General features: G+C 49.7%; 131 protein-coding genes and 1 tRNA gene. 71 read left to right on the top strand and 61 right to left on the bottom strand.

Features of this window, described 5'->3' with window-relative positions:
• The first annotated feature begins 216 nt into the window (after positions 1-216).
• From B0I18_RS23155 to B0I18_RS23145, 3 genes are all read left to right on the top strand, one after another.
• Positions 217-1,065, top strand: a complete 849-nt coding sequence (locus B0I18_RS23155) for an SDR family oxidoreductase (RefSeq protein WP_106525146.1) — start codon at positions 217-219, stop codon at positions 1,063-1,065.
• Positions 1,066-1,161: 96 nt separating this feature from the next.
• On the top strand, positions 1,162-1,461 hold the full coding sequence (locus B0I18_RS23150; protein ID WP_106525145.1) for an Atu4866 domain-containing protein: 300 nt from the start codon (positions 1,162-1,164) through the stop codon (positions 1,459-1,461).
• Between the two features lie 12 nt (positions 1,462-1,473).
• Entirely contained in the window at positions 1,474-2,379 is a 906-nt protein-coding gene (locus B0I18_RS23145) for a helix-turn-helix domain-containing protein (protein WP_106525144.1), read from the top strand.
• A gap of 120 nt (positions 2,380-2,499) precedes the next feature.
• On the opposite strand, the gene B0I18_RS23140 is transcribed toward B0I18_RS23145, so the two are convergent.
• Both B0I18_RS23140 and B0I18_RS23135 read right to left on the bottom strand, forming a co-directional pair.
• Positions 2,500-2,670: a hypothetical protein gene (locus B0I18_RS23140; RefSeq protein ID WP_181358593.1), complete on the bottom strand. Its 171-nt coding sequence runs from the start codon at positions 2,668-2,670 to the stop codon at positions 2,500-2,502.
• A gap of 124 nt (positions 2,671-2,794) precedes the next feature.
• Positions 2,795-3,028 (bottom strand): class I lanthipeptide, encoded by a 234-nt coding sequence (locus B0I18_RS23135; RefSeq protein WP_106525142.1) that lies wholly within the window; start codon positions 3,026-3,028, stop codon positions 2,795-2,797.
• Positions 3,029-3,282: 254 nt separating this feature from the next.
• On the opposite strand from B0I18_RS23135, the gene B0I18_RS23130 reads away from it, so the two are divergent.
• The 8 genes from B0I18_RS23130 to B0I18_RS23095 all read left to right on the top strand — a co-directional run bounded on the left by B0I18_RS23130 (position 3,283) and on the right by B0I18_RS23095 (position 14,031).
• Entirely contained in the window at positions 3,283-3,603 is a 321-nt protein-coding gene (locus tag B0I18_RS23130) for a DUF6660 family protein (protein WP_106525141.1), read from the top strand.
• Positions 3,604-3,763: 160 nt separating this feature from the next.
• Positions 3,764-8,074 (top strand): CusA/CzcA family heavy metal efflux RND transporter, encoded by a 4,311-nt coding sequence (locus B0I18_RS23125; RefSeq protein WP_106525140.1) that lies wholly within the window; start codon positions 3,764-3,766, stop codon positions 8,072-8,074.
• Between the two features lie 10 nt (positions 8,075-8,084).
• A complete protein-coding gene (locus B0I18_RS23120) occupies positions 8,085-9,344 on the top strand; it encodes an efflux RND transporter periplasmic adaptor subunit (protein ID WP_106525139.1) in 1,260 nt (419 codons plus the stop codon).
• A gap of 80 nt (positions 9,345-9,424) precedes the next feature.
• Positions 9,425-11,497 (top strand): heavy metal translocating P-type ATPase, encoded by a 2,073-nt coding sequence (locus B0I18_RS23115; protein ID WP_106525138.1) that lies wholly within the window; start codon positions 9,425-9,427, stop codon positions 11,495-11,497.
• A gap of 295 nt (positions 11,498-11,792) precedes the next feature.
• The gene (locus B0I18_RS23110) at positions 11,793-12,140 is read left to right on the top strand and encodes a hypothetical protein (protein ID WP_106525137.1); all 348 of its coding nucleotides are present in this window, start codon (positions 11,793-11,795) and stop codon (positions 12,138-12,140) included.
• Positions 12,141-12,505: 365 nt separating this feature from the next.
• Positions 12,506-12,943 (top strand): hypothetical protein, encoded by a 438-nt coding sequence (locus B0I18_RS23105; protein ID WP_106525136.1) that lies wholly within the window; start codon positions 12,506-12,508, stop codon positions 12,941-12,943.
• 118 nt (positions 12,944-13,061) lie between these two features.
• On the top strand, positions 13,062-13,502 hold the full coding sequence (locus B0I18_RS23100) for a hypothetical protein (protein WP_106525135.1): 441 nt from the start codon (positions 13,062-13,064) through the stop codon (positions 13,500-13,502).
• A 109-nt stretch (positions 13,503-13,611) separates the two neighbouring features.
• The gene (locus B0I18_RS23095) at positions 13,612-14,031 is read left to right on the top strand and encodes a hypothetical protein (protein ID WP_106525134.1); all 420 of its coding nucleotides are present in this window, start codon (positions 13,612-13,614) and stop codon (positions 14,029-14,031) included.
• Positions 14,032-14,156: 125 nt separating this feature from the next.
• Here B0I18_RS23095 and B0I18_RS23090 read toward each other — a convergent pair whose 3' ends face one another.
• The 3 genes from B0I18_RS23090 to B0I18_RS23080 all read right to left on the bottom strand — a co-directional run bounded on the left by B0I18_RS23090 (position 14,157) and on the right by B0I18_RS23080 (position 19,358).
• Positions 14,157-14,924: a GLPGLI family protein gene (locus B0I18_RS23090; RefSeq protein WP_106525133.1), complete on the bottom strand. Its 768-nt coding sequence runs from the start codon at positions 14,922-14,924 to the stop codon at positions 14,157-14,159.
• Between the two features lie 6 nt (positions 14,925-14,930).
• Entirely contained in the window at positions 14,931-17,648 is a 2,718-nt protein-coding gene (locus tag B0I18_RS23085; protein WP_106525132.1) for an outer membrane beta-barrel family protein, read from the bottom strand.
• Between the two features lie 297 nt (positions 17,649-17,945).
• A complete protein-coding gene (locus B0I18_RS23080; RefSeq protein WP_106525131.1) occupies positions 17,946-19,358 on the bottom strand; it encodes an aminotransferase-like domain-containing protein in 1,413 nt (470 codons plus the stop codon).
• A 94-nt stretch (positions 19,359-19,452) separates the two neighbouring features.
• On the opposite strand from B0I18_RS23080, the gene B0I18_RS23075 reads away from it, so the two are divergent.
• Positions 19,453-20,382 (top strand): DMT family transporter, encoded by a 930-nt coding sequence (locus tag B0I18_RS23075; RefSeq protein ID WP_106525130.1) that lies wholly within the window; start codon positions 19,453-19,455, stop codon positions 20,380-20,382.
• Between the two features lie 29 nt (positions 20,383-20,411).
• Positions 20,412-21,026 (top strand): FMN-binding negative transcriptional regulator, encoded by a 615-nt coding sequence (locus tag B0I18_RS23070; RefSeq protein ID WP_106525129.1) that lies wholly within the window; start codon positions 20,412-20,414, stop codon positions 21,024-21,026.
• Here B0I18_RS23070 and B0I18_RS23065 read toward each other — a convergent pair.
• Positions 21,023-22,927, bottom strand: coding sequence for an AAA domain-containing protein (locus tag B0I18_RS23065; RefSeq protein ID WP_106525128.1), 1,905 nt, complete (start codon positions 22,925-22,927; stop codon positions 21,023-21,025). The two genes, B0I18_RS23070 and B0I18_RS23065, sit on opposite strands and share 4 nt — an antisense overlap.
• Positions 22,928-23,016: 89 nt before the next feature.
• Here B0I18_RS23065 and B0I18_RS23060 point away from each other — a divergent pair, with 89 nt between their 5' ends.
• Positions 23,017-23,571, top strand: coding sequence for a C40 family peptidase (locus B0I18_RS23060; RefSeq protein WP_181358592.1), 555 nt, complete (start codon positions 23,017-23,019; stop codon positions 23,569-23,571).
• Between the two features lie 41 nt (positions 23,572-23,612).
• Positions 23,613-24,716 carry a DNA alkylation repair protein gene (locus tag B0I18_RS23055; protein WP_106525126.1) on the top strand — a complete coding sequence of 368 codons (1,104 nt, stop codon included), beginning with the start codon at positions 23,613-23,615 and terminating at the stop codon, positions 24,714-24,716.
• Positions 24,717-24,923: 207 nt separating this feature from the next.
• Here the strand turns inward: B0I18_RS23055 and B0I18_RS23050 are convergent, their stop codons facing one another.
• Together B0I18_RS23050 and B0I18_RS23045 are read right to left on the bottom strand one after the other, a co-directional pair.
• Positions 24,924-25,451, bottom strand: coding sequence for a helix-turn-helix domain-containing protein (locus B0I18_RS23050; protein WP_146146856.1), 528 nt, complete (start codon positions 25,449-25,451; stop codon positions 24,924-24,926).
• A 135-nt stretch (positions 25,452-25,586) separates the two neighbouring features.
• Positions 25,587-26,138, bottom strand: a complete 552-nt coding sequence (locus tag B0I18_RS23045) for a helix-turn-helix domain-containing protein (protein ID WP_181358591.1) — start codon at positions 26,136-26,138, stop codon at positions 25,587-25,589.
• Between the two features lie 479 nt (positions 26,139-26,617).
• Between B0I18_RS23045 and B0I18_RS23040 the strand changes: the two genes are divergently transcribed.
• On the top strand, positions 26,618-27,505 hold the full coding sequence (locus tag B0I18_RS23040) for a cation diffusion facilitator family transporter (protein WP_106525123.1): 888 nt from the start codon (positions 26,618-26,620) through the stop codon (positions 27,503-27,505).
• Positions 27,506-27,510: 5 nt separating this feature from the next.
• Here B0I18_RS23040 and B0I18_RS23035 read toward each other — a convergent pair whose 3' ends face one another.
• Positions 27,511-27,876: a winged helix-turn-helix transcriptional regulator gene (locus B0I18_RS23035; protein WP_181358590.1), complete on the bottom strand. Its 366-nt coding sequence runs from the start codon at positions 27,874-27,876 to the stop codon at positions 27,511-27,513.
• A 75-nt stretch (positions 27,877-27,951) separates the two neighbouring features.
• Here B0I18_RS23035 and B0I18_RS23030 point away from each other — a divergent pair, with 75 nt between their 5' ends.
• Positions 27,952-28,407 carry a VOC family protein gene (locus tag B0I18_RS23030; RefSeq protein WP_106525121.1) on the top strand — a complete coding sequence of 152 codons (456 nt, stop codon included), beginning with the start codon at positions 27,952-27,954 and terminating at the stop codon, positions 28,405-28,407.
• Positions 28,408-28,527: 120 nt separating this feature from the next.
• A complete protein-coding gene (locus B0I18_RS23025; protein ID WP_106525120.1) occupies positions 28,528-29,460 on the top strand; it encodes a polysaccharide deacetylase family protein in 933 nt (310 codons plus the stop codon).
• Positions 29,461-29,488: 28 nt separating this feature from the next.
• Here B0I18_RS23025 and B0I18_RS23020 read toward each other — a convergent pair whose 3' ends face one another.
• Entirely contained in the window at positions 29,489-29,872 is a 384-nt protein-coding gene (locus B0I18_RS23020) for a DUF5655 domain-containing protein (RefSeq protein ID WP_106525119.1), read from the bottom strand.
• A 154-nt stretch (positions 29,873-30,026) separates the two neighbouring features.
• Between B0I18_RS23020 and B0I18_RS23015 the strand changes: the two genes are divergently transcribed.
• Both B0I18_RS23015 and B0I18_RS23010 read left to right on the top strand, forming a co-directional pair.
• A complete protein-coding gene (locus B0I18_RS23015; protein ID WP_106525151.1) occupies positions 30,027-30,521 on the top strand; it encodes a GNAT family N-acetyltransferase in 495 nt (164 codons plus the stop codon).
• A gap of 6 nt (positions 30,522-30,527) precedes the next feature.
• On the top strand, positions 30,528-31,004 hold the full coding sequence (locus B0I18_RS23010; protein ID WP_106525118.1) for a MarR family winged helix-turn-helix transcriptional regulator: 477 nt from the start codon (positions 30,528-30,530) through the stop codon (positions 31,002-31,004).
• A 56-nt stretch (positions 31,005-31,060) separates the two neighbouring features.
• Here B0I18_RS23010 and B0I18_RS23005 read toward each other — a convergent pair whose 3' ends face one another.
• The 6 genes from B0I18_RS23005 to tssD all read right to left on the bottom strand — a co-directional run bounded on the left by B0I18_RS23005 (position 31,061) and on the right by tssD (position 41,145).
• Positions 31,061-31,585 carry a hypothetical protein gene (locus B0I18_RS23005; protein WP_106525117.1) on the bottom strand — a complete coding sequence of 175 codons (525 nt, stop codon included), beginning with the start codon at positions 31,583-31,585 and terminating at the stop codon, positions 31,061-31,063.
• A gap of 150 nt (positions 31,586-31,735) precedes the next feature.
• Complete coding sequence (locus B0I18_RS23000) at positions 31,736-32,410, bottom strand: leucine-rich repeat domain-containing protein (RefSeq protein ID WP_106525116.1); 675 nt, start codon at positions 32,408-32,410, stop codon at positions 31,736-31,738.
• Positions 32,411-32,420: 10 nt separating this feature from the next.
• The gene (locus B0I18_RS22995; RefSeq protein WP_106525115.1) at positions 32,421-37,010 is read right to left on the bottom strand and encodes an RHS repeat-associated core domain-containing protein; all 4,590 of its coding nucleotides are present in this window, start codon (positions 37,008-37,010) and stop codon (positions 32,421-32,423) included.
• On the bottom strand, positions 37,007-38,293 hold the full coding sequence (locus tag B0I18_RS22990; protein ID WP_146146855.1) for a tetratricopeptide repeat protein: 1,287 nt from the start codon (positions 38,291-38,293) through the stop codon (positions 37,007-37,009). The genes B0I18_RS22995 and B0I18_RS22990 overlap by 4 nt, the downstream gene beginning before the upstream one ends.
• Before the next feature lie 25 nt (positions 38,294-38,318).
• Positions 38,319-40,469, bottom strand: coding sequence for a phage baseplate assembly protein V (locus B0I18_RS22985; RefSeq protein WP_106525113.1), 2,151 nt, complete (start codon positions 40,467-40,469; stop codon positions 38,319-38,321).
• 253 nt (positions 40,470-40,722) lie between these two features.
• Positions 40,723-41,145, bottom strand: coding sequence for a type VI secretion system tube protein TssD (tssD, locus tag B0I18_RS22980; protein ID WP_106525112.1), 423 nt, complete (start codon positions 41,143-41,145; stop codon positions 40,723-40,725).
• Positions 41,146-41,502: 357 nt separating this feature from the next.
• Between tssD and B0I18_RS22975 the strand changes: the two genes are divergently transcribed.
• Positions 41,503-42,267: a dienelactone hydrolase family protein gene (locus tag B0I18_RS22975; RefSeq protein WP_106525111.1), complete on the top strand. Its 765-nt coding sequence runs from the start codon at positions 41,503-41,505 to the stop codon at positions 42,265-42,267.
• A gap of 57 nt (positions 42,268-42,324) precedes the next feature.
• The gene (locus B0I18_RS22970) at positions 42,325-43,323 is read left to right on the top strand and encodes a phosphotransferase enzyme family protein (protein WP_106525110.1); all 999 of its coding nucleotides are present in this window, start codon (positions 42,325-42,327) and stop codon (positions 43,321-43,323) included.
• A 49-nt stretch (positions 43,324-43,372) separates the two neighbouring features.
• Here B0I18_RS22970 and B0I18_RS22965 read toward each other — a convergent pair whose 3' ends face one another.
• The 5 genes from B0I18_RS22965 to B0I18_RS22940 form a co-directional block, all read right to left on the bottom strand.
• Positions 43,373-43,744: a helix-turn-helix domain-containing protein gene (locus B0I18_RS22965; protein ID WP_106525109.1), complete on the bottom strand. Its 372-nt coding sequence runs from the start codon at positions 43,742-43,744 to the stop codon at positions 43,373-43,375.
• Positions 43,745-44,540: 796 nt separating this feature from the next.
• A complete protein-coding gene (locus B0I18_RS22955; RefSeq protein ID WP_181358589.1) occupies positions 44,541-45,005 on the bottom strand; it encodes a response regulator in 465 nt (154 codons plus the stop codon).
• A 138-nt stretch (positions 45,006-45,143) separates the two neighbouring features.
• A complete protein-coding gene (locus tag B0I18_RS22950; RefSeq protein WP_106525106.1) occupies positions 45,144-47,279 on the bottom strand; it encodes a sensor histidine kinase in 2,136 nt (711 codons plus the stop codon).
• Between the two features lie 9 nt (positions 47,280-47,288).
• A complete protein-coding gene (locus B0I18_RS22945) occupies positions 47,289-48,053 on the bottom strand; it encodes a methyltransferase domain-containing protein (RefSeq protein ID WP_106525105.1) in 765 nt (254 codons plus the stop codon).
• Positions 48,054-48,088: 35 nt separating this feature from the next.
• Complete coding sequence (locus tag B0I18_RS22940; protein WP_219906036.1) at positions 48,089-48,811, bottom strand: hypothetical protein; 723 nt, start codon at positions 48,809-48,811, stop codon at positions 48,089-48,091.
• Between the two features lie 657 nt (positions 48,812-49,468).
• Between B0I18_RS22940 and B0I18_RS22935 the strand changes: the two genes are divergently transcribed.
• Both B0I18_RS22935 and B0I18_RS22930 read left to right on the top strand, forming a co-directional pair.
• Positions 49,469-50,398, top strand: coding sequence for a L,D-transpeptidase (locus B0I18_RS22935; protein ID WP_181358588.1), 930 nt, complete (start codon positions 49,469-49,471; stop codon positions 50,396-50,398).
• 85 nt (positions 50,399-50,483) lie between these two features.
• Entirely contained in the window at positions 50,484-52,553 is a 2,070-nt protein-coding gene (locus tag B0I18_RS22930) for a BatA domain-containing protein (RefSeq protein ID WP_106525103.1), read from the top strand.
• Between the two features lie 6 nt (positions 52,554-52,559).
• Here the strand turns inward: B0I18_RS22930 and B0I18_RS22925 are convergent, their stop codons facing one another.
• From B0I18_RS22925 to B0I18_RS22890, 8 genes are all read right to left on the bottom strand, one after another.
• Positions 52,560-52,955, bottom strand: a complete 396-nt coding sequence (locus B0I18_RS22925) for a DUF423 domain-containing protein (protein WP_106525102.1) — start codon at positions 52,953-52,955, stop codon at positions 52,560-52,562.
• 10 nt (positions 52,956-52,965) lie between these two features.
• Complete coding sequence (locus B0I18_RS22920; protein ID WP_106525101.1) at positions 52,966-53,481, bottom strand: shikimate kinase; 516 nt, start codon at positions 53,479-53,481, stop codon at positions 52,966-52,968.
• Between the two features lie 36 nt (positions 53,482-53,517).
• Positions 53,518-54,336: an alpha/beta fold hydrolase gene (locus B0I18_RS22915; RefSeq protein ID WP_106525100.1), complete on the bottom strand. Its 819-nt coding sequence runs from the start codon at positions 54,334-54,336 to the stop codon at positions 53,518-53,520.
• A 73-nt stretch (positions 54,337-54,409) separates the two neighbouring features.
• Complete coding sequence (gene lepB / locus B0I18_RS22910; RefSeq protein ID WP_106525099.1) at positions 54,410-55,621, bottom strand: signal peptidase I; 1,212 nt, start codon at positions 55,619-55,621, stop codon at positions 54,410-54,412.
• A 226-nt stretch (positions 55,622-55,847) separates the two neighbouring features.
• Complete coding sequence (locus tag B0I18_RS22905; RefSeq protein ID WP_106525098.1) at positions 55,848-57,560, bottom strand: DUF4836 family protein; 1,713 nt, start codon at positions 57,558-57,560, stop codon at positions 55,848-55,850.
• Positions 57,561-57,716: 156 nt separating this feature from the next.
• The gene (locus B0I18_RS22900) at positions 57,717-58,127 is read right to left on the bottom strand and encodes a DUF3127 domain-containing protein (protein ID WP_146146854.1); all 411 of its coding nucleotides are present in this window, start codon (positions 58,125-58,127) and stop codon (positions 57,717-57,719) included.
• A gap of 140 nt (positions 58,128-58,267) precedes the next feature.
• Entirely contained in the window at positions 58,268-59,032 is a 765-nt protein-coding gene (gene tpiA, locus B0I18_RS22895) for a triose-phosphate isomerase (RefSeq protein ID WP_106525096.1), read from the bottom strand.
• Positions 59,033-59,056: 24 nt separating this feature from the next.
• Complete coding sequence (locus B0I18_RS22890) at positions 59,057-60,253, bottom strand: GlmU family protein (RefSeq protein ID WP_106525149.1); 1,197 nt, start codon at positions 60,251-60,253, stop codon at positions 59,057-59,059.
• A gap of 137 nt (positions 60,254-60,390) precedes the next feature.
• Here B0I18_RS22890 and def point away from each other — a divergent pair, with 137 nt between their 5' ends.
• The 6 genes from def (at position 60,391) to tamL (ending at position 73,903) form a co-directional block, all read left to right on the top strand.
• Positions 60,391-60,969: a peptide deformylase gene (gene def, locus B0I18_RS22885; RefSeq protein ID WP_106525095.1), complete on the top strand. Its 579-nt coding sequence runs from the start codon at positions 60,391-60,393 to the stop codon at positions 60,967-60,969.
• Between the two features lie 41 nt (positions 60,970-61,010).
• Positions 61,011-61,385 carry a hypothetical protein gene (locus tag B0I18_RS22880; protein ID WP_106525094.1) on the top strand — a complete coding sequence of 125 codons (375 nt, stop codon included), beginning with the start codon at positions 61,011-61,013 and terminating at the stop codon, positions 61,383-61,385.
• Between the two features lie 155 nt (positions 61,386-61,540).
• Positions 61,541-62,308: a nucleoside triphosphate pyrophosphohydrolase gene (gene mazG, locus B0I18_RS22875; protein WP_106525093.1), complete on the top strand. Its 768-nt coding sequence runs from the start codon at positions 61,541-61,543 to the stop codon at positions 62,306-62,308.
• Positions 62,309-62,368: 60 nt separating this feature from the next.
• The gene (locus B0I18_RS22870; protein WP_106525092.1) at positions 62,369-66,124 is read left to right on the top strand and encodes a sensor histidine kinase; all 3,756 of its coding nucleotides are present in this window, start codon (positions 62,369-62,371) and stop codon (positions 66,122-66,124) included.
• Between the two features lie 343 nt (positions 66,125-66,467).
• On the top strand, positions 66,468-71,513 hold the full coding sequence (locus B0I18_RS22865; protein WP_106525091.1) for a translocation/assembly module TamB domain-containing protein: 5,046 nt from the start codon (positions 66,468-66,470) through the stop codon (positions 71,511-71,513).
• Positions 71,514-71,560: 47 nt separating this feature from the next.
• Positions 71,561-73,903 (top strand): translocation and assembly module lipoprotein TamL, encoded by a 2,343-nt coding sequence (gene tamL, locus B0I18_RS22860; protein ID WP_106525090.1) that lies wholly within the window; start codon positions 71,561-71,563, stop codon positions 73,901-73,903.
• Between the two features lie 442 nt (positions 73,904-74,345).
• On the opposite strand, the gene B0I18_RS22855 is transcribed toward tamL, so the two are convergent.
• Complete coding sequence (locus tag B0I18_RS22855; RefSeq protein ID WP_106525089.1) at positions 74,346-74,921, bottom strand: hypothetical protein; 576 nt, start codon at positions 74,919-74,921, stop codon at positions 74,346-74,348.
• A 208-nt stretch (positions 74,922-75,129) separates the two neighbouring features.
• Here B0I18_RS22855 and B0I18_RS22850 point away from each other — a divergent pair, with 208 nt between their 5' ends.
• A complete protein-coding gene (locus tag B0I18_RS22850; protein ID WP_106525088.1) occupies positions 75,130-76,290 on the top strand; it encodes an RsmB/NOP family class I SAM-dependent RNA methyltransferase in 1,161 nt (386 codons plus the stop codon).
• Here B0I18_RS22850 and B0I18_RS22845 read toward each other — a convergent pair.
• From B0I18_RS22845 to B0I18_RS22835, 3 genes are all read right to left on the bottom strand, one after another.
• Positions 76,287-77,966, bottom strand: coding sequence for a S8/S53 family peptidase (locus B0I18_RS22845; protein ID WP_106525087.1), 1,680 nt, complete (start codon positions 77,964-77,966; stop codon positions 76,287-76,289). The genes B0I18_RS22850 and B0I18_RS22845 overlap by 4 nt on opposite strands.
• A 63-nt stretch (positions 77,967-78,029) precedes the next feature.
• On the bottom strand, positions 78,030-78,398 hold the full coding sequence (locus B0I18_RS22840) for a hypothetical protein (protein ID WP_106525086.1): 369 nt from the start codon (positions 78,396-78,398) through the stop codon (positions 78,030-78,032).
• 28 nt (positions 78,399-78,426) lie between these two features.
• The gene (locus B0I18_RS22835; RefSeq protein ID WP_106525085.1) at positions 78,427-79,272 is read right to left on the bottom strand and encodes a DUF3658 domain-containing protein; all 846 of its coding nucleotides are present in this window, start codon (positions 79,270-79,272) and stop codon (positions 78,427-78,429) included.
• Positions 79,273-79,370: 98 nt separating this feature from the next.
• Here B0I18_RS22835 and B0I18_RS25445 point away from each other — a divergent pair, with 98 nt between their 5' ends.
• The 4 genes from B0I18_RS25445 (at position 79,371) to B0I18_RS22820 (ending at position 82,358) form a co-directional block, all read left to right on the top strand.
• The gene (locus B0I18_RS25445) at positions 79,371-79,955 is read left to right on the top strand and encodes an isoaspartyl peptidase/L-asparaginase (protein ID WP_281258013.1); all 585 of its coding nucleotides are present in this window, start codon (positions 79,371-79,373) and stop codon (positions 79,953-79,955) included.
• Positions 79,892-80,293 carry an isoaspartyl peptidase/L-asparaginase gene (locus B0I18_RS25440; RefSeq protein ID WP_281258012.1) on the top strand — a complete coding sequence of 134 codons (402 nt, stop codon included), beginning with the start codon at positions 79,892-79,894 and terminating at the stop codon, positions 80,291-80,293. The genes B0I18_RS25445 and B0I18_RS25440 overlap by 64 nt, the downstream gene beginning before the upstream one ends.
• Positions 80,294-80,451: 158 nt before the next feature.
• Positions 80,452-81,234, top strand: coding sequence for an MbnP family protein (locus B0I18_RS22825; RefSeq protein WP_106525084.1), 783 nt, complete (start codon positions 80,452-80,454; stop codon positions 81,232-81,234).
• Positions 81,235-81,236: 2 nt separating this feature from the next.
• Positions 81,237-82,358, top strand: a complete 1,122-nt coding sequence (locus B0I18_RS22820) for a cytochrome-c peroxidase (protein WP_245882147.1) — start codon at positions 81,237-81,239, stop codon at positions 82,356-82,358.
• A gap of 16 nt (positions 82,359-82,374) precedes the next feature.
• Here the strand turns inward: B0I18_RS22820 and B0I18_RS22815 are convergent, their stop codons facing one another.
• From B0I18_RS22815 to B0I18_RS22790, 6 genes are all read right to left on the bottom strand, one after another.
• Positions 82,375-83,505 (bottom strand): glycosyltransferase family 4 protein, encoded by a 1,131-nt coding sequence (locus B0I18_RS22815; protein WP_219906035.1) that lies wholly within the window; start codon positions 83,503-83,505, stop codon positions 82,375-82,377.
• Positions 83,506-83,593: 88 nt separating this feature from the next.
• The gene (locus B0I18_RS22810) at positions 83,594-86,029 is read right to left on the bottom strand and encodes a PKD domain-containing protein (RefSeq protein WP_106525083.1); all 2,436 of its coding nucleotides are present in this window, start codon (positions 86,027-86,029) and stop codon (positions 83,594-83,596) included.
• Positions 86,030-86,253: 224 nt separating this feature from the next.
• Positions 86,254-88,740, bottom strand: a complete 2,487-nt coding sequence (locus B0I18_RS22805; RefSeq protein ID WP_106525082.1) for a T9SS type B sorting domain-containing protein — start codon at positions 88,738-88,740, stop codon at positions 86,254-86,256.
• A 436-nt stretch (positions 88,741-89,176) separates the two neighbouring features.
• A complete protein-coding gene (locus tag B0I18_RS22800; protein WP_106525081.1) occupies positions 89,177-89,593 on the bottom strand; it encodes a hypothetical protein in 417 nt (138 codons plus the stop codon).
• Between the two features lie 33 nt (positions 89,594-89,626).
• A complete protein-coding gene (locus B0I18_RS22795) occupies positions 89,627-90,331 on the bottom strand; it encodes a hypothetical protein (protein ID WP_146146853.1) in 705 nt (234 codons plus the stop codon).
• A 156-nt stretch (positions 90,332-90,487) separates the two neighbouring features.
• Positions 90,488-91,048 (bottom strand): RNA polymerase sigma factor, encoded by a 561-nt coding sequence (locus tag B0I18_RS22790; RefSeq protein ID WP_106525079.1) that lies wholly within the window; start codon positions 91,046-91,048, stop codon positions 90,488-90,490.
• 149 nt (positions 91,049-91,197) lie between these two features.
• Between B0I18_RS22790 and fmt the strand changes: the two genes are divergently transcribed.
• Positions 91,198-92,130 (top strand): methionyl-tRNA formyltransferase, encoded by a 933-nt coding sequence (gene fmt, locus B0I18_RS22785; protein WP_106525078.1) that lies wholly within the window; start codon positions 91,198-91,200, stop codon positions 92,128-92,130.
• 56 nt (positions 92,131-92,186) lie between these two features.
• On the opposite strand, the gene B0I18_RS22780 is transcribed toward fmt, so the two are convergent.
• The 3 genes from B0I18_RS22780 to B0I18_RS22770 all read right to left on the bottom strand — a co-directional run bounded on the left by B0I18_RS22780 (position 92,187) and on the right by B0I18_RS22770 (position 94,532).
• A complete protein-coding gene (locus B0I18_RS22780) occupies positions 92,187-92,879 on the bottom strand; it encodes a class I SAM-dependent methyltransferase (RefSeq protein ID WP_106525077.1) in 693 nt (230 codons plus the stop codon).
• A 96-nt stretch (positions 92,880-92,975) separates the two neighbouring features.
• Positions 92,976-94,118, bottom strand: a complete 1,143-nt coding sequence (gene bshA / locus B0I18_RS22775; RefSeq protein ID WP_106525076.1) for an N-acetyl-alpha-D-glucosaminyl L-malate synthase BshA — start codon at positions 94,116-94,118, stop codon at positions 92,976-92,978.
• Positions 94,119-94,196: 78 nt separating this feature from the next.
• Positions 94,197-94,532: a cytochrome C gene (locus B0I18_RS22770; protein ID WP_106525075.1), complete on the bottom strand. Its 336-nt coding sequence runs from the start codon at positions 94,530-94,532 to the stop codon at positions 94,197-94,199.
• 156 nt (positions 94,533-94,688) lie between these two features.
• On the opposite strand from B0I18_RS22770, the gene B0I18_RS22765 reads away from it, so the two are divergent.
• Positions 94,689-95,195, top strand: a complete 507-nt coding sequence (locus B0I18_RS22765; RefSeq protein ID WP_106525074.1) for a dihydrofolate reductase — start codon at positions 94,689-94,691, stop codon at positions 95,193-95,195.
• Between the two features lie 10 nt (positions 95,196-95,205).
• Positions 95,206-95,772, top strand: coding sequence for a hypothetical protein (locus B0I18_RS22760; RefSeq protein ID WP_106525073.1), 567 nt, complete (start codon positions 95,206-95,208; stop codon positions 95,770-95,772).
• A 96-nt stretch (positions 95,773-95,868) separates the two neighbouring features.
• On the opposite strand, the gene B0I18_RS22755 is transcribed toward B0I18_RS22760, so the two are convergent.
• The 5 genes from B0I18_RS22755 to B0I18_RS22735 all read right to left on the bottom strand — a co-directional run bounded on the left by B0I18_RS22755 (position 95,869) and on the right by B0I18_RS22735 (position 104,417).
• Positions 95,869-97,356 (bottom strand): O-antigen ligase family protein, encoded by a 1,488-nt coding sequence (locus B0I18_RS22755; protein ID WP_181358587.1) that lies wholly within the window; start codon positions 97,354-97,356, stop codon positions 95,869-95,871.
• A complete protein-coding gene (locus B0I18_RS22750; RefSeq protein WP_106525071.1) occupies positions 97,356-98,309 on the bottom strand; it encodes a Wzz/FepE/Etk N-terminal domain-containing protein in 954 nt (317 codons plus the stop codon). Before B0I18_RS22750 ends, B0I18_RS22755 begins: the two co-directional genes overlap by 1 nt.
• Positions 98,310-98,349: 40 nt before the next feature.
• Complete coding sequence (locus tag B0I18_RS22745; RefSeq protein ID WP_106525070.1) at positions 98,350-99,261, bottom strand: FkbM family methyltransferase; 912 nt, start codon at positions 99,259-99,261, stop codon at positions 98,350-98,352.
• 23 nt (positions 99,262-99,284) lie between these two features.
• The gene (gene prfA, locus B0I18_RS22740; protein WP_106525069.1) at positions 99,285-100,358 is read right to left on the bottom strand and encodes a peptide chain release factor 1; all 1,074 of its coding nucleotides are present in this window, start codon (positions 100,356-100,358) and stop codon (positions 99,285-99,287) included.
• A 99-nt stretch (positions 100,359-100,457) separates the two neighbouring features.
• A complete protein-coding gene (locus B0I18_RS22735; RefSeq protein ID WP_106525068.1) occupies positions 100,458-104,417 on the bottom strand; it encodes a DUF7948 domain-containing protein in 3,960 nt (1,319 codons plus the stop codon).
• Positions 104,418-104,638: 221 nt separating this feature from the next.
• Between B0I18_RS22735 and B0I18_RS22730 the strand changes: the two genes are divergently transcribed.
• A complete protein-coding gene (locus tag B0I18_RS22730; protein ID WP_245882146.1) occupies positions 104,639-106,120 on the top strand; it encodes a GH3 auxin-responsive promoter family protein in 1,482 nt (493 codons plus the stop codon).
• An 81-nt stretch (positions 106,121-106,201) separates the two neighbouring features.
• On the opposite strand, the gene B0I18_RS22725 is transcribed toward B0I18_RS22730, so the two are convergent.
• On the bottom strand, positions 106,202-106,624 hold the full coding sequence (locus B0I18_RS22725; protein ID WP_106525066.1) for a hypothetical protein: 423 nt from the start codon (positions 106,622-106,624) through the stop codon (positions 106,202-106,204).
• Positions 106,625-106,986: 362 nt separating this feature from the next.
• Here B0I18_RS22725 and B0I18_RS22720 point away from each other — a divergent pair, with 362 nt between their 5' ends.
• Together B0I18_RS22720 and B0I18_RS22715 are read left to right on the top strand one after the other, a co-directional pair.
• Complete coding sequence (locus tag B0I18_RS22720; protein ID WP_106525065.1) at positions 106,987-110,091, top strand: efflux RND transporter permease subunit; 3,105 nt, start codon at positions 106,987-106,989, stop codon at positions 110,089-110,091.
• A 33-nt stretch (positions 110,092-110,124) separates the two neighbouring features.
• Entirely contained in the window at positions 110,125-111,447 is a 1,323-nt protein-coding gene (locus B0I18_RS22715; protein WP_106525064.1) for a TolC family protein, read from the top strand.
• Between the two features lie 1,038 nt (positions 111,448-112,485).
• Here B0I18_RS22715 and B0I18_RS22705 read toward each other — a convergent pair.
• Together B0I18_RS22705 and B0I18_RS22700 are read right to left on the bottom strand one after the other, a co-directional pair.
• On the bottom strand, positions 112,486-113,004 hold the full coding sequence (locus B0I18_RS22705; protein ID WP_106525062.1) for a hypothetical protein: 519 nt from the start codon (positions 113,002-113,004) through the stop codon (positions 112,486-112,488).
• Between the two features lie 182 nt (positions 113,005-113,186).
• Positions 113,187-114,146 (bottom strand): transketolase family protein, encoded by a 960-nt coding sequence (locus tag B0I18_RS22700; RefSeq protein ID WP_106525061.1) that lies wholly within the window; start codon positions 114,144-114,146, stop codon positions 113,187-113,189.
• Positions 114,147-114,324: 178 nt separating this feature from the next.
• Here B0I18_RS22700 and B0I18_RS22695 point away from each other — a divergent pair, with 178 nt between their 5' ends.
• The 3 genes from B0I18_RS22695 to B0I18_RS22685 all read left to right on the top strand — a co-directional run bounded on the left by B0I18_RS22695 (position 114,325) and on the right by B0I18_RS22685 (position 117,228).
• Positions 114,325-114,636, top strand: a complete 312-nt coding sequence (locus tag B0I18_RS22695; RefSeq protein ID WP_106525060.1) for an FtsB family cell division protein — start codon at positions 114,325-114,327, stop codon at positions 114,634-114,636.
• A gap of 77 nt (positions 114,637-114,713) precedes the next feature.
• The gene (locus B0I18_RS22690) at positions 114,714-114,923 is read left to right on the top strand and encodes a hypothetical protein (protein ID WP_106525059.1); all 210 of its coding nucleotides are present in this window, start codon (positions 114,714-114,716) and stop codon (positions 114,921-114,923) included.
• Between the two features lie 106 nt (positions 114,924-115,029).
• Entirely contained in the window at positions 115,030-117,228 is a 2,199-nt protein-coding gene (locus B0I18_RS22685) for a S9 family peptidase (protein ID WP_106525058.1), read from the top strand.
• 113 nt (positions 117,229-117,341) lie between these two features.
• Here the strand turns inward: B0I18_RS22685 and B0I18_RS22680 are convergent, their stop codons facing one another.
• Positions 117,342-118,094 carry a menaquinone biosynthetic enzyme MqnA/MqnD family protein gene (locus tag B0I18_RS22680; protein ID WP_106525057.1) on the bottom strand — a complete coding sequence of 251 codons (753 nt, stop codon included), beginning with the start codon at positions 118,092-118,094 and terminating at the stop codon, positions 117,342-117,344.
• A 70-nt stretch (positions 118,095-118,164) separates the two neighbouring features.
• On the opposite strand from B0I18_RS22680, the gene rnhA reads away from it, so the two are divergent.
• The 9 genes from rnhA (at position 118,165) to B0I18_RS22635 (ending at position 129,170) form a co-directional block, all read left to right on the top strand.
• A complete protein-coding gene (gene rnhA, locus B0I18_RS22675; RefSeq protein ID WP_106525056.1) occupies positions 118,165-118,629 on the top strand; it encodes a ribonuclease HI in 465 nt (154 codons plus the stop codon).
• A gap of 80 nt (positions 118,630-118,709) precedes the next feature.
• Entirely contained in the window at positions 118,710-121,700 is a 2,991-nt protein-coding gene (locus tag B0I18_RS22670; protein WP_106525055.1) for a M1 family metallopeptidase, read from the top strand.
• A gap of 57 nt (positions 121,701-121,757) precedes the next feature.
• A complete protein-coding gene (gene fbp / locus B0I18_RS22665; RefSeq protein ID WP_106525054.1) occupies positions 121,758-122,786 on the top strand; it encodes a class 1 fructose-bisphosphatase in 1,029 nt (342 codons plus the stop codon).
• A 92-nt stretch (positions 122,787-122,878) separates the two neighbouring features.
• On the top strand, positions 122,879-123,751 hold the full coding sequence (locus tag B0I18_RS22660; protein ID WP_146146852.1) for an SDR family oxidoreductase: 873 nt from the start codon (positions 122,879-122,881) through the stop codon (positions 123,749-123,751).
• 185 nt (positions 123,752-123,936) lie between these two features.
• Positions 123,937-124,584 carry a TetR/AcrR family transcriptional regulator gene (locus B0I18_RS22655; RefSeq protein ID WP_106525052.1) on the top strand — a complete coding sequence of 216 codons (648 nt, stop codon included), beginning with the start codon at positions 123,937-123,939 and terminating at the stop codon, positions 124,582-124,584.
• A complete protein-coding gene (locus tag B0I18_RS22650; RefSeq protein WP_106525051.1) occupies positions 124,562-125,929 on the top strand; it encodes a TolC family protein in 1,368 nt (455 codons plus the stop codon). The genes B0I18_RS22655 and B0I18_RS22650 overlap by 23 nt, the downstream gene beginning before the upstream one ends.
• Before the next feature lie 68 nt (positions 125,930-125,997).
• Positions 125,998-127,107, top strand: a complete 1,110-nt coding sequence (locus tag B0I18_RS22645; protein ID WP_106525050.1) for an HlyD family secretion protein — start codon at positions 125,998-126,000, stop codon at positions 127,105-127,107.
• 89 nt (positions 127,108-127,196) lie between these two features.
• On the top strand, positions 127,197-128,771 hold the full coding sequence (locus B0I18_RS22640) for a DHA2 family efflux MFS transporter permease subunit (protein WP_106525049.1): 1,575 nt from the start codon (positions 127,197-127,199) through the stop codon (positions 128,769-128,771).
• A gap of 108 nt (positions 128,772-128,879) precedes the next feature.
• Entirely contained in the window at positions 128,880-129,170 is a 291-nt protein-coding gene (locus tag B0I18_RS22635) for a hypothetical protein (RefSeq protein WP_106525048.1), read from the top strand.
• Between the two features lie 71 nt (positions 129,171-129,241).
• On the opposite strand, the gene B0I18_RS22630 is transcribed toward B0I18_RS22635, so the two are convergent.
• Complete coding sequence (locus tag B0I18_RS22630) at positions 129,242-129,979, bottom strand: ATP-grasp domain-containing protein (protein WP_106525047.1); 738 nt, start codon at positions 129,977-129,979, stop codon at positions 129,242-129,244.
• Between the two features lie 132 nt (positions 129,980-130,111).
• On the opposite strand from B0I18_RS22630, the gene B0I18_RS22625 reads away from it, so the two are divergent.
• Complete coding sequence (locus tag B0I18_RS22625) at positions 130,112-131,617, top strand: ArnT family glycosyltransferase (protein ID WP_106525046.1); 1,506 nt, start codon at positions 130,112-130,114, stop codon at positions 131,615-131,617.
• Between the two features lie 79 nt (positions 131,618-131,696).
• Here the strand turns inward: B0I18_RS22625 and B0I18_RS22620 are convergent, their stop codons facing one another.
• Entirely contained in the window at positions 131,697-132,653 is a 957-nt protein-coding gene (locus B0I18_RS22620; RefSeq protein WP_106525045.1) for a hydrogen peroxide-inducible genes activator, read from the bottom strand.
• A gap of 76 nt (positions 132,654-132,729) precedes the next feature.
• Between B0I18_RS22620 and B0I18_RS22615 the strand changes: the two genes are divergently transcribed.
• The 5 genes from B0I18_RS22615 (at position 132,730) to B0I18_RS22595 (ending at position 137,482) form a co-directional block, all read left to right on the top strand.
• Positions 132,730-133,188 (top strand): PaaI family thioesterase, encoded by a 459-nt coding sequence (locus B0I18_RS22615; RefSeq protein WP_106525044.1) that lies wholly within the window; start codon positions 132,730-132,732, stop codon positions 133,186-133,188.
• Between the two features lie 59 nt (positions 133,189-133,247).
• A complete protein-coding gene (locus B0I18_RS22610) occupies positions 133,248-133,988 on the top strand; it encodes a glycosyltransferase family 2 protein (protein ID WP_106525043.1) in 741 nt (246 codons plus the stop codon).
• Positions 133,989-134,064: 76 nt separating this feature from the next.
• Positions 134,065-135,135 (top strand): acyloxyacyl hydrolase, encoded by a 1,071-nt coding sequence (locus B0I18_RS22605; RefSeq protein ID WP_181358586.1) that lies wholly within the window; start codon positions 134,065-134,067, stop codon positions 135,133-135,135.
• Between the two features lie 44 nt (positions 135,136-135,179).
• The gene (locus B0I18_RS22600) at positions 135,180-136,574 is read left to right on the top strand and encodes an RsmB/NOP family class I SAM-dependent RNA methyltransferase (protein ID WP_106525041.1); all 1,395 of its coding nucleotides are present in this window, start codon (positions 135,180-135,182) and stop codon (positions 136,572-136,574) included.
• Positions 136,575-136,591: 17 nt separating this feature from the next.
• On the top strand, positions 136,592-137,482 hold the full coding sequence (locus tag B0I18_RS22595) for a tetratricopeptide repeat protein (protein ID WP_146146851.1): 891 nt from the start codon (positions 136,592-136,594) through the stop codon (positions 137,480-137,482).
• Between the two features lie 66 nt (positions 137,483-137,548).
• Here the strand turns inward: B0I18_RS22595 and B0I18_RS22590 are convergent, their stop codons facing one another.
• The 3 genes from B0I18_RS22590 to B0I18_RS22580 form a co-directional block, all read right to left on the bottom strand.
• On the bottom strand, positions 137,549-138,979 hold the full coding sequence (locus tag B0I18_RS22590) for an L-serine ammonia-lyase (protein ID WP_106525039.1): 1,431 nt from the start codon (positions 138,977-138,979) through the stop codon (positions 137,549-137,551).
• 118 nt (positions 138,980-139,097) lie between these two features.
• Positions 139,098-139,646, bottom strand: a complete 549-nt coding sequence (locus tag B0I18_RS22585) for a fasciclin domain-containing protein (protein ID WP_106525038.1) — start codon at positions 139,644-139,646, stop codon at positions 139,098-139,100.
• A 77-nt stretch (positions 139,647-139,723) separates the two neighbouring features.
• Positions 139,724-140,923, bottom strand: coding sequence for a DUF2062 domain-containing protein (locus B0I18_RS22580; protein WP_106525037.1), 1,200 nt, complete (start codon positions 140,921-140,923; stop codon positions 139,724-139,726).
• An 88-nt stretch (positions 140,924-141,011) separates the two neighbouring features.
• On the opposite strand from B0I18_RS22580, the gene B0I18_RS22575 reads away from it, so the two are divergent.
• From B0I18_RS22575 to B0I18_RS22515, 12 genes are all read left to right on the top strand, one after another.
• Positions 141,012-141,085: transfer RNA gene (locus B0I18_RS22575), tRNA-Pro, on the top strand.
• A 478-nt stretch (positions 141,086-141,563) separates the two neighbouring features.
• A complete protein-coding gene (locus B0I18_RS22570) occupies positions 141,564-145,103 on the top strand; it encodes a hypothetical protein (protein WP_106525036.1) in 3,540 nt (1,179 codons plus the stop codon).
• Positions 145,100-145,543 carry a response regulator gene (locus B0I18_RS22565; protein WP_106525035.1) on the top strand — a complete coding sequence of 148 codons (444 nt, stop codon included), beginning with the start codon at positions 145,100-145,102 and terminating at the stop codon, positions 145,541-145,543. The genes B0I18_RS22570 and B0I18_RS22565 overlap by 4 nt, the downstream gene beginning before the upstream one ends.
• Positions 145,544-145,552: 9 nt before the next feature.
• Entirely contained in the window at positions 145,553-146,620 is a 1,068-nt protein-coding gene (locus B0I18_RS22560; protein ID WP_106525034.1) for a response regulator, read from the top strand.
• Between the two features lie 1,148 nt (positions 146,621-147,768).
• Positions 147,769-148,137, top strand: coding sequence for a BlaI/MecI/CopY family transcriptional regulator (locus tag B0I18_RS22555; protein WP_106525033.1), 369 nt, complete (start codon positions 147,769-147,771; stop codon positions 148,135-148,137).
• 27 nt (positions 148,138-148,164) lie between these two features.
• Positions 148,165-149,577 (top strand): M56 family metallopeptidase, encoded by a 1,413-nt coding sequence (locus B0I18_RS22550; protein WP_106525032.1) that lies wholly within the window; start codon positions 148,165-148,167, stop codon positions 149,575-149,577.
• 701 nt (positions 149,578-150,278) lie between these two features.
• Positions 150,279-154,136, top strand: a complete 3,858-nt coding sequence (locus B0I18_RS22540; RefSeq protein ID WP_106525030.1) for an SIR2 family protein — start codon at positions 150,279-150,281, stop codon at positions 154,134-154,136.
• 560 nt (positions 154,137-154,696) lie between these two features.
• Complete coding sequence (locus B0I18_RS22535) at positions 154,697-155,026, top strand: ArsR/SmtB family transcription factor (RefSeq protein ID WP_106525029.1); 330 nt, start codon at positions 154,697-154,699, stop codon at positions 155,024-155,026.
• Between the two features lie 51 nt (positions 155,027-155,077).
• Positions 155,078-155,920: an arsenite methyltransferase gene (locus tag B0I18_RS22530; protein WP_106525028.1), complete on the top strand. Its 843-nt coding sequence runs from the start codon at positions 155,078-155,080 to the stop codon at positions 155,918-155,920.
• 28 nt (positions 155,921-155,948) lie between these two features.
• Positions 155,949-157,022: an ACR3 family arsenite efflux transporter gene (gene arsB / locus B0I18_RS22525; RefSeq protein WP_106525027.1), complete on the top strand. Its 1,074-nt coding sequence runs from the start codon at positions 155,949-155,951 to the stop codon at positions 157,020-157,022.
• A 2-nt stretch (positions 157,023-157,024) separates the two neighbouring features.
• Positions 157,025-157,786 carry a metallophosphoesterase family protein gene (locus B0I18_RS22520; protein ID WP_106525026.1) on the top strand — a complete coding sequence of 254 codons (762 nt, stop codon included), beginning with the start codon at positions 157,025-157,027 and terminating at the stop codon, positions 157,784-157,786.
• Positions 157,787-158,493: 707 nt separating this feature from the next.
• Complete coding sequence (locus tag B0I18_RS22515) at positions 158,494-159,441, top strand: hypothetical protein (RefSeq protein WP_146146849.1); 948 nt, start codon at positions 158,494-158,496, stop codon at positions 159,439-159,441.
• A 95-nt stretch (positions 159,442-159,536) separates the two neighbouring features.
• On the opposite strand, the gene B0I18_RS22510 is transcribed toward B0I18_RS22515, so the two are convergent.
• The 5 genes from B0I18_RS22510 to B0I18_RS22490 form a co-directional block, all read right to left on the bottom strand.
• Complete coding sequence (locus B0I18_RS22510) at positions 159,537-160,940, bottom strand: tail fiber domain-containing protein (protein WP_106525024.1); 1,404 nt, start codon at positions 160,938-160,940, stop codon at positions 159,537-159,539.
• A gap of 135 nt (positions 160,941-161,075) precedes the next feature.
• Positions 161,076-161,810: a LytR/AlgR family response regulator transcription factor gene (locus B0I18_RS22505; RefSeq protein ID WP_106525023.1), complete on the bottom strand. Its 735-nt coding sequence runs from the start codon at positions 161,808-161,810 to the stop codon at positions 161,076-161,078.
• Positions 161,811-161,812: 2 nt separating this feature from the next.
• Positions 161,813-164,710 carry a sensor histidine kinase gene (locus B0I18_RS22500; RefSeq protein ID WP_181358585.1) on the bottom strand — a complete coding sequence of 966 codons (2,898 nt, stop codon included), beginning with the start codon at positions 164,708-164,710 and terminating at the stop codon, positions 161,813-161,815.
• A 203-nt stretch (positions 164,711-164,913) separates the two neighbouring features.
• Positions 164,914-165,612: a DUF1826 domain-containing protein gene (locus B0I18_RS22495; protein WP_106525021.1), complete on the bottom strand. Its 699-nt coding sequence runs from the start codon at positions 165,610-165,612 to the stop codon at positions 164,914-164,916.
• Positions 165,613-165,852: 240 nt separating this feature from the next.
• Complete coding sequence (locus B0I18_RS22490; protein ID WP_106525020.1) at positions 165,853-166,305, bottom strand: hypothetical protein; 453 nt, start codon at positions 166,303-166,305, stop codon at positions 165,853-165,855.
• Positions 166,306-166,882: the final 577 nt, after the last annotated feature.

The raw sequence follows: 166,882 nt of genomic DNA, 5'->3' as shown, positions 1-166,882 counted from the left end.
CTAACATCTAACATCTAACATCTAACATCTAACATCTAACATCTAACATCTAACATCTAACATCTAACATCTAACATCTAACATCTAACATCTAAAATCTAACATCTCCATACCCAATACATTCCAATTGTTTGAATTTTACAACTATTGGTTTGAATCCTGCAACTGCGGTATCCCTTATCCATACGACCTTTGCGTTCATAAAAACAAATAATCATGAACAGAGAAAAAGTATGGTTAGTTACCGGTGCCTCCAAAGGATTGGGGCTGGTACTGGTGCAGCAGTTGCTGGCCGGCGGCTATAAGGTGGCGGCAACCTCGCGCACAACACCGGCACTTACAGCAGCCGTAGGCGGGGAGTATGGCGATCGTTTCCTGCCGCTGGAGGTAAGCCTCACCTCCGAACAAAGTGTACAAGATGCCGTAAATAAGACCATAGCCGCTTTCGGCGCCATCGATGTGGTGGTTAACAATGCCGGGTATGGGCAGATCGGTACCCTCGAAGAACTCAGCGATGCAGAAGCCCGCAGTAATTTTGATATCAATGTATTCGGGTTGCTGAACGTGATCCGCCACACGATGCCGCATTTACGGGCGCAGCAATCGGGGCATATCTTCAACATCGCTTCTGTAGGCGGTTATACCGGTAACTTCCCGGGATGGGGTATCTATTGTGCCACAAAATTTGCCGTAGCCGGCCTTACCGAGTCGCTGGCTGCAGAAGTAAAACCCTTTGGCGTACACGCTACCGTGGTGTACCCGGGGTATTTCCGTACCGACTTTTTATCCAAAGATTCTATAGCCGTAGCGGCGCAGCCGATTGCAGCCTACGAGGCCGCGAGGGAGTCGCAGCGCATGCACGAGGAGGATATCAACGGCCGCCAGCAGGGTGATCCGCTCAAAGCCGCGGCCGTTATGATCCGGGTTGCAGCATCAGCGCAACCGCCTGTGCACCTCTTCCTGGGCCAGGATGCCTATGATATGGCCGAACTGAAAAACGGATTGATACAGGCCGATATGCTGGCCTGGCAAAAAGAAGGTACTGCTACAGGCTTTGCGGTCTAACAAGCAGCGCAATGTCTGAAGCAGTATTAATAACCTGTGGAGCTGTTCCCGCAAGCAATTGCCCGGAACAGTTTTCCCGTTCTAAAAAATACTACTATGCAAGATCAGGCATTATACACAGGCATATGGGTGTCGAAAGACGGCTCCCTGCGCCAGGAATTATTACCCGGTGGCCGCTACGACGAATCGCAGGGCTGCCCCGGGCAAAACCGTACCGGCAATTATATCATTACCGGCAACCACATCGATTACCGCGATGATTCGGGCCGGCTGGCCTACGGGTATTTTAAAAACGGCGCCTTGTATCATATCCGTATGATCCTGTACCGCGAACAACCAACAGCCCCTATTCGTTTATTTGAAGCAGCAACTACTGTAGCAGAACAAGACCGGTAAACCGGGAACCTTATGGATAAAGTGCAAAGTATAGAGGAATTTTACCGGTCCAAGATGAACTGGATACCGGAAAACCTGCAGAAGGAGATCGGGCACTTTAACGTGTTCCAGATGGAGGAGTATGTGGGCAGCAGTGCCAAACCCATACCCTATAACCGGAAAGACTTTTTTAAGATCAGCCTGATTATCGGGAAAAACAGGGTGCACTATGCCGACAAGGTGGTGACGATAGAAAAGCAGGCCCTGCTTTTCGCCAACCCGATGGTGCCCTATTCCTGGGAGGCGCTCGAAGAAAAACAGTCGGGTTGTTTCTGCATTTTTACGGAGACCTTTTTTAATCATTTTGGCGTAATGCGCGACTACCCGGTGTTCCAGCCGGGCTGTAACCCGGTGTTTATGCTCGACGACGGGCAACTGGAGACCGTGCGTTCGGTATTCCTGCAGATGGCGCAGGAGATCGCTTCCGATTATATATACAAGTACGATGTGCTGCGCAACCTGGTGTTCAGCCTGGTGCACCATGCCCTGAAAATGCAGCCTGCCACCGCTACCCAGCACCGTGGCCTGAATGCGGCTACCCGTGTGTCCTCGCTCTTTATGGAATTGCTGGAGCGGCAGTTCCCGGTAGAGTCGCCTATGCAGCAGGTACGGCTACATACGCCGCTGGCCTATGCCGGGCAGCTGGCCGTGCATGTCAACCACCTGAACCGCTCGCTCAAGACGGTTACGGGTAAGACTACCTCGCAGCTTATCGCCGAGCGCATTGGCCAGGAGGCCCGTATCCTGCTGAAGCATACAGATTGGAATATCTCGGAAATAGCCTGGTGCCTGGGCTTTAAGGACCTGCCGGCCTTTATCAATTTTTTCCGGAAGAGTATGCAGCAGAGTCCCGGCGCCTTCCGCGAGCAGGAGGTCTGAGTAATGCTGCACGAGAATCAGTTCGCTGAGTTACTTTATCCTTTTTATAAAACAATGGGCCGGTACATTACCGGCCCATTATTATTGCTGGAATAGAATACCCTTCCTGTTGTTGGCTGCTTAGCGCACAACTACTACAGGTTGCGGTATGATCAGCTGCGGGCCGGGACAATCGTCGGACATGGTAATGCAACCTTCCCGGCTGGCTCTTATCGTATCGGATGCGACCTGCTCATCACCTGCACCGAGAATACGGCTTTGCAGCCGCGTATTTAATTCGGCGATGGTCATTTTTTTTAATGCTAACCGGTTTGTTTTGTTGGTAGCTTTTTTCATATAGATACAAAGAATAGTTACGGAATAAGATGGCTAAAGTACGACGTTACCCTATTGCCGGCCGGCTAACTACCGATCCTTAACAAACAAATGATGGCTGTACCGTAGTGGTCGGCTGTACACAACCTGCGGTGCGGGTATGCGGACAAGCAACGCTGTTGGTGATGCAGGCCACCTGCCGGGTAGGCAATACGGTTGTGGTAGGCTGTACCTGTATACCACCCATAACATGATCCTGTTGCTCTTTGTTTAAAGTAGCGATGGTCATTTTTTTCAGGTTTAACCTGCCGGTTTTTAAGGTTGTCTTTTTCATAATCAGGTTTGTAAATTGAGGTTGAGTTTTGGATAACTAAAGTTACTATATGCCCGGACCGGCTGATACGGCCTTAACAAAGTATTATTGTTATTGATATGTGAACCGTTGCGGCCGGTCCCGCCCCTGGGACTTGCATTTAAACCGCGCCAACGCCGGTTGTCGGGCTATCGCCTTGTTTATGACGAAAATAGCACCTGAAACTCCCGGTTGTACAGTACCAACTTATTGATCCAATCCCTATATTTGCATCCATGAAATGGTCTGCATTCCTGCTTGGCGTTTACCTGCTGCTGCTGTCGTTCCTGCCCTGTGCAGACAGCCGGGAATGTATTGCACCCGAGGGGCCCCGTATCTCGGCGCTTTCCGGTCATGAAGGCCATCAGCATCCGCAGGAATCCTGTACCCCCTTTTGTATGTGTGCCTGCTGCGGCACCACCATCCTGTTCCAGCAGGTTACGCTGTTTCCCGTACCGCATACCGTATTGCCCCAAAGGCCATCTTTCGCCGGGGAAACCTCGTTCCTCTCTTATGATTTCCGTGCCATATGGCAACCGCCCCAGTTAAGGGCCTGATCCTCCGCTATGGGCTTTTACTGCCCTTCAAGATCCATTAATCAAGGGTATTGCCCTTTTGCCTGATCCCCGGCCTGTAAAGGTCCGGCGTATAGCGTGTGTATGTTGCGCTGTTTCCCGCAAAAGCGGCCGGTACCCGGCACAAAATCACTGAAACATTATGCTGAATAAAATCATTCATTTCAGCATCAGGAACAAACTGGTTATTGCAGTATTCACGCTCGCACTAATCGGTTGGGGCATCTGGAGCGCGTCCAGGTTGCCTATTGATGCTGTACCCGATATCACCAATAACCAGGTCCAGATCATTACACTGAGTCCTACGCTGGCTGCCCAGGAAGTGGAGCAGTTCGTAACCTACCCGGTGGAACAGAGCCTGGCCAACCTGCCCGGCCTGGAGGAAATGCGTTCCATATCCAGGTTTGGCCTCTCGGTAATCACCGTCGTATTCAACGACGATGTGGATATTTACTTTGCCCGGCAACTGATTGGCGAAAAGCTGAAAGAAGCCGTGGACAAGATCCCCAAAGGAGCCGGCACACCCGAGCTGGCGCCGGTAAGCACGGGGCTCGGCGAAATCTATCAATATGTACTGCACCCTAAAAAAGGAGCAGAATCGAAATATACCGCGATGGACCTGCGTACCATGCAGGACTGGATCGTGGCCCGGCAGCTGTATGGCACGCCCGGGGTAGCCGAGGTCAACAGCTTTGGCGGTATGCTGAAGCAATATGAAGTAGCGCTTAATCCCGACCGGCTTAAAGCCATGAATATATCGGTATCCGAAGTATTTACCGCCCTCGAGAAAGGCAACCAGAATACCGGCGGCGCTTATATCGACAAGAAGCCCAACGCCTATTTCATCCGTGGGGTAGGGCTTATTACCTCTATCGAAGATATCGAAGCCATCGCGATCCGCAACAATGGCAACGGGGTGCCCATACTGATCAAAGATGTAGCGCAGGTGGGATATGGCAATGCCGTTCGTTATGGCGCTCTTACCTATAACGGCGAAAAAGAAGCTGTAGGCGGTATCGTGATGATGCTGAAAGGCGCTAACAGCGCCGAGGTGGTGGGCCGCGTAAAGGCCCGCCTGGAAACCATCAGGAAGTCGTTGCCCGCCGATGTGACCATCGAAGCTTTTGCCGACCGTACCGGCCTGGTAGAGCGTGCCATTGGCACCGTGGAACGCAACCTGCTCGAAGGCGCGCTGATCGTAATGTTTATCCTGGTACTGTTCCTGGGCAACCTGCGCGCCGGCCTGATCGTGGCTTCGGCCATTCCCTTGTCGCTGTTGTTTGCATTGGGTTGTATGAAGCTGTTTGGCGTAAGCGCCAACCTGATGAGCCTGGGAGCGATCGACTTCGGCCTTATCGTAGATGGCGCCGTTATTATCGTGGAAGCTACATTGCACCACCTGGCGGGGGGCAAGCGCACGCATAAGCTGAGCCAGCAGGAGATGGACGAAGAGGTGTTTTTGTCCACCTCCAGGATCCGTAACAGTGCGGCATTCGGCGAGTTTATCATCCTGATCGTATACCTGCCGGTATTGTTCCTGGTAGGCATAGAAGGCAAGATGTTCCGTCCGATGGCGCAGACTGTAGGTTTCGCTATCCTGGGCGCTTTTATCCTGTCGCTTACCTATATCCCTATGGTCAGCGCCCTGTTCCTGCCCAAAAAGCCACTCAACAAAGTTACCTTTTCCGACCGCATGATGACGGTATTGCAAAACAGGTTCAGGCCGCTGATACAGGCGGCTATCCGTTTCCGGTATTGGGTGGTGGGCACGGCGGTGGCCCTGTTGCTTATTGCTGTATTCCTTTTCAGCCGGATCGGCGGCGAATTTATACCCCAGCTGCAGGAGGGCGACTATGCCTTCCACTGCATCCTGCCGCAGGGTACTTCGCTGTCGCAGAGCATCGAGACCTCTATGCAGGCCGAGCGGATCATCAAATCGTTCCCCGAGGTAAAGGCCGTGGTTGGAAAGACCGGCAGCGCCGAGATCCCGACCGATCCCATGCCACCAGAAGCCTCCGACCTGATCATTACCCTCAAACCCATGAAAGAGTGGACCACCACTAAAAGTTATAACGAACTCGCAGAAAAAATGATGAAAAAGCTCGAAGTCATCCCGGGGGTATTCTTTGAGGCATCGCAACCCATACAGATGCGCTTTAACGAGCTGATGACCGGTGTGCGGCAGGATGTGGCCATCAAGATATTCGGTGAGAACGTAGATCAGCTGGCCGCGCTGGCGCCTAAGGTAGCCGCCGTGATACAGACTGTGCCCGGCGCTACGGAGCCGCAGGTAGAGCGTACTACGGGCCTGCCGCAGATCTCGGTGGTATACGACCGTATGCGTCTCGCCAATTACGGCATTACCGTAGAAGACGTGAACACGGTGCTGAGCACGGCTTTTGCCGGCCAGGCCGCCGGTGTGGTATTTGAAAACGAACGTAAGTTCGACCTGGTGGTAAGGCTCGACAGCGCCAGCAGGACTTCTATCGACGATGTGCGCAACCTGTTTATCTCCACGGCAGGTGGCAACCAGATCCCACTGCAACAGGTAGCCGATATATCGTTTAAAGACGGTCCGGCGCAGATCAGCCGCGAAGGCGGTAAACGCCGTATCGTGATCGGTTTTAATATCAAAGGTCGCGATGTAGAAAGCGTGGTGAAAGAGATCCAGCAGAAGCTCGATAAAGCGCGCTTGCTGCCCGAGGGTTATTACTACAACTTCGGCGGTACCTTCGAAAACCTGCAGGAGGCCTCGGCAAGACTGGCCGTGGTCGTGCCTCTGGCGCTGTTGCTGATCCTGTGCCTGCTGTACTTTACCTTCCATTCGATCAGCAATGCCCTGCTTATTTTTACGGCCATTCCTATGAGCGCTATCGGCGGTGTATTTGCCCTGCTGCTGCGTGGTATGCCGTTCAGTATTTCTGCGGGTGTCGGTTTTATTGCGTTGTTTGGTGTGGCCGTGCTCAACGGTATCGTACTGATCAGCACCTTTAACCAGCTTAAACAAGAGGGCATGGACGATGTGGTGCAGCGGGTACTCGAAGGCACGCGTATACGGCTGCGGCCGGTGCTGATGACCGCCTGTGTGGCCGCCCTGGGCTTTATGCCTATGGCCCTGTCTACCGGCGCGGGCGCCGAAGTGCAGAAACCGCTGGCCACGGTAGTGATCGGCGGCCTGTTAAGCGCTACCTTGCTTACGCTGATCGTATTGCCCTGCCTGTACATTATCTTTTCGGGTGGTTTTAAACGGCCGGGTAAGGCTGCGGTAATGGGATCCCTTATCCTGCTCGGCTTCCTGCTGCCCGCGGGCGCTTCGGCCCAGCTCAGGTTGCCCGTAGAGGCCGTGGTCGATACGGCATTGAACAACAACCTGCAATACAAGATCAACGAATCGCAGATCCGCAAAGCGCAGCTGGAAACCAAAACTGCGGCCGATCTGCCCAAGACCGGCGTCTTTGCCGAGAATGAAGACCTGCGGCCTTCGGATGCCAAAGGTATTCTGAAGATCGGCTTATCGCAAAGCATATCCTGGCCTGGCCTGTATGCCGCACGCCGCCGCTATTTCGAAGAACAGCAGAAATACTACCAGTTGAATATACCGGCCCTGAATGCCGTGGTGAAACGGGATGTGCGCTCAGCTTATTACCAACTGTGGTACCTGCAGGACCGCTACGGCCTGTACAGCCAGCTGGACAGCATCTACCAGCAATTGTACGAAGCGGCAGCCCTGAAAGTGAAGACCGGCGAGAGCGCGGGACTCGATAAGATCGCTGCCGGCGCAAGACTTAAAGAAACCGAAGCCCAGCTGCTGCAGATCGCGCAGGAGATGCGGGTGCAGCAACAGCAACTGATGATGCTGATGAACCGGGAGCTGGAAGTATTGCCTGCCGGCAGGCCGCTGGAAAAGATAAGCGTCCGGATGCCCGCTTCCGGCCTGCATCCCAGCCTGGCCCTGCAACAACAAAGTGTATCTATGGCGCAGTCCAATGTAAAGCTGCAGCAAAACAGCAATATGCCCGACTTCTCCGGCCGTTTCTTTTCGCAGCGGCTCTATGGGCTCGACGACCCCTTTACGGGCTTCTCGGTATCCGTGGCATTTCCCCTGCTGGGCGTGCATGCCAGCCGCAACAAGGTAAAGACGGCACGCGCCGAAGCCCAGGTACAGCAAGACCAGCTGGCTTACCAATCGGGACGTTTAAAAACCGAACAGCAGCAGGAACTGGCAGCCATGGAACAGGAACGCGTCCTGTTGCTCTTTTACGAACAGACCGGGCTGAGCCAGGCCGACGAGATCATCAAGGCGGCTACCCTCAGCTATCGCAGTGGCGAGATCAGTTTTGCAGAGCTGGGACAATACCTGGCCCAGGCCATCGACATCCGGAGGAACTATCTCGATAACCTGAACCGCTACAACCAGGCGGCTGTGCGGTTCCATTATCTCATTAACCAGTAAAAATATTATCATGAAGCGTATAACAGGCATCATTCTACTTTTCGTTGCAGCGGGTTTCCTGGCCTCCTGCGGCGGCAATAAAAAAGAACCGGAACAAAAGGCGGAAGCGAAGCAGGAAGCGGCACACAGCGAGGAGGAAGAAAATAGCGTAACCCTTACCGACGAACAATTGAAAGCCATAGGCATACAACTGGGCAGCGTAGAGCACAAACAGCTGACGGCATCGGTAAAGGCCAATGGCCTGCTTAAAGTGCCCAACAACAATAAAGCCAACGCCACTTCCCTTTTTGGCGGCGTGGTAAAATCGTTGTTCATTAAAGAAGGCGACTATGTGCGCCAGGGACAAACCATTGCCCAGATCGCCAACCCGCAGTTTATACAAATGCAGGAAGAATACCTGACCACCATTTCGAAGATCGCGTTGGCCGAACAGGAATATGACCGCCAGAAAGAACTGACGGGCGGTAATGCGGGCGCCATGAAAAACCTGCAGGGCGCAGATGCTGGTCTGAAAGCCTTACGCACGCGCAAAGCCGCGCTGTACCAGCAGATCAGGCTGATGGGCATTAACCCCGATAAGGTAAGCAATAACGGCTTATCGTCGGTACTGGCGGTTACTGCGCCCATCAGCGGGACCATAAGCGGTATCATGGTCAATATCGGCAGTTATGTCGATGTAAGCGCCCCGGTTGCCGAGATCGTAGACAACAGCCAGTTGCATCTTGACCTGCAGATCTATGAAAAGGACCTGCCCAGGGTAAAGACCGGGCAGACCATCCATTTTACCCTTACCAATAATGCCGGTACGGAGTATGATGCCGAGATCTTCAGCATTGGTACCGCATTTGAAAACAACAGCAAGACCATACCCGTACATGCAAAGGTAAAGGGCGCCAAGCCCGGCCTGATCGAAGGCATGAACGTTACTGCCAATATCAGCCTGGGTCTGGCCACCTTACCGGCCGTGCCTTCCGATGCCATCGTAAGTTACCAGGGTAAGGATTTTATCTATATCGTGAGTGATGACAAGGCTGCACACGACCATGACCATGAAGCCGGCAAGCCGCATGATCATGAAAAGGAAGCAGGCCATGCGGACGAAGAAAAGGGTGTAACTTTCCTGCGGGTTCCGGTAGCCAGGGGCACCACCGATGTAGGGTATAGTGAGATTACCCCGCTTACCGCCATCCCGGCCAATGCCCGGATCGTGGTAAAAGGCGCTTTTTTCCTGCTGGCCAAACAAACCAACAGCGGGGAGCATGAACATTAAATCCATGTTCCCGGTAAACATTTTCTGAACAGCACAGGGCCCTTCCGCACAGGAAGGCCCTGAATCAAAAACAAATACTTATGCTGAATACAGATCCCAATCATAAACATACCTACGATGCGCAGGGCCGTATGACCTGCTGTCATCTCGAGGATAAGATCTACGCCCAGGCCGATGCGGCTGTCTTATTGGGCGAAAAAAAAGAAAAGCAACACGACCATGGTAAAGACCACGATCATGAGCATGACCACGATCACGACCACGATCATGACCACAGCCATGGCGCAGGCGGCAGCACATTCCGTTTGTACCTGCCGGCCCTGGTGAGCCTGGCGCTGCTGCTGGGCGGCATCCTGTTAGATAACTATGTAAAACCTGCCTTTTTCAGCGGCTGGATACGCACGGCCTGGTATATCGTAGCGTACCTGCCCGTGGGGCTGCCGGTGATCAAAGAGGCCTTTACCGCCATGGCCCGTAAAGAGATCTTTACCGAGTTTACCCTGATGGTGATGGCTACGCTTGGCGCCTTTGCAATAGGGGAGTACCCCGAAGCCGTGGCCGTTATGCTTTTCTACGCGATCGGCGAATTGTTCCAGAGTGCGGCGGTAAGCCGTGCCAAAGGCAATATCAAGGCGCTGCTGGATGTAAGGCCTGCCGCTGCCGAAGTAGAACGGAACGGCAGCTTCAGCACCGTAGCGCCCGAAGCCGTTGCCGTGGGCGAACGCATACGCGTAAAGGTGGGCGAAAAGGTGCCGCTGGATGGCCTGATGCTGACCGATGCAGGCAGCTTTAATACGGCTGCACTTACCGGCGAGAGCAAACCACAGACCATCCGCAAGGGAGCGCCTGTGCTGGCGGGTATGCTTAATCTCGATAAGGTGATCGAGCTGCAGGTAAGCCGCGTGTTCAGCGACAGTTCGCTGGCCCGTATCCTGGAAATGGTGCAGAATGCTACGGCCCGTAAGGCTAAGACCGAACTGCTGATCCGGAAGTTTGCCCGGGTATATACCCCGGTCGTATTTTTCCTGGCGGTAGCCCTGGTGCTGATCCCGTATTTCCTGGTACCCGGTTATGTGTTTTCCGAATGGTTGTACCGCGCACTTATTTTCCTGGTCATCTCTTGTCCCTGTGCACTGGTTATCTCCATACCGCTGGGTTATTTCGGGGGCATTGGCGCGGCCAGTAAAAACGGTATCCTGTTTAAGGGTTCCAATTACCTGGAGCTGATGACGAAGGTAAATACCGTGGTGATGGATAAAACAGGCACATTGACCGAAGGCCTGTTTAAGGTACAGGAGGTGATCGCTCCCGGCAGCGATCCCGCCGTGTTTATACAAACACTGGCCGCGGTGGAGCGGCAGTCTACACACCCCATTGCCAAAGCGATAGCCGCCTATGCCGGCGATACTGCGCAGCTGACCGCAACGGGTATCGAAGAAATACCCGGTCATGGCCTGAAGGGCGCCGTAAACGGCGCAACCGTACTGGCGGGCAATACCAAACTGCTCGACCGTTACAACATCAGTTACCCCAAAGCTATCGGCGATATCGTGGAAAGTGTGGTGGTGGTAGCGATAGACGGGCAATACGCCGGTTATGTGACCATTGCCGACGAAATAAAGGCCGATAGCCGGGAAGCTATAACCAGCCTGCATAACAACGGCGTGACGGCAACGGTAATGCTGAGTGGGGATAAGGATAGTATTACCCAAAAGGTAGCGGCGCAACTGGGCATAGACACGGCCTACGGCGGCCTGTTGCCCGAACATAAAGTACAACGGGTAGAGGAGCTGAAAAAAGATGCCTCCCGGGTAGTGGCTTTTGTGGGCGATGGCATCAACGATGCCCCGGTACTGGCTTTGAGCGATATAGGTATCGCTATGGGCGCTATGGGCAGCGATGCCGCCATTGAAACGGCCGATGTCGTGATCCAGACCGATCAGCCTTCTAAGATCGCTACGGCGATTAAGATCGGTAAAGCTACACGGCGCGTGGTATTGCAAAACATAATACTGGCCTTTGCCGTAAAAGTTGCCGTACTGGCCCTGGGCGCCGGCGGGCTGGCCACCATGTGGGAAGCCGTGTTTGCCGATGTGGGCGTTGCGCTGCTCGCCATACTTAATGCAGTCCGGATCCAGAAGATGCGTTTCTGAAAAATACCCGGCCCGCAGGCGTTTCTTTTCCTACCTTTAAAGGCAGGATCGGATGCCGGCGGGCCTTTTTTAGGACACAGGGCAGCATTATGTCTTTGTCTTGTATTTATATAAACATTTATTTTTCAGCAGGCTAAGGTTGTTAAAATACCTTGCCCGACAAGACGCAACCCGGGTTAAACATTGTACACAGTTTAACTTTTTTACTAAATTCTTCCTAATTTGCAGCCGCTCAGCCATCAATTATGAATTGTTTATTACATAAAATATATCTTCGCTGCGAAACTTGTTATTAATGTACAGTACCCCGGCCAATATTAAAGTGTTTCATGCCCTGAAGTCTATTCTCCAGCCTTATGAAAACCTGATGAATATCCTCGTGGACCAGGAGGACTGTTATTATCTCGAATTCTTCGGCCGGCCGGGTGTAGCCCCACGCCTTTTCGCCGCGGTACAAATGCGTACCAATTACGTATCCCTACATCTTGCCTGTCTTAAATCCTGCGAGGAATTGCCGGAGACCTGTTCTAAACAGTTGCGCAACTATTATATCGGCAACGGCCAGTTCCAGGTGCAGAAGGTCGGCGAAAAACTACTCCGCGAACTGCGCCAGATGGTAAAACAATCGGTGCAGGTCAATTAGCACATAATATATCATTTTTTTACAAAACCCCTTCCCGGGAAACCCTTGCCTGTAAAGGTTCAGGGTATCTATGCATTTTATGTATGCCCTGTTGGCCAACCGGGATCCGTTGCAAAGGCTTCCTTTTTATGTTATGAATGATTATATTTGAGTTGCTCTGCACTTATTTCTGTGACAGTTAACCGGTTGAGTAAATAATACCCTGATCGTGGTTATTGATTGCCTGCCCGGGATCGCAGCGCCCGCTCTTTTACATATGCCTCCGGAACCGTTTGCCGGTTGAACCGGGGCCAGCTTAACGTTTGTCATTTTTGATATGCTTAAAAATCAGGATTCATTTTTCACCATACAAAAAAATAACACGCATGAAAAAAACTTTCCTCGCCGCACTGCTGTGCGCCGGTAGTTTTATGACTACCCAGGCCGCTTACCTTCGTTTTTACAACATGACTGGTTGTGATTTCGTCTTTAATATCAACGGTGCGATCGGTACCACGGGCGCCTTTGGCGCCAACAATGTGGTGATACCCCCGGGCACTACCATTTTTAACGATCCCAGCTTTTTGCCCGGCGTATCGCAATCCGGTACCGGTAGCCTGGCTTCGGGTCATGTAGAGCTGGTTAAAGGTTATGATGTCGGTGGTCCGTCGTTCGTTATCGGTGTAAGCCCGAGCTACCCGACTATGTCCACTACCTATAACAGCGCTTCCAATAGCCATTACCCGGCCTGCTATGGTAACACCGCTTTCGTAGCCAGCTTTTTACCTAATCTTACTTTAGACGTGGTTGTACTCATCAATTAAAGTCTTCAGCCATCCGGCACTGCTGTGCCGCTTGGCACTGCCGTATCGTGCTCTGTAAACAGGAGCATTTTACCCTTAAAATGAAAAACACAAACCAAACGCAAACCAACACAGACCTATGAAAAAAACACTCCTTGCAGCACTCCTGGGGATCGGCAGTTTTATGACGGCCAATGCCAGTTACATTTACTTCTTCAACATGACCAATTGCGACTTCAATTTTAATGTTGACGGCGCTATTGGTACTACCGGGCGCTTTGCAGCGAACAATGTCATTATTCCCCCCGGAAATACCTATTTTTTCAATCCTTCCCAGTTGCCGGGTGTGGTGCAGTTTGGTACGGGCAGCCTGGTTTCCGGGCATGGCGAGGCCATTAAAGGTTACGATGTAGGCGGACCTTATTCTTTCGTAGTCGGCATCAGTCCCTTGTATCCCACATTGCCCACCAGTTACAACAGCGCCTCCAATAGTTATTACCCGGCCTGTTATAACAATACGGCCTATGTCGTTTCTTTTGCGAACAATGGCAACGGCGACGTTGTGGTGCTGATCAACTAAACAAACAGATAAACCGGTGCGCCTGCGCGCCAGCGGCTGGTCTATGTCGTGGCCCGCTTAACCGTACCGGTCCTCAATAATTTTTTTTTCACCAAACACAAAACACCTTATGAAAAAATTACTCCTTGCCGCATGCCTTTGCGCCGGTAGCTTTATGTCTGCCAACGCCGGTTATGTTATGTTCCAGAACATGACCAATTGTAGTTTCAATGTAAATATAGACGGCACCAACAGCCTGGGTGGCTCCTTTAATGCCAATGGCGTGATTATCCCGCCCGGTGTCTCCAATTTTGCAAACCCATCCTTTTTACCCGGCGCTAATTTTTGGGGTGCAGGTACCCTGGCTTCCTGCGAAGCACGGGCAGCCAAGGGTTATATTACGGGCGGACCTGTGTTCGTAGTAGGCAACCTGCCCAACCTGACCACGACCTATAACAGCGGGACCTATGCCCCGGCCTGTTACAACAACAGCTCCTACGCGGTTACCTTCTCCAGCGGCGGCGGTAATGTCGTAGTACTGATCTTCTAAGCAGGGGACTTACGTTATGAAAAGCGGGCTGCCTCGAGGCAGCCCGCTTTGTTTTATCTTCAGCTTTATCCGGTATAACTATATCTTGGTCGGTCCGGTACTCCCGGACACGGGGACTGAGGTGTTTACAGGCTCATCCACCAGCTTTGCATGGTGGCATTTTTATTCATCGCAGGTGTATTGTCGAGAAACACTTTGCGAAAACCTGCATTGTCTACACGGCGTCCCTTATCGGGTGGTTGTATCTCGCCTTGCTGCAGTATCTCCACCGAGGTGGCAAACCAGGTGGTATAGAGGCGGGGTATCGCAATGCCCAGGATCAGGCCGGGTAGGCCATTGAACGATTCCGGTCCGCCGCTCACCATGATCTGTGTGCTGTAGAATGCTACCACGACCACCGAATCGTTGATCTGTGTGGTCGCCTTGCGGCACAGGTAACCGGCTATGGTCCTTACTTCATCCGATATTTTCCAGGTATATTGTTTCATCGAGTCTGCTACCAGGTAATCGGTATCATAAGCCAGTTTTTTGGATACGGTCTTTTTCGTAATGAAATTCGAATAAACGATATTCTCTTTCGCTGCAAGACCGGTCATATTGTAGGGATCGTAGTTTACCGCATCTTTTTTCTCGAAGGCATACTTACTTTCTTTAGCTGTAAAATGATAGTTGAAATACGCGATATTGTATTGCGGAATGTTGTTGAGCAGCGACTGCCGGCCGGGCATTTGCGCTGCACTATTGCCTTGCTCTACGCGCACCTGCTGGTGCAGGTTGGTTTTGCGTTCAAATTTTATGGTACCATTGACAATCATCTGTGCTGCTGCCGGCGAGGCATACAGCGCATAGAGCAATAACAGCAGGCTCGTATATCGTAATAGGGGTCGGGTCATTTCGGTTTATTGGGGATCGCTGTTTTTAGGCTCCGACGAACGCGTATGGGTAAAGTTCCAGGTAAGGGTAAACAGGAAATAACGCTTTATCGTCAGGAAGGTGCGGTCGGTAATATAGTTGTTGAATGCCGTACGGCTAAAACCTACATTCTGGTTCAGGATGTCGTTTACGGCGCAGCTTGCCACCAGGGAACGGTCCTTGAGGAACGATTTGCTGATCGCTGCGTTCCAGCGTACCAGGCTGTTGTTCTTGTCGTTTTCGTCGATCTTGGGTCGCAGCTGCCATTGGGCCGAGGTCGAGAAGCGGAAATCCCAGGGTAGTGTTATCGACACATCGGCTTCCTGCTGTACCGACCAGAAGTTATTGCTTACGTCCCGCCGGATCGAACTGTTGTTGATGTTATAGGTCGATGTGGCGGAATAACTGAAATCGAGCAGGGTATCCTTTACATAGTTGAACGACAGGTCGAGTGAATAATTTTGCGAAGTGTTGGCATTCAACTCCTGGTTGATGTAATTGGTATTGTGGGTATAACTGGCCCCAGCCCTTACATTGGAGGTCAGGTTGATGGGCTTGATCTTAAACCCGTAACCGGCGTACAGGCCGCCGTTATAGTTGCCGTTTACATTGGTATACTGGTATACGCGGCGCCCCTCGTCATCTACGGTTTCGGTCTGGGTTATAGCGTTCTGCGTGAGGGCAAAATTACCATTGGCAAAGGTATAACTGCCGTTTTTGATATTATAGCTGTTGTAGTTGATGCCGAGCATATGCCGGAATTCCTGTTTCAGGTCGGGGTTACCGATCGAAATATTGAAGGGGTCGGTATTCTGTACCAGCGGCTGCAATTGCTCCAGGCTGGGTTGGGCGCTCTGCCCGTTATAGTTGACCAGGATATTACGATTGTTGCCCGGCCGTACCTGGAACATAGCCGAGGGGAAAAAGTTGAAATAAGATTGGTTCATGTTACGCGTGCCCAGGTAATCCTGTTGCCGGTAATCGGTCTGGGCTATGGCTGCGCCGGCCATAAAATTCATCTTCTTCTTGTTCAGTTTAAAGCTGCCACCCAGGGTATTCATCATAATATTTACCTTGTAGTCGCTGCTGTAAGCCTTGTTCAGCACACCGGTCGTGTTGTTGTCGCCGGCGGGTATATCGAACGACAGCTGCCGGGAGGCATTGGTATTGTAGTTAAACTCGTAGTTGAATTCCAGGAAGGTACTCTTACTGAGCGGCTGGGTATACGATGCCTTGGCCAGGGTCGTATTCTTTTTGGAGTCATTGAGCTTGCGCTGGTTCAGCGTATCGCCGGTTTGGGAAATACTGTATTCGTTTATGGATCTTACAAAACCTGTTGCCGTGCCGTCGTTGTAGTCGTTGCGCAGGTTGAGGGATATGGTACGACCCGGTTTGCCCAGCCTTTTACCGTAGAAGATGTCGGTAACCGCATTGGATGCCTCGCTGTTATTGGTCTGGTCCTGTATCTGCGCATTGATCCGCTTCTCAGACAGGGTCACCGTAGAGGCTTCGTTACGGGTACGTTGTTCCGATTTGCTTTTACCCGCGTTAACGGCAATCTTAAGCGTAGAGCTCGAGTCGATTTTGATCTCGCTGTTAAAGTTAATATTGTGCCGGAGGTTATTGCTGAAGGTACTGCTTACCTGCCGGTTCAGGTACTGGGTATCCGGCAGGATGTATTTGGTCTGCGTAGAACTGTTGCCTTCCATTATATTTTTCCCCATGCGGTAGTCGGCCGATGCACCAAAGGCATCGTTGCGGAACCACTTATTGTCGTAGTGCGCACCGGTAGCCCAGTTTTTGGGCAGGCCTTCGCCGCCGCCGCGTTGCGCACTGCTGTTGTTGTTCGATGAGGTGTTATAGTCCGCTCCGCCCGATGAGCTGATGTTATTCATATTGCCGAAGGCGGCCAGTTTTCTCTTTTTCTTAAACGAGTTCAGCACGGCGGCATTGTCGAAGTAGTCGGGAAGACCGCCACCAGCCTGTATCTTACCGAAGTAGCCCTGTTTGGCATCTTCTTTCAATACCAGGTTGATCGTTTTTATTTTCTTGCCATCGTCTATACCGGTAAACTCGGATTGCGCTGTTTTTTTATTAAACACCTGCACCTTATCTACCGCGCTGGCACGCAACATCTGTGCTACTACCGCCGGGTCGTCGGTAAAAAATTCGTCGCCGTCCACGAGCATTTTGCGTACATTCTCTCCCTGCGCCCTGATATTGCCCTTGCGGTCTACTTCGATACCGGGCAGTTTTTTCAGCAACTCATCCACATTCGCATAAGCCCTTACCTTAAAACTATCTGCCGCATATTCGGTCGTATCGCCTTTAATGGTTATGGCATGGCGGTCGTATATCGCTACTTCGTTAAGCAGGTGGGTTTTGGAAAAAAGATAGAGGCTGCCCAGGTCTATCACAGGCTTATCTACCTTTACCACCTCGGTATACTCTGCAAACGAAGGGTGGGATATGATCAGGATATAGTCGCCGGGCGCTGTGGCGGGCAGTACAAAGGCGCCCTCCTCGTCGGTACGGGTAAATGCTTTCAGCACGGAGTCCCGGGATTGGACCAGGGCTACCGAAGTATATTGTGTAGTAATATAGTTTACGGTGTCCTTTACATTGCCCCTGATCTCATAGTGCTGTTGTGCGCCTGCTACCCAAAAGTGCAATAAAAGGAATAAGGTACAAACGGTTGCTTTCAAATTCGGTGGTGTTCTGCTTTGAAATAAAAATAATACAGAAGGCCGCGGGTCGCGGGTTTCAGGTACTATTTAAATTGTTGGTCTTGGTTTACGAGTAAAGTTTGGTGTCCAAATATAAGGAAAAACCATTCAGAATAAACAGGCCTTTCTGAACTTCTGCCGGTTAAGTATATTCGTCTTGTCTATACTACTTTTCTAATCAAGTGTTTAGCCGCAAATCAAACGTGTATTGTACCGGATTGAAACGCGTGGTATTATACCGGTATCCGTTACCCGCTACCGGTATAATAATTTGCTTTAAAGCATTTTGGCCAGGTCGCCTACCTGTTTGAGTTTAAACTTCAGTTCGTCGGACCAGGGCAGGCCTATGCAAAGGCGCATACAGTTTTCGAACTGGTTCTGCAGGGTAAACATACGCCCGGGGGCAATACTGATATGTTTCCGGATGGCCAGGTCGTAGAGTTCCCTGGTATCGATCTTTTTATCAAATGCGATCCACAGGGCCAGGCCGCCCTGCGGCCTGCTGGTGCGGGTGCCTTCGGGAAAGTAAGCGGCTATGGCATCGGTATAATGCTGGTAATTGGTTTGTAGGGTACGGCGCAGTTGCTGGATATGATGATCGTAACGGCCGGTCTTCAGGAAATTGCCCACGGCTTCGTGTACCACCGAAGTAGAGGATAAGGCATGCACGAGTTTCAGCTTCAGCAATTTTTCTTTATGCCTGCCCGGTGCGATCCAGCCCACCCGGTAGCCCGGCGCCAGGGTTTTGGATACCGAACTGCACCAGAGCACATTGCCTTCGGTATCGAACGATTTGCAGCAGCGGGGCCGCTGTGTGCCGAAAAACAGGTCGCCGTAAATATCGTCTTCGATCAGGGGAATGTTGCGTTCGGCCAGCAAACGCACTACTTCCTCTTTATGTTCGTCGGGCATACAACTGCCCAGGGGCGTATTGAAATTAGGGATCAGCAGGCAAAGGTCGATCTTGTGCAATACTTTTTTGAGCCCCTCAATCGTGATACCGGTAACGGGGTGTGTGGGCAGTTCGATCACCTTCAGCCCCAGGCTCAGGGCCAGCTGGAATACACCGGGATAACAGGGACTTTCGATCGCGATAGTGTCGCCGGGTTTGCCCAGCGCCATCAGGCAAAGCGACAGCGCATTCATACCGCCGCTGGTGGTTACCAGGTCGTCTTCGTGCAGGTCGCCCTCCCAGGCCAGCGAGCGGGCGGCTACCATGCGCCGCAGTTTTATATTGCCTTGTGGCGGTTCGTACTCGGCGCCGCCTTGCTGCAGCTCTCGGGTCGCCTGCAGGATCTCCTTTTTAAGCTTGGCCAGGGGCAACAGGTTGCCCGAGGGTATGCCTACTGAAAAGAGGGTAAGATCGTTGCGCCCGATATTGGCATATACCCTCGAGATCAGCTCGTCGGGTTCTTTATCGTTAGCGATCAGCGAAGGACGGCTTACCTCGGCCAGCGGCAGTTTATACCGCTGCAGCCGGCTTACGAAGAAGCCGGATTGCGGCTTGGAGGCGATCAGCGACTGGGCTTCCAGTTCCCAGAATACCCGCTTGGCCGTATTCATACTGATGCCGTGCTCGATACATAAGGTACGTACGGAGGGCAGCTTATCGCCGGCCTTCAATACGCCACTCCGGATCTGGCCCGCAATACCATCTGCTATTTCGCGGTATAAAAAACCTTTGCTCATCCTGCAAACTTAACTGTATCCATTTAAAAATACAAAACTGGTACTGTATACATTGCTGCGGGAAGAATAATTTTGTGTTTCAAACAGGAAAAAAATGAGCGGAATAAAAACGCAGGAGCATAGTACCGGCGGCTGGCTGAATGGTTTTATCGGGGTACTGATCTTCAGCGGATCGCTGCCGGCAACCCGGATCGCGGTAAAGGAAATGGATCCCTTGTTTCTTACCGCGGGCCGTGCGGTCATTGCAGGCCTGCTGGCATTGGTTATGCTTTGGCGGTTTAAGGAAAAGCGACCGGCCCGGCAACAGCTATTGCCGCTGTTCCTCGTGGCGGTAGGCGGTGTTATCGGGTTTCCTTTGTTGTCGGCATGGGCATTGCAATACATCACTTCGGCGCATGCCATCGTATTCCTGGGGCTGTTGCCCTTATCTACAGCCGTATTCGGCGTTATGCGCGGCGGCGAGCGGCCGGGGGCCGTATTCTGGGTCTTTTCGGTAGCGGGTAGCCTGCTGGTAGCGGGTTATGCGGCGGCCGACGGCCTGTCGGGCAACCCGGTCGGCGACCTGCTCATGTTACTCGCCGTATTGGTGTGTGGCCTGGCTTATGCCGAAGGCGCCCTGCTTTCGCGTACTATGGGGGGCTGGCAGGTTATATCCTGGGCCCTGGTATTGTCGCTGCCGGTAATGCTGGCATTGCTGTTGTGGTACTGGCCCGCTCCGATGACGATGGCCGCGGTAAGCCCGGCGGCCTGGACCAGCCTGGCTTATGTAGGGGTGTTCAGTATGTTCGTGGGCTTTATCTTCTGGTATCGCGGGCTGGCCCAGGGTGGTATTGCCGCAGTAGGCCAGCTGCAACTGTTGCAACCGCTCTTCGGCCTGGCGCTGGCGGCGGTGTTGCTGCACGAAGATGTAAGCATAAGTATGTTGGGTATTACCCTCGGGGTGATGATCTGCGTGGCCGGTTCCCGCAGGTTTGCACGCCGCAAACCCGCATTACCTGCGGGTTTACAGGGTAATGACCGTTAACCGGTATCCTGAAATTTAAACTTGTATCTATGTTTGTACCCCACGCCTTCCGGTTTGAAAACAGGGCAGAGCAGATCGCGTTTATGAAACGGTATAGCTTTGCCACGCTGGTTACGGCTGTAGACGGACTCCCCCTGGCTACCCAGCTTCCTTTCGCAATTGCAGAACGGGAAGGCGTACTCGTGCTGAGTGCTCATTTTGCCGCAGGCAATGAACATGCAGCGCATATTGCGGCGCATACCTCGCTGGTGATGTTTACCGAACCTCATGCCTACATTTCGCCCACGCATTACGACAAGCGGGAAAGTGTGCCCACCTGGGATTATATAGCCGTGCATGCTTATGGAAAGGCAAAGATCCTGGACGGGCCGGAGGCAAAAATGCAGGCCATGGAACAGCTTATCCTGTGTTACGAACCGGCTTACCTGGCCACCTGGCAAACCTTACCGGACCGGTATAAACAAGGCATGCTGCAAGGCATTGTGGCTTTCGAACTGGAAGTGACGGAGCTGCAGGCCAAACAAAAGCTCAGCCAGAACAAAAGCATAACCGAACGGGAACGCATCGCAGCGCAACTCGAAAAGGGCAATGCCCCGGAAGCCGGGCTGGCGCCCTACATCCGCGCTACGATCCGCACAACTTAAAGGTCGGCATACTCCCAGGCGCTCTGGTAGGCGTTTTGCGCCTCGGTATATTGCATAAACCCGGCATAGAACGGGTGCTGGCAAAGCGTGGCGCTGTCGCCTACTATCACCAGTTTTTTCCTGGCACGGGTCATGGCCACGTTCATACGCCTGATGTCAGAGAGGAACCCGATAATGCCGTCCGTATTGCTGCGCGTCATACTGATATAAACGATATCGCGCTCCTGGCCCTGGAAGCTGTCCACAGTATTGACGGAGATGCGGGCCAGGTAAGGTTGTAACGCGGGTACATGTTCCAGTTGCTCCTTCAGTACGCGTATCTGTTCTTTATAGGGTGCGATAATGGCTACCGACGGAAAAGTCTCCGGTGTATAATGCGGCGCCAGGTTGCCTGCGAGCAGGGCCAGGTGCCGCAGCAGGAATGCCGCCTCTTCGGGATTGGTGGTGCTGGTGCCTTCCTGTTTTTCATCATAACCGCAACCGGCGGTATCTACAAAGGCCAGCGGTGGCTCTTGCCCGGCAAGGCTATGCTGTGCCACGGCAACATTGGCCTGTAGCTTATTTTCATAAAAAGTAGCCGACGGATAACCCATAATGGTTTCGTGCATGCGGTATTGCTCCTGCAGCAGGCTTACGGCTTCGGGATAATACTGCACACACTTTTCGAGCAGGGTAGTGCTGAAGCCGTTGCGGGCTGCCTCCTGCGATTTAATGGTGGGCGGCAACTGGCAATGGTCGCCGGCCAATACCAGCTTCTGCGCTTTAAGCGCGGGTATCCAGCATGCGGGTTCGAGCGCCTGCCCGGCCTCGTCGATCACTACGGTATGGTACTTCAGGTGGCGTACGGTGTAGTGGTTGGCGCCTACGAGCGTAGCGGTAATTACCTGCGCCCTGGCGAGCAGGTCGTCGATAATGTATTGTTCCGTATTGCCTACTTCTTTCAGGATCTTGTGGGCCTCGTCGAACAAGGCTTTGCGCTGTTCTCTTTCTGCCTTGCCAAAGTTCCTTTTGTATTTGTGCGCCATATCCCGGTAGGCATTGGCCTGTTTCTTCAGGTTGCGGATCTCTTTCATATGGCTATGCGCCGTCATCTTATGGTCGAGCGTCAGCGACATCAGCTTTTCCGATACCCTGGCCGGGTTGCCTACGCGCAGTACGTTCAGGCCTTCGTCGGCCAGCTTCTCGCTCAGCAGGTCCACCGCGGTATTGCTGGGTGCTACGACCAGTATTTGTTTATGGTCCTGTTGCCACAGCGCTTTTATGGCCTGTACCAATGTCGTGGTCTTACCGGTGCCCGGCGGACCATGCACGATGGCCAGGTCGTTGGCCGCTACTATTTTCTGTACGGCTTCCTGCTGCGAGGAGTTGAGGCCGCGGGTAGCTATGGGTGCAAGCGTGGTATCGAAAGTGGGCGCCCGGTTGCCGGTCAGTACGGGTACCAGTTTATATTCCTTTTCTGCATCGGGCTTTGCGGCCAGCTTCAGGGCCTGTTGCATTTCTTCATAGCTGTTTTCGTCAAACAGCACATCCACACCCAGTTTGCCATCCCTGGCCCAGTCGGGCAGTTCTTCGGTACGCAGGCTAAGCTTAAGGCGGTTGCCGCCCTGGTAGCTTACTACGCCTTCTATGCGGTCCTGTTGCGGATCGTGGTTGGAAAATAATACGGCCGATGCGCCGAAGCGTAACTGGTGCGCGATATCGGTATGTGTAGTGCGTTCGAGCTCAACGACCAGGTAGTCGCCTTTGGCCGGTTCGGTACCCCTTATGGCTACCGGGTACCAGCAAAGGCCATTGGCCCTGCGTTGTGCAGCCGAACTGCTTTGTGTAAGTTTAAGATAACTTTGGCGGTCTTCTTCACGTTCCGTTCCGAGCAATTCCAGCTGCTTTTTGAAATAATCCATGCTGCAAAGGTACAGGCTTCTTTACGGTTTGTAAAGCAGGCGCCGTATATGCCCCGGATTGGCTATTTTTGCAGCATATCCTCGTTCTTGTGAAATCTTTACTGAGCAATCTGCTGCTGGCTGCAGCACTTTCCTGTTTACTGATCAGCTGCGGGGCGTCCCGCAAAACAGCACGGCATAATACAGAAACGCCGGGCAGGTCGTACCAGCCCTTGTCCGAAAAGGCGCTGCAGAAAAAATATGCCTCCCGGCTCCAGGCTTCGCCCGGCGACCTGGACAATACGCCCCTGTATTATTTTATCGACGAGTGGTATGGCACGCCTTACCGCTATGGGGGCAATACCCGTTCGGGTATCGATTGTTCGGGCTTTACCGTGCAATTGTACACCAAGGTATTTAAAAGCAACCTGCCCCGCACGGCACGGCAGCAGTACGAGTCGAGCAAGCGTATAAAGAAAATCCGCAAGCTGGAAGAAGGCGACCTGGTATTCTTTAACGATGGCCGGGGCCGCATATCGCATGTCGGCGTATACCTGATGAACAATTTCTTTGTCCACTCCGGCACCGGTACCGGTGTAATCATAGGTAACCTGGAAGATGACTATTGGCGCGAACATTTCGTGGCCGGTGGTAAACGCAAATAGCCCCGTACCTTTTCCCCTGTATAACCCGGACCCCTCATTTTATGGCAAGCCTGCTTAAAGATATTTATTCCCCTGTATTTTATAACCGGCTCGCCGACAGCCTTGCGGTATCGCTGCCCGGCTTTTCCAAGCCGGTGTTCCTGGAAGCGGTGCTCAGCAAAGGTTTCGAATCGATGGAACTGAAAGAGCGGATGAGGCATACCACGCAGGCATTGCGCAGGTTTATGCCGGGCGCCTTTAAAGGCACTGCTGCACTGATGAAGCGCCTCATCGACCAGTTGCGCCGGGACGGCTTCCGCGACCAGATGCTGGAATTCATGTTCCTGCCCGATTATATCGAAACTTATGGGGGCGACGACTATAAAGAATCGGTCAAAGCCTTCGAATATATCACGCAGTTTATTACCTGCGAATTTGCCGTTCGTCCTTTTATTATCCGTTATCCCGATGCGATGATGGCACAGATGCTGGTATGGTCGCAGCATAAGCACGACCAGGTGCGCCGTCTTTCCTCAGAGGGCTGCAGGCCGCGCCTGCCCTGGGCTATGGCATTGCCCGCCCTTAAAAAAGACCCGCAGCCGGTATTGCCCATACTGGAAAATCTGAAAAACGACCCGGCCGAATTTGTACGGCGCAGTGTGGCCAATAACCTTAATGATATTGCCAAGGATAATCCCGACACCGTGATCGCCATTGCCGCAAAATGGAAAGGGATAAGCCGCGAGACCGATGCGCTTATAAAACACGGCAGCCGCACCCTGCTCAAACAGGGGCATAGCGCTATCCTCGAACATTACGGGCTGAGCGGCCTGCATGCGGGGCTGAGCGGCTTTACGATACTTACTCCTGCGGTAAAAACCGGCAATAAATTACATTTTACCTTTTCGGTAAATAATAAAAGCAAGGTGGCACAAACGATACGGCTGGAATACGCGGTATACTACCGCAAACAGAACGGCAGCCTGAACCGTAAGGTATTTAAGATCAGCGAACGAACCTACCAGGCTGGTGAAACGGCGCTGATCGAGCGCAGGCAAAGCTTTGAGCCGATCACTACACGCAGGTATCACCCCGGCCTGCACCGGCTGGCTATTATCCTGAACGGGGAAGAGAAAGAGATCCTGGATTTTATGCTGGAGTCCTAAGCCCTGCGGCTTATTGTATGGCATTATCGGCTACTGCCGGCACCAGGTTACATAAACAGTAATGAAATTTTATTTTTCTTGCTGCGGACATGCAGCCGGACTGTAAGCTGACCGCTCAAAATATACCTGCGGCTAGGCTGCACAAAATATACACCCATCGTAGCGGGACGCCGGGAGCTTATTATTCACCGTAAATCCCGGTTTTATTTATGGCAGCTCTTCCGGCGGTGGCTCCGGCATCGCTTTCGCAACCACCTGGTAGCCATAATTTTTGAATCCTACTTTTACCCGTTGCAGTATACCCGCTTTTACGGCATTGATAAGCGCCTGGCTCAGTGCCGAGCTGGTGTACCTGAGGTCGTACTGGAAGCGGATATACTTCATGATATCCTTTACCCTGCGCGGCTCCTCCATAAACTCGGATTTAGCTAACCGTGAGGTAATCAGGTGTTTGAGATGGGGTGGTGCATGCAGCAGGTCGTCGATATTGCTTTGGTAGGCGGTATGGTAGGTTTCCATACGTTCGCGCAGCTCCAGTTCATCGGGAATCTCGGCCATATAGTCGACCAGTTCCGAAAGCTCCATGCCGAAAAAATGGGCGATACCAAGCAGGTAATCGCCGGTGAAGCCATCACCCGTTTCGATGGCGCGGATGGTGCCGATAGAAACCTTGACCTGTTCGGCCATTTGTTTTTGCGTAAGGCTCAACGACTCTCGCAGCATGCGTATGCGCATGCCGATCTGCTTTTTACGTTTTTCCACGAAGCGATTCACAATCGCAAAAAGAGAAAAAAGGAATGTCTGTATTTTACTAAATATTTGATTATATGGAGATGTAGTAGTATTTTTGAATACATGAAATCTGCATGCTCAGGTAGTGGTTTCGGGAGGAAGGAGGGATTGGTAACCGTAGTTTTTAAAGCCTGTTTTGCTGCGCTGCAAAATGCCTGCATTTACCGCGTTGATCAGGGCCTGGCTTAGGGCCGAACTGGTGAAACGGAGATTGTATTGGGCTTCGATATACCGCATGATCTCCGATACCCTGCGCGGTTCCTGCAGGAATAAGGACCGGCTCAGGCGCGTTTGTACCAGTTGTTTGAGCCGGGGGGCGTGGTGCAAGAGCTTTTCGTCGATCTCGGATTGGTAGTAGAGGTGATAGGCGGCCATATGCTCCCGGAGCTGGCTCACGTCGGGTATCTCGGCATAGTAGTCCACGAGTTCGGCTAACTCCATGCCAAAAAAATGAGCAATGGCCAGCAGATAATCACCGGTAAAACCTTCGCCGGTCTCGATCGCCCTGATGGTTCCGACCGAGACGAAGATCTGCTCCGCAAGCTCTTTCTGGGTAAGGTTAAGAGAAGTTCTCAGCTTGCGTATGCGTTGCCCGATTTTTCTCTTTCGTTCCCCGAATAATTTATTCACCTTACAAAGAGAGAAAAATAAAATATCTGTATTTATACAAATATTTGTTTGTTTAAAGATTAATTATTATTTTTGTGTTGACAAACAAAGCAACCAGATAATCAGCAAAACCGGCGCCTGCCGGCTAGCCTTATAAAAAGGGGATATGGGACGCAGCCTGGGAATGCGTGACGTTCAGGTACTTCGGAGCAGTTGGTAGTGCTGCATAAGAAGTACCTCCCCGTTTTTATAGCCGTTCTGTTACGGTGTCGACAGCGGCGCAAAATTACCCGTATCAACATGCATGCCGGTAAATACATTATGCGGTTTGTTGTATTCCCTCAGGTTATCTCCCTGCTACTTTTTTGTAAAAAACAGGATAAAGCCCCTGCTTCCTTTCCGAAAACCAATACCTTTACAGCGTTTTTTGCAGTTCTGCCCGGAACGGCAAAAGCGACTCCTTTTCCTAAGCCCTTTAACAGCAATTCCCGCAAACCAGGATGGAACATCAAACGGCAGCTCCCGCTACGGGGCACAAGGGTTTAAAGACCACATTGATCGGTATTATATGCAGTACCCTGCTCGCCTTGCTTAAAGGTATAGGCGGTATACTGGGTCACTCTTATGCGCTTATTGCGGATGCCATCGAATCTACGGCCGATATATTTTCGTCGGCCATGTTGTGGCTGGGCCTGCGCTGGGCTGCAAAACCGGCCGACGACGAGCATCCTTATGGTCATGGAAAAGCCGAAGCGCTGGTGTCGGTGGGCATTGCGCTGGCTATGCTGGTAGCGGCCGTTATTATCGTGATCGAAAGCATCGATAAGATACGGACCCCGCATGAAACGCCTGCGCCGTTTACCCTCATTATTCTTGCCGTGGTGGTATTGGTAAAAGAACTGCTGTACCGTTTCGTGTTAAAAACGGGTAAGGAGATCGAAAGCGGTGCTGTAAAAGCCGATGCCTCTCATCATCGCAGTGATGCCATTACCTCCGGCGCTGCATTTATCGGTATTACGATAGGCCTGATTGGCGGGAAAGGATATGAAATGGCCGATGATTGGGCTGCAGTGCTGGCTGCGGTTGTTATTGCCTATAATGCTTACAAGATATTCCGCCCGGCGGTAGGCGAACTGCTGGATGAGGACATGAACCCCGAACTGAACCGGAAAATATTCGACCTGGCGGCCGCAACCGAAGGGGTGGTAAATGTGGAGAAATGCCATACCCGTAAAATGGGCACTTTTAATCATGCCGATCTGCACATCCGGGTAAAGGGCGACCTGTCGGTAAGGGAAGGGCACGATATTGCCCATGCCGTTAAAGCCAATATCCAGAAGGATGCGCCTTCGTACGTGGATGTGATGATCCATGTAGAGCCTGCATAATCCGCTTAAACCATTGCCGGTAAAGGTTTGTAGGCGCCGCCCCAGTTGGCCAGAGCTTTGATGACCGGCGCCAGCGCTTTGCCGCCCGGCGATAGGGTATAGGCCATAGCCCCGTTCTTGCCGGCTGTTGTACCGGTTTGTTTGCTGATTAATCCCGCTGTTTCCAGTTCCTTAAGTTGCAGGCTCAGTATGCGTTCGGTAATCAGCGGCAATGCCTGTCTGAGTTCTGAAAAGCGCAGGTCGGATTGTTGTAATTGCACCAGCAGGCTTAATTTCCAGCGGCCGCTGATACAATGCAGGGCATAGGCCGCGTCGCAGTATTCCTCGAGCTGTTGCTGGTTTTCATAATTGGTCGATGTCGTCTTTCTCATCAGCGCACAATTTTGTAAGCGCATCGCTATGCCGCGTTGCGCTGCTACATTTGCGGGTAAAATTCCGCCAATCTTATGACAACGCAAAATAAACACGGCATCACCGGCATTCATCATATTGCCATACGGGCTACTGATTTCGAAGCTACGCTCGCTTTTTACACGCAGGCCTTGGGTTTTAGTTTAAGCCACTCCTGGTCTTTGCCGGCCTTTAACCTCAAACAGGCCGCCATGCTCCGCGCTGCCGACGGGCTTAGTTATATCGAATTGTACGACGAAGCAGCGGATATCGCGACACAGGGGCGCAAACGCCTGCCGGGTGAGCCTTTGACGCAGACGGCCCTGTTGCATATCTGTCTCGGTACCGGCGATGCGGCCGCAGCCTTCCACCGGGCTATTGCCTATGGCGCCACACCTTGTATCGAACCTATGGCGCTCGAACTGGGTGAACCGGCCATTAAGGTACGCAACGCACTGGTGTATAGTCCGAATGGTGAAGTGATCGAATTCCTGGAGCCGGTAGCTTTTTAAGCGGTCGAAAAGCTGGGCCGGTCTTGTGTTTCCTGCGGCAGAAGCGCTTACATTTGCATTTTTACCACCGCAGCCAACCCGGTACATGCCGGCCCGGGAGCCTGCTTCAATTTTCGACACATGATCCGATGGATAACGACGGTGATCATCATACTGCTCTGTTTGGCTCCTGCTGCGGGTTACGGGCAGGTGTACCTGTCCCTGAGTTTCGACGATCCGCAAACGACCGTCAGCCCGGTACTGAGCTGGCAGCAGCGCAATGCACATATCCTGCAAACGTTGCATAAACATAAGTTGCAGAGCATCCTGTTTGTATGCGGTAAAAGAGTAAATACGGAAGATGGGGCGCAATTGCTGCAAAGCTGGGACGGGGCAGGGCATAGTCTTGCCCATCATTCCTGGAGCCATAGGAACTTTGGCGCTGCAGGCATGGATCTTGCTACCTTCCGGGAAGATTTTTTACGTTGCGATTCGTTGATAAAGCCTTTCCGGCATTATACGCGGCTGTATCGTTTTCCTTACCTGAAGGAAGGGGAGCGCCGTGCGCAGATCGACTCCTGCCGCGACTTTCTGGCCACACAGCAGTATGCCAACGGCTATGTGTCGATCGATGCCTCCGACTGGTATATCGACGGCCTGCTGCGCGATACGCTGGCTGCCAATCCAAATGCCAATACCGGTGTATTCCGCGATTTCTACATCCGTCATATCCTCGAACGCAGCTATTATTACGATAGCCTGGCTACCGCACTTACCGGCCGTAAGGTAAAACATGTATTGCTGCTGCATCACAACCTGCTTAATGCTTTGTTGCTTGACGACCTGATCGTTGCCTTAAAACAGCAGCATTTTATCTTTATCGATGCAGCCGAAGCCTATCGCGATCCGTTGTACCGACAACACCCGGCTACCGTGCCCGCCGGCGAAAGTATCATCTGGTCGATGGCAAAGGCTACGGGCCGCTATGAGGACCAGTTGCGGTACCCGGCCGAAGATGGTGTCTATGAGGAAGCAGCGCTCCGCGCACTGCTGCAGCAGGCAGCTAAGCACTAAGGCATGCAGGCATTGCAGCCTGCTGCTTTCAACCGGATGCCGGCGTTGTATCCAATGCCAGGCGCAGGAAGTGCCTGATCTCTTCATTAAGATCCGCGTTGTTAAAAATACGCAGGTGGTGGTTGTATTGCAGCTGCCCGGGTACCTGTGCTATTTTCTGAAAACAAAGATTGTCCGTATAAGCCTGGGAGAAAGGGAGTACGATATGCACAAAGTTTTTGCCGATCTGTGTGATCCAGACTGTTGCCTTGTCGCCCTTGCCAATGCCGATCATCGTTTTGGTAGGGTAGAGCCGTGTGCCGCCTATACTGCCGCATATGTTGAGCAAGTGGTCGAACAGGGCCAGGCTATGGGATGATTTGCCTGCTTTAAAGGCATCGATAAGTGCGGTATCGGTAACGTTATTTTGCATAAAAATGAGAACAGTGCTAAGGTACGCCAAAACGGCCTAACCTGTGCTGTTAAAGGCCGGGACATATGCCTAATCGTACCGGTAAATGTTAAGGGAAATTATTTTTTGAATTTACGTAGTTAACTACGTAGTTTTGTACTTTAATAACGAGAAAATGGAAAAAGAATTGACCATCCGGGTGATCACCAATGCCGACAGCCAGGCAGTGATCGACCTGATATTACCCATCCAGCAACAGGAAAATAATGTGCCGGTAACGCTGGAAGACCAGCCGGACCTGAAACGTATAGAAGCGGTATACCAGGGTTCGGGGGGCGGCTTCTGGGGTATCGAAGATGAAGGCATGATGGTAGCTACCATTGCCCTGATCGATATAGGCGATGGTAAGGGTGTGATCCGCAAGATGTTTGTGAAGCAGGAATACCGTGGCAGGACATTGGGCCTGGCTACGCGGCTGCTGGAGCACCTTATCGCCTATTGTAAAACGGCAGGTATTACCGATCTTTATCTCGGTACGGTACATACGCTGAAGGCGGCGATCCGGTTTTATGAACGGAATGATTTTACGATTGTGGCTAAGCACGAGTTGCCGCCGGCATTTCCCATTATGGAAGTCGATGACGTATTCTGTCACCTGCACCTTAAATAAATAATTATGCATGATAATGCTATCGACAGTTCGGGCGTACTGGCCATATCGACACGGCTGCAGCGCTTAAGCGACCGGCTGCGTAAAGACGGGCAAAGGATCTATGAGGCACATGGGGTAACCTTTGAACCGAAATGGTTTCCGGTGATCTATACGTTGCTGCACCGCTCGCCTATGAGCGTGGTGGAGCTGGCGCAGGAGATCGGTTATGCGCATCCCTCGACCATAAGCCTGTTGAAGGAGCTCGAAAAGAATAAATGGATACGTTCAAAAAAAGATAAGGCTGACGAGCGCAAACGCCTGGTGGAACTGACCGCCCGGGGTAAGGGCATTGTAGCCGGGATGGAGCCGGTATGGCATAAAATGCGGGTGGCCCTTACGGCGCTTACCGATACCACGCATAACCTGATGCTGGCCATTGCGGAGGTAGAGGCCAACCTCGACGAGCAGGATTTTTACAGCCGTGCGGCGCAGGTTAAGTAAGTAGGTATGGTCGAAGCGCAGGAGGAAGGTGTTCCGCTGTCCTGCGAGTTACTGCTTTACGTTACCGCTACCGTTAGCGGCGTTATTTTTCTTTTAAAATCGAACCATAACTTTTTGCCTTTTATGGATTCCCTGCAATAGTAGGCATTCCTGTAAAGTGGGCTGGACGAAGGTTCCAGGCCTATGCCATAAGCTGCGTCGTTTTTCAGGTGCCGGCCCAGTTTATTGAAAAAGCTCCTGACCTGTTTATCCGGTGTTTTGGAAATGATGCGCAGTCCCAGGTTTTCCAGTTCGGTTCCGGTGGTTCTGCCACCTTGTACCTCTATCGCGTGGATACAGTAATCGTCGTCATAAAAGCTATCCTGCAGGGCCACGTCAAATACTTCGGATGTGAGATAGAGGGTGTGATACCGGGCATCGAGGTGTTGCAGCAGGTGCTGCGTGTTTTCTATTTTTACGATTGTGTGCTCCTCGTCTTCCAGTGTTTCTATATACCAATGCATGCCACTCCCGTTAACCAGGTGTTCTATATTGCTGTAAAATGTTGCTACGGGTATGAGTATATTGATCAGGCTTGCCATATACAGGGCTTCAGTTTAAAAATAAGATCCTGGCAACCGGTATCGGATTGTTTATTAGATCCGTAAAAGCCGTATTGCCAGGATCATTATACCTAACCGGGTTTGCAATGGTGCAAGCAACACCCGGTTTAGTTGTGGCATGACACCAGGTTAGATGATCGATATGTGTTTTATGTCCACTCCTTTTAATTGTTCTTCGGTATTTACCTTTTTACAACCTTCGAGATTGAGCTGCTCCAGTTTTTTCAAGCTGAGAATAGTGGGCTGAAGCGTTGTTAAGGCCGTACATTTTTGCAGGAACAATGTTTTGAGCTTTTTGCAGTTTTCGATACCTGCGATCGTGGTAAACGAGCCGCCGATGATCCGCAGGTACTCCAGGTTAACGGCGTGCTGCAACAGGGACAGGTCTTCTGTTTTAAGGCCGCCCACCTGGAGCCGCTTCAGGTGGGTAAGACTATCCCAGCCTTTTATTTTGGGCCCGTAGCCGATGTTCAATTCTTCTAAAACCGGGAAGATAGCAAGGTCGAGATTAAAGTCGCCTGCAGCGCTCCAGCGCAGGTTCCTGAGTTTAGCCAGGTATTTTAAACCATCGATGTCCGATTTTTTGGACATGGGGACCAGCCAATGGAAGGTTTCGATAAAATCACGGCCCTCCAGGAAACCGAAGCTTACCTCCTGTTTGCTCCAGTCACCATCGGTCCATACACATACCTCTTTAATGCCATTTTGCTGCGCATGATCCAATCCTTCTTCCAGGTGTTCAAACTGTATTCTTATGCCTTTAAAATGGGCTGTTTCGCTATAATCTACTTGGTATTTTTCCATAATGCTGTTCTTATTTGTAGTCTACTTTTGCTTTTGCTTCTGCTCTTACTTTTACATCGGCCTCGTAATCGCCGCGTAGTTTTTTAGCCAATTCTGTTGCCTCCGTTTGCAGGTGTTTGTTTTTCGGGTCTTCCCATGCCGACTTGCCGCTCATATGACTATTGAGGTATTTATCGGGAACACCGGCTCGTCCAGGTTCAAACCCGGCGTCTTTCATGGCTTTGTACTCCACCATTTTTCCCAGCTCGTTGTTGCCGCCGGTGTCTACATGCGCTTTGCCGAGGAGGGGCGAGTTGCCAACCTGTTTAGTTCGGGTCGAAATAGACTGTTGCATACGGTCGGCACTACCTTTACCGATATACATATCACCGCTTTCGAACCCGAACAGGTAGGCGCCGCCGGAACCGGCAAGCCCTAAAATGTCCAGCCAGGTATTGGTATCCTTTACATAAGCGTATAGGGCCAGGCCACCCAGTAAACCCACAGGGTCTTTCGAAATATAGTCGCCTGCTTCCGGGTCATAATACCGGTGCCGGTTGTAATACAGTCCTGTCTCCGCGTCTTCATACTGTCCCTGGTACCGGAAAGGGATAAAGCCCGGGTCGCCTGTAATTTTACGGACTTTCCCGTAAATATCCAATTCGCATTCCCATACCTTTTTGCCCTGGTTGTCGAAAGCCTGTACGGGTGTGCCCAGGTAATCGTTGACGATGCTGTACTGTTGCCCGTCTATTAATTTAGCGCAGGGCGAAAAGCTTTGCTGGTCATATATCCAGGTAACGAGGCCGGGCGTAATGGGTTCTGCGTGGTTGTAACGGAGCGCACCGTTTTCGTCTATTACCAGTTGCGGCCTATCCTGCAGCGGGTAAGACCACTCGTGCAGTAATACATTGTCGTCCCATATATAACGGTGCAGGGTGTCGCCCGTAATTTTTGCCGTGCGCCGCCCCAATGCGTCGTATTCGAAACGGGTGGTTTGCCCCTGTGGATCCTTAACCGATTGCAGTGTACCGATATCGTTCCAGGTGTAGAGCCAGTCGCCGTTATGCCATTCGGGAGCGCCGGGCGGCGCTTCGGCTAAGGGTTGCACCTGCGATTCGCCGTTATCGAACAGGGCGTCGGTGGTCGCCCAGGCCCATTGTCTGGGGGTATTTTCGCCGGTGGGCCCTTGCCCGCTTACCGGGGCCAGGTTATTGATGTTCCTTTTGCTTTTATGTACCAGGTTGCCTGCTTCATCATAACGATAATACCAGCTGTCGTCTTTTAGCAGGCGTCCGCCTTTGCTATATACCCGGTCCGAGCGGTTGGGGGTACGGAACAGGTTGCCGGTTTCGTCCGGGTTTTTATAGTTTATATCCTTATTGTCGTACAAGGCGGCTGCAAGGTTGCCGCTGCTGTCATAGCTGTAGTTTACTTTACCGCCGGTAAGCAGGTTCAGGCAGGATGCCAGTTTGCTATTGCTGTGCCAGCTGTATTGCTTATGCAGCGCAGATCCGGTGCGCACCTGTACTTTCTGGCTTACGGGCCGGCCCTCGTGATCGTAGTCGAAGGTAGCCGCAATACCGCCACTCATATTTCGGTGCAGCTCCCGGCCTTCTACATCGCGCTTTATGGCTGCCGACCATTGCTGCCCGCCCACGTCGGCACGGATCAGGGTTTGGAAGCCCAGCGCATTGTATTCCTGCTGCTGGTTGGCGCCCAGCGAACTGTTAAGCGCTACCTGGTTGCCCAGTGCATCATAGCTATAGTTGATGGTATGTTCACCCTGTATTTCCTGGATGACCTGTCCACGGGCGTTTCGTTTATAGGCAATTGAAGATGCCGGGTTTTCTGCACTTTCCAGTAGCCCGGAGCGGCCATAACGGAAAGCTTCCCAATAACCATCGTCATATTTGCTATAGGTAAGCCTGCCGGAGAGATCGTAATCGTGGTATACCTGCTTGCCGCCCGGCAGCAGGGTCTTTATAATAAAACCGTCGCGGTTACGGATGTATTGTTTATGGATACCGTCAAAGCCTTTTTCTTCAATAATTTCATCGTTTGCATTACGGACAAAGGTGTAGTGTTCGCCTTTTTCATTGCGGATCGCCCTCAGGTTGTCGTAGGCATCGTAGCTGAACAGCAAGGTTTGTATATCGCCCACCCGGCGCAGGTTGCGGCGTACCTGTTTGCTCAAACTGCCCATGGGCGTATATTCCAGCGTCCATTCTTCTTTGCCGTCGGAGGCATAAACCGGTAGTTCGTAAGCATCATAGGCAAGACTGATCACGTCCTGCCCGATATCTTTATACCGTACCACGCGGCCCATATCATCACGTTGCCAGGATATGATCTTCATGGGTTCGGGGCTGAACAGGATCATACGGCCGTAGTTATCGTATTGCCAGCTACGCTGAATGCCGCTGCTGTCGCGTTCGCTGACCAGGAGTCCCAGTTCGTTGTATTGCCAGTCTACCGCGCGACCCTGTGTATCGGTACAGGATGCGGGCAGTCTTGTGCCCGCTTCGTAATAGTACGTGGTTTTGTTTTCGTCGTTGAGGTTGTGCTCCTGCAACAGGCCGGCTTCGTCATAGGTCCAGGTTTCTTTAAAGCCCGAGGGTTCTATGCGTTCCGTAATCTGGTTGAGGGTGTTATAAGCATAGGTATAAGCCTCGCCTTCCGGGTTGTAATAGGTAACAACATTGCCGCGTTCGTCGTATTCGTAACCCGTCATCCTGCCTTCCGGACTGGCAATCATTTTGCGTTCGTTGTAGCGGGTATATTGGTACCAGGTTTCGCCACCAAGTGCATCTACTTCTTTATAGACCAGGTCGTTTTCGTCGTAAAAATAGAGCTCGGTCTTACCGTTGTGGTAGTGTACTTTGTTGTAACCCAGGCTGGGAAAGTATTCCAGCCGGCCTTCCTGGAAGCCGTTAGCGCCGCCGGTATGGATCACCCGGCCTTCGGCATCGTATTCCCAAAAATAGGAGATATGATTGCGGTTGGTTCTTTTGACCACCCTGTTTTGTGCATCGTATTCGAAGTCGATGCTTTTACCGGCAGGATCGAATACCCGCACCAGGTTATCGTGCTCATCATATTCATAACGGACCATCAGGTCGTTTATGTTTTTATACCGGTAGTATACCGCTTCTACTTTGGTATGATCGGCATTGGGCGCCAGTTCCAGCCGCCGGCCGGCATCGTCGGCAACGAGGGCCAGCAGGCCTGTGTCTGCCTGGTATTGGAAGTCAAGCCTTGCACCGTTGGCATAACGGATCTCCTTAATGCGGAATATGGCTCCGTACGCCGGTTCTTTCCGTAGTTTATACGTATACACATCCTGGCCCAGCAACAGGATCCAGGTATCGGCATCGGGACGTTCCTGCGCTACCTGCTGGCTGCGGTCGTAGTGCATACCACTGCCCGGGTAGATATAGGGCAGCGGCATTACCATATTTTCGCTCGGATGGTTAAAGCCCGCGATACCAGCGGCTTCGTCGGGCAGGATGTACAGGTCGTAACTGTTGTAGACGCCGTTGCCCAGCATACCGCAATAAGGGCGGTCGCTGCGCCAGGCATTATTCCACTGCAGGGTAGCACCACCAGGCAATTCAAAATCGGTCCATTCGAAAAACATGGCACCGGTTACGAAGTTGACCGGCTCGAAGCCGAATTTGCAAAGCTTTTTGGAGAGTGGGTTATACGTACCGAAGGCGCGTTTCAATACCTTATTCACCCCGGTAAGCGCCCGTTTGCTCAGGGCGCCGCCGAGTTTACCCAGTCCTTTTACCAGGGCCATGCCCGCAAAGCGCATCAGCATTTCTGCAGCGGTATAGTTATGCGGGGCAAAAGCGCCGCCAACCAGTACCGGCCCGCCGGTATTGATCTGCACATACATGCTCAGCACATCATTGTAAAATGCGAAATAAGCCAGGGGATTTTTCTTGATCTTATTGGGCATCGTGGGCAGCATTTTAAGGCCCATAGGCGGACACCAGCAGGTAAGCACCTGTTGCGGATCGGAGCCGCTCAGTTCCGAACCCTGCGCCGATACGGTTGTCGAGCCCCAGTATACCTCGCCTTCGTGCGGCGATCCGGGTATGTTGACGATAAAATATAAACCCGGTATGGAGGAAATATGCCGGAAAGGCAGCAATACGCCCATCACACTGGTGGTGGTAGTGGCCTTATGCCGCCCATGCACATAGATCGAGCCACCCATGGGAATGCTTTTGGCGCCGACTTTTTCCTGCAGGAAAGAAGGGATAGGGATATCGAAATGGAGGTAATCCATCGGGTCGAATACCATGCCGATAAAAGGGTGGGGCAACGGTAAGGGTATGATGCCGAAGGATGGCGGTACGGGTATGGTGGTCCAGTGAAAGTCGACCGCCAGCACGATGTCGAAGTGTTTGCTTACATGTTGCCGGGCATTGCCGGTCATGGCGGGTTTTAGGGCCTTTATCCTTTTTACGGGGCCACCGGGCGCGGATGGCGCTGCCGGGGCGGCACTGCTGCTGCCACCGCCACCGCCGGATGTAGCGGGTACGATGCTGGCAGACAAGCTGGGCGACCTGTCGGTCGACATATTGGGTTTTTGGGCTTTTATGTTTTTCATGGCTGGTTGTGTCCGTTTGTTTGCGCATATTCGTCCGGCATGGTCGCCAGCGATTTCCAGTCTTCGCCTATACAGGCCGCCATTTCCTGGTCCAGGGCGCGGCTTTCCTTGCTCCCTTCGCCATATATCTTTTGCATGGTCAGGGCTACATAGGCCATCGAGCTCTGCCGTCGTTTATCTTCGGGCATGCGTTTCCCGATGTCGATACACTTGCGGTAATAACCCAGTGCCTTGCCTACGCCCGACCATTTACTTTCTGAAAGCTGGCCTACGAGCCGTGTACATTCCATGGCGATAAAATCGTTGCCGATCCGGTCGGCAATCAGGGTTGCTTTATCGAAATAGTTGCGGGCTTCTTTTTTCTCCGATACGGAAAGCAGGAAGCTGCCGTAATTCATATGCATTTGTGCCCCGATCAGCGTATGGTCGCCGGCTACCTGCAAGGCCTTGTGGTATTGTTTATGGGCTTCTTTATGTTTACGGATCGCGGCATAACTCTGTGCCAGCATCAGCAGTGCCGTAGCCTCGGCTTCCTTGAGCCCTTGCTTGTGCGCCAGCACCACGGCCCTTTCCAGCGCTACATGGCCCTGGTCGTGCTGGCCTTTACTGAGGTAATTGCTGGCGTTAAGGATCTGTTGCTGGTAGTCCGATTCTTCTTCGTTCTTACCCCGGTTGCCATGTGCCGCTGCATGTTTCATCAGCTGGTGAATGTCCATCCTGATATGGAATTCGTGCGCCTGGCTAAGCTTGCGCAGGCTGCGGTGCTGCCGGTGATCGGCATATACGAGCTTCAGGTTATCTTGTCCCTGTACGGCCTTGCACCATTCATTGATCCAGCGTTCAAAATCGTTGCGGTTGCTGATGCTTACGGGAGCGAGGTGTACAAAAATCTTCCGGTCCTGCAGCGCAGGGTACAGGCTGTGTAATGTACGTAGGGCCGCTATAGGCAGGGGCGCGTCCGTTTTAAAGTTGCCAGCCGCGGCCTGTGCCGTATCCCATTGTACCGGAACGGCGTGTTCGGTTTGCCAGAGGTCGAATACTTCTTTCCATTCTTCCACCAGTGTGCTGCCATAGGTCGCCGGGCTTTCGAAAGGTTGGTAATGGATTATGAATATATCCTGCGACGTGGCATCATCCGACAGCTGGTATTTAAAATAGCTTTCGAAAAGATGGAGTTCGTGTTTTTCTCCCAGGCCGATAAACAAAGGCGCAAGGGGATTTTGTTTTACCTCCTGTTGCCATTGCCGGTCTATCTTCAGTAGTTCCAGTTGCATTGGATCCATGGCCGGTGCTGATTTTAGGGTGAGGTTAGTTGAGCTTCACTTTGCCGCTGCTGATATTGGTTTCCGATCCGCCGCCTATGTTCACCGTTTTGGCGCCGAGGTTGGCTTCCGATTCGCCGCTCATCGACAGGGTCTTGGTGCCGATATCGAGGGTGTTGGCTTCTACGGCAATACCCGATGTCGGGGTGGCATCTTCGGGTCCTACACCAATACCTATGCTGGTTTGGGCCGATACGCCTATATTCATACCCAGGGTTACGATCTCTTTGCCTTTGATCTGTATTTTGCCGGTCTTATCCATAAAGATGCTGCTTTCACCGCAACTGATGGTGATGCTCTCCTTGGTTTCCATGCGTGCATTGCCTGCGCCGTCGAGTTCGATTACGTTGTCGTCGCGGTCTTTTACGGTAATGCCCGCGCCATCGTTAAGGGTTACGGTATGACCGCTTTTGGAGGTCAGGCTTTTGGTATTGTTACTGCCACCACCGCCTATACCCACTTTGCCGTGGAATACGCTGCCCGTAACAAAAGGCCGGTCGGGGTTGCCATGTTCGAAGTCCACGTATACCTGGTCGCCTACTTCGGGTACCGTTACCAGTCCGCGGTTGGAAGCTACTTTATCGCCACCGCCGCCGGCATCGGGTGTAAGCACGCGCATATAGTCAGTTTCGGCCATACCCTGTTGTTGCCAGCCCATAAACTTAACGCGTATCCGGCCCTTGCTGTCGTTATTGTCGATTACTTCGGCCAGTACCGGGTAGGTTACCGGCTTGTTGTAAGCCAGTGCCGGCGGCATTTCCGAGGCGGCGGGTATGGCCTCGAAGGTATTGGTATATAAGCTGGATGCATCCAGGTTGTGTTGTATATTGATGATGCGTACCGGTGCATGGCTGGCGCTTTGACCTTTGCGCTGGAAGGCTACGTCTACGATCATACCGGTGCGTAATTCATAAAGATTGCTTTCGCCTTTTACGAAATACATATCGGCTGCTTTCTGTGCACCACGGCTTTTGGCAATGGTTTTAAGCGTATCGTCCTGTGCCGGCAGAAAGCTAGGTGCTGCTACGGAAGGCGTACTGCCAAACAGTTCTTTGGATTTGTTGAAGGCGATGCTGTTGAAGGCGCCGGCGTTGCCGTTATAGGTATTGGCTTCGCTGCTGATGGGTTTGTGGCCGGAGGGTTCGTAGTCGAAGAGGCCCTGCTGCAGCGGCCTGGCATGCAGGCTCATGCTGATGTGGTAACAGTTCTGGCCATATATCAATTTGGGCCCCTGGGTGCTTTCGGGCTTGCCGAAAACAAGTTCTGTGCCGTTAAAGTAAAGCCACTGGCCGGTTTCGGTGCTCAGCCTTTTCATAAAGTTCCATACACTTTCGTTGTAGCGGCATACAAACGGCAATTGTTCGGTAATGGTCGGGTCGGCCTTAAGCTGGGCTTTTACCTGTTCCAGCGACTTGCATACCGATTTGCTGATGGTGGCCAGGTCTTTTTTGTAAAATGTTTCGAAGTGCGGTTCGCCGTCCAGTATCCAGGTGGGTGCGTAGCCTGTAACATTCAGTATGCCTTCGTTCAGCGAATCCTGTTCGAACTGCACATCGGCGATCACGAAGATATGCTGCAGTTTGCCGGCCGATGGGTTGTTGCGGTCATAGAGCTCTATTTCGGCCACCTGGCCCAATAGTTTTTCCGCACCGTCGAAGGTCAGTGTACCCTCGCTCTGGGCCTGGTCCTGGAAGAACCGGAGCTTGAGCTCATGGTGGGCGCCATGCCGCTGGGTGATCTGTAGTGATATGATTTGCCGTATGGCTGTTTCGCCGATATAGATACGCGCGCCCACCAGGCCGGGTGTCGAATTGTTACCCGCGTTGGCCGCAGCGCCTGCCTTTGGATTAGCATCGTTATTGTTCATCGCTACGGCAGTAGCGGTAGAGGTATCGAGGTCTTCGAAGGGCACGGCATGGATACCTGGCAGGGGAGCGTCTGCAGGTTTGCTCAATGCCTGCCGGGCCGCACCGGTTAAGGCTGCAGCCTGTTGTACCTGTCCGGCTTTGCGCGCCAGGTCTTCGGGCAGGGCTTTACGGACTGCTTCCTGTGCCGCCTGTTGCGCCGCAGCCTGGCCCAGTGCTTTGCCGGTATTTTCTAAGTCAGGTGCCGATAGGGGAGAAGGGTTTATAGACATCGGGAAAATATTTTCGGTTAACGGAAAAGGAGTTCTATGCTGTCACTGCCTGTTGTTCCGGGTTGGGGTGCGGTAGTGCAGTAAGGATAAGCAAGCGGGGGCTTGCAGGACGTTGTTGTAAACCAGGGAAGCAGAGGCGCAGGGCCTGTAACGCTATAAAAAAAGCGATACAACATTAAGCAGAAATCCAGGCTTGTTCTGCCTATATTTAGCTTGAATATTGTATCGCCAAAGATTGACTTACTTCAGGAGATTACGAATCCTGAACGTGCTCGTTGAAGATCAGCGATGCAGCATTCTGGTCGATCTGTTTTGCATTCAGTACGATCGTGATGGTGTACGGCATTTCGTCGTCGGTAGTGTACTTCTCGGCAAAGTAGTTCATAGAGGTGTCTTTAAATAAAGTTTCCATGAGCTTGCCTTCACCGTGAACGTTGTTGAGCACCAGTTTGGCGTCAAAACGTTTCCTGCTGTTTGCATACATTTCAAACAGCTTGGTGGTTTTTTCAGTACCTTCAAGCACGAAACTGGCTTTTGCACTGGTTGCAAACGCCGTTACGCGGTTGAGTTTGTCCGTTGGTTTCGAGGAGTCAAACTGGTAGTTCAGTACGTTGTACCTGTCTGACCCGATTTCCAGGTAGGAGATTTCACTTGGATTACTAGCAGAAGATGCCATAGTAAAAAGTTTTGAGGGTTAAAAATTAAATGATAGTGCTAAGGTATTAAAGCCCTCGATACCTACCGGGTTAAAATAAGGTTAAATTAAGTTTTAATGATATATGTTATTTGCCCGTAGTAGCTTAGGTATTTATTTTTAAGTGTATAACTTATATTTATTCTTTGTAAGCCGCTGTTTCCTGCTCTTCTGAAAAATAATATTGGGTTCATATTGTTTGTGTATGGCCTGTAATCCGCGCTGGTATTGTATCTTGGATACCTCTTCTTCTTTACGCACCGGTTTGTTGCAATGAACCACCGGCCTGTTTTTGTTGTTAAGATAACTCTTTGTTTTTCAATCTTAACTCGAGGTATTATGCGTAGTATTTATGTATTGCTTTTATGTTTTTGCTTTTCGACGGCCCGGGCGCAACTGGACGATATCCATTACCAGGATGGCCGGCAACAATTGAACGGGGTGGCCGCACGACCGTCAAAACCGCTTGCCGGTAAGCCCGGTATCCTGATCTTGCCTGCCTGGAAAGGTATCGATAACCACAGTAAGCGCGTAGCCAGCCGCCTGGCCGGCGAGGGCTATTATGCCTTTGTTGCCGACATCTACGGCGAAGGCAACTATCCGGCCGATACCAAGGCAGCCGGTACTATTTCGGGGTATTACAAAAGCCATGTAAGCGAATACCGGCGCCGTATACAGCTGGCTATCGACCAACTGGTGCGTAGTGGTGCATCGCCGCAGTCGATCGTGGTAATCGGTTATTGTTTTGGGGGCACCGGTGCGCTTGAGGCCGCCCGGGCCAATATGCCGGTCAGGGGCGTGGTTTCGTTTCATGGCGGCCTGGGCCGCGATACTACCCAACCCATAGCCACTATTATACCCAAGGTGCTGGTACTGCATGGCGCCGACGATCCCTATGCCGGCGACGAGCAGGTAAAGGCTTTTCAGCAGGAACTGCGCAAGGCTGGCGCCGATTGGCAGATGATCTATTATGCCAACGCGGTACATGCCTTTACCGAGCCCGAAGCGGGCAACGACAACAGCAAGGGCGCGGCTTATAATGCTAAAGCCGACCAGCGTTCCTGGGCAGCAATGATGCAGTTCCTCCACGAAATTTTTCCATGACCCGGCGGGAAGATCGGGCGTGATGCGCTATCTTTGCGCCCCTCAAAAATAAAAATCATGGAAATCTTCCCGGTACAATACTCCACTTTATCGGCCCTGGCCCTGGGCGAAAGGGTAGCCACGGTATACAACTTACCGGTAACGCAATGCCGGTACCTGCTGCGCGGTGTAAGCGATACCTATGTGGTGACCACAACAACCGGGCAATACATTTTGAAGGTATACCGCGACGCGCATCGTTCGGTAGCGGAGATCAACGGTGAGCTGGCCCTGCTGGACGCCCTGGTATCGGGCGGTGCACAGGTAGTGCGGCCTATAGCCAACCCGGCCGGCGAACGGCTGCTGCCACTGCAGGCGCCGGAAGGACTGCGGTATGCGGTATTGTTCTCTTTTGCTGCCGGTCGTACACTGGCCGGGTTCAGCGAAGCGCAACTGGGTATTATCGGGCGCGAAATGGCGTTCAACCACAACATTACGGCTGTAGTACAATTGCCCTGGCCGCGCAAGGCCTATACGCACCAAACCACGGTAGAGCGGCCTTTAAGCCTGTTACAACCGGCTTTTGATGAGTACCCGGAAGGTTATGCCCTGCTGCAGCAAACAGCGGCACGGGTAGCCGGCAAGCTGGCCGCCTATGATACAGCAAAATTTAATGTGGGATATTGTCACTATGACTACTTTCCAAAGAATTTCTTCTTCGATGGGGAGGATAAGATGACGCTGTTCGATTTCGACTTTGCGGGCCGGGGATTCCTGGCTTATGACCTGGCGTCGATCTTTATTCATTTTTACTTCGATACCCGGTACAAACAAAAGCCACGGGAGCAGGCCAAAGCGGAAATGGATACGATTGTAGCGGGTTACCGGCAACTGCGTGCCATCAGCGGGGAGGAACTGGAAGCCATACCCTTGCTGGCCTACCAGTTATTGCTGTTTTATCTCGGGTTTCAGTACGAAAACTTCGACGATTGGTCTAACTTCTTTTTCAGTACCCGTTTCCTGAAAGCGCGGTTGGAAGAAATGGAAGACATAGCTTCCGAATATTGCAACCTTTAATACGCACAGGCTGGACAGGCAAAAAGAGAGCCATACGCGGGCTACCGGGTTAACCGGTAGGGCCGGCGATCTTGGTGGTAAGCTGGTTGATGAGATTATACAGTTTTTCGATATCGATTTCCAGCCTGGCGATGGTCTGTTCATACATGCGCTTCTCAAAAGTGCTCAGTGCCGGGGGAATATTGGAATGAGATTCGATCGAGTTGGGCAATATATTGTCGCTTACCAGGTCGGAAGGGGTTGTTTTGTACAGTTCTGCCAAAATTTCAATGCGGTCCAGGGTTACTTTGGTGGTGCCCTTTTCCAGGAGACTGTAAGCATTTTGAGAAATATCCAGTATACCGGCTACGTACTCCTGAGTATAATTATTAATTTCCCGTATCGTTTTGAGTTTTCGGGCAAATCGTTGCGTAATGTTCATTGGGTATTATTCTATGGCTTATTGTTTGGATCAAATATCTGCTGTTGCGGATAGGTACACATCTTTTACCGGGCGAAAATGATCCGGTCAGCAGGGTTTATAAAAAACAAAAATACTATTTATAAGCATACCGTGTTATTATCTTCAAAATAGGTAAATTATATTAAGGCAGCGTTAACTATAACAGGGTTGCCTGATAGTTGTTGCTACAATAATTCACCTTTGCAGGTACAAAATACCCACCAATCTTTTTATCTTTGCGTTATCGCAGGCCTCTTCAGGGCCACCCACAGCGGTTGTTGCACCAGCTACGTGCTGCAATCTGCAAAATAACAGACTTACCGCGATTAAGTTGACAACAATCCAGACCTTTATAGGTATAAATTTTATTATTATATAAATAGTGTATAGTCAAAGTTCTCAACCCGATTGCACGGCTCCGTGCCCGGCCATTTCATCGCCTGCGCTCCAGGTCAGTACCCATAGTGTTTCCCGGCTTATCCATCTTGTCCTTGATAATTACGAAGATATCGGCGCTTTGGATTATGCGGTAAGCGACAAGAGCGGAAAAATTCTGCTTCATGGCCATTGGCCGGTCAATAAGGGCCAAAATAAAACGATCGTTAATCTCTCGCTGGTCAACGACAGCGCTTGTTGGCTCTCTGTAGTCGATAAAAGTAATGGCAATGTGCTGGTCAGGCAGCAAGTGGCGTTATAAAAACCGGGCTATTTCGGCGGTATATGAAAAAAATAGCAGCTGGGTAAGCTGCTATTTTTTTATACGTTTTATCGATGATCAGGAAAGTAACTTCTGCCGGAGCAGGAATTCCAACTGGGAGTTGGACAACGCCAGCTTATCGTTCATCTGTGTAATTTTCTTTTTCTCGCGGTAGATTTCGTAGGCTTTCTGCATGGTCAGGTCCAACTCTTCTTCTACCCAGGGTTTAGTCAGGTAATGGAATATTTTTCCTTTATTGATGGCGTCTACCACTGCGCCCATATCCGCAAAACCCGTCAGCAGGATCCTGGTGATGTCGCTGTTCTTTTCAATTACTTTTTCCAGGAACTCCACGCCGGTCATAGTAGGCATACGCTGGTCTGTGATGATAACGTGTATTTCGTTATTATCAATGATTTCCAACGCTTTTTCACCACTGATCGCTGTAAATACATTGTACTTCAGCCTAAAAGTAGCTTTGAAAGAAAGGAGGTTGTTTTCTTCATCATCAACGTACAAAACTGAGATCTCTTTGGTGGCCATGTTCAGATATTTAAATTAACCAGAAGGTTGGACTTTTATTTTAATGTAAAGGTAATACCTTTCCTGTTGTAAATGACGGCTTCAGTATACTTTTTCGTTAAGGACATATACCTGAAAATGTTAAAAAGCGCAAATTGATCAGGAAAGATTATCAGGGATTTGTATCGTAAATATAGAGCCTTTTCCCAATTCTGAGCTGATATTAATGTGCCCATTGTGTTTTAAAATAATGTTAAAAGCAATGGACATGCCCAGACCGGTTCCCTGGCCCACATCTTTCGTGGTAAAGAACGGTTCGAATATCTTCTTGCGGGTTGCTTCTGTCATACCCGTTCCGTTATCTTCTATAACGATATGTATATTTTTGTTTTCTTTATATGTCGTCAGTTTGATTTGCCCGCCGGGCTTATTTCCGAATTTTTCCTGCACCGCATAAATGGCGTTGGAAATAATATTCAGGAAGATCTGGTTAAGCTTACCGGGGTAACAGTTAATGGCGGGTATCGGGCCATAGTTTTTAACGACCTGAAGCTGCGAAAGCGCACTGTTCAGGATCACCACGGTCGATTCCAGGCCTTCGTTCAGGTCGGCGGGTTTCAGGGCGTCTTCGTCCAGCCTGGAGAAGATGCGCAGGCTCTTGATAATCTCCGCTGTACGCGAAGCTCCGTCCGCTATGCCTTTCAGCAGGTAGTTGATCTCGGTTTTCAGGTAGTCGAAGTCCTGATCCTCTTTAAAGTCGTCGATAGCGGTTCTTTTCTCGTTTTCGGGCAGGTCGCTGAAGTTGAGCAATTCCAGCCTGTTGATAAAATCAAGCAGGATGTCCACATCCCTTTTCAGCGGTGCTATGTTGGAGGTTACGAAATTGATGGGGTTATTGATCTCGTGGGCAATACCGGCCGTAAGCTGACCCAGCGAGGCCATCTTTTCATATTCTACCAGTTGCGACTGGGTTTGTTTCAGGTCGTCGAGCGTGTTATTGATCGTTTCATTTTTCTGTTGCAACTCTTCCGTACGGGCTTTTACCTTTTGTTCCAGGATAATATTCTGCTCTTTAATAATGCGGCTGTTCTCGCGGGCCACGGTAAGGGCGGCTTGGCGCGATTCGTCCTTTTCCTTTTTCAGGATATTGATCCTGTTGGCCAGACCGAAAGACAGCAGGGCCATTTCGACGGCAGTCGATATCTGTACCGCATAATTGGTAAAGGTATTATAGGGCAGTACACTGAAATCCTTGAGCAGGAACACCAGTCCGCCGATGATCAGGATCGACCAGGCAATGATAAAGTAGCGTGCCGAGGATACCTTCGGATTTTTAGCAACGATATAAGAGGCAGAAATGAGTACGCCTACGGAGGAAATGGTGGTAGCCGATTGCATGATCTGGAAGGCTGGGCCATATTCGCCAAAGGCAAGCAACACCAGGCTGAGCAGGAACAGGCAGGCAAAAAGCAATAGCAACCGGTTGATACGCGGAAAAGCCTGGGGCACATCGAGAAACCGCCGCGTGAACAACAAGGCCATAATGCTGCTGATACAGGCAAAGAGGACCACACAGATATGCTCAAAGCCGGGCAGGCCGGGCCACAGGAATTGGAAGCCAAAGCCCTTGAGGCTGATCTGGGTAAGGCCTACACCCAGTACATAGATTACATAATAGAGATAGCTGCGGTCTTTGATCGAAACGAAAAGAAAGAAGTTATATACCACCATGATCAGCACGATACCGGAATACAGGCCAAAGAACAGGTACTCTTTGGAGGAGCGGATCATTTGCTGTTGCGGGTGATTGATATAAACCGGCAGGAAGATCGGCATATCGCTTTTGATCTTCAGGTAATACTCCTGTTGCTCGCCCTGCTTGATATAGAGGTCGAACAGGTAGTTGGGGTCTTTGTAGGAACGTAAAGAGAAGGGCTGGCGCTTATCGATCAGTGTGCTTACACGCTGGCCCTGTTTATCGGTATAGAACAGCTCCACGCTGCTGAGGTTGGTGTTGGCTACATCGAGTACATATTCGCGTTGCGGACCTTGATTATACAGGGTAAACCGCACCCAGATCTCGTGCTCGCTAATACCCAGGTTGGGCACCTGGGCGGTAGATGGGGTAAAAGCACGCAGGCGGGCGCTGTCGAGTGTGAGCGGTTGTACGGACTGGTAGATCTGCAGCGACCGGCCAATGAGTTGGTGGGAGGAGGAATCCAGAACAATGACCTGTCCGAAGCTGCTGGCCCGCAGCAGTATAAGGCAGGCCAGCAGCAGCATTTTTTTGAGCATGATGTAAACTTATTTTGTCGCAGAGGCAACAACCAGATTGATTGTGCAGGCAAAATAACGATTTTGATCGGCATCACGCAAGGCGGTAAGAAAAGTATCGTATACTTCGGTGCTGATGTGCCCCCGTACCTGCATTTGCTGCAGGGCATAATCGATGCGGAGTATGGCTACTACCTGGTCGAGCGAGCGGGAGCTGAAGGGGAATATTTCGAGGTTAATATCGCGGAAGCCGGCTTCCTGCAGGTTTTTGATCACATTGGCGGCGGCCAGCCCGTTGTTTACGTTTTCCTGGGTCAGGTAGCGGTTCAGGGTGTGGGCGGTACCGGCATCGCCGTTGTAGAAGGTAATGCTGTTCCAGTCGGTTTCTACGATCACGACAGGTGCGCCGGGTTGCAGTACGCGGTAAAATTCTGCATAAGCCTGTTCGGGTGCGGCAATATGCTGGATCAGGCGTTCGGCGCGGATCCCGGCCAGGCTGGCGTCGCCCAGGTTAAGGTTGGTGGCGTCGCCGGTTTCGAAGCGGATGCCTGTCTGCCCGTTGGCATCGCTTTGTGCCTTACCGATCATCAGCTCGTCATGGTCGATGCCAAGTATAGCTACTTTACCTTCCAGCATTTTCAGCAGGTTAAGGGCATCGGCGCCGGTGCCGCAACCGATATCGGCTATGGTACCGCTGTCGAGACCGGCAAAGGGTTGGTAGGAGGTTTGTTTCAGATTTTTGAGCAGTCGGGTGGTCTGCTCCAGATAGTCCATGTTGTACAATGGTTCTGGCATATGGTCGTTGGTTTTGGTGGTTACTCGAAGTTCTGTTATATGGCTGCGCAGGGCGTCCAGAGGTGGATGGCGGGCAGCCTGCGTTGGCGGTAGTTTTGTTGCATGGTATTGATGGTATCGGGCAGGCTCCAGCGGTCGAGGTTCGGTATTTCCAGTTCATAATGGATCACGATCTCCTTTTTACGCAGTATTTCGCAGCGTACGGTATTGAGGTTGTTGCGGAGATACAGGATGGACTTGCGATCCTCTTCGGCTGCAGTGCTCAACCCATCCAGGTCTTCGTAGATCATGGAGGTGGCCAGCAGGTCTATTTTGGGATAGTAGAAAGTGCCGTTATTACCGAGCCGTTTTTCGATGCGGTACCCGATATTCTCTGCCAGTTTAACGGTATAGGGTGCACAAAGTGCAAAGAGGGACCTCAGCTTAAGTTGTTGCGCTATAGCAACGCCGGCACGCGACAGGAAGATACTACCGATACCATACCCGGCAATTTCGCGCGAGTTCCAGAGGCCACAGCCTTCGCCGGTGCCGTACAGGCCTTCGCGGTATACCAGTTCGTGCACCCTGGGGTCCATAAGGCCCGTGGCGTCTTCGAGCGGGAGCGGCTGGCTGCCGCCTGCAACGTGGATCCTGGCGCCGCCATATACTTTTTCTTTGTCGAGCGATTCCACGATGATCACGAACGCCGCAGGGTTACTGAGCCATTCATTCCTGGAGGAGGTTATTTTTTCGATCCCAAAGCTGGTCAGTACATGCATATGCCCTTCCGCGAATTTGAGACATGCTTCCGGATCATCCACGGCCCGGAATGCTCTTAATCGCACTTCCGGCCGATCTTTATTTAACGGGTTTCCTATCACCGCAACAAGGGGTGTTTACATGTTAACAAATGATGGTGATACGGCAGGTTGTGAATTGGCAATACAAAATAACGAATTATTTTATATTATTACACTTTTTTAGTATAGAAAAAAAGTATATCCAATCTTGGGTTTTGTCCTGTTTGAGGATGTTTGGTCTGAAAACTTGCGCAATTCTACTTGAAATTCTCGGCCATAACTCTAATTGTAAAAAAAATTAGGCATTAGTTAACATTTGTTAAAATCTAAAGTGGGTCAAAATCTCGTAGTCGTTACTTAAATCAATTTTTTATAAATTAAATTTATTGTGTTTTGTTTTATGGTAGCATTTTTTGCCTTTTTTTCGCCGAAAAATATATGTTTTTTTCCAAGGCCGGCAGTTCCGGATCCATTGCCTTTTGGGATAGGCAGACCTGTTTATTATGCCTCATTTAAATAAGGATAAAGATTTTATATTGTTCTGTCTATACCCTTACTTTGCCGTGCCGGAAAAAGAAATTATCTTAAGGCTTATTTTATCCCTATCCGAAAATGCTTAGAAATTCTACCCGTATAATGCTTGCCTCCGCAGGCATGTTATTCTTCAGCCAATGTGCCGGTCCCGATGCTGCCCCGGATAAAAAAACAGCCGCGAAAGATACCGCTGCAGCCCAACAGCAGCCCGCAGCCAAAAATGAGCCGCCCCCACCACCGCCTGTAACGCTGGCCTATACGGCTTACCCCATCAAAGGGATAAAAGGCGCTGCTGCTGCGCTTAAAAAACAATACAATAAGGACCAGCAACGTATTATCTATGCGCTTAACCGGGTAGACGAAGGGCACATGCCCAACCAGGATACGCTGATCATACCGGATACCTTTATGGCCGATATCGCGGCGTACAGCCCATTCCCGCAGTCGGTAAGCCTGCTGGCCGATGTCGATAAGATCGTGGTATTTTCCTACGCTATACAGGCCTTTGCAGCCTACGAGCAGGGCAGGCAGGTATACTGGGGCCCCACCAGTATGGGCAGCAAGATCCATAAAACGCCTACCGGGCTGTTCCATACCAACTGGAAGGCCCGCGAAACAATCAGTACTGTAGACGACGAGTGGAAGCTGAAATGGAATTTCAATATCGAGAACCGGGAAGGGGTAGGCTGGCACCAGTATGCCTTACCGGGTTACCCGGCTTCGCACTCCTGCCTGCGTATGTTTGCTTATGATGCCGAGTGGATGTATAGCTGGGCGCAGCAATGGATACTCCAGGATAATAAACTGGCGGCGAAAGGCACGCCGGTGGTCGTTTTCGGCGCTTACCCCTTCGGCAGCCGCAGGCCCTGGCGCAACCAGATCGAAAATGCAACCGTTAATAATTTCAGCGTAGAAGCGCTTGAAAAAGAGATCCAGCCATTCCTGGCCGATATTAAGATCGGGCAGGAGCAGCGCAAAACAGTAGAAGCCGGCCGTGCAGCTGCCAAAGCCAGCCAAACTGCACAGCCCTAAAGGCTTTGCGGCATCTGCTGCAACTAATCTTATTTACAGCCCATAGCGCGTTTCCGGAAACCTTTATTTTCATTACTTTCGCTCTATGGGCTTTTTATTTCCCCTCTTCCTGCTGGCTGCCGTGGCTTTGGTTATCCCGGTGCTGATCCACCTGTTTAACCTGCGCCGGTACAAACGGGTGCTTTTTCCCGATACCCATTTCCTGCGCAATATCCAATTATCGACCAAAAGACAGTCTCAGCTCAGGGACCGCAGGCTGCTGGCTCTGCGTCTCCTGTTTCTTGCCGCATTGATCCTTGCATTTGCGCAGCCTTATATGGGCGGCGCCGATAAGGAGGCCCGGGCTACCGTTACCGTTATCTATATCGACAACTCTTACAGTATGACCCTGGGCGAAGGCCAGGAAAAACTCTTGCAGCAGGCCCGTAACAAGGCCCGTCAATTGATACAGGCTGCGGGCAACGAGCGCCGTTTCCTGTTGCTGAGCAATGATAAACTGGCGGCAACGAGGCCTATGCTGCGCAATGAAGCATTACAGGCCCTGGACGGTATTGTACCCGTATCGAAAAATGCATCGCTCAAACAGGTGGCCGGCAGTATCAGCGCCGCCCAGGGCAACGAGAGCAACGAACGCTGGGATGTCTACCTCTTTACCGACCTGCAACGGTCTACCTTTGCGGCCGGGGGCGACAAACTCAGCTGGCCCGCACATACCCGTTTATACCTGTATCCTTTCCAGGCCGCTAAGGCATCCAATCTTTATATCGATACGGCTTACTTCCTTTCGCCCTCGCTGGATACCCGCCAGCCCAATGCGCTGGTGGTAAACGTAAAACAAAGCGGCGCCCCCCGCGAACAACGCAGCAACCTGCAGGTAACCGTGGGTAACCAGGTGCGCGCGGTAAGCGCCATCGATATGGGCAAGGACACCCTGCATACCGACACCCTGGCTTTACAGCTTAACGGCGCCGGCTGGCAGGACATCGCCATTGCCCTGCAGGACCACCCGCTCAGCTTCGACGATACCTTCCGTATTGCAGCGCGCACGGCGCCCAACCTGTCGGTGCTGGTGGTAACCGGCGATGTGATTAATCCTTATCTGCAAGCAGCCTTTAAGACCAACGAGGGTTTCCGTGTGGTGGCCGAGCAGACCCAGGCGCTAAAAAAAGACGAATGGAAACAGTACAGCCTTATTGTACTGCAAAACTGTAATACGATTACACCGGCCCTGCGTGATGCGGTAAAGGAGGCCCTGGAGCGCGGTCAGAATATCCTGATGTTCCCGGGGCGCATTACCGATATCAACGGCTTCAACCAATCGCTGAAAGCCTGGGGGGATATTACCTTCGGACCGCTGGATACCGCGCGGCAACAAGTGGTTACGTTGCAGCAGGCCCATCCCTTACTGCAGGACCTGTTCGAAAAGGTGCCGGACAATGTACAGCTGCCGCTTGCCCTGAGCCGGTACCCGGTAGAGGCTTCGGTTGTGGCCAACCAGCAGGCGCTGATGAGCTTCAGGGACGGCAGGCCTTTCCTGGCGCAGTACAGCCTGCAGCAGGGTAAACTGTATCTCTGTGCCACGGCGCTCGACGACCGTTCTTCCAACTTTGCTTTGAGTTATTTCTTTGTGCCCGTATTGTATAAAATGGCCGTGCAGCATGGCGGCAATAATACCTATGCGGTAGCCGTAGGCAGCAACCGTCCTTTGTGGCTGCCGGTAAGCGGCAACGACCAGCGTAAGGTATGGCACCTGCGCCGTGCGGGTTTCGATGCGATACCCGCCCAAAGGCCTGCCGGGGCCGGGGTAGAGGTGTTTGCCGGTAATACGGCTAAGGATGCGGGCTTCTATACGCTCAGCAACGAAGCCAGCGCCGATACGGTATTGATAGCGCTAAACGCCAACCGCGCCGAGTCGCTGCTGGACTATGCCGGCAAAAGCGATATCGAGCAGGCATTGAAGCCTGCCGAAGTGCATTGGCTCAACGACCGTATCGTGGCGCAACAGGGATGGAACAGCGCCCGTACGCCTTTCCCGCTCTGGAAGATCGGCGTTGTGATCGCGCTGTTATGCCTGGTCCTCGAAACGGTTTTGATGTTCCGCAAAGGCCGTACAAAAGCCACAGCAGGCGAAGTACCTGCTGGGGCTACTGTTTAAAAGCAATTAGTTTGTTTTACGCTTATTGATACCCAGCAACAGGCATATCCAGCCGAGGATAAAGAAAACACCGCCTATAGGGGTAAGAATGCCCAGACCGCCGATACCCACCGACTGCGTGGTTTTAAGGTATACCAACAGGTAAATAGAACCGGAGAAGAGAATAATGCCCGTAATAAAGGCCCAGGTGGCCCTTTTGATCCAGGCGCCGGGAAAGGCCAGGTTCAGGATACCGGCAAAGGCCAGGGCAAAGCTGTGGTAAAATTGGTATTTCACGGCGGTTTCGTAAGAAACCTGCATGTCGGGAGAGAGAACGGGACGGAGTGCATGAGCGCCCATGGCGCCCACGATAACGCCGATCAGCGCAAAGATAAAGGCCGCGGTTAAAGCTGGTTTGAACATAGGAAGACAGTTAAAGAATGTACTTGCGTATCTGCGCTGCAAAGGTAGCAAGGGATAGGTTATCGACCTCAATTTTTATATCGGCCTGCTCGTAAAAAACTTGTCTTTGCTCCAATAAATTACCCAGTTTTTCTTTTAGCACTTTGGGGTCGCCGGTGGCCAGCAGCGGGCGTGTGCCCGGGTTGAGCTGCACCCGCGCTGCGAGCTGTTCTACCGAAGAGGCCAGGTAGATTATCCTGCCTGCGGCCTGCATCAGGGCTATATTGCCGGGGTAGGCCGGCAAGCCGCCGCCGGTCGATATCAGGGTGTGGCGATCGCCCGACAGGGCTATGGCCTTTTGCAGGGCAGCCTGTTCGCACTGCCGGAAAAAAGGTTCGCCCCGGGCAAAAAGTTCCGGGATCGTAGCGGCGTTTTCCGATTCGATAAGCGCATCGAGATCTATCTGCTCCAATTGAAGTTCGGCAGCGAGTTGCTGCATCCAATAGGTTTTACCGCTACCGGGCATGCCGGTCAGAAATAAACGCATAGTTTTTTGTTTTTTCCGGGAGAGCAATGGTCGTTTCTAATCCGTTTTGGGCAGCAACAGTTCAGCGATCTGTTGCTGGAGGGCTTCCTGCACCAGGTTGTGCCCCGCATCCAATACCCGCAGCTGTGCCTGTTTCAGGTTTTTGATAAAACGTTCGCCCTGGTCCGGTGGGAAGATGCGGTCGTGCCGGCCCATCACCACGATGGTGGTTACCTTGTATTTATTGATATTCCATTTTACCAGGTTGATATTGGGGATCAGGCGGCTCATTACGGGCCACACATAGGACAGCTGGTGCCGTATGGTATCGTCGGTCAGCCTTGTTTTGGCAAATTTGAAACGCGATTCGTCTACCAGGTTATATTTGCGCAGCCAGGCCATTTTACTGATCCAGCGCTGGGGATCGGCTATGATCTTTTTAAAGATGATCTTACCCGCGGGGTTGCGCGTAGCCAGTCCGTACCAGAAGTTTTTCTGCATCCCGTCGGCGGCCAGCAACAGGGCTTTGTCGACCCAGTTGGGTTGCAGTTCCAGGATGTTGAGCACCACACGGCCGCCCAGGCTAAAGCCAAGCAGGTCAAATTTTTCGACCCCGAAATTGTTCCGGATACCCTGTACGATCGCCATCAAAGCCTTCTTTTCCATATAGGCCGAGTTCCAGCGGGTTTTACCGTGCCCGGGCAGGTCTACCGATATTACGGTATATTCCTGTTGCAGCAGCCGGGCCAGCGGCTCAAATACAGCGGCATCGTTATTGAACCCGTGAAAAGCGATCAGGAGTTTGGGACCGGAGCCCATACGCAGGCAATGCACCTCGTTGTCTTCGTATTTTATAAAGCCGGATATCGGTACCATAGTATGTTTACAGCAAAAGAGCAGTATCCTGTTGTTTAGGATACTGCTCTTAAATTTATAAGTTGAACATAAATTATTCCTGCAGTGTTCCTACACCCCGGAACAGGCGACGCCAGCGTATGCCGTTCTCGCCGTAGCTCAGCCATACAAACGAGGCTTTGCCCACCACATGGTCTTCGGGTACAAAACCCCAGAAGCGGGAGTCGAGGGAGTTGTGGCGATTGTCGCCCATCAGCCAGTAGTAATCCATTGTAAAGGTATAACTGTTGGCTTCTTTATCGTTGATATAATATTTACCGTTCTTTTCTTCAAACTTATTGTGTTCGTATACCTGGATCACGCGGCGGTAAATGGAAATGTTTTCGGGGGTAAGGGTAACGCTTGCGCCCTTTTTCGGGATCATGACCGGACCGTAGTTATCCATGTTCCATTTACAGTGCAGGGTATCCTGCGGGTAAGTCCACTGGGGTATCATACCGGTTTCGCCGGCAGGCAGCACTTCGAAAGGCACTACAGCCGTAACGCCGGGCATTTTGCGGATCTTGTCTGCCGTCTGCGCTTCCATATCGTAAGCGATCGCGATAGCGCCGTTGGGGTACTGGTAGCGGTTGGTCAGGATATGTTCTTCGTCGACTAAATCCTGCGGCGGTACTACGCCGGTTGCCGACTGGATGCTGTACTCTGCACGCTGATGCGGGTAAATGGTGCCTTGCTTATCGTTTACATACAATACGCCGCCTATAACCTGGATCTTATCGCCGGGAACGCCCACACAGCGTTTAATATAATTCTCTTTTTTATCGACCGGGCGGGTAATAACGGTATAACGGTTCCAGACTGCCTCGCGGCCAAACATTCTTATCGCGGTATAATAATCATTGGCAGGGTCTTCTACCATGGTGGTATCGTTGTTGGGGAAATTGAAAACCACCACATCATAACGTTTTACATCGCCAAAGCCCGGCAGCCTGCGGTATTTCCATTGTACGGCATCGGTATAGGACTTGCCGCCGAATATAGGCATGGTATTGTGTACCAGGGGAACAGCAACGGGCGTCATGGGCATGCGCGGCCCATAGGCCACTTTACTTACAAACAGGTAATCGTTGATGAGCATGGTGCCTTCCATAGAACCGGAAGGGATGGTATACGCTTCGATGAAAAAGGTACGGATTATGGTAGCGGCGATAACGGCAAACAATGCGGCATCCAGCCATTCTCTCCAGACAGGTTTTTTCTTTTTATTGGGATCCTCTTTTTTCTTCTTCCAAAAAGCTAAGCGCATATTTGTGTATTGTGATTTAGGTGTTCAGTTGCAAAGGCCGGCCCGTGGCGGGCCAGAATGCCAAAAATAATAACTTATTGCCAATAAGCATATTTTGATTTAGCCTTTTGGTAAAAGATAACGAGTACTGCTTCAAATACTTTATGCAGCTATTATGTGGCGGGTAAGGCCGGGGCACAAAAAAGCCCCCGCCATAGGGCAGGGGTCTGAAAAATGGTATCGGCGTTTAGATAGCCGGGCTTGCCGTAGAGTCTACGGTGGCTGCAGGCTCTGCGTCGTCGGGTATAATATCATCGAAGCTGTCGGCTTCGCGTTTGTTGGCTTCCATTACTTTCTGAGAGAAATTGATCAGTTGCATCAGGCTGTTCTCATCTTTGTTCTGGAAGTTCAGTTCGAAGTGGAAAGGCGCGTGGTTGCCGTCTATTTTACCGCCGTAAGCGACTACCGATTCCAGCAGTTTTTTACCGTCGTGGAATACGGCGGTATCTTCTTTGCCATAGAGCAGGTCGAGCGGCAGCGACTGTACCGAGTTCCTGATATCGATATACAAGCCGTAAGGATTGTTTTTTACTTCTTTAGGAATATCGAACTTGGCTGCAGCAGCACCGGTAGCGAAGGCATTGGCTGCCGCCTGGTCGTTGGTAACTGCAACGTAGTCGTCTTTCTTGTTCAGGTATACGCCGGCACCGATCATGTAAGCATCCGGGCCGGTTGCCATCAGCATTTCCCTGCCGGTTGCGATCTGCATCAGTTTACCAAAGGCTGCCTGGTCTTTAATCTTGAACGACAGGAAGGCTTTCATCGAAGGCTCGGGGCTGGTATAGTTTACCGCAGATCCGCCTACGCTGGCCGCCAGGTTTTTGGTCTGTACGGTAAAGTCGGAAATAGTAAACAGGAAGTCGCCGGTAAAGGCATTCAGGATATCGTCGAGGGTCAGTCCCATTTCTTTCAGGGCCATATTGGCCAGCGGCGCCATACCCATGGTATCGGCCAGGACTTTGATCCCTGCCGGGTTGAAATGATAGCTCATCAGCAGGTTCAGCTGGTTGCCGGGTACTTTTTTAAGCAGTTCCGCATTGTCCGACTGGGAAGCCATGGCCTGTGCGATTGCTTTGGCGCTGTTATTGAAGTGGTAGCGGGCATCGGCTACGATCTTACCTTTTTCAAAATCGAGGCTACCGGTAAAGTAGGCGTCTTTTACCAGTTTCTTCTGCGAAGCCATAATCGCGCCGGCGCTGCCCAGTTCTTCCTGCGACAGGCCACTGGCCAGTGCTTCGTAGTTCAGCCAGAAGGAGAAGTCGTGGCTTTCCTTGATCAGGCTGGCAAACTCTTTATTTTCGGCGATGGACTGGTCTTTGGGTAAGGCAAAGCATTTCTGGATCTCTTCGGTAAGGATGGTGAGGTGCTGGCTGTTGTCGGCTACTTTAGGCGTGCCGTCCTCGTTCCATTCGCGCTGGTAGGCTTTGTTGGCCGTAGCTGCGATGGCGGTTTTACCGTCGAAACCGATACAGGTATTGGCGTCTATGGAGATAAAGGTCAGTTTATCTTTTAACTCCACCTTGGCATTGGGGTAATTTTCTTTGATAAAGGTTTTGAATTTTTCGGCGTCTTTCAGCGGCAGGATCACCATGAACTTGCTTTTACCGGCCAGGCGCTGGTCGGGCATGCCGAATGCAAAAAACGTGGTTAAAGGCTCGATGCCGGTTTTCTCGATATCGAATTTAGTGGTATCGCCTGCTTTACCGGTCATCTCTTTGAACATAGGACTACCGGCGAGGGCGCTCCAGGCTACTTTCTTGGCCAGTTCAACAGTATTCAGGCTCACAACGCCGATCGCGTCTTTGGGTATATACCTGGTGGTTTCAGGGGCCTTGCTGCAGGCACTGAAAAGGATTAGAAAGGAAAGGATCAGGGGGATTAACCGGGTTAATTTTTGCATTTATGAGAGTTTAGACTGCGAAATTAAAAAAGCCTGTGCATATTACAATCGTTAATGACTGTAAATACCGGGATAACGGGATGTTATTTGAAAAATAGAAACCCTGTTGCAGACAACAGGGTTTCGGGCAAAAGATTAAAAAGGTATACGATTTTCTTAGAACGGAAGATCGTCGGCAGCACCGGGATTAGGCTGGAAGCCACCCATATTTTGCTGCGGCTGGTTGTATTGTTGCTGTGGCTGAGCCTGTTGCTGGGGCATACCCTGGGCTGCACCTGCTCTTTCTACGCGCCATGCGTTCAGGTTGGTAATGTATTTTACCTGTCCGTCGCGTTCCCATTTGTTACCGCGGATATTGAAGGTAACTTTCAGCATCTCACCTTCCTGGAACTGGTCTACTACACCACAACTGGCATTCACGAGCTGGAAAGATGCATAATTGGTAAACACCATACCGGTAGGGCTCTCATCGGTTAACTCCAACACGAATTCTCTTTTGGAAAAGTTGTCTTTGATCTGCTGCGTAGGAAATTTGGCATGTAACCTGCCCGTTACTTCTAAACTCATAAAATTGCTATTTATAAAAAACGAATAAGATACGAAGATACTATTTTTTTTAATAAGGATCACCGGTAAAGCTCCTTTTGGCGGGCTTTTATGCTTAGCCGCTGAGGTTCATCGCATTCTGTACACCGGCGGCTTAATCCTTATTTCGAAGCCTCGATAATACCGGCAAAATCGGCTGCTACGAGCGATGCGCCGCCGATAAGACCACCGTCTACATCGGGACAGGCAAACAGTTCGGCTGCATTGGATGGCTTGCAGCTGCCGCCGTAAAGAATGCTGGTGTCTTCTGCCGTTTCGGCGCCATACTTATCCGCAATTACCGAACGGATATAGGCGTGCATTTCCTGGGCTTGTTCTGTACTGGCGGTACGGCCGGTACCAATGGCCCATACGGGTTCATAAGCGATCACTACATTTTTAAACTGGGCCAGGTCGAGGTGGAACAGGCCGCCTACGATCTGCTGGTGTACCAGTTCGTTCTGGCCGTTGGCATCTCTTACTTCCAGCGGTTCGCCTACACAAAAGATCACTTTAAGATCGTTGGCCAGGGCTGCATTTACTTTTTTAGCCAGCAGGGTTTCGTCTTCGCCGAAATACTGGCGGCGCTCGCTGTGACCGAGAATAACATAGGTAACACCTACGCTTTTGAGCATAGCGGCCGATACTTCGCCGGTATAGGCGCCGGATGCTTCCTGGTGGCAGTTTTGCGCACCCAGCAGGTAACCCGGGGTGTCTTTCAGCTGGGTAGCGGCCAGCTCCAGCTGGGTAAAGGGAGGAGCGATCACCACTTCGGTACCTTCAGCCAGGCTAAGGCTTTTTTGCAGCACATCGGCAACTAATTGTTTCCCCTCGAACAGGTTGAGGTTCATTTTCCAGTTACCGGCAACGATTTTTTTTCTGGACATATATATTGCTTGGTATTAATTTTTTTAGTGGAGTAACTCGCGTTGGTTTTTTGAGGCCTCAAAAATATGATGCAAAATTTCAATTTCCGCATCCGACAGGCTTTTATTCCTGCGGGCCATCATCCGGTTGGCGGTATCGAGTGCTTTTTCAACCTGGTAGGTCGTCATGCCTTCGCTGCCGCCCCAACTAAAGGAGGGTATAAATTTATCGGGGAAGCCGCCACCATAAATATTACAGCTAACGCCGGCTACGGTGCCGGTATTGAACATGGTATTGATACCGCATTTGGAGTGGTCGCCCATAAGCAGGCCGCAGAACTGCAGCCCGGTCTTCACGGACTTATTCTGGTATTCGCTCCAGATCTTCACTTCGTCGTAATTGTTTTTCAGGTTGGAGCAATTGGTATCGGCGCCGAGGTTGCACCATTCACCGATAACGGCATTGCCCAGGAAGCCGTCGTGCCCCTTATTGCTATTGGCAAAGAATACCACATTGCTGATCTCGCCACCTACCTTGCAATCGGGGCCTATGGTGGTCGCGCCGTATATTTTTGCACCCATCTTCAGGGTGGCGTGCGCGCCCAGGGCCAGGGGACCACGTATCACGCAGCCATCCATAATTTCGGCGTCTTTACCGATATAAACCGGTCCGGCCGAGGCGTTGATGATGCAGGGATAGATGCGGGCGCCGGGTTCTACGAATATATTTTCGGGTTGTATGGCGGTAACATAGGCTGGAAGCTCCTGCGAGTCGCGGCCCTGGGTAAGCAGGGCAAAGTCTTCGGTTATGGCCTGCCCGTTAAGGGCAAAGATATCCCATACCCGCTGCAGGCGGTGTATAAAACCGCGGAAAAGTACCTGTTCCAGTTCGCGGCTATGGTCCAGCAGGGCCTGCGGGCTGGCGGGTTGTGCGCTGGTATTGCAGGCCAGCAATTCGCCGTCCTGTACCAGGGCGGCGCCGGGCGCCAGTGTTTTAACGGCCTGCACCAGTTCAGGGGTACAGAACAGGGCGGCATTGATATAAATATTCTTGTCGGCGCCCTGCAGCGGGAAGGCCTTTTGCAGGTAGGCTTCCGTTAAGGTTGAGCTGGTGGTTTGCAGGTTGGTTTCCCAGCGTTCGCGCATGGTCAGTATGCCACAACGGATGTCGGCCACCGGCCGGGTATGGGTAAACGGGAGCAAGTGGTTACGGGCTTCGCCGTCGAAGAGGATTATGTTCATGGGGTTCGAAAATTCCGCTGCGAAGGTCGGGAAAATTTGATGATAATAAACAAGATGCATTTGCGCTATTTTGTGCATTAAGCCGGCTATAATGCTTACCTTTGCACTCTTTTCATAAAATACAGAATAGTTTTAAGATGATTTTACCAATTGTAGCTTATGGTCACCCGGTTTTGCGTAAGGTGTGTGAGGATATCGATAAAGACTACCCGGAACTGGAGAAGCTGATTGCCGATATGTGGGAAACGATGTACCATACCAATGGGGTAGGGATCGCCGCGCCGCAGATCAATAAGCCGGTACGTATATTCGTAATAGACACGGTGCAGATCGTGGAAGGCTTCGACGAAGAAGATAAAAAGGAATACCCCGACGAAAAGCCGGTTAAAAAAGTATTTATCAATGCACATACCGTAGCCACCGGCGGCAAGGACTGGGCTTATAACGAGGGTTGCCTCAGTATTCCTAAAGTAAGGGAAGATGTGGTGCGCCCCGGCGAGGTTACCCTCCGGTACCTCGACGAAAATTTCGTGGAGCAGGAAGAAACCTTCTCGGGCATTACCGGCAGGGTTATTATGCACGAATACGACCATATAGAAGGTAAACTGTTTATCGATTACCTGGCGCCGCTTAAAAAACGCCTGCTGAAAAAGAAGCTGGAAGACATTTCGAAGGGTAAGGTGCGGGTCGACTACCGCATGATGCTGCCTAAATAGGCCTGCAATTATCACCATAACGGTCTCTTTATTTTTATATCATGGCTCAGTCTCAAGGTTTTTTATACCGGTTTTTTCGCCGGCCACCGGTTCTGTTTCCCCTCATTGCTTTGTTCCACCTGGGGCTTACCATTTCGGAAGCGTTCAATTATATCGGCAATAATGATGTATATATGGCCTATTGGCTTATACCGGCCGTGTTGCTGTTGTATACCGTGTTCTGGAGCGGGGCAACTTTGTACAGGAAATGGGCTGCGGTGGCTTATGTATTGTTGACCGTGGCCAATGTGAGCCTGCATTTTTTTGCACCGCCCAGTGTGTACAAGCAGGCGCTTGGCGATATCCTGTTTATACCCGTACCGGTCAACCTGGTATTTTCCTTTTTACTGCTTTTCTTTTTCCGGCGCATGGAATAAAAAACAGCAGCTTATTATTCAGCGTAGACAACGCCGGTGATCCGTATAACAATACAGGGCGACCGGCGTTGTTTTTTGGGATAATTGACAGCCTGCGTTGGCTCAATTTATCTATTTTTGTTGCATCATGGCCCCTGGCCGATTAAAATTTACTTATGAACTACTCCGGCTCTCTTGAACGGCTGCAAAATATACTGAACGAATTACGCGAGAAGTGTCCCTGGGATAAGAAGCAGACCATACACAGCCTGCGCACCCAAACCATCGAAGAACTCTATGAGCTTACCGATGTGATTATTGCCGAAGACTGGAAGGGTATTAAAGAAGAGCTGGGCGACCTGTTGCTGCATATTCTTTTTTACAGCAAGATCGGCGCCGAGCAGGGGCAATTTACCCTTAACGATGTGATAGCTTCGGTAAGCAACAAATTGGTGGCCCGTCACCCGCATATCTACGATCATGTGTCAGTAACCGACGACCAGGAAGTGAAGCAGAACTGGGAAAAGATCAAGCTTAAAGAAGGCCGCAAATCGGTGCTGAGCGGCGTGCCCAATGCCCTGCCGGCAATGGTAAAGGCGGTACGGCTGCAGGATAAGGCCCGGCAGGTGGGCTTTGAATGGGATAATAAGGAGCAGGTATATGCCAAAGTGGAAGAGGAAATGCAGGAGCTGAAAGAAGCACTGGCCGAAAAAACACAGGATGCGGTAACAGAAGAATTCGGCGACCTGTTGTTCTCCCTGGTCAACTACGCCCGCTTTATCGACGTAGACCCGGAGAGCGCGCTGGAACGGACCAACCGTAAATTCAAATCCAGGTTCGAGCAGATGGAAGTGCTGGCAGAAGCCCGGCAACAGAAACTGCACGACCTCAGCCTCGAAGAGATGGATGCGCTCTGGAACCAGGTAAAACTGCAGGAACGCTAAGCATGCCTTGTCTTTTATTGATGTTTTGATCTACTATACTCCCCGGAAACCCTGTTTGATTTGGTAAAAAAATGGTTCAATAAAGCGCCCTTTACCGGGTGGATCGTGCTGGCTGCTGCCTTCCTGGCAATAGCTGCCTGTATCTATAAGCTCGAGTTGGCGCATTACAAGCCGCAATACCTCGCCAACAAGGTGCAGCACGATTTCCTGAAACGGGAAAATGCCATCGAGCAGGACCGGAACCAGGGCGTATTTGATCATTATTTCCGGAACGGGCAAGACCCGCTTATTTCCGGCGACTACTTTTATTTTATATGCAAGGGCCGCGATATCGTTTCTTGGAGCACCAACCGGGTTGACCTTAGTCCCGAGGTGATTGAACATCCCGAAGAGTATTACCAGGGAGCGATCGTCAACCTGCTTAACCGGGTCTTTTATGTGCGTGCCGACCCGGTACCGTACCCTATGGCCGGCGATACGCTGCACCACATCTTTACCCTTATCCCGATTGCAGCCGATTACAAAATAGATAACCAGTATTTCCGGTCCTGTTTTTTTGCGGATAAAAGAATACCGGCATCCACGAGCATTACCTCGGAGCCTGGTGCGGGCAGCATCGCGATCCGCGATAGCAGGGGCCATACTTTTTTTTACCTCAGCTTCGAAGAGGAACCGGCATCCCTGTACAAAGTGGGTCCCCTGGTATGGGTGTTCAGTTTGCTGGGGCTGGCCTGTATCCTGCTCCTGATCCATTATACCTGCCTGGAAGCCGGCAGGCGTAAGGGCCCCCTGCTGGGCTGGTTGCTGTTGCTGGTTTGTTGCCTCGGGCTCTCTTTTTTACACCTTAAAGTGCCTTTGCCCACGGGTTTTTCCAATACCCAGCTGTTTTCGCCAGAGCTATTGGCCTCCGGCGACAATATACGCTCGTTCGGCGACCTGCTGCGGGGCGTTATTTTCGATTGCTGGCTGCTGTTGTATCTCTTCCATAATGTACCGGTGAGGAAGCGGCCGTTCTTCAAAAATACGATCCCCGACAAAGCCTTGCGCCTGGTGCTGTGCCTGCTGCTGGTAAGCGACCTGTATAATGGCCAGGCGGTAAGCATGTACCAGCTGATTATCGACAGTAAGATCTCTTTCGAAGTCAGCGATTTTTATAACCTCACCATTTATACCTTCCTGGGTATCGCTACCATTTCGGTAATTACGGTCAATGTACTGGTGTTGCTGGCCATTACCAACGAGGTACTGAAGACGCTAACGGCAAACTACTGGCTGCGGTATATCCTGGTGGCCCTGATGAGCCTGGCCTGCATTTATGGGCTGGGGGAGCATGAACATGTATTTTCGCTGGCCGTGCTGTTTATGGCGCTGGCTGGTCTGCTGCTGATCGATGCGCTGGGCCTGCCTTTTACCCGCAGGGTAAAATCCGAACTGTCCAACTCGCCCAAAAATTATATCTGGTTTGCGATACTTTGTTCCTGGGTAACGCTCGAGATCTTTTATTTTAACTACAGTAAGGAAAAAGAACTGCGTAAGATCTTTGCCTCCAAACAGGAGCAGCGCGATGACGCGCTGGTAAACCTGGCTTTCGAAGAGGCGGGCAGCAAACTGTTGCAGGACACGATCGTAAAAACCTACTGGAAGCAGCCTTCGGCGGCAGAGCAAAACAGGATCAACAAATACATTTTCTACAATTACCTGGCCGAACAGCAACGCAAGTTCGATATCAATACCTATTACTACGACAGCCAGCGCAGGCCGCTGTTTAACCGCGATACCCTCGATGCCCTGCTGATCCGCGTGGCGGGCGAAGTGTCGGGGCATCCCTTTGCGGCAGGCCTGGTCAATGTAGAACGGTCCGTTGCTAAAAGTAAAGTGTACTGGGGCATGTGCCCGGTATTGGCATCCAATGATGCAGATACACTTGGCTTTATCGGGCTGGATTTTTCGCGGAGCCGCAAGCCGCAGAAGGATTATGTGCCGGCTTTCCTGCAGCGTAAAAGCAATCCTACCGACCAGATCTATTACGATAAATACACCTACGCCATTTACCGCAATAATACCTTGTGGATGCAAAACGGCGCTGAATTGTTCCCGCACAGGATCAACCCGCAAACCCTTACGGCCGAGTTTACCTTCAGGGAATCGTTACGCAGTTCAGTACTGGATTTCCGGCCGGGGAAAGGCGAGGTTATCCGCGTGGTTTATAAAAGAAACCTGCTGGCCGATTCGGTAGCCCTGTTCAGTTATGTACTGGCGGTATTCGTCGTGGCAGGCGGGCTTATCCTGCTGGTATGGCACCTGTTGTATTACCTGCAGCATGGCAGGATGATGTATGGCCGCTTCAACCTCTCTATCCGTTCCAAGGTCAACCTTACCATCCTGGTTACGGTATTTATTTCGCTGGTCGTGGTAGGGGCCATTACCATGAGCTTCTTAAGCAATAAATACAAACAGTCGCAACGCAACAGTCTTCGCAGCAAACTGTTTTATTTTGCCCAGAATATCAGTCATTTTGCCGAAGACCGTGCCATCAACGTATCGGCCGCTACCTTCGATTCGCTGACGCTCAGTTATGATTTCGGTTATAAGCTGAGTATGCTGGCGGAGGACCAGGGATCGGAAGTGAATCTCTACAACCAGGAGGGTTTACTGATCGCTACTTCGCAAAGCGAGTTACTGCAAAAAGGCATTACCTCAAAGCTGATGTGCCGCAGCGCTTACCTGTTGCTGCGTTCCCGCAATGAGACGGAAGTGATCAAAAAAGAAAAAATAGGCGTACTGGATTACGAAAGCGCCTATACCCCGATTACAGACAATAAGGACCAGGTACTGGCTTATGTAAACCTGCCTTATTACGAAGCCAGTACGGAACTGAACCAGGAGATATCGGGCATCCTCGGCTCCCTGATCAATATTTATACCCTCATCTTCTTTATCTCCGGCATTACGGCTATCCTGATCTCCAACAGTATTATCCGCTCTTTCCACCTGCTGATTACCCAGTTCCGCCTGATCCGGCTCAAGCACAATAAACTGATCGAATGGCCTTACCGCGACGAGATCGGTTTGCTGGTGAACGAGTATAACGTGATGATGCAAAAGGTAGAAGAAATGGCTTCGAAACTGGCCCGTACCGAACGCGAATCGGCCTGGCGCGAGATAGCACGGCAGGTGGCGCACGAGATCAAGAACCCGCTTACCCCGATGAAATTGAATATCCAATACCTGCAACAGGCCATAAAAAGCGGGCGGGCCGATATCGATGTATTGGCAGGCCGGGTATCGGAGACCCTGATCGAACAGATCGAAAACCTGAATGTGATTGCCACTGAGTTCTCCAACTTTGCCCGTATGCCGGATGCGGCGCCCGAAGCCCTGCCGGTATACGAGATCCTGGCCTCGATCGTAGACCTGTTCCGGGTAGCCGACCATACCCGTATCCTGCTGGAAGATGGCGACCGGGCCCTGGTGGTCTATGCCGATAAAAGCTATTTCATCCGCATCTTTACCAATATTATCAAGAATGCGACACAGGCCATACCGGAACCGGTGACGGGAGAGATCCATATCCGCTTCCAGGCCATGGAAGACGGGGTACAGATTGCCGTAAAAGACAATGGCACCGGTATTCCCGACGATATGATCGAAAAACTCTTTGTGCCTTATTTCACCACCAAATCGTCGGGCACGGGTATCGGGTTACCGATGACGAAGAACATGGTAGAACACTCCGGCGGCAGGATATGGTTCGAAACGGAAAAGGACCGGGGCACCACTTTCTTTGTATGGCTTCCCGAACCGGATAGGGGATAGCGCGTTGTTGCTTGTCCTCCTGTTCAGAACGGGCCTTGGCATTTTACTAACACAATACCGGATTTTAATCTTAATATTTCCCTTAAAATACAGGAAATGGTGCGGATGGTTAAACTATTCAGCCTATGGTATGTATGAAGGAAACCCGGATCGCCTTACCGTTATAGATTCATTGACTTATTAAATATAATTTTTCAGGATTTTCTTTTTAATGTTGATGAACCTTGCGATTTTTGCCTATATTGATGAGGGGAGCAGGTACGCCAGATTGACCTGTGTGCAGGCTCCGGGAGGAAAACAGCTTCTTTATTATTGTCGACATTTAACCGGGCTTACTTTTTAGATGCGGAAGTTTTTCAGGATACTACTGTACATTATAGGCAGTATACTTATATTGATCATTCTTGTCATCGTCTTTTTACAGACGCGATGGGGGAAGAATTTTGTACGTAAACAGGTAGTGAGCTACCTGCACAATAAGCTGAAGACGGAAGTCGTGATCCGTAACTTCGATTATTCCGTACCCGATAAAATACTGCTGGAGGGCGTTTTCCTGCGCGACCAGAAACAGGATACCCTGCTTAACGTAGAAAAGCTGGGCATCAATATGGATATGTTTGCCCTGATCAGGGCGAAGGTGGCGGTAGACCAGGTAGATCTTGAAGGCGTCAATGCCCATATCTACCGTACCTTGCCCGATACCACCTTCAACTATACCTATATTATCAATGCATTTGCCGGTAAAAGCGAATCGCCGCAGGTAAAGGAGCCCGCCGATACGGTAAGCAAGCCCCTGCAGATCGATGTAGCCAAGGTAAGGCTTAAGGACATCCGCTTCCGCTACGACGATGCTACCGGCGGTACCTTTTTTGCCATGCGCCTCGACAGCCTGCTGCTGCGGCCTAAAAAGATCGATCTCGAAAAGATGAAGTTTACCGTGACCGAGCTTACGGTGAGCGGCCTGCAATCGTATTTCGGTATGGACACGTCCTACCTGCCCAAACCACCGGCAGATACCGCGCCGCCCAGCGATTTTCAATTGGTGGCCGACAAGATACAGCTGCACAGTATCGGTTTTACGTTTATGAACAAACAGGACTCGATGTATTTCAATATCGGGCTGGGACAGCTTAACGGTAAGGTCAACCACTTCGGCTTGCTGCAACAGTCGGTAGACGTAGATGGTCTGAACCTGCAGGATGTGCAGAGTGTACTGGTAATGGGCAAACCCACCAAAGGGGTAACCGTAAAGCCGAAAGAGACGGATACCGATACCGCAACAAGCGAAAACAACTGGCGCGTAACCATAGCCAACGTGATGCTGAAGAACATCGGTTATGCGATGGATAACAATGCGCAGCCAAAGCAAAAGAGCGGTATGGACTATGCGCACCTTAATATCCGCAACTTCTCGCTGAATGCCGACCAGGTACTGTACAGTCCCGATACGATATCCGCCAACCTGAAACACCTGGCTATGGCCGAACAGAGCGGCTTCAGCATTATCGAATTGCGCACGCAGTTTATCTACCACAGCCAGGGCGCACTGCTCGATAAATTATACCTGCTTACCCCAAATACGGTACTGCAGGACCGCCTGGAAGTGAAATATCCTTCGCTGGCTGCGCTGGAAAAAGAGATGCAGAAAATGCAGCTCAATATCGCCGTCAACAAAAGCAAGGTGGGGATCAAGGATGTGCTTTACTTTATGGCCCCGGCACAGCAACGCCAATTGCAGCCCTATGCCAGCCAGCAACTGGCCCTTACCGCCAACCTGAAAGGATACCTGAATGCCCTGGCCATAAACGATTTTTATGCCTCGGGGCTTAGCGGTACTGAGATTGCGCTGAACGGTAAGCTGAACGGTATGCCCGATGCGGATAAACTGAACTACAACCTCAATATAAAAACGCTGCGCACAACCTACAAGGATATCGCTCCCTTTATCCCCGACAGTGTAAAGCAACAATTGCGTATCCCCGACTGGTTCAGCATTGCCGGGCATATATCCGGTACCACCAAGGATTACTTCCCGGATGTGAACATTAAAACCGCCGATGGGGATGCTACCGTAAAGGGTAGCCTGAAAATGTCGCCGGGCGAGGGTCGCGAACAGTACGACCTGGCGCTGAGTACCCATATGCTGAACCTGGGCCGTATATTGCGCCAGGATACGCTGATGGGTAAAATCAGCCTGACGGCCAATGCAAAAGGGACCAGCTTCGATGTGAACAGGATGAACACCACCTTCGATGCGCGTATCCTGTCGGCATGGCTCATGAACTATGACTATAATAATATTTACCTGGGCGGCACTATAGCAGATAAGGTGGCAACGGTAAAGGGTAATGCAACCGACCCGAACCTGAGCTTCGACCTGGCAGCTACAGCCGACCTGAGCAATAAGTATCCTGCACTGAAGGCCGACCTGGACCTGCAGCAGTTCGATCCGCAGGCGCTGAAGCTCTATAATGATACCCTGAAAGTGAAGACCCGGATCCTGGCCGATTTTGCCAGCCTGAATCCCGACTACCCCGATGGTATACTGACCTTACTCAGCCCGCAGGTAACCTTACCGGCAAGGGTCTTGAACCTGGACTCGCTCATCCTCACTTCGCGCCCGGCTGCCGACAGCGTACAGCATATAACGCTGAATGCAGCCAATATCCTCAACGCTTCCCTTACCGGGCATATGCCGCTTACCCAGATCGGCAATGCTGCGCTGGAGCATATCAACCGGCATTACCGCATATCGGATACCGGTATCAAGGCGCCGGCCAGTTACGATATGGCCCTGGATGCCAGCATTACCTACCGCCCCGTACTCAAGAAGTTTGCACCCGATCTGAAGCCTTTCGATTCGATCAGGATCAACGCGGCGCTGGATAATGCCGCGCTGAATTTCAATGCTTATATACCCCGTATCATTTACGGTACCAATAAGCTCGACAGTGCGGTAGTAACCGTGCGCGAGTCGGGCGATACCCTGCGGTATGCCGCATCGGTTAAAAAGTACAGCCAGGGACAGTTTGAGCTCTGGTACCCTTCCGTTACCGGTCGCCTGCGGGCCGACAGCATATACGTGCTGGCCAATATCAAAGATTCCTCCCGTAATAACCAGTTCCGGCTTGGCGGCGCGATCAGCCACGATATCAACAACGACAGCAGTCTTACCAGTATCCGTGTGTTTAAAGGCATGCTGATCAATTACGCCCAGTGGAATGTAAACCCGGCCAACCGGATCATCCTGGGCAAGGACGGTTTTTATATCCGCGATTTCGAGCTGAAACGGGATAACCAGGCCATTACCGTAAGCAGCGTGGCGCCGGAGTTCCGTTCGCCGATCGACCTCACCATCCGTAACTTTTCGCTGGGCGACATCATGACTATGATAAGCCGCGATACGCTGATTGCCGATGGTACCCTTAATGCGAAAGTAAACCTCGACCTGCGCGATTCCTTCCCTAAAGTAGTAGGCGACCTGAGTATCGACAGTCTTAAGGCCTATAACCAGACCATCGGCAATGTTACCGCCAATGCCAAAAATGAAACGGAGAATGTGTATGAAGCCCAACTGGCGCTGAAAGGCAGTGAGAACGATATCCTGCTCAAGGGTAATTATTACCTGGTGCCGGTTGATAGCAATGCCTTTAATTTTGATCTTAATGTCAATGCCTTAAGTCTTAAGAGCCTGCAGGGACTGGCTTTCGGGTCAATCCGCAACAGTTCCGGGTTTGTAAGGGGCAACCTCAACATCAAAGGTACGCCGGAGCGCCCCCGCATCCTGGGTGAATTGAAAACAGACCAGTTGAAAACCACGGTGAGCATGCTGAATGCGCCTTTCCTGATGCCGGCAGAGACCATCACCTTTGCGCGTGAGGGTATGTTGTTCAACAACTTTACCATTAAAGACAAGAATGGGCATGATGCCACCATCAACGGCAGGGTGCGTACCCGCGATTACAGCCGGTATTTCCTTAACCTGAAGGTCAATACCGACCACTGGCAGGCCATCAGTTCCAAAAAGACGGATTACGAGATGTTCTACGGCGACCTGTTTATGAGCTCGAACCTCAGTATTACAGGATTGGCTACGGCACCTAAAATAGATGGCGACCTCACTATACACGACAGTACCAAGCTAACCTATGCGATGATCGATTATGGTCCGGGCATCTCGGAGAGCGAAGGTATTGTCCGGTTTATCGACAGCCGCGATACTTCCTGGGTCGATTCCACGCAGCTGGTTACCCGGGGCAATAACCTGCGGCTGTCGCGCAGCGCACAGCTTAACGTAAACGTGGGTATTGAAAAGAGCGCAGTATTCAACGTGATTATAGACCCGGTAACCGGCGATAACCTGCAGGTAAAAGGAGAAGCCTCGCTGAACGCCGCTATGGGCGCCGATGGCGCTATGGGCCTCACCGGTAACTACGAACTGAGCGACGGTTACTACGAACTGAACTACAACTTTATCCGCAAGAAATTTAAGATACAACCGGGCAGTACGGTAACCCTCTCGGGCGATCCGCTGGATGCGGACGTGGATATCACAGCCGCCTATTCTGCCAACATAGCGCCTTACGAACTGGTGGAGAAACAGGTTGACCAGAGCGAGCTCAACTATTATAAACAACGCCTGCCTTTCGATGTATTGCTGAAGATGAAAGGAAAGGTAATGAAGCCCGAAATCACCTTCGATATCGTATTGCCGGAGAATAAAGCGGGCGTGGTAACCTCGAACGTGGCTACCCAGGTACAGAACAAACTGACAGAGATCCGCACTGATCCTTCGGTATTGAACAAGCAGGTGTTTGCCGCCCTGATCCTGGGCCGTTTCATTGCCGACGATCCCTTTGCATCGGGTGCAGGCGGCGGGCTCGAATATGCTGCACGCCAGAGCGCCAGCCGCTTCCTCAGCGATCAGCTCAATAACATCGCCGGACAGCTGATACAGGGCTTTGAACTGAACCTTGGGCTCGAATCGTCCGAAGACTATTCGACCGGGCAAAAGTCGAACCGTACCGATCTGAACATCTCGGCTTCCAAAAGGTTATTTAACGATCGCCTGAATATTACGGTGGGCAATGACTTCCAGTTGGAAGGCCAGCAGGCGCAAACCCAGCAGAGCAGCCTGATACCGGGTAACCTGTCGGCCGATTACCGGCTTACGGAAGATGGCCGTTACCTGGTGCGCGCTTACCGGGTCAACCAGCTGCAGAATATTATCGACGGTTATGTGATCGAGACCGGTGTAAGCTTCCGTATAGCGATCGAGTACAATAAGTTCAAATACATTTTCCGTAACAGGGCCAAAGCCCAGCGCCGGTTACAGGAGCGGAGAGCCGAAGAAGCGAAGCGGCAGCAGGGTGGTGGGGTAAAAGAATAACACCTGCTGTATCTATTCATTCAAGACTAATTTTTTAAGACCAATTGATGCCCAAGCCAAGCAAATATTTACTTTCTTCCTTACTGATACTGTATGTGCTGCACGCTATGTCCTGCAGCAATTCCCGTTACCTGTCCGAGAAAGAATCGCTTTACCTGGGCAGTACGGTCAAGATTACGGATTCGGCTATGCCCAAGTCGGAAAAAAAACGCCTGGCTACCCAACTGGAAGAATCCGTGCGGCCCAAACCCAACTCCTCGTTCCTGACCATACGCCTTAAACTTACCCTGTATAATATTGCCGGCGTACCCAAAAAAGAAAAAGGATTCCGCAACTGGCTGCGCAACAAGATCGGTGAGCCGCCGGTATTGGGCAGCGAGCTCAATATAGACGGCAACAATAAAGTACTGGTCAATATCCTGCAGAACCAGGGCTATTTCCATGCGGTATCGACAGGTACCAAACAAACAAAAAAGAAAAAGACCCATGGTTTTTTTGAAGTGACGGCCGGACCGCAGACCAAAATCCGTAATGTATACTACGAGAAGACCGACACTTCGGTACTGGCACAGGATGTAGCCGACCGCGAAAGCAAATCACTATTGAAAACCGGCGATCCCTATAACCTCGATGTGGTTAAAAACGAGCGCATAAGGATCGATAATATTCTAAAGAACAAAGGGTATTACTATTTCAGCCCCGACTATATCCTGATCGACGCGGATACGGGTATCGGCAACAACGAAGCCGACCTGACCCTGAAGATGAAGTACAACGAAATGCCGAGGAATGCATACCGTAAATACACCATTAACCAGGTGCTGATCCAGCCCAACTACCGCCTGACCAATACCAGCAGGCGCTCGGGCGACAGCACCTTCCGCCGCCGCAATCCCTCTGCGGCCGATACGGTACTGTATAACAATTTTAAAGTAGTGGACCGGCAAAAGCTGTACCGGCCCTATGTATTTTACCAGGCCATGCAGCTCACGCCCGGCGAGCTCTATAATAAACGCGACCAGAATATAGCCCTGAACAGGCTGGTCACGCTGGGCGCGTTTAAATTTGTAAAAAATGAATTTACACCGGTGCGGGACAGTACGCGCAACCTGCTGGATGTGTCGTACCTGCTTACGCCTTACCCGCGTAAGGCCTTCAACGTAGAGTTTGGCGGCTTTACGCAAAACGACAGCAGGGGTGGTGTGCGGGGTTCCTTCAGCTGGCGCAACAAAAACCTGTTCCGGGGTGCAGAGGTATTTACCGTTAAGCTTACCGGGAGCTTTGAGGCGCAATACGGCGGCGGCGTACAGGCGCAAAGACCCAATACCTATAATTTTGGAGTGGAAACCAACCTGAACATTCCCCGGTATATCGTGCCCTTTATCGATATCAAGCCGTCGGGTATGTACATTCCGCGTACCATTATGTCGGCCGCCTATAACTATTCCCTCAGGTCGGGTATGTACCAGATCAACTCACTGAGTTTCGGCTTCGGGTACAACTGGAAAGAAGATGCCGCGAAGGATCATAAGCTGTTTCCCTTCAATATTACATTGGTAAGGACCGATACACTCGACCTGGCCAAAAAAGATTCCTTTAACCTGAGTAACCTGATCTATAACGGTATCATCTTCGGGCCTACCTACGAGTATACCTATAACTCGCAACTGGACGGCCGTAACCGTAAAGACAATTTCTATTTTTCGGGCCTGGTCGATCTGTCCGGCAACCTGGTTGGTATTGCCCAGCGTGCTTCGCCCGATAACCCCCAGAAGATATTCGGTTCCAACTATGCCCAATACCTCAAGTTCCAGGCCGACTTCCGTTATTACCGCAACCTTACCGAAAAGACCGTGCTCGCATCGCGTGTTATGTTCGGTTACGGTTATTCCTATGGCAACTCCAGCAAACTGCCCAACGTGAAGCAGTTCTTCAGTGGTGGTAGCAGTAGTCTCCGTGGCTTTGCATCGCGGCTTGTGGGCCCGGGTATCTATAACGAGTATTACCTTAAAGGAACGACCAAACAGTTCGAGATACGCGGCGATATCAAGGCCGAAGCCAACCTGGAGTACCGGGCCAAGCTGTACCGGTTTATCGAAGGTGCTGTATTTGCCGATGCGGGTAACGTATGGCTGCAACGGCCCAACAACGAGGATTTCCCGGGCGGCGAGTTTACCAAAGACTTCTATAAACAACTGGCCGTCGATGCCGGTGTGGGTATCCGTTTCGACTTTTCGATCCTGCTGCTGCGTTTCGACTTCGCCTTCCCGATCCGCAAGCCCTGGCTGCCCGATGGCGAGCGCTGGCGCTTTAACGATATCCGCCTGGGCGATCCCGACTGGCGCAGGGAGAACCTCTTCTTTAACCTGGCAATCGGTTATCCGTTCTAAAATGTTCCCGGCTGCGCGTGCCGCAATGCCGCGTTATGATCCTGCAACGGTCTTAGCTCCGTTGGGACGTGCCTTACATGTTATTATTGCATAAGTAATTTAGGTATAAGGCGGGAGCCTGCACAACCGGCGGTTTTTTGTATCGTTTATCCCCACTTTTTTCTTGTCGCGGCGTTCGCGCTGCGAGAAAATTGGAATTTTATGGCATCACATTTGCCCGCCAGGACCCGGTATGGTAGTTTATATATCTATCCCGGATTGCTTAGGCGCTCGCTATTAATTTCCATTAGATAAGTGACATAGGTACAGGTCGGCAGGCTCGATTTTTAATACCCAGCAGCAATTCCGTTTGATCATAGGTGGTAACAATCTTGCATCCATACAAAAGCGCCTGTAATTACTACAGGCGCTTTAGCTTTTTATGATACAGGCAAAACAAATCTTATTCGGTTTTCCCCAATACTACGTTCCGAAGTTTTACGGCAAACTGCATATTCAGGATACCGTAGAAAATGGAAAAGATACCAATAACAATAAAGGAGAAGGTAAGCGAAAATACATGTGCCAGCAGGCCTACGGAGATGATCGTACCCAGGATAACGCTACCGAACCTGGCCGCCATATTCCTGGGGTTGACCACGTTTTTAAGCAGCAGGGTATAACCGTACATAAACTGCAGGGTAATGATAAAAATGATACCATAACTCATGTATTCGATAAACTGGGGTACCGATCGCACCACGAAGGTAAAGACGATACCGGCCAGCAACTCGATACACCCCTCGAGCAGCAGCCACTGGTGCGCTATCTTAAGGTGCCTGTTGTTGTAGGCGTAAGCAAAGGTGAACAGAGCCGCGGCGATGTTCAGGAGTCCGAAAGTAAAAACCAATGCCATCGGGTTAATGATGGCCCCCAATAATGCTGCAACACCCCAGGCAATAGCCAACGAACCTTTTGCGATCAGCAGGTTATTACGTCGTGCGGCACCCGTTTGTCGATTCTGAAGGGAGTAGTCCATGACCGTAATTTTTTGATGATACTTTGATTACAGCCGGGAAGGGAAATTGTTGTCGCCGGGGCACGCTTAAATGTTAAAATTTGATAGGAAATGCCGACTATAACGGTTTGAATGGCGCTAATCCCTTTAATTTGAGAATCTCGCGATAAAACGGCATTTTTGCCGGCCGAAGCCCCTGTACCTGCAGGCCGGCTGTTAATGAATAATCATGCAGTTTCTTTTATTCCATATCGAATCCGTACTGACCACTTACAAGGGCAACCCGCCATTGTCTGTTTTCCTGAAAGCCTATTTCCGGCAACATCCCAAATTAGGATCCCGCGACCGTAAAGCCATCAGCGAAGCGGTGTACATCTATTATCGCTGTGCGTCGGCCTGGGATAACGGAGCGCCGGTATTGCCGGTAATAAAGACCGGTATGCAGTTATGCGGCAGCGATAACCCCTTCCTGGACCGGGTGCTGCAGGGTGTGGCAGCTGCGCCTGTGCCAATAGTCGAAGCCGGGTTCCCGGTACCGCTTTCCGCAGGTATGTCTGCGGGCGGCTGGCTGGCTTCGCTAAGGCGTCAGCCCCGGCTTTTTATACGGGTAAGGAAACAAGTGGATAAGGTAATGGTCCTGTTGCAGCAGAGCGATATCGACTGTCACAAAGAGGCTACGGGCTGGCCAGCCGGGCAGGAGCGTGCAGACGATTGCCTGTCGCTGAAGAATGGCGCCCCGGTAGACCGCCTGCTCGAAGAAGAAGATTACGTGGTACAGGACTGGGCCTCGCAGGCAAGCATACAAGGCGCTTTGGACCTCATGCGACAGGCGGGCTTTGTACCGCAGCAGGTATGGGATGTATGTTCCGGCGCCGGTGGTAAATCGATACTGCTTAAAGACAAACTGCCGGCTTTCCGGCTACTGGTCAGCGATATCCGCGAAAGCATCCTGCATAACCTGAAAATGCGCTTTAGGAAATACCATCTTTCGGGCCTGGAAATGAAGGTGATCGATAACACGGCTACGCAGCAGGTTGCGGCAGCCCTGGAAGGACGCCTGTTCGATACCATTATCTGCGATGTGCCCTGCAGTGGCAGCGGTACCTGGGCCCGTACACCCGAGCAATTTCATTTTTTTGAAATGGAACAATTACAGAAGTTTGCAGCGCTGCAGTATCCCATTGCAGCCAATGCCCTGTCCTGTCTTGCACCGGGCGGTTTCTTCGTATACATTACCTGTTCGGTATTTGTTGCCGAGAATGAGGCCGTGGTACAAAGGCTCATGGAGGGGCGCCCCGGCTTGCAACTGCTACACAGCGGTATTATCGACGGCATCAGCCGCGGGGCCGATTGTATGTTTGTCGCCGTTTTTCGAAACCAACTCCCTTAGTGTTTAACGATCTTTTCTACCTGGAATCCTTTTGCAGTACTGATCCGGACAAAGTAAACACCGGAAGGAAAGGCGCTGATATCTATTTTTTCGGTAGCGCCGGCAGCCGGCCGTAATGCGGCCTGGTAAACGGGCCTGCCCTGCAGGTCGTGGCAGGTAACCACAGTGGCGCCGCTGGTTGCGCTGGATGTGCGGATATAAATAGCCGTGGTGGCCGGGTTAGGGTAGACCAGGAAGGCGGGCGCACCGTTTTTGGTAATATCGCCGATATCGGTTACCCGGTCCAGCGCTTTTTTAAAGTCGGGAATGCCATTGCCGGTCTTAACGTTAGGTGTGGCAAAGGAATCGGATACTGATTCTATGAGCCTGCGCATCCTGCCGGGTTGCATGGCAGGCGCGGCCTGCGATAAACAGGCGGTAAGTCCTGCGAGCACCGGCGTGGAAATGGAAGCCCCGCTTGCAATACCTACCGTACCGTTACTCACGATCACCGAAACGGAAGTGCCCTGGGCACATACATTGGGCTTAAGCAGTCCCGATGCGTTAGGGCCCTTGCCCGAGAACGAAGAGGCCAGCCGTGCAGCGGTTACCGAGCCTATGGTCATAACGCTGTCTGCATCGCCGGGTGTCAATATATACTGCCAGGGCGTGACGCCTTCGTTGCCTGCACTTGCCAGCACTTGTATGCCTTTACTGAAAGCGGTATTGGCGGCCCGGGCTACGATGGTGGTATGCCCGTTAAGATCGCTGTAGGTATAGGAATCATCCGGGTTGTCGAATTCGTTATAACCTACCGAGGTCGTGATCACATCGGCGCCTATACTGTCGGCGCGCTCGGCAGCGGCCAGCCAGTTATCTTCTTCTATACTCTGTTCCGTAGCCTGGTCGTCGCTTACATACAAGGCATAACTCGCTTCGGGCGCAGTGCCTACGTAGCCGCCGGGCAGATAGGCTGCCATGGTCGATAAAGTTTTACTGCCATGATCGGAATAGCCGAATACATGTGCCGTATCGTACAGGTAGTTCCAGGTATCGGTAAGCCGGTTATGGCTGCGCATACTGTCGTAGGCCTGCGCCAGGGTTACGCCGGCAAACCCGAGGTCTATGGTAGCAATCAGCATGCCCTGTCCCATGCGGCTGTTCTGGTGCAGGTAGTTGCCGTTGCACATACCGATCTGCGACCAGGCGTCGCCATAGAAGGCCTGGTCGAAGGTGGCGGGGGCAGTGCCGTTGGTACCCATCGTACCCGATCCGCCACCGGTGGCCGGCGCGGTATGGGCGCCATGCAGCCCGCTGGCATAATAGGCTACCTGTTTTATGTTTTTAACGAAAGCAATATTTTGTAATTGCAGGATCTTGCTGGAGTCCGATAACAGCACCACGCTGTGGTTCTGCCATTTGGAGCTGAGGTGCAGTATGCCCTCTGTAACCTTGAGCACGCTGTCGATATACACTTTATTGACCGGGAGATCGGTACTGTCGGTCGCGATACCGTACTTTGCGCGGCGGGCAATGGCCCTGGGCGAGAGGTAGGCTGCCGGCGCCGACAGGGTAAAGGTGGTTGCGTTTTTATCTTTAAAGCTTACGCGGAAGGCGTATTGCGGGTTTTGTGCGGATGCAGTTATACTTATAATCAGGAAAAGCAATAATCCCAGGTGCTTGGCTAAAGATCCCATCGTCGATATGATTAGGGAATAAAGTTAAGCAATCCGCAGCAATATTTTAGGGGCTGCAGCGGCTTATTCGTCGCGGAAGGTATCGGCCTGGTGTTCGGATAAGGAGTTCAGTTCGATAAAGGTACAATCGGTAAGGGCCAGTAATTCATGCCAGATATATGCGGGTATCTCTATCCTGGCGGGGGCCTCTACAAATACCTGTTCGGTAAGGGTATCGTTTACCTTGCGCCAGTTCAGCTGTGCATTGCCGCTGGCCAGGATCAGGATCTCCGGGTCCTTGGTCAGCGACAGGCCCTTATGATAATGCCTGCCGCTCACACTGCCTGCTTTACGGAAGCCGATAAGGTGCCTGCCGTAGCGTTCATGAAAATATTCATAAGTGTATCCCTGTTCGTTGCTGCCGACTTTGTCCAGTGGTGTAATCGTGATCATAGCGGTATGTTTACGGTAGGTGGCGTAATTATTCTTGTGCCGGGGCTTCCGGCTGATCCGGCTGATCCTCTTGCGCCGGTTCTTCGTTGCCTGTTTTTTCTGATGCCAGTTTTATATCGCCTTTCTGCTGCTCCAGCAATCCCTGTGCTGCCAGTTCGCGTAAACGCCATAACAGGAACAGGTCGCCAGTCTGGATCTTGTTTTTGGTCATGGCCTGGTTTACGATGCGCGTGGCTTTCTGGTTCGATTTGGTACATAGCGACAGCAACAAATCGTCGTAGAAGCTGATGGGTTGCCCGGATATTTTTTTGCCGGCCTCATGCTTGCGCAGACCCAGGTTTTCGGCGATCATCCGCGGCCATTCGTCGCCATCGGTTTCCCATTCGGAAGGAGTAATAACGCGGGCCAGCTTACGGGCTTTGATAATCTCTTTTACCGGCACTTCGCCAAAGCTGTCGGGGTAGAACAGCTTCCCGTTTTCATCGAGGAAAGGCAGCCCGTTGATATTGATTACCGAGAACCTGCCCTGGTGTTTTTTGAGAAACTGGAGCAACCAGAAGTAAGCACATACATCGGCGGCACGGGGCGCCATCCAGAACCAGATCTGTAGCGACGGATCGTTGGAAAGCCTGCTGGAAACCGTCATCAGCCTTTCGAGGTCATCGACTTCAGCGGCTGCCTGTCCTTCGGGTATCACAGTATTCCAGAAGGCGCTGCGGCCTTCGCTGAAGCCCATACCTTCGGTTTTCAGCGGTCCGACGTTCAGGATATCTTTGAGTACAAGAATCTCCCCGGTTAATGTTTCTTCCAGGGCTACGGCTTCTGTTAAGGGTTGGGCAGTAGCATCTCCGACGATTAAATGTATTAAGCTCATGACCTGCAAAATAACCAAGTAATTTGATGAATTACAAATCGGGGATGAATGGGACGGGATAGGCAGAATGCTTATTTTCGTCTGTCCAATCTTTGTTTATGTATGCAATTGTAATTCATGGCGGCGCCGGTACGATAGATGCCCGTTTGCTGGATGCCGGTCTGCAGCGGCAATACGAAGCCGGCCTGCAGGATGCGCTGGACCAGGGCTTTCGCGTACTGGAAGCGGGTGGCGCTGCACTCGATGCCGTTTGCAGCGCAGTGACGGCGCTTGAAGACTGTCCCTTGTTCAATGCCGGCAGGGGCGCGGTGTTCAACCATGAAGGCCGGCAGGAGCTGGATGCTTCGCTGATGCGGGGCGATACCGGCCAGGCCGGTGCGGTGTGCGGCGTACGCAATGTACGCAACCCGGTTTTACTGGCCCGCCTGGTTATGGAACGGTCGCAGCATGTCTTGCTGAGTGCTGCGGGGGCCGAGGCTTTTGGCCGGGAGCAGGGTATTGTTTTTGAAGACGACGCCTATTTTTTTGACGCCTTCCGCTACGAACAATATAAAACGCCCTGGCGGCGGGTACGACCCAACTGGATCATACGCCTCCGGGCGATCGCAAATTCAGTACGGTGGGTGCGGTCGCGCTCGATCGCGACGGCCAGGTATGCGCTGCTACCAGCACAGGCGGCATGACCAACAAGCGGTATGGCAGGATCGGTGATACACCGCTGATCGGGGCCGGCACCTATGCCAGCAACAGGACCTGCGCGGTATCCTGCACCGGCCATGGCGAGCTGTTTATACGGCAGGTGGCAGCCCACCAGGTACACTGCCTTATGGCTTATAAAGGCATGCCGCTGCAGGAGGCCTGCGACGAAGTCGTGCTGCAGGACCTGGTTGCGATCGGGGGCGAAGGCGGACTGATCGCGATAGATACGGCAGGGAATATTGCCATGCCATTTAATACGGCGGGTATGTACCGTGGTTTTAAAAAGAGCGATGGTTCCGGCGGGGTAGCGATCTACCGGTAGTTTTTGTGATAAATAACAAAAATTGGCAATGCCATACCAGTATAATCCGCTATCTTACAAGGTACGCCAGGAGCAGGAAACAGGCTGGTTACAGATTTTCGGAGGGCTATAAATAATAACAAAAAATTAAGTATCTTCACCCCCATTAAGATAGTTGTATGCATTTAATGAAATACCCTTTATTGCTTTCTTTAGGGCTTGTGCTGCTGGGCAGTTGCTCCAAAAATAACGACGATGCACCGGCAGCCGGCAAAGGCTCTGTTGCGGTGAAGTTCGAAAACTATGTAGGATCTACGCCCCTGGACTTATACAACCTGGGTTCGCTGGATGGTTATTCCTATGTCAATGCCAACGGCGATTCGTTTGGTGTAAAACTGTATAAATACTACATCAGTAATATCAGGCTGGTAAAATCCGGTGGCGGCGAATATGCCGAAACGGAAAGTTATCACCTGATCGACCAGGCCAAACCCGAATCCCGTTCCTTCTCCATGGGTAATGTGCCGGAAGGCAGCTACACGGCCGTTAAAATATTACTCGGCGTGGATAGCGCCCGTACGGCAAACGGTCCGTATACCGGCGACCTGGACCTGCTCAACGATATGTTCTGGACCTGGAGTTCCGGTTATATTATGGCTAAGGTAGAGGGCAAATCGCCCAAATCTACCATGTCGGACAAGAGCCTGGTATTCCACCTCGGTGGTTATACCGGCGCCTATAGCGTATTACGGGAGGTTACCCTGCCTTTAACGCAGACGCTCGAAATCAAAAATAACGGGACCAGCACGATCACCCTGAAGTCCGATATCCTGAAGTGGTTTGAAGGCGACTACCTGATCGACTTTTCGACGACCTCCGAAGTGATGAACCCGGGTAAGCAGGCCTACAATATTTCCTTAAATTACAGCAAGATGCTGTCTGTAACCAAGGTAGAAAACTAAGTATGGTACAGCAGCGGAAGAAGGGCGGTATAGCCGCGATGAAAGGCAGGCTTTTGCAATATGGGATTATCGGCGCCGTAGTAGCCTCGGTAGCGGTTTACGGTTGCAGTTCCAAAGACAGCCCGGCAACGCCGGCCCCGATCGAGGATCCCAGCCTGGCCGATATCAATTTCAGGGTGCCCCAGGGCTGGGATGCCCCTGTGTACAATTTTTCCGGTAATCCCCTTACCGTAAACGGGTTTAAGCTGGGCCGGAAACTGTTTTTCGAAACACGGCTCTCCAGCGATAATCTCATATCCTGCGGCTCCTGCCATCAGCCCTTTGCGGCCTTTTCGCAATTCGGGCACGATGTCAGTCATGGTGTGGACGAAAAGGTAGGCGTACGTAACTCGCCGGCCCTGTTTAACCTCAACTGGCATACCAGCTTTTTCTGGGATGGCGGTGTGATCCATATGGAGCTGCAGCCGGCTGCACCCATTACCAATCCCGACGAAATGAACGAAACACTGCAGGGCGTGCTCACCAAGCTACAGGGCGATGCCACTTACCGACAGTTGTTTAAGGAAGCCTTCGGCGACGAGCAGGTAACCACCGAACGGGTATTCAAATCGATCTCCCAGTTTATGGGCCTGATGGTGTCGGCCAATTCCAGGTATGATAAGTACAAACGCAACGAAGCGGGCGGTACCCTTTCGGCTGAAGAGTTGGACGGTTTAAGCGTGTTCCAGGCCAAATGTGCCTCCTGTCATAAAGAACCCTTGTTCTCCGATTTCACATTCCGCAACAACGGCCTTGCGCTTAAGCCCAACAAAAAAGGCCTGATCGACAGTGGCCGCGGGCATATTACCCCCTTCGAAGCGACCAGCCTGTACCGGTTTAAGGTGCCTTCGCTGCGCAATCTTAAGTTTACGCCGCCTTATATGCACGATGGCCGTTTTGAAACCATCGACCAGGTACTGGATCATTACACTTCAGGCATACAGCAAACCCCGAATCTCGATCCTTTGCTGGCTTCCGGCAGTATCGCTTTGTCAGCTACCGAACGCAATGCCCTTAAAGCATTCCTTAATACCCTCAACGACGAAGAGTTTGTAAAAGATCCCCGTTTCCAGGAACCCCGGTAATAAAGTGCCGGGGCTGTTATACTTTACCGGTCAGCTCCCGGTAGATGGCCATCAGTTGTTCGGCCTGCCGCCTTTCTGTAAACAGGGCGGCATATTTTTTGCCCGCCGTTATCATTTGCCCGCGCTGTTCGCTGTTATTCGTAATGTTATCGATAGCGGTGGCAAGACCCTGTTCATCCTGCGGGTGTACATAAACACTGTCCGGGCCGCCGGCTTCCTCCAGGCAGGAGCCTGTAGCCGCGATTACGGGGGCGCCGGAGTAGAGCGCTTCGAGTATGGGTATGCCGAAGCCTTCGAACTCGGAAGGGTACAGGAAAATGTGGGCCAGTTGGTAAAGCGCCGGCAGATCGGCAAAGGGTACCTGTTCCAGGAAGAGCACCCGGTCTGTAAGTTGTAACCGGGCAATCTCCGTCTTTACCTGGTCCAGGTAAGCCGTGCCTTTACCGATCACTACAAGTTTTAAAGGTTTTTGCAACAGGGCCAGCGCCCGTATAACCAATAACAGGTTCTTACGCGCTTCGATAGTGCCCACGCTAAGCAGGTAGGTTTCCGGCAACTGGTACTTTGCTTTTACCTGTTGCAACTGCACTGCTGTTGCGGTTTGGGTAAAGGCGGGGTCGCAGCTTTGGTAGACCACCTTGATCTTACCGGCCGGCGTGCCGAAATAATTACAGATATCGTTCCGGGTCTGCTCGCTGATCGCAACGATGCGGTCGGCATTATTACAGGCATGGCGGAACTTGGCTTCATAGATCTTACGGTCGGCAAGTTTATAGTATTGCGGGTAGCGTAAAAAGATAAGGTCGTGGATGGTAACCACCGAACGTATGCCGGTCTTTTGCAGGCCCAGGGGCAACTCGTGGCTCAGGCCATGATAAAGGTCCAGCCCGTCTTGCTGCAGGCGGGGCACTACCAGCCGGCTGCGCCACAGCGATTTTAAAATGGGTATTGCCGGTTGCCTGATGTGCAGGTTGGCGCCGGCTTGTAAACCCGCCGTGCGGGCGTTTTGCACTGTTTTGGGTGTGTAGAGAAAATATTCCTGTTCCGGGAAATAATGGTGTAACGATGTGATTACAGAGCGGCTGTAATTGCCCAGCCCGGTATAATTGAGGAACGCTCTTTTGGCATCGAACCCTATTTTCATCATGCCGCAAAGATGCGCAATAATTGCGATAAAGGGAAAGCGCGTACCGTGGGGTACGCGCTTTGTCCTTATGTTTGTTTGTCGTTTTTGTTTATTTCAGCAGGGTTACGTTACCGGTATAGGTTTCGGTTCTTTCATTTTTCATCACCACATCGATCTGGTAAATGTATACGCCGAGGGGTTGCTCTTTGCCGTTAAATTGACCATCCCATCCTCTTCCGTTGATGCTTTCGGTTTCGAATACTTTTTGACCCCAACGGTTGAACACGGCCATTTTAAAGCTTTTGAGGCCAGCGCTCAGCAATTGCCTGGGGAAGAAGTAGTCATTGATGCCGTCGCCGTTTGGCGTAAAGCTGTTGGGCATATCGATAAAACAATCTTTGCGTACCTCGATCTCGTCGGTAGTCGAACACTGGTCGATGGTTACCCTTGCTTTATAATGTCCGTAGTGCCTGATGGTGATGGCAGCTGTAGTATCGCCGGTGCTCCAGTCCCAGGAGGCCAGCGGGTTGCCTGCATTTACCTGGTCGCCGATGACGAATGGCGTACCATCGAGACAGATGGAGGTATCGCTGCCGATATTGATCGTGGGCATCGGCTTAACGGTTACCTTGGCGGTCGTGCTTACTTCGTCGCATACCCTGTATTTGCCGTTAAGGGTAACGGTGTATACGCCGGGTGCATCATAGGAGTAGGTCGCCGGGTTTACATCGGCAATAAGGTCAGGCTTGTCGCCAAAGTTCCAGAGCAGTTCTTTAAGACCGCTGCTGCCATAGGTAGCGTTGAAAACGATATTGTCGCCCATACAAATGGCCGTATCGCTCCTGGTAAAGGATACATAGGGCAGGGAGTCCACGTACACGGTTCTGCGCATGGTATCGAAGCAGGGAATACTGTTGCCGGTTACGAGGCTTACGGTATAGATGCCCGGCGCCGGGAAGGTATGGCTGGGGCTCTGCTGGGTGGATACGGCGCTGCCGTCGCCAAAGTTCCAGTGGTAGGTAGGCGCTATACCGTTTACGGTGGTAACGGTGGAGGTATTGGTAAAGGCAATGGTGCCGCCCTGGCATATGGTATCGGCGCTGGTGGTAAACAGGGCCTGGAGCGGGTGTGTTATCGTTACGGTTTTGTAAGTAGTATCGCTGCAATAGTTATTCGAAGCGGCCAGCATTACGCTGTAGCTGCCCTGGTTTTGGTAGATATGCACCGGATTTTTAGCAGTATCGGTATAACCGTCTGAAAAATCCCAGAAATAGCTGGTTGCAGTAAGCGAGGTATTCTGGAAATGAACAGTGTCCTGTGCACAGGCCAGGCCCAGGGTATGGGTAAAGTCTACCTGTGGCGATTGGTTCACGATAGCAGTTACGGCAATGCGCTGGCTTTCGCAGCCCAGGGCATTGGTCTGGGTGGCATACCAGGTAAAGGTATCCGCAGCCGTGGTATTAACCACGGGTATCGTTGCTGTGGCAGTGCCGCCGGTCGGCGTATCATACCATTTTACATTGGTGCCTGTTGTTATCGTAATGGGGGTAGGTTGCTGTCCCGAACAGTACTTCGGCACAGTGATCACCGGGGGCAGGGGAGTAGGGTTCACGGTTACGGTAAGGGTATCGCGCAGGCTTTCGAGACCGCAACCCGGTACGGCCTGGCTTACATACCAGGTATAGGTGCCGGGTACGCCGGTGCTGGGCGTGGGTGCGGAGGGCAGTTGCGTACCGCCTGTCGGTGTGGTATACCATTTGAGGCCTACGCCTGTAGCGGTAAGCGGCGCGGGCTGTGCAAACTGGCAATAGGTAATATCGTTAGCCACTGGTGGGGCTGGCTCGGGAGCGCCGGTTACACTTACGTTCTTGATCGCGTGTTTGGCCCAGGATGCGCCTGTACCTGCAGAGAAGCCGAAATAGCCGTTAATGCTCAGGGTGGTCGTTCCGGTCATTACCGGCGGATTGCCATCAAAGGCAACGGTTACGGTACCGAAATTGTAAGCCAGGGTACAGGTATGCCAGTTGCCGTCGGTAATAAAGTTCTGGCTTACCAGGTCGGGGGCCAGCTGACCGGTGGTCGAACCTTCCACATAATTGCTGGTACCGTCCAGCCTGCGCAGCGACACTTTAGGATTGGTATTGGGACCGCCGTTGTTATAAGTATCCAGGATCAGTAATAAGCCGTTGGGGTTATTGGGCAGACCGATACCGCCGCCCACAGTAAAGCCTGTTGGCGGGTTGGAAATATACCAGAAGGCAATGCCATCGGCCGTAGGACTGGAACTGTTCGTGATCCGGAAGCTGAAGCTCACGGTAAACTGGGCACAGTTGGAAAGGTTCTGGGGCGTATTGTAATAGATGTAACCCGCCTGGCTGCCCAGGGCATTGGTCAGGATAAACTCATCGCCATTGACACTGCTTTGTGCCGCAAAATTCCAACCGGTGGTATTGACCGGGTTGCCGGTAAGGTTAAAGGAAAACCCCTGGCCAAACAACATTCCGGAAAAGAGCACAAAGAGGATAGATAGTATTGATTTTTTCATATTATACAGTATACGGAGCTTGAAAACTGGATCAGTGCTGTATCTAAAAAGACCCGGGAAAAACTGGAAAAGATGGGGGTAAAAATAAAAACTTATGCCTGTATTACGGGCAATAACTAGCTGCTAACGAAAAAGCTACCACAACATGTAGGGTTTTACGGGTAACGACAAAGCGCGTACCGTGGGGCACGCGCTTTGTCGTTATGTTTGTTTATTGTTTTTGTTTATTTCAGCAGGGTTACGTTACCGGTATAGGTTTCGGTTCTTTCATTTTTCATCACCACATCAATCTGGTAAATGTATACGCCGAGGGGTTGCTCTTTGCCGTTAAATTTACCATCCCATCCTCTGCCGTTGATGCTTTCGGTTTCGAATACTTTTTGACCCCAACGGTCGAACACCGCCATTTTAAAGCTTTTGAGGCCAGCGCTCAGCAATTGCCTGGGGAAGAAGTAGTCATTAATGCCATCGCCGTTTGGCGTAAAGCTGTTGGGCATATCGATAAAACAATCTTTGCGTACCTCGATCTCGTCGGTAGTCGAACACTGGTCGATGGTTACCCTTGCTTTATAATGCCCGTAGTGCCTGATGGTGATGGCAGCCGTAGTATCGCCGGTGCTCCAATCCCAGGAGGCCAGCGGGTTGCCCGCATTTAACTGGTCGCCGATGATGAATGGCGTACCATCGAGACAGATGGAGGTATCGCTGCCGATATTGATCGTAGGCATAGGCTTAACGGTTACCTTGGCGGTCGTGCTTACTTCGTCGCATACCCTGTATTTGCCGTTAAGGGTAACGGTGTATACGCCGGGTGCATCATAGGAGTAGGTCGCCGGGTTTACATCGGCAATAAGGTCGGGCTTGTCGCCAAAGTTCCAGAGCAGTTCTTTAAGACCGCTGCTGCCATAGGTAGCGTTGAAAACGATATTGTCGCCCATACAAATGGCCGTATCGCTCCTGGTAAAGGATACATAGGGCAGGGAGTCCACGTACACGGTTCTGCGCATGGTATCGAAGCAGGGAATACTGTTGCCGGTTACGAGGCTTACGGTATAGATGCCCGGCGCCGGGAAGGTATGGCTGGGGCTCTGCTGGGTGGATACGGCGCTGCCGTCGCCAAAGTTCCAGTGGTAGGTAGGCGCTATACCGTTTACGGTGGTAACGGTGGAGGTATTGGTAAAGGCAATGGTGCCGCCCTCGCATATGGTATCGGCGCTGGTGGTAAACAGGGCCTGGAGCGGGTGCGTTATGTTTACGGTTACAAACAGGGTATCGGCGCAATAGCTGTTGTACGATGCCAGCATCACGCTGTAGCTGCCCTGGTTGGGGTAAATGTGCACCGGGTTTTTGGCGGTATCGGTATGACCATCGCCAAAATCCCAGAAATAGGTATTGCCATTGGTTGAGGTATTCTGGAAATGAACGGTATCCTGTGCACAGGCCAAGCCCAATACGGGGGTAAAGGAGGACGCCGGTAACTGCACCACGGTAATGGTTACGGCCAGCCGGTTGCTTTCGCAGCCCTGTGCTGTGGTCTGGCTTACATACCAGGTATACACTCCGGGTATGGCGGTATTGACTACCGGTGTGGCTGTACTGCCGGTACCGCCGGATGAACTGGTATACCATTTAAGATTGGTACCCGATACGATGGTAAAGCCTTCGAACGGCGTGCCGGTACAGTACTTGCTGGTATAGTTCAATACGGGCAATACGGGGGGCGCGCTTACGGTTACTTTAGTGGTATCGCTGGTGGCAATGCAGTTGACATTGGCGGTAGTGCCTTGCGGACCTGTTCTGTAACGGATCCAGTACGTGCCGGGCGATGCCGTGGTGGCGTTAAAAACATAAGCCGTGCTGTTCGAGGCCGCTCCCTGGTTGACCCAGGTGGCGCCGGCATCGGTGCTGTATTGCCATTGGTATTCGGCCGGGTTGTATGGACTGGCCACTACCTGGGCATTGAAGGTAAGCGAGGTGTTTTGGCAGATGAGCGTATCTATTTTGGGCAATACATGCGAAACCGGTACACAGGGTTGCACCGTAATGTCGTCGAGGGCAAGATCGTTGCCGCAACCGGAGCCTACAGAGTTATTGATCAGCTGCAGTTTGACGGAGGCGTTGGTGCCATTACTGAATACCATGGAGTATTGATGCCAGGTGCTGTCGGCCGGTACATTGCCGGTAGGGGTGGTAGCCAGTACCGCATTGGTTACGGGGTCGATTACGCGCAGTGTCATATTGGGGTACTGGTAGTTGCCGGCACAGGTCGAGGTCAGTACCGAAGATGCATTTACATTCAATATCCAGGCCGACAGGCGGAGTGTGGTATTCGGACAAAGATTGTCCATCGTATATTCGAAGAAGATGGTAGCCGCAGTAGAGGGGGCATTTACGAGGAACATCAAACCGAATGGATTGCCTGTATGATCGGCATGGTTGATCCAGTTGGCACCGTATACACTGGGTGTTTTGGTTAAGGCCGAACTGCCGTCGGTCAGGTTGCCGCCGGGAGGGCCGGGAGGCCCTACGAAAGTGGTAGAAGTCGTAGCGCCGGGTGCGAAAGTGGCCAGCGGTCCGTACCAGCTATCGGTTGCATTGCCCTGACCAAATGTTTGATTGACAATGGGTGGCCCCCATACGCCACTGCATACCTGTCCAAAGGATGACCCGCTTATAAAAGGGAGTAGGAACAGGAGTAGAATCTTTTTCATGTTAAATATATCGAATGTTACTATTTTGCTGATAAACTGCTAATTATAAAAGACCGCCAAAATTTTGTAAAGGATAGGATAAATATAAAAACTTTATGCCTTTCTTTTTATTTATTACTTTATTTTATGCGAAGCCTACCAAAACATGTTGGTTAATGTGGGTGATTTTTTGGTTTTGAACGGAGTCCGTTTACGAATCTGGTCTTAGCGTCCCACCTGGTTCTAGCGTCCGCTAAGCGCCCTGGTCTTTAAAATGGATCTCACATCTGTTCTAGCGTCCCGCTAAGCACTCTGTGCTATAACACATACCGGCATTATAAAAATAAAAAAACACCATGACCAGCATGGTGTTTTAATTTCTTATCAGGTATTGTTTCTTATTGTTTTCTGGTATTGGCGTCTCGTTAAGACCCTGCGCTTTAAAACATACCGGCGCTTATTTCCCGGTTTTCTTCAGATGTTCCAGTAATACATTTTTAAATTCACCTTCGGCCTGGTACATGGCTGCTAATTGCTGTGCGGTAATTATTTTCAGGAAGTCATCTTTGTAGCGGCCTTTTATTTCAACCATTTTCTCTTCCAGGTTCTGCCGCTCTTCCACCTGGTATTGGCTGCTGGCATTATTCTTCAGGTTCTTGATCTTGCGTTTTACAAACAACAGCTCATCCGAGTAACGATGGTACAGGGGCAGGAACCGTTGGGTCTGCTGTTGGGTAAGACTCATTCTACCGGTAACGAATTCGACCTTCAGCGCTCTTATTTTCGGATCGGGTGTGGCCCGGTCCTGGGCTTGTATCGTGGTGCACAGAAGGGTTAATAATAAGAGGGTTCCGGTGGCTATCTTTTTAAACATTGCTTTCTATTTTAAAACTAAAGGGTGCAGGGATTACCAAACCTCTGACTCTATGTATTGTTCAATTTCTTTGTCTGTAAATCCTTTCAGTACACTGCTGGTACTGATCACATCCAGGCCGGCAACACTGTTGCCCAGGCTGTTGATGTCTTCTTCATCCATATTGGTAGACAACCATTCGCGGATGGAGTCGCTTGGGATCTGGGCCAGCGACTGCTGGAAGCTTTGCTTGGGTTCTGCGATGGCAGGGTTGAACATCTGGAACGCACCCAGTCCGAATATGATAAGGATGGCTGCTGCCGCTGCCCAACGGGCCCATTTGATACTTTTTACCGAAGGATGTTCTACTGTCCTGACCGGTTTGGGCGCTGCTACGGGAGCCTGGAAATAATCCTGCGGCACCTCGAAAACCTGCTGTTGCCTGAGTCCGGCCAGTAAAGGCGACAATTGGTCGATCTCGGCCTGGGCGTTCGCAACCGGCTCGGATATGCGGGCCATCAGTTGGGATTCGAACTGATCAAAATAATTTTCGGGCAGGGTGTAGGGGTTTTGCTTCGCTGCGTTGTCCCATGTATAGTTGCCCTTATGGATGAGTTCATCGGCCGCCCTGACCCTGGAAAGCAACAGCTCCGGCAATTGCGCGAAATACTGATCGGGAACAGTGTAGGCAGCCTCCGCCTGGTACGCTTGCGGTAACTGTGCATCCTCGCTGTTCATGGCTTTTATGATGGCGGTCATTTCAACAGGGAAATGCTGAAAGTAGCCTTCCGGTGCCTGTAATGTAGCTACATTAAATTCAGGTGCCCCGAAACTTGCGTTTAGATCGCCCAATTCTGCTAATATTACTTCACGGTTTTTCATATTGTGTTATAGACCTATATTTATAACCGGGGTTTAATCTCGCTTTAAAAATTCCTCTACTTTTTTCACTGCATGGTGGTACGATGCCTTAAGGGCGCCGGTCGAGGTTTCGAGGGCTACCGACATCTCTTCATACGGCATCTCTTCATAGTAGCGGAGCAGGAACACGGTCCGCTGTTTCTCCGGCAAACTCTGGATGGCCTGCTGCAGTTTCCATTCCAGCTTATTGGCATCGAATCCTTTTTCAGACTGGAGTTTATTGGCAAGGCTGCTTTCGTGATCGGAAAGCGATAAGGAAGCCCTGCGTTTTTCCTTATCGAGGAAGGTCAGGGTTTCGTTGGTGGCGATCCGGTACATCCAGGTATACAGGTTGGCTTCTTCCCGGAAGTTATCCAGGTAGTTCCATACTTTGATAAATGTATTTTGCAGTACATCGTTAGCATCGTCATGGTTCACGACCATACGGCGGATATGCCAGTACAATTTTTCCTGGTATTTACGGATGATCTTGGTATAGGCGGCCTCCCGGGTACTTTCGTCCCGGAAGGCAAGTAATAGTTCATTATCGTCGTTAGGCAGTAGCGGCTGCGCCATAGCTCGTCGTTTAAAGCGGTAAAAGTAATAAATAGAACGAACAGTTACTATAACAGATATAACAAACCTGTTAATTCTTTACTAGTTTCTGACACTGCATATTGTATGCTGAATTTGCAGATCGTCGGCGAGGCCTTATTTTTGCTGCCATGACTCCTACTGATCCGCAATATCCACGCATCATATTCCTCGGTACGCCCGACTTTGCCGTGGCTACCCTTAAAGCACTGGTCGAAAACAAGTACAACGTGGTGGCTGTAGTTACAGCGCCCGATAAGCCCGCCGGCCGCGGCATGCAGCTTAAGGCTTCTGCCGTTAAAGAATACGCTGTCACACAGCAATTGCCGGTATTGCAGCCCGAAAAGCTGCGCAGTCGCGCGTTCCTGGCCGAGCTGGCTGCTTACAAGGCCGACCTGCAGGTCGTGGTCGCCTTTCGTATGTTGCCCGAAGTGGTATGGAACATGCCGCCCATGGGTACGGTTAATGTACATGCTTCGCTGCTGCCGCAATACCGGGGCGCAGCTCCTATTAACTGGGCCATCATCAACGGCGAGCACGAGACCGGGGTAACGACGTTTAAACTGGTACACGAAATCGATACGGGCAATATTCTTTTACAACAAAGCGTCCCGATCCTGGATGCCGACAATATCGGTACCCTGTACGAAAAACTGATGCAGGAAGGCGCCGCTTTGCTGTTGCGTACCGTAGACGGATTGGTAAAAGGAACAATTGCCGAACAGCCGCAACCGGAAACCGGCGTCTTAAAACATGCACCCAAGATCTTCCGCGAAGATTGCCAGATCGACTGGCAGCGCGATGCGGCCTCGGTACATAACCTGGTACGCGGTATGTCGCCGTACCCTGCGGCCTTTACCACGCTTGGAGGCAAACAGCTAAAAATATTTACGTCGGCGTTCAGCCTGGAGCAACACGGACAGCAGCCGGGGCATTACGAATCGGATGGTAAAACCTATCTCCGGTTTGCCGCAGCCGATGGCTGGGTATACTGCCGCGATATCCAGTATGAAGGTAAAAAGAGGATGGATATCGAAGCCTTCCTGCGCGGCTTCCGGTTATAAGCCAGAGCTAACTCTGTAAAATTATAAAGGTGCGGCCCGGGCTGCACCTTTATAATTTAAGAAATGGGTCGGAGCCGGACCAGGTATTGGTCGTTATCGTCTTCAAACAGGACTTCGCTATGATAGCCCTCTTCGCGGGCAACGGTTGCCAGTACCGACTGGTCGGCGTACAACCAGGTAAACCAGTCGGTCTTCTGTTTTTTATACTCGTAGCGGCAACGGATTTCGCCGTAATAGTTGTCGCCGGCGGGTAAGCCGTCTTCATAGAGATAAGCCACATCGGAGGAGTCGAAAAGTAATTGCCCGCCGGGCGCCAGCAGGTTCCGGGTATACTTCAGGAAACGGTGCAGGCCCGCAATATTGCTGCAAAGACCAATGCCGTTCATCATCAGCAATAAGGTATCGTAACGTTCGCCCCCAAACTGGAAAATATCTGTTACCAATGCCTTTTCCACACCTCTCGACTGCATTACCGATACGGCCAGCGGCGATATGTCGATAGCGGCAACATCGATGCCACGGTCCTGTAAGGCCAGCGCATGACTGCCTGCACCCGCGCCAATGTCGAGCACCCGGCCTTTGCAATGGCGCAGGGCTTCGAGCTCCAGTGCGGGCATATCCTTTTCGGGCCGGAAATAAACCGACACCGGCATGGGTACTTTAGGCCCCAGGGTATCGTGTACCCATAAGGTCTGGTCGCGTTCGTAATTGTAGTAGTCCGAGATGGCCTGGCCCAGTATATCTTGCATGCAGCGTGGAATAAAGGCTGCAAAGTTAGGGTATATAAAAAGACGCTACCGGCCGGCAGCGTCTTTTTTATCGGGAGTCTCTTTTTCGGGACTGTCTTACACGATGGGTACATGCCTGTTGGCAGTTACCTGGCGGTACAGGTTTTCATACATCGGCACGATCTTATCGATCGAGAAGTTGGCGGCATGGGCCAGGGCCTGCTCTTTAAATTGCTGCAGGCGCTCTTCATGCTCCAGCAGGTATACGGTATGGGCAGCCATCGTTTTTACATCGCCTACATCGGCCAGGAAGCCGGTCTGGTTGTGGATATTGATCTCGGGCAAGCCGCCTGCATTCGAAGAGATAACGGGTACGCCGCAGGCCATGGCCTCCAGCGCTGCCAGTCCGAAGCTTTCGTACTGGGAGGGGAGCAGGAATACATCGGCTATATTGAGGATCTCTTCCATCTGGTCCTGTTTGCCCAGGAAACGGATATCGTCGGCGATGCCCATTTTCCGGCAAAGGTCTTCCGCATTCTGGCGTTCGGGGCCGTCGCCGATCATCAGCAGTTTAGAAGGCATATGGCTGCGTACCTGTTCGAATATAGCCAGTACATCTTCAACGCGTTTTACCTTCCTGAAATTGGAAACGTGCGCCAGTATGCGTTCTCCGGCCGGGGCCAGCATCTTTTTAAAATGTTCTTTATTGGTAAGGTGAAAGCGTTGTGCATCTACAAAGTTGGGCACTACGCTGATCTCTTTGTCGATCGCGAAGGATTTGAACGTCTCTTCGCGCAGGTTTTCGGATACGGCCGTAATGGCGTCCGATTCGTTGATGGAGAAGGTAACGACGCAGCCATAGGTCGAGTCTTTACCGACCAGGGTAATATCGGTGCCATGCAGGGTAGTGATAAAGGGAATATCCTTACCCTGTTTTTTCAGCATCTGTCTTGCAAAATAGGCCGACGATGCATGGGGAATGGCATAATGCACATGCAGCAGGTCGAGCTGGTTGTTATTGACCACGTTGACCAGGGTACTGGCCAGCGCTGTTTCGTAAGGCGGAAAATCAAACAACGGGTATTTGGGCACGATAACTTCGTGGTAATAGATATTGGGCCGGAATACATTGAGCCTTACCGGTTGCTGGTAAGTAATAAAATGTATTTCATGGCCTTTGTCGGCAAGGGCAAGCCCCAGTTCCGTAGCCATCACGCCACTGCCGCCAAATGTAGGGTAACATACAATTCCTATCTTCATAGATCCGTGTTGATATGCTACAAAGTTAGGGAATAAAAAAAGCCTGTCTGCTATAGACAGGCTTTATATCGGTATTAATTATTTATCGATGGCTGTTTTGGAATTGGCTATGAGATAGGCCCTTACCAGTTTTCCGTCCTCGTCGCTCAGCCTGGCTTTAGGAATCATGCGTTTCAGCACTTTATTCCATTGCTCCGGAGTGCGGCTACCCGGCTCTTTTAATTTATGACATTTATTACAACTGCTCATGAAAATGGTTTTACCCGACTCCAGTTGCTGCGGACTGTATTGGGCAACGATCTGCTCTTTTGATTCTACGGGCAGCTCGCTGATCGCCTTGCTGGCTTTGGGCGAACAATGCACCATCAGGGTGGCAAATGCACCGTACAGGATAATCGCGGCTATTTTCTTCATAAGGTCAAGATTTATACTACCGAAGGTAATGGATTGTCATGGTATTGTAAAAATATTACGGTTAAATAAAGTGTAAACCGGCGCCGGAGATGACTGCTCCCGCGGCAATTCCTTATTCCTCTTTAAGGACTAAATAAAAATCGTCATCTTTGCCCCATGCAAGTATCCATGATAGTAGCTGCCTCCGAAAACAACGTGATCGGGGTAGACAACGAATTGCCCTGGCGGTTGCCCGATGATCTGAAATTTTTTAAAAAACAATCGCTGGGCAAACCTGTGATCATGGGCAAGAACACCTGGATTTCCCTGGGAAAAGCATTGCCCGGCAGGCTGAATATCGTTATTTCGGCTACGCTGAAGGAAGTCCCGGAAGGTGTGCTGGTCTTTTCCCGTATAGAAGAGGCCCTGGATTACCTGCGGGCGCAGCACCATGCCGAGGTGGCCATCATCGGCGGCGGACAGATCTATAAAGCCGCCATGCACCTGGCTGATGTAATTTATATGACCCGGGTACATACCACGATTAATAACGGTACTGCCTTTTTCCCGGTCATTGCGCCCGGACAATGGCAACTGGTATGGGAGGAAGCACATCCCGCAGACGATAAACATGCTTTTGCCTTTACCTTCCAGCGATGGGAAGCTCAAAAAACGAACGCTTAATCTACCGGACTTGAAACAGATCCTGAACTACAGCCGGCACTGGATGAAGGCCAAAGGCCGGCATGGCACCCACTCGCCGTTTGTATACGCATTTGTGGAGCGGGTATTGCGCAATAAAAATAAGATCCGTACCACACAGGTACAGGCCCTGGCCGGCTGGCCCGCAACCTGGACGCTGCGGGAAAGAAAGCTCTTGTACAAAACCCTGTATTTCCTGAAACCGGCGCAGGTAGTACTGCCCGGCGATGGCACGCTGGACTGGCTGGGCGCCCTGCTGCCCGGTATTGTACCCGCCGTTGCCATTACCCATACCAGGCAGCCGGATCCGGTTGCCAATGGCGGGCAGTGCCTGTTGATCAGCTCGGCTGCCCATATAACACCGGATCGCCTGGATGCGGCCCTTGAAGCGGGGACCGGCGTACTGGCCCTGCATCCGCATCATCACCTTTGCCCGCAAAGCAAATGGGAAGCATTGTATACCGACAGCCGGGTTAAGATGAGCCTCGACTACTGGTACTTCGGGCTGTTGCTCAACGACGAGGCCTTCAAACATAAACAACACTTCAGGTTGCGGTAAACACTACCGTTATACTCCTGTCCATTTAACGGCATAAAAAGCGACCGGTCCCGAAGAGGGGACCGGTCGCTTTTTATAAGATCGTTGTTTGGGTTATCAGGACGAAGCGGGCAGGGTTCCGGAAGTGCCAGGACCTGCTGCCTGCGCGGCTTTTTTATTGATATGGTCGATCACGATAAGCAATGCGATCGGCATAAAAAACAGGGCGCCTACTTTATCGGTTTCGATCAGCTCGGAAAAGAAGTTGTTGACAAAACCTACAGCCGACAACATTACCAGGCCCATGGTCACTTTCTTAAAGAAGGGATCGCGGCATTGGTGGTAGATGCGCTGCCCGTTACTGAAGATCGCCATCATGAGTATGGCATAGAGTATAAGCGCCGGCCAGCCCTGTTCCACCAGCATAAATATAAAATAGTTGTGCGTGGTGGATTTTTCTTCGTTGCGGTGCACATAGGTTTTGAACATGGTTACGGCATGTCCTTTGTAATGGGTATAAAAATTATTGGGGCCCACTCCGACGAGGGGGTGTTCCGTACTCATGCGGGCCGAAGCGATCCAGCGGTAAAAACGTTCCATCGACGACATGTCCGTACCCCGGAAAGAGGCCGTTATCGCATCGGCAAATGAGCGTGGGGTAAAGGTGTACTTAAAGTTGGGACGGTAGTCGATATACTTGTTATCGTTGACCATATACACGACCAGCGAAGAAACAAACAGGAAAAATAAGGGCAATATCCATTGCACCAGTTTTCTGCGTACGGCAAAAGCTACTACCAGGGCGAAGATAACACCGATCATAGCGGCCCTGGCCGCTGCCACATAAATGGCGGGGATGTAAAAAATAATAACGCAAAGCAACAGTATGCGCAACTTTTTATTGCCCTTGCATAACTGGTAGGCCACCAGCAACAGCGGGAAAACCATGGACAATACCGTGGAGTAATCGACGTGGTTGCGGTAAAAAGGGCGTACGACCCTGTTGGAATCCCAGAAATCGAAATGTTTGAAATAGTGCCAGGTAAAGGCAAACAGGGCATGAAGGGTAACCGGTATCACGAACAGTTTAAACGCTTTCACGAAATCTTTCTTTTCGCGGAATATAAAAACCGGAAAGATCAGGTAGCTGACGATAAACCAGGACTTGGCCAGCATGTATTTGAACGACAAGATAAAATCCTGGGAGAAGCATACGGCCACGATCAGCCAGGTAAACTGCAGGATCAGGGCCAGGGTAAGGGGGCTGCGCAGGAACCATTCGGGTATGATCTTATAATTAGCGGCTACCAATACGATAAACATCACGAAGAACATCCACATGAACTGCTCGTCGGGGAAGGTCGTGGAAATCGAATTGTTCAGGAAGAAAACCGGCGCAGACAGCGGCACGCATAACAGGAAGAGCCAGTAAAATGCTTTCCAGTTAAAAAAGGCCAGTGCCAGCACGGGCACTACAAAGGGTATGGCCAGCAGGAAATAGTTGTTCGTATAGGCAAATAATCCCATGCAGGCGAGGAACAAGGCCCCGCCGCCCCAGGTCACCCATTTTTCGAGGGATGGTGTATGTTTGAGTCCGGCTATCATTATTGCTTGCCGTTCTGAATCCGGATGATCGTCAGGATAAGGGTAAGGATACAGGCAAAGAAGAAGCCGGCCAGTGCACATGCGGCTACGATCAGCGGTACGATCGGGTAGGTCGGAAAGTCGGGCAGGCTTGCATCTTCTACGATATAGAACAGGCGGATCTTGCCCTGGGCAATCACTTCAAATTCGTTGATCAGGGAGTTGTACTCGGCGCGGTCGGTTACCAGTTTATCCTTGGTTGCCGCCATTTCCTGTATTTTTTCCAGGGCTATGGCTTTTTCGGCGGTCACTTTATCTTCGGTATTATAGATCACCGAGTTGCCACGCGAAGGCTGTAACTGGCTATAGGCGCCGGATTGCGTACGCAGTACCATCATCGAGTCGTCGAGACGGGCAATGGTATCGCTTATTGCACCGGCTTTTTTATACAGGGCTTTGGTCAGGTCCTGGTTGGTGCTGATAAAGTAATCCTGGAAGAGGTCCTGCAGGTGCTCACGGGCTGCAATGGTAATGGCCTGAGCTCTTTTCGCATCCGGGTCGGAGTAATACAGGCGTATGTTTTTCGTGTCTTCGCGGGTAAACTTAAAGTTCTTTTTTACCTTGTTGAACAGCTTGCCCGGGTTATCGATACCATAGGCTTTGGCCAGGTCGAACTTTTCGATCAGGTAACCGATCAGCCCGTTGCTCTCGCCCAGGGTCACGATATTGTCTACATCGTCGGCTGTGGCAAAGAAGTCTTTGTGCTCGTACGAGGTGGTCCTGAAGGTAAAGTTACGGTCTACCAGGGTAGGGTTCTTTACGATAAACGTCGTTTCGGATTTGTATAGCTTTTGCTGAAGACTGCAGAAGACAAAGCCAACGATAGCAGCCAGCAGGGTAAAACCCAGGATGAACAATTTCCTGCGGTAGATGGCCTTAATAATTTCTATAAAATCAAAACGCGTTTCGGACATGATTGCTTGTTAGTATTGATTAAATGACCTTTCGGCCTGGTTATTTCCTGAAAATAATATTGTCTGATTCCATTTTGTTCCCGGTCAGGTAGGCATTGATGTCGGTAATGGCCTCCTGGCCGCCCTGGGCCGTAATAATATAGGATTGGTAACCGAGTTGCCTGAGCAGATTAACGGCTTCCTGGTGCTTTTCATTGTGCCGCGCTGCTTCCAGGTGTTCCATGGCAATAATAGGGCTATGGGCAGTAAGCAGCTGCACACCGCCTTTTAATACCTGGTATTCACCGCCTTCCACATCGATCTTGATGATTTTGGGCACCCGGCCTGTTTCCTGTACGAGCTGGTCTACGGTGGTGGCTGTTACGGTTGTCTTTTCGGGTTGAAACTCGGAAAACCAGGTTTCGCCCGAAAACTGGTCTACGTCCATCGAGTTGTACTCCGAAAACAGGTTGGGAAACTGGTAAAAGGTAACGGGCTCGGCCGTATCGGATACGGCCTGCTGCCGGATGGCAACCTGCGGCAGGTCGCGGGTATTGGCCTGGAGCAGGGCAAAGCTCTTTGCCGCGGGTTCGAACGAATCGATATGACCGGTATTGCCGGTAAGCGCAGCAGCCAGCAGTGTAAAGAATCCGTAATGCGCGCCGATATCTAGGAAGTTGTCGCCCTGGTCGAGGTTCCGGATCAGGAAGCGGGTCAGCCGGATTTCTGAATCATGGGTTTTGCCGCCAGCCAGGTAGATGTCGGTAGAGGCGGGCAGGGCCACCTGCATTTTACGGTCCCAGAATAAATTTACTTCCCGGATACGCTCCTGCTTGTTCCGGCGGTAGATAAACTCGCGGAAGAACAGGCTGGATAAATAGCGGAATGGGTTGGACAGTAACCGGCCTGTTTTGGAGGTGGTGGCAAACTGTTCAACCTTGTTTAATTTCCGTAGTAAGTATTCTTTTTCCATAGGCGTTAACCGGTATGCCGGTTTTAAATGCTTTCGCCGGCTTTCATTTTCTCCGAATTTTCTGCAAACTGCAGACCCTGTACCATTTCCTGGATATCGCCGTTCATAAAGTCGTCCAGTGCATAGACGGTCATATTGATACGATGGTCAGTAACGCGGCCCTGCGGATAGTTATAGGTCCTGATCTTGGCCGAACGGTCGCCGGTGCTCACCAGGCTTTTCCTGTGGTGGGCGATCGACTCCTCGTATTTGCGTACCTCTTCTTCATAGAGCCGGGTACGCAGCATGGTCATCGCTTTTTCGCGGTTGCCCAGCTGGGTTCGTTCCGTCTGGCAGATCACCACGGTGCCCGTAGGCTTGTGGGTCAGCATTACCTTGGTCTCTACCTTGTTCACGTTCTGTCCGCCCGAACCGCCGCTTCGTGCGGTTTCCATCTTCACATCGCTTTCTTTCAGTTCGAAGTCGATCTCTTCGGCTTCGGGCATAACGGCTACCGTTGCCGCCGAAGTATGTACGCGGCCGCTGGCTTCGGTAGCGGGTACCCTTTGTACGCGGTGTACGCCGCTTTCGAATTTAAGGGTGCCGTATACATCATCGCCGGTTACTTCTACCTGCACTTCCTTATAACCGCCGGCAGTACCTTCGGCTTCTGACAGCAGTGCGGCTTTCCAGCCTTTCTTTTCAAAGTATTTGAGGTACATGCGCAGCAGGTCGCCGGCAAAAATGCTGGCCTCGTCGCCACCGGTACCGGCGCGTATCTCCATAATGGCATTTTTCTCATCGGCCGGATCCTTGGGGATCAGCAGCTGGCGGATGCTTTCTTCCAGGCGTTCCTTTTCTTCTTCCTGCTGGGTCAGGTCTTCCTTGGCCATTTCCCGCAGGTCTTCATCACTTTCGGTAGCCAGCACCTCTCTGCCGAATGCTATCGCATCCAGGCAGTTACGGTAATTGCGGTATTCGTTAACGATGGGTTCCAGCTTCCGGTACTCTTTCGAGGTTTGGGTAAACTTCTTGTTGTCGCCCACGATCTCCGGGTTGGTCAGTGCAACCCCCAAATCGTCAAAGCGCGCTTTTATAGCTTCTAATTTCTCTATCATAATAAAAAGTGCGCGAATTTAAGAAGAATACGGGTTATTCCGGTAAAAATAAAAAGGCACGGTCAGAAATACCGTGCCTTTCCCGAATATAAAAAGTAATTAACGGATCAGGGTCACATTACCCTGTTTGGTAAATGGTCTTCCTTTATCGGTTACCGCTTCGATCACGTACATGTACACGCCCATCGGCTGGATAGCGCCTTTGTAGGTGCCGTCCCAGCCTTCGTCGATATTGGTGCTGCTGTACACTTTGTTACCCCAACGGTTAAAGATCGTAAAGCTCTTCAGTTGGGCAATACCGCGTTTGGTCGGTTTGAACAGGTTATTGGTGCCGCCGGGTGCAAAGGCGTTCGGCATATCCAGCTCTGTTTCTTTTACCAGTACATCCATAGAGTCGGTTACCACGCAACCATGCTCGGTACGGGCCGTTACAAAGTAGCGGGTCCTTACTTCGGGCGACAGGGTCGGGTCGGCGATGTTCGGGTTGCTTACGCCCGAGGCCGGGAACCACTGGAAGTACAGGGCATTGGTATTCGGCGCTACCTGGTAAGCTTCGCCGGGGTATACATTAATACTATCGGGCAGGGCCAGTACGCCCAGCGGGTAAACGGTTACGGTCAGTTTCTGGGTGTCGAGACAGTTGTGGATGTCTTTAATGTAAACGGTATAGTCGGTTGTCGTGGCCGGCGATGCAAGCGGGTTGGCGATACCGGTATCGTTCAGGCCGTAAGATGGTGTCCAGCTATAGCTTACACCACCGGTAGCCCACAGCTGTACTTCGCTTGGGGGGCAGTAGCCGGTGTCGGTAGCCGCTGCGCCAAAGTTGCCGGGGTATACGGTCAGCTTGATGCTGTCGCGTGCGGCACAACCAATAGGTGTTTTAACATCGAGGTACCAGGTACCGCTTGTATCGGCTACCAGGTCGGCGTTGGGTCCGGTCGGCGTATTGAGTCCGCCCGATGGGCTCCATTGGTAAATATAATCGGGACGATACGGGGTCACTACCGATTCCAGGGCCACTTCGGTCCACTGGCAGAATGCTTTATTGGGTCCCAGTTCTACCGTAGGTATGTAGTGCATACCGATATTGATCGATACCAGTGTGTCTTCACACCCGGGATGACTCGCCCTGATGGTATAGATATTCGGCTGATGAATGGTCAGGGTCGGGTTCAGTAATGTGGTATCACTTACGCCGGTCGATGGGGTCCATTTATAAGTATACCCGGGGGTACCGATTACGGTAAGCGGTATCATGGCCCCTTCGCAGACGACGGTATCGTTATTAATGATATCGAGCTGTCGCGGCGCCAGGTCGATATGGATCGTGTCCGTGACCGAGAAACCGCATATCCCCGGTATGGTATCTTTTACGGTTACATAATAAAGGTTGTTCACCGAGGGGTCTACGGTAATCTGCGGCAGTGTGGGGTTAGACAGGATGCCGGTACCCGGTTGCCAGAGAATGGTATTGTTGGCGCTTGGGTTATTGATATGTACCGAGAGCGGGATCGATTGCTGAAAGCTGCAGAGCGTGGTATCGTTTACTACGATATCGGGCAATTCGGTTTTCAGCACGGTTATGGTCATATAAGCCGTATCGTCCGTAATACAGGAAGAGTCGGCGTGCGCATACAGGGTAACGGTATACACGCCGGGGTTTACAAAAATATGTGTCGGGTTGGTATCGGTAGACGTTGTCGTATTATCGCCAAAGTCCCAGATATAAGTTTCGGAGGAGGTAGAGGTATTGTGGAACTTAACGGTATAAGGCGCGCAACCGGTATCGTTGGCACTGATCGTCGGATCGAGTTTAAAGTCGGAGTTTACGCCGGTAGCCTCGAAGTCGAATTTGTAACTGATAATGTCCTGGCCGGCGCTGTTCAGTTTTGCCGGGGCGTAACTGCCCGCAGTGGTAGGGAAGGTACCGGTAGGGGCATTGGCACAAACGGAGTGGTACACCACACCTTCCGGATCGAGCCTGTTAACGCCGACGTGGGTATGGTCGGGATAACCGCTGGATACCAGGGCGCCGAAGTAAGAACCAAACAGGATATCACTGAAGTTGGGCTGTAGCACTACGAACCAGAAACGGGCATGCTGCGTCTGGAAGGCATCGCCGGTGGTCGGCATATCGGCCACGGCGTTCAGACCGGCAACATAGGTATTGCCGCACACATCGTGCAGGAAAGCGGTAGGGAAATAATTGGAACTGTTCTGCGGGTTACCTACACGGGTCGATTTCAGCGAGGTGGTCAGGGTAGGGTTCAGTTTGTCGATAAATACATCGGTATTCGGCATATTGTACACACCTGCCGAAATGGGGTAGTCGCCCAGTGTACGGCCCAGTACAAAAATATTGTCGCCTTCGTCTATATCCAGGTTTACCGCCTGGTCGTCGGCGATGGTACCCACAAAGGTAGAGACCGCAATCGCACCGGTTGCTGCATTTACAATGCTCACAAAACCGTCCGATACGCCACCGGGCGCAGTGGTATGCAGGGCGCCTGCTGTGGTTGGGAAGTTGGTGCTTTGTGTGGCGCCGCAGATTACCAGGTTATTGCTGCTGTTGAATTTGATGCCATTGATCGCATCGGCGCCGGTACCACCCAGGTAGGAGCTGTACAGGAGGTTACTGCAGGCCGGATTGAGTTTAAATAAAACGCCGTCGCTGGAACCGCCGCCATAGGTAGCCTGCTGGGCGTTGGCCGTAACGGGGAAGTCGTTGGAAGGCGTACTGCTCACGACCCAGATATTGCCGGCATCGTCGAAGTTAACCTCCACCGGGCTGGTGGTATTCTGGCTTTGCAGGCCAAAGAAGCCGCTGCCGAAGGAGATACCGGTAGGCTCGGAACCGGAGCCACCCATATAGGTAGCACCGATAAGGCTGGTAGCGGTGGCGTTAAAATGCGCGACAAAGATATCGGTGCTGCCGCCCAGCGAGGCATCGTAAGCGGTGGCCGGTACCGGCAGGTTGCTGGAGGTGGTGCTGCCTACGAGGATCAATTCGTTCTGTTCGTTTACGATCATGGCATGGGGCAGGTCGTTGCCCGAGCCACCGTAGAACGTGGAGAAGACCAGGGCGGAACCGAGGGCATTATACTTGTTGATAGCCGCATCTACACTACCGCCGCCAAAAGTGGTCTGGTAGGCGCCGGTGGTTACCGGCCAGCCCAGTCCGTAGGCGTAAGCGCCCGCGTAGAGGTTGCCGGCCTGGTCGTAAGTAGTAGCATCGCTGTAGTTTGATGCCGAGGTGCCGCCGCTGTAGGTGGCAAATACCAATATCGGATCGATAACCAGTTCGGCCTGGTGGTTATAACCTTCAGGGAACTCGAAGCTGAGTTTACCGCGGTTCAGTTTGTATTTCGATTTTACGGGTGTTTCTTTACCGTCGATAACCTGGTACGTATAAGGCGCCTGTTCGATGATCTCGTTTACCGATGTTTTGAGTTTCAGGTGCCCTTCGGCAGTCAGCTGGGGTTGTACGCCATCAAAGGTGAGGGCGATCTGGGCAGCGTCGGCGCCAGGCGCTACTACGAAGTCGTATTTCAGCGAGCCTTTCTGGCTGTAAATGCTTACATCTACACCCTGGTATACATTCTTTTGGGTTACCTTACCATACAGGTGTACATTGCTCGCCCATTTAGAAGGGTCGTTACCGATATAGTAGTTGTTATAATGGCTGCGTTTTTCGTCGTTCGTATACTGAACGGCGGTATTAGCTCCCGAAAAGTTAACTTTATAGGCATGGTAGTGGATAATCTCGTTACTCAGGTTATGCCCGGGCTCATGGGTTAGCTCGTGGATGCGGTGCAGGTCTTTCTGATCTATATAATTGTATACAAAACCCTGGTTGGTAATAAAGACTGCGCCACCGGGTACATCGGCCCTGAATTTTGCCTGTTCTACCCACTGTCCCTTATTTTCAGCAAAGTCGATGCCCTCCGTTTTAGGAATCTGGGGTATAGCCCCCGACGCCTGGTGCCTGGATTTGGCAAATGATGGTGCTGTCAATAAAGCGCCCAGAAGAAATACTTTTGTAAAGGTCCGTATATGCATTCGTGTCGTTTTTCTGGAAAAAAATTACGATTATGTAGCTGAGAAATGTAAAATAGTGCAAAATAGTGTAAAAATCGACACTGTCAAAGAGATAGGAAGCCTGATGTGCGCAAAAAGTTCCAACAAAATCAACAAAATACGGTCAGGCTATTTTTCTTCCGTAAAATTTAAATAATTTTGATGCACCAATGAGTATCATCAGCCCGGCTATAAAGAGATATATGAAACTGCGCCTTAGCGCACTGGATAATTTTGCTTTAAACCCTATAGATACCCAGAAGCAGGTGTTTAACGATCTTATCGGTACGGCCCAGTTCACCGAATATGGTAAACAGTTCGACTTCGAACATATCAATTCCATCAAGGAGTTTAAACAAAGGGTTCCCGTCAACGACTACGATAGCCTCAAGCCTTATATCCAGAAGATTATGGAAGGACAGCAGAATGTACTCTGGCCGTCCCCGATCAACTGGTTTGCCAAGAGCAGCGGTACCACCAGCGATAAGAGCAAGTTTATACCCGTAAGCCGCGATGCGCTCGACGATACCCATTTCAAATCGGGTAAAGATGTACTGTCGCTCTACCTGCGCCAGTACCCGCAAAGCAATATCATGAGCGGTAAATGCCTGACGATCGGCGGCAGCCACCAGGTCAACCAGCTCAATGCCGATTCCTTTTACGGCGACCTTTCGGCGGTAATGCTGCAGAATATGCCGTTTATGGGACAGGTAATGCGTACCCCTGAACTTTCCGTTGCCCTTATGGATGAATGGGAAGCCAAGCTGGAAGCAATTATCTACAGCGTATTCCACGAAAACATAACCTTTATTGCCGGTGTGCCTACCTGGACCCTGGTACTGATCAAACGTATACTGGAAATAGCGGGCGAAACCGACCTGCACAAAATATGGCCCAACCTGGAACTCTATATCCATGGCGGGGTGAGCTTTACGCCTTACCGCAAACAGTTCCAGCAGATCATCCCCTCGGCCAATATGCGGTATATGGACACCTATAACGCATCCGAAGGCTTTTTTGCAGCGCAGGATAACCTCGAAGAGGAAGGCATGATGCTGTTCCTGAACCATGGCATATTCTTCGAATTTATGCCCATGGAAGAATACGGCAAAGAAGATCCGCAAACACTTACGCTGCGCGATGTGGAAGTAGGGCCCAACTATGCCCTGGTCATCAGCACCAATGCCGGCCTGTGGCGTTACCTGGTGGGCGATACGGTACAGTTTACCTCTACCGATCCGTTCCGGGTGAAGGTAAGCGGCAGGCTCAAACATTTTATCAATGCCTTTGGCGAAGAGGTAATCGTGGACAACAGCGATCATGCCATAGCCGAAGCTTCTAAAAAAACAGGTGCGATCGTAAACGATTATACCGCCGCACCGGTATATATGAGTGGTAACGAAAACGGCGCGCATGAGTGGGTGATCGAATTCGAAACCCTGCCGGTGCCGCTCGAGACCTTTACCTTTGAACTGGACAAGGCCCTGCAGGCGGTGAACAGCGACTACGAGGCCAAGCGGCATAAAGATATTGCCCTGCGTATGCCGCTGGTGCACCGGATGCAGGTAGGCGGCTTTAACCAATGGTTGAAGAGCAAAGGCAAACTGGGCGGACAGCATAAAGTGCCGCGCCTGAGCAACGAACGCAAATACCTGGAAGAGATCCTCGCTTTTATGGAAGCCTAAAACAGGTTTATGAAAGCCTAAATAACAGAACGGCCGCCCTCGTCAACGAGGGCGGCCGTTTTATACATATCGCTTCCTGCCTTATTTGGCTGGCTCTGCAGGTGCGGCAGTAGCCGGGGCTGCAGGCTGTTGAGGCATATATTTCTGTACCATACCCTGCATAAAGGTGCGTACCTTTTGCTGGTCGCCTTCGGCCAGTTTAGGCATCCATACGGCAACGCCTTGTGCCCATGTTTGCATTTTCTCACCGAACTCTGCAGATTTTGCGGGGTCCTGGGCTTTCAGAGCCGGACCATATTCTTCCATCAGTGCTTTAAATTCTTTAAGGCCTTTGGTGGCTTCCGGGCTATTGGCAATAACGGGCATAGTTACCTCGTCATTCGACTGGGCAGCAGCTGCCTGCTCCAGGGCTTCCATGCCGGGTGTGGGGTTAGTATAGCTCCAGGCCGGGGCGGCTGCGCCCATCAGGCCAATAATAGCAATACTCAGGATGGTTTTTTTCATAGCTTAAATTTTTTCGAGCATAAAGAAAATCATAATCAATTAAAAAACGATGCATTGGCTGCTAATTTTTTCCTAATACAATGTGAATTAGTGTAATCGGCTGCTATTGGTTTAAATCTTTGTATTGATTTTAAACCTTTTTTATCCGGCATAGTCAATCTGTCGCGCAAAACGCCGAGCCGGTTTCCATGAAAAAAATATACCTCCTGCAGCATTGCCGTATACCCATATCCTGCCGGGCTTGCCATACCGGTCAACACAGCCTGCCCTGGCGCAGGTAACCCTGCCGGAAATACCGTTACCCCTTAACCACCGCAACCGTCGCACGGATTAGATAACCGAAACCGAGTACCCATTCAACAATGAGTTTACCTTCGATAGCCCTTAAAAGACCTGTATTTGCTGTAGTCGCCAATATATTCATCCTGATATTCGGTGTTATTGCATTTAAATTTTTAGGCATCCGTGATTATCCTTCGATCGATCCGCCCATCATCAACGTACGTACCAGTTATGCCGGGGCCAACCCCGATATCATCGAGTCGCAGATTACCGAGCCGCTCGAAAAGTCGATCAATGGTATTGCCGGTATCAGCAATATCTCGTCGGTGAGCAGCCAGGGTACCAGTAATATTACCGTAGAGTTCGACCTGGGCGAAGACCTCGAAGCAGCCGCCAACGATGTGCGCGACAAGGTGTCGCAGGCTGCCCGTAACCTGCCCCAGGATATCGATGCACCTCCGGTAGTAAGCAAGGCCGACGCCAACTCGCAACCTATCCTCTCGATGACGGTGCAGAGCAATACCAAGAACCAGCTGGAGGTAAGCGACTATGCCGAAAACGTGCTGCAGGAGCGCCTGCAGACCATACCCGGGGTAAGTAGTATCCAGATATGGGGACAAAAGCGGTACGCCATGCGGCTTTGGTTCGACCCGATGAAAATGGCGGCCTTCAACGTAGCCTTCAGCGACGTGCAGGCCGCGCTCAATAAGCAAAATGTAGAGTTGCCCTCGGGTAAGATATCGGGTTACCAGACCGAGCTGTCGGTGCGGACCATAGGCCGGCTTAAAACCGAAGAGGACTTCGAAAACCTCATTGTGAAAAATGTAAACGGCAGCGACATACACCTGCGCGATATTGCCGATGTGGTGCTGGGACCCGAAAACGAAGAGACGATGCTGAAAGAAAGCGGCGTGCCCATGGTGGCGCTGGCCGTAATACCACAGCCCGGCTCTAACTACGTAGCCATTGCCGACGAATTTTACAAACGGTTCGAACAGATCAAAAAAGACGTGCCCTCCGATATCAAACTGAATATCGCGATGGACAATACCGTTACCATTAAAAACTCCATCAGCGAAGTGGAGGAGACCATTTTCGTGGCTTTCGGCCTGGTGGTAATCATCATCTACCTCTTCTTCCGCGATTTCCTGATTTCCATCCGTCCACTGATCGATATCCCGATCAGTCTTATCGGGGCCTTCTTTATCATGTATTTCATGGGCTTTACCATCAATATCCTGACCCTGCTGGCTATTGTGCTGGCTACCGGCCTGGTGGTGGATGATGGTATCGTGGTCACGGAAAATATCTATAAAAAGATGGAAGGTGGCATGGACAAACACCGGGCGGCGCGCGAGGGCAGCGAGGAAATCTATTTCGCCGTTATCGCCACTTCTATTACAATTGCCATCATCTTCCTGCCCATCGTATTCCTGCAGGGCTTTACCGGCAGGCTTTTCCGCGAGTTCGGTATCGTAGTGGCCGGTGCGGTAATCATTTCCTGCTTTGTATCGCTCACCCTTACGCCCATCCTCAACGTTTATCTCTCCAAGAAAGATACCTCGAAGAAATCGAAGTTCTATACCCGTACCGAACCGTTCTTTGCCGGGCTCGAAACCCGCTACCGTCGCGCGCTCGAATGGGTTATGGGGCATCGCTGGTTAGCCACCATCGGTATTGTGGGCTGTTTTGCGGCGATTTACTTCTTCGGTTCGGGCCTTAAAAGCGAGCTGGCCCCGCTCGAGGACCGTTCGCGTTTCCGCATTTCGATGACGGCGCCCGAAGGCACCTCCTACGATGCGATGGATAACTATGTAAGCCAGATCGGCCAGTTTATTATCGACTCCGTACCCGAAAAACAAACCGTACTTACCGTAACCGCACCGGGCTTTAGCGGCGCCGGCGCCGTAAATACGGCCAACGGCAACATCCGCCTGTCCATGCCCGATAAGCGCGGGCGCAGCCAGGACGAGATCGTACAGGCCGTTAACCGCAACTTCCAGAAGTTCAACTTCGGCAGGGCCTTTGCCATACAGGAACAGACCATTGCCGTGCAACGTGGCGGCGGCGGCGGCTTCCCGATATCGTTCGTATTGCAGAACATCAACTTCGATAAACTGGTAAAAGTATTGCCCGTATTTCTCGATGAGGCCAACAAGAGCCCGGTGTTCCAGGGGGTAGACGTAGACCTTAAAGTAAACAAACCCGAACTGCGTATTACCATCGACCGGGCCAAAGCCTCGCAACTGGGCATATCCGTAGCCGATGTGTCGCAGGCCCTGCAGCTGGCTTTGAGTAACGGCAGGCTGGGGTATTTTACCATGAACGGGAAACAATACCAGGTTATCGGCCAGGTGGCCCGCGCCAACCGCGACGAACCGGTAAACCTGAAAAACTATTACGTACGTACCGCCTCCGGTGTAATGGTGTCGCTGGATAATGTGATCGTGGCTGAAGAGAGCATCAGCCCTTCGCAGATCTACCACTACAACCGGAACAAGTCGGCCACCATATCGGCAAACCCAGCGCCGGGTTATACCCTGGGCGACGGTATTACCGAGATGCAGCGGATCTATAAAAAACTGCAGCAGGACAAAACCATCGACGAGTCCTTTACCTCCGGGCTGGCCGGCTCCTCCAAAGACTTTGCCGAGAGCTCTTCCAATACCTTATTTGCCTTCGTGCTGGCGCTGGTGCTCATCTACCTGATCCTTGCCGCCCAGTTCGAAAGCTTTATCGATCCGCTGATCATTATGCTGACCGTGCCGCTGGCCATTGCCGGTGCGGTAATCTCGCTCTGGCTGTTCGGGCAGACCATGAACATCTTTTCGCAGATCGGTATGATTATGCTGATCGGGTTGGTAACCAAAAACGGTATCCTGATCGTGGAATATGCCAACCATATCCGCGATGGCGGCGCCAGCCGGCGGGAAGCCGTGGTACAGGCAGCCAAGCTGAGGTTAAGGCCCATCCTGATGACCAGCCTGGCGATGGCCGGCGGTGCCTTGCCCCTGGCCATGTCGCTGGGTGCGGCCAGTACCAGCCGTATCCCGCTGGGTATCGTGATCGTGGGCGGTGTTATGTTCTCGCTGGTGCTGTCGCTGTTCGTGGTACCGGTTATGTATACCTTCCTTTCCCGCAGGAAAGTAAAAGAACTGAAAGCAACAGAAAAGCTGGCAGAGTAATCCTTGCCTTGCAGCCAAACAACCTAACTGATTATGAAACTGAAAATAGGAATTGCCCTGATCGCCGTATTGTCGCTCAACCGGTCGTATGCCCAGGATAAAAGCCCCGGGGAGGACCCTGTGCTGACGCTCAAAGATGCCGTAGATGCTGCGCTGGATCAGAACTTCGATATCCGGATCGCCAAAGTAACACTCGACCAGGCCAGGGCCAACAATACCATAGGCAATGCAGGTATGCTGCCGGCCGTAACCGCGATCGGCGGTGTAAACGGTACGCTTACCGATGCGCATATCGAACTGGCAAGCGGCGATGTTCAAAACCGTAAGGGCGCCCGTTCAGAAACCCTGAGCGGCGCGGTACAGCTGGACTGGGTACTGTTCGACGGGTTGCGCATGTTTGCCAGCAAGCGCCGGCTGGAAGAGTTGGAACGCATGGGTAATACCAACCTGAAGCAACAGGTACAGGGTACAATCGCTAATGTGATTGCCGGTTATGCCGAGGTAGTACGCCAAAAGCAGCAACTGGTAGCCATCGATACCGCCATGGCGCTTGCCAAAGTGCGTATGGACCTTGCCCAGCGTAAGTTCGAGGTGGGTACTTCGGCCAAAACGGACTACCTGCAGGCGCAGGTCGACTTTAATGCCAGCAAATCGGCTTACCTGGTACAGGCCGCTAACCTGCGCCAGGCCAAAGACAGCCTGATGATCCTGCTGGGGCGCGACCAGTTTGCCAATTACGATGTACAGGACAGCCTGCACCTGAATAAAAATATCCAATACAAGAATAAGGATCAGTGGATCGACCGGAACTATTCGTTACAGCTGGCGCAGCAACAAAAAAAGGTTTCGGAGTACGACCTGAAGATCGCCAACGGGGCGCAATTGCCGGTGCTCAATTTTTCGGCAGATTACAATTATAACCGTACGCAGAACGGCGCCGGTGTTACGCTGTTTAACCGGGTATATGGCCCGCAGGCTGGGCTTAACCTGAGTATGCCCCTGTTTAACGGCTTCAACCTGCAGCGGCAAAAGAAAGTAGCCCGGCAGGAGGTGTTCCGCCAGGACCTGCTGGTACAGCAGCTCTCTACCCGCATTGCGGCGCGTTACCGCACGGCCTGGCGCAGTTACGACAATGCCCTCCAGGCCCTGGCCCTGGAGAAGGAGAATATTAATTATGCCAAGGAGAATGTAATGATCCAGCAGGCCCGGTTCCGGGTTGGGGTGGCCAATACCCTGGAGCTGCGGGAGGCGGAGAACAGTTATGTTACTGCGCTTACCCGGTTGGTGGACGCGGCATATACTGTTAAGGTTACGGAAACCCGCCTGCTCGAAATCGAAAATAACCTGGTACAATAAGCTGTTTTTTATGCCCCTGGCTATAGCTATTGTCTATAATAAAGTCTCACAGACCGGTCCCGCTGACCGGTCTTTTTTATACAAACCTGCTCAGTTTGTTCCGCTTATGTGTCAAAAAATACCGTTTATAAGGTATTTAATACCACTGGTGAAAAATGAAGGCATTTTTGCTATAAGAAACCTTTATTTTACAACACGTTGTAGCAAAAGCGCAGGCCGGGTATCCTTTCAGCGCTGATTTTACCCGGACTGCAACTCAAGAATAGCAAAAACCCCCATCATCGTGTAAAATGAAAAAAGCCATGGCATTTCTGCCGATGGCTTTTTTTTATTTGCCTGCGCTTGCAGCGGGAAAATGAATGTGAGACCTGCGCTGCTCATTGCGCGGCCTGGTCCTTATTTTTCGGATCAAGTGGAATATCTTGGGGGGTATACTTACCCTGATTTTTTTATTCTTCTTTGTCTTAATACAAAGAAGCAAAAATCAAGACTGTAGAAAATTGCTAAAAATGCCTTGTACGCCTAAAAGAAATATTCCGGGCAGTAGCAAAAAAATGGACGAAGGAATGACGAACGAACTAAGGTACTGGGCCAGACTGTGGGAACTGTATTTCTTTCTATACGGCGTCCTGCAGCATTTATTCGCTGTGTTTTTTATTTTCCTATTGGTGCTCATGAGCGCTACGCGGTTTATTAACGCCCTTTTTCTAAAGGTCGGTATGTTTGGTTATTTCCTGGCTAGATGCCCGGCAATGCACGTAATGGGCGTCTAGCAAAGCATGCTTAGGCGGTTGGTGGCCAGATGTTACGACCAATGTGCACCCGTTCGCTGCGGCGCAGCGCTCGCTGCGAGAAAAATGAAATTCACAGGATCACATTCGCCCGCCAGGACCTGGTATGCAGTATATTTATCTATCCTCGATGGCTAAAGCGCTCCCTGTTAATTTCCCTTGAATAAATAATAGAGGAACAGATCTGCAGGCTTGATTTTTAATCCCCCAGAAATTCCGCTTGATCCCTAATTGCGCGGCGCGGCCCTTATTTTTCGTCCTCGATCACAAAGTTATTGTCGGCCGCGTACTGGTCCTGGGCCTTATGCACTTTATCCAGCGCTTCTCCTTCTTTGGAGGCCAGGTCGGTTAGGTTTTGAGTGGCCTTTTGTATCGCCTCGTCCGTAGATTGCGGGCCTAGTTGCTCCATCGGGATAAAACCGGAATTGATCATGCCCTCTTCAAAAACCAGGAACTCGAGCATCACTTTTTTAAAAGCTTCGGCGCCTTTGCCGGTATTGGGTAGCTGTTTGATGGCTTTGGTTTGCCCGGTTATAAAATCGGTCAGTTTTTGCCGCAGGGGCTTCAGCTGGCTGAAATCTTTTCCTTCGTTGCTGTTAATGGCCGCAAAACGGGTTCCCCATTCCGTACCCAACTGGTAAAGGGTTTCGGTTACTTTTACCAGCTCATCGTTAAAGGCAACGGGTGTCATGGACTTTTGGGCATAACCGGATGTTCCCCACAGGACAGACAGGAGCAGGACCAGGGATAGTATACGGGCTTTCATAGGCGTTGCGTTTTTTGGTTTAAAAGTAACATTTTAAAGCCGAAAACCCCTGTTATTACCGGGCCGGGTATATTAAAAGACCAACATTTTTCGACCCGGCCGGCGGGTAGGGGCTAAAAAGCAAAGCGGCCGGGATACCGGCCGCTTGGTTACCGGTACAACCGGTTATCTTTTTGTATAACTTATTTCCTTTTGATCGCAGCTTCGGCAGCAGCGATAATATCTTCGCTGGTCAGGCCGTATTTTTTCAGCAGGTCGTTGGGTTTACCGCTTTCGCCGAAAGTGTCTTTAACGGCTACATATTCATGTGGAACAGGACAGTTGCGGGAAGCCACATTAGCTACGCTGTCGCCCAGGCCGCCGTTCATCTGGTGTTCTTCGGCAGTAACCACAGCACCGGTCTTCTTCAGCGATTTAATGATTGCTGCTTCGTCCAGGGGTTTAATGGTGTGTATATTGATCACATCGCAGGAGATGCCTTTGGCTTCCAGTGCGCGTGCCGCTTCCAGTGCATTCCATACCATATGACCGCAGGCGATGATCGATACATCGGTACCTTCGTTCATAACCTGGGCTTTGCCGATTTCGAAATCGCTGCCGTCTTCTTTGGTAAAGTTGGCCCATTTTACACGTCCGAAACGCAGGTATACAGGACCCTGGTAGTCGGCTATCGCTTTGGTAGCCGCTTTGGTCTGGTTAAAGTCGCAGGGAACGATCACGGTCATCTCGGGCAGCATCTTCATCATACCGATATCTTCCAGTACCTGGTGCGTAGCGCCGTCTTCGCCAAGGGTAAGCCCGGCATGCGAAGCACAGATCTTTACATTTTTACCGCTGTAAGCTACAGACTGGCGGATCTGGTCGTAGACCCTGGATGTAGAGAAGTTGGCAAACGTAGTCGTGTAGGGGATTTTGCCTCCGATGGTGAGCCCGGCGCCGATACCGATCATATTGGCCTCGGCAATACCGCATTGGATAAATCTTTCAGGGAAATCCTTGATAAAAGCATTGAGCTTCAGGGAGCCTGCAAGATCGGCGGTAAGCGCGACTACATTCGGATTGGTTTTGGCGACTTCGTGGATACCCTCACCAAAGCCGGCACGGGTCTCTTTTTCGTTCTGTGCGGTATAATCCTGCAACATGAGTATGGGGACGATTGTTTTTTAAATGAGTAATCAGGCGCAAAAGTAAAACTATTTATCGGGCTTTAAACACCCTTTTTGATCTTATGGGGAAAAATAGTAGAACCCCGGCGCAGGCATTCTGGTTTATTTTTCCAAACTTTGTACCTTATTGCATTTATTAAAAAAAATTACCTTTGTGAAACGGCCCCTGAAGTTAATAGCCAATAAATATGTCATCACAGCCGCGGTATTCCTGCTGCTGATGCTGTTTTTCGACCAGAACGACTGGTTTACACAAAGGGAACGCGAACAGGAACGCAACGAGCTCCAGGAAAAGATCGATCATATCAGGAGCGAAAGCGAACGCATGGAACAGGAGCTGAATGCGCTGAATAACAGTTCCGGCAAGCTCGAGCAGTATGCCCGCGAAAAGTACCACGAAAAAAAGGATGGAGAAGATGTATACCTGATCATTACCGATTCCGCAAAAACAACTAAACCAAAATAGGTTTGTTTTGTAATTTTAACTTGGCGGTTACATAATAAAGTTAACAATCTCTCGTTTTACTTTAAAATTGATTCCTGATGGACCAAAAATTACACCATACCCCCTCTTTCAACACATTATCCGACAACGCCCAGGAAGCCCACTTACAGGTACTGCAAAACCTGATGGAAGAACAGTTTGCTTCTGAAATTGAAATGGTGCGTAAAATAGCACTGCAGCCGCGCCCCGAAGCCGTGGGTAACCTGCTGGACCTGATCAACCGCAAAACACTGGAAGAGCAGCATTAAGCTGTCCCGTATTTCAAAGCCCGGCCCCGGAAATTAAAATCACTTATAACGGGGGAGTAATTTATTGGTTTTAGGCTGTATTTTAGCAGCCTTAATAGTATATATAATGACCAATAGCTACACGGCTTTATTACGTAACCTATTTTGTGCACTGGCTCTTTTAGCGGCCTCGCCTGCATTGCAGGCCCAGGACCTCAGGCAGGTATCCCTCGAGGATATCTGGAAAAAAGGCACCTTTATTCCCAAAAATGTTCCCGGCTTTAATGCCCTGAGCGATGGCAAGCGGTATACCCGTCTCGAAGACGGGGTAGGCGGCCAGGAGATCAATATCTACGACCTGGCTAAAGGTAAAAAGATAAAGACCCTGTTCCGCGACAGTCTGCGCGACGAAGACCACGCCATTACCGACTATGCCTTTAGCGGCGACGAGCAAAAGCTCCTGCTGTTTACCAAATCGGAACCTATTTACCGTCGTTCCACTTTATTCCAGGTTTGGGTATATGACCTTAAAACCGGCGCCCGGCAATTGCTGGACCCCGATATGGTATTGCATGCCAGCTTCAACCCGGCAGGCAATAAAGTCGCCTTTGTAAAAGGCAATAATCTCTACATGAAAGACCTGGCAAGCGGTGCGCTTACTGCCGTTACCAGCGATGGCGCCAAGAATGCCGTAATCAACGGTAATTGCGATTGGGTGTATGAAGAAGAGTTCTCGTTCTCTAAAGCTTTCGAATGGTCGCCCGACGGCAATTACATTGCCTATTACCGCTTCGACGAAAGCAAGGTAAAAGAGTTTACGATTGCTTACTACGAACGCGAAAGCAATTATCCGCGCAACTATACCTATAAGTATCCCAAGGCCGGCGAGGATAATTCGGTGGTGAGCATTCACCTGTATGATGTGCGTAAAGGCACTGCGCAGACTGCCGACGTAGGCGCCGTAACCGATCAGTACATTCCCCGTATACGCTGGACGCGCAAGCCTACGGAATTGTGCATCTACCGGTTTAACCGGCTGCAGAACAAGCTGGAGTTATTATTGGCCGATGCGGCAACCGGCAGCAGCAAGACCATTTATACCGAAGAGAACCAGTACTACATCGATATCAACGATAACCTGACCTTCCTGCCCGATGGCGAGTCGTTTATCCTGAACTCGGAACGCGACGGTTATAACCATCTCTACAAATGGAACTGGGTAAAACAACAGCTGACCCAACTTACAAGCGGCGGTTGGGATGTAGATATCATGCACGGTGTGGACGAAAAGGCCAAAGCCGTGTATTATACCGCCGGGGTAACCTCGCCCCTCGAACGCAAGTTGTACCGGGTAGACTGGGAAGGCAAGAAAACACTGTGCCTTACACCGGAGCGTGGTACGCACGACATTACGCCCTGCGCCGGTTTGCGTTATTTCCTCGACAAACATTCTGCCCTGAATACCGTGCCGGTATTTACCCTGATCGATAATAACGGGCGCGACATCAGGGTGCTGGAAGACAATAAAGCGCTGCGCGAAACGATGGACCGTTATGTATTGTCGCCCGTGACGATGTTGCAGGTGCCCAATGAAAAAGGCGACCGGCTGAATGCCTGGATGATCAAACCTGCCAATTTTGATCCGGCTAGAAAATATCCCTTGCTGATGTACCAGTACAGCGGCCCGGGCTCGCAGGAAGTAGAAGACAAATTCCCGGTGGGCAATTACTTCTGGCACCAGATGATGGCCCAGAAAGGTTATATCATCCTGTGTGTGGATGGTACCGGTACCGGCGCCAGGGGCGAACAGTTTAAAAAGAAAACCTACCTGCAGCTCGGTAAATACGAGAGCGACGACCAGATCGCCGTGGCGAAGTATATGGCCGGTCAGAACTATATCGACCGCGACCGCATCGGTATATGGGGCTGGAGTTACGGCGGTTTTATGAGCGCCACCTGTATCCTGAAAGGGGCCGATGTGTTTAAAGCTGCAGTAGCCGTAGCGCCGGTAACCAACTGGCGTTATTACGACAATATTTATACCGAGCGTTATATGCGCACGCCGCAGCAAAACAAAGACGGCTATGATCAGAATGCACCGGAAAGTATGGCTTCCAAGCTGAAAGGCAGGTTCCTGATCATACACGGTACTGCCGACGATAACGTGCATTTCCAGAACGCGGCCATGCTTACCGAAGAGCTGATCCAGGCCAATAAACAATTCGAATCGACTTATTATCCCAATAAGAACCACGGTATCTATGGCGGCAATACCCGGCTGCAATTGTTTAACCGCATGACTGAATTTATCCTGAAGAACCTGTAAGAAAACACAGGTATTATAAATAAACACGGGGCCTTGTATCGTATACGAGGCCCCGTGTTTGTTTCGGGAAAGATGGATCATGCGGTGCTAACCACTGCATGTAAAAGGTGCAATTATATAATGGCAGGCTCTTTCAGGTATTCGAGGAAACGGGCAAGGCCCTGCTTCTTAGTTTCGTCGAGATAATACAGGATGTTTTCCCGGTAGTATACATTCAGATCGTAGGCGGGGTAAGGGTTTTCGGCGATCACCTCGTCGAGATGCTCCAGGCCGGCAGCATTGGCTTCGTTGAACTGCCGGATAAAACTTTCGGGAAGTTCTTTGTTGGCCACCCAGGCTGCGAAGATAAAAGGCAGGCCGGTAAAGGCTTTCCAGTTTTCGGCCAGGTCGTAGATGTATGCGAAGTTACCCAGTTGCTCCAGCGCGCGGTCGCCGATAATAACCGCAGCCGTAGTACCGGATACCAGGTCGATATAGTTTTCGGGCGCCTGCAGGAATTCCACGTCCTGTTTCCAGTAATGGCGGAGCAATACCTGTGCCAGCCGTACCGAAGTGCGGGATTGATAATCGAGATATACCTGCCTGATCTGCTCCATGGGCACCTTGCTGAAAATGCATACCGAAGCCACTTTGCCATCGGCGCCGATACCGTAATCACTGATGATACGGGCGTTGGGAATAGAAGGGATAGCGGCAACGGGTACCAGGCCAATATCTGTGGTATCTTCCTGGAGGTGCCTGGCGATGAGTGATGGATACTCCAGCACCAGGTCCATGTCCTGCATCACGGCATGGCGTTCAATGCCATACAGCAGCGGTTTGGTATTTAAATAACTTACTGCGGAAACTTTTATTTTGCGGTTCAAGATTGTAATTTTGGCCGCAAAGGTAGTTCACAAACCAGAACCGCAGGTTCATTTAATTAAATTCAATACATTGTCACTGATCATCTACACAGACGGCGCCTCCAGGGGAAACCCGGGCAGGGGCGGCTACGGCGCTATTTTAAAATGGGGAGAAAAAGAAAAAGAGCTTTCGGGCGGTTTCCAGATGACCACCAATAACCGGATGGAGCTGCTGGCCGTGATCAAAGCCCTGGAAGCGCTTACCCGCGAACAACTCGAGATCCAGGTCTTTACCGATTCGGAATACGTGGTCAATGCTGTAGAAAAAGGCTGGGTATTTGGCTGGGAAAAGAAAAATTTTGCCGGCAAGAAAAACTCCGACCTGTGGCAACGCTTTTTGAAACTGTACCGCAGGCACCGCATCAAGCTCAACTGGGTAAAAGGCCATGCCAATAACGCGATGAATAACCGCTGCGACGTGCTGGCTACAAGGGCGGCAGACGGCGGTAACCTGGAGCGCGACGAGTTTTTCGAATCCGAATATTACGGGCAATAAAAGCTATACGCCCTGCGTAAAATAATCCGCTATTTTTGCCGGACGTTTTATACCTATATCTCATACAAAACATCGCTATTTTGAACGCAAAACATATGCTACCTTGCCTGCTCGGCATCATGCTGCCCGCGGTTGTAAACGCCCAGGCTGCTTACTGGCAGCAGCAGGTAGACCACCAGATCTCCGTTACCCTAGACGATAAGGCCAATATGCTGCGCGGGCATAGCACTATTACCTACCAGAACAATTCGCCCGACAGTCTTAAATTCATTTACTTCCATCTCTATCCCAATGCCTTCCGCACCGACCGCACCGCCTATGAAAAGCAGGCGGTAGAGAACGGGCATACCGATCATTACTTCAGCGATGCTGACGACCGTGGGTATATGGACAGTCTTAAGTTTACGGCTTCCTACGATAACGGCGATCCGAGATCCATGGGCGTAGTCGTTACTACCGATCCCGATGTGATCAAACTGGTATTGCCGGATATCCTGCCGCCCGGCGGCCGTTTACTGATCGAAACGCCATTCCGCGTCAAGATCCCGAAAACCTTTTCCCGCCTGGGTCATGGCCGGGAATCCTTCCAGGTATCGCAGTGGTTCCCCAAGCCGGCGGTATACGATGCTAAAGGCTGGCATCCCTTACCGTACCTCGACCAGGGCGAATTCTACAGCGAATTCGGCAACTACGAAGTGGCGGTAACCCTGCCGGCCAACTATATCATAATGGGTAGCGGCAATATACAGGAAGAAAGCGAGCGGGCCTGGCTGGAAAAGCTGGCTGCCCAGCCTTTGCCTGCGGATACCCTTTATAAAAAAAGCAGGCCGCTTTCTGCAGAGCAGATGAAAACGGTAACCTTCGAAGAACAAAACATACATGACTTTGCCTGGTTTGCCGATAAGACCTGGATCGTACGGAAAGATACCGTAAGCGTACCCGGTGGTGGCGTTGTAGAAGCCTTTACCTGTTTTACGCCGGAGCATCAGAAAGCCTGGAGCAAAAGCCTGGTGGCCGTTAAGACCGCGATAAACGGCTACAGCAGCCGGGTAGGGGCCTATCCCTACCGTACCGTTAAGGCGGTAGAAGGGCCTATGCCTGCCGGTGGCGGCATGGAGTACCCGACCATAACGATTATAGCCGCCACACCCGATGCCGACATGGTACGCACTGCCATCGTGCACGAAGTAGGGCACAACTGGTTTTACGGCATGCTGGGCAGCAACGAGCGCAATAATCCCTGGATGGATGAGGGTATTAATAGTTTTTACGAACAAAAGCTGGCGCCCGACGAAAGCGCTTTTACCAAACTTACCGGCGGCAAGGACGGCAACTTCCTGGGGTATGCCACCTTATCGGCTACCCATAACCTGTTGCCTGCCAACAGCGATGCTACGCTCTTTCCCGAAATGAGCTATGGCGTGGACATCTATGGCAAGACGGCTTACCTGGTGGCCTGGCTGGAAGATTATATGGGTCCCGATTCGTTCGAAACCGCCATGAAAGACTACTTCCGGACCTGGCAGTATAAACATCCGCAGCCCGAAGACTTTGAAGCCGTGATGCGCCGGCATAGCAATAAGAACCTGGATTGGTTCTTCAGCGAGGCCATGACCACCAATAAGCCGGTGGACTTTGCCCTGCAGTCCGTGTCCAAAAAAGATGGGCTTACCGTAAAGATCAAAAACAAAACCGGTTTTAAAGCGCCGGTCAAAATAGCCTTGTACCCCGGTAACCAGGCAGACTCGGCCTTTGCCTGGACCGAACCCTTTACCGGTACCGCCACGGTAAACTTCCCGGGTATCGATCGTTATAAAGAACTGAAGATTGCCGGGGTGATCCCGGACTATAACATCCGCAACAACGATACCCGCCGCCGCTGGAAACTCAAGCCCTTCCTGGGTTTTAATATGGACCGTACCAGCAAGACCTTTATCTCCCCGGCCCTGGGCTTTAACTATTACGACGGTTTTATGGCCGGTATATTACTGCATAACCTGACCCTGCCGCAGCATAAATTCCAGTATATGCTGGCGCCGCTTTATGGGTTCGGCAGCAAGACTGCTGCAGGTACGGGTGTTGTGGGTTATACCGCTTATTTCGACCAGGGCTTCCTGCACGATATCCAGTTTAACGTAGAGGGCAAAACCTTCTCGTATACCAAAAACAAGCTGAACGTGGACGAAGCCGTACATGCCCGCTTTGTCAAAGTAGCGCCCGAAGTTATCTTTAACCTGCGCAAGCCTTATCCCCGCAGCCCGGTAACCCGTACCTTGTCGCTGAAGGGATACTGGATCAGGGAAGACCAGCTCGACTTCAACATGAGCCCGGTAGATAGCCTCTACCGGCCATCGAAAGGCGGTTACGAAGACAATTTTTATGCGCGTATCCGTTATCGCCACGACAACGACCGCACCTTCAATCCCTTTAACTATACCCTCGAAGGCCAGGCCGGCAAACAGTTTGCCAAACTGAGCGTAGAGGCCAACCTGCGGATCGATTACTTTAAAAAGAACAAAGCGCTGTACCTGCGGGCCTATGCCGGCAAGTTCTTCAACTTTGCCAGCAACGACTTCGATGCCTACCGCTACCGCATAGCCAATACCTACAGCGGCGCCAACGATTACCTGTACGATGAGACCTACCTGGGCCGCAACGAGCAGCGCGGCTTCTATGCCCAGCAGATCAGTATGAAGGAAGGTGGCTTTAAAGTGAACACCCTGCAATATTCGCAGCAGCTGGGGCTTACCGACGACTGGCTGTTTGCCCTGAACATAAAAACCGATCTGCCTTTCTGGAACCTGCCGGTGCGGATCTTTGCCGATGTGGCCACTTTTGCCGATGCCAAACGTATAAATCCCAGCGGCGCCGGGGTATTATATGAGGCGGGCCTGGAAGTATCGGTTACCGATTATATAACCATATACCTGCCGCTGGTGCTGAGCAAGGACCTGAGCGAATACACCAAATCCGTATACCCCGAGAACCGTTTCCTGAAAACCATTGCGTTCAGCATTAACCTGGACCGCATCAACTGGCTGAAACTGCCTTCCAAAATATTGAAAATGTAACTATCTGTGCCGGTTAATTTATTACCTTTGCAGACCAAAATATCTATACTTTAAAACATGGCTACATCCCGCAAACTGATTACGCTTGATGAGTTTACCATCCAGCAAACCCGTGAATTCCCCAAAGCTACCGGAGAACTTTCTGCTTTATTACGCGATATCTCCCTGGCTTGCAAACTGATTAACAAACAGGTCAATAAAGCCGGCCTTGTAGATATTATCGGGAAATTCGGCGCTACGAATGTGCAGGGCGAAGAACAGATGAAACTCGACGTGTATGCGGATGAGGCGCTGATCAATGTACTGCGTAACAGTAACGATTGTGCGGGTATCGGTTCCGAGGAGAACGATAACTTTATAGCCTTCGAAGATGAATATTCCGTAAATTCAAAATACGTGGTATTGTTCGATCCGCTCGACGGCTCTTCCAATATCGATGTGAACGCTTCTATCGGTACTATTTTTGCGATCTACCGCAGGGTATCGCCGCTGGGCCAGCCCTGTACCAAAGAAGACTTCCTGCAGCCGGGCAATAAGCTGATGGCCGCCGGTTATGTAATCTATGGCAGCAGCACCATGCTGGTATATGCCACCCGCCTGGGCACCAATGGTTTTACCCTCGAGCCTTCTATCGGCGAGTTCTGCCTGTCGCATCCGCAAATGAAATGCGCAGAAAAAGGCAAGATCTATTCCATCAACCAGGGCAACAGCCGCCACTACGAAAAAGGCATGCTCGATTTCCTGGATCATTGCATGGAGATCAATAAAGAAGAAGGCCGTCCTTATTCGCACCGTTATATCGGTTCGATGGTAGCCGACCTGCACCGCACACTCATTAAAGGTGGTGTGTTTATGTATCCCGGCGATAAAAAGAGTCCCAATGGTAAACTGCGCCTGCTGTACGAGTGCAATCCCATGTCCTTCATTATCGAAGCGGCGGGCGGCCTGAGCACCGACGGTCATGGCCGTGTACTGGATATACAGCCTACCGAACTGCACCAACGCGTGCCGATCTTTATCGGTTCTAAAGATATGGTCAATAAAGTGCTCGAATACATCGGCGCTTCCGAAACCGTAGCCGAGTAAACCTGCTTCAACGATCGAACCCATTGCCGGACCCCAGGGTAGGGCAATGGGTTTTTAACGATACCCTCCAACACCTGCAATCCTGTTTTACCATGAAAGTATTTATATCCGGGGCTTCCGGTTTATTGGGCGGCAACTGCCTCAAACATTTCAGCGATATGGGCTGGGAAGTAGTCGGTACGCACCTTTCCTACAGCACCGATGCCACCGTTTTTTACAATACCCTGGAGCCTGCGCACCCCGATAATTTTGATGTTAAAGCCTTTGCGCCCGATGTGATCGTGCATTGCGGAGCGCTTACCCATGTGGATTATTGTGAAACGCATCCTGAAGAAAGTTATGAAAAGACCGTACAAAGCACCAAAAACCTGATCGCGGTAGCGCAGGATTGCAAGGCCAGGTTCGTCTTTATCTCTACCGATTATGTGTTCGACGGCAACGACGGTCCCTACCGCGAAGATGCCGCCGTAAACGCATTAAGTATATACGGCCAGCATAAGCTCGAGGCCGAAACCCTGTCACTGCAGGCCCTGCCCGATACCCTTGTATTAAGGGTTACCAATGTATATGGTGATGAACTGCGGGGTAAAAACTTCGTAGCGCGTATCGTGGAGCAGTGCCGCGAGGGTAAAAAGCTGACGCTTAAACTGCCTTACGACCAGTTTGCCAATCCTACCAACGCTTTCGATATTGCCCGGGCCATGTTCGTATTGCTGCGCGATAGCAAAAGCGGCATTTACCACATCGGCGGCAGCGATTACATGAACCGTGTAGAGCTGGCGCTCCGGGTAATCAGTTATTTTCCCGGTGCTTCCTACGACCTGCAACCCGTAAGTACGGCCGAACTGCAGCAGCCTGCTGCAAGGCCTTTGCTGGGTGGTTTCGTAAAACTGAAATTCGCTTCCGAGTATCCCGATTTCCTTTTCGGCACCGTAGACAGCTACCTGCAGTCTTTGACGAAGTGAGTATAAATTATATTTATAATTATGAGAAGGCGCACCCACACTGCGTCTTCTCTGCATTTACGGAAAAAAACAAGCCGGTTAACAATAAATTTTCTTTAAAAAATTAATTAAACGTTTGTTTAATTCAAACGTTTGTTTAATTTTGTGGTTGCAAATGTCAACCAATATGAGCAAAGCTAATTAATATGGAAATAGAACTGAATGAGAAGCAACTGCAGATCATGAAAAAGGCCCTGGAGGTATTTGCTGAGAAGGGGTTCGATTCGGCATCTGTGAGAGACATAGCGCAACGTGCAGAGGTAAATGTGGCCATGATTTCCTATTATTTCGGATCCAAAGAGAAGTTACTGGAAGCCATCTTTATGAACAATACCCAGTTCATGAAAAACAAGATCGCCGCCATTATTCATTCCAAAGCCCACGGGCCTTTCGAAAAGCTGGACCTGCTCATTGACACTTATGTAAGCGTGATCGTGGAGAACCGGGATTTTCACCGGCTGATGATGCGGGAGCAGGTACTGATCAAGCAAGGACCGCTGTATAGTTCCATCCGGGACATGAAACGGCAAAACCGTAACCTGATCGAAGTGGCCGTCAAAAGCGGTCAGAAAGCAGGGATCTTTCAAAAGAACATTGATATCAGTATGCTGGCAGCTACCCTTTTTGGCAGCGTACACCATTTCTTTTCCAATTATAAATTTATATGCGAAGAGAATAACATACCCGAAGGGGACGATGAAGCCTTTAATACCAAGGTCATCGAGAAGTTAAAGAGTCATTTAAAAGTAATGTTCAAAGCATTTTTAACCTATGGAATCTCCAACAAAAAGTAAAGGTTACCTTGCCTTTATCGCACTATGTTTATCCTCCAACGCCCTGTTTGCGCAGCAAACCCGGCAGGTAAGCCTGCAGGAAGCCGTGCAGCTGAGCCTGGACAACAATAAGTCACTTAAAGTATCGGCGGCCAAGATCGACCAGGCCAGCGCCGAACTGAGTGAAGCTAAAATGAACCAGTACCCCGATCTTAAAATATCCGGATCCTACCTGCGCGTAAACCAGCCTAATATCGATATGAAGGTAAAGCTGGGGGGCAGTGGCAGCGGTGAAGGCAGCGGCGGCAGCCAGGAGATCAAAGTGGACCAGGTGGCCTATGGTATGGCTACCGCTTCGGTGCCCCTGTTCTCGGGTCTGCGTATCCGCAACGGCATCGAATCGGCCAAATACCTGAAAAAAGCCGCAGAACTGGATGCCTATAAAGACCGCGACGAAGTGATCCAGAATACCGTAGCCGCCTATTACAACCTGTATAAGGCCCAGGCCGCGGTAAAACTGGTAAACGAAAACCTGAAGCAGGCACAGCAACGCGTTAAAGACTTCAGTAATATGGAGCAGAACGGCCTGATTGCCCGCAATGACCTTTTAAAAGTACAATTGCAGGAATCGAACGTAGAACTGGCCCTGGTCGATGCGGAGAACAATCAGAAGATCGCCAATTTTAATATGAACCTGATGCTGGGGCTCGATGAGAAAACCGAGCTGAGCCTCGACGATTCCGGGCTGGGCGCCAAGTATAAGATCCAGAGCATGGAAGAGTGGGAGACCACAGCTATTGCCAACCGTGCCGACTTCCAGGCCCTTGATGAGCGGCAGCAGGCGGCTAAGGCCGGCGTAAAAGCGGCTAACGGCGGTTACTTCCCCTCTGTAGCGCTTACCGGCGGTTATGTAGCGGCACATATTCCCAACTTCCTCACGGTTACCAATGCCGTAAACGTAGGTGTGGGGGTAAGTTATAACATCGCTTCGCTGTATAAGAACGGCGCCAAGGTAAAACAGGCTAAGGCACAGCAGGAGCAACTGCACTGGTCTTCGCAGGAAATGAACGAAGGCATCCGGATGCAGATCCACCAGGCTTACCAGAACTACCTCGAAAGCCAGAAGAAGATAGAAGTGTATGCCAAAGCCGTAGAGCAGGCCCGCGAGAACTACCGCATTACCAAAAATAAATACGACAATGCGCTGGCCACCACCACCGACCTGCTGGATGCCGACGTAGCCCAGTTACAGGCTGGTATCAATTACGAGTATGCCAAAGCCGATGCTGTAGTCGCTTATAACAAACTGAACGAAACTGCCGGCCTGATCCAGAAAAGCACGGTAAACGCCGGTGATAAAAAATAAAACCAACCAGTAACCCGAAAAGAGCCCCGGCTCATCATTCTCTCAAATTTTATAGCATAAACATAAAAATGGAAAATAATCAATCCCAACCCGCCGCTGAAGTTGAAAAGAAACCCAAAAGCAAACGCTTCGCAATTGTGTTCGGGGCGCTTGTACTCGTAGGTGGTACCTACGGTGTGATTAAGTATATGCATGCGCAAAAACACGAAGAAACCGATGATGCGCAGGTAGAATCCCTGATCAGCCCGGTTATTCCCCGCGTTTCCGGTTATATCCAGGAAGTACGTGTTAAGGATAACCAGATCGTAAAAAAGGGAGATACCCTGGTGATCCTCGATAACCGTGATTTTAAAATTAAAATAGCAGAAGTAGAAGCCAGTATCGCCGCAGCACAAAGCAGCGCAACCGTGGCCGATGCCGGTATACCGGTAGCTACTGCCAATGTGATCTCTGCAGAATCGAACATCAGTACGGTAGATGCGCAGATCGAAGCGGCCAAAGTAAACCTCTGGAGAGCCAACCAGGACTTTGCCCGTTACCAGAACCTGATCAAAGACCACAGCATTACGCAGCAACAGTTTGAGCAGGCCTCTGCCGCCAAGCAGACTGCCGAGCGCCAGCTGGATATCCTGAAAGCACAGAAACAAAGCGCTGCCCGCCAGACCGCGGTGATCAGCCAGCAGAAACACGTTTCCGCCGGACAGGTATCGGTAGCCAATGCCGCCATCAAGCAACGCCAGGCCGAGCTCGAAGCGGCTAACCTTAACCTGAGCTATACCGTTATTACCGCACAGGTAGACGGACAGATCTCTAAGGTAAACCTGCAGCCCGGTCAGCTGTTACAGGCTGGTCAGTCGCTGTTCAACATCGTACCCGGTGATTCTAAATGGGTAGTGGCCAACTTTAAAGAAACCCAGCTTACCAAAATGAAACTGGGCCAGAAAGTGATCATTAAAGTAGACGCTTTCCCGGATCACGAATTTGAAGCCAAGCTTACTTCTTTCAGCCCGGCTACCGGTTCCAAGTTCTCCCTGCTGCCTCCCGATAATGCGAGCGGCAACTTTGTAAAGGTGGTACAGCGTGTACCGGTTAAGATCGAATTTACCGATATAAAAGACGAACGCCTCAAACAACTGCGCGCCGGTATGAACGTGCAGGTCGACGTTCACCTGAACTAAATATCGACCCCGGCCCGAGGGCCGGGGCCTGCCATAAACAATTTTTAACCACGAATCAATTCCTCGTTCCAAGAGGATAAGGGGTTTTTATGCAACAAGAATCTTTAGTTGAATATGGCAGTCGGAGGGCTATCGTTACCATCACCGCGATCCTGTGCGCGTTGCTGGAAATTGTAGATACCACGATTGTCAATGTCGCCCTGAACGACATGAAAGGCAACCTGGGTGCGACCTTATCGGAGATTGGCTGGGTAATTACCGCCTATGCGATCGGTAATGTTATCGTTGTACCTATGACGAGCTGGTTGTCGCAGCAGTTTGGCCGCCGTAACTACTTCGCTGCCTCGGTATTACTATTTACGGTATGTTCTTTCCTATGTGGTAATGCCACCACGATGTGGGAGCTCATCCTGTTCCGTTTTCTGCAAGGTGTAGGCGGCGGTGCGCTGCTGGTAACCTCACAGACCATTATTACAGAAAGCTGGCCGCCCGAAAAACGCGGTATGTCGCAGGCCATTTATGGTCTGGGCGTTATTATCGGTCCTACGCTCGGACCGCCGTTGGGTGGTTATATCGTAGAGCATTTTAGCTGGCCTTATATCTTTTACATCAATATCCCGATCGGTGTTATTGCCTGTATGCTTACGCTGCAATATGTGCGCAGCCCTAAATACGCGAGCAAGAAGTCGGCCAGCGAGATCGACTGGTGGGGCATTATTTTCCTGGCCATGGCTGTAGGCTCGCTACAGTATGTGTTGGAACGCGGGCAGGAGGACGACTGGTTCAATAACCGGGAGATCCTGATCCTGACCATCACAGCCGTATTAGGATTTTATTTCTTTATCTGGCGTGAGCTTACCTATAAGAATCCCATTGTGGAACTGCGGGTATTGAAAAACGGGAACCTGCGTATCGGTACCATTCTATCGTTTATCATGGGCTTCGGTTTGTACGGCTCTACCTTCGTGGTACCGTTGTACCTGCAGAACTCCCTTGGCTGGAATGCCCAGCAGGCGGGTATGATCATGATCCCGGCAGCATTGATGACGGCCTTTATGATGCCGATTATCGGGCAGGCTCTGCAGAAGGGGGCCAAACCCCAATACCTGGCGGCCGTAGGTATGTTCCTGTTCTTTGTTTATAGCCTGTGGGGGCGCAATATTCTTACCCCCGATACCAGCAAGGAGGCTTTCTTCTGGATGCTGATGATGCGGGGTATGGCGATGGGTATGCTTTTTATCCCGGTTTCGATGATGTCGCTGTCCACGCTTAAGGGACAACAGATCGGGCAGGGGGCGGCCTTTACCGGTATGATGCGCCAGTTGGGCGGTTCGTTCGGTATCGCATTGATCACCACGTTTATGACTATGGGTAATGCTACCCACCGGGTAGACCTGATCAAGAATGTGAGTGCCGACAATGTGGGCTTCCAGCAACAGTTGCAGGGTATGCAGGCCAAGTTTATGGCAGCGGGTATGCCGCCTAACCAGGCCCAGGCTGCGGCTTACCGTATGTTCGACGGCTCGGTAATGAAGCAGGCCGCAGTACTTACCTATATGGACGTATTCCTGTATATCGGTATTATGTTCCTGGTATGTGTGCCCTTCATCCTCATGATCCGCAGCGGCAAGGAAAAGGTAAGCATGTCGGAAGCCATGCACTAACAAGCGTTTGAACCTTATGTTACAGCCCGCTTAAATTTAATTTTTGCGGGCTGTTTTTTTGAAAAAAAGCAAAAATAAAATTTACTTTTGCTGCAAAAAGAGCACTACATGGAATATTGTACATTTACCTTCAAAGTACACTACATCAATAAGAAAATCAAAAGCGATGTGGCGCCGTACAGGGGGGAACATATAGATGAAGAAAGTCTCCGGGAGTTTGTGATAGAAAACTTTTCAGGCGCAGCCGGTAGTTATGATGCCATTGAAGTGGAAGTAAACAAAACCTATGCCGACGAGCAGGAATGGATTACGGATATTATCGATCTCGACTCCTTCCGCTACCTCCAGAAAGTGAACGGTTACGCCGGCGAATTGCTGTTGAAGTATTTTGGTAAATAATAAATGATTTATATACAAAGGCTCACCCTTAAGGGGTTGAGCCTTTTTCTGTTCCTGCAAATCGGTGCAGATCAAAACGCACAGATGTCGGTAGTACCGGTAAGTTGCGCCCATCTTGCCGACAGGAATCGGGCGTAATCGGTAAAGTAAAGTCCGTAAGCGCCTACGCTGTATCCTTCGTTTACTTCGACCAATAAGGTGCGCCCATCGTCGGTTACGCCCCAATCCATGGCATAAGCGGCCGGTGCATCTTCAAACGCTGCCAATGCCGATTCGATGACTGCCGGGTCATACTGGCAACGCCAGTCGCCTCTGTAAGGTCTTACATCGAGTATCTTTCCGTATCGTACAAATACCCGCCATTCCCGTTTAAATACTACGGGTTCCGAAACCCATACCGGTATATTGTCAAACTGGTCGCCCGTGGCCCTCAGGTCGGCCAGGCTCCTGACGACCCTGCCAGTAAAGCGTTTGGTTGCTATTTTGGGTTTCACAAATACCTGCCAGAGATCCGGGTTGTTGCTTATTTCGTTGATGGTCGATGACCAGGTTCTTCTGCCGAGGTAGGTTTGTAAGGAGGCTGGGTAATCGATACCTTCCGGGAAAGGCTTGCCCAGGTGTTGTAAGGCGGCCTTTATAAACTGTATCGAGCCCACGGCAACACAATCCGTATCGTCCTGCGGCAGCGCAGCTATATCCTGTATTTCGATAATATGGAAGCCGAAGTGCCGGAAACCTTCGGCAGCAATATGGTAATTGATGTGTGCCGGGTCGCCGTCGTGCTTATAATGCTCGATATATAAACGCATACTGCAAGGTATTGATTTTACCAGAACTCCTGCCTCCGTGTTTGGAGATTGCCAATTATCCATTATTTTGCAGGCTTAACGCGATATACCGGCTTCGTTATATGCGTTATATCGTATCCAAAAAACGCGTACATGACTCCTGCTGCTCCCGGGTCTTTTTTCAAAGACCGTTTGTTCTTACTGCTCCTCCTGCTGGTCTTTGTCCTGTGTAAGCTACCGCATCTCGATTACCCTTTTTACTGGGACGAGTGCTGGCCTTATGCCACGGCGGTGCGGCGTATGTACGACGCGGGCCCCGGTCTTTTACCCGGCGTTATTCCCGCCGATTATTCCAGGGGGCATCCCATGTTGTTCCATTTCCTGGCAGCGGTATGGATGAAGGTATTCGGCACTTCGCATGTGGCGATGCATGCCTTCCCGCTTTTTGTTTCGGTACTGGGTATAGCAGGCGTGTACGAGGCGGCGCTCCGGCTTTTTAACCGCAACATCGCCATGATCAGCGCCTTGCTGCTGGCATTCCAGGTTATGTTCTTCGTGCAGGCCTCCTTCCTGTTGCCCGAGGTATTCCTGGCTTTCCTGGGTTTTTTCAGCATTTACTTTTATGCACAGCGCCGTTTCGGCTGGACCATACTGATGCTTACGGCCCTGTTCTATACCAAGGAGAGCGGCATGATCGTAGGTATGGTATTGGGCTGCGATGCGTTATGGAACCTGCTGCGTGGCAAAGAGCCGCTCCGGGCGCGGTTGTGGCTGGTGGTTTCTGTTACCATACCAGTACTGCTTATCGCGCTGTTCTTCGTGTTGCAAAAGATGATTATGGGCTGGTATGTATTTCCTTTCCATGCCGGGCTGATCGAGCTGGAGCCCCTGCTGGTATTGGAAAAACTGAGGAGTTGCTTCGATGTCCTGTTCGTACACGACCTCAGGCAATACCTGTTACTGCTTTTTATCCTTCTTTTTGCAGCGGTGGCTATAAAGCACAAACGGCTGGGCGCTTCGCTGGCCTTGCTCCGCGACCTTTGGCGCAAGGGTACGCCGGCGCAATTGCGCTTTATCCGCCTGTCGCTTATTTTTATCCCCTTTTTCCTGCTCTTTACCAGTATAAATATGTTTATCGGGCGTTACCTGTTTATCGCTTTGCTGCCGGTGCTCTTTATCGGCGCTATCCTGCTGGAGCGGTATGCCACGACGGTTATGGGCCGGCCAGGCCTGGTGGTATTACTGGCGCTGATCGGTGGTATCGAAGCTATGGCATTTTACAAAAACAACGGGCATGGCGATACCGACCTGGGCGCCTTTGCAGGCATGCGGGTACAGCAGGCATTGGTCGATTACCTGGAACAGCATCATTATTACCAGGCTGCCATCGGCACCAATGCTTACCTGGAACGCATGCACCTTACCGATCCTTATACCGGTTATCTTAAGGGCACGGATACCTTTGCCCGGGTAACCTGGCAAATAACGGCCGCTACTGATATTGCCGTGTTCGATAATATAGAGCCGGACTACCAATGCGAAAATGTGAAGGCAGATACCACGTTCCTGCGGGTATTCCGCGTAGACCGGGGCACCGCCTGGGGCGAGATCTATATCCGGAAGGCCTTGCTGCGTAAAAATGAAGCAGCAGTGCGCTAAACGGTTGCAGCTATTAAAAAGAAAAAGAGACCGATCACAGGATCGGTCTCTTTTTCTTTATCGGTATCAGTGGTCCGGGTTACAGCTTGGCAGCCTGGATCCTTAAGATTTTGCGGTTTTTCTTTTGTACCCTCATTTTTTCCGGTACCAGTTTCAGGATCTCGTCCATCAGGGTTTGCAGCACCGAAAGCCGTACAAAGTGATCGTTGGTGACCAGCGATATTTCGCGCACGGGCTCTTCGCCGTCGAAGTAGCGCACGTTTTCGCTCTGGTCCTCGGTAAATTCGAAAGTGGCGAGTTCCGGTAAAATGGTTACACCGCCGTTTTTATCGACCATTTTACGCAGGGTTTCTACATTGCCCGATTCGTATTGGTAAGGGCGGTTTTCCTGCAGTTTGTCGATATGTTCGCTACAGAGGTTCATGATCTGGTTGCGCAGGCAATTGCCTTCGTTCAGCATCCAGATGCGTTTCATATCGATGTCTTCGGGGGTTACGAGCCTTTTGGTCAGTGCTTTTTCGTCTTTGCCGAAGTAAGCGACCAGTGATTCGTAGAATAAAGGATATTCTTTAATATGCGCTTCTTCGAGCGGCGTGCTCAGCAGGGCGCAATCGATTTCGTCGTCTTTCAGTTTTTTGATAATGTCCTTGGTCTGCATTTCGGTTACGATGAGGCGCAGTTCAGGGTGGGCCTTGGCGTGGTTTTCCAGCAGTTGGGGCAGGATAAAGGGGGCGAGGGTAGGGATAATGCCCATACGGAACGTGCCGGCTACAGAGCCCTGGCGGTGTTGTATAAGCTCCTGGATCTTATTGGCTTCGGCAAGAATTACTTTTGCCTGCCTTACGATTTCTTCACCTACTTCGGTACAGGTAATGGGGTGTTTGTTCCGGTCGAAAAGCCTTACATTAAGCTCCTCTTCCAGCTTGTGTATCTGCATACTCAAGGTGGGTTGGGTTACAAAGCTTTTTTCTGCTGCTGCAACAAAGCTCTTATAGGTGGCTACGGATACTACGTATTCGAGTTGAGTAAGCGTCATATAAAGGTGATTTTTTTGAAGGAAACAAAGATAATAGATTGTAGCTTTGCAGCGTTTAAAAATATACATAATTGTAATGGCAGCAAAACTTTTGGAAAGGCTCCGGGAAATGCAGGGCACGGTGATTGAAGATTCGAGGTCGCCCGCAGGCAACTGGCTGAAACCAAGGCTGGAGCAGATCGAAAAGGGAAAGGCGGTCATGTCCGTACTGATCCGAAGGGAAATGTGTAACCCGTTCGGCAATATCCACGGGGGTATGATGTCGCTGGTTATCGACGAGGCTATCGGCTGGGCTATTGTAAGCCTCGAGGCCGAGCTGCATTACACCAGTGTTTCCCTCCATACCGACTTCCTGTATGCCGCCTCCGAAGGGGAGCGTATCACCGCTGTGGCGGAGATCATCCGGCAGGGGAAAAAAATAATTAACGCGGAAGTAAGGGTTTTCAACGACCGGGATGTTTTACTATCCAAGGCCACGAGTAACCTTGTTTCCACCGGGATGCAGATCCTGCATACCCAGGGAAGTTTAAAATAACACGCTCGGGTTTATAATAGATTTTTTATTTTGCAATTGCACTTGCGTAATTCACATTCATGCTAAACGGAAAAAGAATAGTTGTTGTACTGCCGGCTTACAATGCCGCCCTTACCCTGGAAAGAACCTATAACGAGATCCCATTTGATCTGGTTGACGATGTTGTACTGGTTGATGATCATAGTAAAGATGATACCTCGGATGTAGGACGCAAGCTGGGTATTAAACACATTGTACGCCACGAGCAGAATAAAGGTTATGGCGGCAACCAGAAATCCTGTTATACAAAAGCACTGGAACTGGGCGCCGATATCGTGATCATGCTGCACCCCGACTACCAGTACACGCCCAAGCTTATCCCGTCTATGTGTTATATCATCGCCAATGATCTTTACCCGGTTGTATTCGGTTCCCGTATCCTGGGCAAAGGTGCGCTGAACGGTGGTATGCCGCTTTACAAATACGTATTTAACCGTTGCCTGACCCTGTTCGAAAATGTGCTGATCAACCAGAAGCTGAGCGAATACCATACCGGCTACCGTGCATTTTCCGGCGAGGTGCTGCGCAATATCAATTTCATGGCCAATAACGACGATTTCGTTTTCGACAACGAAATGGTTTCCCAGATCTTTATGAAAGGCTACGAAGTGGCCGAGATCACCTGTCCGACCAAATACTTCGAAGAGGCTTCCAGTATCAATTTCAGGCGCAGTGCCAAGTATGGCATGGGCGTATTGCGTGTGTCGCTGCAGCACCGCCTGCATAAATGGAAACTGGCCAAATATAAGATTTACGAATAATCCCCCCGGTCCGGTATCGATGCCCAGGTCTTTTTATGTTTTAGTATCGTTCTTTTTTTGCTGTTCCTTACCGCTTATGGCGCAGGAACAGCAAAGCTGGAAGGGCTTTGGCATAGAAGGCAATGTAATGATGGGCAAAATGATCAAACATACCGCCCGTTTTACCGGCACCTTACCCGAACGGTCCTATTCCGCCGAGCTCAATTTTGTAAAACAGTGTTACGGTCAGAAAGACTGGCAGCAACGGCGGCATAACCCGCAGTTGGGCGTAGGCCTGTACTATACCAACTACAATAAAAATGATGTTTACGGCCAGGTATTCGGCATCTTTCCCAATATCCAGTTCCCGCTGGTGCATGGCAAGAATATTGAATGGACCCTGCGGCTGGGTATGGGTGTATGTTATGTAACCAAGCCCTATCAACGCACGCCTGTAGCCAATACGGAAAACACCGTGATCGGCGGGCATTGGAATAACCTCAGCCCTTTCTCTACCGATCTGCGCTGGCATATCAGCGACCAATGGGACCTGCAGGCCGGTCTTAATTTTTCCCATGTATCCAATGCTTCTTTCCAGCAGCCCAACCTCGGTATCAATATGTGGGGCGGGCATATCGGGCTGCGTTATTTTCCCGTAACCTCGCGGCCGGATCCTATACGGCGCCCGCTCGAACCCCTCAAAAACCGCTGGCTGCTGCAGGGCAGGGCCAGCATTGCCTTTGTAGAAAGTCCGCCGGCCGACGGTCCCCTGTACCCGGTGTATATGGGGGCGTTGTACGTAAGCAAGCGTTACTGGAGCAAGAACAAAGTTTATGGCGGCGCCGATATCTATTACAATACCCGCATGTACAGCCTGCTTAAAAGTATCGAACACTTCAGGGGCAGCGAAGGGGCCCAGTCCACACAGGTAGCGGTATTCCTCGGTAATGAGTTCCTGGTGGGCCGTATCGGCCTTATCGCGCAGGCAGGTTATTACCTTCATAAAATGGACGATCAGAAGTCTGATTTTTACCAAAAGATCGGCGGCAACCTTTACCTGGTACAACGGGAAAAGGGCCTGCTGAAGGAACTCTTCTTCTCGGCGATCCTGAAAACCCATACCACTACCGCCGAATTATTTGAAATGGGGATTGGTATCGGTATTTAACGAACTTTGCCCCTGCGCTCTGCGCTTTTAAAAAGATCTCTCCAGTGAACGAACAGCTTTCTCATATCCTCGGGCAATTGAGCCCCGTGGCCGGTGCCGGCCGTATCGACCCTGCGGCATTGCTGCAGGCACACGAACAAGCCGCCGTAACATCGCTGCGGCTTAACCCCCGCAAACCGGCAGACCTGTCCTTTGCCCTAACCGGCCAGGTGCCCTGGTGCAGTACAGGCCGTTATCTCGGCGAGCGGCCGGTATTTACACTGGATCCCTTATTTCATGCCGGTGCTTATTATGTACAGGAGGCCTCATCCATGTTTGTACAACATGCCGTAGAAGCGCTGGCCGACCGTACTGGTCCTGCTTTGCGGCTGCTCGACCTCTGCGCTGCACCCGGTGGTAAAAGTACCTTGCTGGCCGGCCTGCTGCGCGACGAAGACCTGCTGATCGCCAACGAAGTGATCCAGCCCCGCGCGGCAATACTGGCGGAGAATATGAGCCGCTGGGGGCAAATGAATACCTGGGTAACCCAAAACGATCCGAAAGACTTTACAGCGCTGGGCGCTTATTTCGATATCATGCTGATCGATGCGCCCTGTACGGGTTCCGGCCTTTGGCGCAAAGATGAGGCGGCTATGGACGAATGGTCGCCGGAGCATGTAAAGCTCTGCAGCGAGCGCCAGAAGCGGATTGTAGCCGATGCGTTGCCTGCACTCAAACCCGGCGGCCTGCTGTTGTACGCTACCTGTTCTTACTCGCCCGAAGAGAACGAAGAAGTGCTCGATTGGCTTTGCGACAACTTTCAATTGGAAAGCCAGGCCGTACCGGTACAGGAGGATTGGCAGATTGTCGAAACCCGTTCGGCCGCACACCAGGCATATGGTTACCGCTTTTATCCCTGGAAGCTGCAGGGCGAAGGCTTTTTCCTGGCGGCTTTCCGCAAGCCGGAAGACCAGGAGGAAGCGCCGCAGAAAAAAGACAGGAGCGAAAAGAAAAAAGGCGCAGCCGGCGCTGCGCGTAAGGGCAAGGACGAAAGTGCCCGCTGGTCGCGGTTTATGAAGGTGCCCTTACTGGCCGTGGAGCGTAACGAAGAGTTTTACGGCCTGCACCCGGTACACCAGAAAGATTACGAGTACCTGCAGCCCAGGTTGCGGATCAAAAAGACGGGAACCGCCCTGGGTAAGCTGGCCGGCAAAGATGAGATCCCGGATCATGAGCTGGCTTTGAGTATACACCTGTCTGCTGAACTGCCTGCCCTGGAAGTAAGCCGGGAAGAGGCGCTGCTGTTTATGAAGAAAGAAGAGATCCGGAAAGAACATGCTTTAAAAGGCTGGCAGGTAGTGACCTTTGGCGGCCTGGGCCTGGGCTGGGGCAAATGGTTGCCCAACCGGATGAACAACTATTACCCCAAAAACTGGCGCATCAGGATGGATATCCGCTAAGGTGCCCTATGGTCTTTATGAAAAAAGTTTTTTTATCGCTTAGCCTGTTGTCAGGACTGGCCGGCGCTTTAATGGCGCAGGAGGTTATGCCCTTATCCACGCAGCAGGATACCCTGGCCTTTGTAAACCGCTACCTGGCCGGCTTGTACCAGTCGCCGGAGCATTTTTATTATGATACTTCAGTCATCAATTTCCGGCGGGAGGCCCTGTTGCTGGCCCGTTCGGATGACCGGCAGATGGCCGGCAACGGCGAAGTAACCCTGGGGCTGCTCGACTTGTATGCACACCGGGAAAGCCAGGCTATGGGGCATTTTAAAGCAGCACTGGTCCTCGATTCGGCTTGTTTTCTCTGCTACCATAAACTGCATTGGATCTATTGGTATGGCCGGAATGACTACGGGGAAGCCAATCGCTACCTGAAGCGCAGTATCGCGATCTTTGAACAAAAGGCTGCTGCAGAGCCTGGCAATGCAGACCTGTGGGCACAATTGTACGAGCTCTATCAATTAAAAGAAGGTACCCGTCCGAAGGTGATGGAACAACGTATGACGGCGATCTCCGACAAGCTGGTCGGTATGATGCCCGATAACCCGCACTACTGGTGGCAAAATTCTTTTCATCATAAAAACGATCCCCGAAAAGAAGAACAGGACCTGGTAAGGGCTTACGAACTGCAGCCTTCAGAAGCGGTGTACTGGAACGCGCTGGCCAACTTCTATTGTAACCATAAGCAGGAAGCGAAAATGCGCAAAGTATTGGAAGATGTCCGCCGGTACGAGGAGTCAAGTCCGCAATACTGGTACCAGCAAAAGGCCGTTTACCTCTACCGTTGCGGCAAGAAGGAAGAGGCGGCGAAGGTGTATAAGGAAGCCAGGGCAAAAGGATTTGATATCGTTTATAAACACTGATAGAATGTTATTCAAACAAACGCGGCGCATACCTGGTATGCGCCGCGTTTGTTTTCCGTAGGTGGATCAGCATTCGCTCAATCCCAGCGGTATATTGATGGCCAGGCCGCCATCGGCAGTTTCTTTGTATTTGGTATTCATATCGAGTGCGGTCTCCCACATGGTCTTTACCACGGCATCCAGCGATACGCGGGCATTGTAGGGGTTACTCTGCAGGGCCAGCTGTGCCGCGGTAATGGCCTTGATGGCGCCCATGGTATTGCGTTCGATACAGGGTACCTGCACCAGGCCCGCTACGGGGTCGCAGGTAAGACCCAGGTGGTGTTCCATGGCGATCTCCGAAGCCATCAGGCATTGCCGTACACTGCCGCCGAGACATTCGGTAAGCGCTGCTGCCGCCATCGCCGACGATACACCGATCTCGGCCTGGCATCCGCCCATAGCCGCCGAAATGGTAGCGCCTTTTTTAAAGATGCTGCCGATTTCCGAAGCGCAAAGCAGGAACTGGATGATCTTCTCTTCCGAATCGCCATCGCAGAAGGTAACGAAATAATGGAGCACGGCCGGAATTACGCCCGCAGCGCCATTGGTAGGCGCAGTGACCACGCGGCTAAAGGATGCGTTCTCTTCGTTTACCGCCAGGGCAAAACAGCTTACCCAGTCCAGTATGTACTGGAAGTTATGACCGCCTTCGCGTATCGCCTGCTGCCATTCGGTATAGTTGCTGTAGTTTTTACCTTTAAGCAGGCGTTTGTTGAGTGGCGCTGCACGGCGCGACACATCCAGGCCACCGGGCAATTTACCTTCCTTATGACAGCCGCGGTAAATGCACTCCTGCATAGTATGCCAAATCTGTAAAATGCCGGCGCGGGTCTGGTCTTCGCTGCGCCAGGCAATTTCGTTTTCCATCACGATCTCCGAAATGCTCAGCCCTGTTTTGATACACCAGTGCATCAGGTCCTGGGCGTTATCGATCGGGAAATAGAGTTCGGTAGCCGCCGCCGCATCGTTGGCAGCGCCTTCTTTTTCGACAAAGCCGCCGCCTATGGAATAATAAGTTTCGGCAATGGAATCGCCATCGTTAAAGGTGCAGAGAAAAGTAAGTGCGTTGGGGTGGTGCGGCAACGATTCTGTCATCAGGAACTCGATGTCTTCGCCGGGACGGAATTCGATCTCCTGTACGCCGCCCAGCAGCATACGTTTGTGGGTATGGAGCGATAGTATCGTGGGGTCGATCTTATTGACATCGAAAGTAACGGGATCTTCGCCGCAAAGGCCGAGCATAACGGCAACATCGGTACCATGCCCGTGGCCGGTTTTAGCCAGCGAACCATACAGCAATACGCGTACCTGCGTTACGGCATGTAAGCCTTTTCCTTTCTTTATGCTTTCCAGGAATTGCAATGCCGCACGCCATGGGCCTAATGTATGGGAACTGCTGGGACCAACACCAATCTTAAAAATGTCAAATATCGAAATGCGTTCGCTGGTTTGCACGATAAACTCTTATAAGTAGGGGTAAAAATAAATTTGGAAAAGCTCTGTAATAAAGCTTTTCCAAAATTACATTAAGAAATCCAATTTATCATTACTGCTCCGGCGCTTCCTTAAAAAATCATGGGATCAGTATTTTATCCATCCGGTAGATGATGCCATTGGTCGTTTTAACGGGCGGTAATAATACCGAACGGAAGCCATGGGCGTCTTTGATCACTACATTATTACCTTCTACCAGGAAAGTTACATTACCGCCTTCGCCGATGGTAGGCGCGGTGTATTCGCCGCCGGCCTGTTTAATCTTTTCATGAATTTCGGCAACCGTTTGCGGACCGGAAATCACATGATAGGTAAGGATTTTCTGCAGCGAGTCGATGTTCTCCGGTTTCAGCAGGAAGTCGAGCTGGCCGGGAGGCAGGCTTTCAAAGGCTTTATTGGTGGGTGCGAATACGGTATAACTACCCTGGCCGGCGAAGGTTTTCTCCAATGCTGCGGCATTGATCGACTTTACGAGGGTAGCGTACTCCGGCGAAGACTGGATCAGGAACGCCATTACCGTCTGGTTTCGGGCGGCATTCAGCTTGGCCTGGGTTTGTGCATGCAGCGCTGTTGGTGCGGCGGCTCCGAGGCCTAAAGCCAGGAGTGCGGCCAGTACGACTTTTTTCATCGATGTTGTTTTTTTTTATTACAACACGCTAGTTGTGTATTGGTTGTACATCAACAGCTTTTTATAGGTTTTATAACTTATTGCTGTACGCTGCCCGGCTTCCTGAAGGCCTTGAGTAAGAGCAGCGAGACCAGGAAGGTAAGCAGTCCCAGGGCCAGGGCCAGCACGGCGCCCCCCAGGAAGAAGGCCAGGCCCGCTTCTTTAAACTGGGTAAGGGTAATGTCTTTCCAGCGGAACGCCCAATCCTCGTAACCCAGTATTATTTTGCCGGTAACCAGGCTCAGGGCCCAGAATACGGGCGTTATGGGGAAGATGCTGACATTGGCCGCCAACAGGAATAACGCCTTATTCAACCGCAGGTAAATGGCCAGCGGAATGCCGATGGCCAACTGGAACCCCCATACCGGGAAGATGCCCATAAACACGCCGAAAGCCATGCTCCAGGCTTTACGTTCATTACTCTCGTCAGGACGTACCATTACTTCCTTCCAGAGTTGGGCCCAGCCTTCGCGGCTGCTGAGCCGGCGTACAAAATTGCGGGGATGAATCCATAACAGGGCGATCAGGGTCAGGAAGGTGTTGAGGATACTGATCCGTGTAAAATCTTTAAAAGGGCGGAAATGGCTGATCCGTTCCGCGGCAGGCGGGTAGTAGACCGATACCGGTACCGGTATTACCTTAACGCCTTTCCAGGCCACGCGTACCGGTGCCTCGATCTCGAATTCGTATTTGCGGGTAAAGAACTTCATCGTCGACAGGGGGGCGAGCGGGTAGAGGCGGTAGCCCGACTGGGTATCGGGCAGCCGGATACCGGTTTCGACCCAGAACCAGAAGTTGGAAAACTTATTACCGAAACTGCTTTTGCCGGGTATATGCGCCTGGTCCATATTGCGGGCGCCGATAATAAGCGTGCCGGGCTGTTCTTTTATCGCCCCCAGGAAGGCGGGCAGGTCCTGGGCATAATGCTGGCCATCGCTGTCGATAGAGATGGCATATTGGTAGCCCTGTTGCCAGGCATAACGAAAGCCCTGTTTCAGGGCATTGCCTTTGCCGCGGTTGGGGGTATAACTTACGATTTGCAGAAAAGGGTAGCGTGCCAGTATCGCCTCCGTCTCATCGGTAGAGCCATCGTTAACGACAATGATCTGTCGGGTATAGGCGGCAAGCGATAAGAGGACTGCTTCGAGGGTCTGTGCATTGTTATAAGTGGGTAACAGGACACAGGCCTTCAGGTCTGAAAATTCGGTTTCGTGGGAGGGATCTTGGACTACGGACATGGTTGTTTTTCTGGCTGCAAAGATTATTTCTTTTTTTTTGTTTGAGAAATGAAAAAAATCATTACTTTCGCGTCCCGGTTTAGAAGTTCGGGACGTAGCGCAGCCCGGTAGCGCACTTGCATGGGGTGCAAGGGGTCGCTGGTTCGAATCCAGTCGTCCCGACAAAAACAAACAAAACCCGCTCTCAGAGCGGGTTTTGTTGTTTTAGTATATTTTGGTGATTTTCAGATGTTATTGATCTGCAATTAGTTTGGGTTCGAATCCAGTCGGCAATGAATTGCAAATAAATAAAGCTACGGAGTATTTTTGTTTTCATTTATATTTTATTTTGCAGTAAATTTTAACCCAATGTCTTATAGTAGTGAAGCTGGAATTGGCATCCATAATATTGCCAAATAATTCCTGAAGAATTGAATGGGATATTTCGAGAACAACCATCAGAGGATTTCGATATTGATGGCCAAATGGAAATAATAAATACATTCAATCATTTACGGCAAAACGCCAGAAGAATAGTTTTTAGAACATCATGCATGAATAGCCCTTCTAAAAAGGACGCGTATCTTTGATAAAATAATTAAAATTCTATTTGCAATAGAATATCCTCATTGTATTCACCGACAATATTACCAACATTCCAATGAACTTCTCTGAGTTAAAAGCAGCTTTTTTCAATAAGCCTAAGTTGAATAAAGTCGATTTGTTGAAGCTTATTAAAACAAATTCGGCTGATGTACATGCACTTGAAAAATTTGTGACTCGAGTTGAGAAGGAAATACCAATACTCAAGGCAACCTTGAACAAGATTATTTTGGGTGAAAATTCGCATCCGAAAAGTTATAATGACTTAGGTAGAGGTAGATTAAATTTTTACTCTGAAACTCTCGAGAAAGAGATGCAATGGCAAATGCTTGGGTTTATTAGGCATGCCGCTGCCATTAATGATTTTGTTAAACGAAAAGAGCGTTTTGAGTTTTTATTATTATCTGGCAATTATGAAGTCGCTAGAACTTTGCTTGATGAGATCGATGAGCAAAATGGATACACACTTTGGAGCATTGAACATCGCTTTATATTAGATGAGTATGAGTTCGGCACAGAAAAGAACTGGGAAACTAGAAACTTAGTCGTAAATGATGCCAACGATATGATGGTTCAAATTTTGGGAAACCTTTATAGCGTTAAAGCTGAAAAAAAGGTGTCGTTCTTTCAGTTTAATGAAATTACAAATGATTTTATCGAACAACAAAAGCTAAACGCGTATAAAAATGGCGATAGTTATAGCGAGTACTTTCGTTTTAAAACAAATTATTTTTCATCAATTCGATATAATCACCTCTCTTATCTAGTCTATATGGAAGAAGTCATGTCGGTCATTGACCGATATTTGATGTCAACTAGGATTTTGCAGGAATTGATTACTCGCCAAGAGCTTTTGGGATTTGTATCAACATTCGTTAAGCGTCTGTTGACTGCTCAAATAAACGATAAAAATCTCTTTCAAATTGCTTTTTTATTTATCGACGATTATGACCAAAAACCTGAACAAAAAGATGTCCGTAGTTTAGCAATAATTGATCAATATACTGTTGGGAACTATCAACAAGCTTTCTTGATGGCAAAGCAGTTTCTATCCGAGAATGGTTGTATCACGGAAATAGTTGAGATATATGCCAAGTCAGCAATCGAAGGCAAGATAAATTTTGAAAAAATTACTGACCAGGACAGTATCCTCAATAGTATTGTCAAATGCTATTACGATGTCTTTAACAAAGACAAAGACGCAACCTTGTCATATATAGAGTTGCTAAAGTTATCTACCATTTTTAATAATTCAGCTTTGGGCGTGAATCTGTATGCATTTGTTTCTGGCGAACTCTCGTGGCCAGGTTCAATTGACTATGAACTTTTAGGTATGATTAACAGTGCATTCATCAATCCTAGACTCTCGCTTAAATTTCGTGCTTCGGAAAATTTGCTGGATCACTTTCTTAACCAACTATGCCGTCTTTATCCATCCAGCCCAACTGTGCAAACCTATATTGAGTTGTGCACAAATCAAGAAAAAAACAGTGGGCAATATGCTTTCGAATATGTGCCAACACTAAAGCGAAGTTTGTACAAAAATCGCTCGTTGCTACATCAAAAAAACTATTCTAATTGCATCGATAGCTATGAGCAACTATTAGTGGATGATGAGATTTCAATTCTTTCAAAATTTGAAATTGTCACAAATTTATTCGAATGTTATTTGGCTATATGTGACTATCAAAAAGCATTGAATCTTTTTGTTGACACACATCTTAAAAATCCTGCATTAGCTGGTAAAATGTCTCATGAAACCCTTCTGGAGATTTTAGTGTCTGCGAAATATAAATGTAATGGGGATAAAATTAACCTAATTAGCCTTCCAATCTTCTTTAAAATAAACTGCTCGGATAAAATCAAGGTGAAACAGACTTATGAACTATTCCTTCGGTCTCATAATAACAACACCCCTCGTGATTTGATAGCGATTGCATCCCGATTTCCGAAGACAGAATTAGTTTACTTCTTGTCAACAGTATGCAGCACAGAAATAATGCAGTTATCCAAGGCCTTTAATAGTACTTATGCGGTCAATGAGGAAAGAATCAGCATATGCAAATTTCTAGCTGAATTTGATACTCAGAAACAAAATAGCTATCAGGTAGAGATAGCTGAACTTACTCAGAAAAACACTATAAGCAACGTAATTGGCGGAATTGATGAGCGTAAAATATTTGTCAATGAATCTAAAATTAAAGAGCTAATAAAAAGTGTTGGAAAACAAAATGTTTTACAAAATGAAAGTTTGTCCCCATTGACCAATGAGGCGTTCGAACGGTATGTCCAACTGTTCAATTACATTAGGAGCAAAAAGAGTTATAGAGATTTTAGAACTGTTTTTGAACTTAATGACAACGGTGAAATTAAATTCTTAGAGATGCCCGAAAATATATATTCAGACGTTGATGTTGAAGTTGTATACTTGCCTGCATTTCGGATTTTTGCTGGTTTTTTCCTGTACATACGAGATCTTTTCGTTTCGAGCAAAGAGTTTGGACTCGATGCTTATATAAGCACTAGAATACGACACGGTACGCTTCCTAACCATTTAAGAAGTGTTTTCGAAACATATTCGCTGGTTACTTCCCAAACAGACAATGTCTATGCTGAAAATGAATTTTGGAAGGAGAAATTGGTGCTAGCAGAGACATTGGACGCTAAACTGCAAAGTCAATTCAGTCAATTTTCTTTGAATATTGACACTCTATCCAAAGATATAAAAGACAAATATATTCAATGCGCTATTGATAAGCGAGCGATTAACACTGAGCCGCTGTTTGAATACTCTTATACGGAGAGTGAATTGATATTGCTGTTTGCTAAAGATTTTGTTAATATAGTTGACCTAGATTCATTTATCGAAAGATGTTTTAATGAACTGTGGCGAAGGACGGAACATTGTCTTAGTGTTATAAGGCAGCAATTTAATGTACAATTCAAAGATAAGTATGTAGCATACATCGACGAATTACACTCAAATATACTCGCCGCAGCTAGCAATAAACAAGCAGTGTCTGAGTTAACAAGCAGCTTAATGACATGTCGTACAGAAATTCAAACCAAGTTAAACAATATCTCGGAGTGGTTTCGTCGATCAGAAAGTAGCTTCGATGGCAAATATGACTTGCAGATACTTGCAGAGGCAAGCATTCAAATCGCAAAAAATATCCACCCAAATTTTCCTTTTGAAGTGGAAAAACAGATAGACTCTTTCTACATAAAAGGTGAGTATCATCAGCACTTCATTGACTTGATGAATAATATTCTTTTCAATGTTATCAAACATTGTAGCCTTCCACATTATGAGTTGCACGCGAAGATGTCTATCATGGTGCAGAACGATATTTTAGAGCTGCGGTTTGAAAATAACGTTCTTAATTCAAACAGTCATGAGGCTAAGCTGGAGATGATTAAGGCAAATTGGTATAAGCCAGATGCAAATATTCGTCAAGAAGGAGGAACGGGCTTTCCTAAAATTAAAAAAATTCTGAATGCAGATTTGAATAGGAAGGCTAGCAAATTTGATTATTCATGCATTAACAACAAAGTCGAAATTGCGATAGATTTTGAAACAAAAGATTTGCAACCATGAGAATTCTTATCATCGAAGACGACGAACTCAAACACCAGCACCTAGAGAAATACGTAAAGACACTCTTGCCTAATGTCTCCTTTTGCTGGAAAAAGTCTTATCAGAGCGGGCTACAGGAAATTACTACCAATCCATATGATTTGGTACTATTAGATATGAGCATGCACATTTTCGAAAAAACAGCTAGAGAATCTGGTGGAAATTTTGAAACCTACGCTGGGCGGATGATTTTGAGTGAAATTGACATTAATGAGATAGCTACAAAAGTTATAGTCATTACCGGATATGATGTTTATAGTGATGGTAAAACTCTTACAACTTTGAAAACGGAACTACGTAATGAATTCGGTGACTTTTATGTAGATACCATCTACTTCATCGGCGGCGAAGAGAAATGGAAGGCTGAATTAGCACAATTGATAAAAATGATATTTAACTAATAACATCAAATGATCAATAAAGAGGAAACCCTGTCAGTCTTAATTATTGAAGACCAAGATGCAAAAGCTGCAAAAATCTTTTCTTTGATACAAGTTTTAGCACCAAAAGCTGCTATCACGCATGTTAAAGATCAAGTCACCGCTCAGGTAAAATTGCAGGAAGCTTTTTATGATTTAGTAATACTTGATATTCAATTGCCATTAAGGTTCGATGAGTTTGATTTAGACTTGAATGGTGGCGAACACATACTTCAAGATCTTTCAATAAGTGATGAATATATCCAACCGCACAAAATAATTGCGTTAACAGAGTTCCAGGATTCAGTCATTCAATTACGAGAAACCTTTCCTGAAATAGGTGTAGTTCAGTTTGATAATACTTCATTGAAATGGCAGAACACATTGGAACGAACTATTAAAGGAATGCTTAAGGGAAAAGCTCAAGTCAAGAAGATAGTCTATTGTGAAGGAGATAATGCCAGTCTGTACAATTTAGTTCGTATTCCCGGCCTTGAATTTTGGCCATTAAAGGATTCACGAGCAATCTACTTATCCGCTAAAAATGAACCCGATAAATATGCACTACGCGATCGCGATTTCTTAACTTCTAAGGAAATAAACATTTTAACTTCTCCGCCTTATTTTTCAAACTACGTTGTTCTAGAGTATTATTGTTTCGAAAACTATTTGTTTCATCCTGACAATATAATTTTGTGTAGATCTAGCTTTGATACGGATGAATATTTGCAGGAACTTATCAGACAAAAGAAAGAAAAATTTAACGCTATCATACAGGATTATAAGTTGTCACGCGCGGGCTACATAGATTTCACTGATAATGATAAGAAAACAATGATGCAAGATCCAGAAGTGGAAATTGTCAGTGACCTTGAAAGCGATGAACTAGAACGATTTTACAAATTTTTTGATATGGCAGGCAAAAAGGACTCTGGTTTTAAAAAGAGTTTCAATAAAGCGTATCTTGAAAAATATAATCTAACTAAACAAGAACTAGTTCAGACCTGCTGGTTCAAGGATAAAATTTCTGACCTATTTAGAAAAAAGTTCGATTTATAGATATATGATGGCAACCGTTAGGAGCTAGAAATTTCATTATTATCTGTGGAGAACTTTTCTAATCGCTCGGCCTGACTTCCTTGGGAATAGCCTTTGAGTGCCTGCTCGTCAGCGCTAACACGGATATATAAAATTGCTTTCGCCATTGCAGCTCATTCAAAACATATGCAGAAAGCAATGATGGGCATATTTAGAGGAATAGCATTTAGCATCCAATTGTGCAAACAGTGTTTGCACAATTCAGATGTATGTATTTTTTTTGTCAATTTTTCTATTTTTACTGGATAGATTATTTTATGAAAAAATGGGGCTATCTCAAAAGTCAATTTTTTGAAGATATAGTAGAATAAAATAAATAATGCTCATTCGCAACAAAACGAATGAGCATTATAGTTTAGTGGAATAATAACCATATGTATCAGTTTTTTTTAGTTTTTTTACATCTACTACAAATACTACAATGAAATAGACGGAACATAAAAAAACACTGATGGTAGTAAAAAGGCCGCATTTGCAAAATTGCAAAATGCGGCCTATAGGGTTGTCGATCGTTAGATGAATTAGATTACAGATTGTGCCATTTTTTGGATTTGTAACATTTTGTTCGATTATGATCCCGTTGGGAACCATTGGAATAGCTAGCTATACTTCGCGAGAAATGCGTGAATTACATGCAAATATCCGGTAAACTGGTTCGAACTTTGACACATTCTCCTGACGAACGAAAAGTCTTTAGCATTGCTAAAGACTTTTTTATGGGCGCATGCGCCACAAGTTTATTTGTAAAAGCAAAGCGACAATGAAAAAGCTGCACAAAGTGCAGGTGTTTCGTTCAGACTCCCCCAAAATCCTGGATCATGAAATAATCCAGTCGTCCCGACGAACAAATAAAAACTAGGCAGCAATGCTGTTTTTTTTGATAAGCGTAATTTTTAACACAGCTTGTTGTTGGTGAAAAACACCAACAACGGCGGAGAACCCTAAAGATCGTTACAACACCGATAACCGTTACTGCATCTTAACGAAAAGTACAATACAGGGCCGCCTTCATTCGGGAAACAGCATCAGCATACGTAATTTTTATGTTAACACAACTAAACATTCACGCAAACAACTTAATTTTACGTTACAAAAGCAAAAAACCAGTTATGAAATCGCTTACAAAAGCTGAAGAGCAAATCATGCAGATCATCTGGCAGAAAGAGCGTTGCCTGGTTCGTGATATCGTTGAGGCCTTAGAAACACCCATCCCACAAACCACCGTATCTTCTGTAGTGCGTATCCTGGAACGCAAAGGTTTTGTAGGGCATAAGGCCTATGGTAAGACTTACGAGTACTTTCCGCTGGTTGCCAAGCATGACTTTACAAAGAGCAGTATTAAGGCCTGGATCAATAATTATTTTGACGGTTCCCCTAAACACCTGGTTTCTTTTCTCGTTAGCGAAAATGAATTAAACCTGAAAGAGCTGGATACTTTAATGAAACAGCTGGAAACGCTGAAGAAAGACAAAAAGTGATATAACAACATTTAAACTCATTGTAGCATGGCTTATCTGCTTAAAGTAACGATTGTCTGGGCAATGCTTCTTTTACTTTTTGAACTCTTATATAAGAAGAGCAGAAGCTTCACGGTCAATCGTGTTTACCTGCTGCTGAGTATAGCTATCGGTCTGCTGCCTTTCCTTCCGGCTTCATTAATCTCCTCTTTTCCTATAGATGCTCCCCGGTACTTTTCCATTACAACCCAGCATCTACCTGCCCCATCAGGCATCATCACAACGCAAAACGTCAATTCGGTAGCACCTCCGGTAACAGAGGGCAGTTCCGGTTGGAACATCGTGCTGCTGTTACGCATGCTGTATGGTACCGGTGTTGGGTTATTGCTACTGAAATACCTGATTGAATTATTAAAGATCGCTATACTGTTGCGCAGCAATCCGGTCCGGGCAGTATATGGTCATAAGGTAATCTGTACGGGTAGGGTACATGCGCCTTATTCATTTTGGGGTTATATATTCCTCCCGGATATGGTATCAGTTCCCCCAAGGGAGCTGGGGTACATCCTACAGCATGAAGCGGCGCATCACACGAGGAAACACTGGCTGGATCTATGGATCATGCAAGTTATAACGATCATTTTCTGGTTTCATCCCTTGGTTTGGCGCTACCGCTACCTGCTGCGGCTACAGCATGAATATGAAGCCGATGCTATGGCTGCAGGGGATGATCCTTATACTTATGGCCGTTTTCTTATACAGCAAACCCTGTTGCTTGGCGCGCCTTCTGTTGCTCATTCGTTTCACTTTTCACCTATAAAAAACAGAATCAATATGCTTACAAAAATCCACAGGCTCAGGCCTGGTACCCGGAAATATCTGCTACTTATTCCCGTGCTGTTGTGCTGCGCTCTCTTGAGCGCTAAACCTTCCGACAAAACCGAAATACAAGGTAATAGAATGCGCTCCAACGGCAATGTATTGATCTGGCGGCAATCGGACACTTTATCCTATGACAAAGAGAAAGGACGGGCAGTGTTGGCGCCTGCAAATGTGAAAATAAAACCGCAGGTAATTGTTGGCATCAATAATGAACCCGTTTACCGGAATGACTACCTGCCGATGCCGGCAACATACGGCAATACGGCAACGGCTTTCGGCGACTACATCAAAGAAGAGTTTAACAAACGGCGTGCAAACACCGTGGATAGCCTCACTTATTTGGTCGATCTTAATGTTCTGGTAGATAAAAAAGGAAAGGTGGTTTATTTCCATGCGCGGTATGTAAGACCCGAGAGGGTTCAGGGACAGCAAGCGATGTGGAACGCGATGTATATCGGTGACACGAACGCAGATAATCTTGTGGGCAAGATTATTGCTGACAGCCCACTTTGGAACCCTGCATTGAATAATGGCAAAACGGTGAACAGTTATGTAAGCGTGAGCTTCCCCGGCTGTTAGCCGTACATTAATCGCTTTAAACGAAGCTGGTTCCTGGGAAAGAGGGTGCTTTCCAACAGGCGAAAATCCATCAATCTCCAGGTCAATCCGCCGGAGTTACAATAAAGTCTTTAGCAGCGCTAAAGACTTTTTTAGGACTGAGCGCGACGTCAAAAATATTTCGAAGGTGCAGGCTGCTCCTGTTTTTATACCTGCATACCACTATTAATGGGCAGGACACTCAAAAGGCGTAGCGAGAAGCTAAGAAGAGATAAGATAATTCAGTCATCTCCTTATAAACACATCAGGCGACGCATCGAGCTGTTGTTGGTGAAAACACCAACAAGGGCGGAAAGGCACCAAAGAGGCAAGACCTATTAAATCTGCAAGTGAATTGTCATTTTCTATTTATTCGTAGTTCATTAATCCAATAGTTTTCGAAAGCTGCCTTTAAACAAAAGGGGTAATCTGTTTCGATTGATGCTACCGTCTTATTCAAATACTTATAGGGACAAGGTATTGAAGTTAACCGACTCTCACAATTCCCTCTTTCGTCCCCTTTATTTGTTAGTAAATAAACTAAAAATTCCGCCTGAAAGAATTGGTTTATAAACAATTGATTGTTCCAAGAAAGATAAAACGATATTTTTATCTCTAACTTCTGGCCAAGTATTTTATACATGAAAAAAATATCTTATTATTATGCATTCAACTAGTATGCAATGAAAAAAGACTATATAGAACAACTACAAAAACTTCGACAAAAACTCCAGGACAAAAGCCTTTCCGTACTCGTAGGGGCAGGCTTTAGCAAAAATGTTCACCCGACCCTTTTCCCTAGTTGGTGGCAGTTACTGGAGAAAATGGTATTGCGAATGAACAATACTTTATATAGCTGTGCATTCATGGAGAAAACAAAAAAAGATCCCGAATCCGCTAAAGAGGATTATTCTAGATTTTGTAGCGAACAAGTAAACCAATACATAGAGCAAACAGGCTACCTAAATGTAGTTTCGAATTATATTAGAAAGATGGGTTTTAGGGAAACTGTCGATGTCTACATAGAGGAAAATACACCGTTAGCAGTTCGTATTGAAGGTAAACCTTTTCTAAAAATAAAAGAGAATGGGCAATTCAGCGAGACAGCAATAAGTGAGAGCGACTTAGAACTTCATTCACAACTTATCCGGCTACCTTGGAGTAATATATATACCACAAACTACGACAACTTGTTAGAATTCTGCATTGATATCGAAACGGCTGATGGGCTAAAACTACAGCTTAAAAAATTGGATGAAGAAATACAGGATTTGTTAAACGAAATTCCCGCTCTGGAAATTGAGTTTAAGGATTTGGAGGAAAAACTTAATGCACAAGAGTTGGGAAGAAGCAGTCAATATGACGTTGATATTGAGTTAAGAAAGTCAAGAAATTCTACTGGACATCATTTAGAATTAAAAAAAGTCAGGCAGAAGAGCTTGATCGAAAAAAAATCAACGATCGAAGCAGCACTTAACGAATGCTATAACATAGTCAAACATTCATCTGATTTAGCTCTAAAAAGAAATAGAAACATAATCAAGCTTCATGGTTCCCTGCCCGAATCTGAAAATGAATTGTTTGAATTCGATAACGAATTTAATAAACGGTATATCATATCAAACGAAGACTATGAAGGCTATCCGCAGCACCACGAAGCTTTCACTCAGCTCATGAGAATATCACTGTTGCAGGGAAACTTTTGCCTTATAGGGTTTTCAGGTGACGATCCTAACTTTTTAGCTTGGGTATCGTGGATCAGAACTGTAGTAACGCGGAAAAATAGCAGAGATAACGATGATATTAAAATCTATTTAATAGACGCCAGAGCCACGAAAGCACCGGATGCACACAAAGAGCAGTTTTATAAAAATCACAGTATTGCATACATACCTTTAAGTTCACCTGTTTGCATTGAATTCTTAGAGTCTGCATCCGGCAAGCCTATCAACGCTAACAACGTCAAATCAATACTAAAATCGTTTATTGATTACCTAAGCGACATACCTGTTATTGATATACCTAAAGTGTCTTACGAATTATTAGGGAGGGAGCAATACGAATCCTACATGGACTTGTTCGAAAACAGGGCAGCTCACTCTTCGTTCGAAGATGTACTAAAGGTTTGCGAAAACTATCATGAACTTGAATATCTAAAGAGATTTAGTAGAATTCCCGCTTTCCACAATTCAAACAATTTCTCCAAGATTGATTTCTTACTAAGAATAGGCGATTACTTTAAATCGGCTATTAAAGAAAAAAAAGAATTTCAAACTAACTTCTTAAAACTTGTATGTCTGGTTTTAAATGACCTATTTCTACCGTATTCATGTGTAATATCTAACGAAGAATTTGCTTTACTGAAATCAAAAGCCAAAGCTATTTCCCCAGAATTATATTATCATTTTCTCAAGCAAGAAATAAAAGATGCTATTTGGCGGTGTGATGGTCAAACTGTAAAAAAGATACATCAGGTATGCTCAAGACTAACGCTGGAAATTTATGAGCGTGACAAGCCATTTCTTTTAGCCTTAAATGACGTAACAAGTATGCGTTTCAGTTCCTTAAAAACTATTGCAGATACGATTCAACAGGAAGATGAAAATGTAATAGCTCTTACCGCCTATTGGAGTATTGTTGACCGGGAAAAGGCTCTCAAATTCATTCGATCTCAAAAATTCGATTTGGTTCAAGAAGAGCTTTATGCATTGGAAATAGAGCGGGTATTGCGTGGTTTTGATAACGACAAGCGGTTATATGAAAGGCTAGAACAGCTAAAATTTCATGGTTTAAGAAGGCTTGCAGACAACCAGGATTATGTGTTGTCGCAAAAAAATAAACGAACACACAAAGTTGATACGTATAGCGCTGACGATTATATCGACGGCTTAATTTTAGGTGGAGATTCAGAAAAAGAGGCACTTTGTATCCAAATGTTAGGAATGATGCTTGAAACGGGATTGCCTTTTTCAAGGGATGGCGGCTATCTTCGACATAGAGATGATATCTATCCAATTTTAAAAACAGTGCTCAAACGGTTTCCTATGCCAGTGCTGTATTTTGCTTTGCAGTACAATGATTCTAAGTTTATAAAGCGAATTGGTCAGGATTACGCATTTACAGATGATCTAGGAACAAGTAATCTAGTTATTTTTGAAAGTTTGGCCAAGTCTTACTTCGACGATTATACTCCCTGGTATTATAAAAGTAATATCCTTATATTTTTAAGCCAATTTATTATTAGCCTTCCCCCCTCTACATGGGAACAATTTTTCCTATCAGTCTGGAATGAAAAAAAACAAAACGGAGCATTGTTTATTAGAGATCGAGAAGATGATTTTACATTTATCGAATCCTCAATCCGATTTATTCAAGATCGTGGTATAATTAAATTGGTACTTTACGACTGCTTGGAACAGGCAAAAGACTTTTCACATATAGAGGGGTGTACTCAGTGTCTATTTTTATTGAATAAGAACGCCGCATATACAGTTTTGAAAATTAAGAAGACTGAAAAAAAAATATCAAACTACATAAACTATTTTATCCAATTAATTGAGAAACAACCGCATTGTCTCCGTCTTCTCGGAAATATTAACGAGCATCTGACAGTTGAACAAAAAAAGACAATTCAGGCATCATTGGGGAAGCTGACCTTCTCAAAACTCAACAATTCGAATCTTTGGATGCTAGTGGCGTTTTACGGTAAAGGAAATAAGCCACTTTATAAAAAGCTCGTTCATGAATTAATAAAAAGTCCAATGCTATGGCAAACCGGAATCAGCACTGACGAAAAAGGCAGGCGAATTTTGACTTTGGGGCTCGACTTCATCTCACTTCGACGATTGATGAAAGGGGGAAGCGAAGATATTAATCAAGCCTTTACCAGAAAGAAAATTCTAACCATTTATCACAAACTCAAAGTCAGCGTAGAGCAGATGAAACTTCTTCCGATAGATCGTATTAATGGCTTCAATTCATTATTACGGGAAATGCGCTGGTTTCTTGATGCTGAAAACAATGTTTTACGTTCTGACCCTAATTTTAAGGATATCGTAGATACAGTCGAAACCCTATCCGGAATAACTCCTGAGCCAGACGACTTGGTACCCTTGATCATGTCATCATCGTTATCAGACATTAATAACAGTATATCTACCTTATCTAGAGAATTTTATGATAATGGCAATTTTGATAAATATACTGCAATTTTAAATCTAGCCGTCAATAAAGTTCTACTTAAGCATGGGCCAGGAATAATCCTATTGCTAGAATATTTAAATATTTGGTGTCGCGATTTTGGTACGAAGTCAATTTTCAGAAATTTAGCTGGAAGTATACTTCAAATTTTGAATAGCTATCGATTGAGTTATCCACCAGATCTATATATTCCAAAGCTAGAGGTGCATTTAATATGTCTTGCTTCAACATTAAAAAAATGGGATTATGAGTCAGAGAGTATTTCACACTTTCTTTCTCTTTTGAAGTCAAGTCGATTCAACAACATTAGGTACAATTTGAAGGCGAAATTGAGTTCATAGTAAATCGCTTTATGGCATTTTGTAGTAACGTCTACAGCGCTTCAGGAAACAATAAACGGTCTTCGTGACATTCAGCAGAGCTATTAAATATAAACGTCAACGATAGAAATGATACCGAGAATTTTTTATTTCAAGTTAAAGGCGCCAATCTAGGCAATAGCTCAAGGTCATCAATCTTTAAATATTTGAATTTCAGCCATGTCAATTTCAAATTAGTTCGAACTTTGACACGTTCGTCGGACGCATGCGTCACAAATTTATTTGTAAAAGCAAAGCGCCCATAAAGAGGATCAAGCAGAATTTCTGGGGGTATTAAAAATTGAGCCTGAAGATCTGTTCCTGTGTTACTAATTAAGAGAAATAAATAGGGCGTGTTTTTTTAAGCTATCCGGGATAAATAAATATACTACAATACCCGGTCCTGGCGGGGGAATGTGATCCTGTGAAAGTCATTTTTGCTTCGCTGCGGGCAACTGGTTTCGACACAAAAATTTTACCTTAAAAAAATTATTGCTGACTTTTCGATATTAATCGTAATATTGCAATCAAAGGAGCGAATCATGGGTGCTACTAAAAGCGATTTATTTACAAAGAAACAGAATGACCTTGCAAATATGGCCAAGGCGCTGGCGCATCCTGCCCGCATTGCTATTTTGCAGGAGTTGATCAAACTGAACGCCTGTGTGTGCGGCGACCTGGTTACGGAGCTCGGTCTGGCACAGCCAACCATTTCTCAGCACCTGAAAGAACTGAAAAATGCAGGTCTGATCCAGGGAACCATTGAAGGCACCAGTGTTTGCTATTGTATCAATCCCAAAGTCTGGAACGAGTATAAGCAGATCCTTTCCGGGTTCTTCGTGGAAGTAAAATTGAAGTCAGACTGCTGTTAAAAAATTTACCTTAATTAATCGTAATATCGCAATAAACAAATAAATAGTCAAATGAACAACGACCAGGAATTAAAAGAACTTGTCCGTCAACAATACAGCAGGATCGCTTTGCAGGACAAAGACACCAACGCCAGCTCCTGCTGTGGTGCTGGTGGTTGCAGCACCGAAGTGTACAACATCATGAGTGACGATTATACCCAAATGGAGGGGTACAATGCGGACGCGGATTTAGGCCTGGGCTGTGGCTTGCCTACAGCATATGCGCGCATGAAAGAAGGCGATACCGTAATAGACCTTGGCAGCGGCGCAGGCAATGACTGCTTTATCGCCCGTTCTGTAGTTGGTGAAAAAGGCCGGGTAATCGGCATTGACTTCACCGAAGCCATGATCGACAAGGCAAGGGGCAATGTTGCGCAACTCGGCTATAATAATGTTGAGTTCCGCCAGGGTGATATTGAGCAAATGCCCGTGATGGCCAATGTTGCCGACGTGATCGTAAGCAATTGTGTGTTGAACCTTGTTCCCAATAAAGACGGTGTTTTTAAAGAGATTTACCGCGTTCTTAAGCCAGGTGGTCATTTCAGCATTTCAGATGTGGTCTTGGCCGGCGATCTGCCGGAGCAGTTGAAGCATGCCGCTGAAATGTACGCTGGCTGTATTTCCGGCGCCATCCAGCGGGAAGACTACCTGAACCTTATACACCAGAACGGCTTTACAAATATCACCGTACAAAAGCAAAAGCCGGTTATCATTCCCGACGATATATTGAGCAACTATCTTTCAGCGGAAGAAATCGAAGCATTCAAGCAAAGCAAGGCCGGCATCTTCAGCATTACCGTTTATGCCATGAAACCTGAAGCCGCCTGCTGTACACCCGGCTCCGGCTGTTGCTGACCCTCAAACATTTAATAAGATCAATAACATGAGCGCAAACAACTGTAACCCGGCCAATGAGCGGAAAAAGCTGGGCTTCCTCGACCGCTACCTGACCCTGTGGATATTCCTTGCAATGGCAACCGGGGTAGCGATTGGCTATTGCATCCCCTCATCGTCAGGCTTTATCAATTCGTTCCAGTCCGGAACAACGAATATTCCTATTGCGATAGGCCTGATCCTGATGATGTACCCGCCATTGGCAAAGGTGAAGTACGAACAGTTAGGCCAGGTATTTAAAAACACGAAAATACTTTCTCTCTCGCTGGTGATGAACTGGCTGATCGGCCCTGTATTGATGTTCCTGCTGTCGGTTATATTCCTGCGGGATAAGCCGGAATATATGGTAGGCCTTATTATGATCGGGATTGCGCGTTGTATCGCCATGGTCATCGTATGGAACGAACTTGCAGCAGGAAACCGGGAGTATGCCGCAGGGCTTGTGGCATTCAACAGTATCTTCCAGGTGGTTTTCTACAGCCTTTTTGCATGGCTCTTTGTCAAAGTCCTGCCGCCTTATTTCGGGCTGAACGGGGTGGACATCGATATCAGCATTCAGCAAATTGCAGAGAGCGTGTTCATCTACCTGGGCATCCCTTTTATAGCGGGCTTTCTAAGCCGGTATGCCCTGATCCGCGCCAAAGGAAGGACATGGTATGAGCACAAGTTTATCCCGAAGATCAGCCCCTTTACATTGATCGCATTGTTATTTACCATTGTTGTGATGTTCAGCCTGAAAGGTAAGCTGATCGTTGATATACCGTTTGATGTGGTCAGGATTGCGCTGCCGCTTGTGATCTACTTTGCGATCATGTTCCTGGTTACCTTCCTTTTAGGCAGGTATGCGGGCGCTGATTATGCGCAGAATGCCGCCTTATCCTTTACCGCAGCGGGCAATAACTTCGAGCTGGCGATCGCGGTTGCCATCGGTGTATTCGGGATCAATTCAGGTCAGGCTTTTGCCGGGGTGATCGGGCCCTTGGTTGAAGTGCCTGCGCTTATTGCCCTGGTCAATGTCGCTTTCTATCTCAAAAGGAAATTATATAAAACGCAAACTGCATAAACATGAAAATTGCGCTCTTTAGCGATATCCACGCAAACCTGCCTGCATTGGAAGCCTGTCTGGCAGACATCGACAGCCGCAAGCCGGACGCCATTTATTGCCTCGGCGACCTGGTAGGTTATAATATCTGGCCGAACGAAGTCATCAATATGATCAGGCAGCGGGGCATCCCGACGATTGCCGGCAATTATGATTTCGGTATCGGCCGTACAAGTGACGATTGTGGCTGCGCCTATAAAACCGATGAAGAAAAGGCAATGGGCAAGGTATCGATCTCTTACACTAATGAAATCGTGCAGCCGGAGGAACGCGCTTATTTACGGACACTTCCGGCACATATAAAAGTTGAATTCCAGTTGAACGAAGACAAATTTAATCTGCTTTTGGTGCATGGTAGCCCGCGCAGGATCAATGAATATTTATTTGAAGACCGGGACGAAAAAAGCATGTTGCGGATCATGGAACAGGCCGATGCCGATATCATGTGTTTCGGTCATACCCATAAGCCCTATCACAGGGTTTTAGCTTCATCGGGTACACACTACCGCCATGCTATAAATCTTGGCGCTGCCGGTAAGCCCAAAGACGGAAACCCGCAAGGCTGTTATGTAATGCTGACCATAAACGACCACAGCACAATCAAGGACAAGGACAGTATCCTCGTGGAATTTATCAGGTTTGATTATGATGTAGAAAGGGCGGCAAAAGCTGTTGAAGACAGTCCTTTGCCTGATGCCTATGCGGATATGCTGAGGAATGGATAGTTAAAATGATGTTACTCCAATTCAGTCATTAAATACAATTTCGAACTTTTACCTGTTCTCCCCGGCAAACATATAAAAGCGCTCCACATAGCGGAGGGCTTTTATGGTGTGCTTAGGGAAGCAAGCCTTGAAATATCGGAAAGCATAAGGATCAAGCGGAATTTCTGGAGGATTCTTTTTCTAAGGTCGGTCGATTGTACGGTTTGCCGGCCTATATTTAATTAAGGTCTCGCAGCGGCGCGGAGCTCGCAGCGGGCAAAAAGAAAATCCTGATATCCCCGCAATGTCTATAAGGCGCACTACGCAGTTTGTAGTGGGAATTATGAGCTATATCAATAGCTTCGCTGCGTCGCTGTATCGCTGCGAGAAAAAATGAAATTCACAGGATCACATTCACCCGCCGGGGTTTGGTATTGTCGTATATTTATCCATCCTGGTCGCTTAAGTGTTCCCTATTTATTTCCCTTAAATAAATAGTATCAGGAACACAGCTGCAGGTTCGATTTTTGATACCGCCGGAATTCCGTTTGATCCGCAGTACTTTGCTATATTAGCCACCAGTCCGAAAAACAAAACAAATGAAACAGTTCTTGACGATAGCATTTATACTGCTTTCCCTATGGGAATGTGCGGCGCAGAAGAAAAGTCAACAGCCGCTGGAACAGCCCGGAACACAGGAGACTTCGGGTATACAACCACCGCCGGTTATGCAAACCAATCCACGACCTGCGGCATCAGCTGGTACACCTGATACCATCAAAATACCCACCGGGGCAACGCCCTGTCCTTGTAACCGGATGGACCTTATATTTACCGATAATGAAAAGGCGGCTACACCATTTGCTATGCGTAGAAAAATGAAGGGGAAAATAAAAAAACTATGGACCACAGAAAAACGCGATACCACAGTCGGATATTGGGAAACACTGTCGCCGGGTGAAGTGGAAGAAACATTATTTTCACCGGCAGGCATGCTGCTGTACACAGCAACAGAAAAAATAAAACGCAACAACAGCGACATAACGCTATCCAGTAAAATAAGCTTCCAGTATGATAGCGACAACAATCCCCGGCAAGCGGACCTTTATGTTCTAAGTGCCAACCCCATTGTCTTTAAGTTTGACTATGCACCCAAAGGAAATCTTCGCAGCATATACACTGGAAAAGATACGAGCCTGGATACAAGGCAGGGCAAAGATATGACGATACACTTTAAATGCTGGCATCTGGATAAGCGTTATTATTTGCTACGCAATGTTTTTATAGCGCAGGTAAAGACAGCGCAATCGGGTTTTGTGTTTGATGATGCCGGTAATTTGATGGAAAAGGAGCAGGTGGAATACAGGACATCCAAAACCAGCAAACATACAAAAGAAAAATTCGGGTACAACGGGCAGGGAATGCTTACAAAGCATGCTTATTTAGAGCGAAACGGCGATACAAAAAGCGTCATCACTATAACCAATGACAGCTATGGAAATCCCGTAAAAGAATTATGGGGTAGTGGAGCGTATACTGCATATGAATATAAGTACGACCCGCAAGGCAATTGGATATGGAAACGGCAAACCTTTTATGAGCACAATGCTTTTTCCGGTCAACCTGAAATATCGGAACGTATAAACTTCAAAAGAACAATTGAATATTACCGGTAGTTTTCAATGCACCAATACAGATGATCCACTATTTAAATGCCATAAACGGCCGCTTGTAACAAGCGGCCGTTTATGCATTGCTTAGTTATCCACGGCTATTTAAGCACGCCCATGCGTTTACTATCTACAACCTTGCCGTCTGCCATCAACGTATACAGGTACACGCCGTTTTTCAGTTCGGATGCATAGATATTTGCGGTAACTTTTCCGCGCTGGGTAAGATCAATAACTTTTAAGGTCTTACCGTCTACCGTAGTAAATACCAGGCTGGCGGTTTTTACTTCAGAAGGAATATAACATTCGATAGTGGTAAAATCTCCAAACGGATTGGGTGTATTTTGTCCCAGCACGCTCAAATTGTTTTCAGAGAGTTTGATATTGAGCTTGCTGGTTACTTCCATTTTGTTGTCCGTACTTTGAGCAGACTGGTTCTTTACCAATGCTTTCAGCTCTTCAATCTGGTTTTGCTGCTCTTTTATCGCTTCCGTAAGCAGAGGAATTATTTCGGTATAGTTAACGCCCAGCTCGCCATCTTTATCGGCGATCACTACTTCCGGGATGATTTTTTGCAGGTCCTGCGCTATAAAACCAACGTGGGTGCCGTTATCGGCGCGTTTTTCTTTTTGGGCCTTTTCATTCCATTGGTAAGTTTTGCCTTCCAGTTGTTTTACAATAGACAGGGCATTGGTCAGGGGCTTGATATTGGCTTTAAGGTTACGGTCGGAGGTAACGATCTCGGCGAGGCAACGCGATACTCCATTAACCTCGAACAGCACCGTACCGCTGGCAGGAGGCGGAGTACTGCCCGTAAGCGCACCAGCCAGGCTGGTGTAGGCAAAGCTGCCCGTAGTACCGATACCTACACTGCCGTTGCCGTCGATGATCATTTTGACATCTGAGCCCGAAAAGCTGCCGGAACCCGATTTCCTCCAGAAATACATAATATTGTTGAACTGGGAAATGGCGCTTGCATTAGTATTAGCATCCTCTTCTAATATAAGACTGGCTGCAGCGGTACTTTGTACGCCTCTGAGTACCTGGCCAACTCCAAGATTACGGTAAAGCGTATTGTTCAGGTTGGTAACCTGGAGGGGGGCCACCGGAGCCGTGGTACCGATACCTACTTTACCGGTACTGTCCAGGACCATTTTTATATCGGAACCGGAAAAATTCCCGGCGCCGGATTTCCTCCAGAAGTACATCGTATTGTTGAACTGGGAGATGGCACTGGCGCTGGTGTTGGCATCCTCTTCGAATACAAGACCGGCCGCGGCGGTATTTTGTACGCCTCTGAGGATCTGGCCGACACCGATATTGCGGTAAAGCGTATTACCGACGTTCGAGATATGAAAGGGCGCTGCCGGCGAGGCAATACCGATACCGACTTTCCCACTGCGGGAAATATCACCGCTGGTGGTACTGCTTCCTGCCCATTGCTGGGCATGCATAGAAAAGCTCAATAACAGGGGGGCCGCTGTTAGCAATACACTTTTTTTCATAAAAAAAATTTTTGTTGGTTAGGAATGTGAATGATGACTTAAAAGTATAGCACACCACATCCCTTCAGGGTACCGGTTTTGAGAACGTCGCGGGTTTTACAGGGAACGCCGGTGGTTTTACAGGGAACGTATTGTTCAGAGCGAACTTAAAAAGGCTTCTTTACGTCTTAATGCCAGTGGCAGTCTTACTTTATTCTCCATTACCACCATATCGCCGTTCTTCTTATCAATAGCTACTACATAACGGGTATTGACGACGTACGATTTGTGTATCCTGAAAAAGCCTTTATGCTCCAGCATCTCTTCATATTCCTTTATGCCCCTGGTGCTGGCGATCTTCCTGCCATTCTGAAGATGAAAAGTGGAATAGGTATTGTTGGCTTCGATATAGAGGATCTGCGCTATCTCTATAAGGTCGGTACTGCTGCTGCCATTAATGACCAGTCTTTTTATATCGTTTGTATTGTGCAGCAAAGCAGGAATAAAATGAGCAGTACTGCGGTACCTGCCGCGGTTAAGATACAAGGCCGCCTTTTTTACAGCGTCCCGGAGCTCTCCTATGTTTACCGGCTTCAGGAGATAATAGAGCGCCGAAAATTTAATGGCATCTATGGAATAATGATCGAAAGCAGTAACGAATATGACTTCGAAGGGCAGCTCCTCGTACATACGTAACAGGTCGAAGCCGGTTAGCGGCGGCATGTCTACATCCAGGAAAACGATATCCGGTTTCAGCAAGGCTATCTGTGTATAGGCATCAGTAACGGACCGGCATAACTTTACGATCTCCACGTCCGGACAATAATTAGAGATCAGGACAGATAAGCTCTCCAGTCCCCGTACTTCATCATCGACTAATAGTGCTTTCATAATTAAATGGGTATAGTAATTATTGCGGTAGCGCCTTCGTTGCCCAGCGTTAATGTATAGGATCCCCTGGCGCCCCTCAGTGAATAAAGACTTAACCGGTCCCTGATCACTTTTATAGCAATAGCGTTTCCGTGAGTGGGCTTATGTAGGGTAGTGCCGTTATCCCTGATCGTGACCCGCAACAGATACTCTTCCTGCAATTCAAACCATACGCTTATACTCCCCGCCCTGTCGTTGAGGTGTGAGACGCCGTGCTTTACAGCATTCTCTAATATCGGCTGTAATAACATGGTAGGTATAGAGATATCCGCCAGATCTTCGTCAACAAGTATATGCCAGCTAACCGTAAAGGAGTGTTTAAAACGAACGGATTCCAAATGTATGTATTGCTTCAGGAAATGGAGCTCCCGTTCCAGGCTGATCATATTGTGTACGGACTGCTCCAGCATCTCCCTGATCAGGCTGCTGAATTCCGAGAGAAAATCCAGGGCCCCGGCTTCGTCCTTACCCGTAATAAAATGCTGAAGCGTATTGAGCGAATTGAACACAAAATGCGGGTTCATCTGGCTCTGCAATGATTTCAGGTTAGATTCATTCAAGCGGGCATGGAGGGTAAGGCGGTCCAGTTCCCGTTGCTTTCGCCTCCGCATCATAAAATACAGCAATGCGGTGCCGGTAGCGGCCAGCAATAATATCATAGCGCCTACAAACCACCAGGTCTTGTAATACGGAACAAGGATCGTAAAGGAATAAGGAGCTGAACTGCCTTTAATGTTGGCATAGTCCTGGTCGCAAGCGTATAATACTAACTTGTAGTTGCCGTCGCTGAGCGAATAATAATCGATCTTATCTCCTGTAATGCTGTTCTTTGCTATTAGCTTTTCGTTGCGGTACAGGCAGGCCCATATTTTAAGCCTGTCTCGCCGGGTAAAATAGATGGCCGAAAATTTTAGGGTAAGATTATTCTGACTACTTGAAAGGGTGATATCCTTTGCGGAAGGAGCACGGGTTGCCCGGCCGTTGACAGCATCCAGTGTTATGTAAACCGGGATCTGTTGGGCCGGAGGGCGGTAACCCAGATCGTCCAATATGTTTACGCCTTTGTTGGTAGCTATGTATAAGCGGTTATTGTACAGCAGCAGGTCATTGATCACATTGGAGTGCAGGCCATCGGTTTCCAGGAACTTATTGATGGGCTCAAAATGAAGACCGTTCCCGCTCCGGGTGTAGCGGATATGGTTCAGCCCCATCTGCGTCGCCACCCAAAAGCTTTCTCCTCCGGGATCGAGCAGCAATTTATTGCAGTTATTATGGGTAAGGAGGTTGCTTTTGTCAACGCGGTATTTTTTTTGTCCATCGTAGACAAAGACGCCGCCGTTGGTAACAAAGAAAAGATTACCGCCCTGGTCTTCGGTAATCTGGCTGCAGAACAAAGGCGCTTTTGCATCTAAGATAAATTCACGGAAACTGTTTATCGTATCCTGGTACCGGGTGGTGTAGTATACTTTGTTTTGTGTAGCAAACCATAAACGATACTGGTGATCTTCTAAAACGGTACGGGGCGCCAGCAAACCGTTTTTAAATAAATGCCGTACCTGTCCGCTCTTGAAATTTAGCCGGAACAGGCCATTGACGCCGTTGGCCGAGAAGAACTCGTTCTCTTTTTGCCCGGGCGTAAGTGCTTTGAAGTTGGTATTTTGCTTTTTACCGGGTATGGGAAATAAAGCCAGGGCATCATCGATCTTCCAGATGGCGCCGGGACTTACCAGGTAGCGCTGTTTGCCGTCTGTATAAAGATCATAAATGAGTTGCATTTTACTGCCGAATGCAGTTACTTGTTTTCGTGCAGCAATATCAATAATACGGAACTTGGCATCGATTGCATAAACCTTCTGTTTATGCTGAAAAAGAAAACACAGCTTTTCCGGCGCCCCGCTTTCATCCCGGTATTCCAGGATCGGCACTTGTTTGCAGGATAGCAGGCCTTTGGTGGTCACCAGGTAGAAAATATCGTTCAATGCGAAAAGTAAAGGAAAGCCATTGTAGGTTGTAGACAGCTTATACCCTGTCTTTCTGAAAAGCAACATCGTTTTATAGATCTCCAGCACATTTCCCTTATTAAAATGCGCCCATTGAAAACCGGGTAACGTATAGCGCATACTGAAAAACGGGCTGTCTAGATTTTTTCGAAAACTGTATTCCCGGTTACGGTAGTCAATAGCAGTAACCGATGTAACATCGGGATAATTGGGCTGAAAGAAGCTGCGGGAAGAAAAGGTATCGTCTTTCGAAAAGAACTTACTGTCCTTTTCCCTGTCAATGCCCATAACCCATAACTTATCCTTTTGCTGAAAGAAGTAGAACCATATAGGCATGTCAAACTTACTATACGTATGTATGGTATGGGTGTTGCTGTTGTAGGAGGCCAGTTTTTTTTGCGGGGTTACATAGTAAAGTTCATCGCCTGTCGCTGTAAGCTTGGAGCCTGGAATGATCTCCAGGTTTTGCAGATACTTGTCTTTGGTACGGTTATAGATCGCTCCCTGGTAGTAATAAGAGAGTTCCTTGCTATAACAGGAGAACCATATTCTTCCGGCAGCATCCTCATAGATAAAGGTGACTTCATTGTTAGGCAGCCCGTTTTCAATAGTAAAATATTCAAAATGCCTGCTGTCCCAGCGACATACGCCATTACGGGTAGCAAACCATATAAAGCCTTTTGTATCCTGCATGATATAATATACCTGGTCATCGGGCAAGCCCGTTTCTGCAGAAAGGGATTGGTAGGTAAGTGTCTGTCCCTCGGTAGCCGTATAGCACAGCAGTACTACAATGACCGATAGGAGCCATGAAAAAATGAAGGTGGCTTTACGCAGGACAGGTACGGGAAAACGGGACATTAACCCTGACCGGGCAGATCGCGTAGGAGGCATGTTGTTTTCATAAATGTTTCCGGGATTTTAAAAGTAAATAAATTTCATAAAAAAAATATTTTAAATGTAAATTAAAATATTTAATTTATTTATTTAACTCATTTACAATGTTATGTGAAGGGTGGGGTGCTTTGCAGCCCATCATAGCAGGAGCTATTGCCGGTTGATCATTAGCAGATCATCAGCAACCTGTTTTGCCCGGGTTGTTCCCGGGGGGCGCGGTGAATGCAGGGAAGCACCTGGCTTTGCGGATGATCAATTGCCAACCGCCACAGATGGCCAAGCCCCAGGTTTACCAGTTGTGCTCCGGGTTGCGCCTGGTAGTGGAGATCAAAGAAATGTTCGCTTAAGAATGCTTCGAAGCCTTCCTCAGGTCCATCATACAGCTTTTTGAGCGCATCCCGTATTTCGCGAATCAGTACTTTCTGCTGACCTTGTGCATTGGGTAGTATTTCACTGGACGCGCCATAGTAGGTGCATAAAAAAGTATCAACCGGTATGGGCGCCTGGTCTACATGAAATGAATAAACGTCGGTTGGGAAAAACGGGTAACTATCATCCTCGTCGTAGCACGAGATCACGTTAAGCATCGGTGATGCGCCCCGGGCTTCTAACAGCTCCCAGTCCTTCAAAAGAATTTCACGGGCCAGTTGACCCTGTTCACTCAATTGGAGCGCACGAAGCGTCTCCTGTTCAATTTTAGTTATATTTCCATTTAATGCAACCTTTGTAACGATCTCAGCAAAATCACCGGGTAACTTACGCGTCCAGCAGATCGCGTTGACAGCCCCGGTAAATGGCGTAGCAACGAGATCCTGGAAATTGGTTACATACTGAATCTGTTCTTCGGCAGGTGATAAATCGGTCATGATAGCTAATATAAAAACACATCCTTTAACGGCGAAGTACGGTAATTTTCCCTTACAGGCCTATGTCTTTAAGCAACAAAATAAATTCCGGCATTATCCGGCGCTGCCTGGTCGTAGCGGGACGCTGTAACCAGGGCCGGTGTATACTATTCGTAGCGGGACGCTACAAACAGCGTAGTCCAAACTGTTTTTCAGGCAGTCTTCAAAATACCCAGGTTAAAACCAGGTTTTGTTTTACCGCTATGCCTCTTTTTTATAAGTGAGGTTAAAGTCATGCTCCCAATTTTCACCATCTGAGGACTTTTCCCAATATCCCGAAATAATGTTTTTATCGTTGTTTATCCCGGCGGTAAAGCGCTGGATAAATTGAGGTCCATTGCGCCACATCTTCCATGTGCCATCTTCCAAACTCATTTCATATACGCGGGAAGACCGTTGATCGTCGATGTATAATACGGTGTAATGCTGCACATCTTTATCGCGGCTTATCAGCCATATTGCCCAGGGTGTTTCTTTGTTTTTTGTGCCCTGCCGCAAAATTAAAAATTCACCTTCTTCAAACCAATCAAATGATGCCGGCGCCTTAATAGTGGCTTCGGCGTCCGGTAAGAAAGACGCGTTTGATATTTCCATTTCCCATGTGCCAATAAATTGCATTAACTCTTGTAATGCCGGATTGATAGTGTTTTTCATTGAAAGATATGTTATGGATTGTTTTGATTATTCTAAATCAAAGGTAGTACGTGAAATGGCCTGAAAAGATATCAAAGGCGACTATCTTAAGGGGTGATTACGTCAAAATTATCGTTCGCAGCATTTAATTTCGATGAACTAACTATTTTGGTAATAGCGCATGCTGGTGTTGTAAGGGATCAAGCAGAATTTCTGGGGGACAAAAGCCTTATTCTTAAAACGAATCATCATTTTGCCAGATCCCTATTTATTTACTCAGCTATTCTTAGTGCCTCGCTACGAATTTACCTGGCCTGGCAGCTACTAATATTTGTAGCAGTGGAATACTTTTTTTCTCGCAGCGATACGGCGACGCAGCGAACGGTGCATATTGCCCACCAACCGCCTAGGCATGCTTTGCTCAACACCCGTTACATAGGCTGCCGGGACGTCAAGCCAGGAAATAACCGAACATACCGACCTTTAGAAAAAGGGCGTTAATAAAATGCTGCAGGACGACGTATAGAAAGAAATACAGTTCCCACAGTCTGGCCCTGTACTTTAGTTCGTTTGTCATTCCTTCGTCCAATTTTTACTA

It is taken from the genome of Taibaiella chishuiensis, assembly GCF_003014535.1.
Classification (GTDB): domain Bacteria; phylum Bacteroidota; class Bacteroidia; order Chitinophagales; family Chitinophagaceae; genus Taibaiella; species Taibaiella chishuiensis.
Note: the sequence above shows the minus strand (reverse complement) of the source record. Positions and strands in the feature narration are given on the sequence as shown.

What these genes read in the sequence shown, in the direction of transcription:
- B0I18_RS23155 (WP_106525146.1), top strand. Translation starts at nt 217, where the DNA reads ATGAACAGAGAAAAAGTATGGTTAGTTACCGGTGCCTCCAAAGGATTG.
- B0I18_RS23150 (WP_106525145.1), top strand. Translation starts at nt 1,162, where the DNA reads ATGCAAGATCAGGCATTATACACAGGCATATGGGTGTCGAAAGACGGC.
- B0I18_RS23145 (WP_106525144.1), top strand. Translation starts at nt 1,474, where the DNA reads ATGGATAAAGTGCAAAGTATAGAGGAATTTTACCGGTCCAAGATGAAC.
- B0I18_RS23140 (WP_181358593.1), bottom strand. Translation starts at nt 2,670, where the DNA reads ATGACCATCGCCGAATTAAATACGCGGCTGCAAAGCCGTATTCTCGGT.
- B0I18_RS23135 (WP_106525142.1), bottom strand. Translation starts at nt 3,028, where the DNA reads ATGAAAAAGACAACCTTAAAAACCGGCAGGTTAAACCTGAAAAAAATG.
- B0I18_RS23130 (WP_106525141.1), top strand. Translation starts at nt 3,283, where the DNA reads ATGAAATGGTCTGCATTCCTGCTTGGCGTTTACCTGCTGCTGCTGTCG.
- B0I18_RS23125 (WP_106525140.1), top strand. Translation starts at nt 3,764, where the DNA reads ATGCTGAATAAAATCATTCATTTCAGCATCAGGAACAAACTGGTTATT.
- B0I18_RS23120 (WP_106525139.1), top strand. Translation starts at nt 8,085, where the DNA reads ATGAAGCGTATAACAGGCATCATTCTACTTTTCGTTGCAGCGGGTTTC.
- B0I18_RS23115 (WP_106525138.1), top strand. Translation starts at nt 9,425, where the DNA reads ATGCTGAATACAGATCCCAATCATAAACATACCTACGATGCGCAGGGC.
- B0I18_RS23110 (WP_106525137.1), top strand. Translation starts at nt 11,793, where the DNA reads ATGTACAGTACCCCGGCCAATATTAAAGTGTTTCATGCCCTGAAGTCT.
- B0I18_RS23105 (WP_106525136.1), top strand. Translation starts at nt 12,506, where the DNA reads ATGAAAAAAACTTTCCTCGCCGCACTGCTGTGCGCCGGTAGTTTTATG.
- B0I18_RS23100 (WP_106525135.1), top strand. Translation starts at nt 13,062, where the DNA reads ATGAAAAAAACACTCCTTGCAGCACTCCTGGGGATCGGCAGTTTTATG.
- B0I18_RS23095 (WP_106525134.1), top strand. Translation starts at nt 13,612, where the DNA reads ATGAAAAAATTACTCCTTGCCGCATGCCTTTGCGCCGGTAGCTTTATG.
- B0I18_RS23090 (WP_106525133.1), bottom strand. Translation starts at nt 14,924, where the DNA reads ATGACCCGACCCCTATTACGATATACGAGCCTGCTGTTATTGCTCTAT.
- B0I18_RS23080 (WP_106525131.1), bottom strand. Translation starts at nt 19,358, where the DNA reads ATGAGCAAAGGTTTTTTATACCGCGAAATAGCAGATGGTATTGCGGGC.
- B0I18_RS23075 (WP_106525130.1), top strand. Translation starts at nt 19,453, where the DNA reads ATGAGCGGAATAAAAACGCAGGAGCATAGTACCGGCGGCTGGCTGAAT.
- B0I18_RS23070 (WP_106525129.1), top strand. Translation starts at nt 20,412, where the DNA reads ATGTTTGTACCCCACGCCTTCCGGTTTGAAAACAGGGCAGAGCAGATC.
- B0I18_RS23065 (WP_106525128.1), bottom strand. Translation starts at nt 22,927, where the DNA reads ATGGATTATTTCAAAAAGCAGCTGGAATTGCTCGGAACGGAACGTGAA.
- B0I18_RS23055 (WP_106525126.1), top strand. Translation starts at nt 23,613, where the DNA reads ATGGCAAGCCTGCTTAAAGATATTTATTCCCCTGTATTTTATAACCGG.
- B0I18_RS23050 (WP_146146856.1), bottom strand. Translation starts at nt 25,451, where the DNA reads ATGCGCATACGCATGCTGCGAGAGTCGTTGAGCCTTACGCAAAAACAA.
- B0I18_RS23040 (WP_106525123.1), top strand. Translation starts at nt 26,618, where the DNA reads ATGGAACATCAAACGGCAGCTCCCGCTACGGGGCACAAGGGTTTAAAG.
- B0I18_RS23035 (WP_181358590.1), bottom strand. Translation starts at nt 27,876, where the DNA reads ATGAGAAAGACGACATCGACCAATTATGAAAACCAGCAACAGCTCGAG.
- B0I18_RS23030 (WP_106525121.1), top strand. Translation starts at nt 27,952, where the DNA reads ATGACAACGCAAAATAAACACGGCATCACCGGCATTCATCATATTGCC.
- B0I18_RS23025 (WP_106525120.1), top strand. Translation starts at nt 28,528, where the DNA reads ATGATCCGATGGATAACGACGGTGATCATCATACTGCTCTGTTTGGCT.
- B0I18_RS23020 (WP_106525119.1), bottom strand. Translation starts at nt 29,872, where the DNA reads ATGCAAAATAACGTTACCGATACCGCACTTATCGATGCCTTTAAAGCA.
- B0I18_RS23015 (WP_106525151.1), top strand. Translation starts at nt 30,027, where the DNA reads ATGGAAAAAGAATTGACCATCCGGGTGATCACCAATGCCGACAGCCAG.
- B0I18_RS23010 (WP_106525118.1), top strand. Translation starts at nt 30,528, where the DNA reads ATGCATGATAATGCTATCGACAGTTCGGGCGTACTGGCCATATCGACA.
- B0I18_RS23005 (WP_106525117.1), bottom strand. Translation starts at nt 31,585, where the DNA reads ATGGCAAGCCTGATCAATATACTCATACCCGTAGCAACATTTTACAGC.
- B0I18_RS23000 (WP_106525116.1), bottom strand. Translation starts at nt 32,410, where the DNA reads ATGGAAAAATACCAAGTAGATTATAGCGAAACAGCCCATTTTAAAGGC.
- B0I18_RS22995 (WP_106525115.1), bottom strand. Translation starts at nt 37,010, where the DNA reads ATGAAAAACATAAAAGCCCAAAAACCCAATATGTCGACCGACAGGTCG.
- B0I18_RS22990 (WP_146146855.1), bottom strand. Translation starts at nt 38,293, where the DNA reads ATGGATCCAATGCAACTGGAACTACTGAAGATAGACCGGCAATGGCAA.
- B0I18_RS22985 (WP_106525113.1), bottom strand. Translation starts at nt 40,469, where the DNA reads ATGTCTATAAACCCTTCTCCCCTATCGGCACCTGACTTAGAAAATACC.
- tssD (WP_106525112.1), bottom strand. Translation starts at nt 41,145, where the DNA reads ATGGCATCTTCTGCTAGTAATCCAAGTGAAATCTCCTACCTGGAAATC.
- B0I18_RS22975 (WP_106525111.1), top strand. Translation starts at nt 41,503, where the DNA reads ATGCGTAGTATTTATGTATTGCTTTTATGTTTTTGCTTTTCGACGGCC.
- B0I18_RS22970 (WP_106525110.1), top strand. Translation starts at nt 42,325, where the DNA reads ATGGAAATCTTCCCGGTACAATACTCCACTTTATCGGCCCTGGCCCTG.
- B0I18_RS22965 (WP_106525109.1), bottom strand. Translation starts at nt 43,744, where the DNA reads ATGAACATTACGCAACGATTTGCCCGAAAACTCAAAACGATACGGGAA.
- B0I18_RS22955 (WP_181358589.1), bottom strand. Translation starts at nt 45,005, where the DNA reads ATGGCCACCAAAGAGATCTCAGTTTTGTACGTTGATGATGAAGAAAAC.
- B0I18_RS22950 (WP_106525106.1), bottom strand. Translation starts at nt 47,279, where the DNA reads ATGCTCAAAAAAATGCTGCTGCTGGCCTGCCTTATACTGCTGCGGGCC.
- B0I18_RS22945 (WP_106525105.1), bottom strand. Translation starts at nt 48,053, where the DNA reads ATGCCAGAACCATTGTACAACATGGACTATCTGGAGCAGACCACCCGA.
- B0I18_RS22940 (WP_219906036.1), bottom strand. Translation starts at nt 48,811, where the DNA reads ATGCATGTACTGACCAGCTTTGGGATCGAAAAAATAACCTCCTCCAGG.
- B0I18_RS22935 (WP_181358588.1), top strand. Translation starts at nt 49,469, where the DNA reads ATGCTTGCCTCCGCAGGCATGTTATTCTTCAGCCAATGTGCCGGTCCC.
- B0I18_RS22930 (WP_106525103.1), top strand. Translation starts at nt 50,484, where the DNA reads ATGGGCTTTTTATTTCCCCTCTTCCTGCTGGCTGCCGTGGCTTTGGTT.
- B0I18_RS22925 (WP_106525102.1), bottom strand. Translation starts at nt 52,955, where the DNA reads ATGTTCAAACCAGCTTTAACCGCGGCCTTTATCTTTGCGCTGATCGGC.
- B0I18_RS22920 (WP_106525101.1), bottom strand. Translation starts at nt 53,481, where the DNA reads ATGCGTTTATTTCTGACCGGCATGCCCGGTAGCGGTAAAACCTATTGG.
- B0I18_RS22915 (WP_106525100.1), bottom strand. Translation starts at nt 54,336, where the DNA reads ATGGTACCGATATCCGGCTTTATAAAATACGAAGACAACGAGGTGCAT.
- lepB (WP_106525099.1), bottom strand. Translation starts at nt 55,621, where the DNA reads ATGCGCTTAGCTTTTTGGAAGAAGAAAAAAGAGGATCCCAATAAAAAG.
- B0I18_RS22905 (WP_106525098.1), bottom strand. Translation starts at nt 57,560, where the DNA reads ATGCAAAAATTAACCCGGTTAATCCCCCTGATCCTTTCCTTTCTAATC.
- B0I18_RS22900 (WP_146146854.1), bottom strand. Translation starts at nt 58,127, where the DNA reads ATGAGTTTAGAAGTAACGGGCAGGTTACATGCCAAATTTCCTACGCAG.
- tpiA (WP_106525096.1), bottom strand. Translation starts at nt 59,032, where the DNA reads ATGTCCAGAAAAAAAATCGTTGCCGGTAACTGGAAAATGAACCTCAAC.
- B0I18_RS22890 (WP_106525149.1), bottom strand. Translation starts at nt 60,253, where the DNA reads ATGAACATAATCCTCTTCGACGGCGAAGCCCGTAACCACTTGCTCCCG.
- def (WP_106525095.1), top strand. Translation starts at nt 60,391, where the DNA reads ATGATTTTACCAATTGTAGCTTATGGTCACCCGGTTTTGCGTAAGGTG.
- B0I18_RS22880 (WP_106525094.1), top strand. Translation starts at nt 61,011, where the DNA reads ATGGCTCAGTCTCAAGGTTTTTTATACCGGTTTTTTCGCCGGCCACCG.
- mazG (WP_106525093.1), top strand. Translation starts at nt 61,541, where the DNA reads ATGAACTACTCCGGCTCTCTTGAACGGCTGCAAAATATACTGAACGAA.
- B0I18_RS22865 (WP_106525091.1), top strand. Translation starts at nt 66,468, where the DNA reads ATGCGGAAGTTTTTCAGGATACTACTGTACATTATAGGCAGTATACTT.
- tamL (WP_106525090.1), top strand. Translation starts at nt 71,561, where the DNA reads ATGCCCAAGCCAAGCAAATATTTACTTTCTTCCTTACTGATACTGTAT.
- B0I18_RS22855 (WP_106525089.1), bottom strand. Translation starts at nt 74,921, where the DNA reads ATGGACTACTCCCTTCAGAATCGACAAACGGGTGCCGCACGACGTAAT.
- B0I18_RS22850 (WP_106525088.1), top strand. Translation starts at nt 75,130, where the DNA reads ATGCAGTTTCTTTTATTCCATATCGAATCCGTACTGACCACTTACAAG.
- B0I18_RS22845 (WP_106525087.1), bottom strand. Translation starts at nt 77,966, where the DNA reads ATGGGATCTTTAGCCAAGCACCTGGGATTATTGCTTTTCCTGATTATA.
- B0I18_RS22840 (WP_106525086.1), bottom strand. Translation starts at nt 78,398, where the DNA reads ATGATCACGATTACACCACTGGACAAAGTCGGCAGCAACGAACAGGGA.
- B0I18_RS22835 (WP_106525085.1), bottom strand. Translation starts at nt 79,272, where the DNA reads ATGAGCTTAATACATTTAATCGTCGGAGATGCTACTGCCCAACCCTTA.
- B0I18_RS25445 (WP_281258013.1), top strand. Translation starts at nt 79,371, where the DNA reads ATGTATGCAATTGTAATTCATGGCGGCGCCGGTACGATAGATGCCCGT.
- B0I18_RS22825 (WP_106525084.1), top strand. Translation starts at nt 80,452, where the DNA reads ATGCATTTAATGAAATACCCTTTATTGCTTTCTTTAGGGCTTGTGCTG.
- B0I18_RS22820 (WP_245882147.1), top strand. Translation starts at nt 81,237, where the DNA reads ATGGTACAGCAGCGGAAGAAGGGCGGTATAGCCGCGATGAAAGGCAGG.
- B0I18_RS22815 (WP_219906035.1), bottom strand. Translation starts at nt 83,505, where the DNA reads ATGATGAAAATAGGGTTCGATGCCAAAAGAGCGTTCCTCAATTATACC.
- B0I18_RS22810 (WP_106525083.1), bottom strand. Translation starts at nt 86,029, where the DNA reads ATGAAAAAATCAATACTATCTATCCTCTTTGTGCTCTTTTCCGGAATG.
- B0I18_RS22805 (WP_106525082.1), bottom strand. Translation starts at nt 88,740, where the DNA reads ATGAAAAAGATTCTACTCCTGTTCCTACTCCCTTTTATAAGCGGGTCA.
- B0I18_RS22800 (WP_106525081.1), bottom strand. Translation starts at nt 89,593, where the DNA reads ATGTTTAAAAAGATAGCCACCGGAACCCTCTTATTATTAACCCTTCTG.
- B0I18_RS22795 (WP_146146853.1), bottom strand. Translation starts at nt 90,331, where the DNA reads ATGACCGCCATCATAAAAGCCATGAACAGCGAGGATGCACAGTTACCG.
- B0I18_RS22790 (WP_106525079.1), bottom strand. Translation starts at nt 91,048, where the DNA reads ATGGCGCAGCCGCTACTGCCTAACGACGATAATGAACTATTACTTGCC.
- fmt (WP_106525078.1), top strand. Translation starts at nt 91,198, where the DNA reads ATGACTCCTACTGATCCGCAATATCCACGCATCATATTCCTCGGTACG.
- B0I18_RS22780 (WP_106525077.1), bottom strand. Translation starts at nt 92,879, where the DNA reads ATGCAAGATATACTGGGCCAGGCCATCTCGGACTACTACAATTACGAA.
- bshA (WP_106525076.1), bottom strand. Translation starts at nt 94,118, where the DNA reads ATGAAGATAGGAATTGTATGTTACCCTACATTTGGCGGCAGTGGCGTG.
- B0I18_RS22770 (WP_106525075.1), bottom strand. Translation starts at nt 94,532, where the DNA reads ATGAAGAAAATAGCCGCGATTATCCTGTACGGTGCATTTGCCACCCTG.
- B0I18_RS22765 (WP_106525074.1), top strand. Translation starts at nt 94,689, where the DNA reads ATGCAAGTATCCATGATAGTAGCTGCCTCCGAAAACAACGTGATCGGG.
- B0I18_RS22755 (WP_181358587.1), bottom strand. Translation starts at nt 97,356, where the DNA reads ATGATAGCCGGACTCAAACATACACCATCCCTCGAAAAATGGGTGACC.
- B0I18_RS22750 (WP_106525071.1), bottom strand. Translation starts at nt 98,309, where the DNA reads ATGTCCGAAACGCGTTTTGATTTTATAGAAATTATTAAGGCCATCTAC.
- B0I18_RS22745 (WP_106525070.1), bottom strand. Translation starts at nt 99,261, where the DNA reads ATGGAAAAAGAATACTTACTACGGAAATTAAACAAGGTTGAACAGTTT.
- prfA (WP_106525069.1), bottom strand. Translation starts at nt 100,358, where the DNA reads ATGATAGAGAAATTAGAAGCTATAAAAGCGCGCTTTGACGATTTGGGG.
- B0I18_RS22735 (WP_106525068.1), bottom strand. Translation starts at nt 104,417, where the DNA reads ATGCATATACGGACCTTTACAAAAGTATTTCTTCTGGGCGCTTTATTG.
- B0I18_RS22730 (WP_245882146.1), top strand. Translation starts at nt 104,639, where the DNA reads ATGAAACTGCGCCTTAGCGCACTGGATAATTTTGCTTTAAACCCTATA.
- B0I18_RS22725 (WP_106525066.1), bottom strand. Translation starts at nt 106,624, where the DNA reads ATGAAAAAAACCATCCTGAGTATTGCTATTATTGGCCTGATGGGCGCA.
- B0I18_RS22720 (WP_106525065.1), top strand. Translation starts at nt 106,987, where the DNA reads ATGAGTTTACCTTCGATAGCCCTTAAAAGACCTGTATTTGCTGTAGTC.
- B0I18_RS22715 (WP_106525064.1), top strand. Translation starts at nt 110,125, where the DNA reads ATGAAACTGAAAATAGGAATTGCCCTGATCGCCGTATTGTCGCTCAAC.
- B0I18_RS22705 (WP_106525062.1), bottom strand. Translation starts at nt 113,004, where the DNA reads ATGAAAGCCCGTATACTATCCCTGGTCCTGCTCCTGTCTGTCCTGTGG.
- B0I18_RS22700 (WP_106525061.1), bottom strand. Translation starts at nt 114,146, where the DNA reads ATGTTGCAGGATTATACCGCACAGAACGAAAAAGAGACCCGTGCCGGC.
- B0I18_RS22690 (WP_106525059.1), top strand. Translation starts at nt 114,714, where the DNA reads ATGGACCAAAAATTACACCATACCCCCTCTTTCAACACATTATCCGAC.
- B0I18_RS22685 (WP_106525058.1), top strand. Translation starts at nt 115,030, where the DNA reads ATGACCAATAGCTACACGGCTTTATTACGTAACCTATTTTGTGCACTG.
- fbp (WP_106525054.1), top strand. Translation starts at nt 121,758, where the DNA reads ATGGCTACATCCCGCAAACTGATTACGCTTGATGAGTTTACCATCCAG.
- B0I18_RS22660 (WP_146146852.1), top strand. Translation starts at nt 122,879, where the DNA reads ATGAAAGTATTTATATCCGGGGCTTCCGGTTTATTGGGCGGCAACTGC.
- B0I18_RS22655 (WP_106525052.1), top strand. Translation starts at nt 123,937, where the DNA reads ATGGAAATAGAACTGAATGAGAAGCAACTGCAGATCATGAAAAAGGCC.
- B0I18_RS22650 (WP_106525051.1), top strand. Translation starts at nt 124,562, where the DNA reads ATGGAATCTCCAACAAAAAGTAAAGGTTACCTTGCCTTTATCGCACTA.
- B0I18_RS22645 (WP_106525050.1), top strand. Translation starts at nt 125,998, where the DNA reads ATGGAAAATAATCAATCCCAACCCGCCGCTGAAGTTGAAAAGAAACCC.
- B0I18_RS22640 (WP_106525049.1), top strand. Translation starts at nt 127,197, where the DNA reads ATGCAACAAGAATCTTTAGTTGAATATGGCAGTCGGAGGGCTATCGTT.
- B0I18_RS22635 (WP_106525048.1), top strand. Translation starts at nt 128,880, where the DNA reads ATGGAATATTGTACATTTACCTTCAAAGTACACTACATCAATAAGAAA.
- B0I18_RS22630 (WP_106525047.1), bottom strand. Translation starts at nt 129,979, where the DNA reads ATGCGTTTATATATCGAGCATTATAAGCACGACGGCGACCCGGCACAC.
- B0I18_RS22625 (WP_106525046.1), top strand. Translation starts at nt 130,112, where the DNA reads ATGACTCCTGCTGCTCCCGGGTCTTTTTTCAAAGACCGTTTGTTCTTA.
- B0I18_RS22620 (WP_106525045.1), bottom strand. Translation starts at nt 132,653, where the DNA reads ATGACGCTTACTCAACTCGAATACGTAGTATCCGTAGCCACCTATAAG.
- B0I18_RS22615 (WP_106525044.1), top strand. Translation starts at nt 132,730, where the DNA reads ATGGCAGCAAAACTTTTGGAAAGGCTCCGGGAAATGCAGGGCACGGTG.
- B0I18_RS22610 (WP_106525043.1), top strand. Translation starts at nt 133,248, where the DNA reads ATGCTAAACGGAAAAAGAATAGTTGTTGTACTGCCGGCTTACAATGCC.
- B0I18_RS22605 (WP_181358586.1), top strand. Translation starts at nt 134,065, where the DNA reads ATGGCGCAGGAACAGCAAAGCTGGAAGGGCTTTGGCATAGAAGGCAAT.
- B0I18_RS22595 (WP_146146851.1), top strand. Translation starts at nt 136,592, where the DNA reads ATGAAAAAAGTTTTTTTATCGCTTAGCCTGTTGTCAGGACTGGCCGGC.
- B0I18_RS22585 (WP_106525038.1), bottom strand. Translation starts at nt 139,646, where the DNA reads ATGAAAAAAGTCGTACTGGCCGCACTCCTGGCTTTAGGCCTCGGAGCC.
- B0I18_RS22580 (WP_106525037.1), bottom strand. Translation starts at nt 140,923, where the DNA reads ATGTCCGTAGTCCAAGATCCCTCCCACGAAACCGAATTTTCAGACCTG.
- B0I18_RS22570 (WP_106525036.1), top strand. Translation starts at nt 141,564, where the DNA reads ATGAACTTCTCTGAGTTAAAAGCAGCTTTTTTCAATAAGCCTAAGTTG.
- B0I18_RS22565 (WP_106525035.1), top strand. Translation starts at nt 145,100, where the DNA reads ATGAGAATTCTTATCATCGAAGACGACGAACTCAAACACCAGCACCTA.
- B0I18_RS22560 (WP_106525034.1), top strand. Translation starts at nt 145,553, where the DNA reads ATGATCAATAAAGAGGAAACCCTGTCAGTCTTAATTATTGAAGACCAA.
- B0I18_RS22555 (WP_106525033.1), top strand. Translation starts at nt 147,769, where the DNA reads ATGAAATCGCTTACAAAAGCTGAAGAGCAAATCATGCAGATCATCTGG.
- B0I18_RS22550 (WP_106525032.1), top strand. Translation starts at nt 148,165, where the DNA reads ATGGCTTATCTGCTTAAAGTAACGATTGTCTGGGCAATGCTTCTTTTA.
- B0I18_RS22540 (WP_106525030.1), top strand. Translation starts at nt 150,279, where the DNA reads ATGAAAAAAGACTATATAGAACAACTACAAAAACTTCGACAAAAACTC.
- B0I18_RS22535 (WP_106525029.1), top strand. Translation starts at nt 154,697, where the DNA reads ATGGGTGCTACTAAAAGCGATTTATTTACAAAGAAACAGAATGACCTT.
- B0I18_RS22530 (WP_106525028.1), top strand. Translation starts at nt 155,078, where the DNA reads ATGAACAACGACCAGGAATTAAAAGAACTTGTCCGTCAACAATACAGC.
- arsB (WP_106525027.1), top strand. Translation starts at nt 155,949, where the DNA reads ATGAGCGCAAACAACTGTAACCCGGCCAATGAGCGGAAAAAGCTGGGC.
- B0I18_RS22520 (WP_106525026.1), top strand. Translation starts at nt 157,025, where the DNA reads ATGAAAATTGCGCTCTTTAGCGATATCCACGCAAACCTGCCTGCATTG.
- B0I18_RS22515 (WP_146146849.1), top strand. Translation starts at nt 158,494, where the DNA reads ATGCAAACCAATCCACGACCTGCGGCATCAGCTGGTACACCTGATACC.
- B0I18_RS22510 (WP_106525024.1), bottom strand. Translation starts at nt 160,940, where the DNA reads ATGAAAAAAAGTGTATTGCTAACAGCGGCCCCCCTGTTATTGAGCTTT.
- B0I18_RS22505 (WP_106525023.1), bottom strand. Translation starts at nt 161,810, where the DNA reads ATGAAAGCACTATTAGTCGATGATGAAGTACGGGGACTGGAGAGCTTA.
- B0I18_RS22500 (WP_181358585.1), bottom strand. Translation starts at nt 164,710, where the DNA reads ATGTCCCGTTTTCCCGTACCTGTCCTGCGTAAAGCCACCTTCATTTTT.
- B0I18_RS22495 (WP_106525021.1), bottom strand. Translation starts at nt 165,612, where the DNA reads ATGACCGATTTATCACCTGCCGAAGAACAGATTCAGTATGTAACCAAT.
- B0I18_RS22490 (WP_106525020.1), bottom strand. Translation starts at nt 166,305, where the DNA reads ATGAAAAACACTATCAATCCGGCATTACAAGAGTTAATGCAATTTATT.